Genomic DNA, 177,153 nt, shown 5'->3' on the forward strand with positions numbered 1-177,153 from the left:
CCGGTTTGGTCATGTCCGGTCGCGCCGCTATTCTTGTGAAGTTCCCACGCGAGTTCCGGTCATTGCCGTGCGCCCGCATCCCGGGAACAAGAAGATTCTTATCGACCAACTTCAGGAGATCACCGTGGCTGCCACCTGCGACGTCTGCGGCAAGGGACCCGGCTTCGGTCACAACGTCTCGCACTCGCAGCGCAAGACCAAGCGCCGCTGGAACCCGAACATCCAGCGCGTTCGCGCGCTCGTGGGCGACGCCGGCGTGACCCCGAAGCGTCTCAATGTCTGCACTTCCTGCCTGAAGGCCGGCAAGGTCACCCGCTGACCCCCGCCTTCTCGCACTGAATCAGCCGACCCCTCGGGGTCGGCTTTTTCGTGCCCGTCAACTCAACCACGTGTCGTGACGGCTAACCGGCGAAGTGGTCCCAACCGCCGCCCTGCTGGGCGCGCCCGTCGAGCGTGACGTCGCCACCTTCGACCACCTCGCCGATCGGGTACCAGTCGTCCGGCACCTTTCCCCGCGGGAAGGTCGCCAGGAGGGTGTGCTCCTCTCCCCCGGTCAGCACGCACGACCACGCGTCCTCGCCGAGCGCGATCAGGTGATTGACCAACGGACGCAGCAGTGCGCTGTCGAGATCGAGCCGGACGCCGGACGCCGTGGCGATTCGTCGGCCGTCACGGACCAAGCCGTCGCTGACATCCATCATCGAGGTCGCCCCGGCTCGCGCAGCCTGGGGACCTGCGGCCAGGCGAGCGACCGGGCGACGGTGGAAGTCGACGAGTTCGGGGGCATGGTCCACATCGCCACGCTGCAACAGTCGCAGTCCGGCGTCGGACCGGCCGAGCAAGTCGCTCACCGCGACCACATCACCCACCCGTGCCCCGTCGCGGCGGACAGCCGGCACGTCCCGCAACTCCCCCAGCGCCGTGATGCTGACCATGCGGACACCGTCGGGAGCCGAGCTCAGATCGCCGCCGAGAACAGCGACATTCTCGGCGCGGCAGGCGTCCGCGATTCCTTCGTTGAGCGCGCGGCACCACTCGATCGTCGTGTCACGTCCCGCGATAAGGGAGACCACGACACCAGTGGAGGTACCGCCCATCGCGGCGATGTCGGCGAGATTCTGGACGACGACCTTGTGACCCACCTCGTGCCCGCTGCTCCAGGCGTCCAGCCAGTCACGTCCGAGCACCATGGAATCGGTGGTGACGAGTACCGACCCGGTCGGTACCCGAAGCAACGCTGTGTCATCCCCGACGCCGATCATCACCTCGTCCCGGGTGGGCAGGGTCGCAAAGATGGTGGCGAGCAGTTCCTCCTCACTCGTCTCAGCGAGCGTGCGTCCACCTGCCGGGATCATTTCGGCCCTCTCCGTCGTCGGCTCAGGTCGCACGGTAGCGTCATGGCGACAGACCGAGGCTGCCCGGTAGGGCATCGATCGAGCGGGAGAACCATGGTCCAGGCGTACATCTTGATCCAGTGCGAGGTCGGCAAGGCGCACGCGGTCGCCACCGCGGTCGCGCAGATCAACGGCGTCACGATGGCCGAGGACGTCACCGGTCCCTATGACGTCATCGCCCGGCTCGAGGCCGAGAACGTCGACGAACTCGGCAAGCTCGTCATCGCCCGCATCCAGGAAGTGCCCGGCATCACCCGCACCCTCACGTGCACCGTCGTCAAGGTCTGAGGCTCCTCGCCGCGTCGAGCGCGGCGACATTCCTGCTCACCGCCTGCGGTTCGTCCGAAGTGTCGGTCACCAAAGCCGAGAAGGCTGCGAATCCGTTGTGCGCCAAGGTTGCCCAGCACTGGCCTCAGAAGGTGGCCGGTCAGGAACAACGCGACGTCTCGACCTCCGGCGGTACCGAGGCCGCTTGGGGTGACCCCGCGATCATCGCCCGCTGTGGGGTCACCTCGCCGGGGGCCGACGAGCACTGTGTCGACGCGAACGGCGTCGACTGGGTGTACAGCGAACTGTCGGACGGTGCGGGCTTCGTCACGTTCGGACGTGAACCGGCGATCCAGGTGCTGGTGCCGTCCGACTACGCCGGGGACGCGATCGGCGCCTTCGCTGCGGCGGCGAAGCAGATCCCGCAGGGCAACAGGAAGTGCAGCTGACCGCTCAGCCGGCCAGTTGCCGGTAACGCCGCATCCACGCTCGAGCGACATCGGCCGCATCGGGAAGTTCAGCCGCTCGACGAATTCCACTGGCGCGCAGCGAATCTGCGAGAGCATCATCGGCGAGCACCCGCCCGAGAGCCTCCGCGAGCGTAGCCGCGTCACCCACCGGCACCAGGACGCCGGCGGAACCGACCAGGTCGGGAAGGCCACCGGTGTCGGTCACGACGCACGGCAAACCGCCGGCAAGTGCCTCCTGGACGACCAGCGAGCGAGCCTCCCACCGGCTCGGCAACGCGAGCACCGACGAGGCGGCGATGAAGCGCGGCACCTCGCGGCTCGCGCCGATGAGGTGCACCGGCAGACGCTCCGCCGAAATCCGTTGCGAGAGATACTCGGTCAGCTGCGTGTCGCCATCACCGACGATGACGAACGAGACGTTGTGATCCTTCATCCGGGCGGCGGCGTCGAGCAGTACCGGCAGGTCCTTCTGCGGTGCGATACGGCTGACGGTGAGCACCCACGCCCGATCGCCCGGAAGGCCGTACATCTGCGCGAGGTCCGCCTTGACCATCGCCGGGTCGCCCTGCCACGGGGTCAGATCCGGCGCCGCGACCTCGCTGAGCCGAGCGTCTGCACCGAGTGAGCGCGCACGCTCCACCAGGTCACTGCTCGCCCCGGTGACCAACTGCGCACCGGCGATCTGTAGACGCTCGACCGCGGCACCGACCGTGGCCCGAGGACCGGACCCGAGGAGTGCGTTGTGCCAGGTGATCACCAACGGTGGCCGACGTCGAAGCCCCTGCAGGGCCAATGCGGCCTGCAGTCCGGCCTGGTGACCGTGGGCGTGCACGATGTCGGCGCCCGCACACAACCGACGCAGAGCAGGCAACCCGGCCGGCAGTGAACGTCCGCTCCGCAGGACCGGCCGCAGGACAACGGAATCCGGCAACGAACCGTCGAGCCTGCCGGCACTGCCAAAAGTGGTCGCGATCGTCACCGGCGAACCCGCGGCGGAGAGTTCGCAAGCGAGGCTCGCCACGTGGCCGGCGATGCCGCCGCTCGCCTCCGCCATCACCAGCAGGACGCGCGGACCGGTCATCGGCGGATCAGCGCAGTCCGACGCGACGGTGCAGCGCGAGTTCGATCAGCTCGGTGATCAGGCTCTGGTAGTCGACACCCTCGGCGTCCCACACCCGCGGGTACATCGACGACGGCGTGAAGCCGGGCATCGTGTTGATCTCGTTGAGGGTCAACGTGCCGTCGGGCGAGTAGAACCAGTCGACGCGGGCGAGCCCCTCGCAACCGGCGGCGTCGAAGGCGCGGATCGACTGCTCGCGGATTTCCTGCGCGACGGCGTCAGGCAGGTCTGCCGGGCAGGTGAGACGAGCGGAGTCGTCGAGGTACTTGGACTCGAAGTCGTAGAAAGCGTGCGTGCCCTCCGTCACGGTGATCTCGCCGATCCGCGAGGCACGGGGCAGGTCGCTTCCGCGACCTTCGAGGATGCCGCACTCGACCTCGCGGCCGTCGATCGCGGCCTCGACGAGCACCTTCGGGTCGAACCGGCGGGCCTCCTCGATGGCGGCTTCGAGCTGTTCCTGGGAGTCGACGCGGCTGACGCCGACACTGCTACCCGCGCGGGCCGGCTTGACGAACACCGGCCGGCCGAGCGCAGCGACCGGCTCCATGCACGCCGCCTTGTCGCGTTGCCACTCCTTGTCGGTGATCAGCACGTACGGGCCGACCGGCAGCCCGGCGGCACGGAAGACGACCTTCATCAGGTGCTTGTCCATCATCACTGCGGACGCCGACACCCCTGATCCGACATAACGCATGTCGGACAGTTCCATGAGGCCCTGGATGGTTCCGTCCTCACCGAACGGGCCGTGCAGCAGCGGGAAGACGACGTCGACGTCCCCCAGTTCGCGCGGCACGTCACCGGGTTCGCGCACAGTCAGCCCGCGACTCGCCGGATCGGTGCTGATCAACACCTCACTCGTGCCTTGCACGGACGGCGTGTGAGTTGCGGTGAGCTGCAACGGTTCAGGGTCGTCCGCCATCAGCACCCAACGGCCTTCGGCGGTGATGCCGATGGGCAGCACGTCGAACTTTGCGCGGTCGATGGACCGCAGCACGCTGGCAGCTGTCGCGCACGACACGACGTGCTCGGCGGAACGACCACCGAACACGAGGGCAACGACCGGCTTGCGATCGGTGGGCGCGTCGGTCGGCTGGGCTTCGGGCGCAGGCTGGGTACTCATCGCGCAGCAGCCTAGCCCGCGGACCGCCGCTCGCACGGAAGGCGCCGTCTGGGACGCTTTCGCCCATGAGCCAGCCGCACTCCCCCGCCACTCTGGTCGTCGGTCTCGGTCGCCCCGAGCGCACGCCGGGCGCTTCGGTCGGTCCGTCCGTCGAGTTCACCTCCACCTTCGTGCGGGGAGGCGACAACGCGTACGCCCGGTTCGGCAACCCGACGTGGAGCGCCTTCGAGGAGGCCATCGGCACACTCGAGGGTGGTTCGGCCCTCGCGTTCGCCAGTGGGATGGCGGCCGTGCGTGCCGCCGTCGATCTGGTTGCTCAGGGTGGAAGCGTCCTGGTGCCGCAGCACTGCTACAACGGCACGACCTCGCTGCTGCAGCAGCTGGAGGACGCCGGACGGCTCAGCGTGCGACGAGCCGACATCGCCGACACCTCGGCATACATCGACGCGATGGACCACGTCTCCATGGTGTGGTTGGAGTCGCCGACCAACCCGATGTTGGAGGTTGCCGAGCTGCCCGCCTTGATCAAGGCAGCCCGCGAGTCGGGTGTGATCACGGTGTGCGACAACACGTTCGCCACCCCCCTGCTGCAGAAGCCGCTCGAGCTGGGCGCGGACCTCGTCGTCCACTCCGCCACGAAGTATCTGTCCGGCCACTCCGACCTACTGCTCGGCGTGACGGTCACCACGAATCCCGAACTGCAGCAACGACTCCTGACTTCCCGGACACTCGGGGGCGCCATCGCGGGCCCGATGGAGGCCTGGCTCGCGTTACGCGGTTTGCGCACCCTGCACGTGCGCTTCGAGCGCGCGTGCGACAACGCGGCGCAACTCGCGACCCGCCTCGCCGAGCACCCCGTCGTCGAACGGGTTCGCTACCCCGGCTTCGGAGCGATGATCGCCATCGAGGTACGCGGTGATGCAGCGGCAGCGGAGAAGGTCGAGCAACAGGTCGAGGTCTGGCTGCCGGCGACCAGCCTCGGCGGCGTCGAGTCGATGGTCGAACGGCGCCGCCGGCACGCGTCCGAGCCGGTCACTGTCCCTCCGCAGTTGCTCCGCCTTTCGGTCGGCATCGAGGACGTCGAGGACCTCTGGGAGGACCTGGATCAGGCACTCAGCTCGTCTCGAGCTTCCTAGCGCGCGACATCAGCGCCGCCACGACCTCGCGGGTGCTGCGTCCCTCGTAGACGACGGCTTCGACGTTCTCCACGATCGGCACCTCGACGTCGAGCGATCGGGCGAGGTCGAGGATCGACTTACACGACTTCACGCCCTCCGCGACCTGTTTGGTGGCGGCGATCGTCTCCTGCAGCGTCTTGCCCTGCCCGAGTGCGTAACCGAAGGTTCGGTTGCGGGACAACGGCGAGGCACAGGTCGCCATCAGGTCACCCACTCCGGCGAGACCCAGGAAGGTCTGGGGATCGGCGCCCAACGCCGTGCCCAGACGGGCCGTCTCGGCGAGACCGCGCGTGATGAGGCTGGCAAGAGTGTTGTCCCCCATGCCCATTCCGGACGCCATGCCGCACGCCAACGCGATGACGTTCTTCGTCGCTCCGGCGATCTCGGTGCCGATCACGTCGCCGCCGAGGTAGGGCCGGAAGTACGGCGTGGCGCAGGCTTCGGCGACGCGAGCACGCATCCGCGGACTGGTGGACGCGACCACGGACGCTGCGGGCTGCCGCTGCGCGATCTCCTTGGCGAGGTTGGGCCCGGACACGACGACGACGCGTGCCGGGTCGATGCCGGCCGCGTCGGTGATCACCTCACTCATCCGCTTGCCGGTGTCGAGCTCGATGCCCTTCATCAAGGACACGACGGCCGCGTCCTCACCGATGTGGTCACCCCACCGGCCGAGGTTCTCGCGCAGACTCTGCGACGGCACCGCGAGCACGACGATTTGCGCACCGTCCGTCGCCTCGACGACATCGCTGGTAGCCCGGATGTTCTGGGGCAGAACGAGATCCGGCAGGTAGTCGACGTTCATGCGGTCGGCGTTGATGGCCGCGGCGAGCTCGGGTCGACGAGCCCACAGCATCACGTCCTGCCCGGCTTCCGCCATCACGAGGGAGAAAGCGGTACCCCAGCTTCCACTGCCCAGAACTGCGACGCGGGTCATCAGTGTTCTCCGTTCATGTCGTTCGACCGATCAGGTGCAACCTCACCACGTGCACGCTCGAGTTGCACGGTGATCGCGTCCATCAGGCGGGCAGTCGCTTCGCGAAGCACCCCGCCGGTCATCGGAACGCCGCGCAGATCGTCGAGGTCGACGGCCGCCCCGGCATAGACCTTGATCGTCTTGCGAGGCAGCGGTTTCGGCGTGACACCGCGGTAGGGGAACAGGACGTCCTGGGTGCCCCACATCCCGATCGGGATCAGCGGGCAGCCGGTCGACAAGGCGATTCGCGCCGCCCCGGTCTTACCGGGCATCGGCCACAGATCCTCGTGCCGGGTCAGGGTGCCCTCCGGCATTACGCAGATGCAGTCGCCGCGCTCGATCGCGTCCAGTGCCGCCTCGTAGGCCTGCACCGCCTGCGCGGACCCGCGCACGACCGGAATCTGTCCGGTGCCCGTCATCACCCGCTTGACCCCGGGCATACCGAACAGCGCCGACTTCGCGAGGTAACGGGGCGCCCGACCCTGGCTGATCAGGAACTGCGCCAGGGTGAAGCCGTCCAGGTAGGAGATGTGGTTCGCGGCGGCGACGAAACCACCGCTCTTCGGGATGTGCTCGCCGCCCTGCCAGTCGTGACGCCAGGTGCGCAGGAGCACCGGCCACAGCCCCTTGACGATGTTCTCGTACATCGGCGGGATGTCCTCACTGATCGTGGGATGCGCCACCGGACCTCCTCGTCTGCGTGCCTGCTTGCGTGTGCGACCACATCTTCGTGGGCGTGGACGTCGATGTCGACCGGTTGGGGGCATGCATCAGGGGTCGACGTAACCAACGGCACCATCTGGGACGATGGGAGGCGTGAGCCCCACTTTGACATCCACCTGGTTTCTGGTCCTGCCGGTGAAGAACACCGAACGGGGCAAGAGTCGGCTCACCCCGCCGGGCGGCGTGGCCCGCCGCGACCTCGCACTGGCGATGGCACTGGACACCATCGACGTGGTGCTGCAGGTCGTTCCGGCCGCTCAGATCGTGCTGGTGACCGACGACCCGATCGTGCGCACCAACGCCGAATCGATGGCGATCAACGTCGTCGACGACCCGGGACGAGGACTCAACCCGGCCATCGAACTCGGCCTCGCCAAGGTGGGCGAGATGGCCCCGGGTGCACCGGGAGCTGTCCTGCTCGCCGACCTTCCCGCGCTAACCCCAGACGCGCTCTACGAGGCGCTACGTGCCTGTGCCGCAACAGAATCCAGCATCGTCCCCGACGAATCCGGCGACGGGACGGTGCTGCTCACCCACCACGACGCCTCACGTCTCGTCCCCCGCTTCGGCACCGGTTCGGCCGCCCGGCACAGCCGCACCGCCAGCGTCCTGCGTCCCGACCTACCGCAGCTACGCACCGACGTCGACGACACCGAGGCACTCGGACGCGCCCGTCGTCTCGGCCTGGGGCCGCGGACCCGGGGGTTGCTCGACACCGCCCCCGAGGCAGGCTGAGGAGAGCCATGCAGGCCACCGTGCACCGCTTCGACCCCGACACCGCTTCGGGCAGCGTTCTGACCGACAACGGTCGCGAGATCGACTTCGGCGCAGCCGCATTCGCCAACACCTCACTGTTGCATCTGCGTCCGGGGCAACGGGTCAACATCGAGGTCGGCGCCTCCGGTATCAGCAGGATGTGGATCGAGGGCATCGGACCCGGTCAACGCATCCGCTGACCGACCGCAGACGACGGACCGGCCCCGCTCGCTTCGCGCGGGGCCGGTCTGTCGTTCGGTGCGACTACTTCTTGGCGGTCTTGCGCGTGGTCGCCTTGGTCGCGGTCTTCTTCGCCGAAGCCTTCTTGGCCGCGGCCTTCGTGGTGGTCTTCTTCGCCGAAGCCTTCTTGGCCGCCGCCTTGGTGGTGGCCGTGGTGCCGGCGGTGCCTGCCGACGCGCGACCGGCCGCGTTACCGGTCTTCGGCAGCGAGCTCGGCTTGGCGACGACGGCCTTGAAGCCGGTGCCCGGCTTGAACTTCGGGACGGCGGTCTTCTTGATCGGCACGGTGTCGCCGGTGCGCGGGTTACGGCCGGTGCGCGCTGCTCGGGTGACCTTCTCGAAGGTGCCGAAGCCGGTGATCGTGACCTTGTTGCCACGTGCCACCTCACGGATGATCGCGTCGAGGACGGCGTCGACAGCGTCGGTGGCCGCCTTCTTGCCGCCGAGTCGGGTCTCGATGGCGGTGATGAGATCTGCCTTGTTCACTACTGACACCCCTTCGGGTTTCGGGCGCTCCGGCGAACCGGTGGGCGTTCCTGTCCGATGCGCCGTCCGTTCTCGCACGGCTCACTACAGACGTTAGGACCCGCGAGACTCGCAGGCAACCATTCAGAGCACGCAATACGTTGCGCCACAAGGACATTCGGACGTCGACCCCGCTGCACGAGCAGCACGGTCCGAATACCTGAACGATCCAACGAACTGGCGAATTCTTCTGCACGACAACGAAACACGCCCCGATCCAAACGGATCGAGGCGTGAATCGTCGTTGCTGTCAGGGCACTTCGACAGTGGGCTTCCAACCCGGACGGGATGATTCGAATTCCTCGATGGCGTGCGCGTGTCGCAGCGTGAGGCTGATGTCGTCGAGTCCCTCGAGCAAACGCCAACGGGTGTAGTCGTCCACCTCGAACGCGAACGTGTGCTCGCCGGCGGTCACTGTGCGCTCGACGAGATCCACCGTGACCTGCGTGCCCGGCTCGTTCTCCAGCAGCTTCCACAGCAGTTCGATGTCGTCCTGCGCCAGCTGTGCGGTGAGCAGTCCGGCCTTGCCGGAGTTGCCGCGGAAGATGTCGGCGAACCGTGAGCTGAGCACGACCTTGAAGCCGTAGTCCATCAACGCCCAGACCGCATGTTCACGCGACGATCCGGTGCCGAAGTCGGATCCGGCCACCAGCACCGATCCTTGCGCGAAGGACGGATTGTTCAGCACGAAGCTCTCATCGTTCCGCCACGCGGCGAACAAGCCGTCCTCGAAACCAGTACGCGTCACGCGCTTGAGGTAGACAGCCGGAATGATCTGGTCGGTGTCGACATTGCTGCGGCGCAACGGAACTCCGACGCCGGTGTGAGTCGTGAACTTGTCCATCGTCACTCCTTCAGTTCAGGTCGGCCGGGCTCGACAGGGTGCCGCGGACAGCGGTCGCGGCGGCGACCAACGGACTCACCAGGTGCGTCCGACCGCCCTTGCCCTGGCGCCCTTCGAAGTTGCGGTTCGAGGTGGAAGCGCTGCGCTCCCCGGGGCTGAGCTGGTCGGGGTTCATGCCCAGACACATCGAGCAACCCGCGAGGCGCCACTCGGCACCGGCGTCCTGGAAGACCGCGTCCAGTCCCTCGGACTCTGCCTGCAGGCGGACCCTGGCCGAGCCGGGCACCACGAGCATCCGCACACCGTCGGCGACCTTGCGACCCTTGATGACGTCGGCCGCCGCACGCAGATCCTCGATGCGCCCGTTGGTGCAGGAACCGAGGAAGACCGTGTCCACCGCGATCTGCTTCAACGGCATGCCCGGGGTCAGCCCCATGTACTCGATCGCTTTCTCCGCCGCGAAGCGCTGGTTGTCGTCGCCGATGCGATCCGGTTCCGGAACGCTCGCCGTCAACGGCAACCCCTGACCCGGGTTCGTGCCCCAGGTGACGAACGGGGCCAGGTCGGCGGCGTCCAGATCCACGACCGCGTCGAACTCGGCGTCGTCGTCGGTGCGCAGTTCACGCCAGGCCTCGACCGCGGCGTCCCAGTCGTCACCCGACGGTGCCTTGTCCCGACCCTTGAGGTACTCGAACGTGATCTCGTCCGGCGCGATCATGCCGGCGCGTGCACCGGCCTCGATCGACATGTTGCACATGGTCATTCGCGCTTCCATCGACAACGAGCGGATTGCCGAGCCGCGGTACTCCAGCACATATCCCTGCCCGCCGCCGGTGCCGATTTTTGCGATGACGGCGAGAATGACGTCCTTGGCGGTGACGCCTTCGGTGAGTTCACCCTCGACGTTGATGGCCATCGTCTTGAAGGGTTTCAGCGGGAGGGTCTGTGTGGCCAGCACGTGCTCGACCTCACTGGTGCCGATGCCGAACGCGAGAGCACCGAACGCGCCGTGTGTCGAGGTGTGGCTGTCACCGCAGACGATCGTCATACCCGGCTGAGTCAGGCCCAGTTGCGGGCCGATGATGTGGACGATGCCCTGCTCGGCCGAACCCATCGGGTAGAGCTTGACGCCGAACTCCTCGCAGTTCGTGCGCAGAGTCTCGACCTGGGTGCGGCTGACGAGGTCGGTGATCGGGCCGGGGGTCGTCGGGACGTTGTGGTCCTCGGTCGCCAGCGAGAGGTCAGGCCGACGCACCGGACGGCCGGCGAGGCGAAGTCCGTCGAAGGCCTGCGGGCTGGTGACCTCGTGCAGGAGGTGCAGGTCGATGTAGAGCAGATCCGGCTCTCCTTCGGCACGTCGCACGACGTGCTGCTCCCACACCTTCTCAGCGAGTGTGCGCCCCATGACCCATCCTTCCTACCGACTTCGCGTCAGACTCGTACCAGTTGTGATCAGCACAATCGCCGACCGATTTTGCAAATGAACTTGCGTCTCGCTCAATGAGACGGCAATATCATTACATGGACAACTCTAGCGGTGTCGGTGTCCTTGACAAGGCCGCCGTCGTTCTTGCGGCTCTCGAGGCAGGTCCCTCGACCCTCGCGCAACTTGTTGCGCACACCGGACTCGCCCGCCCGACGGCGCATCGACTCGCCGTCGCGCTCGAGCATCACCGTCTCGTCGCCCGCGACCTGCAGGGACGCTTCATCCTCGGACCGCGCCTGGGTGAACTTGCCTCTGCCGCAGGTGAGGACCGCCTGCTCGCCGCAGCCGGACCTGTGCTCGGCGCCCTGCGCGACCACACCCACGAGAGCGCGCAGCTCTTTCGCCGCCAGGGCGACCAGCGTATCTGCGTCGCGGCCGCCGACCGCCCGATGGGTCTGCGCGACTCGATCCCGGTCGGAGCCACCTTGTCGATGGCCGCCGGCTCGGCCGCCCAGGTACTGCTCGCCTGGGAGGAGCCGGACCGGTTGCACCGAGGCCTGCAGGGCGCGAAGTTCTCGGCGACGATGCTCTCCGGGGTCCGCCGGCGCGGCTGGGCCCAGAGCGTCGGCGAACGCGAGCCGGGGGTCGCGTCCGTGTCGGCCCCGGTGCGCAGCCCGTCCGGACGCGTCATCGCGGCCGTGTCCATCTCGGGTCCGATCGAGCGCGTGTCCCGCCAGCCAGGACGCCTGCACGCGGCGACCGTCGTGGCCGGCGCGAACAAGCTGACCGAGATCCTCGCCCGGGCACACGCCGCACAGCGTCCGCGTCCGTCGTCCGACGTGGGCTGATTCGCGTCGCCCGGCGATCAGTCCTCGCCGGGTGCGCGCTGCGGGTTCTTCGGCGCAAGACTGGCCAGGTACGCAGCGATCGCAGCGTCGTCCAGGTGATGCGTCTCGCGCAGACCACGGGCGATGGTGTCGAGGTAACCCTGGCTCGGCGGGTTCAGCGGCGGCCGGTGGTCGACCGGGCAGGTGAAGGTGACGATCGGGAGATCGTCGAGTTCGTCGACGACCAGGAGCCGCTCGTAGCGATCCATACCGAGTTCGTGCACCCGGTGCTGCCACAGCGGTTCGAGATCGAGATCGTCGCCGACGGTCCGGTGCATCTCCTGTGCCACGAGGTCGGAGAACTGGGTGTGCGTGATCAGATAGGCGGTGGCCAGAGCACGTCCGACGACCTCCGGGTCGTAGAACGCCACTCCCCCGCCCCAGGTCGGCGACTCCCAGGCGAAGAACACCGATCCCGGTAGCTCGATCGGGCGGACATCGCGCGGCGGCGCGCAATCGCGGGAGCCTTCGTGTACGCGCTGCGCGTCACGTGGCCGGCCGCCTTCGAGATAGTGCGAGAAACGCTCGGCGGACAGGTTGGAACCGTACGCCGCGTACCAGACGAGTTCATCGTTCACGACCGACGAGGTTACCGAGACAAATCCGCGGAAATGGCGAAACCCCCTGCAATGCAGGGGGTTTCGGCTACTTGTAGCCCCGACGGGATTCGAACCCGCGCTACCGCCTTGAGAGGGCGGCGTGCTAGGCCGCTACACAACGGGGCCGCACTTCGCGCCACTTGGCACGTGGAGGAACTTTACCGGAACGGCGCCGTTTCTCCGAATCGAGAACTGCTTCTCGAAAGCTGGGGTACCAGGACTCGAACCTAGACTAACTGAACCAGAATCAGTCGTGCTGCCAATTACACCATACCCCAAGGGGGTATCGACCTACTCGCACGTCCGGGCATTCAGCACGAACCTTCGAGTGGGGCGAACCGAGGAGCAACAGTACCGGAGCAGCGCGCCTTGCCCAAATCCGGGACGTCCCACATGCCTTCGGATCGCCACACCACTTCCCGCCGGCCGCACCGCGACCATCAGCTCGTGCGAAGCGCACCCGACGGAGTCGCACGACCACATACCCACCGGCTGGTCCTAGCGATCTGCACAGGGCTCGCCGACGCCGCCATTCCTAGCGTTTGAGCATGGAAACCGACGTGTCCTCGCGCCCTCTGCCCGGCAAGGTGCGCGGCACCACACCGAACGGCCGCCGTCGTCACCCCCACACATTCGCTCGGACGTGGGACTGGGCAGGTGTCCACTCAAACGCACGCAGGGAAAGTGACTCAGAGCTCGTCGCGCAACAGCTTCAACCGGTTCATCGTCGAGGCCTTGCCGAGGATCTCCATCGACTCGAACAGCGGCGGCGAGATCTTCTGGCCCGAGACAGCGGTACGCAGCGGCCCGAAAGCCAGGCGCGGCTTCACCCCGAGCCCCTCGACGATTGCCTCACGCAGTTCCTTCTCGATGCGCTCAGCGGTCCACTCGACGCCGTCGCCGAGCGCATCGCCGAGCGAACCACTGATCGGCTCCAGTGCATCGATCGCGGCGGACAGCACCTCCTTGGCGTTGTCCTTGAGGTCCTTGCGCGCGTCCTCGGAGATCTCAAGGTCGTCGTCCGGCACGTAGAACGGCTTCACCAGAGGCGTCGCCTCCGATAGCAGGACGATGCGCGTCTGGACGAGTTCGGCGACCCGCTGCAGGCGTCCGAGTTCGGGCAGCGACGGGTGCGCGTCGAGCACCCCGTCGGCGTGCAGGAACGGCAGCAGACGCGACGCGAAGTCGCCCACCTCGAGTTCGCGGATGTAGTGACCGTTCAACCAGTTCAACTTCTCCAGGTTGAAGATCGCGCCGGCCGGGTTGATCTTGCTCCAGTCGAAGCGCTCGACGAATTCCTCGAAGGTGAAGATCTCGCGCTCCGTGCCGTCTGCCTCGATGACCGGCGGGTGACCCTGCAACGCAAGGAAATTGACGAGCGCCTCGGGCAGGTAACCCTGCTCCTTGAACCAGGTGAGGCGAGCCCACGGGTTCTTCCGCTTGGAGATCTTGGCCTTCTTCTCGTCCCGCAGCAGCGGCATGTGCGCAAACTTCGGTGCCTCCCATCCCAGCCACTTGAACAGCAGCAGGTGCTTGGGGGTGCTGGAGATCCATTCCTGGCCGCGCACCACGTGCGTGATCTTCATCAGGTGGTCGTCGACGACCACGGCCAAGTGGTACGTGGGGAATCCGTCGGCCTTGAGGATCACCTGGTCGTCGGGCTTGGGCGCACTGGTGCGGCCCAGGATGAGGTCGTCGAAGGTGAGCTCGACATCATCGGGCACGAACATCCGGACGACCGGCGTCGAGTTGAAGCCCGGCAGTTCGGCGCGCTCTTCCTCGGTCTTGCCGTAGCAGAGGCGGTCGTAGCCGGTGGGCTGCTTCAGCTTCTGCTGACGCTCGCGCATCTCGGCGAGCCGCTCGGAGGAGCACCAGCAGTAGTACGCCTTGCCGTCGGCGAGCAGCTGCTCGACGTACGGCTTGTAGGTGTCCAGGCGCTCGGACTGGCGGTAGGGCCCGTAGGGGCCGCCCTTGTCGGGGCCTTCGTCCCAGGTGAGGTCGAGCCAGTGCAGCGTGTCGTACAACTGCTGCTCGCTGTCCTCACGGAAGCGGGCGCGGTCGGTGTCCTCGATCCGCAGGATGAACTGGCCGCCCTGCCGGCGCGCGAACGCGAGGTCGAACATCGCCATGTAGGCGGTGCCGACGTGCGGGTCACCGGTGGGCGACGGGGCCACACGCAGGCGGACAGGACCGGTTTCGGAATGCTTCGTCATGGTGAGCGCCATTCTAGGCGGCTACCCGCCCCTTCGACCTCAGCCGGCGGTGCGCGCTGCTTCGAACATCGAGTCGGGCGCGAGCACGGCGATGACGGTGCCGGTCGCGCACATCTCGCCGTCCGCGGCGAGGGTGATGTCGACGACCACCTTGCGCTCCTTCACCTGCGTCGGGGTACCACGCAGTTCGAGCTCGACCCCCATCGGTGTCGGTCCGCTCGCACATGGTGCTCCTTGGGTCAGTCGACGAGCGCGAGCGAGATGGTCTCCTGCAACCAGGTGAGAAACTCGTAGTAGTACATAAGGGTCAGCCTCGGTTCTTCCAACGCCTGCTCGGAATCGAGGTCGGCGTGCAGTTTGAGGCTGTCCTCGTCGGTGCGCAGACCGAGCCGCTCCCCCAGCGCAAGGCGGACGTCCGCGAGCGCCATCATCAACGTGACCGCGTCGCCCTCGGTGAGTTCGATGCGTGACTCGCGCTCGCAGACACCGGAGAGCAGGTCGATGGCGGCGGTCAGCTTTCGGGTCTTCTGCTCGCGCAGGTTGCGTTCGGTCGCGGCACGGAACTCGGCGCTGGCCTCGGGGTCGTCCCGGTGCCCGTCGGGCAGGATGCGGCGGACGACGGGGTCCCGTCCGGCCACCTCTCGAGGGTCGTACTCGTCACCGAGACCGGCCACCAGGTCGGTGAACGGGTCGCCCGTCTTCTCTGTCTCCTCGGGGGCGACCAGTTCGCGGGTCTGGTCGAGCAGGTCGATGACGACGCTGCGCTCGATGCGGTCCAGGACGCCGACGAACTTCTTCCCCTTGCGGACGAACGCCTGTGCCATCACTCGTCCTTCTGGAAGGTCGCCCACAGCGAATACCCGTGCATCGCAGCGGTATCGGTCTCCATCCGCTCACGCGTGCCGTGCGAGACGACGGCGCGGCCCTCGTGGTGCACGGCCATCATCAGTTGCTCGGACTTCTCCTTGGAGTAGCCGAAGTAGGTCTGGAACACCCAGGTCACGTAGGACATCAGGTTGACCGGGTCGTTCCAGACGATGGTCACCCAGGGTTTGTCGATTTCTGTGCCGAAGTCGATCTCGACGACCTCTTCGACCTCGGGAGGAGCCACGGACACGCCTACCACCATAGGGTGAACCGCGTGACCACGGAAAAGGATGTCGCCGCTGCTGCGAGCACGGCCCTGCTGACCGACCACTACGAGCTCACGATGCTTCAGGCCACCCTGAAGAGCGGTGCCGCACACCGTCGGAGCATCTTCGAGGTGTTCGCCCGACGCCTGCCGGACGGTCGCCGTTACGGCGTCGTCGGCGGCACCGGTCGCGTCCTGGACGTCATCGAGCAGTTCCGGTTCGGGGATGCCGAACTCGAGCACCTGCGCCGCACGAAGGTCGTCGACGAGCCGACGTTGGAGTGGTTGGCGAACTACCAGTTCAAGGGCAACACCTGGGGCTATGCCGAGGGCGAGACCTTCTTCCCCGGCTCTCCTGTCTTCGTCGTGGAATCGACCTTCGCCGAGGGCGTCATCCTCGAGACACTCGTGTTGTCGATCATGAATCACGACAGTGCAATTGCCGCTGCAGCCTCCCGCATGACCGCTGCGGCCGACGGACGCCCTTGCATCGAGATGGGCTCTCGCCGCACCCACGAATGGTCTGCCGTCGCTGCTGCCCGCGCGGCGTACATCGCAGGGTTCGGCACCACCTCCAACCTCGAGGCCGGACGCAGTTACGGCGTTCCCACCAAGGGCACCGCCGCACACGCGTTCACCCTCGTGCACGACAACGAACGTGAGGCCTTCCAGGCGCAGGTCGACTCCCTCGGCAAGGACACCACGCTATTGGTCGACACCTACGACGTCACCAACGCGGTGAACATCGCCGTGCAGGTGGCCGGCACCGAGCTCGGCGGTGTCCGCCTCGACTCCGGCGACCTGCTCGTGCAGGCCCGCGAGGTACGCAAGCAGCTCGACGACCTCGGCGCGACCGACACCAAGATCGTGGTCACCTCCGACCTGGACGAGTACGCGATCTCCGCGTTGCAGGCGGGGCCCGTGGACGCGTACGGCGTCGGCACCTCGCTGGTCACCGGATCGGGCGCACCGACGGCGAGCATGGTCTACAAGTTGGTGCAGCGTGAGGACGACAACGGCCAGATGGTCGGCGTCGCCAAGGCCAGCAAGGACAAGAAGTCGGTCGCGGGTCGCAAGTACGCGATGCGCCGGCTGAACACGTCCGGGATCGCGGAGGCCGAGATCATCGGCATCGGTGAGATCCCCGACGGCGACTCCAACGACCGGCACCTGATGGTGGAGTTGTTCAAGGACGGTAGGCGCGTCGACCACTCCGGGATCGAGGAGGCTCGCAAGCGGCACGAGCAGTCACGGGCCGAGCTGCCCGCCAAAGCGCTGCAGATGTCTCGCGGCGAGGCCGTCATCCCGACGATCTATCAGGACGAGTCCGCACGCTCCTGAGATCGGCCGCACCGACGTCGGATGCGTTCGGCAGCAGAGGCGAATCCCAGCCAGGAGTACCGGTTGTTCGCGCAGCACCAACCGAGCTTCGGTGCGTCGCGGCGCTCGCGTCCGCCGAGGTGTTCCCGCGCACGCGGCGATGACGCAATACCCTCGTTGTCATGACTCGCGCGCTGATCATCGTCGACGTCCAGAACGACTTCTGTGAGGGTGGTTCGCTCGCCGTGGCGGGCGGCACCCAGGTCGCGTCCGAGATTGCCGAGTACGTCAGAGCTCAGGGCGACGACTACACGACGATCGTGGCGACGGCCGACTGGCACATCGACCCTGGCACCCATTGGTCCGACTCCCCCGACTTCGTCGACAGTTGGCCGGTGCACTGCGAGGTGGGCACGGCAGGAGCCGACTTCAGGCCGGAGGTGCTGCCCGCGATCGAGCGCACCGACCGCACGTTCCGCAAGGGAGAGTACGAAGCGGCCTACAGCGGGTTCGAGGGCAAGAGCGAGGACGACGGGGCACTTGTCGACTGGCTGCGTTCGCGCGAGGTCACATCCGTGGACGTATGCGGCATTGCCACCGACTTCTGCGTCAAGGCAACCGCACTGGATGCCAAGGCCGCCGGCTTCGACACCACCGTGCTGCTCGACCTCACCGCCGGCGTTTCATCCAGCACTACTGCGGACGCCTTGAGAGCGTTGCGCGACAACGAAGTCGGCCTGACCGGCACCCCCGTCGTCCGAAGCTGAACCCACCCGCCCCGGCCGCTGGTTCGGACAACCCGACACCACGTGGTCCCGTCCTCGTGTTTGTCACCGTGGTTTCGGCGCGGGCAACCTCGTCCCTCGGTTGTCCGGCTCAACCAGCGCGCGTTCGAACGAGAACACAACCGAGGACTAGCGCCCGATGGGTCCCCGGCGGCTCACCACGAAGGCCGCACCCGAACGGGTGCGGCCTTCGTGCTCACCGAGAATCGCTGCTATTCGGTGACGGTGATCGCGGTCGAGCCTGAGACCAGGCGCCAGTCGTCCGAGGCGAACAGCGCCGGGTCGATGACCTTGTTCGCGGTGACCCAGTCGATGAGCAACTGTCGGATCTCGACCTGCTGGTTGTAGATCACCGGCGCCGTGGTGACCCCCGGGAAGCTGCCGCCGCCGGAGGCGCGGTAGTTGTTGATCGCGATGACGAAGGTCGCTTCGTCGACCAACGGTTCTGCGCCGTACTCGAGGTTGCGGATGCGGTTGCCGGGAGCGGACGCGATGTCGATGTCGTAGGTGAGGCGCTCGTCCAGGCCGGCCATGATGTCGTAGTTGTAGTCGGGCGTGCCGCTCGGAGCCTGCGGCGTGGACGCGTTCGTGACCTGGTCGGCGGTGAACGGACCGGCGCCCGAGACCTGCTTGAAGTACTGAGCCGACGTCTCGAGATAGGCCCGAATCTGCTTGCCGGTCAACGTGATCGCCATCAGGGTGTTGTCGAAGATGTACAGGCCCGCGACGTCGCGGACGGTGACCTCACCGGCCGGAATGGCCGCAGCCTTGTTGAACGGGGCGGCGATCGACAGCACCGGCAGGTTCATGTAAGGCGTACCGACGAGCGCATCCTGCACCGCCTTTGCCTGCACGTAGTTGACGAAGTCGATCGCCGGTGTGTCCTCGTAGCGCGAGGTTGCCGCGGACATCGCGACCTTGCTGGTGCCGATCACACCGTTGACGTAGGCGAGCACCTTCTGGTGGGCTGGGCCGACGAGGGCAGCGACCTTCGGGTCTTCGGGAACAGTGTTGGCATTCAACAGAGTTGCCGACGACGACTGCACCTGCCACTGGCCGCGCACCTTCACCAGGTCAAGGTCCATGACCGTCACCCGCATGCCCCAGTACAGCGGCTCGGAGAGCAGGACCTGCTTGCCGGTCGCCTTGTTGGTGACGTACCGCTGCGGGATCTCCTTGTGTGCGTGCCCGACGAGGATCGCGTCGATGTCCGGCACTTCTTCGGCCAACACCGAGGACGCGTTCTCCAGGTAGGGCAACGCGTCACCCCAGGAGGACGAGGTGTCGGCACCGGAGTGGGCCGACACGATGACGACGTCCGCACCCGCACGCTTCACCTGCGGGATGACGACTTTGGCCTGCTCGACGATCCCGTTGAACCGCAGTTTGCCGTCGACGATCGCCTTGTCCCAGATAGACACACCGGGCGTCACCAGGCCGACGATGCCGACACGAATCGGCTTGTGCCCCTTCAGCTTCACCGTCTTGATGACATAACTTGGGTACACCGGACGACGGGTGTTCCAGTCGAGGGCGTTCGCGCAGAGCATCGGGAAGTTCACCTGGCGACGGAACTCGTCCAACGTGTCGAGTCCGTAGTTGAACTCGTGGTTACCCATCGCCGCGGCGTCGTACCCGATCTCGTTCATCGCCAACGCCATCGGGTGGGTCGACCCCTTGGTGATCGGGTCGATCTTCGCGTAGTAATACGCGAGCGGCGTTCCCTGGATCGTGTCACCCGCGTCGAGCGTGATGCAGGAGTCGGCGCCCCGCTCCTGCCGCATCGCCTTGATCAACGTCGAGCACTTGGCGGCGCCGATGTCGTTGTGGGTGCGGTCGTCGTACTCGGCGTTCTTGAAGTAGTCCCAGTTGAAGATGTTGCCGTGCAGGTCGGTGGTGCCGAGCACGGTGAGGCGGGCGCCGTTCGGCTTGGCCTGAGCGGACGGCGCGGACGCGGCGAACAAGCCGGCACCGCCGACCACCGCCACTCCGAGCATCTGACGGCGGGTGGTCTGCAACTTGTCGGACATGGTGCTCCAGGGTGTGCGGGCAGGGGTACCCATCGACGCTAGCCGCGCCTCACCGCCGGGAGAAGACCGGTCGGCAAAGCATGACGAACTGTTTACCTGCCGTTCGGACAAGAGTTGACCGGTCGGCGGTCGCACCTCATGGGGTCTCGATCGCGGCACTCGCCCCAGGGGGCTCGCACCTACTCGACCGGCGTATTGATCCGTCCGCCGATCCAACTCCAGGCATATTTGCCGTCGTCGACCGCCTGGCCGGCTTCTCCGAGTTCGAGCGGACGGAACGTGTCGACCATGACAGCGAGTTCGTCGAACGCTTCGACCCCGATCGACTTCTCGGTTGCACCCGGCTGCGGGCCGTGCGCGTGACCACCCGGGTGCAGCGAGATCGAACCCCTGCGGATCCCCGATCCCTTGCGCGCTTCGTAGTCGCCGTCGACGTAGAACATGACCTCGTCGCTGTCGACGTTCGAGTGGTAGTACGGCACCGGGATCGCCAAGGGGTGGTAGTCGACCTTGCGCGGCACGAAGTTGCAGATGACGAAGTTGTAGCCCTCGAACACCTGGTGGACGGGCGGCGGCTGGTGGACGCGTCCGGTGATCGGTTCGAAGTCGTCGACATTGAACGCGTACGGGTAGAGGCAGCCGTCCCAGCCGACGACGTCGAGCGGGTGGAAGGGATAGGTGTAGACGGTGCCGACGATGCCGGTCGAGCCGCGGTGCTTGATGTAGACCTCGGTGGACTCGGACGGTTCGGCGCCGAGGTCCTCGGCGAGCAGCGGCCCCTGCGGCCCGCGCAGGTCCCGCTCACAGAACGGCGCGTGCTCCAGCAGCTGACCGAACTTGGACAGGTAGCGCTTGGGCGGCGCGATGTGGGAGTTGGCTTCGATCGGGTAGGCGCGCAGCGGTTCGACGAAACCTTCGTCGCCCTCGGCCAGCGGGATCCAGCGGTGTGTGGTCGCCCGCGGGATCAGCATGTAGTCGCCCTGGCCGACCGTGAAAGCACCGAACACGGTCTCGACGCGGGCGCCACCGCGCTCGATGTACACGCATTCGTCACCGATGCCGTTGCGGTACCAGGGGCTCGGTGCATCGGCGACGACGTAGGAGATGCGCACGTCGGCGTTGCCGAGCACGAGCCGGCGACCGGTGACGACGTCGACGCCCTCCTGGTCGGGACCGAACAGGTCGTGCAGCTTGAGATGCCTCGGCAACAGCGGATGGTTCGGTGTGGTGCGCAGCGCGTCGGTCAGTGGCCAGTCGCGGGCATCGCTGATCGCCGACGGGATGTAGCGGTGATACAGCAACGAGGAATCGGAGGAGAACCCCTCCTCACCCATCAACTCCTCGTAGTAGAGGTCGCCGTCGGCGTTGCGGTGCTGGGTGTGCCGCTTCGGGGGCACCGAGCCCTGGGACCGGTAGAAAGCCACGTTGCTTCTCCCCTTCACTTCTCGCGAGGCCACAACACCGGAGCGAGGCCCGACCATGCGACCGATAATCGGACGCGACTGTTCTACTTTTCGCTACGAGCATTCAGTACGGTGTGACTCATGTCAACGCCGTCCCGCCGGTCGCAGTCTGCGTCGCCCCTCGCGTTGTTCGCCGGCCTCTTCGACGACGCCGCCGTCTTCCCGCCCGGTAGCTACCCCGTCGACGTCGCTCTGCAGCGCCGGTTCGAGCGCGCCGCGACGGTCGACGCGCGATACGTCGGCTCGTTCCTTGCACCACCGGCGCTGATCGACCGCATCCTGCAGGAGGTGCACCCGGTCACCGTCGTGGTCATCGGACGTCCGGGCGCCGACCTCGATGAGGTCCTTGGGTCGGCGGACGCCGTCGCGGAGGACTCGACGCACGCCCTCGCCGGCGTGCAGCTGGCCCGACAGGGCGGCTGGGAGAAGATCATCGGACTGGGCGTCCCGGTCGCCGTCGAACTACCCGCCGGCGATTATGAGCGCGGCCTGGATTCGCTTGTGCCGCACCGCTTTCAAGTGCTGGCCAAACTGCGCACCGGCGCGACGCCGAACAACGACGTCCCCTCCTGCGCCCAACTGGCGGCGTTCATTGTCGCCTGCCATGAGCGAGAGGTCTCGTTCAAGCTGACCGGCGGGATGCATCACGCGATCAGCCACGGCGCCGGCGACGAACGCGAGTTCGGTTTCCTCAACGTGCTCGCCGCCGTGAACGCCGTGCTCGACGGCGTCACCGCCGTCGACCTCGAAGCGATCCTCGACGAACGCGAGGCCGCCCGCGTGCTCGAACACGTCGGCCGGATCGACGATGGCCGCGCCCATGACGTCCGCAACCTGTTCCAGTCGTACGGCTGCTGCGACGTCGACGACCCCATCCGTGACCTTCGCACGCTCGGACTCATCGAGGAGAACCTGTGACCGACCTGCCCACCACCGAACTCTTCGGCCTGGACAACCTCCCCTACGGTGTCGCCACCAAGGCGTGCCACGCACCCCACGTGGTCGCCCGGCTGGGAGATCACGCCGTCGACCTGGCGGGCCTTGCGACCGACGCCGACGGAGCCGCCTGGATAGATGCGTGGTCGCAGCCGAACCTCAATGCCTTTGTTGCACAAGGACCTTCTTCCTGGGCGGCGGCACGAACCTGGTTGCAGGAAACGTTGCATGACCAGAGCCGGCGTGATGCCGTGCTGGCTCGGCTCCACCCCCTCGACGACCTGACCATGCAGTTGCCGATCGCGGTCGCCGACTACGTCGACTTCTACGCCAGCGAGAACCACGCCACGAATGTCGGACGCATCTTCCGACCCGACGGTGACGCGTTGACGCCCAACTGGAAGCACTTGCCGATCGGATATCACGGCCGCTCCGGAACCGTCGTGGTCAGCGGCACCGACATCGTCCGGCCGTGCGGTCAGCGCAAAGCCCCCACCGACACCGAACCGACGTTCGGCCCGAGCATCAGGCTCGACATCGAAGCCGAGCTCGGGTTCGTCGTCGGCGGCGACACGGCGGTCGGCAGCCCGGTGTCCATCGACGAGGCGAGCGACCACCTGTTCGGAGTCGGCTTGTTCAACGACTGGTCGGCACGCGACATCCAGGCCTGGGAGTACGTGCCGCTCGGCCCGTTCCTCGGCAAGTCGTTCGCGTCCTCGCTCGCTGCCTGGATCACCCCGATGGCGGCGCTCCGGGCGGCGAAAACGGCTCTGCCGAAACAGGATCCGCAACCGCTGCCGTACCTGCAGGGCGACGACCTCTTCGGACTCGACATCGCGATCGAGGTCGAGATCAACGGTCAGGTCGTGAGCCGTCCTCCGTACTCCACGATGTACTGGTCACCGACCCAGATGCTCGCGCACATGACGGTCAACGGCGCCGGCCTGCGCACCGGCGACTTGTTCGCCTCGGGCACGGTGTCGGGCGATGAGAAGGACGAGCGCGGCAGCTTCCTCGAACTTTCCTGGAGCGGCAAGGAGCCGTTCGCGCTCGCCGACGGATCGACCCGATCATTCCTCGAGGACGGCGACATCGTCACTTTGCGCGCGACCGCCCCGGGCACCGACGGCGCACGCATCGGCCTGGGCGAGGTCACCGGCAGGATCCTCCCGGCGCGCACCTGACCTCCCGACCGGCGGGCGTCGTGCCCGCGAGCCGAGAGCCGAGATCATGTGTCCGACAAACCGGTAACCCTGCATGGCGGTCGCGCGGGCGGGGGCGGCATCGGGATCCCCGGACTCTACGTGACCGGCGACCCCGGTGCTGTCGACGACAACGCCAAGGAAGGCACGCTCGGCGTCCGGCTCGGCCTGGGTTGGGCGAAGTCGCACTCCTTCTACACCGGCCAGTGCCCGGTGAGAAGTACAACCGCGGTCTGATGAAGATGATCCTCGCGGGCAAGGCCGATGTCGCGAAGGCCGTCAACGCGACGGTCATCTCCCTGGACGACGCCCCGCAGGGCTACTCCGATTTCGACCAAGGAGCCGCGAAGAAGTACGTCATCGACCCGCACGGTATGACGAAGTCCGCCTGATCGGCGGCAGGAACAGAGTCGGCGCACCCGGAGTGGGTGCGCCGATTCTGTTGCTGCTCAGTGATTTTCAGTACATGCGGTCGCCGGGTGGTGTCTGCTCCTCACTCGCACCACCGCGCTGCTTGCGCACCACATAGGTGCCGGGCCACGAGTCGTGGAAGGCCTGGTTCATGCGGTCGCTCAGCGGGCGCAGGTAGTCGACGATCTGGAAGATCGTCACCAGGAAGCTCAGCAACGGAACAGGGCCGACGATCGAGGTGAGTTGTTTGACCGCGAACCGGTAGACGGCGGCACCGAAGGTGGGCGGTTTGTCGTTCTCCTCCCGGCGCACCTTGATGCCCAGCAGCATCTTGCCGACGGTCTGCCCACGCCATACTGTCAGGGCCACCTCGTACACGAAGTAGACCGCGACGGCGACGAGTCCGACCTGCCAGGGGAAGTTGTAGAGCGCGTCCGGGGCGTCGGGTGTACCCCGGCCTTCGCGGGCAGCGTCCAGACTCTCGTTGAAGTAGGTGCGGACCACGTGCACCCAGTCCGACAACCAGGGCCAAGCCAGCGGCGCGGCGATCGCGGAGGTCAGGATGTTGTCGACAATGAATGCCAGCGCTCGACGCCAGAACGGTGCGAGTTCGGCGCCGTCCGGTGTGCGTGCCGTGGCGGACGCCGGCTGGAACCGGCCACGATACGGACCGTTCGGACTGCTCTGCTGCTGACCGGGCCGGTGCTGGCCCGGATGCGGGAGGTGCGGGTGCTGGTGGTGCTGGGGCACCTGCGGCGCCGCGCTGATGTGGGACTTCTCCAGGCCCGGCTTGACGCGGGGCATCGTCCGGTCGGTCCACAGGATTCCGTCCCAGTACCGCAGGGTGTCCGGGTCGTTCGGATCCGGATACCAGCCGGACGCACGTTCGCTCATGTCCGCATTGTGTCAACCGCCTCGGGCGGCGGCGACCACCGACCGCGTACCTCCCCCTGGGGAGGAGGCGAACAGCCGTGCTCAGTTGTCCCGCTGACGCGCTACGGCCAGGGCGATCTCGTCGTGGGTACGCAGCAGTTCCAGCGCGCTTCCCCAACGTTGCATCAGTTGGCGCGACTGCTCGCGAGTGGTGTCGTGCGGCGATTCGAACGCCATCACCCAGTGACGGCCGTGTTCGCGCAGGTGGTCGCCGACGTGTGCCCGCAGCGTCCGGCTGGTCAGCCCCGGAAAGCGGGCGGGGTCGGCCACGAGCGCCGCGGGGAGTGCGGGATTCACCGACGCGGGAGTGATGACATGTCGTTCGGTCGCCCAGCGGTACCCGATCATCGCGAACTGGACGCCCGTGTCGGCCACTCGCTGCCCGAGCGCGAACAGACCGTTCGCGTCCATCGGCTCGGCGCCGGCGTCGAGCAGCAACTCGCAACGCTCCATCACCCCGCCGGGCTCGGGCTGAATGGTGAGCGATCCGTGCCAGCCCTGGCCCTCGACGCAAAGGCTGGTCGACCCCTGCGACATCACCCGGGCGAGTTCGGTGACCGCCGCGACGTCCCATTCCGATTCCGGTGGCTCCATCAGTCCCGCGAACTCCGGCTTGCCGCGATCGAAGGCCGCGACCACCGACTCCGTCATCGTTCCGGGCGTGGCCCGGTCATAGGGGTGCAGCACCTCGGCGTCGAGCGCGAACACCCAGGCGCAGTCGCGTGGTTCACGCCACCCGGACGGCTTCTCCTCCTGCGTCTGGCCAACAGAGTGGACGGTTGGTCACACCTCAACCGAGGGCCTGATCAACCTTGGATGGGATACCAGGAGCAGATCACCGGCGCGCAGCGAACCGCCAACGGGCATCTGTCAGAGTACGTGCGCCATGACCCGACCTCGGGCCGGCCGGTTGCCTTCGACGGACGGACGTTCCGCGGGGACCCACCTGTCGAAACCTTCCTCGATGCAAAGCACGGCTACGCCCAGCTCGCTCACCAGCCTCGAAGCGACTGGTCGACCGGCACCAGTGATCGACTGGTCAGCGAGGCAGAACGTCAGGTGCGTGCGTTGCCGGACGGCGCGCGTCTGGAGTGGCACGCGTCCGACCCTGCCGGTGCTGCCGCCATCAAGGATCTGCTGGATTCCCGAGGTATCTTCGAGATCGACGTCATTCACACATCGAAGGTCTGAACAGATGAACACGACTAACACCACGTCGGTTGGAGAGGTCAGCGTCCGCGTTGTATGGGCGCGGCCGCAGGAGACCCCCGAGGAGATCGCGCACCAGGTCGATCTGTTCATGCACGGAATGCGAGAACGTACCGGTATCTCGGTGTGGACCCTGGGCACCGAACGCACGCGGTGGCCCAAGGACCAGGCAGAACAAGCGGAACTGGTCTCGCAGATGAAGTCGACCGAAGGGCTGGCGCGGCAGGGCGATTGGGACGGTTACTCGTTCTGGGTGCGAGGCTTCACCAGTGAGGCGATGGCAGTCGCACATGTCAGCGCGGGTCAGGATCGCACGGGGGGACGCATCCCGGCTCAACGCGCTGACATCGAGGTCACCGCGGTCGACGGTGAACATCTCCCGCGGGCCTTCACCGATGCTGTCGTCAGTTCAGCGGTCGAGGGGTGGGATCCCCTGATGGTTCGGCTCGGAACGAGCGAAATGCAGCGTCTGGCGCGCCGTAGAAACTGGAAGATCACTCCCGGGTATCGGCTCTGGCTTGCTGACGCCGTCGGCAGAATCGATCACGTCGCCGACGGGGTTCAGGCAGAGCGAGTAGAGACCGGCACTCTGCTGACCCTGCCCGACGACTGGTCCGCCCAACAGGTTGTCGATGCCACGCAGAAAACGCTCGAGCTGAACGGGCTCGACGAGCTACCTCATTGACGGTGCGGTCCATCTGGAAGTCGATTCCGGTCGATGAAGCGCTCGACATGCTGCAGTTCTGGGTGGACGCGAACTGGCCGATGACCGAGCGGGAGGCCGCGGAGTTGTCCAGCGAGATCGGCTGGACCCAGGACGAGGACGGATGGGTTTCCAACGACCGCTTCGGACTGAGCTTTCCCGACGTCGAGGGCATCGGACCGGCAGATGACCCCGTGAAGAGGATCATGCTGACCCTCACCGATCACGAGAAGAACATCACCGACGACTTTGCTCGATTCATCGCCGACCGCTTCGCCGATTACGTCGCCGGTGCCGAAAAGCGTTGGGGTAAAGGCGCATTGCGTCGCGGCGAGGTCGATCGCGCCTACTTCGATCTGGAACCACGGGGCGGTGTCATGATCGTCCGCTCGAAAGTTGTGGAAGCGCTGTACCTCACTCAACCCGAGGTCGACCTGCGGAAGGCGAACAAGGAGTGGGCCGCGTGAGCGTGCAGCAGGCGGGACTGGGCTGGGAGGAGTTCACGACACAACTGGCGCGTGCCATTCGTGAACTTCCGGATCGAGGATTCCTCGTCGTCCAGGACGGAGCGACTCATGCCTATGTGCAGTTCGCGGCCGACCACGACGCAGTCGCAGCGGAGTGCACCAGTAACAGCAATCAACAACTCACTCACCCTGCCGACGACAACGGTGAGCAGCTGCTCGCAGAATCAGGTTGGACGCTGTACTCCGATGCCCAGCCGAACTGGACGTTTCGCCTCGACCTTCCGGCGATCACAGCACGGTTCGACCAGCTCGCGCACAGCTGTGTCGTCGCGTTGCGCGATGTGTACGGAACCTCGACCCCCGAGCAACTCAGCTACACCGCATGGCGTGAGCCCGAAGTCATGCACTCAGGCCGGACCTACACCGACGAGGAGATCTCTTCCCTCGATGCGGGGCAGAACCCCCTGCCGGTCGAGAGCCTCACCATCCCGATGACGCGTAGGTGACGAAGTCGTCCCGAAGTCGGTGTCGTTCAACACTGAAGGTCTGAGCAGATGAACACGACCACCACCGCGCCGGTCGCAGAGGTCAGCGTCCGCGTCGTCTGGGCGCGGCCGCAGGAAACCCCCGCGGAGATCGCCCGCCAGGTCGACCTGTTCATGCACGGAATGCGAGAACGTACCGGTATCTCGGTGTGGACCCTGGGAACCGAATGCAGGCCGTGGCCGAAGGGCCAGGCAGAACAAGCGGAACTGGTCTCGCAGATGAAGTCGACCGAAGGGCTGGCGTGGCAGGGCGATTTGGGACGGTTACGCGTCCTGGGTGCGAGGCTTCACCAGTGAGGCGATGGCAGTCGCACATGTCAGCGCGGGTCAGGGTCACACGGGGGGACGCATCCCGGCTCAACGCGCTGATATCAGGGTCACCGCGGTCGACGGTGGGGACCGCGTAGTCAGCGAGCGAATCCGTGGCCGGCGAGAGCTTCGTCAGCAGCGTCCCGAAACCCGCCGCGCCGCCTGACCGGCGGGAGATCAACACGTTGAGGTTCACCTCGGAAACAACGCGATGTACAGAACCAGAGCGTCGAGCATCTCGGTCGCCAACGTCATCTCGTTCAGGCCGAGCGGAACCAGCCCCGGTGCCGGTGATCCCGCCAACTGATCGTGCGGCACCACAGGCGGCAACACTCGGATGCGCGGAGCCGTGTCGACCGCGCTCGAGCGCACCCGGGCGACGAGATCGGCGAGCCCCTCCGCCACGGTCAGTCGGTCGGCTTCACCGTCGACGCGCGGCAATGCGCGGCAATGCGATCTGCGCGAAAAGGCCCGTCGACAACAGCGCACGTCCCGGCGGTGCGTCCTTCAACGTGGGCGATGTCGTCTGCGAACCGGTGGGCGCCTGGTTACGTTTGAGGGCCGGGTCGTTGGCCAACAGATTGCTGACGAAGCTCACCGCGATACACACCGCGCAGACCAGGCCGGCGGTGAACGCAGAGGCCAGGTGGGTGCCGATCCGGTTGGTCCATCGACGCAACAAACGGTCGGGGCCGTACATCAACGCTTGCGCGAGTCGCTGCCGGCGAGCGCCCATCGCCTCGATGAGTTGCTCGTCATAGTCGTACGCCATCGGTCCTGCTCCCCCGGGGTTCCCCTGGTTTTACGCCCACAGCACCGTACGCGAAGCGGGCCGTGGCCTGGGACGCCGGAACCCGCGTCCTGGTTTCCGCGACCTGTGGATCCATTGTGTTGTGCGGCTGTGACACCCCGCATCGTCGGCGCCTGGTGTCACACTGAGCCGGTGAACGTGCTCGGGCTACAGGCCCTCTCCGATCGCTGGTCCGCCTCGCGGATCGGCCGGATTCATCGCGAGTCGAACGAACTCGAACTCGGCATGCACTCCCTGGCGCTCGCCGCACAACACGTCCTGTGCGCGGCGCCGTTCCTCGTTGCGATGTCTGCGATCACGCGCACCCTGCACATGGGCGACGTGGCGTTGCTGTTGTCCGACACGATGGGACTGCGGGGCGACGCACAACACGAGATCATGCAGTTGTTCCGGGTTCGTACGCACGACGGCGCCGGAGCCTTCATCACCGGTTTCCTGATCTCGTTCGTGTTCGCGACCGGAGTCTCGTTGACGATGCAGCGCACCTTCGAACGCATCTGGCGTCTGCCGCACGCCGACCTGCTCAGTGCCTGGCGGCATCTGGTGTGGGCTCTGATGACCTCCGTGCTGTTCGCCTCGGCGCTGTGGGTCAACACCGCAACCCGCAACTGGAACGTCTCGGCCACGGTCGAGGGCTGGGTCGAAGCACTCACCACGGGTTTCGCGGCGTTCGGCTACTACTGGTGGACGCAACGAATCCTGTTGCGCGGTAAGGCACGCTGGGGGCAATTGTTGCCCGGTGCGGTCCTGATCGGTCTCGGCACGACCGTTCTGATCCTCGCCGTGCAGGTGCTCGCGCCGAACGAGATCACCGAACAGGTCGCCGACTACGGACTGGTGGGGGCCGCATTCATCCTGGCGCTGGTACTCGTGGCGTTCAGCACCATCCTGTTGTGGGGCGTCTTCCTCGGCCGCGACCTCAGCAGGTGGCTGGTGGCCCGCCGGTTCGACGCCGCGCACTCGAGTGACAACCCGGACGCCACCACCGCCACCGCCACCGCCACTGCTATCGACACCGGTGCAGCGCCGGCTGTCCTCGAAGGTCCGGTGACGCAGCCGACCGCTGCGCTCTGACCGAGCCGAGTCAACTCCCCGAGCCCTGCGTGCGGGGTCCACGTAATGCAAGGATCACCGCAGCGAGCAGTGCCGTGGCGCCACAGATCGCCCACACCGTCAGGTAACCGCCCAGCGAGGCGTGGTTCGCCGCGGCGTCAGCGTCGATGCTGCCGGTGGTCGCCAGCGCGATCGCGAACACACTGCTGGCGACCGCGCCGCCGACGGTCTTGGTCATGTTGGTCATCCCTGTCACGAAGCCGGTATGGGTGTCCGGTGCCTCCGCGGCCGCAGCCGCCGGGAGCGCCGCCGCCAGCAGTCCGGAACCGAGGCCGGCCACAGCCATGTTGATCATCAACTGCGCGAGCCCGTCATGGAGCGGCAGGAACATCAGATACCCGACCCCGACCAGCGTCGCTCCAAGTACGAGTGCGCCGTTCGGTGACAGCAGCCGCGCCAGCCAGGGCAGAGCCAGGGCGCCGATCGCAAGCGTGATCACGTAGAGCCCGATGATCGTCGAGACGCTCGCCGCGGTCGCCCCCAGTCCGTAGCCGGTGACGTCCGGGTCGGTGCGAGCGAAGGTCGACAGCGGGATCTGGGCGCCGAGCACGGAGACTCCCAACAGGAACGCGGTCAGCTGGATCGGCCACTGGCGGCCGGCACCGAGCACCCGCAGATCGACCAGCGGTTCGTGGTGACCCAACTCGTACCGCCCGAACACGACGAACGCCGCGACCGCGGCGACGAGCAGCATCAACGGCCAGACGCTGAGCGGGCCGTGCAGACGTACCAGGATCAGACCGCTCATCATCAGCGACAACGCAATGGTGATCAGCGCGAACCCGCCGAGGTCGAGCGACGCTCTGCGCAGCACCGGCAGTTCCGGAACCCCGAACCAGATCGCCGGGATCGCGAGGGTAACCACGACGGCGGGGATCGACAACAACGCGGTCATCGACCAGGTTTGTGCGAACGCCCCGGCGAACACCGCAGCCGCGATGACCGATGCCTCGAGTCCGAAGACCAGCAGCGCGGCCGCAAGGCGGGTGCGTTTCGGGTCGCCCTCCGTGCGGCGGTGGATGATCGCCACCTCCAACGGCAGCCACACCACGTAGAAACCGGCGAACGCCCAGGCGATGAGGAAGGTCCAGAAGGTCGGCGCGAACGCAACCGCCCACGTCGCGACCGCGGTGACGACCGTCGACAGCAGCAGCACCTTGCGATGCCCGATCACGTCTCCCAGTCGAGCGAGAATGGGTACGACCAGCGCAGAGACCGTCAACTGTGCCGCCTCGAACCAGTTGACGTCGGCGTCCCGGATGCGCAGTTCACGAGCGATGTCGGTGAACAACGGCGTGTAGAAACCCTGCAGGAAACCGCTGGCGATCTCGACGCAGACCAGGAACCCGACGACAGCGCCGATGCCCTTGAGCCCGGTCTTGCTCAGATCTGCGTCAGAAGTGTTGTGTACCAACGGATTCCCTCCTCGAAGGACGACACTTCCAGGCGCTCGTCGACGTTGTGCAGGCTCTCGCGCTGGCTCGCGGTCATCCGGAAAGGATTGAACCGGTAGCAGTCGGGCCACTCCCGCTGGAAGTGGCGAGCATCGGTGGCTGCCATCACCACGTACGGCGTCGGGACGACGTCCGGCATGACCTGTTCGGTGACCGATGCGATGAGTTCGTACGCGTCGCCGGTCGCTGCGACCGGGCTCGGGTCGTACGAGGTCAGCACGGCCACCTCGATGTCGTCACCCAGGATGCGTCGGATCCGGGCAACAGCCTCCTCGGCGCTCTCGTCGATCGACACCCGGACGTTGACCGTGGCGGACGCGTCCGTCGCCAGGACATTCTGCGCCGGGGACCCTTCCAGCTGGGTGACCGCGTAGGTGGTCCGCACCATGGCCGCGGTCGCCGGTCCCGTGCGAGCGAGCAGTTGGGTCAGCGGTTTCCGCATCGAACCCGCGCGGGACAGCAGCTGACGGACCGGCGCTCTCGCATGAGGCGCGATGGTCTCCAGCATGCGCAGACTCGGTTCGGTCAGGTTCGACGGTGCGGGGTGTTTCTCCAACGCCAGGATCGCCTTCGCGAGGACCGCCGGCGCACTCCTGCGAGGCGGCATCGAGGCATGCCCACCTTCCGCGCGCGCAGTCAGACGGACGACGACCAGCCCCTTCTCTGCGAGACCGATCACGGCGAGCGGAGCATCGACGCCCGGGAAGACGCCCGTGACCGCCATGCCGCCCTCGTCCAGCACGAACCACGGGTCGACCCCGCGCTGCTTCAACTTTGTGACGGCCGCGGGCGCGGTGTGCCCGGCGATCTCCTCGTCCGACGAGAAGGACAACCAGACGTCCCGGCTGGGAGTGACCCCCTCGACGATGAGCTGTTCGACCGCGGCGCAGATTGCGATCAACGACCCCTTGCAATCGAGGGTGCCTCTCCCCCAGAGGAATCCGTCGGCGGCCACTGCCTCGTAGGCCGGGTGCGTCCAGTCGTCGCAGCTGTTGACAGGCACGACGTCCTGGTGGGCCATGAGAACCACCGGCCGTTCATCACCGGATCCGCGCCAGCGCAGCAGCAGTGCATGGTCGGGAAGTTCGACGCTTTCGCACGCCTCGAACAGCCGCGGGAAGTGTGCCCGAAGGTCGCCGTGCAACCCCTCGAACTGAGCTGGGTCCTTGTCCGGCCCGGCGACCGTGCGCCACCGGACGGCGGCCTGCAGTGCGGCGAGCGCGGGAGAGATCTGCGACATGTCGGCGAGCCTAACCAGCGAACGCCCCACCCATACCCAGGTTTCGAGGAACCAGGTTTCGAAGAACGAAGAGCCCCGACGGCGGGCCGTCGTCGGGGCTCTTCGAGTGCCGAAGGTTTCGGCACTCAGCGGCGGTCAGAGGTTGCCGCGGCGGTCCTGCTCACGCTCGATCGCCTCGAACAGGGCCTTGAAGTTGCCCTTGCCGAACCCGAGCGAGCCGTGCCGCTCGATCAGTTCGAAGAACACCGTCGGGCGGTCACCCAGCGGCTTGGTGAAGATCTGGAGCAGGTAGCCGTCTTCGTCGCGGTCGACCAGAATGCCGCGCTTCTGCAGTTCTTCGACCGGCACGCGAACGTTGCCGATGCGGGCCCGCAGCTCCGGGTCCTCATAGTAGGAGTCAGGGGTGTCGAGGAACTCGACTCCGTTGGCGCGCAACGCATCCACCGAGTTGAGGATGTCGTTGGTGGCCACGGCGAGGTGCTGTGCGCCGGGGCCGCAGTAGAACTCGAGGTACTCATCGATCTGCGACTTCTTCTTGGCGACGGCCGGCTCGTTGAGCGGGAACTTCACCCGGTGGTTGCCGTTCGCGACAACCTTGCTCATCAGCGCGGAGTAGTCGGTGGCGATGTCGTCACCGATGAACTCGGCCATGTTCACAAAGCCCATGACCTTGTTGTAGAAGGTGACCCAATCGTCCATCTTGCCGAGCTCGACGTTGCCCACGATGTGGTCCAGGGCCTGGAACAGACGCTTGGGCTGACCCTCGCGCTTGACGAACGTCGAGGACGCCTCGCAGTAGCCGGGCAGGTACGGACCCTCGTACTTGGAGCGATCGACCAGCGTGTGGACGGTGTCGCCGTACGTGGCGATCGAGGCGATGCGGACGGTGCCGTGCTCGTCGGTGATGTCCTCCGGCTCACGCACGATCTTCGCGCCGACCGAGCGGGCCCGATCGATGCACTTGTCGACGTCAGGCACCTCGAGCGCGATGTCGACGACGCCGTCGCCGTGCTTGCGGTGGTGCTCGACCAGTTCGCTGTTGGGGTCGACCGCGCCCTTGATGACGAATTTGATGGAGCCGGACTTCAGCACGAACGACTTGTGGTCGCGGTTGCCGTTCTCCGGGCCGCTGTATGCAACGAGGTCCATGCCCCAGACGCTCTGGTAATACTGCGCCGACTGGGTGGCGTTTCCGGACACGAAGACGATGGCGTCCCAACCGGTGACAGGGAAGGGGTCGTTCTTGGCGTCGTACTCGACGAGGCCGACCAACTGCTTCAACTGGTCGAAGTCGAGGTTGGCTTCGCGCTCCTGCGGAGTGAGGTCAGGGGTGTCAGTCATGGACACACTGTGACCCAAGCCACAGAGACTGTTCAACCGGGCCTTCCAAGCTTGATCATCATGTACAAACTGACACCTGCGGGCGCGTGAACTCTGTACAGTTCGACCATGTTGGACCATCTCGACCGCCGCCTGCTGCACCTCCTGGACGCTCAGCCGCAGATCGGAGTGCTCGGCGCCGCCCGTGAACTCGGCGTCGCCCGCGGCACGGTGCAAGCCCGCCTGGACAAACTGCGCTCGCGCGGCGTGATCGCCTCGGAGAGCCCTTCCCTCTCCCCTGCCGCCATGGGCTTCCCGGTCACCGCGTTCTGCACCCTGTCGATCGCCCAGCGGCACGGACACGACCCGGCCATCGCACATCTGGCCGGTGTCCCGGAGGTGTTGGAGGTACACACGATCACCGGTGAGGGCGACCTGTGGATCCGGATCGTCGGTCGGGACAACGGCGATCTACAACGCGTGATCGACGAGGTGCTCGCGACGGACGTGGTCGTGCGCAGTTCGACGGTGATCGCGCTCGCCGAGCTCGTCCCCTATCGCACTCAGCCGCTGGTGGAGGTCAGTGGTTGAGCGCGATGGCGAGATCGGATGCCGCTGATTGGACCGCGGCACCGACACGGTCGCCGTCGAACGGCGCCATCGCGACCAGGCCGATGGAGGCGTCCAGCCCGTGCGCGCCTATGACCGGGGCGGCCAATCCGTGTGCACCCGGCTGGAGTTCGCCGTCGCTGGTCACCCACGAGTCGTTCCCGTCGCGCCCGCCGAGGATCGCCCGGCCGGCGGCGCCCACCTCCAGCGGGTGGCGAGTACCCTCGCGGTAGGAGACGTGCAGACCCGTCCAGCGCGGCTCGACGACAGCGATCGCGAGCGCCTCGGAGCGGTCGGCGACGGTGAGGTGCGCGGTGAGTCCGGTGTTCTCAGCGAGCTCCCGCAGGATCGGTGAAGCGACATCGCGCAGGCCCGGCCAAACCGCGTTGGCGAGGTGAATGAGCCCCACTCCCAACGAGATTCGTCCGTCGATGCGGCGAATCACGATGTCGCGACGTGCCAATGAGGCGACCAGACGGTAGATCACCGGACGCCCGACACTCAGCTTCTGGGCCATCTCGGTGACCGTGAGCCCACCTGCGTGCGCCGGGTCGGCGAGCAAGGCGATGACCGCGAGGCCACGATCCATCGTCTGCGAGGTCTCACCGCCCAGGTCGTTCTCATTCACCATGCGATGCACCGTACCTGCCGGCACGCGGAGGATAGGGTCGTTCGGCCATGACCGATCGACTCGCAGTCCTCACCGATACCGGCAGCATCAAGGATGTGCCGGGGGTGCGCGTCGGGCACCGCACGATCGTGCGCGACGACGTCCGCACCGGCGTGACCGCCATCGTCCCCACGCCTGTGCCGACACCGGAACGACCGCTGCCATGCGGGTTGTTCGTCGGCAACGGACACGGCAAGCTCATCGGTTCGACCCAGGTGGCCGAGATGGGCACGTTGGAGACCCCGATCGTTCTCACCAACACCCTCAGCGCGTTCGGTGCTGCGGACGCGCTGGTGGGATGGATGCTCGACCGTCCCGACTGTGCCGACGTGGTCACTCTCAACCCGTTGGTCGCAGAGTGCAACGACTCGTGGCTGTCCGACATCCGGCAACGGGCGGTCACGGCTGCGGACGTCCGCGCAGCCCTGGACGACGCGAGCGACGACTTCGCGCTCGGTGCCGTCGGAGCGGGCACCGGAATGCGCGCCCTCGGGTTCAAGGGCGGCATCGGCACCGCGTCCCGTGCGGTCGGAGACCAGCGACTCGGCGTGCTGGCTCTGACCAATTTCACGGGCCATCTCCGACTCGACGGACGGCCCGTCGAACCGGCCAACACGGCTGATCCGGAAGGAAATTCGTGCGTGGTTGTCGTCGCGACCGATGCCCCGCTCGATGCACGCCAACTCGGCCGCATCGCCCGTCGCGGGGTGTACGCGATGGGCACGGTCGGTGCCGCGTACAGCCACGGGTCGGGTGACTACGCAATCGCGTTCAGCACACGCCGCGCGGACGACGCCCGCTCGGGCTGCGTTCGCGAGAAGGATCTCGATCCGTTCTTCAGCGCGACGCTCGAGGCGTCTGCGGAGGCGATCGTCTCCTCGCTCTGGCACGCCGAGACCACACACGGTCGTGCGGGCCATGTGGCGTACGGGCTACGCGAGACCCTGCGCGAGCGCGGCCTGCTCGACCGTTGAGTTCAGCGCTTGCCCACGAACCAGCGTCGGATGAGATCGATGCGAGCGCCGACCTCGTCGTTGGAGGCGCGGTCCAGCGTCGGTCCGCCGCACTGCCCACGCAGATCGTTGTGGATGACCGCGTGCGGCTGCCCCGTCTTCTTGGCGTAGGCGGCGACGAGTGAGTTGAGTTCCTTGCGCCGGGCCGCGAGCGCCCGGTGAGCGGCGAGCGGGGCGTCCTGTTCCTGCTTCTTCTTGGTGCTCTTGCTCTGCTGCTTGGCTTGCCGTTCACGCAGCAGATGAGTCATCTGGTCGGGTTCGAGCAGACCGGGAAGTCCGAGGTACTCCTGCTCGTCCTCACCACCGGTCTCGCTGCCCAGACCCCACTGCTGCTTGTCGAACAGCACATGGTCGAACTCCGCCTCGGACTCCAGCGCCTCGAACGACATCTGCTCGTCGGCCAGCGCTTTCTCCTGCTGGTTCGCCTCCTGGAGCAAGCCGTCCTCCTCGGCCCACAGCGGCTCCTCCCCCTCGGGCTTGGGGCGGTCGAGCGCATGGTCGCGCTGCTCCTCCAGTCGGGCGGCGTGTTCGAGGATCAGCGGGACGGTGGGCAGGAACACCGACGCCGTCTCACCGCGTCGCCGGGCACGGACGAAGCGCCCGACCGCCTGGGCGAAGAACAGTGGCGTCGAGGTGGAGGTGGCGTAGACGCCGACGCACAGACGCGGGACGTCGACGCCCTCGGACACCATGCGCACCGCGACCATCCACCGGTCGTCGGACGCGGCGAACTGCTCGATGCGGGCCGAGGCCCCGGCGTCGTCGGACAGCACGACGGTCGGCTTGACACCGGTCAACTCCTCCAGCGTGCGCGCATACGACCGCGCGGCCGTCTGGTTGGAGGCGATGACCAGGCCTGCGGCGTCCGGGACGTGCCGACGCACCTCGGACAGTCGCTTGTCGGCGGCGCGTAGCACGGCAGGGATCCACTCGCCCTTGGGGTCGAGTGCGGTGCGCCAGGCGGCAGCCGTGACGTCCTTGGTCATGGGTTCGCCGAGGCGGGCCGCGATCTCGTCGCCCGCGCGGGTACGCCACCGCATCGCCCCGCCGTACGCCATGAACAGCACCGGCCGGACGACGCCGTCGCGCAGCGCCTCGGAGTACCCGTAGCTGTAGTCGCTGGCCGAACGACGGATGCCGTCGGCGCCCTCCTCGTACCGCACGAACGGGATCGGGCTGGTGTCGGAACGGAACGGCGTACCGGTCAGCGCCAGCCGGCGGGTCGCGGGCTCGAAGGCCTCGCGGATCGCGTCACCCCACGACTTGTTGTCGCCGCCGTGGTGGATCTCGTCGAGGATCACCAGCGTGCGGCGGGCGAGGGTGCGAGCGCGGTGCAGTGCCGGACGGCTGGCGACGCCCGCGTAGGTCACCGCGACGCCGTCGTAGTCGGCGGCGTGCTCCTCCTGGGCGTTGGTGAAGCGCGGGTCGATGTTGATCCCGACCCGTGAAGCGGCGTCGGCCCACTGCACCTTGAGGTGTTCGGTCGGCGCGACGATCGTGACCTGGTCGATGACACCGCGGTCGATGAGCTCGGTCGCCAGCCGCAATGCATACGTCGTCTTGCCGGCACCGGGGGTCGCGACTGCCAGGAAATCGCGGGGCTCATGTTCGAAATAGGTGTGCATCGCCCCGGCCTGCCAGGCACGCAATTTGCCGGCGGTGCCCCACGCTGCGCGTTCGGGGAAGGCCGGCGACAGATGGGAAGCGGCCGAGGTACTCACGATGGCAAACCCTAACCGCCCACGGTGACAACGATCGAATGCGCAGGTCAGCGCCGTGAGGCGGAACGAGCTCGCCAGGCCGCCCAGGACGCACCGCGGCGGCCGACCCCACTTTCGAGGGATTCGGCCGCCGCGACGCGCTGGTTCAGATGCGCCTCACAACCAAGGACGGTGGGTCAGGCGCGGTAGGTCGTCCACTGGTTCTGCATGCGGGTGACCTGCCCCGGGGTGAACTTGTTCATGCACACGTCGCTCGTGTAGTCCATGAAGTTGGTGATCGGGTCGAGTCCGGCAGACGACGGGCAGGAGTCGCGGCCGGTCGGGCAACCGGATGCCGGTGAAGCCTCCGCGGGGGTGTCGCTCACCTGGTCGCCCTGACCCTTACAGCCGCCCTGGAAGGTGTGGTACAGGCCCAGCCAGTGACCGACCTCGTGGGTGCCGGTGTCCCCCTGGTTGTACGGCGCGGCACTGCCGCCGGGCAGGCTCTCGTCGAGCAGTACGACGCCGTCACGAGAGCTCAGGCTGCTGGTCGGGAAGGTCGCCCAGCCGAGCAGGTCCTGGCCGAGGTCGGCGGTGTAGACGTTGAGGTCGCCCATGTCGCCCTTGCGCAACTTGGACTTCATCTGCGACTCGGCGGTCGAGCCGTGCACCAAGCCGTTGTACCAGGTGGCGTTGTTGGTGCGGTCGGTCGAGACCAGGCGGAAGGAGAAGCCCGAACCGCTGTAGGCCTGGTTGAGCACGGAGATCTGGCTCGACACCTCGGAGTCGGTCAGCGCACCCTTGGTGCCGTCGGTGATCACGTGGAAGTACACGTCGATGACCGCGGCACTGAACGTGCCGGTACCCGGCTTTGCTGCCTTTGCGCCGGTCTTGGTCAGCTTGCCGTCGGCGTTCTTCGTCAACCCCTTGCGAGCGGCGTCCGCCTGGAATTTCTTCTCTGCGGCCGCCACCTGTGCCGGGGTCAGCTCGTTCGGGTCGTGCTTGCCGGAACCGTGCTTCACCCGGGCGGTCGCTCCGGCGCCGTCGTGGTCATGGCTGTCGGGAACACACACCGACGCGGAGTCGATCTTGGCCTGGGCGAGCGAAAGGCTCGCGTTCGCGCCGGGGGCGAGGCTGAACGCGGCGCTACCGGCGAGAGCGACGGAGGCGAGCACGGTGGTGGAACGGCGGATCATGAGCGTCCTTTCCAAGACGTCAGCCGGACGGCGGGGCGTCCGGCTCAGGGGAACCCGCTCAGGCTAGAAACAACTCGGTCAAGACGAGGTCAAGAGACGACAAAGATCGCTCCAGACTTCTGCGACTCCGGCGACGGAAGGGACGACGAAGGCCCGGCGTGGTGCTTGCACCGGGCCTTGGTCTGATCTCGTGAGGTCAGTCGCCGGAGTCGTCGCCGCCGGCGCCGAACTTCTCGTACACCTCTTTGCAGGCCGGGCAGACCGGGAACTTCTGCGGGTCACGACCGGGCACCCAGACCTTGCCGCACAACGCCGTGACGGGGTCTCCGGACAGCGCGCTCTCGAGGATCTTCTCCTTCTTCACGTAGTGGCTGAACCGTTCGTGATCGCCCGGTTCCTGCAACTGCGGTTGGACCTCTTCACGCTCGAGGACACCCGTCGAGGTGCTCGGCGACGAGAGGCGTTCGTTCTCCAACGGTTCGGTACTCATGCGTCCAGCATAGGTCGGCGCTGACAAAATGACCGGCAATGAGTCGTCCCCCGCAACGCACCGGCGGTGATAGCCGTCGCGGTCGGGGCGTTCGGTGGTCACCTGCCACAACACGTCGACCAGGGAGGGTTTCCGGATCGCCGGGTCGATGTACCGCTCGACCCCGTGAACCGGGTCAGTTCATCGTCGGGTCGTCCGGGAAGGTGATCGACCAGGCGGCGACTCCCCCGACTCGACGCAGCACGTCCTCCCACAAACGCAGGGGCGATTCGGAGAAGGCGTCGGCAGCTTCGGCGTCCACCACGAACCAGTGACCTTCGCGGATCTCGGTCTCCAATTGGCCTGGACCCCAACCGGAGTGACCCGCATAGATACGCAGTGCCGCGATCTCGGGAAGCACGACCGAGGGCGGGGCGTCCAGGTCGACCAACCCGACTCCACGGAACAGTCTCTTCAGACCGAGCGACTCCCCGTCACCGGGCATCGAGACGAGCCCGAGCGCGGAATCGAGTCCGAGCGGACCGCCCTGAAAGAGGTGGTCCGGGTCGGTGACGTGCTCCTGCCAACCCGGCAGGACGGCGTCCACGACGGCTTCGAGCGGGCGGTTCAGCACAATGCCGTGGGCACCCTCGCTGCTGTGGTTGAGCAGCAACACCACCGAGCGGTCGAACAGGTCGTCGTCGGCGACGTCCTGTTCTTCGCGCGGGACTGCGACCAGCAGTCGTCCGGTGAGGTTGTCCACCGTCCCATTCTGACGCGAGCCGATCCTGCTGTGGACGACTGCCCCGGCGCGGATGCGATGTCGCCGAGCCAGAACTGCTCAAACCGCGGATCAGCCCCCCAGATGCGCAAACCGCGGCCGATCGGCCGCGGTTTGCACCACCAGGACGTTTCAAACCGCGGTTTGCGCAGTCCCGCTATGACTCAGTAACGCGGACGACGTCCACCGTCACGGCCGCCACGACCCTCGCGGTCACCGCGGTAGCCGCCGCCCCCGCCGCCACGGCGCGGACCACCCCGGTGGCCACCACCGGCGTAACCGCGTCCACGACCCTGGCCGCGTCCACCGCGACCTGGCTGCAACACCTGCTGCAGGTCGTCGTCGCTCACCGGTGCACCCTGCGGGGTGCTGCCCCCGGTGGCCGCGATGACCTCGTCGCCCGGACGGGTCTTCTTCAGTTCGGTGTCGACTCCCGCCTGGTCGAGCAGACGCTCGACGGTACGGCGCTGGTGCGGCAGCACCAAGGACACCACGACACCCTGCTCACCGGCGCGAGCGGTACGCCCGGAACGGTGCAGGTAGTCCTTGTGGTCGGCCGGCGGGTCGACCTGCAGGACGACGCCCACGTCGTCGACGTGGATGCCGCGAGCTGCGACGTCGGTGGCGACGAGAACCGGCAGGCGTCCGTCGCGGAAGGCCGACAGTGCGCGGTTGCGCTGGCTCTGGTTGAGGCCGCCGTGCAAGGCAGCTGCGACGACGCCGCACTCGCGCAGTTCGGAGGCGATGCGGTCGGCACCGAGCTTGGTGCGGGCGAAGACGACCGTGCGTCCGGGTCGGTTGACGACCTCGGCGGTGACGATCTTCTTGTCCTTGGGCTCGATCAGCAGCGCGTGGTGCGCCATCGTGGTGACGGTGGCGGTGCCGTCGTCCGTCGAGTGCTCCGCCGGATCGGTGAGGTACTTCTCGACCACACCGTCGATGCCGCGGTCGAGGGTCGCTGAGAACATCAGGCGCTGGCCGTCGGCCGGCACCAGGTCGAGGATCTCCTCGATCGCTTCGAGGAAGCCCATCTCCGCCATGTGGTCGGCCTCGTCGAGGATCGTGATCTCGACGCGCGACAGGTCGGCGGCGCCGCGCTCGATGAGGTCCTTCAGACGACCCGGGGTGGCGATGAGGACGTCGACGCCGCGCTCGAGAGCCGACAGCTGCGGCTCGTAGGGCATCCCGCCGGCAACCAGCTTGTGGCGCAGGCCGATGACGTGCACCAGCGGCTGCAACGCATCACTTACCTGCATGGCGAGCTCACGGGTCGGGACGAGGATGACCGAACGCGGCTGGTGTGCGCGCGCCTTGCCGCCCTTGGCCAGACGGGTCAGCGTCGGCAGACCGAACGCGAGCGTCTTGCCGGAGCCGGTACGGCCACGGCCGAGGACGTCGCGCCCGGCGAGGGCGTCCGGGATGGACGCGGTCTGGATGGGGAACGGCTGGGTGATGCCGTCACGGGCCAAGCGCGCGACCAGCAACTCGGGAAGACCGAGATCGGCAAAGCCATTGCCCTCCAACTCGATCGGCTCGGTCGTTGTGACCTCGTCGACCTCGTTGCGCTCGGACCAGCCGAACGCCTCGTTGGTCGGCTCGAGTTCCTCGAGGTGACCTGCGGGCTTCTCGGCCTCTTCGAAACGGGGACGCTCGTCCCGGCGGTCGAACGAACGACGGTCATCGCGGCCCTGGTAGCCACCACGGTTGCCCTGCGGACGGTCGTCACGACGCTGGAAGCCGCGGTCGTCGCGGCGGCCGAAGTCGCGTCCGCCATCGCGGTCCCAGCGACGCTGACCACGGTTTTCGGAGCGGTTCTCGGAGCGGTTGTCGGAGCCACCGCGGGGACGGTCGTCACGGCGGTCGAAGGAACGTCCGCCCTGGTAGCCACCACGGTCGTTGCTGCGGTCAGCCTGAGGACGGTCGTCACGACGGTCGAACGAACGACGGTCATCGCGGCCCTGATAGCCACCGCGGTCGCCCTGCGAACGGTCGTCACGACGCTGGTAGCCGCCCCGGTCACCCGTGCGGTCACTGATGCGGTCGTCGCGACGGTCGAAGGAACGTCCGCCCTGGTAGCCGCCACGGTCGTTGCTGCGGTTCCCCTGAGGGCGGTCGTCACGACGGTCGAACGAACGACGGTCATCGCGGCCCTGATAGCCGCCGCGGTTACCCTGCGGACGGTCGTCGCGCCGGTCGTACGAGCGACCCTCACGGTTTTCGGAGCGACCCTGGTAACCACCACGGTTACCCTGCGGACGGTCGTCGCGCCGGTCGTACGAGCGACCCTCACGGTTTTCGGAGCGACCCTGGTACCCACCACGGTCGTTGCTCCGGTCATTGTTTCGGTCGTCGCGGCGGTCGAAGGACCGGCGGTCGTCGCGGTCGAACCGGCGAGCGCCGGAACGCTCCGGACGGTCCTCGCGGCGGGCGGGCTTGCCGCGTTCGGCGGACGTGCGACGAACTTCGCCGCGCTTGGCCTCGACCTTCTGGCTACGGCTCCAGCGGGCCTTCTTGGTTCCGTCGTTCTTCTTGGGCGTCATCGTGCAGTACCTCTTGTCGGGTTACGGGCACCGCAAGAGAACCCCTACAAGGGCCGATTGTCGGCCGAAAGTGACTGCGTTTCAGGCGTATTCGCCACGCTGTGGATGGGGTGATCCGGGTGCCTCAGATCTCGGCGCCCACAAGAAAATTCACACAGATGAACGCAAGACCGCGAAAATGGATTCCCCCAGTCTAACGGCTCCCGCGCGAACTTCCGACCACGCAGGGGTTGCTGGGCGGTGACGTCGGGCACACCGTGGCGCTCCTCGCCGCGAGACACCTGGAAGTGCACGAGGGAACTGCGCCTACGCAGTTCCCTCGTGCATTTCGCGCTACCTCGCCCGAACGTCGGTCAGTCCTCGAACGGCTCGTCCTGCTTGGTGCTGTGCCGCTCCCCTTCGAGTTCGGCGCGGGCAGCCTTCTCGACGGCGCGGGCCACGACCATCGAGATGTCGGGCTGGAACACCGACGGGATGATGTAGGCCGGGTTGAGTTCGTCGGGGCTGACGACGTCGGCGAGCGCTTCGGCCGCAGCCAGCATGATGTTGTCGTCGATGCCGTCCGCTACTGCGTCGAGCAGGCCGCGGAACACACCCGGGAACACCAGGACATTGTTGATCTGGTTCGCGAAGTCGCTGCGGCCGGTCGCCACCACGGTCGCGTGCTGAGCGGCGGCGGTCGGATCGACCTCGGGCATCGGGTTGGCGAGCGCGAAGACGATCGCGTCCTCGTTCATGGTCGCGATGTCGTCACCGGTGAGGATGTTGGGCCCGGAGACCCCGATGAACACGTCCGCGTCGCGCAGCGAGTCGCGCAGCGAGTCGCGCAGCGTGCCCGAGATGCCGTCGGGGTTGGTGTGGTCGGCGACCCAGCGCAGGAACGGGTCCTTGCCCTCGACGATGTCCTCACGGTCGCGGGAGACGACCCCCTTGATGTCGGACACCACGACGTGGGTGGCGCCGGCGGCGAGCAGCAGTCGGGTGATCGCCGTACCGGCCGCGCCGGCTCCGGACTGAACGACCTTGACGTCCTTGAGCTCCTTGCCGACCACGCGCAGCGCGTTGCGCAGTGCGGCCAGCACGACGATCGCGGTGCCGTGCTGATCGTCGTGGAAGACCGGAATGTCGAGTTCGTCGCGCAGGCGGCGCTCGATGTCGAAGCAGCGCGGGGCGGAAATGTCCTCGAGGTTGATCCCCGCGAAGACCGGCGCGATGGCCTTCACCGTGGCGATGATCTCCTCGGTGTCCTTGGTGTCGAGGCAGATCGGGAACGCGTCGATGTCGGCGAACCGCTTGAACAGCGCCGCCTTTCCTTCCATGACCGGCATGGCCGCGAGCGGGCCGATGTCGCCGAGCCCGAGGACTGCGGTGCCGTCGGTGACCACCGCGATCGTGTTGCGCTTGATGGTCAGGCGGCGGGCGTCCTCGGGGTTGTCGTGGATCGCCATGCAGACTCGTGCGACGCCCGGGGTGTAGACCATCGACAGGTCGTCACGGTTACGGATCGGGTGCTTGGACTTGATCTCGATCTTGCCGCCCAGGTGCGCCAGGAAGGTGCGGTCGCTGACCTTGTGGACGACGACGCCGGCGACGGTACGCATGGCCTCGACGATCTCGTTCGCGTGGTCGCCGTCGCGCGCGGCGACGGTGACGTCGATCTTGATGCTCTCGGCGTCGGACGAGGTGATGTCGAGGCCGGTGATGAGGCCGCCCGTGCGCTCGATCGCGCCGGTCAACTCACTGATCGCGGTGGCCCGGCCGGGCACCTCGAGTCGGACGGTGATCGAGTTGGAGACGGAAGGCATCGCAGTCATGACTCCTTTCTTACCGTGTCCACGCCTGCCGTGCGGACGGGGTCACGTGTCAGGGTGGGTTCATGCGACAGACACAGAGCGGAATCACCGTCATCGGGTCGTCCACCGTGAGCACCGCGGCCGACCGCGTCCGCCTCCGGATCGCAGTCGAGCAGTTCGCGGCCGGTGCCGCCGAAGCACTCACCCGGTCGTCGGAGAACGCCCGGACGTTGCGTGCCGGACTGCGCGGAGCCGGCATCGCCGAGCGGTCCATCCAGACCACCGGACTCTCGGTCGACGTCCAGTGGGGTGAGCGCCAGAAGGTCGTGGGATACGTTGCACGACAACGCTTTTCAGCAGTCGCAGAGAACGTAGAACAGGCCGGAGAGCTGCTCGAGACGCTCGGCGCACAGCTGGGTGACGCGTTCCGTGTGGAGGGCGTCGAGGTGTTCGCGCACGACACGTCGACGGCTGCTGCGGCCGCTCGCGCCGCCGCGTACGACGACGCCGTGGAGCAAGCACGAGCCCTCGCTCAGAGGTCCGGACGAACCCTGGGTGAGGTGCGTTCGGTGACCACTGTGATGCCCGCGGACCGCCCGGAAATATATAAGGGGCAGACCATGGCGATGGCCAAGGCGGGCTCGTTCGCACCCGGCGAGATCGAGGTCGCCGAACAGGTGCAGGTGAGTTGGGGCTGGGCCGACTCCACAGCGTGACGTGCCCATTCGGTGGTGGTGGAGGTGGCGGGAATCGAACCCGCGTCCGCTCACCGCGAGAAGGGACTTCTCCGGGTGCAGTGCGCTGTGGATTTTCTCGGCCCCAGGGCTCGCGCGCACACGTTCCCTGACAGGCCCAGTCGAGTAAGAGTCCCGCGTCGTCCCTCGACATGACGACGCAGCAAGTTCTCTAGCTGACGCCAGACACTGAGGCGAGAACTAACTCAGGCTGACGGACTTCGAGGCTCGCTCAGGCGGCGAGGGCGAAGTCGGTGCGCTTGTTGTTGGCACCTATTGGTTTTGCACGGAGCGTTTACGAGATAACCGTGCCTCCTCGACCCGCTTCTCCCTCGTCGGCGATCAACGTCGAAACCGATCACCCCCGAGTTCGTGTGGTGGCACACCTGAAAGTTCAGGGGTGACACCGGCGAGCACGTCACGCTGTGGAGTTGTAAGGCTTGGCCAGCCTAACGGTGTAACGGCGCCGGACGCGAACCAATTCCCGTCGGGTGTATCGGGATCACCAGCTTCCGGTGCCTCCACCGCCCCCACCGCCGCCGGAGAACCCGCCACCTCCGGAAAAGCCTCCACCACCGAACGCCGATCCACCCGAGGATCCGGGGGTGGACACGAAGGTGCCGGCCGAGACGGTGCCGAAGTCGTCGATCCCGCCGGCGATGCTGCCGAAGTCACCGAAACCGCCGCCCAGCGGGATGTACCACATCGGCATGACCAGCGGCCGGCCCGCGGCTTCGGCCGCTCGCGCCACCTGGGCGAACTTGTCGGCCCACTGCTGGGCGATACCGAAGACGACGGCGTACGGCATGTACCGGCTGAAGATCTGCTCCGCCTCGTCGAACTTGATCTGCTGCGCCTCGGCGGTGACGAGGTACTCGCGGAAACCGAGCGACTGGTCGGTGACCGCCGAGCCGCGAGCGGTACGCGATGCCATCTTGCGGCCCATCAGCATGACGATGACGCCTGCGATCGCCAGCCCGATCGGCAGGCCGATGGCGGCTGCGCTGATGCCCGGGAGCAGGAAGAATCCGAAGAACGCCGCCCCGATGAGGGCCATGCCGCCCATCTGGAAACCGGTGCGAACCGCCTCCGGCGATCGCCGGAACCAGCCGCGCTGCACGACCTCGGTGTACATCTGGCTCTGCGCCTTGGTCAGCGTGGACTTGAAGTGGTTACGCAGTTGCGACAGCAGGACCGGCGAACCCAGTTGGAACAGCCCATAGAGCAAGGTCTCCTCGTACGGCAGCAGTTGTTCGCCGTCCGGCGGGTCGAGAAGGGTGAGCTGCCAGTCGTTCTTGGTGAACAGACCGCCGCGCTCGACCTCCTCCATCCGTAAGAAGCCGCGCACCGCGAGGTCGACCACCGTGGCCGAGACGTCGACGGTGCCGGCTTCTTCATCGATCACCGTGCCCATGAGTCCAGGGCGCACACCGGCCGGCGGCTGGAACTGCACCACCACGGTGCGGCGCCCGCCCCGGACCACCGAGTCGTCCTGGCCGTCCGCCGGTTCGAGCCCGGGCGCAACAGCGGCATAGCGCTCGTCGCGGCCCCGCTTCCAGACGGCCAGACCCATGACCGCCGCAGCCAGGGCCGGCAGACCCACCGCCGCACCGGAACCCACCGCTCGCAGCGTGTCCTGCTGCTGCGGGGTCAGCGACGAGTTTTCAGCGCCGCCCTTGGAATCGTCGACCGTGCCTTGTTCGAGATCGGGTGCGGTGCTGGTGAAAGGCGCCGCAGGGAACGCTGCTCCGATCGTCACCTGCTGAAACGGCTGGAGGGACGAGGCGCTGAACGTGGCCTTCTGCCCGGCGGACGATTCACACTTGTCGGACGTCTTCGTGACTCCGTAGTAACACACCGCGTTCGTGACGGCGGCCGGCCCGGTGACCGAGACCCGCACCTCGTCGGTGGGCACTCCGGTCTGGGATCCTGTTGCGTTCCAATAGAGTTCGACGGTCCCGTCGGGTTGTTTGTTGACGACGGAACCGAGTTTGTACTTCACGATGTAGGTGTGGGTGCCACGGACCGTCTCGTTGGCGGATCCGACCCGGATGACGGTCATCGCACCGAAGTCGGACAGGTCGACATCGTCCGGTGCGCCGGTCGGGCTGCTCACCCGGACGTCGGTCATCGGGTAGACGCGGTACTTGTCGGGCTCGGGGTCGTAGCCCTGCGAGGTGATGATCGATCGCTTGATGCCATGCGACTGGTCGCCGGCGAACTGGTACCTGATCGTCTCTGTCACCTCGGCCGAGCCATTCGGCTGCACGTCGTAGTCGGCGGTGAACGACAGGATCCGTTCCCCACCTGCCGCTCTCGCGCTCGAGACGGGCAGGAACACAACCGCTGCCGACCAGAGGAGTACGGCCAACACGGCCCAGAACCTTCGCATGACTGAACCCTACGAGGCGGGCGCCTGGATCCGGTGGATCAGTCCTGGCCGTCGCGCGCGGCGACTTCGTGCGGGCGCGCAAGAACGGTGGCGACGAAGGTGAGGACGGCGACGGCGATGATCAGCCATCCGGCCCATGGAGCCCCGCCGTCACCGACCGTGAAGCCGATCGGCAGGAGCAGCGCGTTCCACAGTAGGGTCGGCGTGCGCGCCGCGGACCGTCCCGCGTTCAGTAGCCAGGCGAGGGCGGCGACACATCCGGCGAGCACCACCAGCGTTGCAGCGAACGACCACGAACGCGCTGAGCCGCCGTCGAACCCCGACCAGATTCCCACCCCGAACAGAGCCACTGCCTGCACGACCATGAGGGCGGCGGCCACCCGCCATGGGGTGGTCACTCCCGGGGTCGCCTCGCGCAGCGGTGAAGATGTCTGATCGGACACACGGCATCCTTCCTCCGGGGCACGGACAGAACAGGTGAAACGCTGAAAAGCGCGAGTTACGGGGCAGGTCGAGGGCGTGGTGTGACCAAGGACTCACCTTCGAAAGGAAAAGATTCGGTCAAACCCCTTGTGCAACACAGCCAGCATCTGTGAGCCTAGACAGTCGGCACGCCCAACCACAGCGTAGCCACTCGAAACGAACCGACGAACGATGGGTGCCCCGTCGGTTTCACGCGCACGACGCATGGCCCGGCACCGGGAACATCTACTCAAGGAGCAGGACGACTATGGATTGGCGCGACCGCGCTGCATGCCTGGAAGAGGACCCGGAGCTTTTCTTCCCCATCGGGAACACGGGCCCTGCCTTGCAGCAGATCGAGGACGCCAAGGCTGTCTGTCGACGCTGCGAGGTCATCGACACTTGTCTGAAGTGGGCCATCGAGAGCGGGCAGGACGCCGGCGTCTGGGGTGGACTGTCGGAGGACGAACGACGCGCCATGAAGCGGCGCAATGCACGCGCCCGCCGTGCCGGTTGAACGTACCGGCTGAACGCGCAGGCTGAGTCCGCCGAAGTCAACGCTCCACCGGGATATCCCGCAGCACCGCCGTGAACTTCACGGCGGTGCCGTTTTCTGTCCGTTCCCAGTCGATGTCGCCGCTCAGGTCGGCGACCAGCGACCGGACGATCTGCACCCCGAGTCCGCCGCTGCCCTGCGCGAAATCGTCCGGTAACCCGGCACCGTCGTCGGCCACCTCCACCCGCAACAGGTCGCCGTCACGAGTCTGCTCCCGACGCACTGTCACCTGCACGTGACCGTCCTGCTGCGCGAGGCCGTGCTCGACGGCGTTCTGGACGAGTTCGGCGAGCACCATCGCGATCGAGGTCGCGTCCTCGGAACACAGCGTCCCGAAGCTGCCGTCGATCGCGCCGCTGACCCGCATGCCCGAGCGGTTGCCCAGGTCGAGGGCTGCCTGCACTCCGCGCTGCGCGACCTCGTCGAAATCCAGGTGGTCGTCCAGCCGGGATGAGAGTGTCTCGTGCACCGAGGCGATCGTCGCCACCCGACGGACCGCGTCGTCCAAGGCTGCGCGGCCGGCCGGATCGTCGACCCGCCGTGCCTGGAGTCGAAGCACAGCGGCGACGGTCTGCAGATTGTTCTTCACCCGGTGATGGATCTCGCGGATCGTGACGTCCTTGGTGGCGAGTTCACGCTCACGACGACGCAGCTCACTCACATCGCGCACAAGAAGCACGGCACCGATGCGACGACCGTTCTCCTGCAACAGAATGGAACGAACCATCACGCTCGCCGACCGGGTGCGTACCTCACCGCGGTGCGCGACGCGTCCGCGCAGCACCTGGGTGAGGTCCTCGTCGGCCGGTGAACGCGCGGGCAGCAGGTCGTAGACGGCCGAGGCCAGCGGCATCCCGATGACATCGGCTTCGTACCCGAGGCGGTGCACCGCAGACACCGCATTCGGGCTGGCGTAGGTGACCAGGCCGTCGACGTCCAGGCGCAGCACCCCGTCGCCCACCCGCGGGGTGCCGCGCCGGACGTGGGTGGCCGGCTCGTGTTGCGGAAAGGTACCGGCAGCGATCATCCGGGCGAGCGCGTCGGCGGTCGCCAGGTAGGTGACCTCGAGTCGGCTCGGCGTGCGCATCGAGGCGAGATTGGTGTGCCGGGTGAGCACCGCGACCGCACGTCCGTCGCGGACAACCGGGATCGCCTCCTCGCGGATCGGCATGTCGTCGCGCCAGACGGTCTGGCCGGCTCGGACGATCTCCTGCTGATCCCGTGCGGCCTGGACCATCCGGGCTCGAGGCACCGCCACCGGCTGACCGACGAGGTCCTCGGTGAAGACGCCGACGCCGGTGGTCGGACGGGCATGCGCCGCGGCGAACCACTCCCCCGCCTGCGACTGCACCCAGAGGACCAGATCGGCGAACGACAGGTCTGCGATCAGCTGCCAGTCACCGACGAGACGGTGCAGCCAGTCCGAATCGGCCGCGGTCACCTCGTGCCGGCTCAGCACGTCGCTCAATGTGGGCACGGCGGGAGCCTATGCGGTGGATGACCCCGGTACGGCCGAGCCCCGGGACGCGACGGCGTTCCCGGGCCCGGTGACGTGATCGGCTCAGCTGGCGGTGCCGCTACGGATCGCCCCGCGCAGCGTCCGCAGCGCTACCGACAATGGGGCGAGCCCCGGGTGCGGCAGCGTCTTGATCGCGTCCAGCGAGGCGAGGGCCCTACCGACCGAGTCGGGGTTCTGCTCCAGCCAGCTCGCGACACGGTCGGCCGGAGCCGCCGAGTCCGGCGTGCCGGCCAGGACAGCCGCGGTGAACGACTCCAGCACCAGGTACAGGTCGTCGCGGATCGCGCCACGAGCCAAGGAGTCCCAGCGGTTCTCGCGCGGCAGTGCCGAGACCGCACCGAGCATGGTGTCGATCCCTACCCGCTCGGACACCGCAAAGTACGCACCGGCCACCGTCTCGATGTCGTGGTCGCTGTTGACCGCGAGTTCGGTGATGTCGAGCACCGAGAACAGGTCGAGCAGCGCGGCAGCACGGCCGGCCAGTTCGTCCGGAATGCCCTGGTCCACCAACGACGCCTTGTTGGTCTCCCACCGCTTGCGCTCGGTACCGCGCAACAGATCGGGCACCTTCGGCGCGAGCGCGGTCACGTCGGCCGAGAACCGGTCGATCTCGCTGCCGACATCGAGCGCTGTCGGCCGGTTGTTGAGCAACCAGCGAACCGCACGGTCGAGCAACCGCCGGAACTCCAGGTACAGCGTCGTCTGGGCATCGGTCGAGGCGATGTTGTCCAGCGCCTCCACCTGGGCCACGAAGCCGGTCAGGTCGAAGACCTCGCGGGCCACGACGTACGCCCGAGCGATCTGTGGGGCCGAGGCCTGCGTCTCCTCCATCACCCGGAACGCGAACGTGATGCCGCCCCGGTTGATCATCGAGTTGACGACGGAGTTGATGACGATCTCGCGACGTAGCGGGTGCTGCGCGATAGCGTCCCCGAAGCTGTCGCGGACCCGCTGCGGGAAGTACTCGCGGAGGGTCCGGGTGAACCACGGGTCGTCGGTGAGGTCGCTGCCGGTGAGGTCGTTCTTCAGCGCGAGCTTGGCGTAGGCGACCAGCACCGAGAACTCCGGCGAGGTCAAACCACCCTCGTCGTCGAGCCGGCGCTCGATCTCCTCATCGCTCGGCAGGAACTCCAGGCCGCGGTCGAGTTCCTTGCGTGCCTCGAGCCACTTGATCAGACGCTGGTGGACGGTGACCATCACACCGGTCTGGGCGCGCGCGTTGCCGAGCAGAGTGTTCTGCTCGTAGTTGTCACGCAGCACCTGGTGAGCGACCTCGTCGGTCATCGAGGACAGGATCTCGTTGCGCTCCTCGAGATCGAACTGACCACGCTTGACCAGGTCGGTCAGCAGGATCTTGATGTTGACCTCGTGGTCGGAGGTGTCGACGCCGGCGGAGTTGTCGATCGCGTCGGTATTCACGCGGACGCCGTTTCGCGCGGCCTCGATGCGTCCGAGCTGGCTGGCGCCGAGGTTGCCGCCCTCACCGATGACCTTGACGCGCATCTGCTTTCCGTCGACCCGGATCGTGTCGTTCGCACGGTCGCCGATCCTGGAGTTCGACTCGGTACTCGCCTTGATGTACGTGCCGATGCCGCCGTTCCAGAACAGGTCGACGGGCGCCTTGAGGATGGCGTTCATCAGGTCGGACGGCGCCATCTCGGTGATGCCCTCGTCGATGCCGAGGCGCTCGCGCACCTCGTCGGTCAGCGGGATCGACTTGGCCGTTCGCGGGTACACCCCTCCACCCGCGCTGATCAGCGAGCTGTCGTAGTCCTCCCACGACGAACGCGCCAGGTCGAACAACCGACGGCGCTCGGCGTACGAGGTCGCAGCGTCCGGGTCGGGGTCGAGGAAGATGTGCCGGTGGTCGAACGCGGCCACCAACCGGATGTGCTCAGACAGGAGCATGCCGTTGCCGAACACGTCGCCGCTCATGTCGCCGACGCCGACGACCGTGAAGTCCTGCGTCTGCGTGTCGTGGCCCATCTCGCGGAAATGCCGCTTGACCGACTCCCACGCGCCTCGGGCGGTGATGCCCATGCCTTTGTGGTCGTAGCCCGCCGAGCCACCGGACGCGAACGCGTCGTCCAGCCAGAACCCACGATGCTGCGCGACGCCGTTGGCGATGTCGGAGAAGGATGCGGTGCCCTTGTCGGCCGCGACCACGAGGTAGGTGTCATCCGGGTCGTGACGGACGATGTCCTGCGGGGGCACGACCTCACCGTCGAGGAGGTTGTCGGTCAGATCGAGCAGCCCGCCGATGAACAGTTTGTAGGACTCGATGCCCTCGGCCATCCACGCATCGCGGTCGCTCGGGCTCGGCAACTGCTTGGCGTAGAAGCCGCCCTTGGAACCGGTCGGGACGATGACCGCGTTCTTGACCATCTGCGCCTTGACCAGCCCGAGCACCTCGGTGCGGAAGTCCTCGCGCCGGTCGCTCCAGCGCAGACCGCCGCGGGCGACCTTGCCGAAGCGCAGGTGCACGCCTTCGACGCGCGGACTGTAGACCCAGATCTCGAACATCGGCCGCGGGTGCGGCATGCCGGGTACCGACGCACAGTCGATCTTGAAGCTGATCACCGGACGGTGTCCGCCGTCCTGGAAGGCGTTGGTGCGCAGGATCGCCATGATCGCTCCGCGGAAGGAACGCAGGATGCGGTCCTGGTCGAGGCTGGCGACCTGGGTGAGCCCGGCGTCGATGCGCTCGTTCACCTCGGCCTGAGCGGCTTCACGGTCCTGCTCGGCGGTCGGGTCGAACCGGGCGTCGAACAGCGCGATGAGATCACGGGTGAGTTCGACGTTGGTGACCAACGCCTGCTCGACGTACTCCTGGCTGAACGGCAGTCCGACCTGGCGCATGTAACGGGCGATCGCACGAAGCACCGTCACCTGCCGGGCGGTCAAACCACCTTGCAACACAAGCGCATTGAGCCCGTCGGACTCGCTGTGCTTGTTCCACACCGCCGCGAACGCGTCCTGGAAGCGCTCGCGCACCTGAGCGAGTTCGGCATCGGTGCCCCACACGTCCGCGTCATCGGCGCGTAGGCCGAAGTCGTAGATGTGGATGAGTTCGCCGTCGGCTCGGTTCATCGAGTACGGACGCTCGTCGGTGACCCGGACGCCGAGATCGGTGAAGATCGGCATGACGTCCGACAGCAGCACCCCGTTGCGGCGGAACAGCTTGAACCGGCGCTCCCGCGCGTCACCGGAAGGATCGCGGTAGAGCGTCAGACTGGTGTCGTCGCCGTCCTTCAGCGACTCGATGTGGCGCAGGTCGGCGACGCCCTGACGCGGACCGAAGTCCTCCTTGTACGCCTCGGGAAAAGCGTTGGCGTACAACGACATCACCCGCGCGGACGCGTCCTCACCGTCTTCGTCGCGGGCATGCATTCCGAGCTGCTCGGACCACGTCTGGGTGGAGCGCAGCAGTTCCTCGCGCAGTGCCTCGTCATCGACCTGCGGCACACCGGTGCCGGGGTCGACACGGACGACGAAATGGATGCGTGCCATCTCGGCGTCGGTCACGTGGGTCGTGTAGTCGATCGCCGTGGCGTCGAAGGCGTGCTTGAGGATGTTCGACATCGCCAGCCGTACACGGGTGTTGTAGCGGTCGCGCGGGATGTAGACGACGACGCTGGCGAATCGGCCGAACTCGTCGTCGCGGCGCAGCACCGCCGGGGTGCGTCGCTCCTGGACGCGCATGACCTGGCTCGCGATGGACTTCAGTTCCTCGGTGCGGATCTGGAACAACTCGTCACGCGGGTAGGTCTCCAGCACCTGCATGAGGTCCTTGCCGGAGTGGCTGTCGGGGGCGTACCCGGAGTTGGCCACGACCGCAGCCACCCGCTCGCGCAGGATCGGCACGCGACGCACCGACTCGACATAGGCGCTGGAGGAGAACAGCCCGAGAAAGCGGCGCTCACCGATGACATTGCCGGCAGCATCGAAGGTGCGCAGGCCGATGTAGTCGAGGTAGACGGGCCGGTGCACCGTGGAGCGGGAGTTCGCCTTGGTGACCGTCAACAGGTGCGGGTCGCGGGCAGTGCGTCGCGCGTGCGGGGTGAGGCGCGAGAACGCCTCGGACGCCGGGACGTCGTAGCGCAACAGACCGAGGCCGCTACCGGCGACGCCGCGCAGGACGTCCTCGCCGTCGACCTCGTCCAAAACGTACTCGCGGTAACCGAGGAAGGTGAAGTGTTCGTCGGCGAGCCACCGCAGGAAACCTTGGGTGCGCTCCACGATGTCCTTGCCGACCGAACTCGGCGGGTCGGCCTCCAGGTCGCGGATGATGACATCGCACTGTGCGCGCATGCGTTCCCAGTCGGTCACGGCATCGCGGACGTCGTCGAGCACCTCGTGGAGAACAGCGATCAGGTCGGCGTCGCCGGACTCGTCGGCGGCCAGATCGATCTGCAGGTTCATCCACGACTCGGCGATGGGATCGGCCGCGCCCGAACGGTGCTGGGGCTGGTCATCGGTGTCGAGGATCTCGCGCAGTTCGCCGTAGGCGTCCCGCTCCACCCAGAGCTGCGGGTGGATCAGCAGGTGGACGCGGCGACCCAGACGAGCGAGCGCCGCGGTGACCGAATCGACCAGGAACGGCATGTCGTCGGTGACGATCTGCAGGACCGCGTACGACGAGCTCCAGCCGTCGGCGTCCTTGTTGGGGTGCAACACCTGGATATTGGCTCGACCCGGCGGACGCTGCTTGGCCAGTTGCTGATGCGCGTGCAGGAAGCCGTGAAGATTCGCCGATCCCAGGGCGTTGATGTCCTCGTCGGCGACATGCCGGAAGTAACGCTCGGTGAGCGGGTCGGTGCACCCCCCGTCGCCGCAGTCGTGCGAAGCGCTCTCGCGCAGGACTTCCTGCCGGTGGTGACCGGACAAGTCAGCAGACAAAGCCAACAAACCTCATGGGTGCGTAGCGTGGCGGCGCACGTCGTTGTGTGCCGCCCGTCGACTGTATCGCCCCTGTGAAGTACGCCACAGTCGGGTTGGGCGGGTTAGCGTGGCCCGCATGCCTTCCTCGACCCAGGTCCGCGACGACGCCCTTCGCAGACTCGCGGCGACGGTTCCACAGCTGTTGTCGGTGCGGGTCGAGACCGCCACCGACACAGCCACGGCGACGATCGGGCAGGCCATCGAACATGTCGCCGAAGCGCTGCTGGCGTGGCACGACTGGCTGGTCGGCGGGTCGGCCGTGCAACTGCGTCTGAGTGACGGTTTGACACCCACCGGACCCTTCCGTCCGCGCGCAGGTTCGAGTGTCGATCCGGCCGCGCTGGCGTCGGCCGCGTACGACCTGCGCCGTTGTGCCGCAACGCTGCAGACTGTCGTGGACGAGGTACCCGGCGAGGCGTCGCGCGCCACCGGACAGGAGTTGACCGATGTGCTGCGCGGGCTCGCCGAGGTGCTGCAGGATCACGTGGCGCAGGTACGCGAACTGCTGCCGGGGGGTGGTGGAGCAGCCGACACCCGACAGGCGCGACTGAGTGTCGCCGAACGCGTCCTGCACCGCAGGGTGCTCGATACGCTGCGCGCATGAAGATCAAGCGTTCCTGGACCTACCCCGCCCCCGTGGCCGACGTGTACGCGATGGTGACCGACGAGGCCTATCAGCGACGCAAATCGGCGGCGACCAGCACCGACGGCGGCACGGTCGAACTCGCCCAGACCGCCGACGGAGGACACCTCATCACCGTTGCCCGGGTGCTGCCCACCGATGCGTTTCCCGAGAACATCAGGGCGATGGTCGGCAACACCATCACGGTGGTCGAGACCCAGACCTGGGGTCTCGCCGGCGACGACGGTTCGCGGGTCGCCGACCTGGCGGTCGACGTGAAGGGCACGCCGGCGTCGATGAAGGGCACGGTGAGGTTGACCCCGGTGTCGGACACACAGACCCGACTGGACGTCGACGGAGACCTCAAGGGCGGCATCCCGATCATCGGCGGCAAGATTGAAAAAGCTGCCGCACCGTCCTTCATCCACGCACTCGAGCAGGAAGAACGCATCGGCACCGAATACCTCGCCGGCAACTGAGCGTAGACAGATCGGTCTGGGAATCACGTTGGTTCCCAGACCGACTCGCGTTGTTGTCAGTTGTAGTTGAGCACCACGCTGGCTTCGGTGGTGTTCACCCGGAAGGCGAAAGTCCCCTGCAGGTGCAGTGATCGGGTGTGCCCGCCGAACCTCCGGGCCCAGGACTGCGCATGTTGTGCTGCAGGTCAGCCCATGTGCGGGTACTCGTAGGAGGTCGGCGCCACGAACGTCTCCTTGATGGAGCGCGGGCTCGTCCAGCGCATCAGGTTCGCGGGTGAGCCGGCCTTGTCGTTGGTGCCCGATGCACGCCCCCCGCCGAACGGCTGCTGGCCGACGACGGCGCCCGTCGGCTTGTCGTTGATGTAGAAGTTGCCAGCAGCGAACCGCAGACGGCGGGTGGCGTCCGCGATCACCACCCGGTCGGTGGCGATGATCGAACCGGTGAGCGCGTACGGCGCGACCGACTCCATCTGGTCGAGCACCTTGTCGAACTGGCGGTCGGGGTAGACGTGCACCGCGAGGATCGGACCGAAGTACTCGGTGGAGAACATCTCGTTGTCGGCGTCGCCGATCTCCAGCACGGTCGGGCGCACGAAGTAGCCGACCGAGTCGTCGTAGGTGCCGCCGGCCAGCACCTTGATGTCCTTGTGCGCATGTGCCATGTCGATGGCGTCCTTGTGCTTGGCGAACGCACGCTCGTCGATGACCGCACCCATGAAGTTGGAGAAGTCGGTGACATCGCCCTGGGTGAGCGAGTCGGTGATCGAGACGAGGTCGGCCTTGATCTTCTTCCACAGGCTCGCCGGCACGTACGCGCGGCTGGCGGCCGAGCACTTCTGGCCCTGGTACTCGAAAGCGCCACGGATCATCGCGGTCCGCAACACGTCCGGGTCGGCGGACGGGTGGGCCAAAATGAAGTCCTTGCCGCCGGTCTCCCCCACCAGGCGCGGGTAGGTGCGGTAGTCGGACAGGTTGGCACCGACCTGGCTCCACAGATGCTGGAAGGTCGGGGTGGATCCGGTGAAGTGGATACCTGCGAGGTCGCGGTCGGCCAGTGCGACCTTGCTCAGGTTGAGTCCGTCGCCGGTGACCAGGTTGATCACACCCGGGGGCATGCCGGCCTCTTCGAGCAGTTCCATCGTCAGCTGCGCGGCGCGGTTCTGCGTCGGGCTCGGCTTCCAGACGACCGTGTTGCCCATCAACGCAGGAGCGGTCGGCAGGTTGCCGGCGATCGCGGTGAAGTTGAACGGCGTGATCGCGTAGACGAAGCCCTCGAGCGGACGGTGGTCGGTGCGGTTCCACACGCCGCGCGCGTTGGCCGGCGGCTGCTCGGCGAGGATCTGTCGGGCGAAGTGGACGTTGAAGCGCCAGAAGTCGATCAGTTCGCAGGCGGCGTCGATCTCGGCCTGGTAGCAGGTCTTGCTCTGCCCGAGCATGGTCGCTGCATTCATGCGGGAGCGGTACGGGCCGGCCAGCAGGTCGGCAGCCTTGAGCAGGATCGCTGCGCGGTCGTCGAAGCTCAGCTCTCGCCAACCCGGAGCGGCGTCCTTGGCCGCCTGCACCGCCGCCTCCGCGTCGGCCACGGTCGCGTTCTTGAGAGTGCCGAGCACCTTCTTGTGGGCGTGCGGCTGACGGACGGCAATCGTCTTGCCACCGCCCATGACTCGCCTGCCACCGATGGTGTGGGGCAGCTCGACCTGCTCGCCGCCGATCTGCACGAGGGCGAGTTCGAGCGAGGCGCGCTCCGGACTTCCGGGTGCGTAATCGAGAACCGGCTCGTTGACCGGTGCGGGCGGAGTGGTCGCTGCGTCCATGAAGGGTGGCTCCTGTCGTGCTCGGAAGTGTCCGGCAAAGATGCGGACGTTCGTCCGGCCATCGTCTCAGACGCTCGGCGACCGCAGTCTTTCGACGTCGAACTGTCCGGTTACTCGTGAACGCCATGGCCCGGATAGTCGGCCTGCTCGATCACCAGCGTCCATACCCCTCGCAGACCGGGCAACGAACTCGTCAAGCACCAGCCCTTTCCCGCGTGTCCCGATCGATCAGGACGACCGATTCGCCCACCAGCCGCTGCATCGTCGGCTGTCTACGATCCTGATCCGTGGCCCGGTAAAACGCCAACGATTCGGTATGGACGAACACGTTCGACCGGAACGCCGTCGGCTCGCAGCGACTCCCGCATCGGTGCAGGTGTCCCGTCCAGCGGGACAGTGATGTCCAGGTCCGACAGGGCGGTGGCCGTTCCTCGAACGACGCTCCCGCCGAGCCAGGCCGCGACTGGGGAGGAAAACCGTTGTGCCACGACCTGCGTCGCGAGACGGACAGATTCGTCCGGGGCGAGTGGGAAGGGTTCGGTCACTGGTTGTCGATCACGTCGAGAAGCAGTCCCAACTCCGTGGCGTCGAACCAGGACAGTTCGATGTCCTCGTCCGGATGCTCGGCGGCGTTGCCGTCGATCAGGTGAAAGCTGGCAAAACGCTTTAGCGGCAACGGTCCACAGGCGACCACCTTCGCGTCGGCATTACCGTCCGTCACCGAGCCTTCGGCGACGTCAGCAGCGGCGACGACCTGCGCCCCCAGCGCGATCGCGGCCAGCGCGGCGTCCTGGCTCGCGGCGTACTCGTGCACCTCGTCGTCGTCGACACCAGGGCGTCCGGTGCGAGCTGCGTCCGTCACCGCGAATGCGTCGAAGCGCTCGTCGGTGAGTTCACGTCCGTCGCGCAGCGCGAGGAGTTGCTCGGTGGTCAGCGGAAGGTAGATCCGGCGCATGGTGGTCACGGGTGCCTCCTCAGCTCTCGGACACGAGTTCGGCAAGTGCTTCCTCGACACATTGGCCGAGCATCTCGACGTCAGGCATCGAGTCGCGGTCTGCGGTGAGGCCGAAGAACACCTTGCCGTTGTACGACGTGAGACCGATGGCGAGCGCCTGACCTTTGGCGATGGGGATCACCGGATAGGAACCGATCATCTCGGCGTCCGCGGCGTACAGCTCGTGCTGCGGCCCGGGGACGTTGGTGATGACCAGGTTGAACATCCGGCGGGACATCACACCACCGAGGCGAGCCCCGAGAGAGTGCAGGGTGGGCGGCGCGAACCCGGACAGGCCCGACAGCGACCGCGCTCCGACGGCGGTGCGCGAATCAACCTGCTGTTGCATCGCGTACGCGACCTGGTGCAGTCGCATCCGTGCATTCGGCTCCCCGACGGGGAGGTCGATGAAGCATGCGGTCACCTGGTCCTGGTCCGGGTCGTCGTCGACGGAGTGCGTGCTCACCGGCACCATTGCGCGGATCGTCGCACCGGTGTCGACTGCCTGCCCACGCGACATCAACCACGCCCGCAGACCGCCCGCTACCGCAGCAAGCACGACGTCATGGACAGTGACGTGCTCATTGGAGCTGTCGGCCGTGATGCGGGTACGCACCTTCTGGTAATCGGCGAGCTCACTCTCCAGCATCACGTACCGCCGGTACCCGCTGACCTGTGCATTGAGCGGGCTGCTCGGCGCCCGCAGCGCGGTGCTCCGCGCCAGCACACCCAACAGATCGGTTGCCGTGCCCGCGACTCGCCGACCCAGAGTGTGAACGTCGGTCAGTACCTCGACTCCCTCGCGGATCACTCGCCCCGGGCTGCGCAGCATCGAGAAGATGCTGTCGGCGACGAGTTCGATCGCCGACGGCTCCGGACGCGCCCGCCAGGTGTGCGGGATCTGGTCCTCGCGGCCCGCGTCGGAGTCGACGATCACCTGGCCGATGTCGATCGCGTTCACACCGTCGACGAGTGCCTGGTGGGTCTTGGTGACGATCGCGAAGCGTCCGCGCTCAAGCCCTTCGACGAGGTACAGCTCCCACAGCGGACGATCCCGATCCAGCGCGCGCGACTGGATACGTCCGACGAACTCCTCCAGCTGGGCGGTGTTGCCCGGTTTCGGCAGCGCGGAGCGACGTACGTGATACGTGATGTCGAAGTCCTGGTCGTCGACCCAGACCGGGTTGCTGATGCGTCCAGGGGTGTGCCGAACCCGCTGGCGGTACCGCGGCACGTAGGCGATGCGGTTGCTGACAAGGTCGATGATGTTGTCGTACTCGAACCCCTCCGCCGGCGGGTCGAACACCATCACCGAACCGACGTGCATAGGCGTGGTGGCGTCCTCCAGGTACAGGAAGGACGCGTCGAGTGAGGTCAGTCGATCAGCCACGCGGCTATGTTCTCATCCCTGGTGGTCAGCCCGCTCGCCTACGCAGACCTCGTCCCCGGCGCGCGGGACGGCCCTGCGCCAGACCCATCCGTTCGTGCGCGAGTGCGCGGATCGCTGCTGCCGCCGGCGACGACGGTGCGGTTTCGGCAAGTGCCCTGCCGGCGAGCAGCGCAGCGTCCAACGCGTCGCGGTCGTCCGGGATCAACACCGGTTCGACGCCGGCGAACCGCTGCAGCGCGTGCTCGATCTCCTGACGCGGGTTGCGACCGGCGGCCGATGCGCGAACCTTGGTGACCACCACCGTCGACCGAGCGACGGTGAGTTCCTTGACCTCGTCGATCGCGCGCACGAGCCTTCCGATTCCGATCGGGTCACCGGCAGCCACGACCAACACCTCGTCCACGTTGTCGAGCACTGCACGAGTGGCCATGTTCCGTTGCGGCGCAACGGTGTCGAAGCTCAACTCCTCGTCCAGATCGGTCGGTGCCGCAATGTCGACGATGGTCCATCGATGCATCCGTTTCGAGGTTTCCAGTACCGATTGCAGTGCAGCAGAACGAACTTCCGGCCAACGGTCCGGGCGCGGCAGGCCGGTCAGGATGCGCAACCTGTCCCCCACCATCGGCGCCAGCCCGGCGAGCGAGACGGTGTCGAGGCGTCCGGCTTCAGCCAGTCGTGTCGCAGCGGCGACGCCCGGTGCTTCATCCAGCACGCCGAACAGTTGGGCCTGGCACGCACCATAGGTGTCGGCGTCGATCAGCATCGTGGGTTCTCCGGCAGACGCGAACTCGACGGCGAGGTTGGCTGCGAGGACCGAACGTCCGGGTGCGCCCCCGGTGCCCCAGACCGCGATGACCTTGCCGTCCTCGTCCTGCTCGTTGGGTGCCGGAGAACCGGCATCCTCCTCGGGCAGGACTGCCACACGCGGTACGTCGGTCGTCGCCGCCGCGTGCACCTGCTCGAGGAGTTCGTCCTGGGCAGCTCGATCACCGATCAGCCAGCTGACACCCCACTCACGCAGTGTGCGCTCCTGCGACTCGTCGGCGAACACGCCGATGACCCGTACGCCCTGGTCGCGTAGTTCGCGTACGGACGACAGATCGAGACCGGGCAGGTCCGCCGAGACCAGCGCCACCTCCGCACGACCGGCGGCAGCGACGGCGAGCACCTCGGCGAGATCTGCACAGCGTCGGACCAGATCTACCCCGTTCGCCGCGCCGAGCACCGCAGCGATCTCCGCCTCGGCGTGCGCACTGACCCCGGTGATGACCGCGATCGCCATCAGTTGCCCTTCATCGGTGAACCCGCGGCGGGGATCAGCGTGACCTTCGCACCACCGTTCACCGATTCGATGATCGTGGCGACCTTCGCATCGGGCACCAGGACGTAGACCTGGTCCCCACCGGACGACACTCCGAGACCCGATCCTGACGTGGGCACACGATGCACGGTCGCCCGTTGTACCTCTTTGGTCGGACGCTGGAAGTCGTTGGTACCGGTCGAACCCGGCGTGCGTCGCGCGACCCACACGTCGACGACCGAGCCGCGCACCAGTGCGGTCGCCTGCGAGCCGGCGACCGGCAGACCGATGCTCTTCGCGTTCACCTCGCCGGCCGACCCGATGGCGCTCGTCGGCACCAGTTCCCCTTCGCGGACCTCCCGCAGCACGGTGCCTGTCGGCTTCTTGCCGGTGCCGAAGTAACCCTTTCGCCCGTTGTCGATCCGCACCTTGACCACTTCGAGATCGGATGCCGCCACGGAGTCGCCCGGAAGGAGCGTCCGCTTTGCACGGAGCACCTCGACGGACGAGTCGAACTGCTTGAGGGTCAGCGCGCCCGCGAGCATCGCCAGGATCACCAGCAGCACCCCGGCGATGAGGCGACCGTCCTTCCATGACGGTTTCTGCAGGCGTTGGGCCGGACGCCCGTCGGCGGCCGACTGCGACGTCGCGCGAGGCGTCATGCGAGACGTCGTGGTGTGGGTGTCGCCCATCGGTCGTTCTCCCGTCGATACGTGTTATCCGCTTCATCTTGCGTTCGGATCCACGCCAGGGCGAGTTGTCCACAGGTAAAAACTTGTTCAAACCTGCGATGCGCCACAATGGCCACAGCACGTGCTCAGCCCGATGACCACCACTTCGGCCGACCGGAAAGGACGCCTCGGTGCCTGCCCGCTTTCTGCAGATCTCGGACGTCGCGGAGACATTGAACATCTCTGCGCGAGCCGTGTACGGCCTGATCAGTTCAGGGGATCTACCGGCGATCAAGGTGGGCAAGTCGTGGCGTATCGAAGCCGATCAACTCGAGGCCTACATCCAACGGGCGTACGCCGACACCCGCTCGAAGGTCGAGTCGGGCACCGTGACCGAGTGATCAGCCGATCCGCCGGATGACCGCGATCGCCGCCCATGGCAGAACCCGGCGGCCGGTCACCGCGCCGCCTCGGCGCACCGCATCCGCTGGGTGCAGCACCACCTCGACGTGGTCACTTCCGACGAAGTCGATCGTGCCCACCCACACCGATCCGGCCGTGTCGTGGACAGCCACCGCTGAACGGTCTCGGGAGATTCCGCGCAGCGCGACGCCGAGCCCGAACCGGCGGGTCACCGAAGGTGCCTGATCACTGCGGCGGCCCAGCCCGCCGATGCTGACGATCGCCGTCGCCGGAACGATCGCACTCGAACGGCCCGGCTCCTCGACGACCACCCAGTCGCGGCCCAGGTCGGTGAGTTCTCCCTCGACCGGACCGGCCACCGTCGACAGGACGATCTTCGTGCCGACCCCCGCTGCCACCCGGTCGAACCACGAGACCTGAGCCCGCTCATGGCGGGTGCGATCGGGTACCTGGGCCAGTACTTCCTGGCGTTCGCGCTGCGCGAACTGTGCTTCGAGGTCATCGAACAAGTGGTCCCACCGCATGCCGGGAGAGTACCCGCGCAGAACTTTACTCACTTCTTACTTTTGCAGACTGTTGATGACGTTTTACTACGTTTACTGTCATCTCATGATCGATGAGTCCACCCGCAGGAGAGCACGAGCTCTCGCACTCCTGCTCGCCGCTGTCGCGGCTTCCGCGTCGTCCTGGTGCGTGCTGACACTCCTGGAGCAGGGTCGCGAACCGTTCGTGTCCTTCGATTCCCTGTGGTCGACCGCGCTGTTGACCGCGCTGGCCATCACGTGCGCGTGGGCAGGCGCCGTCGCGCTCGTGGCGCGGACCGAGATCGCCCGTCCGCGGATGCGCGTCGACGGCGCCACCCGCCTCGTTGCCACGGCGCTCATCGCGATCGCCGGCTGGACGGTGTCCTTCTCAGGAGTACCGGCGTCGGCATCACCGAAGGGCCCGGACGCAGTGGCCACGGCACCGGCAACTGCGTTGTCCACGAACGGTTCTCCTTTTCCGACCCCCGACTTCCGGACGGCTCCGAGTGCAATGTCCGACGACCCGGCACCGGACCCCGGATGGCTGCCGACCGCACCGAAGGCGGTCGACCCGGCCGACCGGAGCGCGCTCGTAATGCCCGGTGCTGCGAACGATCACTCGGTCGTCGTGCACCGGGGCGACACACTCTGGGCGATCGTCGGACGAGCTCTCGGCCCTGACGCGTCCGCCGCGCAGATCGCGCGGGCTGTTCCTGCCTGGCACGAGGCCAACCGAACGGTCATCGGCGACAACCCGGACCTACTGCTCGCGGGCCAGATCCTTCACCCGCCCACTGATACCGATTTCACTGCCAGACAAGGGAGTTCCCGATGAGCGCCGCACCCGTCCACGTACCCACGCCGGTCCACTCCCGTCCGGCGCCGAGCCTGCTGCCGGCTGCTCGACCGCGCCGCCATCTGCAGTCGGTCTCGTTGGACCAGTCATCGCTCGCCGTCGATTTCCGGTCGGGACGGCACGACGTCGAGTTCGGTCCGCAGCACTCCAGTACCAGTGACCTGCCCGACCCGACGGCGTGGGGTACGCGGCTGGTGCACGGCCTGCTCGAGGTGATGAGCGGGGTCCGTCCACCGTCGCAGATCGAGCGCTGTCTGACTCTCGAACTGCGCGAACGGGTCCGCCGTGCGTACGCGACCGCGGTTCGTCGCGGCGCACGACCGGGACGCCCTAGTCGCGTACTACGCGTGCGCGTGTGTGATGCCGTTGACGGAATCGCCGAGGTGAGTGCGGTCGTCTACGACCGCGGTCGTGTCCGCGCTGTCGCGATGCGGCTCAGCGGATGCGACGGACGCTGGTTGCTCACCGAGCTCGAAATGGGTTGACGTGCAACGAAAGACGAAGGCGGCCGCCCGGAGGGACGGCCGCCTTCATCGTGCAGGTCACTTCTGGGAAGAGGCCTTCGCCTTCTTCGCCCTGCGCGCGTTGGCGCGGCGCTGCGCACGCGGCAACCGGCTGTCGTCCTCGCCATCGAGAACACGACCGTCGTCCGTGATCTCGTGCTGGTGCGCCTGGCCGTCCTCGCCCGGTGCGGTCAGCGTGAGCTTCTCGTTGGTCTTCTCCGGCAGGGATGCCTGCACCTCGTCCGGGTCGACCTCGACGTGGAAGAGGTTCTGAATGGCCTCCTCCTTGATCGCGTCGTTCATCGCGGAGTACAGCTGGTAACCCTCGCGCTGGTACTCGACCAACGGGTCACGCTGGGCGAACTGGCGCAGGCCGATGCCCTCCTTGAGGTAGTCCATCTCGTAGAGGTGCTCGCGCCACTTGCGGTCCAGAACCGACAGCATGACGCGGCGTTCGACCTCACGAGCGACATCGGCGCCCCAGGCCTTTTCGCGGGTGTCGTAGGCGTGGTGGACATCGGAGCGGATCTCCTGCACGAGGATGTCGCGGTTCAAACCGGCTCGGCCACCGACCTCGTCCTCGATCTCCTCGATCGTGATCGAGACCGGGTAGAGGTCGCGCAACGCCGACCACAGTTCGTCGAGGTCCCAGTCGTCGGAGAAGCCCTGCGCGGTCGCTCCGTCGACATACGCGTCCACGACGTCGTTGATGAAGTGGCGCACCTGGGGCTCGAGGTCCTCGCCCTCGAGGATGCGGCGGCGCTCCTTGTACAAGGTCTCGCGCTGCCGGTTCAGCACATCGTCGTACTTAAGGACGTTCTTGCGGATCTCGAAGTTCTGCGCCTCGACGCTGGTCTGCGCCGACTGGATCGAACGGCTGACCATCTTGGACTCGATCGGAACCTCGTCCTCGATCTTCGCGGTCTGCATGAAGCGGTCGACCATGCTCGCGTTGAACAGGCGCATCAGGTCGTCCTGCAACGACAGATAGAAGCGACTCTCGCCCGGATCGCCCTGGCGGCCGGCGCGACCACGCAGCTGGTTGTCGATACGGCGCGACTCGTGGCGCTCGGTGCCGAGCACGTACAGGCCTCCGAGTTCGAGCACCTCCTCGTGCTGCTGCTCGACCGCCTTCTCCGCCTTCGCGAGCGCCTCGTCCCAAGCAGCCTCGTACTCCTCGGGCGTCTGCTCCGGGTCGAGACCCTTGCGCTTCAGCGCGGCGACAGCGATGTGCTCGGGGTTACCGCCGAGCATGATGTCGGTGCCTCGACCGGCCATGTTCGTCGCGACCGTGACGGCGCCCTTGCGGCCGGCCTGCGCGATGATCTGGGCTTCCTGCTCGTGGAACTTTGCGTTGAGGACCTCGTGCGGAACTCCCTTGCGCCGCAACTGTTCCGAGAGGTACTCCGACTTCACGACGCTCGTCGTACCGACCAGGACCGGCTGTCCCTCGCGGTGGCGGTCGACGATGTCGTCGACGACGGCGCGGAATTTCGCCTCTTCGGTGCGGTAGATCAGGTCGGCCTGGTCCTTACGGACCATCGGCTTGTTGGTGGGGATGGTCACGACGCCCAGCTTGTAGATCTGGTGCAACTCGGCGGCCTCGGTCTGGGCCGTACCGGTCATGCCGGCGAGCTTGTCGTACATGCGGAAGTAGTTCTGCAGGGTGATCGTGGCCATGGTGTGGTTCTCGTTCTGGATCTCCACCTCCTCCTTGGCCTCGATCGCCTGGTGCATGCCCTCGTTGTAGCGACGGCCGGAGAGCATGCGTCCGGTGTGCTCGTCGACGATGAGGATCTCGCCGTCCTTGACGACGTAGTCCTTGTCCTTCTTGAACAGTTCCTTGGCCTTGATGGCGTTGTTCAGGTAACCGATCAGCGGGGTGTTCTCGGCCTGGTAGAGGTTCTCGATACCGAGGAGGTCCTCGACCTTCTCGATACCCGACTCCATGATGCCGACGGACTTCTTCTTCTCGTCGATCTCGTAGTCGCCGTCGCCCGGCTTGTTCTCGCCGGCCTTCTTCGGCGCACAGGTGAGGTGCTCGACGATCTTGGCGAACTCGGTGTACCAGCGGGTGGCCTCGTCGGCCGGACCGCTGATGATCAACGGGGTGCGCGCCTCGTCGATGAGGATCGAGTCCACCTCGTCGACGATCGCGAAGTTGTGGCCGCGCTGCACCAGTTCGGTGGAGCTCCACGCCATGTTGTCGCGCAGGTAGTCGAAGCCGAACTCGTTGTTCGTGCCGTAGGTGATGTCCTTGTTGTACTCGGCGCGACGTTGGTCAGGCGTCATCGAGGACAGGATGCACCCGGTCTCGATGCCGAGGAAGCGGTGCACGCGTCCCATCAGCTCGGACTGGTACTCGGCCAGGTAGTCGTTGGTCGTGATGACGTGGACGCCCTTGCCGGACAACGCGTTGAGGTAGCTCGGCAGGGTCGCCACGAGGGTCTTGCCCTCACCGGTGCGCATCTCGGCGACGTTGCCGAGGTGCAGCGCGGCGCCACCCATCAGCTGGACGTCGAAGTGACGCTTGCCCAGCGTGCGGACGCTCGCCTCGCGAACGGCGGCGAACGCTTCCGGCAACAGGTCATCGAGCGTCTCGCCGTCGGCCAGGCGCTCCTTGAACTTGTCGGTCTCTGCTCGCAACTCCGCGTCAGTCATCGCTTTGAAGTCGTCCTCAAGCAGGTTCACCTGCGCCGCGAGACCCTGCAGCTTCTTCAGCGTGCGGCCTTCACCGGCCCGCAGGACCTTCTCGACTACCTTCGGCACTGTTGCTCCTCGTTCGTGTACAGACCCACCAAGACTAATGGGCGACGCAATGACGATTCGGTGGCGTCCGATCCTCGCCTGTTGCACCAACGGACGAAGTTAATCGGAGGATCCCCTCGCCGCGTTCTGATTGGCTCGTTACATGGTCAATTTCCCGGCGGACGTCCCGACGCTCTCCGACGACGTCGTGACGCTGCGAGCGCACCACCCCGGCGACGTCGACCGGATCATCGAATTCGCGAACGACGAGCGCTCGCGGCGGTTCATCCCGCTCCCCGATCCCTACGGACCGCAGCAGGCGCAGGAGTTCCTCGACTCGGTCGCGATCAACTGGGCTGCCGATCCGGTGCACCCGGTGTGGGCGATCGAGGTGGACGGGCAGTTCGCCGGCGGGATCAACCTGCACCCTCGGGGCTCGCGGACGTGGGAGGTCGGTTACTCGATGCACCCTGGACTGCGCGGGCGCGGGGTGATGACCCGCGCCGTCCGGTTGGTGGTCGATCACGCGTTCGACGCTCTGGACGCGTTGGCCGTCACCTGGCGCTGCGGCGCCGGCAACTTCGCGTCCTGGCGCGCGGTCTGGGCGGCGGGTTTCGCCTTCGACGGCGTCTGGTGCCGCATGCACCGTGGGTCGTTCGGTGACTCGGACAACCTCTGGTTGGGCTCGCTCACTCGCGCCGAATGGGGGTTGTCGCTCGGGCGGGAGCACCGTGCAGCACGTCCGTGGTGGGAGGCGAAGCTGCTGCGCGGCGAGCGCGTGGTGTTGCGTCCGTACCGGGACCACGAGGAGTTGCCGGGCGGCCCGGACGAGATCGCGCAGCGCTTCAACGCCGACATGCAGCCGCAAGCCGGCGACTTTCCGCGATGGCTGCGAGACCGGCGTCGGCGGATGGCGATCGGCGAGGGTGTCTTCTGGTGCATCGCCGATGCAGTGACCGGTGAACTCCTCGGCCACATCCAGGTCACCCGCCTCGACGTCGACTTCATCCGCGGCACGGGGTGGGTCGGCTATTGGCTGCTCCCGTCGGCCCGAGGACGCGGAGTGCTGGCCGAGGCTCTCGACCTGCTCATCCCGCATGCCTTCGCCGATCGGACCGATCCTGCAGGCGTCGACGGTGGGTTGGGTCTGCACCGTCTGTACGCCGGCACGGACGAGGACCACGGTGCCTCGCAGCGTGCGCTGCGACGGGCCGGCTTCAACGAGTGCGCCACCGAGCGGGCTGCGCTGGCCCACGACGACCGACCGCATTCCGGCGCGATCAGCTTCGAACTCCTGGCGTCCGACGATCGCGCTACCGGGCGCATTGCACCCTTCTCGATCCCCACGCTTCGCACCGAGCGGTTCGTGCTGCGTGAGTGGACGGACGCCGACACTCCACGTCCGGAGCAGGTCACCGACCCCGACGCCCGGCGATTCATGGCGAATGAACTTCCGACCGAGCAGACCTTCCCCGACTTCATGCGTCGCCACCGTCTCGGGCTGGACCGGCGCACGTCGCTCAACTGGTGCATTGAGGACGCCAACAGCGGCGAACCGCTCGGCAACGTCGGGTTGTTCGACATCGGAGCGGGCACCACCAGCAACGCCGAGGTCGGTTACTGGCTGTGGCAGAGCGCGCGCGGACGACGGGTCATCGCGCAGGTACTCCCTGCCGTCCTCGACCACGGCTTCGACAAACTGGGTCTCACCCGCATCCATGCCGCCACCGACCTGGACAACATCGCCTCGCAGAAGATCCTGATGACGGCGGGCTTTCGTCAGTGGGGCGCCGATCATCAGGCCTACACAAACGCGGACGGGTCGGTGACCGACGGCGCGTACTTCGAACTGCTTGCCACCGAGCGCCATTGCACGGTCGACGAGCGCCTGCCGCACCCGGTCCGAACCGATGATGTGCGGCTGCGTCCGCTGCAGCCGTCCGATCTCGACCGCGCGCACGAGGCGTCCGTCGATCCGTCCTGGGTGCTGTGGCTGGACGGGCCCGCCGACCGCACCCTGCAGCAGACGCACGAGTGGCTCAGCCGAGAACGTCAGGTCACCGCCGACCGGCAGCGGTGGGCGATCTGCGCACCGGACGGCGATGAGTTCCTCGGCTGTGTCACGGTCCAGAACATCGATCAGCGCACCCGGTCGGGCGAGCTCGGTTACTGGGTGCACCCGGACGCGCGCGGTCGCGGCCTGGCCGTCGCAGCGGTGAATGCTGCTGCAAGATATGCCTATTCACCTGAAGGTCTCGCGCTGAGACGGCTCTCGATCAATGTGGCCGAAGGTAACGAACCGTCGATCGCGGTGGCGCGGCGGACGGGCTTCCGGCAGACCGGACGAGACAGCCTGACCGAGCCGCTGGGCGACGGCCGCGTCGTCGATCGCCTGCGCTTCGAACGCCTGGCCCCTGACTGACCGAGTGGCCGGGCTATGAACAAGCGGCCGGGCTATAGGGCGGCCACCGGTTCATAGCCCGGCCACTCGGTGAGTCAGACGGGGTCGGGGATGGTGGGCTCGAGTTCGGGGACGGGCTCGCCGAGCTTGACCAGCACCACACCACCGAGGATCAGAATGCCGCCTGCCAACTGGAGGAGACCGGGCTGCTGGCCGAGCAGGATCGCACCGAACATCAGCGAGAACAGCACCTCCATCAACGCGAAGAACGAGGCCACCCGGGAGCCCAGCGCCCGGGCAGCAGCGATACCGGTCGCATACGCGAGCGCAGCAGTCACCAGGCCGAGCACGAGCAGCACGATCCACCACGGGACGTCGCCGATGCTGAAGTCGACGGTGCCGGTCGCCGTTGCGTAAGGCACGACTCCGGTCGCGCAGGCGAGGCCCATCGCGACAGCACCGACCCACAGCCCGGCACCGGCCAGAACCAGCGGCGGCAGGTGCGCCTCCTGAGCAGACAGGATGAAGTAGACCGCCGCACCACACGTCGCCAGCAACGCCCAGGTCATCCCTGCCACGTCGACGCTCGCGCCCGACAGCAGGTCGAGAACCAGCCCGAGCCCGACGATCGCGACCACCGCCCCCACAACGGTTGTGCGGGAGGGACGCTGACCGTGCCGCACCCACAGGAACGCCACCACCGCGATCGGCGCGGCGTACTCGACCAGCAATGCCATTGCGACCGGCATGGTCTGCACCGCATTGAAGTAGAACAATTGCGTGCCGGCGACCGCGACCAAGCCGTAGGCGACGACAAGTCGGGCGTCCTGGCGCAGCAGATGCCACCGCCCACGAAGGGCGAGCGCGGTCGGGATGCTGAGTGCCAGCGAAGCGACCAGGATCCGGTAGAACACGGCGGCACCGGGTGTCCAGCCGAGCTCGATGAGTCCGCGTCCGAGCGCTCCCGAACCACCGAACGACAGCGCCGACAGGAGGGCGAACATCAACCCACCCGAGTTCTTCACGGTTGGGGCGACGTGCGTGTCGTCATGAGTCAAGGTGGTCATGACTCATGACAGTAAGACGACGGGATGTAAGGTGTCAACATGCGCTTTGCTCATGACACCGAGCCTGCCCTGCGTGCCGCCGTGCGCTTGGTCAATTCGGCATCGGAGCCGGATACCATGACTGAACTCGACCAACTGCACGAGTTCTACCGCAGCGAGGGGTACACCGGACAGGCCCCACGAACGCGCGCAGACCTGGATGCCGTCCGCGCGCTCCGTCCGCGACTACGCGCGATCCTCACCGCCGATCGGGACAGCGCGGCCCAACTGGTCAATGACTCGCTCGCGCAGGTGCAGACGCAGCCCCGCCTGGTGCGCCACGACGACCTGGACTGGCACCTGCACGTCGTGGCCGACGACCGCCCCCTGGATGTGCGCATCCTGGTCGAGACGGCCATGGCGATGATCGACTTCATCCGCGCCGACGAGCTGTCGCGACTGTCCGTGTGTGAGGCGGAGGATTGCGACGGCGTCGTGCTCGACCTGACCCGCAACCGGTCGAAGATCTTCTGCTCCCCCAGTTGCAGCAACGCCGCAGCCGTTGCGGCCTACCGCGAGCGGCAGCGACGGAACGACTGACCGAGGATCAGTCGGTCGGCATCGCAAGATCGGTGAGCTCGAGCCAGTCGGCCATCGATCGCAGATTGCGCATCAACGCTTTCGCGGCGGTCGGTGAAGCTTCCGGTTCCCAGGAAATGCGTTGTGCCAGAAGCACGCTCGACTTGCGATCGGCCTTGAGGTCGACGCGGCCGACGAGTTCGCCGCGGTGCAGGAACGGCAGCACGTAGTAGCCGTGCACCCGATCAGCGGCCGGCGTGTAGATCTCGATGCGGTAATGGAAATCGAACAGGTCGTGCGTGCGTTCGCGCTGCCAGACCAGCGAATCGAACGGACTCAGCAGAGCCTCGGCTTCGGTCCGCCGCGGACGAGCCGCATCGACGTACAGAAATGCCGGACGCTTCCAACCGCGCACCTCGACCGGGCGCAACTCGCCCGTACGCACCAGTTCCGCGATGGCGGGGCGGGCCTGTTCGGTCTTGAGCCGGAAGTAGTCGCGCAGGCACAGTTCGCTGCCGATGCCGTGGGACCGCGCAGCGATGCGGACGAGTTCGATGAAGGACTCCTGCTCGGCCGGCCTCGCCTCAGGCCCGGCGGCCGCGCGTGCTGCCGGCGGGAAGGCCGTTTCGATTGCCGCGTACCGACGCTCGAACTGGGTCGTGCGTCCGGCGCTGGTGATCCGGCCCGCCCAGAACAGATGCTCGAGTGCGTTCTTGACCAAGCTCCAGTTCCAGCCCCACTGATCCTTGCTGCGCGGCACATCGTGCTTGAGGCGAGCCTCCACCTGACGCGCGGTGAGCGGCCCGAAGCGCAGCACCTCGGTCTCGACCGCAGCAACCACCTCAGGATGCTCGTGGGCCACACTCTGCATCCCACGCCAGGCCTCCGACTCGGCACGCCGCATCCGGAACGTGAGGTGCGGCCAGGTGGTCGGCGGGATCAAGGATGCCTCGTGAGCCCAGTACTCCACGAGCCGTCGTGGCGCGGTGTCGCGAGCACGATCGAGCAATGAGGTGTCGTAGGGCCCGAGACGGGAGAACAGCGGGAGGTACTGACTGCGCGCCAGCACGTTGACGCTGTCGATCTGGATGATGCCGACCCGGTCGATCACTCGCTGCACGTGCCTCATCGAAGCCGCGAAAGCTTCCGGGCGTCGGTCGTGAAAACCCTGCGCGGCCAACGCAATTCGTCGCGCCTGCGCTTTGGTGAGCGTCTCGGTGACAGCCGTGAGGTCTGGTTGGTCGGTCATCGGTTCGAGCCTAGACCGCGTCACCGACAACAACCCGTAGCCCGGTACGCGGGAGCGGCGGACCCGCCAGGGATCCGCCGCCCGTCGCTCGACTTGTCAGGCGCTCTGCTCCGTCTGCTCCTGAATGTCCAGGGTGATCATTCCGTACGACCAACCGCGCCGCCGGTAGACGACGGTGGGCTTGTCGGAGTCGACGTCGTGGAAGAAGAAGAAGTCGTGTCCGACGGCTTCCATGGCGCTGAGCGCGTTGTCGACCGTCATCGGAGACGTACTGTGCACCTTCTCGCGCAACTCGACCGGGCAGTCTGCGTCACCGCCGAGCTTCGCGATCGACTCGGGCACCGGTGGCTCCTGCTCGGCCCCACCCTGTGCGGGCGACAGGTCGAGGTCTGCGAGCGGTGCAGTGGCGTCGTGCACAGACTTGGGTGCCTTGCGTCCGCCGCGATGCACCCTGCGCTTGTCGTGCTGCCGGCGCAATCGCTCCCCGAGTCGGGTGGTCGCCAGGTCGAGCGCTGCGTAGGTGTCATCGGCACTGGCCTCGGCGCGAATCACGGCCCGCTTGCCGAAGCAGGTGATCTCCACGCGCTCGGCTTCCTTGGCCTGGCGTGGGTTGGCTTCGTGGGAAACTACGACCTCACAACGGGTGACCCGCGGGTCGAGCTGGTTGACCTTCGCCAGCTTCTCCTCGATGTGGCGCTGAAAACGCTCGGGCACGGACGTGTGACGTCCGGTGACGGTGATCTCCATGGAATCTCCTCGTGTTCTACAAGAGTGTCGTGCGGACTTCAGCGTCCTGATCTCCTGATGAACCACCTGCCTTTCCGGTGGCGACACAAGGCCGGCTGCGAACTGAGATTTCGCAAGGCCTCTCCATGACCCAACGCTATGCCACCGCGGGCGCCGCGTCCACAGATCGACGCACCCATCGCGCACCGTCCGCCAGTCGGTCACGACGGTGAGACAGAGCGCTGCAGTGGGAACCAAACGAACACGAAGAACGATGAGGTCCAACGGTTTTCGCCTGGTCGACCGTCAGCACGGCACGCATCGTCAGCGTCGACGCAGCACGGCAGCAGCGGCAGTCAGGGCCACGACGTCGTCCGCTCCGGCGACGCGCAAGGCGCGACTTGCCTCCGTCAAGGTCGCGCCCGAGGTGATGACATCGTCCAGGAGCAGGCAAAGTCGTCCTTGGACGTCGGTGGCGCGCATCGAACCCGACAGATTGCGGGCCCGCTGCGTCACCCCGAGACCTGCCTGGTCGCGCACGGCTCGACCGAAGCGCAGTGCGCCTGGCGGGGCCACCTGCATCGAGGACCCTTCGAGGGCTCGACGAACGAGGTCCCGCAGCGGCAGTCGACCCCGCAACCGCACCGACGCGGCTGTCGACGGCGCACACACGACGACCAGGCGACCGGTGTGCAAGGCACGCTCCAGCGCAGGCTTCTGGTCGAAGACTCCCTCCACGGCAGCCCGCACCGCCGCAGCCAACGGTGGCAGCAGATCGACTCGGTCGTCGTCCTTGAACGCGGGAAGCATGCGCGTGACCGCACCCTCGTAGACGAGGTGGGCCCAGCACGGCGGACTACCCGGCAGCGGGCGCTCGACCCAACCGAATGCGGGCTGAGCCAGACGCCGTTCGAAACCCACCCGACACGGCTCGCACAGGCGCTGGTGGCGCAGACCGCATCCACCACACGCCTGCGGCGCGGCGAGTTCCCCCAATCGCTCCAGACCGAAGGCGGCATGGCGGAGAGCTCGGGTGATTCGCTGCACGGTGGCCAGCCAACCCGATGCACGCGTGCCGTCGGAGCGACGAGCAAGCGTTGTGGACGACACGCCGAGCAACTGTCGGCGTGTGGAAAGTCAGCTTCCCGGTGCCACCACGTCGAGGACGCCGGGGACGCGCCGCCAGCCACCGCCAACCCGCTCCTGCACGCCCGGATCGCCTGTGACGACGAACAGTTCGCCGGTGCCGCGGCCCGTTCCCACGATGTGTACGGCACCCGGTACGGCGCCCATCGGGTTCACGAACCCGCTCAGTGGCACCTCGATGATCTGCTGACCGTCGTCCGGTCGCATTCGCCCGATGACGGCAAGGGTGACGTCGTTGGCCCACGCGACATCGCTGACATCGCTGACGGCTTGCCCGACCTCGATCGGTTCGGTCAACGCCGTGGCCTGGCCGTTGGCATCCCGGATCACGAACGCGAGCAGCAACTTGGTGACGCCCCTCGGCGTCCGGGTCAGGACTGCCACCCGTTGGCCGTCGCGTGAGGACTTCAGTGACAGCACCTGCGCGTCGCGCAACCAGGGAACCGACACCGCCTGAGCCCGCGTCGTCGCGACGAAGTTCGTGGTGTCCATGACCCAGACGGCAGCGCCGCTGGAGACTTCGCGGTCGGGACCTGCATTCGACAACGACAGGCCGGCGAGCCAGAGTTCGTCGAGTGAGTTGAAGCTCGGGCGCGTCAACTGTCGTCCGAACGCCGGAACCTGGTAGGCCTGGCCACCACTGACCCAACGTCCGAGCAGTTTGCGATCGCCGCTGATCCCCGCGACCTGTCCGCCGTCGGCATCGGCCGCCAGCATGTACCAGTTGCGGTTCAATGTCGGCAGAGTTGGTCGCGCTCGACCACGTGGCTGCGCCGCGCCGGCGTCGGCACGCCATTGCAGCGTCTGCCCCGACCGCGTGATCACTCCGTTGTCCTTGGTCGCCGGCACGGTGAACCCTACGTCCGTCGGCGTGACCGGCATGTCCGGAAGATCAGGAGTGTCCAGACGCGAACCACCGACGGTGATCGCCACCCGGTGGATCCTGGGCACCTGGTTCAAGGTCGCCATCATCGCCGCCCACAGCGCATTTCGAGTGGCGGAGTCAGCGGTGCGGACGCCCTCGGTCAGGTCGACGGTCGCGACTCCGTCCTGATCGATCGGGACGGCGTCGACCGCGAGGCGCGTACCGCCCGGCACCTGGTTGAGGTCGGGCGTCGTGCCCTGCGCCCGTGCCAGCCATTCCGGCGCGCCGCGCAGCACGGCGCGGGCGAGGGCTGCAGCGAGTCCGGTGCGAGGGAACCACTGCTGGTCGGGCACGAGGGTGCGGGTGCGGCGCTCGGCCAGGTAGACGGTGTAGGGCGTGTACATCCGGTCCCGGAAGTCACGCATCGACAGGTACGGTCCGAAGTCGGCCGGCAGTTGCGAGATGCGCCATTGTCCGTCGACCTGTTTGAGGCCGATGTCGACGGTGCGGTGGCTGGGCACCGCCAACTGACGAAGGTGTCCGCCGGCGTCGAGTTCGGCCCACTGCGTCGCGGTGAGCGAGACGCGGCCCGGGGTCACCTGGGTGACCGCGAAGTCGCGTTCACCCTGGTTGATCGCGACACGCCCGCCGGGCGCCCAGCCGCGGCTGGCGTCCGTGGTGAGGAATTGCCGTGCGACGGCGAAGTCCTCGTCGACGCTGCCGTTGGCGCGCAGGAACCCCTTCACCGTCTCGACCGGATCGGCGTTGCTGCGCGGTCCGTAGAACTCGACATTGGCCGGGGGTGCACTCGGTGCGTCGGAGATCGGTCGACGAGCCTCGACATCGCTGGACGTCGGAAGGCCGGCACATGCTGCCAGCACGAAGGCGACAACGGCGACCAGGATCGAACGAAGGACACGGCTCATGTCTGGCTCCCGGAATTCGTGCCCAGGGTGAGTGAGTTGCCGGCCGGCATGACCCGTCCGACCTGGGAGTCGTCGGGCGCCAGAGGCAGCGGCGAGCGACCGATCGGTTGACCCGGCCGACGCGGAAGGGTGAGTCGGAAACAACTGCCTTCACCGGGCGAACCCCACGCCTGCAACCAGCCCTCGTGCAGTCGGGCGTCCTCGAGCGAAATCGACAGGCCGAGGCCGGTACCTCCGGTGGTACGTGCACGCGCCGGGTCCGCGCGCCAGAAACGGTTGAACACCCGGACAGCGTCACCGGGTTCGAGCCCGACACCATGGTCGCGCACGGTCACTGCCACGGCACCGGAGTTGGAACCGATGTCGATCTCGATCGGCTTGCGCTCACCGTGCTCGATCGCGTTGGTGACCAAGTTACGCAGAATGCGCTCGATGCGTCGGTGGTCCATCGGGACGACGACGCCGCGCTTGCCGAGAACGGTGATCTCGGTGCCGTTGCGTTCGGCGAGAATCTGGACGGAGTCGACGACGCGATCCACCAGGTCACGCATGTCGCCCGGCCCGAGGGTGAGGGCAGCCGCCCCGGCGTCGAACCTGCTGATCTCGAGCAGATCGGACAACAGTGCCTCGAATCGGTCGAGTTCGGCGCTGAGGAGTTCGGCCGAGCGGGACAGCGGCTGGCTGAAGTCGGCGCGGTGCGCGTGAATCATGTCGACGGCCATGCGGATCGTGGTGAGCGGCGTGCGCAACTCGTGCGAGACGTCCGAGGTGAACCGTTGCTGCAGTGAGGACAGATCCTCCAGCTGCCGGATCTGCCGTTGCAGGCTGTCTGCCATCGCATTGAACGAGGTCGCGAGGCGGGCCAGGTCGTCCTCGCCGGACACCTGCATGCGTTCGTTGAGCGCACCTGCGGTGAGCCGTTCGGCGACGTGCGCGGCCGACCGCACCGGCGTCACCACCATGCGCGTCACCAGGTAGGCGAGAGCGGCGAGCAGGGCGAGCAGGGCGACACCGCCGGCGGCGAAACTGCCCTTGACGATGTTCAGCGTCGTGACCTCGTCGTCCATCGGGAAGATGAAGAACAGGTCGTACGGGCCGGCGTTCGGCACCGACACCCGCGAACCGATCAGCACCGCCGGCACCGAATCCCCGTCCGGTTGCGGGACGGTGATGATCTGCACCTGTTGGTGATCGGGGTCGTCCTTCAACGCCGTCCGGATCGCTTCAGGGATCATCTCCGGACTCGCCTGCGCGGAGGAGACTTTCGGGATCGGCTGCGCGGTGTTGTCGGCCGCCTGCATGAAGACGACCCGGCGGGACAGGTCGTCCCCGGGCGAACTGACCTGCTGAACCATGTCGCTGGCGAGCTGCCGCAACGAGCTGAGGTCGGTGTTCGGGGTACTGGCGAAGATCTCCTGCGCGTCGGCGCGGCGGCTCTGGCTCTCGGCCTCGGCGGACGATGTCCGCGACTCCACCAGGTCCGTCGCGATCCGGTGGTACATGTAGGAACCGAGCACCAGCGTCACGATCGCGCCGGCGAGCGCGGTCGTGGTGACCACGCGGGTGTGCAAAGAACGACGCCAGGAGTGTCGGACGCTGCGCGCGGTGGCCAGCAGAGCCGCGCCGAGCGCGGCGAACCACCGGCGAGCAGCGGACTGCTGCGCGTGCGGCTCGCCGAGGTCAGGCACTCGGTCCGGCCTTATAGCCGACTCCTCGCACGGTCAGGACGATCTCGGGGTGCTCGGGGTCGCGCTCGACCTTGGAGCGCAGACGCTGCACGTGCACGTTGACCAGTCGGGTGTCACCGGCGTGTCGGTAACCCCAGACCTGCTCCAGCAAGACCTCCCGGGTGAAGACCTGCCACGGCTTTCGCGCGAGCGCCACCAGCAGGTCGAACTCCAACGGGGTCAGCGAGATCTGCGCGCCGTCGCGGACGACGGAGTGACCGGCGACGTCGATCGTGAGGTCCCCGAGGCGGAGCTGCTCCACCTCCGGTTCGTCGCCGCGGCGCAGCCGAGCACGGACGCGGGCGACCAGTTCCTGTGGCTTGAATGGCTTGTTTACGTAGTCGTCGGCGCCGGCCTCGAGTCCAGCGACCACGTCGGTGGTGTCGGTGCGGGCGGTCAGCATCACGATCGGTACGTGCGACTCGGCACGAATCTGTCGGCAGACCTCGACGCCGTCGGTACCGGGCAGCATCACGTCGAGCAGAACGATGTCGGGTTTGGCATCGCGGAACGCCGCCAACGCGCCGGACCCCGTCGAGCAGTGGGCGACCTGCATCCCTTCCCCGCGCAGGATGATGCCGAGCATCTCCCCGAGCGACGGGTCATCGTCCACCACAAGCACTCGGGCACTCATTCAGATCCAGCCTTCCTCGCGTTCACCTCGAATTATCTTCACACAGAAGGCAAACGGATCCGCAACGAGAATGCGCGTGAGTTCGTGCCCTTCGCCGGGCCTGGCGAAGGGCACGAACTCACGCCGATTCCAGATGCTCCCGGATCAGTACCGGTAGTGCTCGGGCTTGTAGGGGCCCGCCACGTCGACGCCGAGGTACTCGGCCTGGTTCTTGGTCAGCTCGGTGAGCTCGACACCCAGCGCGGCGAGGTGCGCACGGGCGACCTTCTCGTCCAGGTGCTTGGGCAGCGTGGTGACCGTGGGCTTGCCGTCCTCGTCGACGTACTCCTCTGACTTCTCGAACAGCTCGATCTGGGCGATCGTCTGGTTCGCGAACGAGTTGGACATCACGAAGCTCGGGTGACCGGTGGCGTTGCCGAGATTCATCAGGCGTCCCTCGGACAGCACGATGATCGAGTTGCCGTCCTGCTTGGTCCACTCGTGGACCTGCGGCTTGATCTCGGTCTTGGTGATGCCGGGAAGCTTGGCCAGGCCGGCCATGTCGATCTCGTTGTCGAAGTGACCGATGTTGGAGACGATCGCCTTGTTCTTCATCTTCGACATGTGCTCGGAGGTGATGACGTCGTAGCAACCGGTCGTGGTGACGAAGATGTCGCCGTACTCGGCGGCGTCGTCCATTTTGGCGACCTGGAAGCCCTCCATCGCGGCCTGCAGCGCACAGATCGGGTCGACCTCGGTGACAACGACACGTGCACCCTGACCGGCCAGCGCTGCGGCGCATCCCTTGCCCACGTCACCGTATCCCGCGACGACGGCGGTCTTGCCGGCGATGAGGACGTCGGTCGCACGGTTGAGGCCGTCGACCACCGAGTGACGGCAGCCGTACTTGTTGTCGAACTTGGACTTGGTGACCGAGTCGTTGACGTTGATCGCCGGGAAGAGCAACTCGCCGGACTTGGCGAGCTCGTACAGGCGGTGGACGCCGGTGGTGGTCTCCTCGGTGACGCCCTTGATGCCGGCGGCGATCTTGGTCCACTTCTGCGGGTCTTCGGTCATCGTCTTGCGGACGAGGTCCTTGAACACCGAGAACTCCTCGGAGTCGTCCTCGGTGGTGGGCGGCACCTGACCGGCGGCCTCCCATTCCTTGCCCTTGTGGACGAGCATCGTGGCGTCGCCACCGTCGTCCAGGATCATGTTCGGGCCCTCGCCGCCCGGCCACGTCAGGATCTCGTTGGTGCACTCCCAGTACTCCGGCAGCGACTCGCCCTTCCAGGCGAACACCGGAACACCCTGCGGGTTGTCGACACTGCCGTTCGGCCCGACCACGGCGGCCGCCGCGGCCTCGTCCTGAGTGGAGTAGATGTTGCAGGAGGCCCAGCGAACTTCGGCGCCGAGCGCGGTGAGGGTCTCGATGAGCACACCGGTCTGAACGGTCATGTGCAGCGAACCGGCGATCTTCGCCCCCTTGAGCGGCTTTGAATCGCCGAACTCTTCGCGCAACGCCATCAGGCCGGGCATCTCGTGCTCGGCGAGGCGGAACTGGTGACGGCCGGCCTCGGCGAGGCTGAGGTCCTTAACCTTGTAGTCGAAGGACATGAGTGTCCTGTTCTCCTTCTGCCGCGTGGACGCGGCTTTGACTGCAGTAGCGGACGCTGGCATCGCCCATCTGAGCTTCTCGGGTCATCACCCATGCCGGCTCCGCGAGGATACCGGCGCCCGCCGACCAACGCGAAAGTCCGCGCAATCCTCCGCCCGCGTACAGCCCATCGGGGCCCGCGACGGTGCGTTAATGAGTGTCCGAGCACCTCGCAATTCATCGTGGCAAAGGAGCAGCAGATGTCGGATCAGCAATCGGAGCGTGACGGCGGCACCACCCAGGACTCGGCGGTGGATGGTTCGTGGCAGGATGCCCAGCACCGCAACGACCACGGTGCGACGGGATCCGACCCGACAGACACCGGTGCCGACAAAAGTGGGCCGGGCGAATCCGGTTCTGCCGCAGCGGATTCGGACTCCGACTCCGAATCGGACAGATCGGGTGACGGGCGTTCGGACGAACTGACCGAGGGCAGGCCCACCGTTGCCGACGAGGCCGGTCTCGACCCAGACAACGACGGTGAGGTCGACTCCCCCACCCCGGCGGCCGCCACGTCCGGCGCCGCCCCGACCGACGACGGCGCTCAGGACGAGGACAAGCCGTTGGAGGCAGTCGATCCGGAAGACCGCGATCAGCAGGGGCCTGACGAAGCCACCCGCGAGCAGCGGGCCCAGCAGATGCCCGACGAGCTCAAGATCGACATCGACGAGGACAAGCTCAAGGCATGGGACGACGTCCGCGGCAGTTACGGCGTGAAGGACGAGAACGCTGCCGAGCGTCCGATCATGATCGGCGAAGGTAACCCCGAGCCGGCGCGTGAAGTGCAGGACGGTGACGACGCCGGCAGTAACCGACGCGACGACCGTGCTGACGACCGTGCTGACGACGCGTCCTCGGACGGCGGGTCGGAGCAGCCCCGCGACGAGCACGAGCACGACGACCGCAGCTCGGAGGAACCGACCGACGGTCAGACCACCTGATCGCATTTGCATCGCGAACGCAGAGCTCACCGGATTGTGTCGGTGGGCTCTTCGTTGCGCTACGACGTCACTCGGACGACGTCACGGACGAGCGGTGGTACTCGCTCGGCAAGCCACTTTTGACGTCGCCGCGGTACCGGCGATCGCGCAACTCGGCGACATAGAGATCGTGCTCCGGTGCACCCACCGCCTCGTTGACCGCGAGTTCTGCCTCGAAGTCGTAGGGCACCCGGACGAACTGCACACCGAACGGCGCCGGTTCGTGAAGTCGTGGCTGAAGGGAAGAGCCCGCAAGCACTCCCCCTGGCCCGGAGCCAGTTGGTCGCGTCACCAGCGCAACGCCTCGCTCTCGACGGCATTGCCGAACTCCTGCAGTGCGGGCAGGAAATCGTCCCAGTTGCCCTGCACGTGCACCACGCAGCGCTCACGGCACAGGTCGATGACTTCCCGTCCTCGCGGACCTTTGCCGACATAGTCACCAAGGTTGAAGATGCAGGTGATGCCAGGGGCGCCGATTTCGGCCAGCACCGCTTCGAGCGCCGTGAGATTGCCGTGCACGTCCGAGATCGACGCGATGCGGCCCATGCCCGCCACGATAGGCCGCGGGCCCGACGGTCAGGGCTTGCGCCAGACCGACACGTGACTCTCGCTGTCGGTGGTGAACGGAGCTTTCGACCAGTCGGCGTACCTCGCTTCGATCTCGAGGCCGGCGAGCTGCGCCATCAGGTCGCATTCTGCGGGCCAGATGTAGCGGAAGTTGCTCGCGCCGTAGCGCACCGATCCGTCGTCGCCGCGGGTGTAGTGGTGCGAGGTGCCCTGCTGCGTGGTCATGTCGTAGGTGTCGAAGCCGACGTGGTGCTCGCCCACGTGGAACGGCACGGCTGCCTGGCCCGGCGGGAAGCGGCGGATCCCCGGCACCCACAGCTCGATGACGAAGCGACCGCCCGGCTTGAGATGGCGCGCCGCGTTGCGGAAGCACTCGACCTGCTCCGACTGGGTGCGCAGGTTCCCGATGCTGTTCCACACCAGGTAGACGAGGTCGAACGCACCGGGACGAGTCGCGGTCGCCATGTCGCCGATGGAGACCGGAAGGTCGGCGTCCTTCGAACGGAGCTGCTCGACCATCGGCTTCGACAGCTCGATCCCCTCGACGTGGACTCCTCTGTCAGCCAACGGGATCGCGACACGTCCGGTGCCGATGGCGAACTCCAGCGCCGAGCCACCATCGGCCAGCGCGGCCAGGAAGTCGACGGCCGGATCGAGCACGTCGGGCTCGAACATGAACGCCGACGATTCGTCATAACGGAGCGCCGCCTCGCTGTCCCACAGATCGCTGCTTGTCATGCGGCAATCTTGCTGGGGCTCCCCGACGGGCGCGACCGATTTTCGCCACCGGCCAGGCCCGGCGTCGCCGGCTCAATCAAGCCGAAGGTGGGGCCGCCGGATCAGTTGCCGTGCGGCTCCGGGTCGGCCTTTCCGAGGTCGACGCCGTCCGCCTCGCCGTCATGACCTCCGCCATGACCCTCAGCATGACCTTCTCCATGGTCCTTGTGGAAGAACTTCAGCACGATCGCGGTGATGATGCCGCCCACCACAAGGCCGACCAGAGCGGACGCGAGCGTGTTCGCGAACCAGCCGAGTACTCCGCCGAGAGCACCGGTGGAGTCCTTCACCCACTGCTCGAAGTGGTGCACCTGGCCGTAAGGCCAATGCCAACCGATGTCGTCGAGCGCGATCAGCAGGATGTGCCCACCGACCCAGATCATCGCGGCGATGCCGACGACCGACAGCACCGACAGCACCTTCGGCATGGCCTTGACCAGCGCGTTGCCGAACTTGCGCGCGCCGCTGGATTCCTTCTTCGCCATGGCCAGGCCGACGTCGTCCATCTTCACGATGAGACCGACGACGCCGTAGACGACCACGGTGATGAAGATCGCGACGACGATCAGGATCGCCAGGCGGGACAGGAACGGCTCATCGGCGACCTCCTTCAGCGAGATCACCATGATCTCGCTGGACAGGATGAAGTCGGTGCGGATGGCGCCGGAGGCGATCTCGTCCTCGGACTTGCCCTCGTTGCTGTCTTCTTCGTGCTTGCCGGTGAGCGCCTCGTACAGCTTCTCCGCACCTTCGAACGCCAGGTAGGCGCCACCGACCATCAGCACCGGCATGATGATCCAGGGCAGGAACTGCGAGGCGAGCATGATGGCCGGCAGGATGAACAGCAGCTTGTTGCGCAGCGAACCGATCGCGATCTTCTTGATGATCGGCAATTCGCGCTTGGGGTCGATGCCCGTGACATAGCGCGGGGTCACCGCGGTGTCGTCGACCACCACGCCGGCGGCTTTCGCGCTGGCCCGTCCGGCCGCGAGGCTCACGTCGTCAACGGACGCGGCGGCAGCGCGAGCAAGGGTCGCGATGTCGTCGAGAAGTGCAGCAAGTCCTCCGGCCATGCGCGTAATCGTACGGGTGGATCAGGCCTGGTTCGGACCAGCGCGCAACGCATCCGGGTCGGTGATCGGAAGATCACACGTTCGGCCCCGGCAGACGAACGCCGCGGGCTCGGTCACGATCCCTCGTTCGGCGAGTACCGACAACCGGGCATCGCCGGACGCACCCACCGCGACCGGTCCCCCGAACCGCCGGACGGCGGCCGCGACGAGTCGGTCGCGATCTCGTCCGGGCGAACCCACCACGGCGACCTGCTCCGGGCCGTCGGCCAACCGCTGCGCGGCGACCAACGCCCACCCGGCGAACCGGGGCGCACGGGTCATCACCTCGTGGGCGGTGGCGAGAGCTTCCCGCGCTGCTTCCTCGTACCGACCGGACCCGCCGAGAGCGGTCGCCGTGATGAGCGCGTTCACCGTGGCAGACAGCCCGGACGGGCTGGCATTGTCGGCCGCTTCCCGCGGGCGGGCGATCAATTGCTCGGCATCGGTCGCGGTGTCGTGGAAGCCGCCGTCGTCCGCCCGGAACCTGGCCAGCGCGTCGTCGAGCAATTGTGTGCCCGCCTCGAAGTAAGCACTGTCGTCGGTGGCCGCTGCGAGGTCGAGGAGGCCGGCAGCGAGGCAGCCGAGGTCCTCGAGCACGGCGTCCGGATTGCCGACGACACCGTCGCGGGAGACCCGCCGCAGGCGTCCGTCGACCAGGTGCACTTCGAGCAGGTGATCGGCGATCGCGCGCGCCGCGTCGAGGTACTGGGGATCGGCGAGCGCCTGCGCCGCCGCGACCAGTCCGCTGATCGCCAGGCCGTTCCAGGCGGCGACCACCTTGTCGTCGCGTTCGGGGCGGATCCGCAGTTCGCGCGCGTCCAACAGTTTCTGCCGGACGTCGGCGAGTCGTGTCTCGTCGACGTCATCGCTCAGCTGCAGCACCGAACTACCGTGCTCGAAGGTGCCGGCGCGCGTGACCCCGAAGGCCTCTGCCGCCCAACGGCCGTCGTCCTCACCGAGCACTTCGAGGAGTTGTTGCCGGGTCCAGGCGTAGAACTTGCCCTCGACGCCTTCGGAGTCGGCGTCCAAGGAACTGGCCAGGGCACCATGGTCGGTCCGCAGTTCGCGCAGCATGAAGTCGGCGGTCTGCTGCGCGACCCGGTCGCCCAGCGGCGTGCCGAGCCGGGCGTACACACCGAGCAGCTGTGCGTTGTCGTAGAGCATCTTCTCGAAGTGCGGCACGACCCAGTCGCTGTCGACGCTGTATCGGGCGAAGCCACCACCGAGCTGGTCGTACATCCCGCCGCGCGCCATGGCGTCGCAGGTCTGCTCGAGCATCGTCGCCGCCGACCCGTCACCGTGCGTCGCCCGTAGGCGCAGGAACTCCAGGACCATGGACGGCGGGAACTTCGGTGCACCCCCGAATCCCTTTGATCGGCGGTCGAATTCGCGTTCGAACAGCGCGACCGCAGTATCGAGTTCGGCACCCGTGACGGGGCGTGCTGCAGCGGACTCGCGGTTCAGGTGCTGGCGCAGGGCATCGGCCGCGCCGCGGATGTCGTCCTGCCGGTTCTCCCACGCGTCGGCGAGGAAGCCGAGCACCTGTTGGAAGGCGGGCTGACCGTGGCGCGGCTGGGGCGGAAAGTAGGTGCCGGCGAAGAACGGCGAGCCGTCGTGGTCGAGGACGCAGGTCATCGGCCAGCCGCCGTGCCCGGTCATCGCGGTGGTGGCATTCATGTAGATCGCGTCGATGTCCGGGCGTTCTTCGCGGTCGACTTTGATGCTGACGAAGTGCTCGTTCATCAACGCGGCCGTGGCGTCGTCCTCGAACGATTCGTGGGCCATCACGTGGCACCAGTGGCAGGCCGCGTACCCGACCGACAGCAGCACCGGGACACCGCGGCGCCGAGCCTCGGCGAACGCGTCCGGCCCCCACTCCCACCAGTCGACCGGGTTGTCGGCGTGTTGGAGCAGGTAGGGGCTCGTCGCGTGCTGCAGGCGGTTGGACATGCCTCGACCGTACGTGCCGAGTGTCAGACGGTTTGAGTCCCGGACGAAGCAAACCGTCTGACACTCGGCGCGTCAGCCGACGTCAGCCGACGTCAGCCGACGTCGCGGCGGCGGAAAGTGGCCAGGCCGATCAAGAAGCCCACCACCGCGACGACGAGGAGATAGCTCGTGGCGGGCCAGAAACCGAGCCAGTGGATGACCGGCCTGCAGTCGGCTCCACCGCTGTAGCACGGCGGATAGGTCTCCCATTCCTTGCCGTGGTCGACGAACGCACTCAACGCAGTGCCGATGGTCCAACGACGAGCGTCGGCGATCGAATTCCCCCCGATCAGTTCGACCGCGATGAGCCAGACGGCAGCGAACCCGAGGACGGCCGTCGTGTGGCGCAGCACGAAGCCAAGGGCTGTGCCTATCAGACTGCAGAACATACCGACGCCGAAGAGCCGTCCCAAGGTCGCGAGATAGGTCGACTGCTCACCCGCGGCGAACTCCAGTTCCCCGGACGAGCCGGCCAACCAGAAACCCGGGCCGGCGATCGCCACGAGCACCAGGACCGGCAGCAGCCCCATCAGCGTCGCCACCAGCACCTTGGAGGCATATACGGGGATGCGTTGGGGCTCGAAGGTCAGCCAGGTCATCATCGATCCGGAGGTGAACTCGGCGCACACCAGACTCGCGCCTAGGACGAGGGCAGCAAGTGCGGCCACCATCAGTAGGCCCGAAGTCCCCTGTTTCAGTACCCCGCCGAGGGTGCCGTTCTGACCGACGAAGTCCGACAATTTCGGTTCAGGGAAGTCGCAGAAGTCCGTCGGCGCGTTGTTTCGCTCCGACTCGGGAGTGCTCGCAAGGCAGTCCTTCTCGTACCTCTGGTGATTCTTCGCCCAGTCGTCGTGGGCGAACCTGAAGGTCTGCTGCACCTCGGCCTGGGTCGGCATGTTCGACACCTGCTGGTGCATCGCGAAGATGGTGAACCCGGCGAACAGCAGCGCCAGCAACAGCACGCCTTTGGTGATGCCCCGAGCGAACGCACGCCGGAACTCCGCCTTGATCAATCGGGTCATCGCACACCGCCGGTCGCCTCGAGGCCTTCGGAACGGGTGAGTTCGAGGAACACCGACTCCAGATCGTGACCGGTAGGACGTAGTTCCCGCAACCAGATCCGATGTGCGGCAAGCATTTCGGAGATCACAGCAGGATCAGCGACGTCCTCGAGGGCAAGATGTCCGTGCTCGGTTCTCACCGACAGACCTGCTCCCGCAAGCACCTCGCGGGCCTTCTCGTCGTCCGTCGTCCGGACGGTGGCGCCGGCACCGCCCTGCGCCATCAGCTCGGCCACCGATCCCTCGGCCAGTAGCCGTCCCTGACCGATGATCGACACCGTGTCGGCGACCTGCTGGATCTCACTCAGGATGTGACTGCTCACCAGCACCGTGCGCCCCTCGTCGGCCAAGGACCGCATGGTGCGCCGGATCTCGTGAATGCCTGCCGGGTCCAAGCCGTTCGTAGGCTCATCGAAGATCAACAGTTCGGGCGACTTCAACAGCGTGGCGGCGATCGCCAAGCGCTGCTTCATGCCGAGCGAGTACGACTTGAAAGGGTCACCGGCGCGCTCCTTCAGCGAGGTCTCCTTCAACACCCGGTCGACCGCGCAGCGATCGGCACCGATGGCGTCGGCCAGCAGCGACAGGTTCTGTCGGCCGCTGAAGGCAGGGAAGAACTTGGGCGACTCGACGATCGCGCCGACGCGCGAGATCACCTCCGGCAGGTGATCAGGCACCGAGCGTCCGAAAATCTCCATCGTGCCGCCGTCGGCTCGGATGAGTCCGAGCAGCATGCGAAGCGAGGTTGTCTTGCCCGATCCGTTCGGTCCGAGGAAGCCGTGCACACCTCCGACCGGCACGTTGAGGTCGAGCCCCTGCACGGCGACGTGCCGGCCTCGACGACCTCGATAGACCTTGCGCAATCCTGTTGTGCGGACAGCAAATTCGGCGCCCATGCGCTCCCCCGAGTCGATGACGATCGGAAGTGACCGCCGGCTGGGAGACATTCGATCACGGCCGACCTTGAGACCTCGGGACCTTTACGGAATCTTGACGATGTTCCGTCGGGAGCTCTGGTCTTCGAGGAGTACCCCACGGGGCTCGCACCTACTCGACCAGCGTGGAGGTTTCGGCGCGCGTCGTGCCAGGTTTCGATCGCGGCACTCGCCCTGGGGCTCGCAACTGCTCGAACCGCATGCAGTAGGTCGCGATCCCGGGCTCGCGCTGGCGGGTCCGCTTCAGTCCCGGTCGAACTCGAGGCCGAGCAGCGCGTTCTCCACCACTTCGGCAAGAGCCGGGTGGATCCAGTACTGGCCGCGGGCGAGGTCCTTGGCCGACTGCCCGAAGCTCATCGCCTGGATGACGATCTGGATCAACGAACTGGCGTCCGGCCCCATGAAATGGGCGCCCAGCAACTGCCCCGAGCTGCGGTCGGCGATCAGCTTCACGATGCTCGTGGTGTCCTCCATCGCCCAGCCGTAGGCGGTGTCACCGTAGTTCTGCACCTTCACGGTGATGTCGTGTCCGGCCTCGGACGCCTGCTGCTCGGTGAGCCCGACGGACGCGACCTGCGGGTGGGTGAACACCGCCGCCGGGACGAACCGGTGGTCGAAGGTCTGCAGGTCGCCCGGGTGGGTCAGATTGTGCGCGACGACCCGCGCCTCGTGGTTGGCGACGTGCTTGAGCTGGTAGTCCGAACTGACGTCGCCGAGCGTCCAGACGCCGTCCGCGGTGGTGCGTCCGTACTCGTCGACGACGATGCGGCCGTCCTCCCGGGTCTCGATGCCGGCCAGCGAAAGGCCCTTCGGCACAAGCGGTTCACGACCGGTGGCAACGAGCAGCAGGTCAGTCTCCATTCTCGTTCCGTCGGACAGCGACAGCTCGATGTGGTCGTCGTTCTGGACGACGGACGACACTGTGCAGTTGAAGCGGACGTTCCACTGCTCACTGGCGAGCGCGCTGAACTCCGTGCTGATCAGATCGTCCTGCTGGCTCAGCATCACCGGACCCCGGGTGACGATCGTGACCTCGACGCCGAGCGAGCCGAAGACGTGCGCGAACTCGGCCGCGATGTAACCGCCACCGACGATCGTCATGCGCTGCGGGAGTTCATCGATCCGCATGACGTCCTCGTTCGTGTAATACCGCACGCCGCAATCGGAAATGCCCTGGGGCACAACCGGAGTCGAACCGGTGGCGACCACGATCTGGTCGGCGGTGATCTCCTGCTCGCGCCCCTGGACGTCGACCACGATGGTCTTCGGGCCGGTGAACCGCGCCGTGCCGAGAAATGCCGTCGTGTTGTCGCCGTTGACCCGGTAGTTGCGCCCGCTGTCCTCGATCGGGTCGATCCGGCCGAAGACGCGGTCACGGATGTCACGCCAGCGGACGCCGTCGATCCGGGCATCGACGCCGTAGCGTGATGCCCCACGGATCGTGGTCGCGACCTCGGCCGCGTACACGAACATCTTGGTCGGGATGCAGCCGACGTTCAGGCAGGTACCGCCGAACAGTCCCTTCTCGATCACCGCGACCCGCTTGCCGTCCCATTCAGGGGTGACCAGAAAGTTGCCTGAGCCCGTACCGATGATCGCGAGGTCGAAATGCATTCCGCCATTGTCACCCGACGGTGCACGGCCGTCGTCCAGGGGCCGACCGGCAGCGCCGAATCGCCCGCCGTTGCAACGCCCGTGACAAACTCAGGGTCGACATCATTCGTGAAGTTCAGGGAGAGACCTCGTGAAGAAGTTGAATGCGCTCGTCGCAGCAAGTGCCTTGGCCGTGACGATCGGCCTGTCCGGTTGCGGGTCGGACGACAAGAAGTCCGAGGAGACCGGCGCGGCCTCGCAGACCGCGTCCACCACCCCGCAGACCCAGTCGTCGAGCGAGTCGACTCCCGCCCAGAGCAGCAGCGAGTCGCCCGCGAGCGAGACCACCAGCTCCGGCGGCGCTGTCGGCGGGATACAGAACTGCAAGCTGGAGCGCAAGGGCGAACAACTGGAAGCTCAGGCGGTGGGCATCAGTTGTGAGGACGCCACTCAGATCTGGGGCAAGTTCTCCCAGAAGGACCAGGCCATCGCCTCCGGCGATGTGAACCACAACGGTGAGACTTGGAAGTGCGGCATCCTCACCCAGGGCAGCACGGTCACCGGCGGTTGCACGGCCGGTCAGAAGGCGATCAGCATCGGCGGTATCTGAGCCGCACCACGCACATCCGAAGGCCACCCGCACCAGCGGGTGGCCTTCGGTTCATGTCGTGCGGTGCGCCACGTCGGGACGTGCTGCACTCACTTCTTGAGTTCGGAACGCTCCCAGGCGCGGGTCGTGGGCGTGACGCGACCGCGCTGCGTGTCGCGCGAGCGGTAGACGATGTACGGGCGCCACAGGTACTGCAGCGGTGCACTGAACACGTGCACAAGCCGGGTGAACGGCCACATCGCGAAGAGCGCGAACGCCACCAGCGCGTGCAACTTGAACCCGATCGGTGCCTGCGCCATCAGGTCGGCGTCCGGCTGGAAAGCCAGGAACGAGCGGTACCAGACCGACACGCCTTCGCGGTAGTTGTATTCGCCGCCGACGGTGAAGATCGAACCGGCGATGGTGTTCCACATTCCCAGGACGATGGCCGCTGCGAGGAAGACGTACATCACCTTGTCGTTGACAGTGGTCGCGGAGAACACCGGTCCCGTGACCCGGCGACGGTAGATCAGGATCGCGAGGCCGACGATCGTCATGATGCCTGCCAACAGACCGCCGATGACCGCGACCAGGTGGTACACGTGGTCGCTGATGCCGACGGCTTCGGTCCACGAACGCGGCACGAGCAGACCGATGATGTGGCCGCCGACCACACCCAACATGCCGAAGTGGAACAGCGGGCTGCCCCACCGCAACAGGCTCGATTCGTACAGCTGGCTGGAGCGGGTCGTCCAACCGAACTTGTCGTATTTGTACCGCCACCAGTGCCCGACCACGAAGATCGCCAGGCACATGTAGGGCACGATCACCCACAGGAAGGTGTTCATCGGGGGGCTCCCACCGGAATCTCGTTGCCCAGGAACTCGGGCGCGTTGGCAATGGTCGGCGGCGTGAAGGCGCCGGGTGAGGGTGCGTCGAGGGCGGGGTCCATTCCGTAGCCGTCCATCCCGACGTCCTCCTGAGGAGGACCTTGTTCGATCAGGAGAGCTACCGCCTGCACCTCGTCGTCGCCGAGGGGCGGGAGCGTTGCGCACAGCGCGATCAGCACGTTCGCCCAAGCAGAACCCTTGTCCTGCAGCGCGATCCGCAGCATCTCGACACCGGCGCGGTAGTCACCCAGCAACTTCCAGGAGGTCTGGACGTCGACCGTCGCACCGAACTCGAGCACCACTGCGATGTGGTCGGGCAACTCATCGGACTCGAACTCGGCTCCGCCCTTGCGGTAGGCCTGCTTGAACTGCACCAGCACCACTCCGCGACGGCGAGTGTCGCCGTACGCGAAGTAGGTGAGGTACAGACAGCCGCGCCGGGTGTGATCGAAGGTCTCGACGAAGTCGGCCTGCAGGTCCTGCAGTGGCACCTGCTGCGCATGGTCGAGGAAGGCGTTCAACGGATCCCGCACTGTCGCAGGCAGATCCGTGATGGACGCCCGGATCATCGCGCGCTGCTCGGCGGAGTCGTCGTGCGGGTATTCCAGCAGCAACGACACTGCCTGCCAGACGACGCGCAACTGATCCTCGGGCAATCGCGAACGGTTGCTCTTGGCCACCCGGCGGAAGATGTTCATCACTTGTCCTTCCGGCCCGGGAAGAGCCCGCGCGGGCTGCCCTTGCCATCCCAGTTGAGCAGGTTCACGCGTCCGCGCTTGGTGCCTCCACCGACGAGTTCCTCGCTGGTCTGACGCTCCTGCAGCATCCGGAAGTTCTCCACCGCGACCGGGGTGAGCTCACCGGATCCTTCGCCGAACGGGTCATTGCCGTCACCGTCGTAGTCGTAGTTGACCGGGCAGTCCGTCGCGAGTTCTTCCAGTCCGTGCGCCTGCTCGGCGTGGGCGGTCGGGATGACGTAGCGCTCGTTGTACTTGGCGATTGCGAGCAACCGGAACATCTCGTACATCGACTCGGCGTCCATGCCGACGGCTTCGGCGATGGACTCGTCCGGGTCGCCGCCCAGGTTGATGTCGCGCATGAACGACCGCATCGCGGCGAGCTTGCGCAGGACGTCGTTGATCGGTCCGACGTCACCGGCGGTGAACAGGTTGGCGAGGTACTCGACCGGGATGCGCAGGGTGTCGATCGCGGCGAACAGGTTGTTCTTGTCCTCGCCGTCGTGACCGGTCTCCTTGATCACGTCGACCACCGGCGACAGCGGCGGGATGTACCAGACCATCGGCATGGTGCGGTACTCCGGGTGCAGCGGCAGCGCCACCTTGTAATCCTGGATCAGTCGGCGCACCGGCGACTTCTTGGCTGCTTCGACCCAGTCGCCCGGGATGCCCGCTTCCTCCGCGGCGCGAGCAATCTCGGGGTCGTTCGGGTCGAGGAAGACCGAGCGCTGTGCCTCGTACAGGTCGTGATCGTTCTCGACGCTGGCCGCTTCCAGCACGCGGTCGGCGTCGTACAGCATCAGGCCGATGTACCGCAGTCGTCCGACGCAGGTCTCCGCGCAGACGGTTGGGATGCCGACCTCGACGCGCGGGTAGCAGAAAGTGCACTTCTCGGCCTTGCCGGTCTTGTGGTTGAAGTAGACCTTCTTGTACGGGCATCCCGAGACGCACATGCGCCAGCCGCGGCAGCGGTCCTGGTCGACCAGGACGATGCCGTCCTCCTCACGCTTGTAGATCGCACCGCTGGGACAGCTGGCCGCACACGACGGGTTGAGGCAGTGTTCACAGATGCGCGGCAGGTAGAACATGAAGGTCTGTTCGAACTCGAACTTCACCTTGTCCTCGATGCCCTTCAGCATCGGGTCCTTGACCGCGATCTCCTTCGAACCACCGAGGTCGTCGTCCCAGTTGGCCGACCAGCGGACATTCATGTCCTTGCCGGTGAGCAGCGACTTGGGCCGGGCGACCGGGAAGTTCTTGGTGGCCGGCGAGGTCAGCAGCGTCTCGTAGTCGTACGTCCACGGCTCGTAGTAGTCGTCGATCGAGGGCATCTTGGGGTTGCTGAAGATGTTCGCCAGCTTCTTCAACCGACCGCCGGCCTTGAGCTGGAGCTTGCCGTTCTTGCCGAGGGTCCAGCCGCCCTTCCACTCCTCTTGGTCCTCGTAGGTGCGTGGGTAGCCGAGGCCGGGACGGGTCTCGACGTTGTTGAACCACACGTACTCGGTGCCGGCCCTGTTGGTCCATGCCTGCTTGCAGGTGACCGAGCAGGTGTGGCACCCGATGCACTTGTCGAGGTTCATCACCATCGCCATCTGAGCCATGATCTTCATGTCTTCGTCTCCTCTACTTTCCCGCTGGCTCAGTACTCGACGGGGGTGGTGCGCTTGCGGATCATCGTGACCTCGTCACGGTTGTTCCCGATCGGCCCGATGTAGTTGAAGAAGTAGGCCAGCTGGGCGTAGCCACCGACCATGTGGTTGGGCTTCAACAGAATTCGGGTGAGGCTGTTGTGGATTCCGCCGCGCTTGCGGTCGCGCTCGGTGAGCGGGACGTCGATGAGCCGGTCCTGTGCGTGGTGCATGTAGACCGTGCCCTCGGGCATGCGGTGGCTGACGATCGCCCGCGCCGCCACGACACCGTTGCGGTTGACCATCTCAATCCAGTCGTTGTCCTTGATGCCGACCTTGTCGGCGTCGCGGTCGCTCATCCAGACCGACTGGCCACCGCGCGACAGCGACAGCATGAACAGGTTGTCCTGGTACTCGCTGTGGATCGACCACTTGTTGTGCGGCGTGAGGTAGCGCACCGAGACACCGAGTTCGTTCTGCTCACCGATCGGTGCCTCACCGAACAACTGGGTCATGTTCAGCGGTGGCCGGTACACCGGCAACGCCTCGCCCATCCCGATGAACCAGTCGTGGTCGACATAGAACTGTTGCCGCCCGGTGAGGGTGTGGAACGGCTTCTTGCGCTCGATGTTGATGGTGAACGGGCTGTACCGGCGTCCGCCGGACTCCGAACCGGACCACTCCGGTGAGGTGATCACCGGAACCGGTGAGACCTGGGTGTCGGCGAAGGTGATCTGCTTGCCCTCGTGCTCGGCCGACAGGTCGGCCAGCTGGGTGCCGGTGCGTTTCTCCAGGAACTTGAATCCCTGGGTGGCCAGGTGACCGTTGGAGACGCCCGCGAGGTGCAGCATGGCGTCGGCCATCTGGACGTCGGTCTCGACCTTCGGCTGTCCCTTGCCGGCGCCGCTCATCGCGACCCCGTTGCGCTGCCGCAGGATGTCGACCTCGCGTCCGACCTGGTAGGCGACGCCCTTGGTGAGCATGCCGACCTTCTCCAGCAACGGGCCGATGGTCGTCATCTTGTCGTAGACCGCGGTGTAGTCACGTTCGGCGACGGCGATGACCGGCATCGTCTTGCCCGGGATCGGCTCGCACTCCCCCAACTTCCAGTCCTTCACCTCACCGTGCACGGTGGCCATGGCCTCGGGGGTGTCGTGCCACAGCGGCTTGGCGATGACGTCCTTGCGCGTGCCGAGGTGCTCGACGGCGAGTTCGCTGAACTTCTTCGCGACAGCCTTCCACGCCTCCCAGTCCGACTTCGTCTGCCACGGCGGGTTGATCGCCGGGTTGAAGGAATGGATGAACGGGTGCATGTCGGTGGTCGACAGGTCGTGCTTCTCGTACCAGGTCGCCGCCGGCAGCACGACGTCCGACAGGATCGTCGAGCTGGTCATGCGGAAGTCGATGGTCATCAGCAGGTCGAGCTTGCCCTCGCCCGCCTCGTCGGCCCATTCGACGGACGTCGGACGGTGCTCCGGCGAGGCCTCGAGCGCCGTCGCGGCACTGTCGGTGCCGAGCAGGTGACGCAGGAAGTACTCGTTGCCCTTCGCCGAGCTGCCGAGCAGGTTGGAGCGCCACAACGACAGCACGCGCGGGTAGTTGACCGGGTTCTCCGGGTCTTCGACCGCGAATTTCATTGCACCGGATTTCAATTCGGACGCGACGTACGCAGGAACCTCCATTCCGGCGGCCTCGGCCTGGTCGGCGATGTCGAGGCTGCTGCGGTCGAAGGTCGGGTAGCTCGGACTCCAGCCGAGGCGGGCCGACTGCGCGAGCAGGTCCATCACTCCCTTGCCGGCGAAGATGCCGGTGCCGGCGTCCAGGTCGTCGGCGTTGTGGGTGTCGTAGCGGTACTGGCTGGTGTGCACGTACCAGTAGGAGGTCTGGTTCATGTGCCGTGGCGGGCGGTGCCAGTCGAGCGCGAACGCCATGTGCTGGAAGCCCATGATCGGTCGGATCTTCTCCTGGCCGACGTAGTGCGCCCAGCCGCCGCCGTTGCGTCCTTGGCAACCGGTGATCGTGGTCAGCACCAGCATCGCGCGGTAGATCTGGTCGGAGTGGAACCAGTGATTCACGCCTGCGCCCATCAGGATCATGCCGCGGCCGCCCGTGTCGATCGCGTTTTGCGCCCACTCGCGCGCCAGGCGTTCGACCTGCTGCGCCGGCACACCGGTGTGTTCCTGCTGCCAGGCCGGAGTGGCCGGTGCGGACGGGTCGTGGTAGCCGGTCGGCCACGAACCCGGCAGGCCCTCACGTCCGACGCCGTACTGCGCCAGCATGAGGTCAAGGACGGTGGTGACCAGACGTTCGCCGACGCGGCGGACGGGGACACCCCGGCTCTCGTAGGCGACCTTTCCGTCGCCGGCGTCGAAGCGCGGAAGCTCGACCTCGACGGCGTCGTCACGGGTGTCGTAGACACTGAGCAGCGGGTCGATTCCCTCGAGTTCGAGGTTCCACCTGCCCATACCCTCCTCGCCGTAACGGTCCCCGATGGATCCGTTCGGGATTGCCAATTCTCCTGTGTTGGAGTCGAATACGGCGGTCTTCCACATGGCGTTCTCGGAGTCGGACTTCGGTCCGCCTTCGACATCGCCTGCCACCAGGTACTTGCCCGGCCGCAGCACGCCGTCCGGGCCCTGGGTCAAGGCGACCAGGTTCGGCAGGTCGGTGAAGCGCTTGTTGTATTCCTCGAAGAACGGCACCTGCTGCTCGACGAAGAACTCCTTGAGCACGACGTGGCCCATCGCCATCGCGAGCGCCCCGTCGGTGCCGGGCGCGGCGGTGACCCACTCGTCCGCGAACTTCACGTTCTCGGCGTAGTCGGGGGCGACGGCGATGACCTTCTGGCCGCGATAGCGGGCTTCGGTCATCCAGTGCGCGTCGGGCGTACGGGTCAGCGGGACGTTCGAGCCCCACATGATCAGGTAGCCCGCGTCCCACCAGTCACCGGACTCGGGGACGTCGGTCTGGTCGCCGAACATCTGCGGCGAGGCGTTGGGCAGGTCGGCGTACCAGTCGTAGAACGACAGCATGGGCGCGCCGACGAGTTCGAGGAAGCGAGCACCGGAGGTGTAGGACACCGGCGACATGGCCGGGATCGGTGAGAAGCCGGCGATGCGGTCGGGACCGTACTGCTTGACCGTGTAAACGTGGGCGGCCGCCACGATCTCGACGACGTCCTCCCAGGTAGCCCGCACCAGGCCGCCCTTGCCGCGAGCGCGCTTGTACCGACGGGCCTTCTTCGGGTCCTCGACGATCGAGGCCCAGGCCAGCACCGGGTCGCCGCCGTGCTCGGCCTTCGCCGCACGGAACATCTCCAGCAGCACACCGCGCACGTACGGGTAGCGCACCCGGGTCGGGCTGTAGGTGTACCAACTGAACGCGGCGCCACGCGGGCAGCCGCGCGGTTCGTACTCGGGCTTGTCGGCCCCGGCGCTGGGGTAGTCGGTCTGCTGCGCCTCCCAGGTGATGATGCCGTCCTTGACGTACACCTTCCACGAACAGGACCCGGTGCAGTTCACGCCATGGGTCGAGCGGACTACCTTGTCGTGTGCCCAACGGTCGCGGTAGAACGCATCACCCGAACGGCCGCCCTCCTTATAGAGGGTGCGCAGGTCCGGCGACACCTTCTGCGGCTTGAAATGACGCCGCGTGCGCAACAGCGCATTGGTCATCGGGTCGTCGATCGACATCGGATCAATTCCTCACACTCGGCACAGCTGTCCCAACTCCCTTGACAGTAGGGAGGAACAGAACCGTCCGGAAGAGGACCAACGTCCCTATTGCGGACGCGTCCATCCTCCTAATTTGTGTAATGCACGGTTGTCTGCCGTGCGCCCCGAATGATTCAAGGAGCACTCACGCGATGTCCGCTACGGCATCCAGCACCATCCCGGCCGGCACGTCGCGGGGTTCCACCAGGGTCCTGGTGATGTCCACGATCGCCTTCACGTTGATGTTCGCGGTGTGGCTGATGTTCGGCATCCTCGGTGTGCCGATCCAGAAGGAGTTGAAGCTCAGCGACCCGCAGCTGGCCTGGATCAGCGCGGTCGCCGTCCTGAACGGTTCGCTGTGGCGCCTGCCCGCCGGGATGCTCACCGACCGCATCGGTGGACGCGTCGTCACGATCGCGATGCTGCTGCTGACGGCCATCCCCTGCTACCTGGTCGCGCACGCACACAGCTACGGCATGTTGCTGATGCTGGCCTTCCTGGTCGGCTTCGCCGGCAACCTGTTCAGCGTCGGCGTGCAAGCCGATCGGCGAGATGCTCGAGCCGCTGAAGCAGATGCGGGTGTGGCGCTTCAGCCTGTATTACGCCGCGGTGTTCGGTGCGTACGTCGCGTTGTCGGCTTGGTTGCCGAAGTATTACGTCGACAACTTCGGCGTCTCGCTGCACGACGCTGCTCTGCTGACCGCCACCTTCATCTTCCCGGCGTCCTTGTTACGTCCGGTGGGCGGCGCGTTCTCCGACCGCCTCGGCGCCCGCAAGGTCATGTATCTCACCTTCGGCGTCATGCTGGTGACCACCGGCATCCTGATGATGCCGAACGGCCACCTGGTCATCGCGCACCCGGACGGCCACACCAGTCAGCACCTTGCCTGGAACCTCGGCATCGCCCCGTTCGCCGTGCTGGTGTTCCTGCTCGGCTGCGCGATGGGTATCGGAAAAGCCGCTGTTTACAAGCACATCCCCGAGTACTTCCCCGACAACGTCGGTTCGGTCGGTGGCCTGGTCGGCATGTTCGGTGGTCTCGGCGGATTCGTCCTGCCCCCGCTGTTCGCCTACACCAAACAGTGGTCCGGCTTCCCGTCCAGCACCTTCTTCGTCCTCTTCCTGCTCACGGCCCTCTGCGCGATCTGGATGCACCTGACCGTCCTGCGCATGCACCGCGAGCACTCCCCCGAAATCGCCGACCGCATCGAGCGGCCCGAAACAGTTGGAGCAGAACGATGACCAGTACGACCGCGCCGCAACGCCGCGGCAAGGAGTGGCTCGAGGAATGGGATCCCGAGAGTGAGCAGTGGGACTCCGGTCTCGCCTGGCGCACCCTGTGGATCACGACCTTCTGCCTGACCCTGGCGTTCATCGCCTGGTTCCTGCCCAGCGCGATCATCCCCAAGCTCAATGCCCTCGGGTACAGCTGGACGAAGTCCGAGCTGTACTGGATGGCCGCGATGCCCGGCCTCGCCGCCGGTCTGCTGCGCCTGATCTGGATGGTGCTGCCGCCCATCATGGGCACCCGCAAGATGGTGTCGCTGACCACCCTGCTCCTGGTCGCATCGACCCTCGGCTGGGGCGTCCGCGTCCAGAACCCCACCGCTCCGTACTGGGAGCTGATGGTGCTGGCCTTCCTCGCCGGTATCGGTGGAGGCGCCTTCTCCGGCTTCATGCCGAGCACCTCGTTCTTCTTTCCCAAGTCCAAGCAGGGCACCGCGCTCGGCCTGCAGGCGGGCCTGGGCAACTTCGGCGTCTCGATCGTCCAGCTGACCACGCCGTACCTGATCGCGATGAGCGGCCTGGCCATCTTCGGCGGCAGCCAGATGATGAAGTCGCCGGGCAAGGCCAGTCAGCAGGTCTGGTATCAGAACGCCGCGTTCGTCTGGATCCCGCTGATGATAATCGGCGCGATCCTGGCCTGGACGATGCTGAAGTCGGTGCCGATCCATGCGAACGTCAAGCAGCAGTTCGACATCTTCAAGAACCAGGACACCTGGTGGATGACGTTGCTTTACATCATGACCTTCGGCACGTTCGCCGGCCTGTCCGCGCAGTTCGGTCTGCTCATGGCCGACTTGTACGGCACCGGTAACAGCGAGATCGTCAGCGGATCCGGTGCTGCCGCAAGAGTCTTGGTCGAGGGTTACACGCTGCCCGACCCGGTGAAGTTCGTCTTCCTCGGCCCGCTCATCGGTGCCGGTGCTCGCGTGCTGTTCTCCCCGCTCACCGACCGCATGGGCGGAGCGATCTGGTCGCTCATCTCCGGCATCGGACTGGTCGCCTCGATCATCTACACGATCCCGGGCCTGACGCCGGACACCTCGTCCGCCGCAGCCCTGGACTCGGGCTTCAACCAGTTCCTGTTCGGGATGCTCGCGATCTTCTTCTTCTCCGGCATCGGCAACGCATCCACCTTCAAACAGATGCCGATGATCTTCGAGCGGCGCCAGGCCGGCGGTGTGATCGGCTGGACGGCTGCCATCGCGGCGTTCGGTCCGTTCCTGTTCGGTATCGGCATCACCACGATGGGTGGCCCGGCCTTCTACTGGCTGGGTGTCGCCTGGGCGGTCATGTGCATCGCCATCACCTGGTGGCGCTACGCACGTCCGGGAGCTCCCAAGAAGAGCTGACGCTCGGTCCCCGTCGATTCGAACTCGCGGCCTGCAGTTGTTCTTGTGTGACAGCGTCGTGCTCGGAAAGAATTTTTCAGTGTGTTGTCGATTTCGGACGTCTCCGCACGACATGGTGTCGAGATCGCGAATCGCGCGAGACTCACCCACCGAGAGGAGCTCGACATGAAGTACCTGGTGTTGCTGATGGGCGACGGCGAAGAGATCCCCTGGAACGAGCAGTCGCCACAGCAACAAACCGCCTCGATAGAGAAGTTCGGCGCATTCGACGCCGCGTGCGCCCAGCGCAGCGGCGTCCAGATCCTCGCCGGCGAGGCACTGGGCTCGCCTGGAGATGCGAAGGTGATGCGCTCGCGTGCCGGTCAGGTCTCGATCACCGACGGTCCCTACGCGGAAGCGATCGAGGGGCTGGGCGGCTTCTACCTCGTCGAGAGTCCCGATCTCGACACACTGTTCGAGCTGCTGCGTCTGTTGCCCGCCTACGACATCCAGGTCGCGCCGGTGGTCGACCCGGTGTGAACGATGCGGACGCCGCCGACGCACTCGCCGAGGCAGTGCGCCGCGACTGGGGGCGCCTGACCGCGCTGCTGGTGCGACGCACTGGGCGAGTGGACCTCGCCGCGGACGCGTTGGCGGACGCCTGCGAGGCGGCAGTGCGGACGTGGCGACGAGACGGCCGTCCGACCAACCCGACCGGTTGGTTGATGACCGTCGCGAGCCGTCGCCTGATCGATGCGCTGCGGGCCGAGAACACTGCCCGCAGCCGGTCGGACGAACTGCTTCGACAGGCCGAGGACACCGAGCATCGCCATAGCCGGCGGATGGACGAGGCGTTGCTGGCGTTGATGCTGCTGCAGCACGCGCGACGCGATGCTCGTGTCGTGGACGGCACGCTCGTCCTCCTCGCCGATCAGGACCGGAGCCGTTGGCACCACGACGAGATCGCCGAGGGACTCGGTCTCCTCGATCACCCGGCACTCGCATCACCGGTCGTTCGGCACGGACCGCCTACGACGAAGCAATCGCCCACTGCGACAACCCTGTCGAGCGCGCTCACCTCGAAGGCAGACGAGCCGAGTCGGCGGAGTGAAAGGTCCGCAGAACTCGCGGGTCAGCTGACCAGTCCCGCGGACACTCGATCTCGACTGTCCGCAGGACGCGCGGGTCACCTATGACAAGTTGCGGACGTTCGGTGCTGATAAGGCGTGGGTGCGTAACCGCTCGACGAGGACGGCCGCCTGGGTGCGGGAGCCGAGGCCGAGTTTGGCCAGGATGCTGGTGATGTAGTTCTTCACCGTCTTCTCGGCGAGGAACAGTTCGCCGGCGATCTGCCGGTTCGTCATCCCGTCGGCGACCAGCAGCAGCACCCTGCGTTCCTGTTCGGTGAGTTCCTCCAGCGCCGGGTGATGCGAGATGTCGGTCGCGGCGATCCGGTCACGCACCTCGCGGGCGGCGCCGTCGTCCAGCAGGTTCTCCCCTGCGGCCACGCGCAGCACGACATCGACGAGCTCGTTGCCGCGGATCTGCTTGAGAACGTACGCCTGAGCCCCCGCCAGGATGGCTTGCATCATCGCCTCGTCGTCGTCGTAGGACGTGAGGATGACGCAATGGATGTGCGGGTCGATCGAGCGCACCTCGCGGCAGACGTCCATTCCCGTGCCGTCACCCAGGCGGCCGTCGAGCACCGCGACGTCCGGGCGCAGGGCGGGGATCCGCGCAATGGCTTCGACGGCGGAACCGGAGTCGCCGATGACCTCGCAGCGGCTGTCCTGCGACAGCACCTCGGCCAACCCCCGGCGGACGATCTCGTGGTCGTCGACCAGGTAGATCTTCACGGGAGTGTTCGTCGAGGTGCTCACGTTCCGCATTCTGCCAGTCGTCCCCTCGGGACCTTGGTCCCTGGAGGTCTCCACCGTGACTCACAACACTTGTGTCATGGCTCAGCAGACGATCCTGCCCGCGCAGAGCCGGTCGTCGATCGACACGCTCATCAACACCGTCGGTCTCGGCCGCGTCGCGTTGTCGCGCGGCGCTCTCCCGGTCGTCCTGGTCGTGCGTTGTGGAACCGACGACGACCGCATCTTGCTGCGCAGCAACGACCAGACACTCGCCCGCGCCGCAGAGACCGGCGACGTGGTCGCCTTTCAGGTCGACGACGTGAGAACGGACGGCGGCGGGTGCAGCGTGGTGGCGACCGGCGTCCTCGCGCCTGAATCCCCTTGCATAGTGTGCCTTTTCCCGACGATCATCACTCTCACCGAGCTTCACCTCGGCCCACCGGTGAAGGGCACCACGGTGGGCACCGCCTAGGGTCGGACGCATGCCCGAACGGTTGCTGCCCACCGCTGATCCGATCCGGCGGGTTCTGGACGCGGTCGCCCAGGTCACCGGGGAACTCGAGCTCGAGAGCGTCCTCGACAACATTGTCCGCACCGCATGTGAACTCGTCGGAGCCCGCTACGGCGCGCTCGGAATCGTCGACACCGCAGGCGAGTTGCACGGGCTCATCTTCCACGGTGTCGACGCGTCGAAGTGCCCGATCCGGGAGACTCCGCACGGCCGGGGAATCCTGCGTCTGCTGATCGACGACCCGCGTCCCATCCGGATGGCGAAGATGACCGACCACCCCGTGTCGGTGGGCATGCCTGCCGCGCACAGACACATGGAAAGCTTCCTCGGTGTTCCGGTACAGGGTCGCGGCAAGGTGTTCGGCAATCTCTATCTGACCGAGAAAATCGGAGCGAACGAGTTCTCCGACGAGGATCTCGCGATCACCCAGTCCCTTGCGGCGGCGGCATCGATCGCGATCGACAACGCACAGCTGTTCCAGGCAGCCACCGCGCGGGAACGGTGGCTGCAGGCGGGAGTGGACGCGGTCGACATCATCGAAAAGGAGGGCTGGACGACGGACGTCTGGCAACGACTGAGCCAGCATCTCCGGTCGGTCGTGGGCGCAGACCTGGTACGCCTGCGTGACGCACCCGACGAGTCGACCCGCCTGTTGACCGACGACGAGTTGAGCGCCTGGGGACTCATCCCGGCCCGCGACACCGGACTATTACTGGTGATCGAGGCGGGTGGCGAACGTCTGTGCGCAATGGAACTGGTCTGGCGGGGCGGCAAGGACACCGTGCGCGACCCGATCGTCGAACAAGGACGTTCGCTGGCCGATCGCGTCGCCGGAGCCTGGTTGCTCGGCCGTCGGCGTGCCGAACTGGAGCGACTGGCGGTGCTCGAGGACCGCGACCGTATCGCCCGCGACCTGCACGACGTGGTGATCCAACGCCTGTTCGCCACCGGTCTGTCGGTGCAGGCCACGCTGGGTTCGCTTCCGGCTGCCGCTCAGCCACGCATCAACCGGGTGGTCGACGACCTGGACGAGACGATCAAACAGATCCGCCGCACGATCTTCGAGCTGCAGACCGGACCGGTAGCCCTGACCCTTCCCGCCCAGCTGAATGCGTTGGCCAACGACAGCGCGACCGCGATGGGACACGCCGCGCAGATCGAACTGCACGGCGATATCTCATGTCTGTCCGACGAACTCGCCGCCGACATTCTCACCGTGCTGCGTGAGTGCTTCGCCAACGTGGCGAGGCATGCTCACGCCGACGTCACGACCGCACGCATTGGTGTCGACGCATCAGGTGTGCGAATCACTGTGCAGGACAACGGAGTCGGCATCGACCAGACGGTGTCCAGGCGCAGCGGCCTGGCGAACATTTGCGACCGCGCCGTTGCCCGTGGCGGCAGTTGCAAGGTGGAACCCCGCCCCGAAGGCGGTACCCGCGTCGACTGGCAGGCGCCGACGGGCTGAGGTTCAGTCCTGGGCCGCGAAGACCCGCACCGGGCCCCGTACCGTCAGCGCAACGTGCTCGCCCGGCTCCATCGAGTCGGCACCGACCACTCGAGCCTTGACCGTGTCGCTGTGCCCGATGCGTAGGTTCATCAACGCATCGTGACCGTAGTAGACGCACGACTCGACGACGGCGTCCACCGCCCCGGTGCCGGCCGGTGACACCTGCACCTGCTCGGGACGCACCATGACCTCACAGGCGCCGGAGGGCATGAATCCGGCGACCGTCAGATCGCCGAGCCGGCAGTGCACCTTCCCCTGCGACGGGGTGCCCGGCAGGATCATCGCCTCGCCGAGGAAGGTGGCGACGTGGGGATCGACCGGTGAGCCGTAGACGGTGCGCGGTGGCGCGACTTGGCGGAAGCGTCCGTCGCGCAGCACGGCGACCTCGTCGGCGAACGACAGCGCCTCCGGCTGGTCGTGGGTCACCAGCAGTGCAGTCGCGCCGGTCTCGCGCAGCGCCTGCGCGGTGGCTTCGCGGGTTGCTTCCCGCAGCGCGGTGTCGAGCGCGGAGAAGGGTTCATCGAGCAGCACCACCGTGGGCGAGAGTGCCAGCGCGCGCGCCAGCGCGACCCGTTGCTGCTGTCCACCCGACAGCTGATCCGGACGACGGTCTGCGAGTTCGGTTGGCAGACCTACGATTTCGAGCAGTTCCAGGACGCGTCCACGGTGCTTACGGCGCGGGAACGGTAGTCCGAAGGCGATGTTTCCGGCAACCGACAGGTGGGGGAAGAGTCCGCCGTCCTGGCGCACATAGCCGATACCACGCTTTTCCGGTGCGACGAACGTCTTGCCGTCGGCGGCCACCTGGCCGTCGATGAGGACCGACCCGGCCAGCGGTACGAGGAAGCCGGCGATCGCCTTCAGCAGGGTCGACTTTCCGCTGCCGGAGTCGCCGAGCACGGCGGTCGTGGTGCCGGAACGAACCAGCAGGTCGATGTCGTGCAGCACCGGCGTCGAACCGTAGCCGGTGCGCAGACCTCGCACCTCGACGTCGCTCACGCCATCTCCTTCGGGCTCACACGGCTGCTTGTGCGGCGCAGTTGCCGTCGCAGCAGCAGCGTCATCGGCACGGACAGCGCGATCATCATGACCGCGTAAGGCGCCGCGGTCACGTAGTCTAGTTCGTCACTCGCACCCCAGAAGGCCAGAGCAAGTGTCCGCGTGCCGGTGGGAGCCAGCAGCAGGGTCGCAGTCAGTTCGGTGGACACCGCGAGCGCCACCAGTACGAACCCGGTCAGAAAGGACGGCAGCGCCAGCGGAAAGACCACGCGCGCGAACGTCCCGGCACCGCCGACACCGAGCGAACGGGATGCCTCCGACAGTTCCGGTGGCGCCGCCGCGAGCCCGGCACGCAGCGTGACCATCGCCCGTGGCACGAACAGAATCACGTAAGCAAGCACCAGCAGCGCGACCGACTGGTAGAGCCAGTCGGCCCAGCGAACACTGAGCGTCACCAGCGCCAGCGCCACCACGACTCCGGGCAATGCGGACGCGACGAACGTGATCCGCTCCAAGCTCATGGCGGTCAGATCACGGCGGCGACTGAGCAACCAGGCCCCCGGCAGCGCGGCGAGCACCGCGAGGAGCCCGCCGGCGACCGCCAGGCCCAGGCTCGTGCCGGTGACCCGCAGCAGCGCCGGCACGTCGACGGCGTTCCTGCCGATCGCGGTGAGCATCCAGCGGGCGACCAGCACAACGGGGACGACGACGGACACCGCGACGACCGCGGACAGGGCCAAGAGCGAGGGAATCTTCCACAGCCCCAGCGGGACTCGCTGCGGACGTTCAGGCGCTCCGCCACCCACACGAGCCACGCGTGCGCGTCCGCGCAGCACCACCTCGAGTGTCAGGACGACAATGCACAGCAGCAGCAGGACAGCGGCCAGCAGACTTCCCTGTGCGTCGCTGAACCCGATCGCGTACTGCTGCAGGATCGCGGTGGTGAAGGTTTGGTAGCGCATCATCTCCAGCACGCCGTACTCGGCGAGCAGGTGCAGCGCGACGATGAGTGCTCCGCCGCAGATGGCCGGACGCAGGCGCGGCAGCACGGTGCGCAGCACGGCCTGCCTGCGGTTCAGCCCGAGCGATCGGGCGATGTTCTCGTCGGCCCCGTCGAGCACGCGAAGCAGCGCTGCGACAGGCAGGAAGACGAACGGGAAGTAGGCGAAGGTCGTGACCAGCGCGGCTCCGGTGAACCCGCTCAGTTGCGGGCGCACCGAGACCCAGGCGTACGCACTCACGAACGCCGGGACAGCCAGGGGGGCGAGCAGCAACGTCCGCCACATCCCGGCGGCCGGCAGGTCGGTACGTTCCACCAGCCATGCGGCGCCGACTCCGATCAGGACGGCGGCCGGCACGGTCACGACCATCAGCAGGCCGGTGTGCTGCAGCAGTTCACCGATGCGAGGACGCACCAGGAACTCGACGGCGGCGTCCCAGCCGAGCGAGAACGCCTGCACCGCGATGACGATCAGCGGCAGCACGATGGACGCCGCAACGAGGGCAGCGAGCAGCGTGACGAGGGGGCTTCTAGAGGATGCCCGCATCCGTCATCATCTGGATCACGATGTCGGAGTTGAGGTTGAAGGGGTCGACCTTCGGCGCCTGCAGCGAGTTGAGCGCGGGCAACGCCGGGTCGGACTTGGCGTCCTTGCCCACGGCGTACTCCATCGACTTGCTGTCGGTCAGCACCTGCTGCCCCTGCAGCCCGGTGATGAACTTCAGGAACTGCTGCGCCTTGTCCGCCTTCTTCGAGCTCTTCAGCACGCCACCGGCGGAGAGGCTGACGAAGGCGCCCGGGTCCTCGCCCTTGAAGTAGTGCAGCTCGGTGTTCTTGCTGCCCTCCTTGGTCTTCGCCTGGTCGCGGTACCAGTAGTAGTGGTACATGATCCCGACCGGCACCTCGCCGGCGTTGACGGCCTTCATGGTGGCGACATTGTTCTGATAAATCTTCGCGTTCGCCTTGAGCGCCTTCAGCCACGCCTGCGTCGCGGGCTTCCCCTTCATCGCCAGCATGCCGGCGACGATCGCCTGGAAGTCGGCGCCGCCCGGTGCGCCGCCCCATTTGTCCTTCCACTGCGGATGCTGCAGGTCCATCATCGACTTCGGCAGCGCCGATTCCTTGATCTTGGACGGGTTGTAGACCAGGACGGTCGAGCGCGCGGCGATCGCGGTCCAGTCCTTGCTGGACGGCGCGAAACCTTGGGGCAGCTGGGCGAGCGTCGCGGCTTCGACGGGCGCGAGGAGGTTCGCGCGGGACACCACGGTCATCGCTGGGCTGTTCTCGGTGAGGAAGACGTCGGCGGGCGATTTGGCGCCCTCCTCGACGATCTGCTGCCCCATCGAGGAGTCCTTGCCGGGGCGGATCTGGGTTTTGACCCCGGTCGCCTCGGTGAAGGCCTCAGCCCACGCCTGGGTGACGTTCTCGTGCTGCGAGGAGTAGATCACCAGCGCGTCGGGGTCGGCCTTGAACTCGTCGTCACCGCCACCACAGGCGGTCAGGGTGAGTGCGGCGGCCGTGAGGCCCGCGATGAAGGTGCGTCGACGCACGTTCGGTTGCACGGTCAGTGATCCTTCCGATCGGGTTGGGCGGGAAGCCGATTGCGCAGCCGGCGAACGGCTGGGTCGGCGAGCCACCAGATGAGGCAACCACCGGCCAGGCCGGTGAGCGTCTTGATGATCGCAGTGACGGTCCCGATCCCGGTGTCCGGGACGGCCTGGAACAGCTGGAACTGGAAGATGTAGATGTACAGCGATGCCGAGGCGAGCAGCACGATCGGCGCGATCATCCGTACTGGCACGCGCAGTTCAGGCACGAACGCAATCACCGTCACGCCGGCGACGACCGTCAGGCTGCGGTGCGGGTCGGGGAACAACGTGGCGATGCCTGCCACCACGACCGCGATCGTGACCAGCTTGCGGACGACGTCGTCGGCGTGCGCGAGCGCCGCGCCGGTGGCGACGATCCAGAACACGGTGTACGGCAGTCCGTCGATGGGGCGATCGGTGACGGCCTGCGTGACGAACCGGGGCACCAGGGCGAGAGCGGCGATCAGCAAGTACAGACGCCAAGGGTCGCGATCCCGTGCCCTCGCGACCACCGGGATCGTGACGAGTGCGGTGAGCACGAGCAGACTCAACACGAGGGCGTCGATGAACCACAATTCTACCCGGGAGTCGCTGGTACTGCCGAACAGCCAGTTGAGCATGAACACGTTCGGCCAGCCGTAGCGTTCGGTGAGCACCATGCCGATGAACGCGGCACAGGCCGTCGGGACGCCGATGCCGATCACCGATCGTAGGGTGGCGCGCCATCGGCGTCCGGTGTCGGGCAGCGCCAGCCCGAAGCGGGCGGCGCTCCAGCCGGCGAGCGCGAGCAGGATGTGCGCTCCGCCGGCGAGGTCGACCACCTGGGTGTGAGAGGCACAGATCATCACCACGGCGATGGCGCGGACGACGACCGAGGTCTCGATGGTGCTTCGTCGTTGGGCGGTTGCCGTCGCGAGTTCGCGGACGGGTCGCCGGTGCCAGTCGCGCGGTAGATCCCCGACCAATGCGGTGAGACGCGCGGTCGCCGGGACGTGGGTCAGTGAGTCGCCCCCGTGTTCGACGAACGACTTGTCGGGGTCGACGGCGTCGAGCGCAAGCACGTCGCCGATCGTCGCGGCGACCATGGACACCGTCGCACCCGTACCGGCGCCGTCGACCGCCCGACGGGTCTGCGAGCACTCGTCGCGGGTGGCGGCGCGCACGAGTGCGTCCGCGCCGATTCGGTCGACCTTGCCGTTGTCGAGCAGTGGAATCGGCGTGACCGCGACGTCGATGACGGCGGGGCCGACCCCGCTCGCGACGGCTGCCGCCCGGCGGACCTTGGCGGCCTGGCGCAGTTCCCGCAGCCGCGGTGCCACCGCGATGCGCAGGCCGGTGTCGTCTCCGCCGACGACGGCCTCGTACCCGGCGTCGCCGAGCAGGCGCTCGACCCGTCCGAGATCGACCCGCAGACCCATCAGCTTCACGAAACCACTGCGTCGGCCGACGATCCGGATGACGCCGTCGTCGTCGATGCGTGCGAGATCGCCGGTGCGCAGTTCGTGCTGCATGCGCCCGAGTGCGAGATCGTCCGCATGTTCGGCGTAGCCGAGCATCACACTGTCTCCGGTGACGACGAGTTCGCCGACGCCGTCCGAATTCGCCTCCGGCACAGTGTGATCCAGCCGCACCTGGGTGCCTCGGATGGCGACTCCGACGGTGTCGGGGTGCGTCGATGCGGCCCCGGCGGGTGCGATGGCGATCCGGGCTGTGGCCTCGGTCTGTCCGTACATGGCCCGCAGGTCGATGCCTTGTGCGGCTCCAGCACGGGAAAGACGGGTCACCGCCTCGGGCGCCAATCGTCCGCCGGCCTGGGTGAGCATCCGCAGGTCGGGGAAGGTTGCGTCGAGCACGTCGTGCTCGAGCATCCACTGGGCCGAGTGCGGCACCAGCGGGACGTTGCTGACGCGCTCGCGGCGAACGACGTCCCAGAACTCGTCGTCGATCGACGATCCGTCGTGCAGCACGATGGACGCGCCCGCCATCAGGTGTGAGTGCAGCACCGACAGCCCGTAGCAATAGAACAGCGGCAGGGCCGTGATGCCCCGATCCTGCGGCGTGAGGCCGAGCGCTTCGGCGATACCGGCAGCGTTCGCGCGTAGGTTGTCGTGCGACAGGCGCACCAGTTTCGGCGATCCGGTGCTGCCCGACGTGCTGGTCAGCACGGCGAGATCGTCATGCAGCAGATGGGTGGGCCGCCCGTCGTAGGACACCCGCTCGAAGGCGTCGTCGCGGTGCCGGAAGTCGGGTGAGTAGGCCTGCAGCACCTCGTCGTTGGGAGCCGGTGAAAGAACCAGGGCGACGTGACCGGCTTCCAGCACGGCGAGATAGGACACGACCGCCTCGAGCGTGCGCTCGAACGGGATGTGGACCAGACAGCGGCCGTCGAGGCGATCGGGCAACAGCGCCGCCCGCGTGTGCACAAGGTCGGTCAATTCCGCGCGGCTGATGTCGCGTCCGTTGACCGTGATCGCGCAGGCGTCGAGCTGCGTCCGCGTCGAGCTCGCGAACGCAGGAAGGCGCGGCGAGGCGAACGCCGGTTCCAGCAGCACGGCGTAAGGTTAGCCTGCACTAAGTGCAGACTCCGAATCAGCCGGGACGGTCGACTCTCAGCCCAGTGAACCGCGAATGAGCTCCATGCTCGTGGTGACATCGGTGAACCGGGTCGTCAGTGGCGCCAGGCCGATCCGAATGCCGTCGGGAGCACGGAAGTCGGGGATCACACCGTCGTCCCACAGCTGCCGATAGACCTCTCGGAAGTCGTTGCGGCACAACGTGATGTGCCCTCCTCGCCGCTTAGCATCGCGAGGCGACGCCAGTCGCACACCCAGCGGGGCGAGCCACGCATCGTGCACCTCTATCGCGAACTCGGTCAACGCGACGGACTTCTCCCGGATCGCCTCGACCTTCGCACGCTGCACCATCTGCACACCGGCTCGCACCGGCACCATGCCGACGATCGGCGGCGTGCCGCTCACCAGTGACCGGATACCACCGGCGGGCACGTAACCGGGCGCCATCTCGAACGGTTCGGCTCGTCCCATCCAGCCATGGATCGGCTGGCGCAGGTTGCCATGATGGCGCCGCGCGACGTAACCGAAGGCCGGTGCGCCGGGGCCACCGTTGAGGTACTTGTAGGTGCAGCCAACCGCGAGGTCGACACCCCACTCGTCCAGTTGCATGGGAACGACCCCGACCGAGTGGCACAGATCCCACAGCACCAGGGCGCCGGCGTCGTGGACGATCTTCGTGATCGCCAGCATGTCGGCCAGCCATGCGGAGCGGTAGGCGACGTGACTGAGCACCACGAGCGCGGTGCGCTCCCCCACCACTGCGGCAATCTGATCGGGCGTGACGCCGGTGTCGGGGTCGGCATCGATCCACCGAAGGGTCAAGCCACGTTCGCGCGAAATCCCTTCCAGCACATAGCGATCGGTCGGGAAATTGTCGGTGTCGAGGACGATCTCGTCGCGTCCGTCCGGAGCCGCGTCGACGGCAGCTCGCGCAAGCTTGTAGAGCATGACGGTGGTCGAGTCGGCCACGACGGTCTGTCCGTCAGCGGCTCCGAGACAGGCATCGGCGATGAGGTCGCCGGTCTGCTCGGGCCACTGCATCCAGGGGTCGTCGCCGTCGGTCCAGCCGCGGATCAACTCGCTCCCCCAGGCATCGGTCACCAGTTCGGCCAGTGCCGACTGGGCGGCCTTCGTCGGGCGGCCCAGCGAGTTGCCGTCGAGGTAGGCGGCCAGGCGACCCTGCTTCGCCGGGACGAAATCGTCCAGGAAGTGCTGTAACGGGTCGTCGAGGTCGAGGTCCATCGCCCGGCGCACGAGTTCGTCGATCACGAACCGATCGTCCCTTCGGCGATGCGCCCACGCACGGCGTAGAGCTCGGGGAAGAAGGTCTGCTCGAGGGCGCGGCGCAGGAAGGGGACGCCTGCGCTGCCTCCGGTGCCGCGTCCCATGCCGATGATCCGTTCGACGGTCTTCAGGTGGCGGAATCGCCACAGCTGGAAGTTGTCCTCCAGGTCGACGAGTTCCTCGCAGGTTTCGTAGATGTCCCAGTACTCGTCGGGCTTGCGGTAGATGCTCGCGATCACGTCGACGAGTTCCTCCGAGGCCGGATAGGGCCGCGACCAGTCGCGGTCGAGCAGTTCGGGCGGCACCGGCAACCCGCGGCGAGCGAGTAGTTGCAGGAAGACGTCGTAGAGGCTGGGTTCGTGCAGTTCGCGCTCGAGTTCGGCGATGGCGTTCGTGCGCCCTTCGAAGACCTTGACCATGTCGGGGTTCTTGTTGCCGAGCATGAACTCGACGATGCGGTACTGCAGCGACTGGAAACCGCTCGAGGTCGCAAGAAACCTTCTGAACTGGGCGTATTCGCTCGGCGTGAGCGTCGCCAGGACGGTCCACTGCTGGCTCAGCGTCGCCTGGATGTGCTTGACCCTGGCCAGTCGTTTCAATGCCGGCGCCAACTGGTCGGCGGCGATCAGTTCGCGTGCCGAGCGCAGTTCGTGGATGACGAGTTTGAACCAGAGTTCGCTGGTCTGATGCTGAATGATGAACAGCAGCTCATCGTGCTGCGGCGGAACGGCGCGGGTGTGCTGGGCGTCCAGAAGGGTGTCGAGGTCGAGGTAATCGCCGTACGACATTCCGGATGAGTCGTGGGTCACATCGTGGGTCACGAGAGCGAGACTACGGGGGCTGAGATGAGATTCACCACGAGGCAGGTGCTTCGCCTGGTGCTGGCTGCCGTGCTCACGACGGTGACCGGCCTCTTCGCACTCCCGACGGCGGACGCTTGCGCGTGCGGCGGGATGTTCGTGCGCGAGGGATCGAGCCTGACCGTGCCGACCGAGAAGGCATTGGTGGTGCATTCGGGTGGCCGCACGGACGTGACGATGAGTCTGCTGGTGCGCTCCGAGGTCGGCGATGCCGGTCTGGTGGTGCCCACGCCGGCACCGGCGACGGTCTCACTCGCGGACAACGACACTTTCCTCGCCCTCGATCGAGCCACCCGCCCCATCCGCAAGGACCGTTGGCACCTCATCGGCAGTGACGGCGACACAGGGGTGTCCGGTGCAGCGACTCGAGACGGTGCTCCCGCAGGCAGCGGCGTCCAGGAGCTGTCCAGCATCGATCTCGGTCCGTTGCGTGCAACGACGCTCAAGGCCGGCGACCCGGCATCGCTGAGGCAATGGTTGAGCACTCGCGGCTACACGGTGCGTCCGGCTGTTCAGCACATCCTCGACCAGTACGTCGCGAAGGGTTGGGCGTTCGTGGCGATGCAGTTGACCTCGGCCGGCAGGAAACTCGACGGAGGCATTCCGCCGGTGACGATGAGTTACGCCGACAAGCAGTTCGTCTACCCGATGCTGCTGTCGCAGGCAGCGACGATCGACCCGGTCGTGACGACGTATGTGCTGAGTGACCGCCGTGTGCAGCGCACCGACTCTTCCGCTCGCTCCACCTCGGTGGAGACGAGGTTCGCTGCTGACATGCGCAAGCGCCGTGGCACCGTGACGGCACCCATCCGGGATGCAGTGGCGAAGGCGCCCTACCTGACTGTGCTCGAACAGGGCTTCGATGCTCCGCACAAGCAGATCGTCAGCGACTTCACCTTCGGTCGCGCGGCGACGGACGCCGAGCACATCCCCGTCGCCTACAACGACAAGTACGTCTTCACGCCGGCGCAGTTCACGTTCGTGGTGTTCGCGCTCGTCGCGATGATGGTCGGCACCGTGGTGCTGGTCGACCGGCGGCGCCGGACGCGTTCCGCTGCTTGAGCAGCGCAGACGACTGCGCCCTCGTACCTCGGGCGCAGGGCTCAACCAGCGAAAGTGGGGACGATCCTTCGTCGCTCAGAAGCCGCGGGTGCGGTCGCGCAGGTCGGCGACGTGCGGCGAGATCGACGGGTCGATACCGGTGCCGATGGCAAGGTAGGTCGCGATGTAGTCGACCATCGCCAGGTGCCCGGCGAGGCGCGCGATCGGATGTCCTTGCGCCGCAACGAGTTCGACGATCTTGCATCCGGCCGCATCAGCTTCTGCCTTGACCGCGTCGGCGAGCGCGACCTGACGCAGTGAATCCGGGTTCTCGCTCGCGACGTCCCGAAGCATCAACAGGCCCAGCCGGGGTTGGGCCGGCCCGTCCAGGAACGGGTCGGCGAAGATGTCGGCCTCGCGGCCGGCCGTAGTGCCGTTCCCACCGCCGGCGGTGAACGGTCCGTCGAAGCACGCCACGACTTCGGACGCGGCATCGGGAAGTGAGCCGTATGACGCAGGCACCCGAGCCGTCCGGGCCAGCATGCCGGCCGCCCGAACCGCAGCCACGCCGGCCAACGCGCCGTCACCCAGGATCATCGGCACCGTCGGGGCAAGCGTCGCAGCGGCCAATTTCGCCGGATTCACGAACGACTCGGACGACGGACGGCACTCTTCCGCCTTCTGATCGAGCGCCGTCGCCGCCTCGCTCAGCGCGTCGGTTGACGCATCGGCGATCCCGAGCTGATGGGCACCCAGCAGTACTGGGGTGAGCAACGACCAGAGCGCGGTCCGGCTGGAAGACCTCCCACGTCCGACTCCGACGTGAACTCCCCTGGCCTGACGGGTGACGTCTGCCAGCGGTGAATCCTGCGCACCCACGGTCAACAGTGACGCACCGCGCCGAGCAGCTTCGGTGGCGAGCCCGAGCGGACCGGGAGCACGTCCGGACAACGACACCGCGATCACCATGTCGAGCGGTCCGACCCATCCGGGGAGAGGAACGTTGCTGCGGCTCGCGACAGGCACCGGCGAACCGGCTTCGGCCAGCACCCGAAGCACATCGCCGACGACCTTCGTGCCGCCGACAGCGGCCACCAGCACAGAGCGCGGACGGGTGCCATCACCGACGCGCTCGATGCCGGCTTCCTGCGACAGAGTGATGCTCTCGCGCACCTGTGCGCCGGCCGAGGCGAGTGCCCGGAGTGTGTCGCGCGAATCACGCAACGCCAGTTCGTCCGGGTCGTCGACCCACGATTCCTGCAGTTCGGGCATGAACCCTCCTCGGTGCGCGGTGTCCTTCGGCCGGCCGGACGAAGACTCAGACGGTGAAGACTCGTGCCTCGTCGGCGAGCATCACCGGGATGCCGTTCTGGATCGGGTAACCGCGGCGCTGCCCCGGCTGCTCGCAGTCGCCGGCGCACTGCAGTTCCGCAGCGCCGTCGGGGGCGGTGCCGTCGATCAACTCACCGGTGCAGACCGGGCAGCGCAGGATCTCGCGCAGCCAGCCGTCGATTTGTGCAGTCATCAGCTTCTCCTCGGGCGTCAGGAACGGATCGCTGCCAGCGCAGCGTCACGCACTCGTGTCATTGTTTCATCGTCGGCGGCTTCGACGTTCAGGCGAAGCAACGGTTCGGTGTTGCTCGCGCGGACATTCAGCCACCACATCGGCGCGCCTTCATGGGTGATGGTGAGTCCGTCGAGCTCGTCCTCGGTGACCTCACCCTGCTCGGCAGCCCACTCGCGGACGCGAGCGGTCGCAGCGGCCTGGTCGGTCACCTTGGAGTTGATCTCCCCCGACGCCGGGTACTTGGCGAACTGCGCGATCAGCTGCGACAACGGCTCGTCCTGCTCACCGAGCGCGGCCAGCACGTGCATGGCGGCCAGCATGCCGGTGTCGGCGAACCAGAAGTCACGGAAGTAGTAGTGCGCCGAGTGCTCGCCACCGAACACTGCATCGTGCTCGGCCATCTGCGCCTTGATGAAGGAATGGCCGACGCGGGTGCGCACGGTGCGGGCACCGGTGGCCTCTACGATCTCCGGCACCGCGCGCGACGAGATCACGTTGTAGACGATCGCAACATCGGACGGATCCGACCCGGCCGCAACGGCTTTGGCGATCTCGCGTGTAGCCACCAGCGCCGTCACCGCGGACGGGCTGACCGGGTCTGCGTTCTCGTCGACGACGAAACAACGGTCGGCGTCCCCGTCGAAGGCCAGGCCGATGTCGGCTTCGTGTTCGCGGACCGCTGCCTGCAGGTCACGCAGGTTTTCCGGCTCCAAGGGGTTGGCCTCGTGGTTGGGGAATGTGCCATCGAGTTCGAAGTACAACGGCACGATCTCCAGTGGCAGCTCACCATCACCGAGGACCGCCGGGACGGTGTGGCCGCCCATGCCGTTGCCGGTGTCGATGACCACCTTCAGCGGCCGGCCGTCCCGCAAGTCCACCAGGTGGCGCAGGAACTGTGCGTAGTCGTCCAGCAGGTCGCGTTCGGTGATCGTGCCGGTGCGCGCGGCACCCGACAGCTGGTGCAGATCACCCCGGTCCAGCGTCCACTGCGCCAGGTCGCGGATCTCGGCGAGGCCGCTGTCCTGTCCGACCGGACGGGCACCTGCACGGCACAGTTTGATGCCGTTGTACTCGGCCGGGTTGTGGCTCGCAGTGAACATCGCGCCCGGCACGTCGAGAGCGCCGGAGGCGTAGTACAGACCGTCGGTCGAACACAGTCCGATGAGCGTCACGTCGACACCGTGCGCAACCACACCTTCGGCGAACGCGCGCGCCAGACCCGGTGAACTCGGACGCATGTCGTGTCCGATCACGACCGCGGTCTCCTCGGCCGGCAACACGACAACTTGCGCGAACGCCGAGCCGAGCGCTCGCGCCACCGACTCGCTGAGCTGTTCGGGCACGAGGCCGCGGACGTCGTACGCCTTGATGAATTCGGACAGATCCACTCGACTCACCCGGCGAAGCCTAGTGGTCACTGAAGACGGGAGCGCGCGGCCAGTCGCTCGACGTGTCGCTGGTGGTACATCGGCGGCAGGCACCCGGCTCGCACCACGAGTTCGGAGGCGTCATCGTCGCCCATCGCGGCGGCGAAGGCGGTCTTCATGTCGACCTCGTGGTCGGGTCGACCGATCAGTTCGATGGGGTCACCCGGACGAACGGTGCCCGGCTCGACCACACGCAGGTAGACCCCGCAGCGTCCGTGCGTGGTGAATCGCTTCACCCAACCGCGCACTCCGAGGTGGTCGGCGAAGGTACGGCACGGGCTGCGCGGAATCGACACCTCCAACAGTGCGGAGCCGATCCGCAGTTGCTGGTTGATCAGCAACCGCTCCAGGTCGATACCGGTCGTGGTGAGGTTCTCCCCGAACCATCCATCCGGGAACTCCTCGCCCAGTTCACGGCCCCAGTGGTCAAGTTCCTCACGCGCGTAGGCATACACGGCCTTCTGCGCTCCACCGTGATGCTTGCGATTGCCGACGAGATCGCCCACGACACCGGAGCCGTCCCCGTAGTCAGGGCCGGGCGCGAACACCTCGATCGATTCGTGTGGCAGCTTCACGATCCCCGTGGACCGTCGACCCTTACGGGCAGGCGGGGGCGAGGCGACGTTCGTCGACAGGATGCGCGCGGAAGTCACCGCTCCACGCTAGCGGCGAGCAGGTCAGCGGGAGCGGACCACCCGCAGTCGCGGTGCCTCGTCGGGCTGCTGCACCTCGACGGGTGCGGGCTGCGGGGTGCCCGCGGCACGCACGGCATCGGCGAGCGCGAGCAGGTCGTCCTGGCTGGGCGCGGGTTCGCTGTAGTCGATCGGCAGGCGCACGACGTCCCAGCCACGGGGCGCAGTCAGGCGGGACGCGTGGTTCGCGCACAGGTCGTACGCGTGCGGCTCCGCGTAGGTTGCGAGCGGTCCGAGAACCACCGTCTGGTCGCGGTGCACATACGTGAGGGTGGCCACGGCGCCCTGGCCGCAACCGGCCCGGCAGCACTGTCGCTTCAGCATCGCGGCGCACCCGTCTTCATCACGGCGACGACTCTAGGCCCGTCGACGGACATGCTGTGTGTGCCGCGCCGAACGCCGACGTCCTGATGTCGCGGTGCGCAGCAATTAGGCTGCGACACATGACTTCCAACCGCCGCGCGGGCCGCCGCGGACGTGGCATGCGCGGCCCGGTCGCCTGGCCCCGTGTGCCGGCGATGCGATCGCGCAGCCGACGCTTCGACGAGGTCGTGCTCGACGCCTTCGAACAGGTGTGCACCAAGGCGGAGATCAAGAAGTCGCCGATCGAGCTGGCGGTCGAGGACGTCCCGCCCAGCGATCCCGCCCCGTGGGAGGATCAGATCGCCCTGGCCCGTGCGTTTCCCGCCGAAGGCTCGCTGCCGGCCCGCGTCGTCGTGTACCGACGGCCGATCGAGACGAGGTCCTCCTGCGAGGCCGATCTCGTCGAACTGGTCGATCTGGTCATCTGCGAACAGATCGCCGGCCTGCTCGGCCTCGACCCGGACGAACTGAAGGACCGCTGATGTCGGACGCCGCAGCACCACCCATGATTCTTCCCGGACTGCCCACCGTCGGCCGACGCCCCGTTCTGGTGACCGGTGGCACCGGCACCCTCGGACGCGCAGTCGTCGCCGAGTTGGTCCACTCCCAGGTGCCGGCTCGCGTCCTCACCCGCGGTTCGTCGGATGGTGGAGCCGAGGCCGGCGTCAGCTACGTGACCGGCGATCTTTGCGACGGCTCGGGTTTGTCCGAGGCGCTCGACGGAGTGCAGGCAGTCATCCACTGCGCAACCGACGGACGTCACGCACAGGACGTCGACGTCGACGGCACCCGACGGCTTGCCCTGGCCGCGCTCGACGCCGAACCGGCACCTCGGCTGGTGCACGTGTCGATCGTCGGCTGTTGGGACAACCCGCTGCCCTACTACCGCGCGAAGGCGCAGGCGGAGACGGTGGTCGTCGAGTCCGGGATGCCGCACACGATCGTCCGAGCGACGCAGTTCCACGCCCTGGCGGCGCAGTATCTCGGACCGTACGCGGCCGGAATAGCTTTGGCGCCCAAGGGACTTCGCCTGGCCCCGGTCGATCCCGAGTGGGTCGCCAAGACGCTCGTCGACGTGGCGCTCGCGCAGGACCATGCCACCGGCCCGCTCGAACTGGCCGGCCCGGAGGTGCTCAGTGCCCGCGAGATCGCCGTCCTCACCGCGCACGTGCGTGGGGTGAAGCTACGTCGCAGCCTTGCCGTGCCTCGGGTCGGTGGCGTGCTGAAGGCGTTCGCGAACGGTTCGAACCTTCCCGGGCCGGACGCCCGGCGCGGCGGTTGCACCTACGCCGCCTGGTTGACCACGCACTAGTAGAACCGCACACGGGCCGAATCGCACCGCGGCTCAGTCGCGTTCGGCGGTCGACTCCCGGACGGTGGCCTCGACCGCCACCGGTTCGAGCGGACTGACCTCGAGCACGGGCCGGTCCTCGATCTGTCCGGAGACCACCACCGATCCGCGCACCGACCCGGCGAGGACACGCACCCACACAGAGTCGCGTTCACTCACGTCGAGCCGCAGTGGGCGGTCCTTCTCCAGGTGCACCCGCCGGGGAGCGCCGTCGTCGGTGACGACGTCGACCGTCGCCGGACGGTCTGCGGAGAACAACCCGAGCGTCGCGCCGGCACCCTCCGGCAGTTTCGGCAGCGGCGACCCGATCAACGCGCCACTGCTTCGAACGGGAGTCGCCCACCCGATGTCGGAGGTGCCGGAGGTGTTCGCCATCGCCAGTACCGCTGCGGCCACCGGCTGCTCGGAGGTCACACGAACGGCATAGCTGCCCTTCGGGACATCCGTGAGGGGCACCGCCACGGTCGACTTGGCATCGACATCGGTGACTTCGTCTGCGACGACCAGGCCGGCGCTGTCGATGGCCCGTACCCGCACCGAGGTGCCGAGGGCTCCCGGCACCGCCACCCGCACGGTCGGCGTACCCGCGACAACCGGGACCTGCGGGAGAACCAGATCCGTTCCGGCGGCTGCGGGCGCGGAACCGGCTTGTCCCGAGCGTGTCTCACCGGTCATCCAGGCGTCGACGCCGGACACGGCGACGGCGCCACCGCGCGCGACCACATGGACGAAGGCGTTGCTGAGTTCGTCGCCGAAGTCACCCACGCCGACGACCGCCCGGTCGCCGGGCGCAACGACCAAGCCCTTGGCACCCTGGCCGGCGTCGACGCCACCCCGGCCGAGGACTTCGGCGTCGACCGTCACCGGCGCAGACGAAGGGTTGCTGATCACGACACGTCCGACACGTCCGGATTGGTTGCCGCCCAGAGGAAACCAGGTGTCCTTGGTCAGGACGCCACAGGGTGCCATCGCAAAGCCGCCGACGCTCTGCTCCTCGTCGTCCCAGGACTGAAGGGCAGCAAGACCGGTCGCGGCGCTGCCCGATCCATCGAGGTGGATGCCGCCGGCACCGCTGACACGGTCGCGCGCAACCTGAACCGGCGCCGTGCGGGTGGGCGGCGCTGCGCCGGCACCGGAGGGCAGGCGGGCGGCGCGGACCGCGCCCTCACCGTGGGGCTTCAACACGCTTGCCGGAGCGCCGCCGGTGGCGAGGTCCACGGTCTGCTTCGCGTCCTCGTATCCGGGCGTGCCCGGGCGATCGGGGCCGGGGCACACCAGCGTGGTGTTGAGAGCGGCACTGGCGTTCTGAGCGGCACGGGTGTCGCTCGCGCGTGACCAGTCGGCATCGACGTCGACCTCGGCCGACCCGAACACCACTCCCCCGGCGGCGGCCGCGACCACGACGGCCCGAACGACGGACAGACCCCTCACCACGCCCTCCTGCGGGACGCGCGGTTGCCGAACGGCAGGGCGATGAACACGACCAGCAGCCACAAGCCCGCCTGCGCCCACCTGGTGCGCTCGAACGCCGGACGGGGCGCAATCTCCAGCTGACCCGCAGCGGTCGGCAGTTCGTACTGGACGGTCGGCCCGACCACCTCGGCACGCAGCGGCTCCCCGTCATACGTGACTTCGGCCCGGCTCGACCAACCACCCGGCTCGGCGACCACGATCGTTCGCGCGACCTTCGCCGCCGGAAGGCGCAACGAAGTGGCGGCGTGCCAATCGTCGGTGCGCAGTTCTTGAGTCGGGGTGCCTGCGGTCAGCAGGACGAGTCGACTGCTGGCCACCGAACGATCGCCTGCGGGGGTGGTCATCGGAGCAACCCGCCAGACCTTGGCGTCGCGCACGCTGTGCATCCGCAGCAGTGAACCGCCGCTCTGCAGCGAGGAGGAGACATCGGAACCGGCTGCACCTGGACCGGTCAACACCACGTAACCCACAGCGAGCCGGTGCAGGCCGGCGGCAGCTGCTTCGCCCTGCCCGCGCACCAGGGCATCGACCGCCCGTCCCGCATCAGCCGCGCCGCTCGGAGCGGGCAGCGTCAGGTCGGACACCGGACGTCCGACCTCGCGGCCCTGCACGCGGTAGGCCACGGTGCCGTCGCGGCCGACGGTGAGGACGAGGGAACGTATCGAACGGGGTCCGGTGAATTGTTTCTGGACGAGTTCGGGCAGCGGCCGATCCACCGGCCGCAGAGCTGTCACCTGTCCGGCCCAAGCCGCGAAACCGACGACGACAGCAGCGAGCAGGCCGGCGAGCACGCCCATCGCCGGGTGCAGCACCGCCCGCGCGGTCTTGCTCCGGGGGTACGGCGACGCCAGTCCGGCGAGGGCGATCCCCGCACAACACAGAGCGAAGACCTGCAGCGGCACTCCGGCCCAGGCAGTTCGCGGTCCGTCCGGCGTGGACATCACCACCAGCGACGGGGACAGCAGGGCACCCGTGAGCGCGGTCAGCGCGAGGGCGGACGCGGCGAGCATGAAGCGGTGACGCCCGGGACTGCACAGGCCGAGCACGGCCAGGACGAGCAGAGGCAGGCCCAGCAGCACCGGATAGGAGCCCGGACCACCGGGGTGCAACAGCGCGAGTTGCCATGGTTCCGCCTGCGTCGGCGCGCCGGTGATCAGGTTGCCCGGTCCGGCGAAGATCTGGCGTGGGTCGGAGAGCAGGTGGCGGGTGTAGGCGCCCAACAGCGCCCACGGCACTGTCGCCAGGATCAGCCCGCGTAGGCGCGCCCATCGGGCTCCGAACAGGGCGACCAGCAGCGCAGCAATCGTGCTGAACGCCAAGAGGATCGGACTGAACGCCCCCATGATCCCGGCGACGGCGACGGTCGCGAAGGTCATCGTGGCCGAACCTCTGGGGCGGGCGATGGCCACCACGCCGGCGAAGACCAGCGGCGCGAGCACGTGACCGATGGCGGGACCCAGGCGTCCTTGCGCAGACGCGGTGGTGGCGAGCGCGGAACTGGCCCACAGCGCGGCGACCACGGCGCGGGGCCAGCCGTGAGGAGTCAGCACGCGTCCGGCGCGATAGGCGGTGAGTGCCGACAACGGCATGGTCAGCGCCAGCAGCCAGACGACCGCCGTGTGACCGCTGGTTGCCGACGCCAGACCGGGAACGTGTTCGACCAGCCAGGCGAGCGGCCACAGCACAGGAAGGTATTCGGCGTGCTGATTCGGCTCGCCGAGGCCGGCGCCCGTCCAGCCGTCGCGATACAGCCGCCAGATGCCGCCGGAGTCGGTGCCGAACGCGCGCAGTTCGCCGCCGCTGATCGCGCCGGAGCGCCCTTGGAAGGAGTGGCTGCCGAGTAATCCACGCCACTGCACACCGGCGGCGATCAGCGCGGCGAGGACGGTCCACAGGCCGCGGCTGCGCCACATCTGCGCGAGTGGACGCCGCGGCACGGCGAGGGCTTGTGCGTGCTCGTCGACCGGCCCCGTTTCGCCGGCTCCCTCGTCGACCAGAGCGTGCTCGGGTGGGACGTCGTCGAGCGTGACGGCGGCGCGCAGCGAGTCACGGGCGCTCATCCAGGCGGCGCCCGCACCCACGAACAACGGACGCAGGTAACGCCGACGGGCGGTGGCCCGTCCGAAGAACCGAGCCCGGGCGCCGACGATGCGACCGAGGCCGAACGGCGCTGTGGCCTGGGCGAATTCCGCCAAGGCGCGGCGCGGGTGCTTCACCAGCAGCATCCCGACGCCGAGCACGAGACCGGACAGCAGGATCCACAGGCTCATCAACGGCCAGCCCAACAGCGAGGCGCGAGCGAGCGCGACCTGCCGGTGACGGCGCAGCGTCCGCGGGCTCTGCGAGGCGGGAAGGTCGGGGTCAGGACGCCGCTTGCCCGTTCCGTCGCTGGGAGTGGGATCGACGTCCTGGTGCACGATCGCGTCGGTGACCACGACCACCTGGTGGCCGGTCAGGTGAGCCCGCCAGCACAGGTCCAGTCCGTCGCCGTCGCCGTCGAAGGCCGGGTCGAACCCGCCGAGGGTCGCATAGACGTCCCGACGGATCATCAGGCCGCTGCTGCTGACCGCCAGGACGTCGGTGCGCAGATCGTGCTGTCCCTGGTCGAATTCGCCCTGCACCTGCTCACCGATGTGGCGGCCGGTACGCGTGACGTCGAGTCCGACGTCGACCAGGCGGCGGGGTCGGTCGAGCTCGCGCACCTTGCAACCGGCGATGCCGATGCGGGTGGTGCGGCCGACGGCCTCGGTGAGCGCGGCGAGCGCGTTCGCGTCCGGCTGGTTGTCCTCGTGCAACAACCAGAGCCATTCATGCCGGTCCCGTGGACGGATGGGACGCTTGTCGGCCCTCGTGCGGCTGCGCTTGGTGACGACCGCGTCCTCGCCGGGATCGGGCAGTGCCTCGACGGCGATGTCGACGGTGTCGGCGAAGCTCGAGCCGGGCGGGACGGTGACGACAGAGACATCCGGGAAGCCGGCACGGATCTGCGGGTGTTCGTCGGGGATCCGGTGGGTGGACCGTTCCGGGGTGGTGTCGATGATCACCAGCCGGTCGGGCCTGCGACGTTGGTCGAGCAGCGCCCGGAGGGTGGCATGTAATCGCTCGCCGCCCTCACGGACGACGAGCATAGTCGTGACGTTCAGCCTCGGGCGGTCGTCATCGGTGACCAGCAGCGACCCGTCTGCGTCGGAGGTGAGCATCTGGGTCACCACGGGCGCAGGCGGCTAGACCGCCCGCTTCTTGAGCTTGCGGCGCTCGCGCTCGGACAAGCCGCCCCAAATCCCGAAGCGTTCGTCGTTGGCGAGGGCGTACTCCAGGCACTCGGCCTTGACCTCACACCCGATGCAGACCTTCTTGGCCTCACGAGTGGAGCCGCCCTTCTCCGGGAAGAACGCCTCGGGGTCGGTCTGCGCGCACAGCGCGTTCTCCTGCCAGGCGAGCGCTCCGTCGTCATCGACATCGAGCGGCTGCACGGCGAACAATGAGAATTCCTGCACTGCTCCTCCTGATGTCGACGAAATCACAACGCTGTTATTACACGCGTGTCGTTACGCATAAGTCAAGTGCGAAGGAGTAAGTGAGAAAGCCGGCAGCGGCCCGCTCCTCATGCTACGAAACAGGACTGACACACTGCCCGGCATGCGGATCACTGCCTTGGCCGGAGGTGTCGGCGGCGCCCGATTCCTGCGCGGACTGCGTAGCCATCTCGACCGACTGGACGACGGGCCGCACGAGATCACGATCGTTGCGAACACCGGCGACGACATCACGCTCTTCGGACTGCGGGTGAGCCCGGACGTCGACACCCTGCTCTACACCCTCGGCGGCGACATCCACGAGGGGCAGGGCTGGGGACGTGCGAACGAAAGCTTCACGTTGCAGGGTGAACTGGCCGCATACGGTGTCGAGCCGCAATGGTTCGGACTCGGCGACAAGGACCTCGGCACCCACGTCGCCCGCAGCATGTGGCTCGCCCAGGGATCCACCCCGTCCGAGGTGACTGCTCGTCTGGCCACGCGGTGGGGTCTTCCCGACCAGCACGTGCGCCTGCTGCCGATGACGGACGCGTTCGTCGAGACACACGTCGTGCTCGATGACGGCGATGAGCAACGGGCCGTGCACTTCCAGGAGTGGTGGATCCGACTGCGGGCCGCGGTGCCCGCGCAGCGCTTCGTCGTGGCGGGCCTCGATCGTGCCGCGGCAGCTCCGGGGGTCCTGGAGGCCATCCGGACCGCTGATCTGGTCATTCTTCCTCCGAGCAACCCTGTCGTGTCCATCGGCATCATCCTGCTGGTGCCCGGCGTCCGAGATGCGTTGCGCGGCACAGCTGCTCCCGTCGTCGGCGTCTCCCCGATCGTCGGTGGCGGACCGGTGCGGGGTCACGCGGACGCCTGCCTGGCGACGCTCGGGGTCGAGGTCTCCCCCAGTGGTGTGGCCGGGCTGTACCGCGACTTCCTCGACGGCTGGCTGATCGACAGCGGCGACGCCGAGTCGTTCGGTGGACCGGCAGGCCTGACGACCGAGGCTGTCCCGCTGTTGATGAAAGACCTCCCCACCGCCGAGGCGATGGCGGCAGCGGCGGTCGACCTCGGACTGCGTCTGCGGGACCGCCCGTGATCACGATCCTGCCGCTGGCAGGGGTGCCCGAGGTCCGCGCCGGCGACGATCTCGCCACACTCGTCCACGAAGCGGTGGCCCAGTCGCGAGCCACGCGTATCGAACCCGGCGATGTCGTGGTCGTCACCAGCAAGGTGGTCTCCAAGGCTCTCGGCCTCCTCGGCTCGAACGACGTCGAGCGTGCCGACCTCGTGCTGCAGGAGTCGCAGCGGGTCGTGGCCGAGCGCACGACCTCCACCGGGTTCACCCGGGTCGTCGAGGCCAAGGCCGGGCCGGTGATGGCCGGTGCCGGGATCGACTCCTCGAACGCCGATGACGACGTACGGCTGTTGTTGCCGCATGAGCCCGACGCTGAAGCTGCGTCCTTGCACGGACGCCTGGCCGACGTCGCGGGGCACGCCGACTTCGCCGTCGTGCTCAGCGACACCTCCGGCCGGGCGTGGCGCAGCGGACTCACCGATTTCGCACTCGGCACGCACGGCCTGACCCCGCTCGAGGACCTGCGCGGTCTCGCCGACACCCACGGGCACGATCTCGCGGTGACCGTGCGCAACATCGCCGACGAGGTCGCAGCGGCGGCTGATCTCGTCAAGGGCAAGCTCGACCGGGTGCCGGTCGCGGTCGTCCGCGGCCTCGACCGGCGCTTTCTGCATCCCGACGCCGACGGGTCTCGGACGCTGGTGCGCTCGGGCCCGACCGACTGGTTCGCGCTCGGCCGCGCCGAAGCCGTCCGTGACGCCCTCGGCGTGCCTGCGGGTTCGGCGATGTCGGTCGAGGTCGGCATCGAGTCGGTGCATCCCGAGACCGTGACGGACCGGGTGCGTCGAGCCTGGTCGGCCGCCGTCCTGCCCGACCCCGCCGGGGAGGACGCCGCCCTCGACGGCGCCGACGAGGAATGGTCGGTCACCTGCGCCGATCCGTATGTGCTCGGACGCATCGCAGCCCGCTTCGAGGTGGCCTTGGCCGGCGAGCGCCTCGTCGCCGAGCTCACACCGAACCCGGGGAGCGTCCGCGTCGGGATCGCCCAGCCGCGCCATTAGGCTCGGGTGTCATGCCTGACATCGTCGCGCCCGGCCCCCACGCCATCATCCCCGGACAGGACTTCGTCCCCGTAGTACTCGGCGGCGACCGCCTGGGTTACAGCCTGGCGCGCTCGTTCCACATGGCGTACGGGTACCGCACCCTGATCGTCTCCCGCATGGTCGCCGGACCGATCGCACACAGCACTCTGGTCGAGCACCGCCCGATCGCCTCGCTCGAGGATCCCGAGCTTCTGGTGCGCACGCTGCGCGACCTCGCGCCGAAGGTGGGGTCGGACAAGCGCCTGCTGCTGGCGACCACCGACCACGTCGTCAGCGTCCTGGCCCGGGTCAAGCACCAGCTCGAGGATCTTTACGTGATTCCGTACAGCGAGCCCGAGCTGATCGACCGGCTGACGCGCAAGGAGAACTTCGCCGACCTGTGCCGGGAACTGGACATTCCGCACCCGCAGACCGTCGTGTACGACGTCAGTGACCACGGATCCGACTCTGCTGCACAGCAACTGGAAGGGCTGACCTTCCCGGTCATCGCGAAGCCGTCGAACGCCGAGGCGTACGCCGGCGTCGATTTCACCGGTAAGCAGAAGGTGCACTCCGCATCCTCGCGGCAGGAACTGGACGACCTGCTGACCCGGCTGCAAGGCTCCGGCTACACCGACAAGTTCATCCTGCAGGACGTCATCCCCGGCGACGACCAGAACATGCGGGTCCTCACCTGCTACGTCAGCAAACAGGGCGAGGTGAAGTTCGCCTGCTTCGGTCGGGTTCTGCTGGAGGAGCACGCCCCCGACACCCGTGGTTTCCCGGCGGCGATCATGACCGGGGTCGACCACGAAGCGGTGGCCGCGGCAACCCGCCTGCTGGAACACGTCGGCTGGCGCGGCTGGGCGAACTTCGACATGAAGTACGACCCGCGCACCGGCGAGACCGTGTTCTTCGAACTGAACCCCCGCCTGGGCGGCACCAGCTTCTACATCACCGCAGCCGGTCACAACGTCGTCGAGTGGTACGTGAACGAGTGGGTGAAGGGCCGGTCGCTCGAAGGGCGACCCGTGGTCGAAACGATGGACGAGCACGTGTTCAGCGCGGTGCCGATCCGTCTGCTCAAGCGCTACGTGACCGATCCTGCGACCAAGCAGAAACTGAACGGCTTGATCAAGGCGGGCGAGGTCACAAACCCCTGGTTCTACGGTGCCGAGAAGCACCCGAAGCGCTGGCAGTGGATCGCGATGAACCAGGTCAACTACGTGCGCAAGTACCGGCGGTACTACCCGGAGCCGAAGGCGCTGGTGTGACCACCTTGCTACCGGTCCGCGAGGACGACGCCTACCCCGGTCCGGTGGTCGGCGTGATCGGCGGCAACGGCCCGGCAGCAACTGCGCTGTTCCAGGATGTTCTCGTCAAGCTCACCCCGGCGTCGCGGGATCAGGACCATCTGGACCTGGTGGTTCTGGTGCACTCGACGCAGCCGGACCGGACCGCGCGCATTCTGTCCGCCGACGCGCCGGACCCCGGACCGGTCCTGGCGCGGGACGCGGCGCGCCTGGACGCTCTCGGCACCGATTTCATCGTGCTGCCCTGCAACACCGCCTACCACTTCCTGCCTCAGATCCAGGCGGCCACGTCGCAGGAGGTGCTCTCCATCCTGGACGCGACCGCACGAGCGGCTCTGACCGCAGCAGCACGATCGGCCGGTGCCGATGGCTCGCGGGTGGGCCTGTTGGTGACCGACGGCACGCGGACCGCCGGCGTCTACGAGAAGGTGCTCGATTCTCTGGGCGCACGCAGTGTGTACCCCGACGAGAACGACCAGTCGCTGACGATGTCGGTGATCTACGACGGCGTCAAGGCAGGCGGCCCGGTCGACGTCGCCGGCCTCGAGGGCGTCATCGAGCGCCTTCGCGAACGCAGCGACGTGGTGGTGCTCGGGTGTACCGAACTGTCGGTGATCCACGCGACCCAGGGCTGGTCGAGCCGGGGCGAGCTGGTGGACTCGATCGAATCGCTCGCACGGGCCACGATCCGCCGAGCCGGACGCGAACCGCGCTGACGTCGCAGGCTGACGTCGGAGCGGGTTGGTCACATGCGACTCGGAAGGTGGGTGGGCAGGCTCAACCGCGGGCCGCGGCGCGGGCGATTCAACCCCGCGGCATTGACCAGGTACTGAACCCGATACCGGTGTCCCGCATACGGTTTCAACAGCTCCGCGAGCTGGAGATCATCGACCGGACGTCCGGTGAGCGCGTACCCGATGTCCTTGGCAACGTGGTAGTCGCCGAAGCTGACGGCGTCGGCGTCGCCCAACGCGCGTTGTGCCACCTCGGCCGTCGTCCACACCCCGATGCCCGGCACCGAACGCAAACGCTTCCAGGCCTGTTCCCGCGGCAGATCGGCACATTCCTCGAGGGCGTGCGCGACCCGCATCGCCCGCATGATCGTGTCGGCCCGCTGCGCGTCGACCCCCGCACGCAGCCACTCCCAGGAGGGGATCTTCGCCCACCCGTCCGCCGACGGTGGTGTCCGCAGCCCGAGATCGGCTGCGGGCCCCGGAGCGGGCGACCCGAATCGGCGCACCAACATCCGGTACCCACCGAAGGCCTGCTTGCCGGTGACCCGCTGCTCGATGATCGCCGGCACCAGTGCATCGATGACCAGACCCGTCCTTCCGAGACGCCAATCACGTTGCTGCGCAAAGGCTTCGGCAATCACGTCATGGTGAGGAACGAACTCGTGCACCGGGTCGTCGGCTCCCAACAGGCTCGGCAACCGAGCGAGAATCCACGATGATCCGGGCCCGTGGGCGCGCGCGACCACCCGGTTGCCGACCCCCGTCCGGTCTACCCGAAGGAGCATCGAGACCGGGCCCTCGGGGGTGACGCACGCGCGCCAGATCCCTTCACCGGTCTGCAGCCAGGTCGGGTCACCCGCCCCACGGCGCAGCGAGCCGATGATCGCCCGAAGCGGAACCGGACGACCGGGTGCGAAATCGGTGTCGAGACGCTCGTCCCGGCGGCCGGTCACGAGGAACTGTGCGGCACCGACACGCGGAACGTCAGCAACGCCAGCCCGAATGATCCCGTTTCCTGGCGGGACGCCTCGCGAGCGCGCAGGCCGTCGTCGATGTCGAGTTGGCCGACGAGCTTCAGGCCGCGGTCAGCGCTGCGAGCGATCAACGACCGGATGTCGGCCACGCTGACGCCGTGCTCGTGCGCCGGCCCGAGCTTCATCGTGATGCAGATGAGGCCGCCCCGACGGACCGCCCAGGACGCCCGGGTGAGGTGTTCGTCGACCGTCTCCGCCGATGCCGAGTGCGGGTGGAGCCGGACGACCATGTCGACGCTGCGTTCGGCGACCTGTTCACCCACGACGTCGGCGCGCATGACGTCGAACGCGAGCGGTGCGAAGCCGGCGCTGGTCGCCCAACGGCTGAAGGTCGAGCGCTCCCCCACCGAATCGAGCACCACTGCGCGACGCGAGCCGTCGTCCACCACCCGCAGCAGCGCGGCGAGCGCACCGAGCGAGGCCCAGGCGGAGGTGTCGTCGATGGTGCGCGGCAGACCGAGCCGGCGGGCCCGGCGCCGGGCGTCGCGCGCCACGCGTCCGTCGGTGAGCAGATCGGTCATCCGGATGTGCTGCAGGTCGAGAGCCCGCACGGGTGGTGCTCCCTCGCCCTGCGGAAGACGCGCTGCAGTGTCGCGCGCAGCTTGGCGAGCCCGGTCGACCACACGCTGCACCGCAGGCGAGGACGACAGGTTGCTGCCGAAGCGTGCGACCGAGTCGGCCGTCGATGCCCTGCCCTTCACACCGACGACTGTAACCCGCCCCACCGACGGACCTCGGTGGCTTTGGGCAGGTAGGTGTCCAACAGCGCCCGCTGGTCGGCGCCGAGTTCTCCTTCGAGGTGCTCCAGTCCCGGCTCGACCAGACGCGCAGCCGGCAGGCGGTACAACGCCGCCAGGTTCAGTAACGCGGTGCTCGTCCCACCGACCACACCTGCGGCGTGGACGATCGACGGGTCGGCCTCGGCGGTGAACGATTCATCGAGCACCTCGTAGCCCGCGTAGATCGAACTGTCCTGCGCCGGGTGCGGTCGGACGGCGAGCCGCAATCCTTGGGCGCCGACGGCGTCCGCGATCTCGGCGACGTGGGCGAGGTGGGCGTCCCGACTCAGGATGCCCAGGTCGACCCACGGTTGAGACAGGAAGACCACCCGGTCGCTGGGCTCACCGGGCACCGCGGCAGCCGGAACGAGACGTCGGAACTCGCTCGCGATCGCCTCGTCCAGCGCCCACTCGGATGCCTTGTCGTACATCGCGAAGCGCTCCCCGGTGAGCCCGCGATCGGCGGCGCGAATGGCGAGGGGCCGCACTGTGCGCCAGGGTTCGTGCGCGCCCTGCCGAGCGAGCGCGTCCCTGCGGGTCCGCCAGTCGCCGTAGGTGCCGATGCCCTCGTCGGTGACGACCACGTGGATGGGACGCAACGGGGCATCGCGGCGCAGTCGGATCCACGGCTTGATGCCGGGCGCGCCGACTGCGATGTAGGTCAGGTTGGCCGCCTCGTGGTGCCATCGGGCAGCGCCCTCGGGGAAGGTCAAACGCAGCCGGGGGTGGTCGGGCAGGAGGCGCCGCACGTCGTCCGGCGTCACGCTCGAGCGTGCGAGAAAACGGCCACCGCCGATGTGGGCGACGTCGAGTTCCCCTGCGGCAGAATCGAGTTCGCGCCGAATGTAGGCGGCGATGTGGACGAGGTGGGTCTTGCTGCGAACCCCGGTGATGACGTACTTCATCAGATGATCGGTGGCCGGCCGGCCTTTGTCAGGGCACGGACGGTGCGCCACGAGATGGGCAACCGCTCCCCGGCGTCGGTGCGCACGCCCTCGCCGAATCCGCGGAACCACACCTTGAGTGCTTCCCTGTCGTGCACTCGCGCGAGCGTCAGCGCCGTCCAGGTGCCGAGGTAGACGGGCACCAGAGGTGCGGGCAGGTTCCGCTTGGCCACCCAGACCCTGTTGCGGGCGTTGGTGCGGTAGTAGACGGCATGCCGAGCCGCCTCGGTGTACGGGTGATTGACGGGAATCTCGGGGGCGTACCAGAGCCGCCACCCGGCGTCCATGAGTCGCCAGGCGAGATCGATGCCCTCGTGGCCGAAGAAGAACCTGCCGGGCCAGCCACCGACCTGCACGAACGCGGAGCGACGGACCATCACGACGCCTTCGGAGAAGGTCGCCACCTGGCCGCCTTGGAACTCACCCGGCTTCACTCGCAGACGCGGCACCCACCGCCGGGGCGCCTCACCGGTCTCGGGGTCGGTGAGTCCGGGCTGGCAGAGTGCGATGTCGTCCGCTTCCTGGATCTTGGCAGCCAGTCGAGCGAGCACGTCAGGCTCCGGGATCGTCGCGTCGTCGTCGAAGAAGAACAGGAACTCACCGATCGCCTCGGACGCGCCGATGTTGCGACCTTCCGGGATACCGGTGTTCTGCGCTTCGTACACCGAGCGGACACCCGCGGGCAGGCCTTCGGGACGCCAGCCGTTTCCGACGACGACGATGTCGAGATCGACACCTTCCTGCATCTGGACGGTGCGGATGGCTTCGGTGAGTTCGACGGGACGGTTGCCCATCGACAACACGACCACACCGACGCTCGGTCGCTCCTGCATCTGCACTGAATCTCCTTCGGGCGGCACGACTGCCTAGGCTAGAGCCCATGTCACGACAGTCCACCCGCTGGGAGCAGACCGACCACCGCGGATACGGTCAGAAGTTCGCCGATCTGCATGCAGCCGGTGACGACATCGAAGGCGAGGCGCGTCTGGCTGACGTGATGGCGCCGCGCGGATCCACGATCCTGGACGCCGGTTGCGGCATGGGACGTGTCGCTGCTGCGCTTCGTGCTCGTGGACACGACGCGTACGGCGTCGACCTCGACGAAGGACTCCTGCGACAGGCCGGCGACACCTACCCGCAGTTACCGACGATGCAGTCACGGATCGATGACCTGGACGCGAAGTCACTTGCCGCACAGTCGTTCCCGACGTCCTTCGATGTCATCGTGTGCGTCGGCAACGTGATGATCCTCGGCGAGCCGGACACCGAGGTGCTCATGCTCGAACGCATGGCCGCGCTGCTGTCGCCGTCCGGGCGCCTGCTCGTCGGGTTCCACACCGACGCCACTCCCCCGCACTCCCGTGAGTATTCGGTCGAGGAGTTCGCCCGGGACGCGTACGCCGCCGGCCTCGCCATCGAGGCCAGGTTCGGCACCTACGAGTTGCACCCGTACGACCCGCACGGTAACTACGCCGTGCACCTGCTGCGGCTGCGCGACGTCGCCACACCGCAGGTCGAGTGGGCGCACGCGCGCTGATGCGGATGCGCAGAGGGACCATAGGCTGAACCGCATGACCGGCGAGCACACAGAGCGCGAGATCGAGTACTGCGGCGGCGAAATGGACGGCTGGTCCGATCCGGTGCCCGCCGACGATCTTCGGGTCCGGTACGTGTCGGAACTCCTCCCCGAGGGTCCCGGCTCTGCGCTCCTGGTAGGAGCGCGTGCCGCGAAACTGGCGAATCATCTTTTGCGACAAGGATTCTCGGTGACTCTACTCGTGCGCGGCGAGGCGGATGCGCGCTCCGCCTCGGGCTCAGGAGCCGACGTCGTGTGCGGCTCCTTCGAGGCCTGGACACCGCCAGGCGGCTTCGACCTGGCCATCGCCCTGGACTGCGTGGACGACATCCTGCCGCCGCTGTCGGACGGCGTCGGCGCACTGGAATTCATCGAGGTGTTACGCCGACTCGGGTCCGCATACGTCGCGTACCTCGACAACGGGGCGAGCCCCGCGGCTCTCGACCGACAGGCACGAGCACCGCAGGAGAACCATCAGTTCAGCGCCTTCGGGACCGGTTACGACCTGCGCTCGCCGGTCTTCGCGGAACTGCCTGAACAAGCATCGGCGGCGGTGTTCGACCGGGCCGTCGTCGGCTCGGTGGCGATCGACAGGGCACAGGCCCGGACGCTGCTGCGTTCGCTGTGCAGCGACGACCTGCGATTCGACGCGCTCCTGGCCACGCCGATGCTTGCCGCGAACGGCTGGTTGGTCGGCACTCTCGGCGGCGGGGACGCCGTCGCATACCGAGGACTGGGTGGCGTCGTGGCGACCGGACTCCCCGGCGCTGACGGGACGCCCGTCGAGTTCCGCGTCCGCCAGTTGCTGGTGCGCGATCTGCAACGAGTCAGCGCCGGCCTGCGAGCGTATGCGCGATGGGCCGACGGTCGCCCGGCCCCGTTGTTGCGCAATGTGATTGCCGGGCGCAGCGGATTCGAGGTGATCGACCCCACAGTCGAGGACGTCGACCTGCCGACGGCGATGGTCGATCTGGCCGGCGTGCTCGTCGACCGTCCGGGCGTTCACCCGTTCGGTCCCGAACGCACCCGCAACGAGATCGCCGTCGAATTGCTGCGCCTGGCGGCGGACACGAGCGACCCCGAGGCCGAGATCCAGACTGCCGCGTCGGCCTACGAGACCATGGCATTCGCTCGCCGTCTACCCGAAACCGACTCCGCGACAACGAAGTTGATCGAGGAAGTGCGCCGCAAGGACGCCCAGTTGGCAGCGCTCAAGTCAGACCTGGCGAAGGACCGTCGTCACCTGCGAGCCCTCGAACATGCGCTGGCGACAGAGTCCGGTCCTCGCGCGAAGCGTGCTTACTTCTTGATGACCGCCCCGACCGAGCGACTCCTCGAAGCATTGCGCCGACGCCGGATCGGTTGAGCCCCAGCACAACTCGCCGCGGTTTCGGCGCGTAGGACTACGTTCCTCAGTCCTGCGGCTCAACCAGCGGTAACAACGCCACCCCGAGCGCTCGACCCGCCCGTGACCTCGCGGCTCACGTCGTCGACGCGACTCCGTAGCAAACCAGGATGTCGTCGAGTTGCTCCCATTGAAGGGACACCTTCTCGGCGATCTCGGCGGGGAGCTTCAAACCGGGCCAGTTGAGCCAGGACAGCACCGGCAACTCGAGCGCCTTCGCGGCGGCCTCGCAGCCGGTCCACAGCGGCCAGACGACGGCCGGGTCCATCGAGCGGGCACGACGGCCGAGCATCGCGGAGACCGGCTGGTCGGCGATCTCGGCGTCGATGGCGAACGCCAGACCATCCTGCTGGGGCACCTGCCAGGCGACCCCGCGACCGTCGGCGAGGTAGGAGCGAGCCGTACCCGGGTAGGTCTCGCCGTTGACGTGCGCACCGAGTACCAGGTGTTCGGCGCCGGCGTACTGCGACAGCAGAGCTTGGCGTGCGGCGGAACCGGTCGCGGAGGTCATTGCGGCCTCAGATCGAGCCGCCACCGTCGACGACGATGACCTGACCGTTCATGTTCGTGTCGTCGAACAGCAGCGAGTGGACGATGGGTGAGATGTTCTCCGGCTCGACCAGACGCCCGGTCGGGGTGCGACGGGTGATCGTCGACAACTGTTCGGTGCCGAGCACCGACGACATCTCCGAGGCGAAGAACCCCGGAGCGACCGAGTTGACCAGGAACCGGCCGTGCATCTCGCGGGCGAGCGCGCGCGTTGCCGAATCGAGCCCTCCCTTGGTTGCCGAGTAGGCGACGAGACCGGCGTATCCGCGCTGGGCGCAGATCGAGGTGACGTTGATGATGCGTCCACGTCCCGACTTCGCCATCGCGTGACGCAGGAAGGCGCGGGTCAGGACGAGCGTGGCCGTGAGGTTGGTGGAGATGATCTGGTCGATCCGCTCCGGCGAGGTGTGCAGATGCATCGAATCCTGGCCGATCGCAGCGTTGTTCACGAGCGCGTCGATGGGGCCGAGCTTGGCGGAGGCGTCCTTGATGAACGTCTTGATCGCCGTCTCGTCGGTGATGTCGACCGGGCCGACGAACACGTGGTCGGGGTTGTCGGCGACGAGCTGCTCGAGCTCGGGAGTGACAGTGCGGGCGAAGGTCGCGACCTTGGCTCCGCCGGCAAGGGCGTCCTTGACCAGTTCGAGGCCGAGCCCGCGGGAACCGCCGGAGACCAGGACGCACGAGGCTGCGGGGATGGGGGTGTTCTCAGACATCGCTCTTCAGCGTCTCCTTCAAGGGGATCTCGTCACGTACGCGGATCCGCCGCGGCACGGAGTAGTCGGGCAGTCGTTCTGCGCACCAGGACTGCAGGTCGGCGTCGGTCACGGGCTTCTGGTCGGACGCGGCGTCGCGGTCGAGCACGACCTCGGCTGCCACGACCATGCCTACCAGGGGCGCCTTGCGCCCCTTCACGGAGGCCCAGACAACGGCGGGGTGGTCGAGCAGGACACCACGCACCTTGGAGGCCGAGGCCTTGGACCCGCCGACGTTGATCTCGTCGGAGGCGATGCGACCGGTGATCACTACCCGCCCGTCCTCGATCTCGACGTGGTCGCCGGTGCGGATCTCGGCATCCATGCCTTCGGCCGCCTTGCTGGAGGCGATCACCAGTTCGCCGTCCTGCACCGACAACCGCGGGCGGCCTTCGACCTCACGGTCCAGCCAGGCCTGCGGGAAGCCGGCCTTTCCGTCGTGGACGGCGATCGCCGCGCCGGCTTCGGAGGAGGCGTAGATCCAGGAGATGCGAGCGTCCGGGTACACCTCGCGCAGTCGATCGAGGATCGCCTGGTCGACGGGCTCGCCGCCGAGGGTCACCTGCTCCAACGGCAGCTTCGCCATCACCTCACCCGACCGCCACAGCGCCTGACGCCAGAAAGTCGGGGTGCCGGACGCGGCGGTGACACCCGCGTCGAGTGCGAGCTGCGGCCACTGCTCCAACTGCGACGGTTCGATGAACAGCACGTCCTGACCGGGCAGGTTGAGCGAGAGCGTGACCACCTGCCACCAGGCATAAGCACCGACCGCGTAGGGGCACAGCCAGGTGCGGGCCGGTTGCTGGCCGGCGACGGTCGTCAGCGAGTCGAGCGTGTGGGCGACCTGCTTGGGACGCCCGGTGGAGCCGCTGGTGAGCAACCACACCCGGCCGTCCTCGACGTCGTGATCGGCCGTGGCCTGCGACACGCCATCGGCGCGCACCAGAGCCAGACCGGACTCCTGGAAACCGGCGGCCTGTTCGTCACCGACCCGGCCGCTGCCGGCGATGAGCGTCTCGCGACCGCCCGCCGCGTGCGCCCACACGGCGCGCAGCGCCTGCAGGTGGTCGTCGACCAGAAAGGCGGACGCCGCGGGCCAGGCGGGATCGGCGGCGCCGAGATCGGCCCAGGTGCCCTGGAAGGAGGCCGTGGTGATCCGGTTGCCCGAACCGGCCGGCAGGTCGGTCAAACCTCAGCCCTCTTGGAGCTGTTCGATGAACGTGAGCACATCGCCGACCGTCTCGATCGAGCGAAGGCCGGGAGCGTCGAAGTTCAGTTCGGTGTCGAGTTCGTCCTCCACCCGAAGGGCGAGCTCGGAGAAGTCGAGCGAACGGAATCCGATGTCGGACAGCGAGGTGTCGTCACCCTCGGGCAGCTCCTTGCCCTGGGCCTGCAGCACCTCGGCCATCATCGAACGCACCTGGTCACGGCTCAGCGTGGTCATCAATCCTCCGGGGGTCGTCGTGGTCCGTCGGTTAGTCTATCGGCGTCCGTTCGCCACCCCATCACACCGCCGGAGGCTTGATGCTGCGCCCCGTCACCGAGGCCGACAAGGAGCTGGTGCGCGTCTGGCGCAACCATCCCGAGGTGCGGGCGGTGTCCCTGACCCGTGACGAGATCTCCCCCGAGCAACACGACGCCTATTGGGAGTCGTTGCGCGACAACGAAACCCGCAAAGTGTTCATGTATGAGAAGGGTGGCGTGCCCGCGGGCGTCGTCACGTTCTTCGACATCGACCCCGACGCGAAGTCGGCGATGTGGGGCTTCTATCTCGACAACGACGGCCTCACCGAGCGCGGCGAACTTCTACCCGCATTCATCGACATCCAACGGCGTGCCGTGCGCTTCGCGTTCGGTGAACTCGGCCTCGACGAACTCAACGGCGAGGTCATGGACGCCAACGAGGCCGTGCGGCGCATGAACAAGCGCAACGGGTTCGAGGAGATCGCCAGCGACGAACGCCTGATCGACGGCGAGCCCGCGACCGTTCACACCATCCGCCGCAGGAGGCAGCCGAATGACTGACAACGCTTCGATCCGCATCGGCAAGCATCAGATCGGACCCGACCACGAGCCGTACATCATCGCCGAGATGTCGGGCAACCATGACGGCTCGCTCGACAAGGCGCTTGACATCGTCCGGATGGCTGCTGAGCAGGGCGCCCACGCGATCAAGCTGCAGACCTACAAGCCAGACACCATCACCATCCAGTCCGACTCCCCCGACTTCCGGCTCTCCGAAGGGCACGAACTGTGGGGAGGTCGCACGCTGTGGGACCTCTACGAGGAGGCCCACACTCCCTGGGAGTGGCACGAGCCGATCTTCGCGCTCGCGAAGGAACTCGGCATCACCGCGTTCTCCTCCCCGTTCGACCCGACCGCGATCGACCTGCTCGAGTCACTCGACGTGCCCGCATACAAGATCGCCAGCTCCGAGATCGTCGACCTGCCGCTCATCCGGCTGGCGGCGAGCAAGGGCAAGCCGATCATCATCTCCACCGGCATGGCGTCCGTGCGTGAGATCGCGAACGCTGTCGAGGCGGCGCGGTCCACCGGAAACGAGCAGATCGTCGTGCTCGCCTGCACCGCGAACTACCCGGCCGACCCCAGCGAATCGAACCTGCGCGGCATCCCAGTCATGCGGGACGCGTTCAGCACCCTCATCGGCTACTCCGACCACACCATGGGCATCGGCGCCGCGATCACCGCGGTCGCGCTCGGTGCGTGTGTCGTGGAGAAGCACGTCACGTTGTCGCGCGAGGAAGGCGGCGTCGACTCGGCGTTCTCCTCCGAACCCGATGAACTGCGAATGCTGGTGGAACAGACCAGGATCGGCTGGCAGTGCCTCGGACAAGCACGCATCGGTGCGCGCCAGCAGGAGAAGGAAGGGTTGCGCTTCCGCCGATCGCTGTACGTCGTCGAGGACGTCAGCGCCGGCGACCCTGTCACCGCGCAGAACGTCCGCTCCATCCGCCCGGCGAACGGCCTGCCTCCCGAGGAGTTCGAGCGCGTCGAAGGACGCACCTTCACCGCCGACACCCCGAAGGGCACTGCGCTGTCCTGGGATCTGATCTGAGCATGCCCGACCCCCTCTTGTCGGTCGTCGTACCGTTCTACGGCGTCGAGGCGTACATCGGCGACTGCCTGGAGTCGATCGCGGCTCAGAACTATCGCAACATCGAAGTGGTCATGATCGACGACGGGTCGCTCGACGGCAGCCGGGAAGTCGCCCAGCAATGGGTGGATCGCGACGACCGTTTCCGGATCATCACTCAGGAGAACGCGGGCCTGGGACCAGCACGCAACACCGGCACGGCCAACAGCAACGGCGAATACCTCACGTTCATCGACAGCGACGACCTGGTCACTCGGCACTCGTTCGCGATGATGATGTCGACGATCGAGTACAGCGGATCGTCACTGGTATTGAGCAACGCCCGCCGATTCAGCCGTACCTCGGGCGTGCGACAGAGTTGGACGCATCAGGAGATCGCCAGGCGGACGGTACTGGGCACGCACATCCTGGAGCGGCCCTCACTGGTCCGCGACCGCATGGTGTGGAACAAGCTGTACCGGCGCTCGTTCTGGGACGACCACGGATATGCCTTCCCTGCGATCAGGTACGAGGACTACCCGGTCACTCTCAAGGCGCACTTGGACGCGCTCACCGTCGATATCGTGTCCTCGCACTGCTACTACTGGCGCGAGCGTGAATCGGGCGACTCGATCACTCAGCAGGTCTACAAGTACGGCAACATGCTCGACCGCGTCATCTCCGCCGAAGCGGTCCTCGACATCGCTGATTCCCAAGGCTCCCCCGCGGTCCGTCAGCGGCTGCACAACTACCTCGGCGAGATCGACTTCGTCTCATTGGTCCAGGCCTTCTCGGCCGTGGACGATGCCGAGGCGCAGCCTGTGCTCGACCTGTCCCACCGGCTGGTCGACCGGCTCACCCACTTCAACATCAAGAGTCGGCCTCGGCTCGATCAGCTGCAGTACCACGCCTTGAAGGCCAACGACGTCGACCTCCTGCGCGAGCTCGCGGTATTCCGACGCGACGGCGGCAACATCGGCGGCGTCCTCGCTACCCGCAAGCGCACCCGTCCGTGGCGGTTCGAAGCCGAATTCCCCGGACGCGGACGCTCGACCGCGCCACGCACCACGTACGAGTACCCGATCACCTCATTGGTGCAGACCACCGCAGTGACCGACGTGCGATGGCGCGAGGGACACCTGGCAGTCCAGGGCGTCGCCGAAATCGCGCACCTGGCGACCGATGCCGACTCCGACCTGCGCATCAACCTGGTGAACGGCATCGACCGGCACCCGTTGCCGGTGCGGCGGATCGACGCGGTCGACCAGCACGCCGAACGAACACCGGTCGGCTTCGAGGCCCTCGTCGACATCGACCGTCTGGCGCAGGAGAACACTCTCGTGTGGCCGTTGCGTTTCGAGGTCGAAACCACCGTCAAGGGCATCCACCGGGTCGGCAACCTGCGCGGGGCCCGCGGCGGAAGTCCGTCCTTTCCACCCGGTCGTTGGCTCGGCCCCGGCGAATGGGTGCAACCCACGAAGGCGGCCGGCACCCAGTTCACCTTGCGCAACGAGGTCGACCCCGTGGTGCTCGACCGCACGGAAGTCGGTGATGACCGCATCACCCTGCAGGGCTTCATCCCCGGCACCTGCCGACACGCTCATCTGGTCGTCGTGCGCCGGCGCCCGCTCGAGGACGTCACCGTCGCCTGCGAGCTCGAACTGACCCGCGACGGCACCCGATTCGCCGTCGACCTGCCGATCGCCGCGGTGCTGGCCGGAGAAGCCCCGGACGACCCGTTCACCCTCTCGTCCGCCCGTCGCCTCGAATTGACGACCGATCTCGGATCCTTCCCGATGCTGTGGACGACCTACCGTCACGATGCTGCCGTGGAGGACGGTGACCGGTTGGTCAGCCTGAGCCGCACTGCCTACGGAGCAGCCGTGCTGCACCACACCCCGTTGCGTCCTTCCACCCGGACACTCGAGATCACGCAGGACGCGGTCGAGGTTGGCGGCGCGTGGTGGCGTGGAGCACCACCGCAGTGGATGAACTGGCGCCGGTACATCCCCGGCACCGACGACCACGTTGACGTCGATGCCTCGCCGGTGTTCTCGGACGACGGAAGCTGGACGAGTCGTACCCCCCTGGGCGATCTCGTTCCTCCCTGCGATGTCGAGACCTCGGTCGCGCCGGGAGCGCCCGCCGCGGACTGGACCCTTTTCACCAAGATCGGGGACGCCGAGGTTGCCGTGGCGGCCGAACCAGGAGCGATCCAACAGATGCCGCAGGAGCGTGCCGTGCTCGGACGATATTTCACCGCACTCTCGATCGCGGGCACGACCCGCACCCAGGTGCGCTGATGCATCCACACAACCGCGCTCACGGCGCGGCCCACATTCTCGCTGTCGCCGCCGCCGAGAACCGCGTCTGGACCGTCCCGAGCATCCCGGGGCACGTCCAGCACTCCAGCGACCTGTTCGCCCCGTGCCCGCAGGAGTCGACCCTGCCCCGCGCGCTGACGGCCTTCGTGTGGAGCCGCAGCGCCGTGCGCCGACGGGCTCGGCGCGGATTCCGCAACCAGGTGGCGACCGGATCGCCCTGGCTGCACCTGCTGCAGATCGACCCCGACCTGCTCGAGGTGGCCCGGCCGGTCGATCCGTTGACCGGCAAACCGAAGGCACGGACGGAGGAAGAGATCGATCCGACCGGCACCTTGCTGTTCGTGGAGCACGGTCTGGACGGCGGACTGCTGGCTCCACGGGTCGTCGAAGCCGCCCGTGCCGCCTTCGACTCCCCGATCACCGTGGCGTTGTCCCACCGCGACGCGGCGACGGCGCCCATTCGCGCGGCGTACGAAGCTCTGGGCGTCGAGACTGTCGACCGGGGTCCGGCTGCCGACGCTTCCGGCAGCGCTGAACCGCGCGAACTGCTTCGGCTGTACCACCTGATGAAGAATTTCGCCCACGTCGCGGCGAACACCGCACGTGAGGAATTGTTCTACGCGACATCGCTCGAGCGACCGATCGCGGTGGTGGGTCCGTCCCCGGACGGGCGCCCGCCCGCAGCGACGGCCGATGAGTTGGTCGCGATGACCGACGACGAACTGGGCCGCGGTGACATGCTCGAGCCGCAGGAGTTGAACGACCTCTTCGAATGGAGTGCCCGACGTGGCTGATCTGTTGCGCGCGCTGTTGCGCGACGTCCTCCCCCACACCAAGGACGCCTATGTGATCGGTGATGCCGACGACCGGTTGAACGACACCCTCACCGAACTGCTCGACGAGCGGGGCATCAGCGCACGTCGTCCGACCGCGGACGCGGAACCCTGCGCGCTCGTGATCGCCGCCGGTGGGTTGTCACAGTACGCACTCGACGAACATCTCACCTGGCAGGAAGCATGTGCCCGCGTCGCCGGGCTCGTCTGTCCCGGCGGCACCCTCATCCTGGGGCTGCAGGGTGAGTCCACGCTCGCCACCCTGATCACCAGCGTCCCGACCGCCCCGGTGACCGACTCGACCACGCCCCGCTCAGCGACCCAACTCAAGGACGCCCTTCGCACGGCCGGCCTGCGCGGCACCACCGTTCATCTGCTCTTCGGTGATCCCGAGCGACCCTCGGCGGTTCTCACCGAAGACGCTGCCCGCCGCGCCCGCCCCGGCACGCTGCCGGCGCTCGCTGTGGAAGAAGCCCTCATGGGATCCACGTCGGGTCAGACGCTGCTGGAAACCGGGGATGCACTCGATCGAGCAGCCCAGGTCGGCGCCCTCGACGTTGCCGCCACCGGTTTCGTCGCCGTTGCCGGAGGTCGCGGTCACGACCTGTACTTCGAACAGGACGGTCAGCCCACCTGGGCCGAATCCGACGACTCCGGACGTCGGTGGGTCCTGCCCGACCGCGTCCTGCCGGCAGAACATTCGGTCGAGGCGCAGTTGCGCGCGGCGTTGGTCTCGGCCGAGGTGGCCGACTTCCGATCGCTCGCCGATCGGATCGGCGCGTTCGTCCGCACCGACCCCGCAGCGACCGCACTCGGCTCGCTACGACTGCGCCATCTGATGGATGACGGTGGGCAGATCGGCTGGATCGTGCCGCCCACCCCGGCCGATACCGCTCTCTCGGCGGACGCGTTGCTCGCCGACGCCTGGTGGGACTTCATGCATCGCCTGGGTTTCCGGCGCGACCAACTCCCCTGGCCCGAACTCACCGACGACGTCGACCTGGTGCGCTCGTGGCTGCGGATGTCGGGAGCCGACCAGGACGCCGCACTTCCGGCACCCGCGAGTTCGGACACGCGCTCCGAGCAGCGAAATGCGTTGGCGCTCAACAGGATCAGTGAACGAGCAGATCTCGTGGAGGAGCGCCTTCGACTCGCCAACGACGCGCTGAAGCAGCGGGACAGCCAGCTGAAGATCCGGGAGACGGCTGTTCGTCTGTTGCGCTCGCAGTTGCTCCAAGCGCAGGAGGACAAAGTGAAGGCCGAGCGCGAGACGGCCGCGCTGCGACGCGGACGGGCCTACAAGCTGGCGCGGCGCATCACCTTGCTGTCCGACCCGAAGGAGTCCGTACGAGTGATCGGAAACAAGCTCGACACCGGAGTGAAGAAGATCCGACGGATGCGCTGAGGCTGGCGCATCCGCCGCAGTCCCGCGACGGTCAGTCGCCTCTGGTGCTGTTGCGCAGGTTGCGAACGGGGCCGAGAACCGCGTTACCCAACCGGTAGGTCAGGGACCGGCGAAGGTCCTCAGCGCTGCCGCGCAGCACTTCCTGCTGACGCGCCGCGGTCGCCAGTTGGGCCCGGTGGCGTTCGGTCCGCATCTTCAGGTCGCGCTCGGTGCTGGCCAGACGCTGCTCGTACCAGGTGGCGCGGGAGGCCAACGCTTTGTTGGTCTCGGTCAGTCGCTCGACCACGGCAATGAGTCCGGACACGTCCGCCACCGGAGCGCGGCCCTCGTCTTCGGCCGGCAGCACCCATTCGTCGACGTCCTCGGGCAGCTCGACGCCTGCCATCGCAGCCAGGCTGGCGAACATCGTCCGGTCGTCGGTGGCCGATGGCCAGGGATGCCGCGCACCACGGGCCCGAATCACCTGGACGAAGTCGGCCAGAGACCGCCAAATGACTTCGTCGCGCGGCGCAGCGGCAGCTGCCCGGGTCACCGGGTACAGGCCGCTCTTGCTCAGGAGGAGGTTGTCGGGTCGTGCATCGGCGTGCTCGATGTCGACAGATCCCTCGTCGGCGTGCTCGTCGACATAGCCGACCAGCATCCGCACCATCGACCGCATCATACTCAGATCGCCATCGGCAGCGGCGTCGAGGAGCTCCTCGCCGAAGGCCCGACCATCGGCCGGAACGGTGACGGACTCATCGTCGCGCAGCACCCGACCGCCGTCGAAGCAGAAGGCGGTCGTGCTGCCGTCGGACGCGGACGCCGTGATGCGTGTGACCTGGGGGTCGCCCGCCACCCCACGGCCGGCGACCACCCACCAGCCGGAGCCCACCTGCGGCAACCGCTGTGCCAGCACGGCCGCACGGGTGAGGCGCGTCGGGTCCGAACCAACCTGTCGGAAGGTGGGCGAGCCGAGGGTGAGCGCCCCGAGGATCGCGTGCCCGGCGTCGTCGAGTTCGTCGCCGCCTGCGACCCATACACTCTGGTCCTCCCAGGTGGGAAGTACGACCCCGCCACGCAGGGCGGTGAGTCCGGCGGCTCGGACCGCTGCGGTCAGTGCACCCGGGTCACGCGGACGGGACCGGTCGAAGGTCTCGGTCGGCGACCAGTCGCTGTCCTCGTTCGACGTGAACCGCGAACGAACTGCTGTCATGCGATGCAGACCCAACTCGTTCTCGGTGACGAATACCAGTCGTCCGCCCTCGGCGACCAAGCCGGTGATCAGGTCGAACATCTGCTGCCAGGTGTTCGGATCGGTCTCCAGGGAGCAGACGCGGTGGACATCGTCGAGAGCGATGACGAGATCGTAGGTCTCCTGGGGCGCAGCGAGCGTGAGGTCGGTGGCGATCACCCGTGCGTTCGGGGTGTCCTGCAGCAGGTCGCCGATCGTCGCACTGTCGACCACCGACCGGACGATCACGGTCAGGCGCGGGACCACATCTGCGATGCCGGTGATGAGATCGGCGCAGTGCGGCCCGACGATCGCGACATTCTGCGCGCCGGCCACGAACTCTCGCACGATCGAACGGGCGGCGGCGCCGGAACCGGCCGGTCCACGGTCGAGATCCGACCAGTTCTGCATGCTGCCCGGCAGCCGCAGGACCTTCTCGGCGCCGTTCTCGTCCCCGCTCATGCGGACGTCCTCTCCTCGTGCTGGCCCAGCCAGATGTCCTGCCACCCGAGTGCGATCCGGAGCTCCTCCGGAGACATCAGTGCGTCGGCACCCAACTCACGCAAGGCAATTCGCTGCGCGGTCGGCTGATCGATGGTCTTACCGTGAAGTTCGGGATAGACGTGTTCGAGCCAGTCGGTGGCGTCGAACTCTTTGCGAGCATCGACGAACACCATCGGGTCGCCGTAGACGGCGGGTTCCAGGCCGATCGCCGCGCCATAGAAGATCGCGGTCGTCAAACGGTTGGAGGCGACTCGCTTGTGTCGCCTCAGTTCGGTCAACTGGCGGCGCAGGAAGTCCGTGTCTCCGCCCTGCCAGAACTGCCCCCGGCGGCCGTGGCAGATCACCCGGAAGCCGGACTCCTCGTAGTGGCGACGCACCTCGGGTTGGTCGTACTCGACGTAGTACAGGCAGACGGTGACCGGTCCGTCCTCGGTCTCACGGATCTCGCGCAGTAGGTCGGAGTGATCGCCTTCGACCTTCTCGAAGTCGACCGTTCCATGGAACGGGTACCAGATCGTGCCCTCGGGTTCCGGTGCATCCGGATCGGGGGGCAGCACCCGGTCGAGGTAGAGGAACGGTGCGCCGATCACCTGGTAGTCACGCCATCCGTGCGCTTGACCGCGCCGCCGGCACACGTCGGACCACGCGTACTTCGCAAACCCATGAGGCGGGTTGTGTCCCCCACCGAATCCATGGACGAACGTCCATCCGTGCTGGATGACGCCGTCGATCCGCGGAGGATTCTCCGGGTCGAGCCCGCAGTACTCGGCCAGAATGTGTGCGTGGCCGTACCAGTGGTTGCTCGAGTCCACGTCAGCCCTTCCCGGTCGTCTGAAGTTCGTCCGCGGTGGGGACGAGGTCGGGCACATCATCCCAGCCGAGCCGGTGCCGCAAGGCGGTGGGTGACATCACCTTGTCGAGGCCGAGTTCGGACCGAGCGGCCGCCCCGGCAATCGGGCTGGGCACGCGTTCCTGGTGCAGGTGCGGGAACATCCTGGTCTGGCGCTGCATGCCGCCGAGCACGCCATGATCGTTCTGCAGGACCATCGGGTCGCCGTACACACCGATCTCGCGATTGACCGTCGCCGCATAGAACAACGCCGACCCCAGTCGGTTGCTCACCACGCGCCGGTGGCGCAATAGTTCCTCGAGTTGCCGGTCGAGGAAATCCTGGCTGCCGTCACGGTACATCGACCCTCGACGACCGAGCGAGATTACCCGAAAACCCTTGTTCTCGTATGTTTTTCGCACGTCGTCCCGCTCGAAATCATTCCAGTAGAGGCACATGGTGAGGGGCACATCCCCCTCGACCGAACGCACCTCGTCCGCGTAAGCGGCGTGGTCGCCGACGATCTGCTGGCCCTCCCAGCCGTGGAAGGGAAACACGATCGACCCCTCCCCCGGGCCGGCGGCGGCGATCTCCTCTGCACGCAACAGCATCAGATAGGCCCAGGGTGAGCCAATGACGACGTAATCACGATGACCGAGCGCCCAGCCGCGGCGCACCACCACGTCCGACCAAACGAGTTTGGGTATTCCCGGGACGAACTCGTGCCCCACGGCGAATCCGTCGTGGGTGTTCCAGCCGTGCTGCAGATAGCCCCAGATCGTCGGCGGTGGCTCGGCCGGCATTCCGCAGTAGCGGGCCAGCACAGCCGCGTGGCCGTAGAAGACGTTGCCGTGATGCACGGGTCAGGCCCCGACGAAGCCCCGCACGAGGTCGATCACTTGGTCGACCTGAGCGTCGGTCAGGTCAGGGAACATCGGCAGGCTGATCTCCTGCTCGGCGTAGGTCTCGGCGACCGGACAACTGCCCTTGGTGTGACCCAACTGCTGGAAGAGCGGCTGGTGATGCACCGGGATGTAGTTGACCTGGACGCCGATCCCACCCTCGCGCAGGTGGTCGAACAACTCACGTCGCCGACCGTCCTGGATGCGCAACGGGTACAGGTGCCACATCGGTGATGCGCCCTCGCGGTGCGCGGGCAGGATCAGTTCGTCGATTCCGGCAAGGCCGTCGTTGTAGCGGTCGGTGATCTCCTGACGACGCGTCTTGAACTGTCCCAGACGCTTCATCTGGTTGGATCCGAGCGCGGCGAGCACGTCTGGCAGACGATAGTTCAGGCCCATCGAGGTGACCTCGTAGTACCAGCCGCCGTGCTCGTCCATCAGCTCCGGCTTGCGCTCGTAACCGATGCCCTTGAACAGTCGGGCGCGGTCGACGAGGCCGGCGTCCGGCGAAACCACGGCCCCGCCCTCGGCGGTGGTGAGGTTCTTGGTCGGGAAGAAGGAGAACGTCGTGATGTCGGCCAGCGATCCGACCGGCACACCGTTCAGGCTCCCGGCGATGCTGTGCGCAGCGTCCTCGAGCAACAGCGCACCGTTGTCGTGCGCCAGCTTCTTCAGCGCGGGCGCGTCGATCGGGTGCCCGGCGTAGTCGACACCGGCGATGACCTTCGTGCGCTCGGTGATCTTCTGCGCGACGGACTCGGGGTCGAGGTTGCCGGTGTCGGCGCTCACGTCGGCGAACACGATCTCGGCACCCTGCCACATTGCACACGTGGCGGTGGCGAAGAAGGTGAGCGGCGTGGTGATCACCTGGTCGCCGGGCTGCAGTTCGAGCGCGGCATACGCGGTGTGCAGCGCAGCGGTTCCGGACGTGACCGACACCGCCCGATGCTCCACTGCGGCCACCTTCGCGACATCGTCCTCGAAGGCGTCGACGGCTGGACCGGTGGTCAGCCAATCGCCACGCATGACCGCAGCGACAGCCTCGATGTCGCTGTCGTCGATCGACTGCTTTCCGTACGGCAGCACCATCAGATGCCGGACTCCAGCAGCTTGCGAATGTCGTCGGCGTCGATCCAGATGTCGTTCTTGTCGGAGGCGCAGTGGAAGCCCTCGGGCACCGGCACGGCGTCCTTCGGCGGTTCGTAACCCCAGGTCGCGACCTCCGGCTGGAGGATGTAGTACTTGCCGTCCATCACCATGACGGCGCGTCGGCCTTCCTCCTGGGAGATCATCTCCTCGTGCAGCTTCTCGCCGGGCCGCAGGCCGATGTCGTGCATCTTGGCGCCGGGAGCGATCGCCTGCGCGAGGTCGGTGACCTTGTGGGAGGGGATGTGCGGCACGACGAGTTCGCCGCCCTGCATCATCTCGAAGGTGTCGAGCACCATCTGCACCGCGTCGGGCAGGGTGATCAGGAAGCGGGTGCAGCGCAGGTCGGTGATCGGCAGCGACTCGCCAGCGGTGGCCAGCGCGCGGAACTTCGGGATGATCGAGCCACGCGATCCGGTGACGTTGCCGTAGCGGACGACCGCGAATCGGGTCGGGTAGGCGGCCGCGTAGTGGTTGCCGAGCACGAACAGCTTGTCGGCGGTGAGCTTGGTGGCGCCGTACAGGTTGATCGGGCTGGACGCCTTGTCGGTCGAGAGGGCGACCACCTTCTGCACACCGGCGTCGATCGAGGCCTCGATGACGTTCTGGCTGCCGAGCACGTTGGTCTTCACGAACTCGTGCGGGTTGTACTCGCCGGTGTCGACCTGCTTCAGCGCGGCCGCGTGGACCACATAGTCGATGCCGTGCATCGCCCGGCGCAGCCGGTCAAGGTCACGGATGTCCCCGATGAACCAGCGCAGTCGTGGATCGTCGCCGAACATCTGACGTGCTTCCCACTGCTTGAGCTCGTCACGCGAGTAGATGACGACCCGCTTGGGGTTCACGTCCTGCAGCAGACGGGTGATGAAGGCCTTCCCGAACGAACCGGTTCCACCGGTGATCAGGATTGACGAACCCTCGAGGATGCTCACGTGATGACTCCCGTGCGACGCGCGTGTGATGACAGGACAGCCAGCTGCCTGGCCTCGAGCCGCCGGGAAGGCTCTCCGAGCGCCGGGCATCCGGGCGGTTCAGGCTAGCATTGAGCGGCCCTCGACTGCTTCAAGGCACGGGGGGACCGCCACGACCTGATCGAGCCAGTCAACGCAGGGAGAGGGGGATCCATGTCACTCGCGTCCGCCCGCGAGCACCGGACGGCAGTGGTGTCCGCGAGAGCACGCGAGGAGATCCATGTTGCGGTCCGCGTCGACGCGAGCGCGAACATCGGCGTCGGGCACGCGGTGCGGTGTCTCGCCCTCGTCCAGGAACTGAGCCGCAGGTCTGTCCGGGTGACCGTCTTCGGGATGCTGGACATCGGGTGGGTGGCGGACGCGTACGAACGCCTCGGCGTGCCGGTCATGTCGCCCTCGCAGATCGACCGTGCACATGTCACGCACGCCGTGATCGACGGTTACGACATTTCCCCGGAACTCGGTGCGGGCTTGCGCAGCAACGCAGTTCGCGTGCTGGCCATGGTCGACGACGAGTTCGGGGCAGGCCAGGTCGCCGACGTGTACGTGGACCAGAACTACGGTGCCCGTCCCCACGTCGGCGGCCCGGACGGGTCCATCGCACTGGCCGGTCCGCCGTACTCGCTGTTGCGTGACGAGGTCCTTGCGGTCCGTTCGGCTCCCGTCCTTGAGCACACCCGCGTCACCTCGGACGCCGCGCCGCGAGTCCTCGCCGTCTTCGGCGGCACCGATCCCCACGGAGCCGCCGAGGTACTCGTTCCCATGTTGGTCGAAACCGGCGCGCCGATGCAGCTCACCGTGGTGTGCCCCGACCCGGCACGTGGCGCCCGGCTCAGTTCCGTCCCGGTACAGGGACCGCACCAGCACGTCACCGTCACCGCGGTTCTTCCGAACCTTGCCGCGACGGCCGCCGCACATGACGTCGCGGTCAGCGCGGCCGGTTCGACCGTCTGGGAGTTGCTCACGATCGGCACCCCGACCGCGGTGGTCTGCGTCGTGGACAACCAGGAGCCCGGTTACCGGGCAACCACGGGGTCCGGGCTGGTGGTGCCGGCCGGTCGCCTCACGCGGTTGCGAACAGGCGACTGCAACGAGCGAGAGGCTGGAGTCGAGTCATTGGCGAGACTGCTGACAGACGGGCAGCTTCAACACCATCTACGCCGGCGTGGGATGGCACAGTTCGACGGGCGCGGCCGCGAACGCGTGGCGGATGCGCTGCTCGATTCAGCGCAGTTCGTAGACGGTCACGGTCGGCGAACGCCAGATGACGTCGGCGTACCTGGCGAGATCGGCTGACACCGCCGACGCCCTGCGGTCGGCGTACAGGAACCTCACTCCGTATGCACGCAGGGCAGCGACGCTGCGCGCAGTCGGCGCCCGAAAGACCGACTCGTTCAGGGCGTAGGCCCGCTGGTCGTAGTACGGCTGTTGGAGGAAACTGACGCCGGCGGTTCCGGAAGCTCGTCCACTCGCGGTGTAAGCCCAGGCTCCGATGAACGCCGGCGATCGCGTCAGCGCCGCGGGCCAGAACGCTCGCGGATCGCAACGCGGCGTGGTCCTGATACGCGAACAATGCACGTTGGTCGCCATCGGGGAAGCATTCACGTTCGCCCGCGCCAAAGCGGCCGCCCCCCTGATCTCGTCCTGATTCAGGTGCGTGCCGCGAGCCACGCCGCCGGTGTGCCATTGCGGGATCGGGTCTTGGGCGAGGACGTGAGCGGTCGGTGCCACAGCGAAACCGAGGATGCTGAATGCAAGCACCGCGCCGACCACCACGCTGATTCGATCGCGACGCAGCAGGAGGATCACGGTCATCACCGCCGTGACGAACAGCACAACGACCATCGGGAGCAGCCAGGACAGCTGGAGCAACGGCTCCTTTTGTTGCATGGCGGACGTACTCTGCGTGAACTCCCCGATCCCAGCACCCGCGACCGCGCAGACTGTGATCAGCGCCGGCGCCCTGCGGGCGCCGAGCACGCCGATCAGCCGCCGCACCACCGCGATCGCGCCCCAACCGAGGAAGGCTGCGGTCACCGGCACGATGCCCCTCATGAAGTAGACTTGGGAGAACGCAGGGTGCTCGATCAGGAACATAGCCAGGAGTGCCGCGACCATCATTCCGAGGTAGAGCACCGGCGCAGGATCCCTGCTGCCACCCACGGTCGCCGCCACCAACGTGACGGCGAGATAGGTGCCGACGAAGGCGGCGACCAACAGCGCCAGTGTCACAGATCCGGGAGGCGGATCAGTAGCCAGCGAAGCCGTCCAGATCCTCGACCGACGTGCGGTGGCACCCGGCTCGATGGTCGACCCGCCGCCGCCGCCCGCGAACAGTGGCCTGGAGCTGACAACGATGGCCGCCCCGACGGCCAGTAACGACACCGGCCGCACCACGTCATGCCAGACGGCGCGGCGGCGGATCACGGCGACGATGGTGACGATGGTGACGAGACCGACCCCACTGAGCAGAGTCGGCAACAAGGACACTTTCGAACCCGGGCACAGCAGGAGCACGTAGATCGTGAAAGCGAGCATGTCCGGTCGCCGTTCATTCGCCCGCAGCACCATGCACAACACGAAGGTGGCTAGGACAGCGACCGGAAGCGAGAGCGTGTTGGACGGGCTCAACCAGTACGCGACCGAGGAGGCACCTGGGTCGATACCCCGTACGAGGAGGACCGACGGGGCGAGCACCGACAGCGCTGCTGCAACGAGGCCACCCGCAGCAGAACGGGACAGGTAGGCGGCCAGCCCGTAGACGAGCAACAGCATTGAAGCGACGACCGGGACGTACCAGAAGACGACGGCGGCCTTCTCCAGTTGAACACCGCTCGCGATCGTGAGCCCGGCGGCATGTGCGTTGCTGAACCAGTGGTAGTCGAGCGCACCGTCCGCGAGGGACTGCGGGTCGTTCGGGGGCACGTGATGCATCGCGTTGGCGGTGATTGCGGTGTGCCAGTACATGTCGGGATACCAACGCATGGTTCCGCCGAGCGGGGTGATAGACCACAGGCCGGCGGTCAAGGAGCGAAGAAACAGCACCCAGCTGAACAGCAGACCCAGGCTGGCCCACCAAGGCATTCGTGCGGGAACAGCCCGGCGTCGTCCGTCGGCCTCATCATGTGCCTCACCGCAGGACCCGTCGGCCGGTTCATCCTGTCGGCCGAATCGACCACGAAGCAGCGCCATCGCCCCTGCGATCAGACCGGCGAACACCAGCGGAACGATCCACTGCAACCACGGCAGATGCAGGCGCACGGCGAGCGCCCAGCCGAACAATTGGGCGCCGAGGCCGGTGACGAAAGCCGCCCCGATTCGAACGACCGCGTGCCCCAGCGGCACCCGGCGGACGATGAGCCATCCCGGCACCAGGATCGTGCCGACGGTCGCCGCCCACAGCCGGGACTGATCCGCCCAGCCGAGTTCGTACTTGTGCAGAACGGCGCTCGTCGCGACGAGCGCCACCACGATGCACGCCGCACCCACCCACCGGTCGAGCGTCTGCGTCGGCCGTCCGTCCTTCGACGGGTCGTTCGAGCCTTGTTGCTCTGCCCGCGCAGGGAACGAAGAGATGGGCGACGTCATGGCGTGGGCCTTCATTTCAAGAAAATGTCGGGGTGAGCTTACGGGTGCACATGTCAGTTGCGCGTGACGAGGCGGTGCTTCCGTGTCGCGTGCGGCCGATGCAGTCCGCCGCACCCATGGCTAAGCTCGAGACGCCCGGGTCCGGCTGACCTGTCGACCCGGGATCCTGTCGCCAACTTCCAGGAGCCCGACCGTCTCACCGGTCGTGTCCGACTCGGAGGAATCCTTGCCCCGCACACGCGTTGTCATCCAGTCCCGTCTGAACTCCTCGCGCCTGCCCGGCAAGGCTCTCATGACGATCGCCGGGATGCCGCTGATCGAACTCGTCGCCCGCCGGGCCGCGCGTTCAGGCCACGAGGTGATCGTCGCGACGAGCGAGGAGCATTACGACACCCGCATCACCGATCACCTCGAACGAGTCGGCGTGCCGGTGATGCGCGGTTCGTTGGACGACGTCCTCGGACGCTTCGTCACCGCAACCGCGGACATGGATGACGACGATCGCGTGGTCCGCCTCACGGGTGACAACCCGGTCGCCGACGCCGATCTGGTGGACGAGTTGCTCGCGGCCATGGACGCCGGCGGGAACGCGTACGGTCGCGTCGACATCGACCGAGTACCGGAGGGGCTGGGTGCCGAGGCGTTCTGGGTGCGCGATCTGCGTCGCGCGGACGCCACTACCCGCGAGCCGTACGACCGCGAGCACGTCACCCCCTGGTTGCGGCGCAACCTGGGTGAGTTGCTGTTCGTGCCAGAGGACAACCCGGGTGATCCACTGCGTTACCGCTGCACCGTCGACGTCCTCGGCGACTTCGACCGCATCGCCCGGCTGTTCGGCAACGTCACCGACCCCGTCGGCGTGAGTTGGAGCGAACTCATCGACAAGCTCGGCACACTGATCGCCGCAGAGGGTGGCACGGTGCCGGTTCGCTCACACCGCCAGTTCGTGCAGTCGGCGGTGACACTCGGCGGAACCCAGTTGTCCGGCCCCTTTGCCAGTGCCCCGCCCGAGGTCCGCCAGATGTTGGCTCGCGCGGTGGACCACGGAGTTACCCACGTCGAGGTCGGCCGGGCAGACGGAAACGCCGAGAGGATTCTGCGCAGTTGCGGAGAGCCGCAACTGACCCAGCGGCTCGGGTTCATCTCGCGGCTCCAACCACTGCTCGCCGGTGACGCATCGGTGGCCCGATTGGGCGCCGAGGCCAGCCTCGAGCGGTCGTTCGCCGAACTCGGTCGTCGACGCGTCGCCGCCGCTCTGCTGAGCGGCGTCGAGCAAGTGGGGGTAGGCGGGGGTGGCGCGTGGGAGCGCCTGCAGGAATACCGCGCGACGGGCGAGGTGGGCGCCGTCGGGGTCAGCCTCGCTCACCCCAGCGAGGCCGAGGCCCTGAGCGAACTCGACGGCCTGGACTACCTCGAACTCCCGTACAACGTCCTCGCGCCGGCCCTGCCACAGGCCGTCCTCACGCTCGCCGACAGCGGTGTCACCGTCCTGGCGCACTCGGTGTACGGCGGGGGCGCTCTGCTCACCGGTGATCACCCGCGGTCCCTGGCGCTACTCGAAGCGGCCCGCGCTGTCGGCCGGGAAGGCGTTGCAGACCTTGCCGTCGCCTATGTCCTGGGCCACCCTGCCGTCGCGTCGATCGCCCTCGGCGCGATCACTGATTCGCAGATGCGGTACAACCTTGATCTGTCATCACGAGAACCATTGTCCGACAACGAAATCCAGACAGTCCGGGAGATGCTTCGATGAAGCTCGCACGGATCCTGCCTCGGCTCGTTCAACGCGACGCCACCGCCCCGGCGGTGACCTACTACGACGACGCGTCCGGTGAGCGCATCGAACTGTCGGCGAAGGTGGTGGCGATGTGGGCCTCGAAGGGGTCTCACTGGCTCACCGACGAGATGCTCGTCGATCCGGGCGGACGGGTCCACCTCGACCTGCCGGCTCGGCACTGGCGGACGATCTACTGGGCGTTCGCTGTCTGGTCGATCGGTGCCGAGGTGTCCACGACCGAGGCCGACAGCGACGCAACCGTCTCCATGCATGGCGTCGGCGACCTGGTCGAGCCGGTGGCGTCACTGGCTGCCAGTGACCTCGCCGGCTTTCCCGACCAGTTCGGTCCCTCGATCGAGGCAGCACCGGACGACCTGGCCCTCGATGGCCGGACCTTTGCGGATGTCCTTCCTGCCGTGCCCGCATCCGAGCGAGTGATGCTCGTGGACACTGATGCCGGCGAGACGCTCCGCATCGCCGCAAGCACCCTTGCGGCAGCAGGCTCTGTTGTTCTCGTACGCAATGAGGACGAGTCGCGTCGTGCTCGACGGGTTCTCGATGAAGGCGTGGACCGTGTCGTGAGTGTTTCGCCGGGCTGAGGTCAGCCCTTCGCGGCAGCCGTGGAGTCGGTGGATGCTCCTGCGGACTTCTGAGCCCGCTCGGCATCGCGCTGCAGACGTCGGCGAACACGGCTGTCCTGACGTTTCAGCCGAGCCTCGTCGCGGGCGGCGTCGCTCTGCTTGTGGTGATCCTTGCCCATCAGGTCGGACATGTATTTCTCGACGACGTCCTCCATGGGACCGTCCATCTCGAGGCCGCCGTCCTTGAGGTAGAGCCCACGAGTGCAAAAGCGCAGCAGATCGCCTTCGGAGTGCGACACAAGGAACAGTGTGCGTCCCTGGTCAAGCAGGTTCTCCATGCGCGTGTAGCACTTGTTCCGGAATGCGGCGTCTCCGACTGCCAGCACCTCGTCGACCAAGATGATCGGCTCGTCCAGACAGGTGATCACCGCGAACCCCAACCGCACCTGCATGCCCGAACTGAAGTGCCGGTAGGGCACATCGAGTCCGTCACGTACCGCCGGCCCGGCGAAGTCGACGATCTCGTCGAACCGCTCGTCCACCTGCTCGCGACTCATCCCGTGCAGACCGGCGGTGAGGTAGATGTTCTCGCGTGCCGAGAGGTCGCCGATGAATCCACCGGTCAACTCGATCAACGGTGCCACGCCCTCGGTGACCGAGGCGCTGCCTTCGTCCGGCAACAGCGTGCCGGCGATGAGCTTCAACAGAGTCGACTTGCCTCCACCGTTTCCGCCGACCAGACCGACCGCCTCACCGCGACCGACGGTGAAGTTGATGTCGCGCAGCGCCCAGAAGGTCTCCCGATCGTGCGCGCTCTTGCCGGTGAAGATGATCTCGCGCAGCGACAGATTCCGCTTGCGTCCGCGCAGGAACTCGATACCGAGGTTGTCGACCGTGATGACCGGCTCGCCGACCGGGGTCTTCCACTCGACGGTGCCGGGGACGGTCGGGAAGTCGTAGTCCTGCCAGGTCAGTTTGTTCTCGGGGTCGTACCCGGGCGGGTCGTTCTGGGTCCGTTGCGGGCGCCAGGTCGTCTTCGGCGGTGCCTGTTCGCTCATGTCAGATCTCCTTCAGGACCGCAGGTTCCAGTTTCCGGAACACCCACATACCAACGATCAACCAACTGATCGAGATGACAGTGCCGGCCGCCCACGCGAGATAGTCAGGGTGTTGTTCCGGTCCGAGAAAACCGAGCCGGAACATGTCGTTGATCGCCGTGAGCGGGTTCAGTTGCTGAATCGGTCGAGCCCACGGGGCCTTCTCCTCCAGCAGATGCACCGAGTAGACGATCGGCGTCAGGTAGAACAACAAACGTAAGGCGATCCGGACAAGCCGTACGACATCGTCCACCAGGGCGGTGAGCGGAGCCAGAACCAGACCGACTCCGATGTTGAGGATCAACAGCATCGCGATCGCCGGGATCCAGTACACGATCCGCCAGTTGAGGTGGGTCTGGTCCGGATGCATGACCGCGAAGTAGGCCATGAAGCCGACCAGGATCGGCAACGAGAGCAGGAACTCGATCCCCTTCGACAACACCACCCGGATCACCCACAATTCGCGGGGCAGGTTGGTCGAACGCACCAGCAGACGTTCGGCATAGAGGGCACGAGAACTCTCATTCACGCACGTGTTGAACCAGTTCCAGGCCAACAGACCCGCCACCAGGAACAGCACGAACGGTGCTCCTTGGCTGGAAGAGACACCCCGGGTGCTGTAGATGATCCCGAAAACGAAGCCGTAGACGAGAGCGCTCGCCAGCGGGTCGATCAGGGTCCAGATGTAGCCCAGGAAACTGCGGGCATAGCGCACTCGTAGGTCGCGGCGCACCAGCGTGCCCAGCACTTTGCGGTGGTCCCAAATGCGCTCGAGACGGCTCATCTTCGACATATCCGGGCCAGCCTAGTCCGCGCGGCCGGTGTCGCCCGGACGCTCGCCGAGTGAGGTGTCCGACATCGCGTCGGGTTCATCGATCCGGATGCGGCTGGTCAGGAAGCCGTAGCCCCACGCCATGTGCATCGTGGCGAGCACGACCGGGACGCGGACCCGCACCTCGGCGGATTCGTCGGACGAGATCGCCAGACCGCCGGCCCCGATCGCCGCTGCGTACCCGCCCGGGATCGCCCAGAGCGGACGCCAGACGAAACCGCCGACGGTTCCCACTGCGATCGCGGCGAGCGCAACCGGTGGGGCGAGGTAGCGGGCGTTGATGGATCCCTCGTGGGTACGGGCCACGACACGGCGCCACTGGCCGTACTCGTAGTACTGCCGCGCCAACCGCCGCACGTTGGGGCGTGGACGGTAGGCCACCCGCATCGCGGGCGTGAACCACACCAGGCCGCCACGCTGCCGGATGCGGTAGTTCATCTCCCAGTCCTGGGCCCTGCTGAATCGCGAGTCGTAACCGCCGACCGCGGTCAACCAGTGCCGCCGGAAGACGCCCAGGTAGACGGTCTCGGCTGCTCCGGCCTCCCCACCGAGCTTGAACTTCGCCCCGCCGACGCCGAGCTTGCTCTTCATCGCGACTGCGACGGCCTTCTCGAACGGAGTGCGCCCGACTGCGTCCATGATTCCGCCGACGTTCGCAGCCCCGGTGTCCTGCAGGGTGCGTGCGGCGGTCACGAGGTAGTCGGACGACAGCACGCCGTGGCCGTCGACCCGGGCGACGATGTCGTAACGGGCGTGGGCGATGGCCGCGTTGAGCGCGTCCGGGGTACGTCCGCTGGGGTTGGACACGAGGCGGACTCGATCGTCCTGCGCCGCGATGCGCGCGGCCACCTCGTCGGTGCGGTCGGTCGAGGGACCGAGCGCCAGGATCACCTCGATCGGGCCGTCCCACCGCTGTGCGAGCACCGCGTCGACCGACTCCTGCAGATACGGCTCCTCGTCGAGGATGGGCATGATCACCGACATCCCGTCCAGCCGGTCGTGCGTGCCGTTCACCGGCTCCTGGTGGTTCGGCTGCGGGGGGTCGCCGGGTTCGGGATCGGTGGTTGGCACGCCCGTCAGGCTACAACCCTCTCTCAGGTTGCACCGCTACCCTTGCGCGGTGCCTGACGAAGACGATGCCCTGACTTTCGACACGCGGCCCGGCTCATCCCGCCGGCCGCGGCGGCGCCCGTCCCAGGACGAGTCTCGTGCAATCCCGGTGCAACGCAACGGCTCCGGCAACGGACCCGCGACCGCCCGCATGCCACAGCGACCACAGCGACCACAGCGACCACAGCGACCACAGCGACCACAGCAGGCCCGTCCCGACCGGGGACGTGCCGACCGTGCCCCTGGGGACGACTCCACCCAGGTGCTGCCTGCGGCCAGCGGCCCACACCAGAATGCCCGCCCGTCGGCTCAGCGTGACCCGGACTCGGCCCGCCGTTTCGCCGCGGCGGGCGGGCGCCCCGGTCCCGACGACACCCAGCGACTCCCGGTCGGCGGACGACGTCCCGCCGGACCCGCGCAGGGCGCACGGCCAGGATCACGCCAAGGCCCTCCCGGACCGCCGCCCGGTGGCCCCGGGTACGGCGGACGTCCACCGCGTGACGGCAACGGTGAGACAGGACCGGGACGCCCGCGCCGCAAACGCCGCTGGGTCAAGTGGCTGATGATCCCGTTGCTGATCATCGCGCTATGGGTCGGTGGCCTGCTGTGGGCGGCGAACAGTGCATGGAACAACGTGCAGAAGCTGGACGCTCTCCCGGCCGGTCAGCGTCCATCGGATGGCAAGGGCAAGAACTACGTCCTGGTGGGTTCGGACTCCCGAGCGGGTCTGACCAGCGAGGAAGCCTCCCGGCTGGGCACCGGCGGCAGCAACATCGAGGGCAAACGCACCGACTCGATCATGATCCTGCACCTACCCGACAGCGGCGGTCCGACCTTGGTGTCGGTACCGCGCGACAGTTGGGTCGCGGTACCCGGTCATCGCAGAAACAAGATCAACGCGTCCTATGCCATCGGCGGCCCGAAGCTGTTGATGGAGACCGTCGAGCAGTCCACCGGTCTGCGGATGGACGGTTACATGGAGATCGGCTTCGGCGGGTTCGCCAACGTGGTGGACGCCGTCGGCGGGGTGCGGATGTGCCTGGAGCGTCCGATGAAGGACGAGAAGGCGCACATCGACCTGCCGGCCGGCTGCCAGGACCTCGACGGCAAGAACGCACTCGGGTACGTGCGGGCCCGCTACTCCGACCCGCTCGGCGACCTCGGCCGGGTGACGCGTCAGCGTCAGTTCCTTTCCGCCCTGATGAACAAGGTCGCCTCCCCCGGCAACCTGCTCGTGCCGTGGAAGCTCAAGGGCGTCGGCGAGTCCGGTGCGCAGGGTCTTGCTGTCGACAACGACATGGGGCCGATCACCGCGGTGAAGATCGCGTGGGCGTTGAAGAACGTCACCTCCTCCGGCCAGTCGGTGCAGATTCCCGTGGCGAACTCCGCCTACCCGACCTACGCCGGGGAAGCCGTGCTCTGGGACGACGCGAAGGCCAAGGAGCTCTTCGACGCTCTGAACAACGACCGCTCCCCCAACGTCGCTCCCTGAACCACGGAATCCGCGTGAGAAAGCGCCCTTCGCCGGGTCCGGCGAAGGGCGCTTTCTCACGCGGATTTTCTACTTCTTGAGCAGCTGACGGGCCATCACCATGCGCTGGATCTGGTTGGTGCCCTCGTAGATCTGGGTGATCTTGGCGTCGCGCATCATCCGCTCGACCGGGTGGTCCTTGACGTAGCCGGCGCCACCGAGCAGCTGGACGGCGTCGGTCGTGACCTCCATCGCGACGTCCGAGGCGAAGCACTTGGCGGCGGCACCGAAGAACGGCAGGTCGGCGTCGCCCCGCTCCGACTTCGCGGCAGCGACGTAGACCATCTGGCGCGCGGCCTCGAGCTTCATCGCCATGTCGCCGAGCATGAACTGCAACCCCTGGAACTCGGCGATGGCCTTGCCGAACTGCTTGCGCTCCTTGACGTAGCCGAGTGCGTAGTCGAGGGCGCCCTGGGCGATGCCGACGGCCTGCGCACCGATGGTGACGCGGGTGTGGTCGAGCGTTCGCAGCGCGATCTTCAGACCCTCGCCCTCAGCACCGACCATGCGGTCGGCCGGGATGCGGCAGTTGTCGAAGTGCAGTTCACGGGTGGGCGAACCCTTGATGCCGAGCTTGCGCTCGGGTTCGCCGAACCCGAAGCCCTCGTCGTCCTTCTCGACCACGAACGCGGTGATGTTGCGTCCCCGCTCGCCGTCGGGGTCGGTCACCGCGAGCACCGTGTAGAACTGCGAGACACCGGCGTTGGTGATCCACGACTTCTGCCCGTTGAGGACGAACGAGTCGCCGTCCTTCTTGGCACGGCACTTCATGGACGCGGTGTCCGAGCCCGCCTCACGCTCGGACAGTCCGTAGGAGAACATCGCTTCGCCGCGGGCCATCGGCGGCAGGTACTTGGCCTTGACCTCTTCGGACGCACCGAGAATGACCGGCATCGAGCCCAGCTTGTTCACCGCCGGGATGAGCGAGCTCGACGCACACGCACGTGCGACCTCCTCGATCACGATGCAGGTCGCCAGTGCATCGGCACCTACGCCGTCGTACTCCTCGGCGACGTGCGGGGCGTGGAAGTCGGCCGCGACGAGGGCATCGAGCGCCGCCTGCGGGAACTCGCTCTTCTCGTCGACCTCGGCCGCGTGCGGGGCGATCTTCGCGTCGGCAACGGCACGCACCGCCTCACGCAGGGCTTCGTGGTCCTCGGAGATCTTGAACAGATCGAAGTCAGTGTTTGCGCTCACAGGCTCATCCTACTTTCGGGTACGTCCGGGCCGTTCGGCAGATGCCGGTCGACCTACTTCGCGGCGAGGGCGGGGATGACCTCGCGTTCGAACAGTTCGATGCCGCTGGTGTCGTAGGCGGCCTCGGCGAAGTAGGTGACGGCGTAGGTCATGCCCGCGTCCTGCAGTTGCTCGAACATGGCCACGATCTGCTCCGGTGTGCCGACGGCGGGCTGGGTCGCCATGTTCGCGCGCATGTCGGCGGCGCGCTCCTTCGGCAGACCGCCCTTGACCATGAGGTCCTCGAAGAAGGCCAGGCGATCCTGCACCTGGGCGTCGTTCTCGCCGATCATCACGTTGTAGTTGGCCGATCGCGTGATCGTCGAGAAGTCACGGCCGATGTCCTTGCAGTGCCCTTCGAGCACGGACGACTTGTGCTTGAAGCCATCGAGGCTGCCGTCGAAGTTGGTGTAATCGGCGTACTTGGCGGCAATCTTCAGCGTGACCTTCTCGCCACCGCCGGCGATCCACATCGGGATGCGATTCTCCGCGCTGGTGGTCTGCAACGGTTGCGGGTGGCAGAGGGCGCCGTCGACCTGGTAGTGCTTGCCGTCGAGCGTCGCCGAGCCCGTCGTCCACATCTGCCGGAAGATCTCGACACCCTCGCGCAACCGACCCAATCGGTCTCCTGCAGAGGGGAATCCGTAGCCGTACGCACGCCATTCGTGCTCGTACCAGCCGCCACCGATACCCATCTCCACTCGTCCGCCGGAGATCACATCGACGGTTGCGGCGACCTTCGCCAGATAGGTCGGCTCGCGATAACTCATACAGGTGCACATCTGACCCAGGCGCACCCGGTCGGTGATCGCGGCGAAGGCGGACATCAGCGTCCAGGCCTCATGGGTGGCCTGCGGCAGCGGGTCCGGGGTGGTGTGGAAGTGGTCGTACACCCACAGCGACTCCCAGGCATCGTTCCGGTCGAGACGCCGAGCAAGATCCGACATCGTCTTCCATTGGTCGGCCGGGTCGATGCCGACCAGGTCGAGCCGCCAGCCCTGTGGGATGAACATGCCGAAACGCATCGTGCGAAACCTCCGTGGACGTGTGTGTACCGCTGCCGGTTCACTCTAGAACCGGTGTCACCGGTTGTTCATGTCTCGTCGTGCGTCGATCCGGGGCGACTCATCGACACGGTCGGTAGCGTGTGCGCCATGTCTGACACACCGCGTCCTGCCGCTGTGAACGTTTCGTCGACCCGCGTCACCGTGGTCGGCACCGGGTACGTCGGTCTGTCGATCGCGGTCCTGCTCTCGCAGCGCCACCCGGTCGTCAGCTACGACATCGACGAGGGACGCATCGAGGGGCTGGGCCAGGGACGCTCCCCGATCGTCGACGAAGAGCTCGAGGACATGCTGCGCGAGGGTGACCTCGACCTGACGTTCACCACGGACAAGGACACCGCTTATGACGGTGCGGAGTTCGTCGTCATTGCGACCCCGACCGACTACGACCCGAAGACCAACTACTTCGACACCACCACCGTCGACGGCGTCATCGCCGATGTCACCCGACTCAACTCCGAGGCGGTCATGGTCGTGAAGTCGACCATCCCGGTCGGCTACGTCATGGACGCCCGCAAGCGGTTGGACACCGAGAACCTGCTGTTCTCGCCGGAATTCCTTCGCGAAGGTCGGGCGTTGTTCGACAACCTGCACCCCTCACGCATCGTGGTCGGTGAGAACAGCGAGCGCGGACGGCGGTTCGCCGACCTGTTGGTCGAAGCCAGCCTCGAACCCGACGTCGAGGTGCTGCTCACCGACCCCACCGAGGCCGAGGCGATCAAGCTCTTCGCGAACACCTTCCTGGCGATGCGGGTCGCGTTCTTCAACGAACTCGACTCCTACGCACTCACCCACGGGCTCGACACCCGACAGATCATCGAAGGCGTCGGGCTCGACCCACGCATCGGACGGCACTACAACAACCCCTCGTTCGGGTACGGCGGGTACTGCCTGCCGAAGGACACCAAGCAACTGCTCGCGAACTACCACGACGTGCCGCAGACGTTGATCAGCGCGATCGTCGAGGCGAACCGCACCCGCAAGGACTTCGTCGCATTCGACATCATCGGCCGCGAGCCGAAGTCCGTCGGCATCCACCGACTGATCATGAAGGCCGGCTCGGACAACTTCCGCTCCAGCAGCGTGCAGGGCATCATGAAACGGTTGAAGGCCAAGGGGATTCCGGTCATAGTGTATGAACCCGAGCTCGCCGAGGAGACCTTCTTCGGTTCTCCGGTGGAACGCGACCTGGAAAAGTTCAAGAGCTCGGTCGACCTGATCGTCGCCAACCGCCGCGTGCCCGAACTCGAAGACGTCGCCGACAAGGTCTACACCCGCGACATCTTCGGCATCGACTCCTAGAAAGTCGCTCTGCCGCAACGATTTCCGCAGTTCTAACCCGCCCTTGAGCCGATGGGCAGTTGTGCCCATTCCGTCCGCGCCGGTTCTTCGAGGAAATTCTCCCAGCCCGGTGACAACGGCGTCACACTCAGGGGAACGACCGTCGTGCGCTCGACCGTGACCGGCAAGGTGCCGGCGGCGATCGGTCAGTCCCGACCGGCCAGTTCGGCGCGAAGCCGTTCGCCCTTGGCCGTCGCCTGAGCATTGAGGTCTTCCTGGAAGCGCAGCATCTCGCGGCGCAGGCGCTGTGCTTCTTCGTCCGAACCGGACGCGAGGATGCGGGCAGCGAGCAGTCCGGCGTTGCGAGCGCCCGCGACCGAAACCGTTGCCACCGGCACACCAGCCGGCATCTGCACGATCGACAGCAACGAGTCCATCCCGTCGAGGTACTTCAGCGGCACCGGCACACCGATGACCGGCAACGGGGTGACGGAGGCGAGCATCCCCGGAAGGTGCGCTGCTCCCCCGGCGCCTGCGATGATCACCCGCAGCCCGCGATCGGCAGCGCCGCGTCCGTACTCGATCATCTCGGTCGGCATCCGGTGCGCCGACACGACGTCCACCTCATAGGCGATGTCGAACTCCTCGAGCGCTTCGGCCGCAGCCTGCATGACCGGCCAGTCGGAGTCGCTGCCCATGACGATGCCGACGACGGGGTTCTGATCGTCTTGTGAACTCATTCGGTGATCACTCCCTGCAGGTAATCGGTCGCATGCTGTGCTCGCTCGCGCAGCGCAAGCAGGTCATCGCCGTAGACGTTCACGTGACCGATCTTGCGGCCCGGGCGGACATCCTTGCCGTACATGTGAATCTTCAGACCAGGGTCGCGCGCCATCAAGTGGCGGTAGGTCGGATACAACTCGGGATAGTCACCGCCGAGGACGTTGCCCATCACCGTCCACCGGCTCCGGGCCCTCGTGTCACCCAGCGGCAGGTCGAGCACCGCACGTAGGTGCTGTTCGAACTGGCTGGTCACCGAGCCGTCCATCGTCCAGTGGCCGCTGTTGTGCGGACGCATCGCCAGCTCGTTCACCACGTAGGCCGAGTTGCCGTCGGCATCGTCGATCTGGAACACCTCGACCGCCATCACGCCGGTGACACCGAGTTCTGCGGCGATGGTCAGAGCGTCGCGCGTCAGGCGTCCGGCGAGTTCTTCGTCGAGATCGGCAGCAGGGGCGATCACCTCGGTGCAGATGCCGTCGGTCTGCACGGTGTGCACGACCGGCCACACGGCGGCCTGCCCGCTCGGGCTACGCGCAACGAGCACCGCGAGTTCGCGCCTGAACGGCACCGCCTGCTCGATCAGCAGCTGCTCGCCACCCGAGAGACGGTCCACCCAATCGGACGCTTCCGCAACGCTTTTGGCCAGTAACACTCCCTTGCCGTCGTACCCGCCGCGCGGCGTCTTCAACACGACCGGCCAGCCGTGCTCGGTCGCGAACTGCTCCACCTGGTCGATCGAGTCGACCGCTGCCCACGGCGGACAGGGGATGCCGAGTTGGGTGAGCCGCGCCCGCATGACGAGTTTGTCCTGCGCGTTCGCCAGAGCGTCCGGGCCGGGGTGCACCCGCACCCCGTCGTCCACGAGCGCCCGCAGGATGTGCTGCGGCACGTGCTCGTGGTCGAAGGTCACCACGTCGCACTGGGCCGCGAAGGCACGGACGGCGTCCAGGTCGGTGTGTGCGCCGACCGGCGAGGACGGAACGACGAGCGCCGCCGAGTCGTCGCAGGACTCGGACAGCACCGTGAGGGTGACCCCCAGGTTCACCGCGTACGGGGCACACATCCGAGCCAACTGCCCGCCACCGATGATTCCGACGACCGGGAAACCTCCCGGAGCGCGTTGTGGAGTTCCGCCTGAGCTTCCCTGTGAATTCACAGCGCACACGATAACGAGGAACCGATGATCACCGACTACCCTCTCCTTGTGCAGCAGACCCCCCAGCCGACTCTCGTCCAGCGTCTCTGGCACGAGGTCGCGAAGTTCGGGATCGTCGGAGCCGTCAGTTTCGTGGTCGACATGGGTCTGTTCAATCTGTTGGTGAACGGCGCAATGGATTCGAAGATCACGACCGCCAAGATCATCAGCGGCGCGGTCGCGACCGGTGTCGCCTGGATCGGTAACCGTTTCTGGACCTTCCGTCACCGGCGCAACCGTCCGGTGCACCACGAGGTCGCGCTGTTCTTCCTGGTGAACGGGATCGCCCTGGGCGTCTCTGCGCTGTGGGTTGCGTTCACGCACTACACGCTCGGTCTCGACGGCCCGGTCTGGCTGAACGTCAATGCGTTCATCGGCATCGGTCTCGGCACCCTGTTCCGGTTCTGGACCTATCGGCGCTTCATCTTCTCCGCCGAGTTGGAGGACGAGGAGAACGACCTGGCGTTGGTCGACCAGCACACACCCGCTCGCGTCGACTGACGCCCGACGACAGATCTCAGTCGCCGAGCCCGATCGTCCGTTGCGGCGCCTCGCCTGCCGACAAGAACAACGCGAAGATCGCCGGTCGGGCACTGCGTAGCTCAAGTCGTCCGCCGGCCGCGTCAGCGAGGTCCCGGGCCAGTCCCAGTCCGAGTCCGGTGCCGCCGGTCGACACCTGACGGTCGAACACTTTCGGTGCGATTGCCGGGTCGACTCCCGCCCCGCGGTCGCTCACCTCGACCACCACGGACGGGCCGCTGCGGCGTGCTCTGACCTCGACGGTGCCCGACCCGTGCTGCAAGGCGTTCTCGAACAGCGTCGACAAGATCTGCGACAGCGCACTGCGCGTCACCATCACCCACAAACCGCGCTCCCCGCTGACCAGCACCGAGCGACGGGCGTCGGCGAAGGCCGGTTGGAACTCTCGCTGCAAGGCCGCGATCACCGAGTCGAGCGATGTCGCCGGCATGGACGCCGTCGGCGTGCTGCGGGCCCTCTGCAACAGTTGGTCGACCACGCCGTTGAGCCGCTCGACCTGGGAGATGCCGACCTTCGCCTCCTCGTGAGCGGCGGGCAGGTCGTCCGCTATCGAGATCTCCTCCAACCGCATCAGCAGTGCGGTCAACGGGGTACGCAACTGGTGGCTGGCGTCGGAGGCGAACTCTCGCTCCGCCGCGAGCGATCGGGTGAGCTCACTGGTGCGTCGTTCGAAGACATGCGAGATGCGGTTGACCTCGTCAATGTCCGTGCGCAGCGGCGTGAAGACGGCAGACCCGTCACCGAACAGTTCGGCTTGTGCGGCGAGTTGTTGCACCGGTTCGGAGACCGAACGGGCGGTGCGTCGTGCGAACACATAGCCGACGACCCCGGCGAGGATGCACAGGACGACGATCCCCAGGCGCCGCCACCAGCCGACCGCGAAGATCATCGACGGCAGGACGACGATCAGCAGGGCGACGACGACGGAGGCCGTGGCCTGGCGGACGAGTTTGTGCTGCACCGCCGGTCAGCTCTCGTCCGGTGCCTCGAATCGGAAGCCCACACCCCGGATGGTGGTGATGAACCGCGGGTCGGACGCATCGTCCCCGAGCTTGCGACGAAGGACGGACACGTGCATGTCGAGGGTCTTCGTCGAGCCGAGCCAGGCGGTCTCCCAGACCTCGCGCATCAGCTGTTCGCGTGAGACGACCTTTCCCTGCTCTCGGACGAGCACGCGGAGCAGGTCGAATTCCTTTGCGGTGAGCTGGAGTTCGTCGGATCCGCAGAATGCGCGCCGGGCTTCGGCGTCCATCCGTACCAGCGGGGCGCAGATCATGTCCTGCGGCGAACGACGCAGCAATGCTCGGGCGCGAGCCAGCAGCTCGGCGAGCCGGAACGGCTTGGTGACGTAGTCGTCGGCCCCCGCGTCGAGTCCGACGACGGTGTCGACCTCGTCGGCACGTGCGGTGAGGATCAGCACCGGCACGGGGTAGCCCTCGGCACGCAGCGTGCGGCAGACCTCCAAGCCGTCCATCCTCGGCAGGCCGAGGTCGAGGATCAGCAGGTCGGGGCTGTCGCGGCCGCCCTCGAGCGCGTCCTTGCCGTCCTGGCGGATGTCGACCTCATATCCCTCTCGGCGCAGTGCGCGCGCGAGCGGCTCGGAGATCGCAGCATCGTCTTCGGCCAGCAGGACTCGGGTCATGGCGCGAATCGTAGCCGTCACGGCCCCGGCCACCGCGGAGCACGCTTCTCGGCGAAGGCCCGGACACCCTCGGCGCGGTCGGGTGAGAACGCGGTGGCGTGCCAGCAAGCGTCCTCGATCTCCAGACCGGCGTGCAGGTCGGTGCCCGAGCCGAGTCGCATCGCCTTCTTGGCGTTACGAAGGCCCACGGGCGAGTTCTGCGCGATCGTCTCGGCGAGCTCGAGGGCTCGGTCCCGCGCTCCGCCGGCGGGTGCGAGTTCTTCGACGAAGCCCAACTCGTGCGCCTCCTGCGCGGTGAACTTACGGGCGCTGAAGATGACCTTGGCCGCCTTGCCCCAGCCGACCCGACGCACGAGCAGTTGGGTGCCGCCGCCACCGGGGATGACTCCGACCGAGACCTCCGGCAGACCCAGGGTGGCGGATTCTCCGGCGATGACCACGTCGCAGGCGAGCGCGATCTCGGCGCCACCGCCGAGCGCGAATCCGTCGACCGCCGCGATCATCGGCACCGGCAGGTCGAGCACTCCGGTGTAGGCCGCACGGGCGATCGGACGCTGAGCGATGAGGTCGGCGTCGCTGAACCCGTTGCGCTCTTTCAGGTCAGCGCCGACGCAGAAGGCCTTCGGGTGGGAGCTGCTCACGACGACGGCCCGGACGCTCGGGTCCGCAGCGAGTTCGCCGGTGGCGTCCGCCAACGCGCGAGCCATCTGCGTGGAGACGGCGTTCATCGCCTCGGGTCGGTCGAGCACCAGCTCGGCGATGTGACCGTCGGCGTGGCGTCGGACGGTGATCATCGATTCAACTCCTCGTGGATGTGGGTATGGCTGCCGGTGCGGCTCACGGCTGACACGTTCACCTCGCCGACGCCGGCGAGTTGGGTGGGGCCGGCGGCGAACACGTCGACACCGTCGATCTTGCGCATCGCGTCGGCGACGTCCTCGTCGACCAGCACCTCGCCGGACGCGGCGAGCGCCGTGAGCCGGCTGGCCCGGTTGACCGTGTTGCCGTAGATGTCGCCCTGCCGAGCAAGCACCCGGCCGGTTGCGACGCCGATCCGGATCTTGCGCAGCAGTGGGTCGGCTTCCACCGCCGCCAGCAGGTCGAAAGCGATCTGCACTCCCCCCGAGATGGTCCGGTGCGTGAACAGCACCTCGTCACCGACGGTCTTCACCACGGCTCCGCCGGCCTGCGCGACCACATCGGAGGCAAGCGTCTCGAAGCGGATCACCAGCAGCGCGAGGTCGCGTTCGCTCATCGACCGGACGCGTTTGGTGAAGTCGACCAGATCGGCGAATCCGACGGTGCGGACGACTCCGACGTGCGACTCGGGTTCGGCGTCGGCGACCATGCGCGCGATCGAGTTGGCGACATTGCGCCGGGTGACGTGCTCGACCAGCGGGACAAGGTGGTCAGCGACTGCGACCATGCGTTCGGCCACGTCGGCGGCGCGTTCCGTGTCGACCTCGAATCCTTCGTCGGCCAGCATCATGTCGCTGATCAGTTGCAGGGTCCACATCGCCATCCGGTCGGTGCTGCGACCGACGGCGCGGGCGATACCGATGGCGGTCTGCTCGTTGATCAGCCCCTGGCCGACCATCTCGACCATGCGACGGACGGCCTCGACATCGCGCTCGTTGAACACCACGTCCTCGTCACGTGCGTTGGCGAATCCGAGTGCACGCCACAGGCGCCGGGGGAAGTCGGAGTCGACGCCGGCCAGTTCACTGACGTCGGCGCGGCGCAGGGTGCGGGGGCTGTGCAGCAGTTGTTCCTCGATCCGGTCGACGAACCGGGCTCGGTCGACGGGGCGCAGATCACTGGCGGGTGGCATCGCCGGACGAACGTGCACCACGTCGCCGACCGCGTGCGGTGTGCGGGCGCCGTCGGACTGTTCGAGCACCAATCGGCCGGACTCGTCGATGTCGACGGCGACACCCTCGGCGTCCGCGGCGTGGGCGGTACTGACCTTCACGTGCTGCCCCACCGTGACGCACGCCGCCCGGTAGTCGTCGTCCAGATTGCTTGTGCCCCAAACTTTCTGGATCTCAGCAAGCTCGTCGAGGATGGCGACGATGATGGGCTCGCGATCCAGATAGACGCCGTTGATCGACAGCGAGGTTGCCGCGTCCGACGGCAGTTCGCTCTCGTTCTGCCACACGTTCAGACCGATGCCGACGATGACACCGGGATGTTCGCCACCCGTTGCCTCGCACAGGATTCCGCCGAGCTTGCGCCACGTGCCGGACTCGGTGCACACCAGAATGTCGTTGGGCCACTTGAGTCCGACGTCCAGGTGGGTCAGCCGGCTCAGCGCGGTGCGGACGCAGAGCCCGACCAGGAGTGGCACCCAGCCCCAGCGGCGGGGATCGTCCGGCAGCGGAAGAGTTGCCGACAGCGCGATGCTCGAACCGTGCGGAGCGTGCCATTGACGATCGAGCCGGCCGCGGCCGGCGCTCTGGTGATCGGCGACCACCACCCGCCACGGACGAGGGTCGGCGCCGAGGACGGCATTGGTGGAGTCGACCGACCCGAGCACCTCCACGTCGTTCCACGGAGGAGAGGGCACGTCTCGGCGAAGCCGCTCGGACTCCAGGACGGGTGCCATGCGCACAAGGCTATTGTCTGATCCCATGACGGGTAAGGCAGGTCACACTTCCGGAGCCGACGACGCCGGTAAGCAGTCGCCGGCGATCGACATTCACACGACCGCGGGACGGCTCGCCGACCTGCACCTGCGCATCGATGAAGCCGTGAACGCCGGCAGCGCCAAGGCGGTCGAGAAACAGCACGCCAAGGGCAAGAAGACCGCTCGTGAACGGATCGAGCAGTTGCTCGACCCGGGTTCGTTCATCGAGCTCGACGCACTCGCACGTCACCGCTCCACTGCTTTCGGTCAGCAGAAGAAGCGCCCGTACGGCGACGGGGTCGTCAGCGGCTACGGCACCGTCGACGGACGCACGGTGTGCGTCTTCTCCCAGGACTTCACCGTGTTCGGCGGATCGTTGGGCGAGGTCTTCGGCGAGAAGATCGTGAAGGTCATGGATCTCGCGATGAAGATCGGCTGCCCGGTCGTCGGCATCAACGACTCCGGTGGCGCGCGCATTCAGGAGGGCGTGGTCGCGCTCGGTCTGTACGCCGAAATCTTCCGCCGCAACGTCCACGCGTCCGGCGTCATCCCTCAGATCTCACTGATCATGGGCCCGTGCGCGGGAGGTGCCGTCTACTCCCCCGCGATCACCGACTTCACGGTGATGGTCGACCAGACCTCGCACATGTTCATCACCGGCCCCGACGTCATCAAGACCGTCACCGGTGAGGACGTCGGCTTCGAGGAACTCGGCGGTGCACGCACCCACAACAGCCGCAGCGGCGTGGCCCACTACATGGGCAGCGACGAGGACGACGCGATCGAGTACGTGCGGTCGCTGCTGAGCTACCTGCCGCCGAACAACCTCGATCCCGGCGACGTGTTCGCCGCGGTCGATGAGGCCGAACTCGTGATCAACGATGCCGACCTCGAACTCGACACCATCATCCCCGATTCGCCGAACATGCCGTACGACATGGTGACGGTCATCGAACACGTCTGTGACGACGGCGAATTCATGCAGGTGCAGGAGTTGTTCGCACCCAATATCGTCACTGGTTTCGGACGCGTCGACGGGCAGAGCGTCGGCGTCGTGGCGAACCAGCCGATGCAGTTGGCGGGAACGCTCGACATCAACGCATCGGAGAAGGCAGCGCGTTTCGTGCGTACTTGCGACGCGTTCAACATCCCGATTCTTACCTTCGTCGACGTGCCCGGCTTTTTACCCGGCACCGACCAAGAATGGGGCGGCATCATCCGGCGCGGTGCGAAGCTGCTGTACGCGTACGCCGAGGCGACCGTTCCGTTGATCACCGTGATCACCCGCAAGGCCTACGGCGGCGCGTACGACGTGATGGGTTCCAAGCACCTCGGCGCCGACATCAATCTCGCCTGGCCGACCGCGCAGATCGCGGTCATGGGCGCTCAAGGTGCGGCAAACATCCTGTACCGCAAGGACATCGCCGCCGTCGCCGCCGAGACCGACAACGATCCGGCCGCCGTCGACAAGCGCCGCCAGGAACTGATCCAGGAGTACGAGGACACCCTCGCCAATCCGTACATCGCGGCCGAGCGCGGTTACGTCGACGCGGTGATTGCGCCGTCCGAGACGCGCACCCAGGTGATCCGTGCCCTGCGCGCACTGAAGACCAAGCGGGAGAGCCTGCCACCCAAGAAGCACGGAAACATCCCGCTGTGAGCCAGGAGCAGAGCGCGCAGCCGGGCACCATCCGATTCGAGACGTCCGCAGTCACGCCCGAGGAGATGGCAGCGGTCGTCGCCGTGCTGTCCGCCGCCGGTGGCGGTGGAGGCGATTCCTCGATGCCTCGATCGGAGTGGGCCGGACGCGCCCGCGTCGGCTGGCGCACCAGCGGTCTTCCGGCCGCGAGGTTCGTGGAGCGGTTGCCACGCTGAGAAGCGGCGCCCCTGCCGCACAACGAAATTCAGACTGAACGCCCGGCCTTCATGGCCGGGCGTTCTGCATGACCGATCCCACCTCATGTCATCATCCGGACAGGCCTGGTGTCTCCGCGCTCGTCACCATTAGCTTTCGTTTTGTTATTCCAAACACAACGTTATGAATGGAGACTGGCATGCGCAAGCTCGTCCTGCTCGCCCTTGTCGGACTGGGAGCCCAACTCGTCGACGGAAGCCTGGGTATGGCCTACGGCGTCACCTCCACGACGCTGCTCCTGGCGATCGGCACCAATCCCGCCGCCGCATCAGCCACAGTGCACCTGGCGGAGATCGGCACAACGCTCGCTTCGGGGACGGCCCACTGGAGGTTCGGGAACGTCGACTGGCCCGTCGTGTTCAAGGTCGGACTCCCCGGTGCGCTGGGCGCGTTCGCCGGAGCGACCTTCCTGGCGAACCTGTCGACCGACACGGCCAAGCCGGTCATGGCTCTGATCCTGTTCGCGCTGGGGCTGTACGTGCTCGCGCGCTTCACCGTGCGCGGGCTGCGCACCGACAGGCTCGGTCAACCGCTGCGCAAGCGATTCCTTTCTCCGCTGGGGCTCTTCGCAGGATTCGTCGACGCAACCGGCGGCGGTGGCTGGGGGCCGGTCGGCACGCCGGCCCTGCTGGCGAGCGGTCGGCTGGAGCCGCGCAAGGTGATCGGTTCGATCGACACCAGCGAGTTCCTCGTCTCGGTGGCCGCGAGCATCGGATTCCTTGTCGCCCTCGGTTCGCAGGGCGTGAACTTCGGCTGGGTCGCGGCTCTGCTGATCGGCGGACTCATCGCCGCACCGATCGCCGCATGGCTGGTGCGACACGTACCACCGCGCATCCTCGGCTCGGCGGTCGGTGGACTGATCCTGGTCACCAACGCCCGCACCCTGCTCAAGAGCGACTGGCTCGACGCATCCGACACAACTCGGTACGTGGTGTACGCAGCCTTGTACGCGTTGTGGGCCGCAGCGGTCAGCTACAGCTGGCGTGCGTACCGCAAGGAGCAGACCATCCCGGCGCATGAGGAGCGACCGGCCGCGACCGCGTCCGCCTGATCCGTTCTTGGACGACGCCCGCGACCGGGCTCAGGCCGTCGCCGCATCCTGGCCGCGTCCGACGGCGACCGTGGCGAGTGCCCAGATCCCCATCATCACGGCCAGCACCGTGACCGCGAGGACGAAGTCGGCAGACGCACCGTAGAGCGCGCCGACGGCCACCGGGCCGACGGACGCGAGCAGGTAACCGGCACCTTGACCGACCGCCGAGACGGCGGGCACATCGGACGGGTCGTGCTGGTGCGCGATCGCGGAGAGGGCAATGGCGAGCGGCAGCCCCTGGCACAGGCCACACAGCAGCACGCCGAACGCTGCAGGCACCGCGCCCAGCACGAGCAGGACGAGTCCCGCGACGTACGTGGCGGTGATCGCAGCGATCCAGGTGATCCGCCGATTCGAACCCAGCACCCGGGTGCCCAACAGAGAGCCGGGGAAGCCGAGCAGACTGAACAACCCCAACGCGATTCCCGCGGACGACGGTGACCATCCCTGATCGGTGAGCATCGTCGGCAACCAGTTGACGAGCGTGAAGAAGGCCAGCGACTGCAGACCCATCACCAGGACGATGAGCCAGGTGCCGGGACGGGCCGCGACCGCGCGGATACGGGTCACGGGCGGCTCGACGCAGCCACGTCACTGCGGTTGCGTCGAGCCGCGAGCGTCCACCAGGCCAATACCGCGAGCGCCGGCACCAGCCAGAGGCCGATGACGAACGGCCACTCCCAGCCGAGACCGTCGATGAGCGGCCGGGTCAGGAACCCGCCGCTCGCTCCACTGATCTGGAGGGCCACGGTGTACAGGCCCATCACGTACGCGAGATGCGCCGGGAACCGAAGCCGGGCGATCGCAGGAATCACCACATTGGCGATGGCGATACCCAGTCCGATCAGGAGCGTGCCGGTGAAGAAGGTGGGCGGGGTGACGACGAAACGGACGGCGATGCCGACGACGATGGCGGCGACCGCGACCCCGAGTGTTCGCTCGACTCCGACGCGTGCCGCGAGCGGCGGTGTGAGACAGGCGAAGACACCGAAGCAGATGAGCGGGAGCGTCGTCACCAATCCGGCAGCGACGGCGCTCAGGTGCAGGTCGTCACGGATGAGGGAGAGCGCCGGCGGGACGCTGGTGACCGGCGCACGGATCACGAAGGTCGCCAGCAGAAGGGCCAGGAGCAGGGCCGGTGCGGCGACTCGTTTCACCCGCCGAGTCTAGGCACCCGTCCGCGGCCTGCCCCGGCACCTGCCTTCCGCGCCGTCACAAATACGGTGTCGACCCGACGGGTGACGGGATAGGTTCGAGCGCGTGACTTCGAACCGCGAATACACCGCCATCGACCGGATCGCCGACGACCACCATGACGCGACCGTCGCCCTCAGCCCACTGACCGCCACCTACCTCGGCGTGCCCGGGCACGACCACGAGATGGACGACTTCTCGCCCCCCGGCCACCGGGCGAAGGCCGACCTCGCTCGGCAGACGCTCACGAAGTTGGATGCAGCGCAACCGGTGGACGACGTCGACCGGGTGACGCTCAGCGCGATGCGCGAGCGCCTCGAGCTCGAGGTCGAGGCGTTCGAGGCCGGCATCCCGCTCGCGTCCCTCAACGTGATCGCGTCGCCGCTGCAGGAGATGCGCGACATCTTCGACCTGATGCCGACCGACACCGACGAGCAGATCGAGACCATCGGACGCCGGATGCAGACGCTGCCGAGGGCGCTCGACCAGTGGTTCGAGTCGCTGGCCGAGGCCGCGTCCCGTGGTGATGTCGCCGCCAAGCGCCAGGTCGAAGCCTGCATCAAGCAGACCGAGGACCACACCGCGGACGACGGCTATTTCACGACGTTCACGCAGCAGCACCCGCAGATCGCCGACCAGATTCGTTCTGCCGCAACGGCTTACGCAGACGCAGGACGTCGCCTGCGTGAGGAGATCCTCCCGAAGGCGCCGGAGGCCGACGGCTGCGGACGCGACAAGTACCCGCTGTACAGCCGCCAGTTCCTCGGTGCCGCCGTCGACCTGGAAGAGACGTACGCCTGGGGGCAGGAGGAACTCGCGCGGATCACCGCCGAGATGGCCGCGGTTGCCGAGCGCATCCAGCCCGGAGCCACCGTCAAGGAGGCCACAGCTGCTCTCGACGCCGACCCGAAGTACCAGTTGCACGGCACGGACGCGCTGCAGAAATGGATGCAGGAGAAGGCTGACGAGGCGATCACCGAACTCGCCGGAGTGCACTTCGACGTGCCCGAACCCGTCCACATCATCGAGTGCATGATCGCCCCGACCCAGTCCGGCGGCATCTACTACACAGGCCCGTCCGACGACTTCAGCCGTCCGGGGCGCATGTGGTGGTCTGTGCCGAAAGGCGTGACCGAGTTCGGCACCTGGCGCGAGCTCACCACCGTCTATCACGAGGGGGTCCCGGGGCATCACCTCCAGGTCGCGCAGACGATGTTCCGCAGCGAACTGCTCAACAAGTGGCGCCGCATGGATGCGTGGACCTCCGGCCACGGTGAAGGTTGGGCGCTCTACGCCGAGCGGCTGATGGACGAACTCGGCTACATGGACGACCCGGGCAACCGCATGGGCATGCTCGACGGTCAGTCACTGCGTGCGGCCCGCGTCGTGCTCGACATCGGGTTCCACTGCGGTTTCGAGGCACCCGAGGAAGTGGGCGGCGGCGAATGGACCTACGACAAGGCGTGGACCTTCCTCAACGCGCACTGCGACATGAACGAGGGCTTCCTGCGCTTCGAACTCGACCGATACCTGGGCTGGCCGGGGCAGGCCCCGTCGTACAAGATCGGCGAGCGCCTGTGGATGGAATTGCGCGCCGAGGTCGCCCGCCGCGAAGGTGACGACTTCGACCTCAAGACCTTCCACCGCCGCGCCCTCGACATCGGCAGCGTGGGCCTCGACACCTTGCGTGAGGCCGTTCTCGCCTGATCTCCTTCATGCACACCGCGTTCGGTATGACGGGAGCGACAGCAGCGCGCGCTACAGGATGAGCGTTCGCGGGATCATACTGACGCGGTGGAATTCGCCCAGATCACTCTTGCCCTGCTCGCCGTGGTCGTCGCGGTCACGGCGGTCTGTCGACGGTTCGGCCTGTCGGCTCCGCTGATCCTCACCGCGATCGGCGCGGTTGCCTCGTTCGTGCCGTGGATGCCCGACGTACATGTCGAACCGCACGTCGTCCTGCTCGGATTCCTCCCGCCGTTGCTCTATGCCGCGGCGATCAACACGTCCCTCATCGACCTCGGACGCGAGCGTGGCTCGATCATCGGGCTGTCCGTATTCCTCGTGCTGGCAACGGCGTTCGCCGTTGCTGCGGTCGCCTGGGGTCTCCTCGCCGCACTGCCGTTCGCCCTCGCGCTCGCGCTCGGCGGTGTGGTCGCACCGCCGGACGCGGTCGCGGCCACAGCGATCGCCCGACGTATCGGACTCCCCCGCCGCATCGTCTCCATCCTCGAGGGCGAGTCACTCTTCAACGACGCCACCGCGCTCGTCATCGTCAGCCTGTCCATCGAGGCGTCCACCCATGAAGTGACGGGAGTCGACGTCCTCGTCTCGTTCCTGCGTTCCTCGCTGGGCGGCATCCTCATCGGACTCCTCGCCTATCGGCTGATCCAACTGGTGCGCCGCCACCTGCGCGACACGACCACCAACGTCGCGGTCTCGTTCATGACGCCGTGGATCGCCTACATCCCGGCCGAACTCGTCCACTCCTCCGGTGTCGTCGCCGTGGTGGTGTGCGGCGTGATGTTGGCGCACACCTCCCCGGTCGATCAGACACCGTCCGCCCGCGTGGCGCAGCGGATGAACTGGGGCACGATCCAGTTCATCCTGGAGAACCTCGTCTTCCTGCTGATCGGCCTGCAGGCGCGCACGATCCTGCAGGAGATGCAGGCCTCGCCGCTCGGTCTGGGACGCAGCGTGCTCGTTGCGACGGCGGTGCTGGCGACGGTCGTGGTGGTGCGACCGGTGTGGCTGCTGGCATGGGCCTGGGTGCGTCGTGTCAGAGGTACAGACGGCGGTCTCTCCGTGCGCGAGAGTGCGGTTGCGTCCTGGGCCGGCATGCGCGGAGTGGTCACACTGGCAGCCGCGTCACTGCTGCCAGAGGACGCACCCGAACGCGGCGTGCTCGTCTTCACCGCGCTGGTCGTGACGCTCGGCACCCTCATCCTGCAGGGCTTCACCCTCGGCGCGGTCGCCCGCAAGCTTGACCTGCACGGACCCGACCCGCGCGAGACGGCGCTGCAGTACGCGCAGATGTTGCAGATGGCAGTCAACGCCGGGGAGCGACGACTGAACGAGGAGATCGCGAAGTCTCCCAATGTCCCCGAGCCGACCGTCGAAGCACTCCGGGACCAGGCGAAGCGACGGGTCAACCCAGCATGGGAACGACTGGGCCGCAACGATCCCGACGTCGAGAACCCCTCGACGACCTATCGCCGGCTGCGTGAATCGATGCTCGATGCCGAACGGGAGAAGCTGCTGAAGCTGCGCGACAAGGGCGTCATCGACCACGAGGTGCTGGTCGAGATCATGGCCGGCATCGACGTCGAGGAGTCGATGATCGCCCAGAACAACGACCGCGACGAGCGGGTCGGCGACGACACGCTGTTGACGCCGCAGGAGCGACAGTTCGGGTGCGAGGAACTGCGCGAGGCGCCGGACACCGTCGAACCGCTCTCCCACGACAGTTGCCCCGAGTGCATGCGGGACGGGCTCCACCCGGTCTCGTTGCGGCTGTGCCTGACCTGCGGGAACGTGGGCTGCTGCGACTCCTCCGTCGGCAAGCACGCGAGCGCGCACTTCGAACGCACCGGCCACCCGGTGATGAGGTCCTTCGAGCCGGGCGAGGCGTGGCGGTGGTGCTACACGCATCACCTCCTCGGCTGACTGTGCTCCACCGGCGGGACACCTCGAACATCCACGTGGACCCGGCCACCTGGTGGGCGCACCGGGCGCCGTTCTATGTTGCTCGACGTGACTGACACGTGAGGCCGCGGGCTATCGCTGACCGCAGGTCGATGGTGGACACGACGTCGGTCCGTCAGAGGCCTTCGGTGTCCCGGTAGGTCTGTAGGAGTCCGGGTTCGGTGGTGTAGGTGCGGCCGGTGGGTGAGGTCCAGGTGCACACGCCGGCGGTGTTCATGACCACCTGCCAGCCGCTTTGTTTCATTTTGTGGTGGTGTCGGCACAGGCATTGCAGGTTGGTGTCGGTGGTGGGTCCGCCGCGTTGGTAGGCGGTGACGTGGTCGGTGTCGGTGAACACT

165 protein-coding genes, 2 tRNA genes, 1 other RNA gene and 3 pseudogenes are annotated in these 177,153 nt (G+C 67.1%); 63 read left to right on the forward strand and 108 right to left on the reverse strand.

Annotation, left to right across the window (positions count from 1 at the left end):
* The first annotated feature begins 124 nt into the window (after positions 1–124).
* A complete protein-coding gene (gene rpmB, locus EU513_RS09705) occupies positions 125–319 on the forward strand; it encodes a 50S ribosomal protein L28 (protein WP_129625701.1) in 195 nt (64 codons plus the stop codon).
* 82 nt (positions 320–401) lie between these two features.
* Here the strand turns inward: rpmB and thiL are convergent, their stop codons facing one another.
* Positions 402–1,355, reverse strand: a complete 954-nt coding sequence (thiL, locus tag EU513_RS09710) for a thiamine-phosphate kinase (protein WP_129625702.1) — start codon at positions 1,353–1,355, stop codon at positions 402–404.
* A 93-nt stretch (positions 1,356–1,448) separates the two neighbouring features.
* Between thiL and EU513_RS09715 the strand changes: the two genes are divergently transcribed.
* Both EU513_RS09715 and EU513_RS09720 read left to right on the forward strand, forming a co-directional pair.
* Positions 1,449–1,682: an Lrp/AsnC family transcriptional regulator gene (locus tag EU513_RS09715; RefSeq protein WP_129625703.1), complete on the forward strand. Its 234-nt coding sequence runs from the start codon at positions 1,449–1,451 to the stop codon at positions 1,680–1,682.
* Complete coding sequence (locus tag EU513_RS09720; protein ID WP_239701421.1) at positions 1,661–2,110, forward strand: DUF3515 family protein; 450 nt, start codon at positions 1,661–1,663, stop codon at positions 2,108–2,110. The genes EU513_RS09715 and EU513_RS09720 overlap by 22 nt, the downstream gene beginning before the upstream one ends.
* Positions 2,111–2,114: 4 nt before the next feature.
* On the opposite strand, the gene EU513_RS09725 is transcribed toward EU513_RS09720, so the two are convergent.
* Both EU513_RS09725 and EU513_RS09730 read right to left on the reverse strand, forming a co-directional pair.
* A complete protein-coding gene (locus EU513_RS09725) occupies positions 2,115–3,212 on the reverse strand; it encodes a glycosyltransferase family 4 protein (RefSeq protein WP_129625704.1) in 1,098 nt (365 codons plus the stop codon).
* Positions 3,213–3,219: 7 nt separating this feature from the next.
* Positions 3,220–4,371 (reverse strand): D-alanine--D-alanine ligase family protein, encoded by a 1,152-nt coding sequence (locus EU513_RS09730; protein ID WP_129625705.1) that lies wholly within the window; start codon positions 4,369–4,371, stop codon positions 3,220–3,222.
* 65 nt (positions 4,372–4,436) lie between these two features.
* Between EU513_RS09730 and EU513_RS09735 the strand changes: the two genes are divergently transcribed.
* Positions 4,437–5,507 (forward strand): PLP-dependent aspartate aminotransferase family protein, encoded by a 1,071-nt coding sequence (locus EU513_RS09735; RefSeq protein WP_129625706.1) that lies wholly within the window; start codon positions 4,437–4,439, stop codon positions 5,505–5,507.
* On the opposite strand, the gene EU513_RS09740 is transcribed toward EU513_RS09735, so the two are convergent.
* Together EU513_RS09740 and EU513_RS09745 are read right to left on the reverse strand one after the other, a co-directional pair.
* Complete coding sequence (locus EU513_RS09740; RefSeq protein ID WP_129625707.1) at positions 5,485–6,486, reverse strand: NAD(P)H-dependent glycerol-3-phosphate dehydrogenase; 1,002 nt, start codon at positions 6,484–6,486, stop codon at positions 5,485–5,487. The genes EU513_RS09735 and EU513_RS09740 overlap by 23 nt on opposite strands.
* Positions 6,486–7,208: a 1-acyl-sn-glycerol-3-phosphate acyltransferase gene (locus EU513_RS09745; RefSeq protein ID WP_168990230.1), complete on the reverse strand. Its 723-nt coding sequence runs from the start codon at positions 7,206–7,208 to the stop codon at positions 6,486–6,488. The genes EU513_RS09740 and EU513_RS09745 overlap by 1 nt, the downstream gene beginning before the upstream one ends.
* Before the next feature lie 133 nt (positions 7,209–7,341).
* Here EU513_RS09745 and cofC point away from each other — a divergent pair, with 133 nt between their 5' ends.
* Together cofC and EU513_RS09755 are read left to right on the forward strand one after the other, a co-directional pair.
* Complete coding sequence (cofC, locus tag EU513_RS09750; RefSeq protein ID WP_168990231.1) at positions 7,342–7,983, forward strand: 2-phospho-L-lactate guanylyltransferase; 642 nt, start codon at positions 7,342–7,344, stop codon at positions 7,981–7,983.
* An 8-nt stretch (positions 7,984–7,991) separates the two neighbouring features.
* The gene (locus EU513_RS09755) at positions 7,992–8,204 is read left to right on the forward strand and encodes a hypothetical protein (protein WP_129625710.1); all 213 of its coding nucleotides are present in this window, start codon (positions 7,992–7,994) and stop codon (positions 8,202–8,204) included.
* A 64-nt stretch (positions 8,205–8,268) separates the two neighbouring features.
* On the opposite strand, the gene EU513_RS09760 is transcribed toward EU513_RS09755, so the two are convergent.
* The 3 genes from EU513_RS09760 to leuC all read right to left on the reverse strand — a co-directional run bounded on the left by EU513_RS09760 (position 8,269) and on the right by leuC (position 11,018).
* Positions 8,269–8,730 carry an HU family DNA-binding protein gene (locus tag EU513_RS09760; RefSeq protein WP_129625711.1) on the reverse strand — a complete coding sequence of 154 codons (462 nt, stop codon included), beginning with the start codon at positions 8,728–8,730 and terminating at the stop codon, positions 8,269–8,271.
* Between the two features lie 289 nt (positions 8,731–9,019).
* Entirely contained in the window at positions 9,020–9,613 is a 594-nt protein-coding gene (gene leuD, locus EU513_RS09765) for a 3-isopropylmalate dehydratase small subunit (protein WP_129625712.1), read from the reverse strand.
* Positions 9,614–9,623: 10 nt separating this feature from the next.
* Positions 9,624–11,018: a 3-isopropylmalate dehydratase large subunit gene (gene leuC / locus EU513_RS09770; protein WP_129625713.1), complete on the reverse strand. Its 1,395-nt coding sequence runs from the start codon at positions 11,016–11,018 to the stop codon at positions 9,624–9,626.
* Between the two features lie 116 nt (positions 11,019–11,134).
* Between leuC and EU513_RS09775 the strand changes: the two genes are divergently transcribed.
* Complete coding sequence (locus EU513_RS09775; RefSeq protein ID WP_129625714.1) at positions 11,135–11,887, forward strand: IclR family transcriptional regulator; 753 nt, start codon at positions 11,135–11,137, stop codon at positions 11,885–11,887.
* A gap of 17 nt (positions 11,888–11,904) precedes the next feature.
* Here EU513_RS09775 and EU513_RS09780 read toward each other — a convergent pair whose 3' ends face one another.
* The 7 genes from EU513_RS09780 to clpS all read right to left on the reverse strand — a co-directional run bounded on the left by EU513_RS09780 (position 11,905) and on the right by clpS (position 15,855).
* A complete protein-coding gene (locus EU513_RS09780; RefSeq protein WP_129625715.1) occupies positions 11,905–12,504 on the reverse strand; it encodes a histone deacetylase in 600 nt (199 codons plus the stop codon).
* 74 nt (positions 12,505–12,578) lie between these two features.
* A tRNA-Glu gene (locus EU513_RS09785) sits at positions 12,579–12,651 on the reverse strand.
* Positions 12,652–12,731: 80 nt separating this feature from the next.
* Positions 12,732–12,803, reverse strand: a tRNA-Gln gene (locus EU513_RS09790).
* Positions 12,804–13,214: 411 nt separating this feature from the next.
* Positions 13,215–14,738, reverse strand: a complete 1,524-nt coding sequence (gltX, locus tag EU513_RS09795) for a glutamate--tRNA ligase (RefSeq protein ID WP_239701414.1) — start codon at positions 14,736–14,738, stop codon at positions 13,215–13,217.
* Positions 14,739–14,777: 39 nt separating this feature from the next.
* Positions 14,778–14,942, reverse strand: coding sequence for a hypothetical protein (locus EU513_RS15900; protein ID WP_168990232.1), 165 nt, complete (start codon positions 14,940–14,942; stop codon positions 14,778–14,780).
* 35 nt (positions 14,943–14,977) lie between these two features.
* Positions 14,978–15,562 carry a DUF2017 family protein gene (locus EU513_RS09800; protein ID WP_129625717.1) on the reverse strand — a complete coding sequence of 195 codons (585 nt, stop codon included), beginning with the start codon at positions 15,560–15,562 and terminating at the stop codon, positions 14,978–14,980.
* Positions 15,562–15,855, reverse strand: coding sequence for an ATP-dependent Clp protease adapter ClpS (clpS, locus tag EU513_RS16135; protein WP_239701412.1), 294 nt, complete (start codon positions 15,853–15,855; stop codon positions 15,562–15,564). Before clpS ends, EU513_RS09800 begins: the two co-directional genes overlap by 1 nt.
* A gap of 24 nt (positions 15,856–15,879) precedes the next feature.
* Here clpS and EU513_RS09810 point away from each other — a divergent pair, with 24 nt between their 5' ends.
* The gene (locus EU513_RS09810; protein WP_205744740.1) at positions 15,880–17,211 is read left to right on the forward strand and encodes a nicotinate phosphoribosyltransferase; all 1,332 of its coding nucleotides are present in this window, start codon (positions 15,880–15,882) and stop codon (positions 17,209–17,211) included.
* On the opposite strand, the gene EU513_RS16390 is transcribed toward EU513_RS09810, so the two are convergent.
* Positions 17,187–17,489 (reverse strand): DUF5701 family protein, encoded by a 303-nt coding sequence (locus EU513_RS16390; protein WP_240796018.1) that lies wholly within the window; start codon positions 17,487–17,489, stop codon positions 17,187–17,189. The genes EU513_RS09810 and EU513_RS16390 overlap by 25 nt on opposite strands.
* Here EU513_RS16390 and EU513_RS09815 point away from each other — a divergent pair.
* Complete coding sequence (locus tag EU513_RS09815) at positions 17,373–17,957, forward strand: isochorismatase family protein (protein WP_129625719.1); 585 nt, start codon at positions 17,373–17,375, stop codon at positions 17,955–17,957. The two genes, EU513_RS16390 and EU513_RS09815, sit on opposite strands and share 117 nt — an antisense overlap.
* Before the next feature lie 230 nt (positions 17,958–18,187).
* Here EU513_RS09815 and EU513_RS09820 read toward each other — a convergent pair whose 3' ends face one another.
* Positions 18,188–20,005 (reverse strand): bifunctional UDP-sugar hydrolase/5'-nucleotidase, encoded by a 1,818-nt coding sequence (locus tag EU513_RS09820; RefSeq protein WP_129625720.1) that lies wholly within the window; start codon positions 20,003–20,005, stop codon positions 18,188–18,190.
* A 179-nt stretch (positions 20,006–20,184) separates the two neighbouring features.
* Entirely contained in the window at positions 20,185–21,429 is a 1,245-nt protein-coding gene (locus EU513_RS09825; RefSeq protein ID WP_129625721.1) for a homogentisate 1,2-dioxygenase, read from the reverse strand.
* Positions 21,430–21,549: 120 nt separating this feature from the next.
* Here EU513_RS09825 and EU513_RS09830 point away from each other — a divergent pair, with 120 nt between their 5' ends.
* The 3 genes and pseudogenes from EU513_RS09830 to EU513_RS09840 all read left to right on the forward strand — a co-directional run.
* A complete protein-coding gene (locus tag EU513_RS09830; protein ID WP_129625722.1) occupies positions 21,550–22,386 on the forward strand; it encodes a hypothetical protein in 837 nt (278 codons plus the stop codon).
* On the forward strand, positions 22,383–23,588 hold the full coding sequence (gene fahA / locus EU513_RS09835; protein WP_129625723.1) for a fumarylacetoacetase: 1,206 nt from the start codon (positions 22,383–22,385) through the stop codon (positions 23,586–23,588). Before EU513_RS09830 ends, fahA begins: the two co-directional genes overlap by 4 nt.
* A 90-nt stretch (positions 23,589–23,678) precedes the next feature.
* A pseudogene (locus EU513_RS09840) lies at positions 23,679–23,998 on the forward strand (formaldehyde dehydrogenase, glutathione-independent); the annotation flags it as partial.
* A gap of 67 nt (positions 23,999–24,065) precedes the next feature.
* On the opposite strand, the gene EU513_RS09845 reads toward EU513_RS09840, so the two are convergent.
* Positions 24,066–24,911 (reverse strand): RDD family protein, encoded by an 846-nt coding sequence (locus tag EU513_RS09845; protein WP_129625724.1) that lies wholly within the window; start codon positions 24,909–24,911, stop codon positions 24,066–24,068.
* Positions 24,912–24,992: 81 nt separating this feature from the next.
* Positions 24,993–25,670: pseudogene (locus tag EU513_RS15905) on the reverse strand (DUF6177 family protein); the annotation flags it as partial.
* A gap of 96 nt (positions 25,671–25,766) precedes the next feature.
* On the opposite strand from EU513_RS15905, the gene EU513_RS15910 reads away from it, so the two are divergent.
* From EU513_RS15910 to EU513_RS09875, 5 genes are read left to right on the forward strand one after another with little or no spacing between them, the layout of a single operon-like run.
* The gene (locus EU513_RS15910) at positions 25,767–26,141 is read left to right on the forward strand and encodes a Tox-REase-5 domain-containing protein (protein WP_168990234.1); all 375 of its coding nucleotides are present in this window, start codon (positions 25,767–25,769) and stop codon (positions 26,139–26,141) included.
* 4 nt (positions 26,142–26,145) lie between these two features.
* A complete protein-coding gene (locus EU513_RS16140; RefSeq protein WP_205744741.1) occupies positions 26,146–26,844 on the forward strand; it encodes a hypothetical protein in 699 nt (232 codons plus the stop codon).
* A 2-nt stretch (positions 26,845–26,846) separates the two neighbouring features.
* A complete protein-coding gene (locus tag EU513_RS09865) occupies positions 26,847–27,329 on the forward strand; it encodes a DUF6301 family protein (protein WP_129625727.1) in 483 nt (160 codons plus the stop codon).
* Positions 27,326–27,835 (forward strand): hypothetical protein, encoded by a 510-nt coding sequence (locus tag EU513_RS09870; RefSeq protein WP_129625728.1) that lies wholly within the window; start codon positions 27,326–27,328, stop codon positions 27,833–27,835. Before EU513_RS09865 ends, EU513_RS09870 begins: the two co-directional genes overlap by 4 nt.
* A gap of 48 nt (positions 27,836–27,883) precedes the next feature.
* Positions 27,884–28,171 (forward strand): hypothetical protein, encoded by a 288-nt coding sequence (locus EU513_RS09875; protein WP_129625729.1) that lies wholly within the window; start codon positions 27,884–27,886, stop codon positions 28,169–28,171.
* A gap of 204 nt (positions 28,172–28,375) precedes the next feature.
* Here EU513_RS09875 and EU513_RS09880 read toward each other — a convergent pair whose 3' ends face one another.
* Positions 28,376–28,624, reverse strand: coding sequence for a hypothetical protein (locus tag EU513_RS09880; protein WP_129625730.1), 249 nt, complete (start codon positions 28,622–28,624; stop codon positions 28,376–28,378).
* Positions 28,605–28,955, reverse strand: coding sequence for a hypothetical protein (locus EU513_RS09885; protein ID WP_129625731.1), 351 nt, complete (start codon positions 28,953–28,955; stop codon positions 28,605–28,607). The genes EU513_RS09880 and EU513_RS09885 overlap by 20 nt, the downstream gene beginning before the upstream one ends.
* A gap of 171 nt (positions 28,956–29,126) precedes the next feature.
* On the opposite strand from EU513_RS09885, the gene EU513_RS09890 reads away from it, so the two are divergent.
* Positions 29,127–30,068, forward strand: coding sequence for a hypothetical protein (locus EU513_RS09890; RefSeq protein ID WP_129625732.1), 942 nt, complete (start codon positions 29,127–29,129; stop codon positions 30,066–30,068).
* 10 nt (positions 30,069–30,078) lie between these two features.
* Here EU513_RS09890 and EU513_RS09895 read toward each other — a convergent pair whose 3' ends face one another.
* The 3 genes from EU513_RS09895 to hppD all read right to left on the reverse strand — a co-directional run bounded on the left by EU513_RS09895 (position 30,079) and on the right by hppD (position 34,142).
* Positions 30,079–31,521, reverse strand: coding sequence for an MFS transporter (locus EU513_RS09895; RefSeq protein ID WP_129625733.1), 1,443 nt, complete (start codon positions 31,519–31,521; stop codon positions 30,079–30,081).
* Positions 31,491–32,801 (reverse strand): M20/M25/M40 family metallo-hydrolase, encoded by a 1,311-nt coding sequence (locus tag EU513_RS09900; protein WP_129625734.1) that lies wholly within the window; start codon positions 32,799–32,801, stop codon positions 31,491–31,493. Before EU513_RS09900 ends, EU513_RS09895 begins: the two co-directional genes overlap by 31 nt.
* Positions 32,802–32,936: 135 nt before the next feature.
* Positions 32,937–34,142: a 4-hydroxyphenylpyruvate dioxygenase gene (gene hppD, locus EU513_RS09905; RefSeq protein WP_129625735.1), complete on the reverse strand. Its 1,206-nt coding sequence runs from the start codon at positions 34,140–34,142 to the stop codon at positions 32,937–32,939.
* A 108-nt stretch (positions 34,143–34,250) separates the two neighbouring features.
* Here hppD and EU513_RS09910 point away from each other — a divergent pair, with 108 nt between their 5' ends.
* The gene (locus EU513_RS09910) at positions 34,251–34,712 is read left to right on the forward strand and encodes an Lrp/AsnC family transcriptional regulator (RefSeq protein WP_129625736.1); all 462 of its coding nucleotides are present in this window, start codon (positions 34,251–34,253) and stop codon (positions 34,710–34,712) included.
* Here the strand turns inward: EU513_RS09910 and EU513_RS09915 are convergent.
* The gene (locus EU513_RS09915) at positions 34,702–35,361 is read right to left on the reverse strand and encodes an IclR family transcriptional regulator (protein WP_129625737.1); all 660 of its coding nucleotides are present in this window, start codon (positions 35,359–35,361) and stop codon (positions 34,702–34,704) included. The genes EU513_RS09910 and EU513_RS09915 overlap by 11 nt on opposite strands.
* 47 nt (positions 35,362–35,408) lie before the next feature.
* On the opposite strand from EU513_RS09915, the gene EU513_RS09920 reads away from it, so the two are divergent.
* Entirely contained in the window at positions 35,409–36,374 is a 966-nt protein-coding gene (locus EU513_RS09920; RefSeq protein ID WP_129625738.1) for a P1 family peptidase, read from the forward strand.
* Positions 36,375–36,376: 2 nt separating this feature from the next.
* On the opposite strand, the gene EU513_RS09925 is transcribed toward EU513_RS09920, so the two are convergent.
* From EU513_RS09925 to EU513_RS09950, 6 genes are all read right to left on the reverse strand, one after another.
* A complete protein-coding gene (locus EU513_RS09925; protein ID WP_129625739.1) occupies positions 36,377–38,134 on the reverse strand; it encodes a DEAD/DEAH box helicase in 1,758 nt (585 codons plus the stop codon).
* Positions 38,135–38,310: 176 nt separating this feature from the next.
* The gene (locus tag EU513_RS09930; protein WP_129625740.1) at positions 38,311–39,309 is read right to left on the reverse strand and encodes a zinc metalloprotease; all 999 of its coding nucleotides are present in this window, start codon (positions 39,307–39,309) and stop codon (positions 38,311–38,313) included.
* Positions 39,310–39,505: 196 nt separating this feature from the next.
* The gene (locus EU513_RS09935; RefSeq protein ID WP_129625741.1) at positions 39,506–39,799 is read right to left on the reverse strand and encodes a DUF3039 domain-containing protein; all 294 of its coding nucleotides are present in this window, start codon (positions 39,797–39,799) and stop codon (positions 39,506–39,508) included.
* A gap of 175 nt (positions 39,800–39,974) precedes the next feature.
* Positions 39,975–40,541 carry a YqgE/AlgH family protein gene (locus EU513_RS09940; RefSeq protein WP_129625742.1) on the reverse strand — a complete coding sequence of 189 codons (567 nt, stop codon included), beginning with the start codon at positions 40,539–40,541 and terminating at the stop codon, positions 39,975–39,977.
* Between the two features lie 182 nt (positions 40,542–40,723).
* A complete protein-coding gene (locus EU513_RS09945; protein ID WP_129625743.1) occupies positions 40,724–43,099 on the reverse strand; it encodes a DEAD/DEAH box helicase in 2,376 nt (791 codons plus the stop codon).
* A 353-nt stretch (positions 43,100–43,452) separates the two neighbouring features.
* Positions 43,453–44,913 (reverse strand): NAD-dependent malic enzyme, encoded by a 1,461-nt coding sequence (locus EU513_RS09950; protein ID WP_129625744.1) that lies wholly within the window; start codon positions 44,911–44,913, stop codon positions 43,453–43,455.
* Between the two features lie 62 nt (positions 44,914–44,975).
* Between EU513_RS09950 and EU513_RS09955 the strand changes: the two genes are divergently transcribed.
* Positions 44,976–45,608 carry an SIMPL domain-containing protein gene (locus EU513_RS09955; protein ID WP_129625745.1) on the forward strand — a complete coding sequence of 211 codons (633 nt, stop codon included), beginning with the start codon at positions 44,976–44,978 and terminating at the stop codon, positions 45,606–45,608.
* 16 nt (positions 45,609–45,624) lie between these two features.
* On the opposite strand, the gene ssrA is transcribed toward EU513_RS09955, so the two are convergent.
* The 3 genes from ssrA to EU513_RS09970 all read right to left on the reverse strand — a co-directional run bounded on the left by ssrA (position 45,625) and on the right by EU513_RS09970 (position 48,461).
* Positions 45,625–45,992: a transfer-messenger RNA gene (ssrA, locus tag EU513_RS09960) on the reverse strand.
* A 136-nt stretch (positions 45,993–46,128) separates the two neighbouring features.
* Positions 46,129–48,000, reverse strand: coding sequence for a DUF2207 domain-containing protein (locus EU513_RS09965; RefSeq protein WP_240796005.1), 1,872 nt, complete (start codon positions 47,998–48,000; stop codon positions 46,129–46,131).
* A gap of 56 nt (positions 48,001–48,056) precedes the next feature.
* Complete coding sequence (locus EU513_RS09970; protein ID WP_129625747.1) at positions 48,057–48,461, reverse strand: hypothetical protein; 405 nt, start codon at positions 48,459–48,461, stop codon at positions 48,057–48,059.
* 287 nt (positions 48,462–48,748) lie between these two features.
* Between EU513_RS09970 and EU513_RS09975 the strand changes: the two genes are divergently transcribed.
* Positions 48,749–48,997: a WhiB family transcriptional regulator gene (locus tag EU513_RS09975; RefSeq protein ID WP_115922524.1), complete on the forward strand. Its 249-nt coding sequence runs from the start codon at positions 48,749–48,751 to the stop codon at positions 48,995–48,997.
* 37 nt (positions 48,998–49,034) lie between these two features.
* On the opposite strand, the gene EU513_RS09980 is transcribed toward EU513_RS09975, so the two are convergent.
* Together EU513_RS09980 and EU513_RS09985 are read right to left on the reverse strand one after the other, a co-directional pair.
* The gene (locus EU513_RS09980) at positions 49,035–50,513 is read right to left on the reverse strand and encodes a sensor histidine kinase (protein WP_129625748.1); all 1,479 of its coding nucleotides are present in this window, start codon (positions 50,511–50,513) and stop codon (positions 49,035–49,037) included.
* Positions 50,514–50,597: 84 nt separating this feature from the next.
* Positions 50,598–55,454, reverse strand: a complete 4,857-nt coding sequence (locus EU513_RS09985) for an NAD-glutamate dehydrogenase (protein ID WP_129625749.1) — start codon at positions 55,452–55,454, stop codon at positions 50,598–50,600.
* A gap of 118 nt (positions 55,455–55,572) precedes the next feature.
* On the opposite strand from EU513_RS09985, the gene EU513_RS09990 reads away from it, so the two are divergent.
* Entirely contained in the window at positions 55,573–56,100 is a 528-nt protein-coding gene (locus EU513_RS09990) for a hypothetical protein (protein WP_129625750.1), read from the forward strand.
* Positions 56,097–56,597: a DUF2505 domain-containing protein gene (locus EU513_RS09995; RefSeq protein WP_129625751.1), complete on the forward strand. Its 501-nt coding sequence runs from the start codon at positions 56,097–56,099 to the stop codon at positions 56,595–56,597. The genes EU513_RS09990 and EU513_RS09995 overlap by 4 nt, the downstream gene beginning before the upstream one ends.
* A gap of 185 nt (positions 56,598–56,782) precedes the next feature.
* On the opposite strand, the gene pruA is transcribed toward EU513_RS09995, so the two are convergent.
* From pruA to EU513_RS10025, 6 genes are all read right to left on the reverse strand, one after another.
* Complete coding sequence (gene pruA / locus EU513_RS10000; RefSeq protein WP_129625752.1) at positions 56,783–58,411, reverse strand: L-glutamate gamma-semialdehyde dehydrogenase; 1,629 nt, start codon at positions 58,409–58,411, stop codon at positions 56,783–56,785.
* A gap of 272 nt (positions 58,412–58,683) precedes the next feature.
* Positions 58,684–58,956 (reverse strand): nucleotidyltransferase domain-containing protein, encoded by a 273-nt coding sequence (locus EU513_RS16675; RefSeq protein WP_205744742.1) that lies wholly within the window; start codon positions 58,954–58,956, stop codon positions 58,684–58,686.
* Positions 58,953–59,375 (reverse strand): hypothetical protein, encoded by a 423-nt coding sequence (locus EU513_RS10010; RefSeq protein WP_129625753.1) that lies wholly within the window; start codon positions 59,373–59,375, stop codon positions 58,953–58,955. The genes EU513_RS16675 and EU513_RS10010 overlap by 4 nt, the downstream gene beginning before the upstream one ends.
* Positions 59,376–59,385: 10 nt before the next feature.
* Positions 59,386–60,795 (reverse strand): wax ester/triacylglycerol synthase family O-acyltransferase, encoded by a 1,410-nt coding sequence (locus EU513_RS10015; RefSeq protein ID WP_129625754.1) that lies wholly within the window; start codon positions 60,793–60,795, stop codon positions 59,386–59,388.
* Between the two features lie 25 nt (positions 60,796–60,820).
* Positions 60,821–62,077: a tyrosine-protein kinase family protein gene (locus EU513_RS10020; protein ID WP_129625755.1), complete on the reverse strand. Its 1,257-nt coding sequence runs from the start codon at positions 62,075–62,077 to the stop codon at positions 60,821–60,823.
* On the reverse strand, positions 62,077–62,787 hold the full coding sequence (locus tag EU513_RS10025; RefSeq protein ID WP_129625756.1) for a hypothetical protein: 711 nt from the start codon (positions 62,785–62,787) through the stop codon (positions 62,077–62,079). The genes EU513_RS10020 and EU513_RS10025 overlap by 1 nt, the downstream gene beginning before the upstream one ends.
* A 170-nt stretch (positions 62,788–62,957) precedes the next feature.
* Between EU513_RS10025 and EU513_RS10030 the strand changes: the two genes are divergently transcribed.
* Positions 62,958–63,167 carry a helix-turn-helix domain-containing protein gene (locus tag EU513_RS10030; RefSeq protein ID WP_129625757.1) on the forward strand — a complete coding sequence of 70 codons (210 nt, stop codon included), beginning with the start codon at positions 62,958–62,960 and terminating at the stop codon, positions 63,165–63,167.
* Here the strand turns inward: EU513_RS10030 and EU513_RS10035 are convergent, their stop codons facing one another.
* Positions 63,168–63,713: a hypothetical protein gene (locus EU513_RS10035; protein ID WP_129625758.1), complete on the reverse strand. Its 546-nt coding sequence runs from the start codon at positions 63,711–63,713 to the stop codon at positions 63,168–63,170. It lies immediately after the preceding gene.
* An 85-nt stretch (positions 63,714–63,798) separates the two neighbouring features.
* Between EU513_RS10035 and EU513_RS10040 the strand changes: the two genes are divergently transcribed.
* Both EU513_RS10040 and EU513_RS10045 read left to right on the forward strand, forming a co-directional pair.
* Positions 63,799–64,548, forward strand: a complete 750-nt coding sequence (locus EU513_RS10040; RefSeq protein ID WP_129625759.1) for a LysM peptidoglycan-binding domain-containing protein — start codon at positions 63,799–63,801, stop codon at positions 64,546–64,548.
* Positions 64,545–65,054 carry an Rv3235 family protein gene (locus EU513_RS10045; RefSeq protein WP_129625760.1) on the forward strand — a complete coding sequence of 170 codons (510 nt, stop codon included), beginning with the start codon at positions 64,545–64,547 and terminating at the stop codon, positions 65,052–65,054. Before EU513_RS10040 ends, EU513_RS10045 begins: the two co-directional genes overlap by 4 nt.
* 57 nt (positions 65,055–65,111) lie before the next feature.
* Here EU513_RS10045 and secA read toward each other — a convergent pair whose 3' ends face one another.
* Positions 65,112–67,841, reverse strand: a complete 2,730-nt coding sequence (gene secA, locus EU513_RS10050; protein WP_129625761.1) for a preprotein translocase subunit SecA — start codon at positions 67,839–67,841, stop codon at positions 65,112–65,114.
* 142 nt (positions 67,842–67,983) lie between these two features.
* Between secA and EU513_RS10055 the strand changes: the two genes are divergently transcribed.
* The gene (locus tag EU513_RS10055; protein ID WP_129625762.1) at positions 67,984–70,242 is read left to right on the forward strand and encodes a GNAT family N-acetyltransferase; all 2,259 of its coding nucleotides are present in this window, start codon (positions 67,984–67,986) and stop codon (positions 70,240–70,242) included.
* Positions 70,243–70,316: 74 nt separating this feature from the next.
* Here EU513_RS10055 and EU513_RS10060 read toward each other — a convergent pair whose 3' ends face one another.
* Complete coding sequence (locus EU513_RS10060) at positions 70,317–71,288, reverse strand: DMT family transporter (RefSeq protein ID WP_129625763.1); 972 nt, start codon at positions 71,286–71,288, stop codon at positions 70,317–70,319.
* A 39-nt stretch (positions 71,289–71,327) separates the two neighbouring features.
* Here EU513_RS10060 and EU513_RS10065 point away from each other — a divergent pair, with 39 nt between their 5' ends.
* Positions 71,328–71,867: a CGNR zinc finger domain-containing protein gene (locus EU513_RS10065; protein WP_129625764.1), complete on the forward strand. Its 540-nt coding sequence runs from the start codon at positions 71,328–71,330 to the stop codon at positions 71,865–71,867.
* Positions 71,868–71,874: 7 nt separating this feature from the next.
* Here the strand turns inward: EU513_RS10065 and EU513_RS10070 are convergent, their stop codons facing one another.
* The 7 genes from EU513_RS10070 to ahcY all read right to left on the reverse strand — a co-directional run bounded on the left by EU513_RS10070 (position 71,875) and on the right by ahcY (position 80,715).
* Positions 71,875–73,095 carry a winged helix-turn-helix domain-containing protein gene (locus EU513_RS10070; protein ID WP_129625765.1) on the reverse strand — a complete coding sequence of 407 codons (1,221 nt, stop codon included), beginning with the start codon at positions 73,093–73,095 and terminating at the stop codon, positions 71,875–71,877.
* A gap of 96 nt (positions 73,096–73,191) precedes the next feature.
* The gene (hpf, locus tag EU513_RS10075; protein WP_129625766.1) at positions 73,192–73,842 is read right to left on the reverse strand and encodes a ribosome hibernation-promoting factor, HPF/YfiA family; all 651 of its coding nucleotides are present in this window, start codon (positions 73,840–73,842) and stop codon (positions 73,192–73,194) included.
* Positions 73,843–74,145: 303 nt separating this feature from the next.
* The gene (locus EU513_RS10080; protein ID WP_129625767.1) at positions 74,146–74,931 is read right to left on the reverse strand and encodes a ComF family protein; all 786 of its coding nucleotides are present in this window, start codon (positions 74,929–74,931) and stop codon (positions 74,146–74,148) included.
* Between the two features lie 27 nt (positions 74,932–74,958).
* Positions 74,959–76,758, reverse strand: a complete 1,800-nt coding sequence (locus EU513_RS10085; protein WP_129625768.1) for an LpqB family beta-propeller domain-containing protein — start codon at positions 76,756–76,758, stop codon at positions 74,959–74,961.
* The gene (gene mtrB / locus EU513_RS10090; protein WP_129625769.1) at positions 76,755–78,446 is read right to left on the reverse strand and encodes an MtrAB system histidine kinase MtrB; all 1,692 of its coding nucleotides are present in this window, start codon (positions 78,444–78,446) and stop codon (positions 76,755–76,757) included. Before mtrB ends, EU513_RS10085 begins: the two co-directional genes overlap by 4 nt.
* A complete protein-coding gene (gene mtrA / locus EU513_RS10095) occupies positions 78,439–79,119 on the reverse strand; it encodes an MtrAB system response regulator MtrA (RefSeq protein WP_129625770.1) in 681 nt (226 codons plus the stop codon). The genes mtrB and mtrA overlap by 8 nt, the downstream gene beginning before the upstream one ends.
* Before the next feature lie 144 nt (positions 79,120–79,263).
* The gene (ahcY, locus tag EU513_RS10100; RefSeq protein ID WP_239701368.1) at positions 79,264–80,715 is read right to left on the reverse strand and encodes an adenosylhomocysteinase; all 1,452 of its coding nucleotides are present in this window, start codon (positions 80,713–80,715) and stop codon (positions 79,264–79,266) included.
* 240 nt (positions 80,716–80,955) lie between these two features.
* On the opposite strand from ahcY, the gene EU513_RS10105 reads away from it, so the two are divergent.
* Positions 80,956–81,696 (forward strand): hypothetical protein, encoded by a 741-nt coding sequence (locus tag EU513_RS10105; protein WP_129625772.1) that lies wholly within the window; start codon positions 80,956–80,958, stop codon positions 81,694–81,696.
* A 67-nt stretch (positions 81,697–81,763) separates the two neighbouring features.
* Here EU513_RS10105 and EU513_RS16395 read toward each other — a convergent pair whose 3' ends face one another.
* From EU513_RS16395 to mtr, 8 genes are all read right to left on the reverse strand, one after another.
* Complete coding sequence (locus EU513_RS16395) at positions 81,764–81,925, reverse strand: hypothetical protein (RefSeq protein ID WP_240796006.1); 162 nt, start codon at positions 81,923–81,925, stop codon at positions 81,764–81,766.
* A 98-nt stretch (positions 81,926–82,023) separates the two neighbouring features.
* Positions 82,024–82,281: a metallophosphoesterase gene (locus EU513_RS16400; protein WP_240796007.1), complete on the reverse strand. Its 258-nt coding sequence runs from the start codon at positions 82,279–82,281 to the stop codon at positions 82,024–82,026.
* Between the two features lie 30 nt (positions 82,282–82,311).
* Positions 82,312–83,040, reverse strand: a complete 729-nt coding sequence (locus tag EU513_RS10115; RefSeq protein ID WP_129625773.1) for a class I SAM-dependent methyltransferase — start codon at positions 83,038–83,040, stop codon at positions 82,312–82,314.
* 101 nt (positions 83,041–83,141) lie between these two features.
* Positions 83,142–84,152, reverse strand: coding sequence for a DUF808 domain-containing protein (locus EU513_RS10120; protein ID WP_129625774.1), 1,011 nt, complete (start codon positions 84,150–84,152; stop codon positions 83,142–83,144).
* Positions 84,153–84,173: 21 nt separating this feature from the next.
* Positions 84,174–86,141, reverse strand: coding sequence for a thioredoxin domain-containing protein (locus tag EU513_RS10125; RefSeq protein WP_129625775.1), 1,968 nt, complete (start codon positions 86,139–86,141; stop codon positions 84,174–84,176).
* A 92-nt stretch (positions 86,142–86,233) separates the two neighbouring features.
* Complete coding sequence (locus tag EU513_RS10130; protein ID WP_129625776.1) at positions 86,234–87,202, reverse strand: ABC transporter permease subunit; 969 nt, start codon at positions 87,200–87,202, stop codon at positions 86,234–86,236.
* Positions 87,199–88,188 carry an ABC transporter ATP-binding protein gene (locus tag EU513_RS10135; RefSeq protein ID WP_240796008.1) on the reverse strand — a complete coding sequence of 330 codons (990 nt, stop codon included), beginning with the start codon at positions 88,186–88,188 and terminating at the stop codon, positions 87,199–87,201. The genes EU513_RS10130 and EU513_RS10135 overlap by 4 nt, the downstream gene beginning before the upstream one ends.
* 231 nt (positions 88,189–88,419) lie before the next feature.
* Positions 88,420–89,790 carry a mycothione reductase gene (gene mtr, locus EU513_RS10140; RefSeq protein ID WP_129625777.1) on the reverse strand — a complete coding sequence of 457 codons (1,371 nt, stop codon included), beginning with the start codon at positions 89,788–89,790 and terminating at the stop codon, positions 88,420–88,422.
* Between the two features lie 130 nt (positions 89,791–89,920).
* Between mtr and EU513_RS10145 the strand changes: the two genes are divergently transcribed.
* Positions 89,921–90,379 carry a hypothetical protein gene (locus EU513_RS10145; protein WP_129625778.1) on the forward strand — a complete coding sequence of 153 codons (459 nt, stop codon included), beginning with the start codon at positions 89,921–89,923 and terminating at the stop codon, positions 90,377–90,379.
* An 89-nt stretch (positions 90,380–90,468) separates the two neighbouring features.
* Here EU513_RS10145 and narI read toward each other — a convergent pair whose 3' ends face one another.
* The 4 genes from narI to EU513_RS10165 are packed head-to-tail and all read right to left on the reverse strand — an operon-like array spanning position 90,469 to position 97,305.
* The gene (gene narI, locus EU513_RS10150; RefSeq protein ID WP_129625779.1) at positions 90,469–91,206 is read right to left on the reverse strand and encodes a respiratory nitrate reductase subunit gamma; all 738 of its coding nucleotides are present in this window, start codon (positions 91,204–91,206) and stop codon (positions 90,469–90,471) included.
* A complete protein-coding gene (gene narJ / locus EU513_RS10155; protein ID WP_129625780.1) occupies positions 91,203–91,946 on the reverse strand; it encodes a nitrate reductase molybdenum cofactor assembly chaperone in 744 nt (247 codons plus the stop codon). The genes narI and narJ overlap by 4 nt, the downstream gene beginning before the upstream one ends.
* Complete coding sequence (narH, locus tag EU513_RS10160; RefSeq protein WP_129625781.1) at positions 91,946–93,595, reverse strand: nitrate reductase subunit beta; 1,650 nt, start codon at positions 93,593–93,595, stop codon at positions 91,946–91,948. The genes narJ and narH overlap by 1 nt, the downstream gene beginning before the upstream one ends.
* 29 nt (positions 93,596–93,624) lie before the next feature.
* The gene (locus EU513_RS10165) at positions 93,625–97,305 is read right to left on the reverse strand and encodes a nitrate reductase subunit alpha (RefSeq protein WP_129625782.1); all 3,681 of its coding nucleotides are present in this window, start codon (positions 97,303–97,305) and stop codon (positions 93,625–93,627) included.
* Positions 97,306–97,586: 281 nt separating this feature from the next.
* On the opposite strand from EU513_RS10165, the pseudogene EU513_RS16405 reads away from it, so the two are divergent.
* From EU513_RS16405 to EU513_RS10185, 5 genes and pseudogenes are all read left to right on the forward strand, one after another.
* Positions 97,587–97,805: pseudogene (locus tag EU513_RS16405) on the forward strand (MFS transporter); the annotation flags it as partial.
* A 73-nt stretch (positions 97,806–97,878) separates the two neighbouring features.
* Positions 97,879–98,568 carry a nitrate/nitrite transporter gene (locus EU513_RS16410; protein WP_240796019.1) on the forward strand — a complete coding sequence of 230 codons (690 nt, stop codon included), beginning with the start codon at positions 97,879–97,881 and terminating at the stop codon, positions 98,566–98,568.
* Entirely contained in the window at positions 98,565–99,962 is a 1,398-nt protein-coding gene (locus EU513_RS10175) for an MFS transporter (RefSeq protein ID WP_129625783.1), read from the forward strand. Before EU513_RS16410 ends, EU513_RS10175 begins: the two co-directional genes overlap by 4 nt.
* Before the next feature lie 165 nt (positions 99,963–100,127).
* Entirely contained in the window at positions 100,128–100,481 is a 354-nt protein-coding gene (locus EU513_RS10180) for a YciI family protein (RefSeq protein ID WP_129625784.1), read from the forward strand.
* Positions 100,478–101,137 carry a DUF6596 domain-containing protein gene (locus EU513_RS10185; protein ID WP_129625785.1) on the forward strand — a complete coding sequence of 220 codons (660 nt, stop codon included), beginning with the start codon at positions 100,478–100,480 and terminating at the stop codon, positions 101,135–101,137. The genes EU513_RS10180 and EU513_RS10185 overlap by 4 nt, the downstream gene beginning before the upstream one ends.
* On the opposite strand, the gene EU513_RS10190 is transcribed toward EU513_RS10185, so the two are convergent.
* Entirely contained in the window at positions 101,132–101,830 is a 699-nt protein-coding gene (locus EU513_RS10190; protein ID WP_129625786.1) for a response regulator transcription factor, read from the reverse strand. The two genes, EU513_RS10185 and EU513_RS10190, sit on opposite strands and share 6 nt — an antisense overlap.
* Positions 101,831–101,897: 67 nt before the next feature.
* On the opposite strand from EU513_RS10190, the gene EU513_RS10195 reads away from it, so the two are divergent.
* Both EU513_RS10195 and EU513_RS10200 read left to right on the forward strand, forming a co-directional pair.
* Positions 101,898–102,272, forward strand: coding sequence for a pyridoxamine 5'-phosphate oxidase family protein (locus EU513_RS10195; RefSeq protein WP_129625787.1), 375 nt, complete (start codon positions 101,898–101,900; stop codon positions 102,270–102,272).
* A gap of 10 nt (positions 102,273–102,282) precedes the next feature.
* Positions 102,283–103,779: a GAF domain-containing sensor histidine kinase gene (locus EU513_RS10200; RefSeq protein WP_129625788.1), complete on the forward strand. Its 1,497-nt coding sequence runs from the start codon at positions 102,283–102,285 to the stop codon at positions 103,777–103,779.
* Between the two features lie 3 nt (positions 103,780–103,782).
* Here the strand turns inward: EU513_RS10200 and EU513_RS10205 are convergent, their stop codons facing one another.
* From EU513_RS10205 to EU513_RS10230, 6 genes are read right to left on the reverse strand one after another with little or no spacing between them, the layout of a single operon-like run.
* On the reverse strand, positions 103,783–104,820 hold the full coding sequence (locus EU513_RS10205; RefSeq protein WP_129625789.1) for an ABC transporter ATP-binding protein: 1,038 nt from the start codon (positions 104,818–104,820) through the stop codon (positions 103,783–103,785).
* Complete coding sequence (locus EU513_RS10210; protein ID WP_129625790.1) at positions 104,817–106,367, reverse strand: iron ABC transporter permease; 1,551 nt, start codon at positions 106,365–106,367, stop codon at positions 104,817–104,819. The genes EU513_RS10205 and EU513_RS10210 overlap by 4 nt, the downstream gene beginning before the upstream one ends.
* A complete protein-coding gene (locus tag EU513_RS10215; protein WP_370447356.1) occupies positions 106,351–107,388 on the reverse strand; it encodes an iron ABC transporter substrate-binding protein in 1,038 nt (345 codons plus the stop codon). The genes EU513_RS10210 and EU513_RS10215 overlap by 17 nt, the downstream gene beginning before the upstream one ends.
* A complete protein-coding gene (locus tag EU513_RS10220; RefSeq protein ID WP_129625791.1) occupies positions 107,385–109,961 on the reverse strand; it encodes an AMP-binding protein in 2,577 nt (858 codons plus the stop codon). Before EU513_RS10220 ends, EU513_RS10215 begins: the two co-directional genes overlap by 4 nt.
* 57 nt (positions 109,962–110,018) lie before the next feature.
* Entirely contained in the window at positions 110,019–111,224 is a 1,206-nt protein-coding gene (gene kynU / locus EU513_RS10225) for a kynureninase (protein ID WP_129625850.1), read from the reverse strand.
* A 23-nt stretch (positions 111,225–111,247) separates the two neighbouring features.
* Entirely contained in the window at positions 111,248–112,087 is an 840-nt protein-coding gene (locus EU513_RS10230) for a tryptophan 2,3-dioxygenase (RefSeq protein WP_370447355.1), read from the reverse strand.
* 24 nt (positions 112,088–112,111) lie between these two features.
* Here EU513_RS10230 and EU513_RS10235 point away from each other — a divergent pair, with 24 nt between their 5' ends.
* Positions 112,112–113,188, forward strand: a complete 1,077-nt coding sequence (locus EU513_RS10235) for a DUF2330 domain-containing protein (protein ID WP_129625792.1) — start codon at positions 112,112–112,114, stop codon at positions 113,186–113,188.
* A 75-nt stretch (positions 113,189–113,263) separates the two neighbouring features.
* Here EU513_RS10235 and EU513_RS10240 read toward each other — a convergent pair whose 3' ends face one another.
* From EU513_RS10240 to EU513_RS10260, 5 genes are read right to left on the reverse strand one after another with little or no spacing between them, the layout of a single operon-like run.
* Positions 113,264–114,439, reverse strand: coding sequence for an SIS domain-containing protein (locus EU513_RS10240; RefSeq protein WP_129625793.1), 1,176 nt, complete (start codon positions 114,437–114,439; stop codon positions 113,264–113,266).
* Between the two features lie 46 nt (positions 114,440–114,485).
* Positions 114,486–114,692, reverse strand: coding sequence for a Trm112 family protein (locus EU513_RS10245; RefSeq protein WP_129625794.1), 207 nt, complete (start codon positions 114,690–114,692; stop codon positions 114,486–114,488).
* Between the two features lie 17 nt (positions 114,693–114,709).
* On the reverse strand, positions 114,710–116,131 hold the full coding sequence (locus EU513_RS10250) for a phosphomannomutase/phosphoglucomutase (protein WP_129625795.1): 1,422 nt from the start codon (positions 116,129–116,131) through the stop codon (positions 114,710–114,712).
* A gap of 17 nt (positions 116,132–116,148) precedes the next feature.
* Positions 116,149–116,814 (reverse strand): MOSC domain-containing protein, encoded by a 666-nt coding sequence (locus EU513_RS10255; RefSeq protein ID WP_239701340.1) that lies wholly within the window; start codon positions 116,812–116,814, stop codon positions 116,149–116,151.
* 24 nt (positions 116,815–116,838) lie between these two features.
* Positions 116,839–117,177 (reverse strand): DUF3499 domain-containing protein, encoded by a 339-nt coding sequence (locus tag EU513_RS10260; RefSeq protein ID WP_129625796.1) that lies wholly within the window; start codon positions 117,175–117,177, stop codon positions 116,839–116,841.
* Between the two features lie 119 nt (positions 117,178–117,296).
* Here EU513_RS10260 and EU513_RS10265 point away from each other — a divergent pair, with 119 nt between their 5' ends.
* Both EU513_RS10265 and EU513_RS10270 read left to right on the forward strand, forming a co-directional pair.
* On the forward strand, positions 117,297–117,698 hold the full coding sequence (locus EU513_RS10265) for a metallopeptidase family protein (protein WP_129625797.1): 402 nt from the start codon (positions 117,297–117,299) through the stop codon (positions 117,696–117,698).
* The gene (locus EU513_RS10270; protein WP_129625798.1) at positions 117,698–118,528 is read left to right on the forward strand and encodes an SDR family oxidoreductase; all 831 of its coding nucleotides are present in this window, start codon (positions 117,698–117,700) and stop codon (positions 118,526–118,528) included. Before EU513_RS10265 ends, EU513_RS10270 begins: the two co-directional genes overlap by 1 nt.
* A gap of 33 nt (positions 118,529–118,561) precedes the next feature.
* On the opposite strand, the gene EU513_RS10275 is transcribed toward EU513_RS10270, so the two are convergent.
* From EU513_RS10275 to EU513_RS10285, 3 genes are read right to left on the reverse strand one after another with little or no spacing between them, the layout of a single operon-like run.
* Positions 118,562–119,998, reverse strand: coding sequence for a DUF5719 family protein (locus EU513_RS10275; RefSeq protein WP_129625799.1), 1,437 nt, complete (start codon positions 119,996–119,998; stop codon positions 118,562–118,564).
* Entirely contained in the window at positions 119,995–123,240 is a 3,246-nt protein-coding gene (locus EU513_RS10280; RefSeq protein WP_129625800.1) for a glycosyltransferase, read from the reverse strand. The genes EU513_RS10275 and EU513_RS10280 overlap by 4 nt, the downstream gene beginning before the upstream one ends.
* 24 nt (positions 123,241–123,264) lie before the next feature.
* A complete protein-coding gene (locus EU513_RS10285; protein WP_129625853.1) occupies positions 123,265–123,522 on the reverse strand; it encodes a WhiB family transcriptional regulator in 258 nt (85 codons plus the stop codon).
* A 157-nt stretch (positions 123,523–123,679) separates the two neighbouring features.
* Between EU513_RS10285 and cofD the strand changes: the two genes are divergently transcribed.
* The 4 genes from cofD to EU513_RS10305 are packed head-to-tail and all read left to right on the forward strand — an operon-like array spanning position 123,680 to position 127,747.
* Positions 123,680–124,657 carry a 2-phospho-L-lactate transferase gene (cofD, locus tag EU513_RS10290; RefSeq protein ID WP_129625801.1) on the forward strand — a complete coding sequence of 326 codons (978 nt, stop codon included), beginning with the start codon at positions 123,680–123,682 and terminating at the stop codon, positions 124,655–124,657.
* On the forward strand, positions 124,654–125,697 hold the full coding sequence (cofE, locus tag EU513_RS10295) for a coenzyme F420-0:L-glutamate ligase (RefSeq protein ID WP_129625802.1): 1,044 nt from the start codon (positions 124,654–124,656) through the stop codon (positions 125,695–125,697). The genes cofD and cofE overlap by 4 nt, the downstream gene beginning before the upstream one ends.
* An 11-nt stretch (positions 125,698–125,708) precedes the next feature.
* On the forward strand, positions 125,709–126,992 hold the full coding sequence (locus tag EU513_RS10300; protein WP_129625803.1) for a carboxylate--amine ligase: 1,284 nt from the start codon (positions 125,709–125,711) through the stop codon (positions 126,990–126,992).
* Positions 126,989–127,747, forward strand: a complete 759-nt coding sequence (locus EU513_RS10305; RefSeq protein ID WP_240796011.1) for an amino acid racemase — start codon at positions 126,989–126,991, stop codon at positions 127,745–127,747. Before EU513_RS10300 ends, EU513_RS10305 begins: the two co-directional genes overlap by 4 nt.
* A 29-nt stretch (positions 127,748–127,776) precedes the next feature.
* Here EU513_RS10305 and EU513_RS10310 read toward each other — a convergent pair whose 3' ends face one another.
* The 4 genes from EU513_RS10310 to EU513_RS10325 are packed head-to-tail and all read right to left on the reverse strand — an operon-like array spanning position 127,777 to position 131,355.
* Complete coding sequence (locus EU513_RS10310) at positions 127,777–128,718, reverse strand: DNA-3-methyladenine glycosylase (protein ID WP_129625804.1); 942 nt, start codon at positions 128,716–128,718, stop codon at positions 127,777–127,779.
* The gene (locus tag EU513_RS10315) at positions 128,715–129,500 is read right to left on the reverse strand and encodes a hypothetical protein (protein WP_129625805.1); all 786 of its coding nucleotides are present in this window, start codon (positions 129,498–129,500) and stop codon (positions 128,715–128,717) included. The genes EU513_RS10310 and EU513_RS10315 overlap by 4 nt, the downstream gene beginning before the upstream one ends.
* Positions 129,497–130,483: a polysialyltransferase family glycosyltransferase gene (locus tag EU513_RS10320; protein ID WP_129625806.1), complete on the reverse strand. Its 987-nt coding sequence runs from the start codon at positions 130,481–130,483 to the stop codon at positions 129,497–129,499. The genes EU513_RS10315 and EU513_RS10320 overlap by 4 nt, the downstream gene beginning before the upstream one ends.
* Positions 130,483–131,355, reverse strand: coding sequence for a glycosyltransferase family 2 protein (locus tag EU513_RS10325; RefSeq protein ID WP_168990236.1), 873 nt, complete (start codon positions 131,353–131,355; stop codon positions 130,483–130,485). Before EU513_RS10325 ends, EU513_RS10320 begins: the two co-directional genes overlap by 1 nt.
* Before the next feature lie 47 nt (positions 131,356–131,402).
* On the opposite strand from EU513_RS10325, the gene EU513_RS10330 reads away from it, so the two are divergent.
* Positions 131,403–132,059 carry a bifunctional 2-polyprenyl-6-hydroxyphenol methylase/3-demethylubiquinol 3-O-methyltransferase UbiG gene (locus EU513_RS10330; protein ID WP_129625807.1) on the forward strand — a complete coding sequence of 219 codons (657 nt, stop codon included), beginning with the start codon at positions 131,403–131,405 and terminating at the stop codon, positions 132,057–132,059.
* A gap of 34 nt (positions 132,060–132,093) precedes the next feature.
* Positions 132,094–133,464, forward strand: a complete 1,371-nt coding sequence (locus tag EU513_RS10335; RefSeq protein ID WP_129625808.1) for a hypothetical protein — start codon at positions 132,094–132,096, stop codon at positions 133,462–133,464.
* Between the two features lie 115 nt (positions 133,465–133,579).
* On the opposite strand, the gene EU513_RS10340 is transcribed toward EU513_RS10335, so the two are convergent.
* The 4 genes from EU513_RS10340 to EU513_RS10355 are packed head-to-tail and all read right to left on the reverse strand — an operon-like array spanning position 133,580 to position 136,251.
* A complete protein-coding gene (locus EU513_RS10340) occupies positions 133,580–134,014 on the reverse strand; it encodes a hypothetical protein (RefSeq protein ID WP_129625809.1) in 435 nt (144 codons plus the stop codon).
* 7 nt (positions 134,015–134,021) lie between these two features.
* Positions 134,022–134,768: an SDR family NAD(P)-dependent oxidoreductase gene (locus EU513_RS10345; protein ID WP_129625810.1), complete on the reverse strand. Its 747-nt coding sequence runs from the start codon at positions 134,766–134,768 to the stop codon at positions 134,022–134,024.
* On the reverse strand, positions 134,761–135,996 hold the full coding sequence (locus EU513_RS10350; RefSeq protein WP_129625811.1) for a class I adenylate-forming enzyme family protein: 1,236 nt from the start codon (positions 135,994–135,996) through the stop codon (positions 134,761–134,763). Before EU513_RS10350 ends, EU513_RS10345 begins: the two co-directional genes overlap by 8 nt.
* Positions 135,997–135,999: 3 nt before the next feature.
* Positions 136,000–136,251, reverse strand: a complete 252-nt coding sequence (locus EU513_RS10355) for an acyl carrier protein (RefSeq protein ID WP_129625812.1) — start codon at positions 136,249–136,251, stop codon at positions 136,000–136,002.
* An 80-nt stretch (positions 136,252–136,331) separates the two neighbouring features.
* Here EU513_RS10355 and pseH point away from each other — a divergent pair, with 80 nt between their 5' ends.
* From pseH to EU513_RS10380, 5 genes are read left to right on the forward strand one after another with little or no spacing between them, the layout of a single operon-like run.
* Positions 136,332–136,832, forward strand: coding sequence for a UDP-4-amino-4,6-dideoxy-N-acetyl-beta-L-altrosamine N-acetyltransferase (pseH, locus tag EU513_RS10360; RefSeq protein WP_129625813.1), 501 nt, complete (start codon positions 136,332–136,334; stop codon positions 136,830–136,832).
* Positions 136,825–137,883: a pseudaminic acid synthase gene (gene pseI / locus EU513_RS10365; protein WP_129625814.1), complete on the forward strand. Its 1,059-nt coding sequence runs from the start codon at positions 136,825–136,827 to the stop codon at positions 137,881–137,883. The genes pseH and pseI overlap by 8 nt, the downstream gene beginning before the upstream one ends.
* 2 nt (positions 137,884–137,885) lie before the next feature.
* Positions 137,886–140,204: a glycosyltransferase gene (locus tag EU513_RS10370; RefSeq protein WP_129625815.1), complete on the forward strand. Its 2,319-nt coding sequence runs from the start codon at positions 137,886–137,888 to the stop codon at positions 140,202–140,204.
* Positions 140,204–141,019: a hypothetical protein gene (locus EU513_RS10375; RefSeq protein WP_129625816.1), complete on the forward strand. Its 816-nt coding sequence runs from the start codon at positions 140,204–140,206 to the stop codon at positions 141,017–141,019. Before EU513_RS10370 ends, EU513_RS10375 begins: the two co-directional genes overlap by 1 nt.
* On the forward strand, positions 141,012–142,463 hold the full coding sequence (locus EU513_RS10380) for a hypothetical protein (RefSeq protein ID WP_129625817.1): 1,452 nt from the start codon (positions 141,012–141,014) through the stop codon (positions 142,461–142,463). The genes EU513_RS10375 and EU513_RS10380 overlap by 8 nt, the downstream gene beginning before the upstream one ends.
* A 31-nt stretch (positions 142,464–142,494) precedes the next feature.
* Here the strand turns inward: EU513_RS10380 and EU513_RS10385 are convergent, their stop codons facing one another.
* Genes EU513_RS10385 through pseB form a run of 5 tightly spaced genes read right to left on the reverse strand, consistent with a single transcriptional unit; the run spans position 142,495 to position 147,989 of the window.
* Complete coding sequence (locus tag EU513_RS10385; protein ID WP_129625818.1) at positions 142,495–144,138, reverse strand: hypothetical protein; 1,644 nt, start codon at positions 144,136–144,138, stop codon at positions 142,495–142,497.
* Entirely contained in the window at positions 144,135–144,992 is an 858-nt protein-coding gene (locus tag EU513_RS10390; protein ID WP_129625819.1) for a hypothetical protein, read from the reverse strand. The genes EU513_RS10385 and EU513_RS10390 overlap by 4 nt, the downstream gene beginning before the upstream one ends.
* Before the next feature lies 1 nt (position 144,993).
* On the reverse strand, positions 144,994–145,869 hold the full coding sequence (locus tag EU513_RS10395; RefSeq protein ID WP_129625820.1) for a hypothetical protein: 876 nt from the start codon (positions 145,867–145,869) through the stop codon (positions 144,994–144,996).
* Positions 145,870–145,872: 3 nt separating this feature from the next.
* A complete protein-coding gene (locus EU513_RS10400; RefSeq protein WP_129625821.1) occupies positions 145,873–147,000 on the reverse strand; it encodes a DegT/DnrJ/EryC1/StrS aminotransferase family protein in 1,128 nt (375 codons plus the stop codon).
* Positions 147,000–147,989, reverse strand: coding sequence for a UDP-N-acetylglucosamine 4,6-dehydratase (inverting) (pseB, locus tag EU513_RS10405; RefSeq protein WP_129625822.1), 990 nt, complete (start codon positions 147,987–147,989; stop codon positions 147,000–147,002). The genes EU513_RS10400 and pseB overlap by 1 nt, the downstream gene beginning before the upstream one ends.
* A gap of 192 nt (positions 147,990–148,181) precedes the next feature.
* Here pseB and EU513_RS10410 point away from each other — a divergent pair, with 192 nt between their 5' ends.
* A complete protein-coding gene (locus tag EU513_RS10410) occupies positions 148,182–149,324 on the forward strand; it encodes a PseG/SpsG family protein (protein ID WP_129625823.1) in 1,143 nt (380 codons plus the stop codon).
* Here the strand turns inward: EU513_RS10410 and EU513_RS10415 are convergent.
* Positions 149,253–151,616, reverse strand: a complete 2,364-nt coding sequence (locus tag EU513_RS10415; RefSeq protein WP_129625824.1) for a hypothetical protein — start codon at positions 151,614–151,616, stop codon at positions 149,253–149,255. The two genes, EU513_RS10410 and EU513_RS10415, sit on opposite strands and share 72 nt — an antisense overlap.
* Before the next feature lie 226 nt (positions 151,617–151,842).
* Here EU513_RS10415 and EU513_RS10420 point away from each other — a divergent pair, with 226 nt between their 5' ends.
* Positions 151,843–153,366, forward strand: coding sequence for an aldo/keto reductase (locus EU513_RS10420; protein WP_129625825.1), 1,524 nt, complete (start codon positions 151,843–151,845; stop codon positions 153,364–153,366).
* Positions 153,363–153,989, forward strand: coding sequence for a TIGR03089 family protein (locus EU513_RS10425; RefSeq protein WP_129625826.1), 627 nt, complete (start codon positions 153,363–153,365; stop codon positions 153,987–153,989). The genes EU513_RS10420 and EU513_RS10425 overlap by 4 nt, the downstream gene beginning before the upstream one ends.
* Before the next feature lie 2 nt (positions 153,990–153,991).
* On the opposite strand, the gene EU513_RS10430 is transcribed toward EU513_RS10425, so the two are convergent.
* The 3 genes from EU513_RS10430 to EU513_RS10440 are packed head-to-tail and all read right to left on the reverse strand — an operon-like array spanning position 153,992 to position 156,872.
* The gene (locus EU513_RS10430; protein ID WP_129625827.1) at positions 153,992–155,029 is read right to left on the reverse strand and encodes an ABC transporter ATP-binding protein; all 1,038 of its coding nucleotides are present in this window, start codon (positions 155,027–155,029) and stop codon (positions 153,992–153,994) included.
* 1 nt (position 155,030) lies between these two features.
* The gene (locus EU513_RS10435; RefSeq protein ID WP_240796012.1) at positions 155,031–155,852 is read right to left on the reverse strand and encodes an ABC transporter permease; all 822 of its coding nucleotides are present in this window, start codon (positions 155,850–155,852) and stop codon (positions 155,031–155,033) included.
* Between the two features lie 21 nt (positions 155,853–155,873).
* Complete coding sequence (locus EU513_RS10440) at positions 155,874–156,872, reverse strand: glycosyltransferase family 2 protein (RefSeq protein ID WP_129625856.1); 999 nt, start codon at positions 156,870–156,872, stop codon at positions 155,874–155,876.
* 700 nt (positions 156,873–157,572) lie between these two features.
* Between EU513_RS10440 and EU513_RS10445 the strand changes: the two genes are divergently transcribed.
* The gene (locus tag EU513_RS10445; protein ID WP_240796013.1) at positions 157,573–158,502 is read left to right on the forward strand and encodes an LCP family protein; all 930 of its coding nucleotides are present in this window, start codon (positions 157,573–157,575) and stop codon (positions 158,500–158,502) included.
* A 69-nt stretch (positions 158,503–158,571) separates the two neighbouring features.
* On the opposite strand, the gene EU513_RS10450 is transcribed toward EU513_RS10445, so the two are convergent.
* Positions 158,572–159,738, reverse strand: a complete 1,167-nt coding sequence (locus EU513_RS10450) for an acyl-CoA dehydrogenase family protein (RefSeq protein ID WP_129625829.1) — start codon at positions 159,736–159,738, stop codon at positions 158,572–158,574.
* A 53-nt stretch (positions 159,739–159,791) separates the two neighbouring features.
* On the reverse strand, positions 159,792–160,802 hold the full coding sequence (locus EU513_RS10455; protein ID WP_129625830.1) for an LLM class F420-dependent oxidoreductase: 1,011 nt from the start codon (positions 160,800–160,802) through the stop codon (positions 159,792–159,794).
* A 129-nt stretch (positions 160,803–160,931) separates the two neighbouring features.
* On the opposite strand from EU513_RS10455, the gene EU513_RS10460 reads away from it, so the two are divergent.
* Positions 160,932–162,143, forward strand: coding sequence for a nucleotide sugar dehydrogenase (locus EU513_RS10460; RefSeq protein WP_129625831.1), 1,212 nt, complete (start codon positions 160,932–160,934; stop codon positions 162,141–162,143).
* A 185-nt stretch (positions 162,144–162,328) separates the two neighbouring features.
* On the opposite strand, the gene purE is transcribed toward EU513_RS10460, so the two are convergent.
* Positions 162,329–162,862 (reverse strand): 5-(carboxyamino)imidazole ribonucleotide mutase, encoded by a 534-nt coding sequence (gene purE / locus EU513_RS10465; protein WP_129625832.1) that lies wholly within the window; start codon positions 162,860–162,862, stop codon positions 162,329–162,331.
* The gene (locus tag EU513_RS10470; protein WP_240796014.1) at positions 162,859–164,061 is read right to left on the reverse strand and encodes a 5-(carboxyamino)imidazole ribonucleotide synthase; all 1,203 of its coding nucleotides are present in this window, start codon (positions 164,059–164,061) and stop codon (positions 162,859–162,861) included. Before EU513_RS10470 ends, purE begins: the two co-directional genes overlap by 4 nt.
* A 24-nt stretch (positions 164,062–164,085) precedes the next feature.
* Here EU513_RS10470 and EU513_RS10475 point away from each other — a divergent pair, with 24 nt between their 5' ends.
* Positions 164,086–164,601: a GtrA family protein gene (locus EU513_RS10475; RefSeq protein ID WP_129625833.1), complete on the forward strand. Its 516-nt coding sequence runs from the start codon at positions 164,086–164,088 to the stop codon at positions 164,599–164,601.
* A gap of 16 nt (positions 164,602–164,617) precedes the next feature.
* On the opposite strand, the gene EU513_RS10480 is transcribed toward EU513_RS10475, so the two are convergent.
* Genes EU513_RS10480 through EU513_RS16415 form a run of 4 tightly spaced genes read right to left on the reverse strand, consistent with a single transcriptional unit; the run spans position 164,618 to position 168,887 of the window.
* Positions 164,618–165,601: a sensor histidine kinase KdpD gene (locus EU513_RS10480; RefSeq protein ID WP_240796015.1), complete on the reverse strand. Its 984-nt coding sequence runs from the start codon at positions 165,599–165,601 to the stop codon at positions 164,618–164,620.
* A 6-nt stretch (positions 165,602–165,607) separates the two neighbouring features.
* The gene (locus tag EU513_RS10485; RefSeq protein ID WP_129625834.1) at positions 165,608–166,282 is read right to left on the reverse strand and encodes a response regulator transcription factor; all 675 of its coding nucleotides are present in this window, start codon (positions 166,280–166,282) and stop codon (positions 165,608–165,610) included.
* 17 nt (positions 166,283–166,299) lie between these two features.
* Positions 166,300–167,076, reverse strand: coding sequence for an enoyl-CoA hydratase/isomerase family protein (locus tag EU513_RS10490; protein WP_129625835.1), 777 nt, complete (start codon positions 167,074–167,076; stop codon positions 166,300–166,302).
* The gene (locus EU513_RS16415) at positions 167,073–168,887 is read right to left on the reverse strand and encodes a biotin--[acetyl-CoA-carboxylase] ligase (protein ID WP_240796016.1); all 1,815 of its coding nucleotides are present in this window, start codon (positions 168,885–168,887) and stop codon (positions 167,073–167,075) included. The genes EU513_RS10490 and EU513_RS16415 overlap by 4 nt, the downstream gene beginning before the upstream one ends.
* A gap of 25 nt (positions 168,888–168,912) precedes the next feature.
* Between EU513_RS16415 and EU513_RS10505 the strand changes: the two genes are divergently transcribed.
* From EU513_RS10505 to EU513_RS10515, 3 genes are all read left to right on the forward strand, one after another.
* Positions 168,913–170,568 (forward strand): acyl-CoA carboxylase subunit beta, encoded by a 1,656-nt coding sequence (locus EU513_RS10505; protein WP_129625836.1) that lies wholly within the window; start codon positions 168,913–168,915, stop codon positions 170,566–170,568.
* Positions 170,565–170,783: an acyl-CoA carboxylase epsilon subunit gene (locus tag EU513_RS10510; protein WP_129625837.1), complete on the forward strand. Its 219-nt coding sequence runs from the start codon at positions 170,565–170,567 to the stop codon at positions 170,781–170,783. The genes EU513_RS10505 and EU513_RS10510 overlap by 4 nt, the downstream gene beginning before the upstream one ends.
* Positions 170,784–170,962: 179 nt before the next feature.
* Positions 170,963–171,874 (forward strand): sulfite exporter TauE/SafE family protein, encoded by a 912-nt coding sequence (locus EU513_RS10515; RefSeq protein ID WP_129625838.1) that lies wholly within the window; start codon positions 170,963–170,965, stop codon positions 171,872–171,874.
* A 30-nt stretch (positions 171,875–171,904) separates the two neighbouring features.
* Here the strand turns inward: EU513_RS10515 and EU513_RS10520 are convergent, their stop codons facing one another.
* Positions 171,905–172,486, reverse strand: coding sequence for an MFS transporter (locus EU513_RS10520; RefSeq protein WP_129625839.1), 582 nt, complete (start codon positions 172,484–172,486; stop codon positions 171,905–171,907).
* On the reverse strand, positions 172,483–173,073 hold the full coding sequence (locus tag EU513_RS10525) for an MFS transporter (protein ID WP_129625840.1): 591 nt from the start codon (positions 173,071–173,073) through the stop codon (positions 172,483–172,485). Before EU513_RS10525 ends, EU513_RS10520 begins: the two co-directional genes overlap by 4 nt.
* Positions 173,074–173,176: 103 nt before the next feature.
* Between EU513_RS10525 and EU513_RS10530 the strand changes: the two genes are divergently transcribed.
* Together EU513_RS10530 and EU513_RS10535 are read left to right on the forward strand one after the other, a co-directional pair.
* Positions 173,177–174,817 (forward strand): DUF885 domain-containing protein, encoded by a 1,641-nt coding sequence (locus EU513_RS10530; protein ID WP_129625841.1) that lies wholly within the window; start codon positions 173,177–173,179, stop codon positions 174,815–174,817.
* Between the two features lie 87 nt (positions 174,818–174,904).
* Positions 174,905–176,776, forward strand: a complete 1,872-nt coding sequence (locus EU513_RS10535) for a Na+/H+ antiporter (protein WP_129625842.1) — start codon at positions 174,905–174,907, stop codon at positions 176,774–176,776.
* Positions 176,777–176,930: 154 nt separating this feature from the next.
* Here the strand turns inward: EU513_RS10535 and EU513_RS10540 are convergent.
* Positions 176,931–177,153 (reverse strand): HNH endonuclease (locus EU513_RS10540; protein WP_129625843.1); only part of this gene is annotated, 223 nt, incomplete at its 5' end.

The organism is Yimella sp. RIT 621 (assembly GCF_004146205.1).
Taxonomy (GTDB): Bacteria; Actinomycetota; Actinomycetes; order Actinomycetales; family Dermatophilaceae; genus Yimella; species Yimella lutea.

Bases quoted from the DNA above. Each gene is read 5' to 3' on its own strand.
- thiL (WP_129625702.1), bottom strand. From the start codon at position 1,355: ATGATCCCGGCAGGTGGACGCACGCTCGCTGAGACGAGTGAGGAGGAA.
- EU513_RS09715 (WP_129625703.1), top strand. From the start codon at position 1,449: ATGGTCCAGGCGTACATCTTGATCCAGTGCGAGGTCGGCAAGGCGCAC.
- EU513_RS09725 (WP_129625704.1), bottom strand. From the start codon at position 3,212: ATGACCGGTCCGCGCGTCCTGCTGGTGATGGCGGAGGCGAGCGGCGGC.
- EU513_RS09730 (WP_129625705.1), bottom strand. From the start codon at position 4,371: ATGAGTACCCAGCCTGCGCCCGAAGCCCAGCCGACCGACGCGCCCACC.
- EU513_RS09735 (WP_129625706.1), top strand. From the start codon at position 4,437: ATGAGCCAGCCGCACTCCCCCGCCACTCTGGTCGTCGGTCTCGGTCGC.
- EU513_RS09740 (WP_129625707.1), bottom strand. From the start codon at position 6,486: ATGACCCGCGTCGCAGTTCTGGGCAGTGGAAGCTGGGGTACCGCTTTC.
- EU513_RS09755 (WP_129625710.1), top strand. From the start codon at position 7,992: ATGCAGGCCACCGTGCACCGCTTCGACCCCGACACCGCTTCGGGCAGC.
- leuD (WP_129625712.1), bottom strand. From the start codon at position 9,613: ATGGACAAGTTCACGACTCACACCGGCGTCGGAGTTCCGTTGCGCCGC.
- leuC (WP_129625713.1), bottom strand. From the start codon at position 11,018: ATGGGGCGCACACTCGCTGAGAAGGTGTGGGAGCAGCACGTCGTGCGA.
- EU513_RS09775 (WP_129625714.1), top strand. From the start codon at position 11,135: ATGGACAACTCTAGCGGTGTCGGTGTCCTTGACAAGGCCGCCGTCGTT.
- gltX (WP_239701414.1), bottom strand. From the start codon at position 14,738: ATGACGAAGCATTCCGAAACCGGTCCTGTCCGCCTGCGTGTGGCCCCG.
- EU513_RS15900 (WP_168990232.1), bottom strand. From the start codon at position 14,942: ATGGGGGTCGAGCTCGAACTGCGTGGTACCCCGACGCAGGTGAAGGAG.
- EU513_RS09800 (WP_129625717.1), bottom strand. From the start codon at position 15,562: ATGGCACAGGCGTTCGTCCGCAAGGGGAAGAAGTTCGTCGGCGTCCTG.
- EU513_RS09815 (WP_129625719.1), top strand. From the start codon at position 17,373: ATGACTCGCGCGCTGATCATCGTCGACGTCCAGAACGACTTCTGTGAG.
- EU513_RS09820 (WP_129625720.1), bottom strand. From the start codon at position 20,005: ATGTCCGACAAGTTGCAGACCACCCGCCGTCAGATGCTCGGAGTGGCG.
- EU513_RS09830 (WP_129625722.1), top strand. From the start codon at position 21,550: ATGTCAACGCCGTCCCGCCGGTCGCAGTCTGCGTCGCCCCTCGCGTTG.
- EU513_RS09845 (WP_129625724.1), bottom strand. From the start codon at position 24,911: ATGAGCGAACGTGCGTCCGGCTGGTATCCGGATCCGAACGACCCGGAC.
- EU513_RS15910 (WP_168990234.1), top strand. From the start codon at position 25,767: ATGGGATACCAGGAGCAGATCACCGGCGCGCAGCGAACCGCCAACGGG.
- EU513_RS16140 (WP_205744741.1), top strand. From the start codon at position 26,146: ATGAACACGACTAACACCACGTCGGTTGGAGAGGTCAGCGTCCGCGTT.
- EU513_RS09875 (WP_129625729.1), top strand. From the start codon at position 27,884: ATGAACACGACCACCACCGCGCCGGTCGCAGAGGTCAGCGTCCGCGTC.
- EU513_RS09885 (WP_129625731.1), bottom strand. From the start codon at position 28,955: ATGGCGTACGACTATGACGAGCAACTCATCGAGGCGATGGGCGCTCGC.
- EU513_RS09900 (WP_129625734.1), bottom strand. From the start codon at position 32,801: ATGTCGCAGATCTCTCCCGCGCTCGCCGCACTGCAGGCCGCCGTCCGG.
- hppD (WP_129625735.1), bottom strand. From the start codon at position 34,142: ATGACTGACACCCCTGACCTCACTCCGCAGGAGCGCGAAGCCAACCTC.
- EU513_RS09910 (WP_129625736.1), top strand. From the start codon at position 34,251: ATGTTGGACCATCTCGACCGCCGCCTGCTGCACCTCCTGGACGCTCAG.
- EU513_RS09915 (WP_129625737.1), bottom strand. From the start codon at position 35,361: ATGGTGAATGAGAACGACCTGGGCGGTGAGACCTCGCAGACGATGGAT.
- EU513_RS09920 (WP_129625738.1), top strand. From the start codon at position 35,409: ATGACCGATCGACTCGCAGTCCTCACCGATACCGGCAGCATCAAGGAT.
- EU513_RS09930 (WP_129625740.1), bottom strand. From the start codon at position 39,309: ATGATCCGCCGTTCCACCACCGTGCTCGCCTCCGTCGCTCTCGCCGGT.
- EU513_RS09935 (WP_129625741.1), bottom strand. From the start codon at position 39,799: ATGAGTACCGAACCGTTGGAGAACGAACGCCTCTCGTCGCCGAGCACC.
- EU513_RS09945 (WP_129625743.1), bottom strand. From the start codon at position 43,099: ATGACGCCCAAGAAGAACGACGGAACCAAGAAGGCCCGCTGGAGCCGT.
- EU513_RS09950 (WP_129625744.1), bottom strand. From the start codon at position 44,913: ATGACTGCGATGCCTTCCGTCTCCAACTCGATCACCGTCCGACTCGAG.
- EU513_RS09955 (WP_129625745.1), top strand. From the start codon at position 44,976: ATGCGACAGACACAGAGCGGAATCACCGTCATCGGGTCGTCCACCGTG.
- EU513_RS09975 (WP_115922524.1), top strand. From the start codon at position 48,749: ATGGATTGGCGCGACCGCGCTGCATGCCTGGAAGAGGACCCGGAGCTT.
- EU513_RS09990 (WP_129625750.1), top strand. From the start codon at position 55,573: ATGCCTTCCTCGACCCAGGTCCGCGACGACGCCCTTCGCAGACTCGCG.
- EU513_RS09995 (WP_129625751.1), top strand. From the start codon at position 56,097: ATGAAGATCAAGCGTTCCTGGACCTACCCCGCCCCCGTGGCCGACGTG.
- pruA (WP_129625752.1), bottom strand. From the start codon at position 58,411: ATGGACGCAGCGACCACTCCGCCCGCACCGGTCAACGAGCCGGTTCTC.
- EU513_RS10020 (WP_129625755.1), bottom strand. From the start codon at position 62,077: ATGGCGATCGCGGTCATCACCGGGGTCAGTGCGCACGCCGAGGCGGAG.
- EU513_RS10025 (WP_129625756.1), bottom strand. From the start codon at position 62,787: ATGGGCGACACCCACACCACGACGTCTCGCATGACGCCTCGCGCGACG.
- EU513_RS10035 (WP_129625758.1), bottom strand. From the start codon at position 63,713: ATGCGGTGGGACCACTTGTTCGATGACCTCGAAGCACAGTTCGCGCAG.
- EU513_RS10040 (WP_129625759.1), top strand. From the start codon at position 63,799: ATGATCGATGAGTCCACCCGCAGGAGAGCACGAGCTCTCGCACTCCTG.
- EU513_RS10045 (WP_129625760.1), top strand. From the start codon at position 64,545: ATGAGCGCCGCACCCGTCCACGTACCCACGCCGGTCCACTCCCGTCCG.
- EU513_RS10055 (WP_129625762.1), top strand. From the start codon at position 67,984: ATGGTCAATTTCCCGGCGGACGTCCCGACGCTCTCCGACGACGTCGTG.
- EU513_RS10060 (WP_129625763.1), bottom strand. From the start codon at position 71,288: ATGACCACCTTGACTCATGACGACACGCACGTCGCCCCAACCGTGAAG.
- EU513_RS10065 (WP_129625764.1), top strand. From the start codon at position 71,328: ATGCGCTTTGCTCATGACACCGAGCCTGCCCTGCGTGCCGCCGTGCGC.
- EU513_RS10070 (WP_129625765.1), bottom strand. From the start codon at position 73,095: ATGACCGACCAACCAGACCTCACGGCTGTCACCGAGACGCTCACCAAA.
- hpf (WP_129625766.1), bottom strand. From the start codon at position 73,842: ATGGAGATCACCGTCACCGGACGTCACACGTCCGTGCCCGAGCGTTTT.
- EU513_RS10085 (WP_129625768.1), bottom strand. From the start codon at position 76,758: ATGAGCCGTGTCCTTCGTTCGATCCTGGTCGCCGTTGTCGCCTTCGTG.
- mtrA (WP_129625770.1), bottom strand. From the start codon at position 79,119: ATGAGTGCCCGAGTGCTTGTGGTGGACGATGACCCGTCGCTCGGGGAG.
- ahcY (WP_239701368.1), bottom strand. From the start codon at position 80,715: ATGTCCTTCGACTACAAGGTTAAGGACCTCAGCCTCGCCGAGGCCGGC.
- EU513_RS10105 (WP_129625772.1), top strand. From the start codon at position 80,956: ATGTCGGATCAGCAATCGGAGCGTGACGGCGGCACCACCCAGGACTCG.
- EU513_RS16400 (WP_240796007.1), bottom strand. From the start codon at position 82,281: ATGGGCCGCATCGCGTCGATCTCGGACGTGCACGGCAATCTCACGGCG.
- EU513_RS10115 (WP_129625773.1), bottom strand. From the start codon at position 83,040: ATGACAAGCAGCGATCTGTGGGACAGCGAGGCGGCGCTCCGTTATGAC.
- EU513_RS10120 (WP_129625774.1), bottom strand. From the start codon at position 84,152: ATGGCCGGAGGACTTGCTGCACTTCTCGACGACATCGCGACCCTTGCT.
- EU513_RS10125 (WP_129625775.1), bottom strand. From the start codon at position 86,141: ATGTCCAACCGCCTGCAGCACGCGACGAGCCCCTACCTGCTCCAACAC.
- EU513_RS10130 (WP_129625776.1), bottom strand. From the start codon at position 87,202: ATGACCCGATTGATCAAGGCGGAGTTCCGGCGTGCGTTCGCTCGGGGC.
- EU513_RS10135 (WP_240796008.1), bottom strand. From the start codon at position 88,188: ATGTCTCCCAGCCGGCGGTCACTTCCGATCGTCATCGACTCGGGGGAG.
- mtr (WP_129625777.1), bottom strand. From the start codon at position 89,790: ATGCATTTCGACCTCGCGATCATCGGTACGGGCTCAGGCAACTTTCTG.
- narI (WP_129625779.1), bottom strand. From the start codon at position 91,206: ATGAACACCTTCCTGTGGGTGATCGTGCCCTACATGTGCCTGGCGATC.
- narJ (WP_129625780.1), bottom strand. From the start codon at position 91,946: ATGAACATCTTCCGCCGGGTGGCCAAGAGCAACCGTTCGCGATTGCCC.
- narH (WP_129625781.1), bottom strand. From the start codon at position 93,595: ATGAAGATCATGGCTCAGATGGCGATGGTGATGAACCTCGACAAGTGC.
- EU513_RS10165 (WP_129625782.1), bottom strand. From the start codon at position 97,305: ATGTCGATCGACGACCCGATGACCAATGCGCTGTTGCGCACGCGGCGT.
- EU513_RS16410 (WP_240796019.1), top strand. From the start codon at position 97,879: ATGCTCGAGCCGCTGAAGCAGATGCGGGTGTGGCGCTTCAGCCTGTAT.
- EU513_RS10175 (WP_129625783.1), top strand. From the start codon at position 98,565: ATGACCAGTACGACCGCGCCGCAACGCCGCGGCAAGGAGTGGCTCGAG.
- EU513_RS10180 (WP_129625784.1), top strand. From the start codon at position 100,128: ATGAAGTACCTGGTGTTGCTGATGGGCGACGGCGAAGAGATCCCCTGG.
- EU513_RS10190 (WP_129625786.1), bottom strand. From the start codon at position 101,830: ATGCGGAACGTGAGCACCTCGACGAACACTCCCGTGAAGATCTACCTG.
- EU513_RS10195 (WP_129625787.1), top strand. From the start codon at position 101,898: ATGGCTCAGCAGACGATCCTGCCCGCGCAGAGCCGGTCGTCGATCGAC.
- EU513_RS10200 (WP_129625788.1), top strand. From the start codon at position 102,283: ATGCCCGAACGGTTGCTGCCCACCGCTGATCCGATCCGGCGGGTTCTG.
- EU513_RS10210 (WP_129625790.1), bottom strand. From the start codon at position 106,367: ATGCGGGCATCCTCTAGAAGCCCCCTCGTCACGCTGCTCGCTGCCCTC.
- kynU (WP_129625850.1), bottom strand. From the start codon at position 111,224: ATGGACCTCGACCTCGACGACCCGTTACAGCACTTCCTGGACGATTTC.
- EU513_RS10235 (WP_129625792.1), top strand. From the start codon at position 112,112: ATGAGATTCACCACGAGGCAGGTGCTTCGCCTGGTGCTGGCTGCCGTG.
- EU513_RS10240 (WP_129625793.1), bottom strand. From the start codon at position 114,439: ATGCCCGAACTGCAGGAATCGTGGGTCGACGACCCGGACGAACTGGCG.
- EU513_RS10245 (WP_129625794.1), bottom strand. From the start codon at position 114,692: ATGACTGCACAAATCGACGGCTGGCTGCGCGAGATCCTGCGCTGCCCG.
- EU513_RS10260 (WP_129625796.1), bottom strand. From the start codon at position 117,177: ATGCTGAAGCGACAGTGCTGCCGGGCCGGTTGCGGCCAGGGCGCCGTG.
- EU513_RS10265 (WP_129625797.1), top strand. From the start codon at position 117,297: ATGACTTCCAACCGCCGCGCGGGCCGCCGCGGACGTGGCATGCGCGGC.
- EU513_RS10270 (WP_129625798.1), top strand. From the start codon at position 117,698: ATGTCGGACGCCGCAGCACCACCCATGATTCTTCCCGGACTGCCCACC.
- EU513_RS10280 (WP_129625800.1), bottom strand. From the start codon at position 123,240: ATGCTCACCTCCGACGCAGACGGGTCGCTGCTGGTCACCGATGACGAC.
- cofD (WP_129625801.1), top strand. From the start codon at position 123,680: ATGCGGATCACTGCCTTGGCCGGAGGTGTCGGCGGCGCCCGATTCCTG.
- EU513_RS10300 (WP_129625803.1), top strand. From the start codon at position 125,709: ATGCCTGACATCGTCGCGCCCGGCCCCCACGCCATCATCCCCGGACAG.
- EU513_RS10320 (WP_129625806.1), bottom strand. From the start codon at position 130,483: ATGAAGTACGTCATCACCGGGGTTCGCAGCAAGACCCACCTCGTCCAC.
- EU513_RS10325 (WP_168990236.1), bottom strand. From the start codon at position 131,355: ATGCAGGAGCGACCGAGCGTCGGTGTGGTCGTGTTGTCGATGGGCAAC.
- EU513_RS10330 (WP_129625807.1), top strand. From the start codon at position 131,403: ATGTCACGACAGTCCACCCGCTGGGAGCAGACCGACCACCGCGGATAC.
- EU513_RS10335 (WP_129625808.1), top strand. From the start codon at position 132,094: ATGACCGGCGAGCACACAGAGCGCGAGATCGAGTACTGCGGCGGCGAA.
- EU513_RS10340 (WP_129625809.1), bottom strand. From the start codon at position 134,014: ATGACCTCCGCGACCGGTTCCGCCGCACGCCAAGCTCTGCTGTCGCAG.
- EU513_RS10345 (WP_129625810.1), bottom strand. From the start codon at position 134,768: ATGTCTGAGAACACCCCCATCCCCGCAGCCTCGTGCGTCCTGGTCTCC.
- EU513_RS10355 (WP_129625812.1), bottom strand. From the start codon at position 136,251: ATGACCACGCTGAGCCGTGACCAGGTGCGTTCGATGATGGCCGAGGTG.
- pseH (WP_129625813.1), top strand. From the start codon at position 136,332: ATGCTGCGCCCCGTCACCGAGGCCGACAAGGAGCTGGTGCGCGTCTGG.
- pseI (WP_129625814.1), top strand. From the start codon at position 136,825: ATGACTGACAACGCTTCGATCCGCATCGGCAAGCATCAGATCGGACCC.
- EU513_RS10370 (WP_129625815.1), top strand. From the start codon at position 137,886: ATGCCCGACCCCCTCTTGTCGGTCGTCGTACCGTTCTACGGCGTCGAG.
- EU513_RS10375 (WP_129625816.1), top strand. From the start codon at position 140,204: ATGCATCCACACAACCGCGCTCACGGCGCGGCCCACATTCTCGCTGTC.
- EU513_RS10385 (WP_129625818.1), bottom strand. From the start codon at position 144,138: ATGAGCGGGGACGAGAACGGCGCCGAGAAGGTCCTGCGGCTGCCGGGC.
- EU513_RS10400 (WP_129625821.1), bottom strand. From the start codon at position 147,000: ATGGTGCTGCCGTACGGAAAGCAGTCGATCGACGACAGCGACATCGAG.
- EU513_RS10410 (WP_129625823.1), top strand. From the start codon at position 148,182: ATGTCACTCGCGTCCGCCCGCGAGCACCGGACGGCAGTGGTGTCCGCG.
- EU513_RS10415 (WP_129625824.1), bottom strand. From the start codon at position 151,616: ATGACGTCGCCCATCTCTTCGTTCCCTGCGCGGGCAGAGCAACAAGGC.
- EU513_RS10425 (WP_129625826.1), top strand. From the start codon at position 153,363: ATGAAGCTCGCACGGATCCTGCCTCGGCTCGTTCAACGCGACGCCACC.
- EU513_RS10430 (WP_129625827.1), bottom strand. From the start codon at position 155,029: ATGAGCGAACAGGCACCGCCGAAGACGACCTGGCGCCCGCAACGGACC.
- EU513_RS10435 (WP_240796012.1), bottom strand. From the start codon at position 155,852: ATGAGCCGTCTCGAGCGCATTTGGGACCACCGCAAAGTGCTGGGCACG.
- EU513_RS10440 (WP_129625856.1), bottom strand. From the start codon at position 156,872: ATGCCCATCCTCGACGAGGAGCCGTATCTGCAGGAGTCGGTCGACGCG.
- EU513_RS10445 (WP_240796013.1), top strand. From the start codon at position 157,573: ATGATCCCGTTGCTGATCATCGCGCTATGGGTCGGTGGCCTGCTGTGG.
- EU513_RS10455 (WP_129625830.1), bottom strand. From the start codon at position 160,802: ATGCGTTTCGGCATGTTCATCCCACAGGGCTGGCGGCTCGACCTGGTC.
- EU513_RS10460 (WP_129625831.1), top strand. From the start codon at position 160,932: ATGTCTGACACACCGCGTCCTGCCGCTGTGAACGTTTCGTCGACCCGC.
- purE (WP_129625832.1), bottom strand. From the start codon at position 162,862: ATGAGTTCACAAGACGATCAGAACCCCGTCGTCGGCATCGTCATGGGC.
- EU513_RS10475 (WP_129625833.1), top strand. From the start codon at position 164,086: ATGATCACCGACTACCCTCTCCTTGTGCAGCAGACCCCCCAGCCGACT.
- EU513_RS10485 (WP_129625834.1), bottom strand. From the start codon at position 166,282: ATGACCCGAGTCCTGCTGGCCGAAGACGATGCTGCGATCTCCGAGCCG.
- EU513_RS10490 (WP_129625835.1), bottom strand. From the start codon at position 167,076: ATGATCACCGTCCGACGCCACGCCGACGGTCACATCGCCGAGCTGGTG.
- EU513_RS16415 (WP_240796016.1), bottom strand. From the start codon at position 168,887: ATGGCACCCGTCCTGGAGTCCGAGCGGCTTCGCCGAGACGTGCCCTCT.
- EU513_RS10505 (WP_129625836.1), top strand. From the start codon at position 168,913: ATGACGGGTAAGGCAGGTCACACTTCCGGAGCCGACGACGCCGGTAAG.
- EU513_RS10515 (WP_129625838.1), top strand. From the start codon at position 170,963: ATGCGCAAGCTCGTCCTGCTCGCCCTTGTCGGACTGGGAGCCCAACTC.